This is a genomic window from Bradyrhizobium sp. USDA 4369 (assembly GCF_054056435.1).
The window spans coordinates 899077-1126011 of the sequence record NZ_JBSRYH010000001.1 but is presented as its reverse complement, the minus strand read 5'-3'; the positions used below and the strand labels follow the sequence as shown (position 1 = coordinate 1126011).

199 protein-coding genes, 1 tRNA gene and 9 pseudogenes (1 of these 209 only partly in view) are annotated in these 226935 nt (G+C 65.2%); 94 read left to right on the top strand and 115 right to left on the bottom strand.

Annotated features, from left to right (window positions below; translation table 11 throughout):
• On the top strand, positions 1-761 hold the 3' portion of the coding sequence (mobQ, locus tag ACVIJ6_RS05305; RefSeq protein ID WP_456771801.1) for a MobQ family relaxase. 400 nt of this gene lie to the left of the window's left edge; the window shows 761 of its 1161 coding nt (coding positions 401-1161); its start codon lies off the left edge, out of view; it ends in the stop codon at positions 759-761.
• A gap of 4 nt (positions 762-765) precedes the next feature.
• Here the strand turns inward: mobQ and ACVIJ6_RS05300 are convergent, their stop codons facing one another.
• Positions 766-2085 (bottom strand): type IV secretory system conjugative DNA transfer family protein, encoded by a 1320-nt coding sequence (locus ACVIJ6_RS05300; protein ID WP_456776906.1) that lies wholly within the window; start codon positions 2083-2085, stop codon positions 766-768.
• A 387-nt stretch (positions 2086-2472) separates the two neighbouring features.
• Between ACVIJ6_RS05300 and ACVIJ6_RS05295 the strand changes: the two genes are divergently transcribed.
• Positions 2473-3120 (top strand): DUF6119 family protein, encoded by a 648-nt coding sequence (locus tag ACVIJ6_RS05295; protein WP_456771800.1) that lies wholly within the window; start codon positions 2473-2475, stop codon positions 3118-3120.
• Between the two features lie 102 nt (positions 3121-3222).
• Here ACVIJ6_RS05295 and ACVIJ6_RS05290 read toward each other — a convergent pair.
• A protein-coding gene (locus ACVIJ6_RS05290; RefSeq protein WP_456771799.1) for an IS3 family transposase occupies positions 3223-4322 on the bottom strand; the annotation gives its coding sequence in 2 pieces (ribosomal slippage) (positions 3223-4070 and positions 4070-4322; 1101 coding nt in all).
• 32 nt (positions 4323-4354) lie between these two features.
• Between ACVIJ6_RS05290 and ACVIJ6_RS05285 the strand changes: the two genes are divergently transcribed.
• On the top strand, positions 4355-5329 hold the full coding sequence (locus tag ACVIJ6_RS05285; protein WP_456771798.1) for a TIGR04141 family sporadically distributed protein: 975 nt from the start codon (positions 4355-4357) through the stop codon (positions 5327-5329).
• Positions 5330-5842: 513 nt separating this feature from the next.
• Positions 5843-6634 (top strand): competence protein CoiA, encoded by a 792-nt coding sequence (locus ACVIJ6_RS05280; protein WP_456771797.1) that lies wholly within the window; start codon positions 5843-5845, stop codon positions 6632-6634.
• A 237-nt stretch (positions 6635-6871) separates the two neighbouring features.
• Here ACVIJ6_RS05280 and ACVIJ6_RS05275 read toward each other — a convergent pair whose 3' ends face one another.
• The 9 genes from ACVIJ6_RS05275 to ACVIJ6_RS05235 all read right to left on the bottom strand — a co-directional run bounded on the left by ACVIJ6_RS05275 (position 6872) and on the right by ACVIJ6_RS05235 (position 14851).
• A complete protein-coding gene (locus ACVIJ6_RS05275) occupies positions 6872-7216 on the bottom strand; it encodes an Imm1 family immunity protein (protein WP_456771796.1) in 345 nt (114 codons plus the stop codon).
• A 31-nt stretch (positions 7217-7247) separates the two neighbouring features.
• Positions 7248-8858 carry an IS66 family transposase gene (gene tnpC / locus ACVIJ6_RS05270; protein WP_456771795.1) on the bottom strand — a complete coding sequence of 537 codons (1611 nt, stop codon included), beginning with the start codon at positions 8856-8858 and terminating at the stop codon, positions 7248-7250.
• 59 nt (positions 8859-8917) lie between these two features.
• Positions 8918-9268, bottom strand: coding sequence for an IS66 family insertion sequence element accessory protein TnpB (tnpB, locus tag ACVIJ6_RS05265; protein ID WP_316167519.1), 351 nt, complete (start codon positions 9266-9268; stop codon positions 8918-8920).
• Positions 9265-9636 (bottom strand): IS66-like element accessory protein TnpA, encoded by a 372-nt coding sequence (gene tnpA / locus ACVIJ6_RS05260; protein ID WP_456771794.1) that lies wholly within the window; start codon positions 9634-9636, stop codon positions 9265-9267. The genes tnpB and tnpA overlap by 4 nt, the downstream gene beginning before the upstream one ends.
• A gap of 40 nt (positions 9637-9676) precedes the next feature.
• Entirely contained in the window at positions 9677-10468 is a 792-nt protein-coding gene (locus ACVIJ6_RS05255; protein ID WP_456771793.1) for a hypothetical protein, read from the bottom strand.
• Between the two features lie 349 nt (positions 10469-10817).
• A complete protein-coding gene (gene istB / locus ACVIJ6_RS05250) occupies positions 10818-11642 on the bottom strand; it encodes an IS21-like element helper ATPase IstB (protein ID WP_456771792.1) in 825 nt (274 codons plus the stop codon).
• Positions 11639-13171, bottom strand: a complete 1533-nt coding sequence (gene istA / locus ACVIJ6_RS05245) for an IS21 family transposase (protein WP_456771791.1) — start codon at positions 13169-13171, stop codon at positions 11639-11641. The genes istB and istA overlap by 4 nt, the downstream gene beginning before the upstream one ends.
• A gap of 148 nt (positions 13172-13319) precedes the next feature.
• A complete protein-coding gene (locus ACVIJ6_RS05240; protein WP_456771790.1) occupies positions 13320-13733 on the bottom strand; it encodes a hypothetical protein in 414 nt (137 codons plus the stop codon).
• Positions 13734-13747: 14 nt separating this feature from the next.
• On the bottom strand, positions 13748-14851 hold the full coding sequence (locus ACVIJ6_RS05235) for a Fic family protein (protein ID WP_456771789.1): 1104 nt from the start codon (positions 14849-14851) through the stop codon (positions 13748-13750).
• Between the two features lie 1066 nt (positions 14852-15917).
• Here ACVIJ6_RS05235 and ACVIJ6_RS05230 point away from each other — a divergent pair.
• The 6 genes from ACVIJ6_RS05230 to ACVIJ6_RS05205 all read left to right on the top strand — a co-directional run bounded on the left by ACVIJ6_RS05230 (position 15918) and on the right by ACVIJ6_RS05205 (position 20731).
• Entirely contained in the window at positions 15918-16154 is a 237-nt protein-coding gene (locus ACVIJ6_RS05230) for a hypothetical protein (RefSeq protein ID WP_456771788.1), read from the top strand.
• A gap of 123 nt (positions 16155-16277) precedes the next feature.
• The gene (locus ACVIJ6_RS05225) at positions 16278-17132 is read left to right on the top strand and encodes a transporter substrate-binding domain-containing protein (RefSeq protein ID WP_456771787.1); all 855 of its coding nucleotides are present in this window, start codon (positions 16278-16280) and stop codon (positions 17130-17132) included.
• A gap of 104 nt (positions 17133-17236) precedes the next feature.
• On the top strand, positions 17237-17950 hold the full coding sequence (locus ACVIJ6_RS05220) for an aspartate/glutamate racemase family protein (RefSeq protein WP_456771786.1): 714 nt from the start codon (positions 17237-17239) through the stop codon (positions 17948-17950).
• 5 nt (positions 17951-17955) lie between these two features.
• Positions 17956-18615 carry an amino acid ABC transporter permease gene (locus ACVIJ6_RS05215; RefSeq protein ID WP_456771785.1) on the top strand — a complete coding sequence of 220 codons (660 nt, stop codon included), beginning with the start codon at positions 17956-17958 and terminating at the stop codon, positions 18613-18615.
• Positions 18616-18640: 25 nt separating this feature from the next.
• Positions 18641-19429 carry an amino acid ABC transporter ATP-binding protein gene (locus ACVIJ6_RS05210; protein WP_456771784.1) on the top strand — a complete coding sequence of 263 codons (789 nt, stop codon included), beginning with the start codon at positions 18641-18643 and terminating at the stop codon, positions 19427-19429.
• Between the two features lie 27 nt (positions 19430-19456).
• Positions 19457-20731: an NAD(P)/FAD-dependent oxidoreductase gene (locus ACVIJ6_RS05205; RefSeq protein ID WP_456771783.1), complete on the top strand. Its 1275-nt coding sequence runs from the start codon at positions 19457-19459 to the stop codon at positions 20729-20731.
• Positions 20732-20846: 115 nt separating this feature from the next.
• On the opposite strand, the gene ACVIJ6_RS05200 is transcribed toward ACVIJ6_RS05205, so the two are convergent.
• The 5 genes from ACVIJ6_RS05200 to ACVIJ6_RS05180 are packed head-to-tail and all read right to left on the bottom strand — an operon-like array spanning position 20847 to position 25908.
• Positions 20847-21869, bottom strand: coding sequence for an aromatic ring-hydroxylating dioxygenase subunit alpha (locus ACVIJ6_RS05200; RefSeq protein WP_456771782.1), 1023 nt, complete (start codon positions 21867-21869; stop codon positions 20847-20849).
• Between the two features lie 15 nt (positions 21870-21884).
• Positions 21885-23246: an amidohydrolase family protein gene (locus ACVIJ6_RS05195; RefSeq protein ID WP_456771781.1), complete on the bottom strand. Its 1362-nt coding sequence runs from the start codon at positions 23244-23246 to the stop codon at positions 21885-21887.
• Entirely contained in the window at positions 23243-24043 is an 801-nt protein-coding gene (locus ACVIJ6_RS05190; RefSeq protein WP_456771780.1) for an ABC transporter permease, read from the bottom strand. Before ACVIJ6_RS05190 ends, ACVIJ6_RS05195 begins: the two co-directional genes overlap by 4 nt.
• Positions 24040-24894: an ABC transporter ATP-binding protein gene (locus ACVIJ6_RS05185; RefSeq protein WP_456771779.1), complete on the bottom strand. Its 855-nt coding sequence runs from the start codon at positions 24892-24894 to the stop codon at positions 24040-24042. Before ACVIJ6_RS05185 ends, ACVIJ6_RS05190 begins: the two co-directional genes overlap by 4 nt.
• A 9-nt stretch (positions 24895-24903) precedes the next feature.
• On the bottom strand, positions 24904-25908 hold the full coding sequence (locus ACVIJ6_RS05180; RefSeq protein ID WP_456771778.1) for an ABC transporter substrate-binding protein: 1005 nt from the start codon (positions 25906-25908) through the stop codon (positions 24904-24906).
• Positions 25909-26214: 306 nt separating this feature from the next.
• Between ACVIJ6_RS05180 and ACVIJ6_RS05175 the strand changes: the two genes are divergently transcribed.
• Positions 26215-26610 (top strand): RidA family protein, encoded by a 396-nt coding sequence (locus ACVIJ6_RS05175; RefSeq protein WP_456776905.1) that lies wholly within the window; start codon positions 26215-26217, stop codon positions 26608-26610.
• 2 nt (positions 26611-26612) lie between these two features.
• On the opposite strand, the gene ACVIJ6_RS05170 is transcribed toward ACVIJ6_RS05175, so the two are convergent.
• The 5 genes from ACVIJ6_RS05170 to ACVIJ6_RS05150 are packed head-to-tail and all read right to left on the bottom strand — an operon-like array spanning position 26613 to position 30631.
• On the bottom strand, positions 26613-27197 hold the full coding sequence (locus ACVIJ6_RS05170) for an NAD(P)H-dependent oxidoreductase (protein WP_456771777.1): 585 nt from the start codon (positions 27195-27197) through the stop codon (positions 26613-26615).
• A 3-nt stretch (positions 27198-27200) separates the two neighbouring features.
• Positions 27201-28547 carry an FAD-binding oxidoreductase gene (locus ACVIJ6_RS05165; RefSeq protein ID WP_456771776.1) on the bottom strand — a complete coding sequence of 449 codons (1347 nt, stop codon included), beginning with the start codon at positions 28545-28547 and terminating at the stop codon, positions 27201-27203.
• Between the two features lie 5 nt (positions 28548-28552).
• Positions 28553-29377, bottom strand: a complete 825-nt coding sequence (locus ACVIJ6_RS05160; protein ID WP_456771775.1) for a cysteine hydrolase family protein — start codon at positions 29375-29377, stop codon at positions 28553-28555.
• Positions 29377-29799 carry a cupin domain-containing protein gene (locus ACVIJ6_RS05155; RefSeq protein WP_456771774.1) on the bottom strand — a complete coding sequence of 141 codons (423 nt, stop codon included), beginning with the start codon at positions 29797-29799 and terminating at the stop codon, positions 29377-29379. The genes ACVIJ6_RS05160 and ACVIJ6_RS05155 overlap by 1 nt, the downstream gene beginning before the upstream one ends.
• A gap of 19 nt (positions 29800-29818) precedes the next feature.
• Positions 29819-30631, bottom strand: a complete 813-nt coding sequence (locus ACVIJ6_RS05150) for a creatininase family protein (protein ID WP_456771773.1) — start codon at positions 30629-30631, stop codon at positions 29819-29821.
• Positions 30632-30788: 157 nt separating this feature from the next.
• On the opposite strand from ACVIJ6_RS05150, the gene ACVIJ6_RS05145 reads away from it, so the two are divergent.
• Positions 30789-31691, top strand: a complete 903-nt coding sequence (locus ACVIJ6_RS05145; RefSeq protein ID WP_456771772.1) for a LysR family transcriptional regulator — start codon at positions 30789-30791, stop codon at positions 31689-31691.
• Between the two features lie 216 nt (positions 31692-31907).
• On the opposite strand, the gene ACVIJ6_RS05140 is transcribed toward ACVIJ6_RS05145, so the two are convergent.
• The 4 genes from ACVIJ6_RS05140 to gspD all read right to left on the bottom strand — a co-directional run bounded on the left by ACVIJ6_RS05140 (position 31908) and on the right by gspD (position 38250).
• Positions 31908-33062 (bottom strand): hypothetical protein, encoded by a 1155-nt coding sequence (locus ACVIJ6_RS05140; protein WP_456771771.1) that lies wholly within the window; start codon positions 33060-33062, stop codon positions 31908-31910.
• Positions 33063-33300: 238 nt separating this feature from the next.
• Positions 33301-35172, bottom strand: coding sequence for an alkaline phosphatase family protein (locus ACVIJ6_RS05135; protein ID WP_456771770.1), 1872 nt, complete (start codon positions 35170-35172; stop codon positions 33301-33303).
• 248 nt (positions 35173-35420) lie between these two features.
• Positions 35421-35972, bottom strand: a complete 552-nt coding sequence (locus ACVIJ6_RS05130; protein WP_456771769.1) for a tetratricopeptide repeat protein — start codon at positions 35970-35972, stop codon at positions 35421-35423.
• Positions 35944-38250, bottom strand: a complete 2307-nt coding sequence (gene gspD, locus ACVIJ6_RS05125; protein WP_456771768.1) for a type II secretion system secretin GspD — start codon at positions 38248-38250, stop codon at positions 35944-35946. The genes ACVIJ6_RS05130 and gspD overlap by 29 nt, the downstream gene beginning before the upstream one ends.
• Before the next feature lie 253 nt (positions 38251-38503).
• On the opposite strand from gspD, the gene ACVIJ6_RS05120 reads away from it, so the two are divergent.
• Genes ACVIJ6_RS05120 through ACVIJ6_RS05075 form a run of 10 tightly spaced genes read left to right on the top strand, consistent with a single transcriptional unit; the run spans position 38504 to position 46658 of the window.
• Positions 38504-40153: a GspE/PulE family protein gene (locus ACVIJ6_RS05120; RefSeq protein WP_456771767.1), complete on the top strand. Its 1650-nt coding sequence runs from the start codon at positions 38504-38506 to the stop codon at positions 40151-40153.
• Positions 40154-40161: 8 nt separating this feature from the next.
• On the top strand, positions 40162-41373 hold the full coding sequence (locus ACVIJ6_RS05115; protein ID WP_456771766.1) for a type II secretion system F family protein: 1212 nt from the start codon (positions 40162-40164) through the stop codon (positions 41371-41373).
• Between the two features lie 20 nt (positions 41374-41393).
• A complete protein-coding gene (gene gspG, locus ACVIJ6_RS05110) occupies positions 41394-41870 on the top strand; it encodes a type II secretion system major pseudopilin GspG (RefSeq protein WP_456771765.1) in 477 nt (158 codons plus the stop codon).
• Entirely contained in the window at positions 41863-42327 is a 465-nt protein-coding gene (locus tag ACVIJ6_RS05105) for a pilus assembly FimT family protein (protein WP_456771764.1), read from the top strand. Before gspG ends, ACVIJ6_RS05105 begins: the two co-directional genes overlap by 8 nt.
• Positions 42320-42709, top strand: coding sequence for a prepilin-type N-terminal cleavage/methylation domain-containing protein (locus ACVIJ6_RS05100; RefSeq protein ID WP_456771763.1), 390 nt, complete (start codon positions 42320-42322; stop codon positions 42707-42709). Before ACVIJ6_RS05105 ends, ACVIJ6_RS05100 begins: the two co-directional genes overlap by 8 nt.
• Positions 42709-43446: a PulJ/GspJ family protein gene (locus ACVIJ6_RS05095; RefSeq protein ID WP_456771762.1), complete on the top strand. Its 738-nt coding sequence runs from the start codon at positions 42709-42711 to the stop codon at positions 43444-43446. The genes ACVIJ6_RS05100 and ACVIJ6_RS05095 overlap by 1 nt, the downstream gene beginning before the upstream one ends.
• Complete coding sequence (locus ACVIJ6_RS05090) at positions 43446-44390, top strand: general secretion pathway protein GspK (RefSeq protein ID WP_456771761.1); 945 nt, start codon at positions 43446-43448, stop codon at positions 44388-44390. Before ACVIJ6_RS05095 ends, ACVIJ6_RS05090 begins: the two co-directional genes overlap by 1 nt.
• Positions 44387-45460, top strand: coding sequence for a PilN domain-containing protein (locus tag ACVIJ6_RS05085; RefSeq protein ID WP_456771760.1), 1074 nt, complete (start codon positions 44387-44389; stop codon positions 45458-45460). The genes ACVIJ6_RS05090 and ACVIJ6_RS05085 overlap by 4 nt, the downstream gene beginning before the upstream one ends.
• On the top strand, positions 45457-46020 hold the full coding sequence (gspM, locus tag ACVIJ6_RS05080) for a type II secretion system protein GspM (protein ID WP_456771759.1): 564 nt from the start codon (positions 45457-45459) through the stop codon (positions 46018-46020). Before ACVIJ6_RS05085 ends, gspM begins: the two co-directional genes overlap by 4 nt.
• Positions 46020-46658: a hypothetical protein gene (locus ACVIJ6_RS05075; RefSeq protein WP_456771758.1), complete on the top strand. Its 639-nt coding sequence runs from the start codon at positions 46020-46022 to the stop codon at positions 46656-46658. The genes gspM and ACVIJ6_RS05075 overlap by 1 nt, the downstream gene beginning before the upstream one ends.
• Before the next feature lie 14 nt (positions 46659-46672).
• On the opposite strand, the gene ACVIJ6_RS05070 is transcribed toward ACVIJ6_RS05075, so the two are convergent.
• The 6 genes from ACVIJ6_RS05070 to ACVIJ6_RS05045 form a co-directional block, all read right to left on the bottom strand.
• Positions 46673-47164, bottom strand: a complete 492-nt coding sequence (locus tag ACVIJ6_RS05070) for a prepilin peptidase (RefSeq protein WP_456771757.1) — start codon at positions 47162-47164, stop codon at positions 46673-46675.
• Positions 47165-47212: 48 nt separating this feature from the next.
• On the bottom strand, positions 47213-47833 hold the full coding sequence (locus ACVIJ6_RS05065) for a HupE/UreJ family protein (protein WP_456771756.1): 621 nt from the start codon (positions 47831-47833) through the stop codon (positions 47213-47215).
• Positions 47830-48441 carry a HupE/UreJ family protein gene (locus ACVIJ6_RS05060; RefSeq protein ID WP_456771755.1) on the bottom strand — a complete coding sequence of 204 codons (612 nt, stop codon included), beginning with the start codon at positions 48439-48441 and terminating at the stop codon, positions 47830-47832. Before ACVIJ6_RS05060 ends, ACVIJ6_RS05065 begins: the two co-directional genes overlap by 4 nt.
• Before the next feature lie 16 nt (positions 48442-48457).
• A complete protein-coding gene (locus ACVIJ6_RS05055) occupies positions 48458-49438 on the bottom strand; it encodes a HupE/UreJ family protein (RefSeq protein ID WP_456771754.1) in 981 nt (326 codons plus the stop codon).
• A complete protein-coding gene (locus ACVIJ6_RS05050; RefSeq protein WP_456771753.1) occupies positions 49435-50337 on the bottom strand; it encodes a peptidylprolyl isomerase in 903 nt (300 codons plus the stop codon). The genes ACVIJ6_RS05055 and ACVIJ6_RS05050 overlap by 4 nt, the downstream gene beginning before the upstream one ends.
• 66 nt (positions 50338-50403) lie before the next feature.
• A complete protein-coding gene (locus tag ACVIJ6_RS05045) occupies positions 50404-50547 on the bottom strand; it encodes a hypothetical protein (protein WP_456771752.1) in 144 nt (47 codons plus the stop codon).
• 58 nt (positions 50548-50605) lie between these two features.
• Between ACVIJ6_RS05045 and ACVIJ6_RS05040 the strand changes: the two genes are divergently transcribed.
• From ACVIJ6_RS05040 to ACVIJ6_RS05030, 3 genes and pseudogenes are all read left to right on the top strand, one after another.
• A complete protein-coding gene (locus tag ACVIJ6_RS05040) occupies positions 50606-52657 on the top strand; it encodes a hypothetical protein (protein ID WP_456771751.1) in 2052 nt (683 codons plus the stop codon).
• Between the two features lie 118 nt (positions 52658-52775).
• Positions 52776-53102 (top strand): hypothetical protein, encoded by a 327-nt coding sequence (locus tag ACVIJ6_RS05035; protein WP_456771750.1) that lies wholly within the window; start codon positions 52776-52778, stop codon positions 53100-53102.
• Between the two features lie 89 nt (positions 53103-53191).
• Positions 53192-53816: pseudogene (locus ACVIJ6_RS05030) on the top strand (2OG-Fe(II) oxygenase family protein).
• A 58-nt stretch (positions 53817-53874) separates the two neighbouring features.
• Here ACVIJ6_RS05030 and ACVIJ6_RS05025 read toward each other — a convergent pair.
• The 3 genes from ACVIJ6_RS05025 to ACVIJ6_RS05015 all read right to left on the bottom strand — a co-directional run bounded on the left by ACVIJ6_RS05025 (position 53875) and on the right by ACVIJ6_RS05015 (position 60757).
• Complete coding sequence (locus ACVIJ6_RS05025) at positions 53875-56385, bottom strand: spermidine synthase (protein ID WP_456776904.1); 2511 nt, start codon at positions 56383-56385, stop codon at positions 53875-53877.
• 276 nt (positions 56386-56661) lie between these two features.
• On the bottom strand, positions 56662-59820 hold the full coding sequence (locus tag ACVIJ6_RS05020; RefSeq protein ID WP_456771749.1) for an efflux RND transporter permease subunit: 3159 nt from the start codon (positions 59818-59820) through the stop codon (positions 56662-56664).
• Positions 59813-60757 carry an efflux RND transporter periplasmic adaptor subunit gene (locus tag ACVIJ6_RS05015; protein WP_456771748.1) on the bottom strand — a complete coding sequence of 315 codons (945 nt, stop codon included), beginning with the start codon at positions 60755-60757 and terminating at the stop codon, positions 59813-59815. The genes ACVIJ6_RS05020 and ACVIJ6_RS05015 overlap by 8 nt, the downstream gene beginning before the upstream one ends.
• Before the next feature lie 827 nt (positions 60758-61584).
• On the opposite strand from ACVIJ6_RS05015, the gene ACVIJ6_RS05010 reads away from it, so the two are divergent.
• The 7 genes from ACVIJ6_RS05010 to ACVIJ6_RS04980 all read left to right on the top strand — a co-directional run bounded on the left by ACVIJ6_RS05010 (position 61585) and on the right by ACVIJ6_RS04980 (position 73873).
• Positions 61585-66879 carry an AAA family ATPase gene (locus ACVIJ6_RS05010; RefSeq protein ID WP_456771747.1) on the top strand — a complete coding sequence of 1765 codons (5295 nt, stop codon included), beginning with the start codon at positions 61585-61587 and terminating at the stop codon, positions 66877-66879.
• A gap of 27 nt (positions 66880-66906) precedes the next feature.
• On the top strand, positions 66907-68382 hold the full coding sequence (locus ACVIJ6_RS05005) for an SUMF1/EgtB/PvdO family nonheme iron enzyme (protein WP_456771746.1): 1476 nt from the start codon (positions 66907-66909) through the stop codon (positions 68380-68382).
• Between the two features lie 9 nt (positions 68383-68391).
• Positions 68392-69000, top strand: a complete 609-nt coding sequence (locus ACVIJ6_RS05000; RefSeq protein WP_456771745.1) for a DUF4399 domain-containing protein — start codon at positions 68392-68394, stop codon at positions 68998-69000.
• Between the two features lie 857 nt (positions 69001-69857).
• Positions 69858-70136, top strand: a complete 279-nt coding sequence (locus ACVIJ6_RS04995) for a PepSY domain-containing protein (RefSeq protein ID WP_456771744.1) — start codon at positions 69858-69860, stop codon at positions 70134-70136.
• Positions 70137-70146: 10 nt separating this feature from the next.
• Entirely contained in the window at positions 70147-70911 is a 765-nt protein-coding gene (locus ACVIJ6_RS04990) for a cytochrome b/b6 domain-containing protein (RefSeq protein ID WP_456771743.1), read from the top strand.
• Between the two features lie 551 nt (positions 70912-71462).
• Entirely contained in the window at positions 71463-71804 is a 342-nt protein-coding gene (locus ACVIJ6_RS04985; protein ID WP_456771742.1) for a cupredoxin domain-containing protein, read from the top strand.
• A 215-nt stretch (positions 71805-72019) separates the two neighbouring features.
• On the top strand, positions 72020-73873 hold the full coding sequence (locus tag ACVIJ6_RS04980) for an outer membrane beta-barrel protein (protein WP_456771741.1): 1854 nt from the start codon (positions 72020-72022) through the stop codon (positions 73871-73873).
• Positions 73874-74335: 462 nt separating this feature from the next.
• Here ACVIJ6_RS04980 and ACVIJ6_RS04975 read toward each other — a convergent pair whose 3' ends face one another.
• From ACVIJ6_RS04975 to atzD, 6 genes are all read right to left on the bottom strand, one after another.
• A complete protein-coding gene (locus ACVIJ6_RS04975; protein WP_012041588.1) occupies positions 74336-75127 on the bottom strand; it encodes a TonB family protein in 792 nt (263 codons plus the stop codon).
• A gap of 28 nt (positions 75128-75155) precedes the next feature.
• Positions 75156-75611 carry a TonB system transport protein ExbD gene (gene exbD, locus ACVIJ6_RS04970; RefSeq protein ID WP_456771740.1) on the bottom strand — a complete coding sequence of 152 codons (456 nt, stop codon included), beginning with the start codon at positions 75609-75611 and terminating at the stop codon, positions 75156-75158.
• Between the two features lie 3 nt (positions 75612-75614).
• Positions 75615-76913, bottom strand: a complete 1299-nt coding sequence (exbB, locus tag ACVIJ6_RS04965) for a tonB-system energizer ExbB (RefSeq protein WP_456771739.1) — start codon at positions 76911-76913, stop codon at positions 75615-75617.
• 692 nt (positions 76914-77605) lie between these two features.
• The gene (locus ACVIJ6_RS04960; RefSeq protein WP_456771738.1) at positions 77606-78295 is read right to left on the bottom strand and encodes a Fe2+-dependent dioxygenase; all 690 of its coding nucleotides are present in this window, start codon (positions 78293-78295) and stop codon (positions 77606-77608) included.
• 42 nt (positions 78296-78337) lie between these two features.
• A complete protein-coding gene (locus ACVIJ6_RS04955) occupies positions 78338-80869 on the bottom strand; it encodes a TonB-dependent receptor (protein ID WP_456771737.1) in 2532 nt (843 codons plus the stop codon).
• Between the two features lie 490 nt (positions 80870-81359).
• Positions 81360-82478, bottom strand: a complete 1119-nt coding sequence (gene atzD, locus ACVIJ6_RS04950; RefSeq protein WP_456771736.1) for a cyanuric acid amidohydrolase — start codon at positions 82476-82478, stop codon at positions 81360-81362.
• A 120-nt stretch (positions 82479-82598) separates the two neighbouring features.
• Here atzD and ACVIJ6_RS04945 point away from each other — a divergent pair, with 120 nt between their 5' ends.
• From ACVIJ6_RS04945 to ACVIJ6_RS04930, 4 genes are all read left to right on the top strand, one after another.
• Positions 82599-83402 (top strand): MBL fold metallo-hydrolase, encoded by an 804-nt coding sequence (locus tag ACVIJ6_RS04945; protein ID WP_456771735.1) that lies wholly within the window; start codon positions 82599-82601, stop codon positions 83400-83402.
• Positions 83403-83540: 138 nt separating this feature from the next.
• Positions 83541-85250, top strand: coding sequence for a hypothetical protein (locus ACVIJ6_RS04940; RefSeq protein WP_456776903.1), 1710 nt, complete (start codon positions 83541-83543; stop codon positions 85248-85250).
• 123 nt (positions 85251-85373) lie between these two features.
• Positions 85374-85862, top strand: a complete 489-nt coding sequence (locus ACVIJ6_RS04935; RefSeq protein WP_456771734.1) for a DUF427 domain-containing protein — start codon at positions 85374-85376, stop codon at positions 85860-85862.
• A 136-nt stretch (positions 85863-85998) separates the two neighbouring features.
• Positions 85999-86481 carry a hypothetical protein gene (locus tag ACVIJ6_RS04930; RefSeq protein ID WP_456771733.1) on the top strand — a complete coding sequence of 161 codons (483 nt, stop codon included), beginning with the start codon at positions 85999-86001 and terminating at the stop codon, positions 86479-86481.
• A gap of 40 nt (positions 86482-86521) precedes the next feature.
• On the opposite strand, the gene ACVIJ6_RS04925 is transcribed toward ACVIJ6_RS04930, so the two are convergent.
• From ACVIJ6_RS04925 to ACVIJ6_RS04900, 6 genes are all read right to left on the bottom strand, one after another.
• Positions 86522-86995, bottom strand: coding sequence for a bleomycin resistance protein (locus ACVIJ6_RS04925; RefSeq protein ID WP_456771732.1), 474 nt, complete (start codon positions 86993-86995; stop codon positions 86522-86524).
• A gap of 87 nt (positions 86996-87082) precedes the next feature.
• Positions 87083-87493 carry a hypothetical protein gene (locus ACVIJ6_RS04920; RefSeq protein ID WP_456771731.1) on the bottom strand — a complete coding sequence of 137 codons (411 nt, stop codon included), beginning with the start codon at positions 87491-87493 and terminating at the stop codon, positions 87083-87085.
• Positions 87494-87615: 122 nt separating this feature from the next.
• Positions 87616-88272 carry an Mpo1-like protein gene (locus tag ACVIJ6_RS04915; RefSeq protein ID WP_456771730.1) on the bottom strand — a complete coding sequence of 219 codons (657 nt, stop codon included), beginning with the start codon at positions 88270-88272 and terminating at the stop codon, positions 87616-87618.
• Positions 88273-88543: 271 nt separating this feature from the next.
• Positions 88544-88738 carry a DUF2783 domain-containing protein gene (locus ACVIJ6_RS04910; protein ID WP_250173174.1) on the bottom strand — a complete coding sequence of 65 codons (195 nt, stop codon included), beginning with the start codon at positions 88736-88738 and terminating at the stop codon, positions 88544-88546.
• Entirely contained in the window at positions 88735-90372 is a 1638-nt protein-coding gene (locus ACVIJ6_RS04905; RefSeq protein ID WP_456771729.1) for an FAD-dependent oxidoreductase, read from the bottom strand. The genes ACVIJ6_RS04910 and ACVIJ6_RS04905 overlap by 4 nt, the downstream gene beginning before the upstream one ends.
• Before the next feature lie 51 nt (positions 90373-90423).
• Positions 90424-90966, bottom strand: coding sequence for a VOC family protein (locus ACVIJ6_RS04900; RefSeq protein ID WP_456771728.1), 543 nt, complete (start codon positions 90964-90966; stop codon positions 90424-90426).
• 131 nt (positions 90967-91097) lie between these two features.
• On the opposite strand from ACVIJ6_RS04900, the gene ACVIJ6_RS04895 reads away from it, so the two are divergent.
• On the top strand, positions 91098-91604 hold the full coding sequence (locus ACVIJ6_RS04895) for a MarR family winged helix-turn-helix transcriptional regulator (RefSeq protein WP_456771727.1): 507 nt from the start codon (positions 91098-91100) through the stop codon (positions 91602-91604).
• Positions 91605-91672: 68 nt separating this feature from the next.
• Positions 91673-93547: a molecular chaperone HtpG gene (htpG, locus tag ACVIJ6_RS04890; protein ID WP_456776902.1), complete on the top strand. Its 1875-nt coding sequence runs from the start codon at positions 91673-91675 to the stop codon at positions 93545-93547.
• Positions 93548-93577: 30 nt separating this feature from the next.
• Here htpG and ACVIJ6_RS04885 read toward each other — a convergent pair whose 3' ends face one another.
• Positions 93578-94558: a Bug family tripartite tricarboxylate transporter substrate binding protein gene (locus ACVIJ6_RS04885; protein WP_456771726.1), complete on the bottom strand. Its 981-nt coding sequence runs from the start codon at positions 94556-94558 to the stop codon at positions 93578-93580.
• A gap of 231 nt (positions 94559-94789) precedes the next feature.
• Between ACVIJ6_RS04885 and ACVIJ6_RS04880 the strand changes: the two genes are divergently transcribed.
• A complete protein-coding gene (locus ACVIJ6_RS04880) occupies positions 94790-97084 on the top strand; it encodes a heavy metal translocating P-type ATPase (RefSeq protein ID WP_456771725.1) in 2295 nt (764 codons plus the stop codon).
• 1 nt (position 97085) lies between these two features.
• On the opposite strand, the gene ACVIJ6_RS04875 is transcribed toward ACVIJ6_RS04880, so the two are convergent.
• Complete coding sequence (locus ACVIJ6_RS04875; protein ID WP_456771724.1) at positions 97086-97475, bottom strand: hypothetical protein; 390 nt, start codon at positions 97473-97475, stop codon at positions 97086-97088.
• A gap of 149 nt (positions 97476-97624) precedes the next feature.
• Between ACVIJ6_RS04875 and ACVIJ6_RS04870 the strand changes: the two genes are divergently transcribed.
• Positions 97625-98341 carry an MgtC/SapB family protein gene (locus ACVIJ6_RS04870; RefSeq protein WP_012041609.1) on the top strand — a complete coding sequence of 239 codons (717 nt, stop codon included), beginning with the start codon at positions 97625-97627 and terminating at the stop codon, positions 98339-98341.
• Between the two features lie 176 nt (positions 98342-98517).
• Here ACVIJ6_RS04870 and ACVIJ6_RS04865 read toward each other — a convergent pair whose 3' ends face one another.
• Positions 98518-99321, bottom strand: coding sequence for an RMD1 family protein (locus tag ACVIJ6_RS04865; protein WP_456771723.1), 804 nt, complete (start codon positions 99319-99321; stop codon positions 98518-98520).
• Between the two features lie 148 nt (positions 99322-99469).
• On the opposite strand from ACVIJ6_RS04865, the gene ACVIJ6_RS04860 reads away from it, so the two are divergent.
• Complete coding sequence (locus ACVIJ6_RS04860) at positions 99470-100621, top strand: DUF3095 domain-containing protein (RefSeq protein WP_456771722.1); 1152 nt, start codon at positions 99470-99472, stop codon at positions 100619-100621.
• A 106-nt stretch (positions 100622-100727) separates the two neighbouring features.
• Here the strand turns inward: ACVIJ6_RS04860 and ACVIJ6_RS04855 are convergent, their stop codons facing one another.
• On the bottom strand, positions 100728-101162 hold the full coding sequence (locus tag ACVIJ6_RS04855) for a DUF2147 domain-containing protein (RefSeq protein WP_456771721.1): 435 nt from the start codon (positions 101160-101162) through the stop codon (positions 100728-100730).
• Positions 101163-101318: 156 nt separating this feature from the next.
• Positions 101319-101852, bottom strand: a complete 534-nt coding sequence (locus ACVIJ6_RS04850) for a GNAT family N-acetyltransferase (protein WP_456771720.1) — start codon at positions 101850-101852, stop codon at positions 101319-101321.
• 105 nt (positions 101853-101957) lie between these two features.
• Here ACVIJ6_RS04850 and ACVIJ6_RS04845 point away from each other — a divergent pair, with 105 nt between their 5' ends.
• The 9 genes from ACVIJ6_RS04845 to ACVIJ6_RS04805 all read left to right on the top strand — a co-directional run bounded on the left by ACVIJ6_RS04845 (position 101958) and on the right by ACVIJ6_RS04805 (position 108523).
• Positions 101958-102557, top strand: a complete 600-nt coding sequence (locus tag ACVIJ6_RS04845; protein WP_456771719.1) for a superoxide dismutase — start codon at positions 101958-101960, stop codon at positions 102555-102557.
• 205 nt (positions 102558-102762) lie between these two features.
• Positions 102763-103149 (top strand): fluoride efflux transporter CrcB, encoded by a 387-nt coding sequence (gene crcB, locus ACVIJ6_RS04840; RefSeq protein WP_456771718.1) that lies wholly within the window; start codon positions 102763-102765, stop codon positions 103147-103149.
• 66 nt (positions 103150-103215) lie between these two features.
• Positions 103216-103455 carry a hypothetical protein gene (locus tag ACVIJ6_RS04835; RefSeq protein ID WP_456771717.1) on the top strand — a complete coding sequence of 80 codons (240 nt, stop codon included), beginning with the start codon at positions 103216-103218 and terminating at the stop codon, positions 103453-103455.
• A 2-nt stretch (positions 103456-103457) separates the two neighbouring features.
• Positions 103458-104210: a metal ABC transporter ATP-binding protein gene (locus ACVIJ6_RS04830; protein WP_456771716.1), complete on the top strand. Its 753-nt coding sequence runs from the start codon at positions 103458-103460 to the stop codon at positions 104208-104210.
• A complete protein-coding gene (locus ACVIJ6_RS04825; RefSeq protein ID WP_041750386.1) occupies positions 104210-105079 on the top strand; it encodes a metal ABC transporter permease in 870 nt (289 codons plus the stop codon). The genes ACVIJ6_RS04830 and ACVIJ6_RS04825 overlap by 1 nt, the downstream gene beginning before the upstream one ends.
• 11 nt (positions 105080-105090) lie before the next feature.
• Positions 105091-105966, top strand: coding sequence for a metal ABC transporter substrate-binding protein (locus ACVIJ6_RS04820; protein WP_456771715.1), 876 nt, complete (start codon positions 105091-105093; stop codon positions 105964-105966).
• Between the two features lie 87 nt (positions 105967-106053).
• Complete coding sequence (locus ACVIJ6_RS04815) at positions 106054-107091, top strand: CobW family GTP-binding protein (protein ID WP_456771714.1); 1038 nt, start codon at positions 106054-106056, stop codon at positions 107089-107091.
• A complete protein-coding gene (locus ACVIJ6_RS04810) occupies positions 107091-108110 on the top strand; it encodes a WD40 repeat domain-containing protein (protein WP_456771713.1) in 1020 nt (339 codons plus the stop codon). The genes ACVIJ6_RS04815 and ACVIJ6_RS04810 overlap by 1 nt, the downstream gene beginning before the upstream one ends.
• A 104-nt stretch (positions 108111-108214) precedes the next feature.
• Positions 108215-108523 (top strand): hypothetical protein, encoded by a 309-nt coding sequence (locus ACVIJ6_RS04805; protein WP_456771712.1) that lies wholly within the window; start codon positions 108215-108217, stop codon positions 108521-108523.
• Positions 108524-108912: 389 nt separating this feature from the next.
• On the opposite strand, the gene ACVIJ6_RS04800 is transcribed toward ACVIJ6_RS04805, so the two are convergent.
• The 6 genes and pseudogenes from ACVIJ6_RS04800 to ACVIJ6_RS04775 all read right to left on the bottom strand — a co-directional run bounded on the left by ACVIJ6_RS04800 (position 108913) and on the right by ACVIJ6_RS04775 (position 113905).
• Positions 108913-110337, bottom strand: a complete 1425-nt coding sequence (locus tag ACVIJ6_RS04800) for a homospermidine synthase (protein WP_456771711.1) — start codon at positions 110335-110337, stop codon at positions 108913-108915.
• A 61-nt stretch (positions 110338-110398) separates the two neighbouring features.
• Positions 110399-110789 (bottom strand): annotated as a pseudogene (locus ACVIJ6_RS04795) (RidA family protein).
• Between the two features lie 95 nt (positions 110790-110884).
• Positions 110885-111046 (bottom strand): hypothetical protein, encoded by a 162-nt coding sequence (locus ACVIJ6_RS04790; protein WP_456771710.1) that lies wholly within the window; start codon positions 111044-111046, stop codon positions 110885-110887.
• Positions 111034-111627, bottom strand: coding sequence for a GNAT family N-acetyltransferase (locus tag ACVIJ6_RS04785; protein WP_456771709.1), 594 nt, complete (start codon positions 111625-111627; stop codon positions 111034-111036). The genes ACVIJ6_RS04790 and ACVIJ6_RS04785 overlap by 13 nt, the downstream gene beginning before the upstream one ends.
• Before the next feature lie 198 nt (positions 111628-111825).
• Positions 111826-112968, bottom strand: coding sequence for a type III PLP-dependent enzyme (locus tag ACVIJ6_RS04780; RefSeq protein WP_456771708.1), 1143 nt, complete (start codon positions 112966-112968; stop codon positions 111826-111828).
• A gap of 676 nt (positions 112969-113644) precedes the next feature.
• Positions 113645-113905, bottom strand: coding sequence for a hypothetical protein (locus ACVIJ6_RS04775; RefSeq protein WP_456771707.1), 261 nt, complete (start codon positions 113903-113905; stop codon positions 113645-113647).
• 131 nt (positions 113906-114036) lie between these two features.
• Here ACVIJ6_RS04775 and ACVIJ6_RS04770 point away from each other — a divergent pair, with 131 nt between their 5' ends.
• The 3 genes from ACVIJ6_RS04770 to ACVIJ6_RS04760 are packed head-to-tail and all read left to right on the top strand — an operon-like array spanning position 114037 to position 117974.
• Positions 114037-116118, top strand: coding sequence for a M3 family metallopeptidase (locus ACVIJ6_RS04770; RefSeq protein WP_456771706.1), 2082 nt, complete (start codon positions 114037-114039; stop codon positions 116116-116118).
• 18 nt (positions 116119-116136) lie between these two features.
• Positions 116137-116772: a DUF1007 family protein gene (locus ACVIJ6_RS04765; RefSeq protein WP_456771705.1), complete on the top strand. Its 636-nt coding sequence runs from the start codon at positions 116137-116139 to the stop codon at positions 116770-116772.
• On the top strand, positions 116769-117974 hold the full coding sequence (locus ACVIJ6_RS04760) for a nickel/cobalt transporter (RefSeq protein WP_456771704.1): 1206 nt from the start codon (positions 116769-116771) through the stop codon (positions 117972-117974). The genes ACVIJ6_RS04765 and ACVIJ6_RS04760 overlap by 4 nt, the downstream gene beginning before the upstream one ends.
• A 615-nt stretch (positions 117975-118589) precedes the next feature.
• Here ACVIJ6_RS04760 and shc read toward each other — a convergent pair.
• The gene (gene shc, locus ACVIJ6_RS04755) at positions 118590-120644 is read right to left on the bottom strand and encodes a squalene--hopene cyclase (protein ID WP_456771703.1); all 2055 of its coding nucleotides are present in this window, start codon (positions 120642-120644) and stop codon (positions 118590-118592) included.
• A 212-nt stretch (positions 120645-120856) separates the two neighbouring features.
• Positions 120857-121264, bottom strand: coding sequence for an MAPEG family protein (locus tag ACVIJ6_RS04750; protein WP_456771702.1), 408 nt, complete (start codon positions 121262-121264; stop codon positions 120857-120859).
• 95 nt (positions 121265-121359) lie between these two features.
• Between ACVIJ6_RS04750 and hemH the strand changes: the two genes are divergently transcribed.
• From hemH to ACVIJ6_RS04735, 3 genes are all read left to right on the top strand, one after another.
• Positions 121360-122415, top strand: a complete 1056-nt coding sequence (gene hemH / locus ACVIJ6_RS04745; protein WP_456771701.1) for a ferrochelatase — start codon at positions 121360-121362, stop codon at positions 122413-122415.
• Positions 122416-122605: 190 nt separating this feature from the next.
• Positions 122606-123610, top strand: coding sequence for an SPFH domain-containing protein (locus ACVIJ6_RS04740; protein WP_456771700.1), 1005 nt, complete (start codon positions 122606-122608; stop codon positions 123608-123610).
• Between the two features lie 15 nt (positions 123611-123625).
• Positions 123626-124072 (top strand): NfeD family protein, encoded by a 447-nt coding sequence (locus ACVIJ6_RS04735; RefSeq protein WP_456771699.1) that lies wholly within the window; start codon positions 123626-123628, stop codon positions 124070-124072.
• A 78-nt stretch (positions 124073-124150) separates the two neighbouring features.
• Here the strand turns inward: ACVIJ6_RS04735 and ACVIJ6_RS04730 are convergent, their stop codons facing one another.
• Together ACVIJ6_RS04730 and ACVIJ6_RS04725 are read right to left on the bottom strand one after the other, a co-directional pair.
• Positions 124151-125308, bottom strand: a complete 1158-nt coding sequence (locus tag ACVIJ6_RS04730) for an IS481 family transposase (protein ID WP_456771698.1) — start codon at positions 125306-125308, stop codon at positions 124151-124153.
• 173 nt (positions 125309-125481) lie between these two features.
• A complete protein-coding gene (locus tag ACVIJ6_RS04725; protein WP_456771697.1) occupies positions 125482-127188 on the bottom strand; it encodes an outer membrane beta-barrel protein in 1707 nt (568 codons plus the stop codon).
• A gap of 214 nt (positions 127189-127402) precedes the next feature.
• On the opposite strand from ACVIJ6_RS04725, the gene ACVIJ6_RS04720 reads away from it, so the two are divergent.
• The 3 genes from ACVIJ6_RS04720 (at position 127403) to ACVIJ6_RS04710 (ending at position 130207) form a co-directional block, all read left to right on the top strand.
• A complete protein-coding gene (locus tag ACVIJ6_RS04720; RefSeq protein WP_456771696.1) occupies positions 127403-128404 on the top strand; it encodes a KpsF/GutQ family sugar-phosphate isomerase in 1002 nt (333 codons plus the stop codon).
• Positions 128405-128560: 156 nt separating this feature from the next.
• Positions 128561-129376: an arylamine N-acetyltransferase family protein gene (locus ACVIJ6_RS04715; RefSeq protein WP_456771695.1), complete on the top strand. Its 816-nt coding sequence runs from the start codon at positions 128561-128563 to the stop codon at positions 129374-129376.
• A 15-nt stretch (positions 129377-129391) separates the two neighbouring features.
• The gene (locus tag ACVIJ6_RS04710) at positions 129392-130207 is read left to right on the top strand and encodes an arylamine N-acetyltransferase family protein (protein WP_456771694.1); all 816 of its coding nucleotides are present in this window, start codon (positions 129392-129394) and stop codon (positions 130205-130207) included.
• A 902-nt stretch (positions 130208-131109) separates the two neighbouring features.
• Here the strand turns inward: ACVIJ6_RS04710 and ACVIJ6_RS04705 are convergent.
• Both ACVIJ6_RS04705 and gltB read right to left on the bottom strand, forming a co-directional pair.
• A pseudogene (locus ACVIJ6_RS04705) lies at positions 131110-132559 on the bottom strand (glutamate synthase subunit beta).
• A gap of 363 nt (positions 132560-132922) precedes the next feature.
• Positions 132923-137660: pseudogene (gltB, locus tag ACVIJ6_RS04700) on the bottom strand (glutamate synthase large subunit).
• 559 nt (positions 137661-138219) lie between these two features.
• Here gltB and ACVIJ6_RS04695 point away from each other — a divergent pair.
• The gene (locus tag ACVIJ6_RS04695) at positions 138220-139308 is read left to right on the top strand and encodes a hypothetical protein (RefSeq protein WP_456771693.1); all 1089 of its coding nucleotides are present in this window, start codon (positions 138220-138222) and stop codon (positions 139306-139308) included.
• A 311-nt stretch (positions 139309-139619) separates the two neighbouring features.
• Here the strand turns inward: ACVIJ6_RS04695 and ACVIJ6_RS04690 are convergent, their stop codons facing one another.
• Positions 139620-140096: an Hsp20 family protein gene (locus ACVIJ6_RS04690; RefSeq protein ID WP_284422908.1), complete on the bottom strand. Its 477-nt coding sequence runs from the start codon at positions 140094-140096 to the stop codon at positions 139620-139622.
• A 190-nt stretch (positions 140097-140286) separates the two neighbouring features.
• Here ACVIJ6_RS04690 and ACVIJ6_RS04685 point away from each other — a divergent pair, with 190 nt between their 5' ends.
• Complete coding sequence (locus ACVIJ6_RS04685; RefSeq protein WP_456771692.1) at positions 140287-141234, top strand: alpha/beta fold hydrolase; 948 nt, start codon at positions 140287-140289, stop codon at positions 141232-141234.
• A gap of 78 nt (positions 141235-141312) precedes the next feature.
• Complete coding sequence (locus ACVIJ6_RS04680) at positions 141313-142161, top strand: tetratricopeptide repeat protein (RefSeq protein ID WP_456771691.1); 849 nt, start codon at positions 141313-141315, stop codon at positions 142159-142161.
• On the opposite strand, the gene ACVIJ6_RS04675 is transcribed toward ACVIJ6_RS04680, so the two are convergent.
• Positions 142151-142861 (bottom strand): hypothetical protein, encoded by a 711-nt coding sequence (locus tag ACVIJ6_RS04675; RefSeq protein WP_456771690.1) that lies wholly within the window; start codon positions 142859-142861, stop codon positions 142151-142153. The genes ACVIJ6_RS04680 and ACVIJ6_RS04675 overlap by 11 nt on opposite strands.
• A gap of 270 nt (positions 142862-143131) precedes the next feature.
• Here ACVIJ6_RS04675 and ACVIJ6_RS04670 point away from each other — a divergent pair, with 270 nt between their 5' ends.
• Positions 143132-143977 (top strand): protein-L-isoaspartate O-methyltransferase family protein, encoded by an 846-nt coding sequence (locus ACVIJ6_RS04670; RefSeq protein WP_456771689.1) that lies wholly within the window; start codon positions 143132-143134, stop codon positions 143975-143977.
• A 620-nt stretch (positions 143978-144597) separates the two neighbouring features.
• Positions 144598-144747: a hypothetical protein gene (locus tag ACVIJ6_RS04665; RefSeq protein WP_012041653.1), complete on the top strand. Its 150-nt coding sequence runs from the start codon at positions 144598-144600 to the stop codon at positions 144745-144747.
• A gap of 474 nt (positions 144748-145221) precedes the next feature.
• On the opposite strand, the gene ACVIJ6_RS04660 is transcribed toward ACVIJ6_RS04665, so the two are convergent.
• Positions 145222-146178, bottom strand: coding sequence for an IS481 family transposase (locus ACVIJ6_RS04660; RefSeq protein ID WP_456771688.1), 957 nt, complete (start codon positions 146176-146178; stop codon positions 145222-145224).
• Between the two features lie 706 nt (positions 146179-146884).
• Complete coding sequence (locus ACVIJ6_RS04655; RefSeq protein WP_456771687.1) at positions 146885-147772, bottom strand: LysR family transcriptional regulator; 888 nt, start codon at positions 147770-147772, stop codon at positions 146885-146887.
• 116 nt (positions 147773-147888) lie between these two features.
• Between ACVIJ6_RS04655 and ACVIJ6_RS04650 the strand changes: the two genes are divergently transcribed.
• Positions 147889-149496 carry an NADH-quinone oxidoreductase subunit L gene (locus tag ACVIJ6_RS04650; protein ID WP_456771686.1) on the top strand — a complete coding sequence of 536 codons (1608 nt, stop codon included), beginning with the start codon at positions 147889-147891 and terminating at the stop codon, positions 149494-149496.
• Positions 149493-152027: a YbcC family protein gene (locus ACVIJ6_RS04645; RefSeq protein ID WP_456771685.1), complete on the top strand. Its 2535-nt coding sequence runs from the start codon at positions 149493-149495 to the stop codon at positions 152025-152027. The genes ACVIJ6_RS04650 and ACVIJ6_RS04645 overlap by 4 nt, the downstream gene beginning before the upstream one ends.
• Before the next feature lie 47 nt (positions 152028-152074).
• Here the strand turns inward: ACVIJ6_RS04645 and ACVIJ6_RS04640 are convergent, their stop codons facing one another.
• The 3 genes from ACVIJ6_RS04640 to ACVIJ6_RS04630 all read right to left on the bottom strand — a co-directional run bounded on the left by ACVIJ6_RS04640 (position 152075) and on the right by ACVIJ6_RS04630 (position 158720).
• A complete protein-coding gene (locus ACVIJ6_RS04640) occupies positions 152075-154885 on the bottom strand; it encodes a di-heme-cytochrome C peroxidase (protein WP_456771684.1) in 2811 nt (936 codons plus the stop codon).
• A 163-nt stretch (positions 154886-155048) separates the two neighbouring features.
• Positions 155049-156860 (bottom strand): adenylate/guanylate cyclase domain-containing protein, encoded by a 1812-nt coding sequence (locus ACVIJ6_RS04635; RefSeq protein WP_456776901.1) that lies wholly within the window; start codon positions 156858-156860, stop codon positions 155049-155051.
• 114 nt (positions 156861-156974) lie between these two features.
• Positions 156975-158720 (bottom strand): adenylate/guanylate cyclase domain-containing protein, encoded by a 1746-nt coding sequence (locus ACVIJ6_RS04630; RefSeq protein ID WP_456771683.1) that lies wholly within the window; start codon positions 158718-158720, stop codon positions 156975-156977.
• A 150-nt stretch (positions 158721-158870) separates the two neighbouring features.
• Between ACVIJ6_RS04630 and ACVIJ6_RS04625 the strand changes: the two are divergent.
• Positions 158871-159513, top strand: a pseudogene (locus tag ACVIJ6_RS04625) (LysE family translocator).
• On the opposite strand, the gene ACVIJ6_RS04620 reads toward ACVIJ6_RS04625, so the two are convergent.
• Positions 159514-160266, bottom strand: a complete 753-nt coding sequence (locus ACVIJ6_RS04620; RefSeq protein WP_456771682.1) for a sulfite exporter TauE/SafE family protein — start codon at positions 160264-160266, stop codon at positions 159514-159516.
• 82 nt (positions 160267-160348) lie between these two features.
• Between ACVIJ6_RS04620 and ACVIJ6_RS04615 the strand changes: the two genes are divergently transcribed.
• Positions 160349-161239 carry a LysR substrate-binding domain-containing protein gene (locus ACVIJ6_RS04615; protein WP_456771681.1) on the top strand — a complete coding sequence of 297 codons (891 nt, stop codon included), beginning with the start codon at positions 160349-160351 and terminating at the stop codon, positions 161237-161239.
• A 5-nt stretch (positions 161240-161244) separates the two neighbouring features.
• Here ACVIJ6_RS04615 and ACVIJ6_RS04610 read toward each other — a convergent pair whose 3' ends face one another.
• From ACVIJ6_RS04610 to ACVIJ6_RS04600, 3 genes are all read right to left on the bottom strand, one after another.
• Positions 161245-163215 carry a methyl-accepting chemotaxis protein gene (locus ACVIJ6_RS04610; protein WP_456771680.1) on the bottom strand — a complete coding sequence of 657 codons (1971 nt, stop codon included), beginning with the start codon at positions 163213-163215 and terminating at the stop codon, positions 161245-161247.
• 196 nt (positions 163216-163411) lie between these two features.
• The gene (gene hisN / locus ACVIJ6_RS04605; protein ID WP_456771679.1) at positions 163412-164197 is read right to left on the bottom strand and encodes a histidinol-phosphatase; all 786 of its coding nucleotides are present in this window, start codon (positions 164195-164197) and stop codon (positions 163412-163414) included.
• Between the two features lie 495 nt (positions 164198-164692).
• On the bottom strand, positions 164693-165577 hold the full coding sequence (locus ACVIJ6_RS04600) for an N-formylglutamate amidohydrolase (protein WP_456771678.1): 885 nt from the start codon (positions 165575-165577) through the stop codon (positions 164693-164695).
• Positions 165578-165906: 329 nt separating this feature from the next.
• Between ACVIJ6_RS04600 and cpdR the strand changes: the two genes are divergently transcribed.
• Complete coding sequence (gene cpdR, locus ACVIJ6_RS04595; protein ID WP_006610087.1) at positions 165907-166266, top strand: cell cycle two-component system response regulator CpdR; 360 nt, start codon at positions 165907-165909, stop codon at positions 166264-166266.
• Between the two features lie 118 nt (positions 166267-166384).
• Positions 166385-166459 (top strand) — tRNA-Val (locus tag ACVIJ6_RS04590).
• 809 nt (positions 166460-167268) lie between these two features.
• On the opposite strand, the gene ACVIJ6_RS04585 is transcribed toward ACVIJ6_RS04590, so the two are convergent.
• On the bottom strand, positions 167269-167454 hold the full coding sequence (locus ACVIJ6_RS04585) for a hypothetical protein (RefSeq protein ID WP_456771677.1): 186 nt from the start codon (positions 167452-167454) through the stop codon (positions 167269-167271).
• Positions 167455-167570: 116 nt separating this feature from the next.
• Positions 167571-167918 carry a DUF7677 family protein gene (locus ACVIJ6_RS04580; protein WP_456771676.1) on the bottom strand — a complete coding sequence of 116 codons (348 nt, stop codon included), beginning with the start codon at positions 167916-167918 and terminating at the stop codon, positions 167571-167573.
• Between the two features lie 382 nt (positions 167919-168300).
• On the opposite strand from ACVIJ6_RS04580, the gene argC reads away from it, so the two are divergent.
• Entirely contained in the window at positions 168301-169278 is a 978-nt protein-coding gene (argC, locus tag ACVIJ6_RS04575; RefSeq protein ID WP_456771675.1) for an N-acetyl-gamma-glutamyl-phosphate reductase, read from the top strand.
• 79 nt (positions 169279-169357) lie between these two features.
• On the opposite strand, the gene ACVIJ6_RS04570 is transcribed toward argC, so the two are convergent.
• Positions 169358-169897 carry an N-acetyltransferase family protein gene (locus ACVIJ6_RS04570; RefSeq protein ID WP_456771674.1) on the bottom strand — a complete coding sequence of 180 codons (540 nt, stop codon included), beginning with the start codon at positions 169895-169897 and terminating at the stop codon, positions 169358-169360.
• Between the two features lie 359 nt (positions 169898-170256).
• Between ACVIJ6_RS04570 and ACVIJ6_RS04565 the strand changes: the two genes are divergently transcribed.
• Positions 170257-170907: a glutathione S-transferase family protein gene (locus ACVIJ6_RS04565; protein ID WP_456771673.1), complete on the top strand. Its 651-nt coding sequence runs from the start codon at positions 170257-170259 to the stop codon at positions 170905-170907.
• Between the two features lie 68 nt (positions 170908-170975).
• Here ACVIJ6_RS04565 and ACVIJ6_RS04560 read toward each other — a convergent pair whose 3' ends face one another.
• Positions 170976-171137: a hypothetical protein gene (locus ACVIJ6_RS04560; RefSeq protein WP_456771672.1), complete on the bottom strand. Its 162-nt coding sequence runs from the start codon at positions 171135-171137 to the stop codon at positions 170976-170978.
• A 307-nt stretch (positions 171138-171444) separates the two neighbouring features.
• On the opposite strand from ACVIJ6_RS04560, the gene ACVIJ6_RS04555 reads away from it, so the two are divergent.
• Complete coding sequence (locus ACVIJ6_RS04555) at positions 171445-172344, top strand: NAD-dependent epimerase/dehydratase family protein (protein ID WP_456771671.1); 900 nt, start codon at positions 171445-171447, stop codon at positions 172342-172344.
• 112 nt (positions 172345-172456) lie between these two features.
• On the opposite strand, the pseudogene ACVIJ6_RS04550 reads toward ACVIJ6_RS04555, so the two are convergent.
• From ACVIJ6_RS04550 to ACVIJ6_RS04525, 6 genes and pseudogenes are all read right to left on the bottom strand, one after another.
• A pseudogene (locus ACVIJ6_RS04550) lies at positions 172457-173237 on the bottom strand (ABC transporter permease).
• Complete coding sequence (locus ACVIJ6_RS04545) at positions 173234-174346, bottom strand: ABC transporter permease (protein WP_456776900.1); 1113 nt, start codon at positions 174344-174346, stop codon at positions 173234-173236. The pseudogene ACVIJ6_RS04550 and the gene ACVIJ6_RS04545 overlap by 4 nt, the downstream one beginning before the upstream one ends.
• Before the next feature lie 35 nt (positions 174347-174381).
• Positions 174382-175479 (bottom strand): ABC transporter ATP-binding protein, encoded by a 1098-nt coding sequence (locus tag ACVIJ6_RS04540; RefSeq protein WP_456771670.1) that lies wholly within the window; start codon positions 175477-175479, stop codon positions 174382-174384.
• A gap of 98 nt (positions 175480-175577) precedes the next feature.
• Positions 175578-176618 (bottom strand): ABC transporter substrate-binding protein, encoded by a 1041-nt coding sequence (locus ACVIJ6_RS04535; protein WP_456771669.1) that lies wholly within the window; start codon positions 176616-176618, stop codon positions 175578-175580.
• 193 nt (positions 176619-176811) lie between these two features.
• Entirely contained in the window at positions 176812-177042 is a 231-nt protein-coding gene (locus tag ACVIJ6_RS04530) for a helix-turn-helix domain-containing protein (RefSeq protein ID WP_456771668.1), read from the bottom strand.
• A gap of 10 nt (positions 177043-177052) precedes the next feature.
• Positions 177053-177502 carry a DUF2975 domain-containing protein gene (locus ACVIJ6_RS04525; RefSeq protein WP_456771667.1) on the bottom strand — a complete coding sequence of 150 codons (450 nt, stop codon included), beginning with the start codon at positions 177500-177502 and terminating at the stop codon, positions 177053-177055.
• Positions 177503-177766: 264 nt separating this feature from the next.
• Here ACVIJ6_RS04525 and ACVIJ6_RS04520 point away from each other — a divergent pair, with 264 nt between their 5' ends.
• On the top strand, positions 177767-178147 hold the full coding sequence (locus ACVIJ6_RS04520) for a chlorophyllide reductase (protein ID WP_456777180.1): 381 nt from the start codon (positions 177767-177769) through the stop codon (positions 178145-178147).
• 159 nt (positions 178148-178306) lie between these two features.
• Here the strand turns inward: ACVIJ6_RS04520 and ACVIJ6_RS04515 are convergent, their stop codons facing one another.
• A complete protein-coding gene (locus ACVIJ6_RS04515; protein ID WP_456771666.1) occupies positions 178307-178741 on the bottom strand; it encodes a winged helix-turn-helix transcriptional regulator in 435 nt (144 codons plus the stop codon).
• A 143-nt stretch (positions 178742-178884) separates the two neighbouring features.
• On the opposite strand from ACVIJ6_RS04515, the gene ACVIJ6_RS04510 reads away from it, so the two are divergent.
• Positions 178885-179772 carry an SDR family oxidoreductase gene (locus ACVIJ6_RS04510; RefSeq protein WP_456771665.1) on the top strand — a complete coding sequence of 296 codons (888 nt, stop codon included), beginning with the start codon at positions 178885-178887 and terminating at the stop codon, positions 179770-179772.
• Positions 179773-179849: 77 nt separating this feature from the next.
• Here the strand turns inward: ACVIJ6_RS04510 and ACVIJ6_RS04505 are convergent, their stop codons facing one another.
• The 3 genes and pseudogenes from ACVIJ6_RS04505 to ACVIJ6_RS04495 form a co-directional block, all read right to left on the bottom strand.
• On the bottom strand, positions 179850-180071 hold the full coding sequence (locus ACVIJ6_RS04505; protein ID WP_456771664.1) for a hypothetical protein: 222 nt from the start codon (positions 180069-180071) through the stop codon (positions 179850-179852).
• A gap of 250 nt (positions 180072-180321) precedes the next feature.
• A pseudogene (locus ACVIJ6_RS04500) lies at positions 180322-183505 on the bottom strand (efflux RND transporter permease subunit).
• 323 nt (positions 183506-183828) lie between these two features.
• The gene (locus ACVIJ6_RS04495) at positions 183829-185061 is read right to left on the bottom strand and encodes an efflux RND transporter periplasmic adaptor subunit (RefSeq protein WP_456771663.1); all 1233 of its coding nucleotides are present in this window, start codon (positions 185059-185061) and stop codon (positions 183829-183831) included.
• Positions 185062-185251: 190 nt separating this feature from the next.
• Between ACVIJ6_RS04495 and ACVIJ6_RS04490 the strand changes: the two genes are divergently transcribed.
• The gene (locus tag ACVIJ6_RS04490) at positions 185252-185869 is read left to right on the top strand and encodes a TetR/AcrR family transcriptional regulator (protein ID WP_456771662.1); all 618 of its coding nucleotides are present in this window, start codon (positions 185252-185254) and stop codon (positions 185867-185869) included.
• Between the two features lie 118 nt (positions 185870-185987).
• Positions 185988-187463 carry a M81 family metallopeptidase gene (locus ACVIJ6_RS04485; protein WP_456771661.1) on the top strand — a complete coding sequence of 492 codons (1476 nt, stop codon included), beginning with the start codon at positions 185988-185990 and terminating at the stop codon, positions 187461-187463.
• A gap of 494 nt (positions 187464-187957) precedes the next feature.
• On the opposite strand, the pseudogene ACVIJ6_RS04480 reads toward ACVIJ6_RS04485, so the two are convergent.
• The 3 genes and pseudogenes from ACVIJ6_RS04480 to ACVIJ6_RS04470 form a co-directional block, all read right to left on the bottom strand.
• Positions 187958-188230: pseudogene (locus ACVIJ6_RS04480) on the bottom strand (hypothetical protein); the annotation flags it as partial.
• Between the two features lie 65 nt (positions 188231-188295).
• Positions 188296-189933 (bottom strand): MFS transporter, encoded by a 1638-nt coding sequence (locus ACVIJ6_RS04475; RefSeq protein WP_456771660.1) that lies wholly within the window; start codon positions 189931-189933, stop codon positions 188296-188298.
• Entirely contained in the window at positions 189920-191053 is a 1134-nt protein-coding gene (locus ACVIJ6_RS04470; RefSeq protein ID WP_456771659.1) for an HlyD family secretion protein, read from the bottom strand. The genes ACVIJ6_RS04475 and ACVIJ6_RS04470 overlap by 14 nt, the downstream gene beginning before the upstream one ends.
• Positions 191054-191345: 292 nt before the next feature.
• On the opposite strand from ACVIJ6_RS04470, the gene galE reads away from it, so the two are divergent.
• Complete coding sequence (gene galE / locus ACVIJ6_RS04465) at positions 191346-192341, top strand: UDP-glucose 4-epimerase GalE (RefSeq protein WP_456771658.1); 996 nt, start codon at positions 191346-191348, stop codon at positions 192339-192341.
• 33 nt (positions 192342-192374) lie between these two features.
• On the opposite strand, the gene ACVIJ6_RS04460 is transcribed toward galE, so the two are convergent.
• From ACVIJ6_RS04460 to ACVIJ6_RS04425, 8 genes are all read right to left on the bottom strand, one after another.
• Positions 192375-192647, bottom strand: coding sequence for a hypothetical protein (locus tag ACVIJ6_RS04460; RefSeq protein WP_456771657.1), 273 nt, complete (start codon positions 192645-192647; stop codon positions 192375-192377).
• A gap of 69 nt (positions 192648-192716) precedes the next feature.
• Positions 192717-194171 (bottom strand): dihydropyrimidinase, encoded by a 1455-nt coding sequence (gene hydA, locus ACVIJ6_RS04455; RefSeq protein WP_456771656.1) that lies wholly within the window; start codon positions 194169-194171, stop codon positions 192717-192719.
• Positions 194172-194331: 160 nt separating this feature from the next.
• Positions 194332-195573, bottom strand: coding sequence for an acyltransferase family protein (locus ACVIJ6_RS04450; protein WP_456771655.1), 1242 nt, complete (start codon positions 195571-195573; stop codon positions 194332-194334).
• Between the two features lie 93 nt (positions 195574-195666).
• On the bottom strand, positions 195667-195957 hold the full coding sequence (locus tag ACVIJ6_RS04445; RefSeq protein ID WP_456771654.1) for a helix-turn-helix domain-containing protein: 291 nt from the start codon (positions 195955-195957) through the stop codon (positions 195667-195669).
• Positions 195888-196850 (bottom strand): AraC family transcriptional regulator, encoded by a 963-nt coding sequence (locus tag ACVIJ6_RS04440; protein ID WP_456771653.1) that lies wholly within the window; start codon positions 196848-196850, stop codon positions 195888-195890. Before ACVIJ6_RS04440 ends, ACVIJ6_RS04445 begins: the two co-directional genes overlap by 70 nt.
• Before the next feature lie 31 nt (positions 196851-196881).
• On the bottom strand, positions 196882-197901 hold the full coding sequence (gene trpS, locus ACVIJ6_RS04435) for a tryptophan--tRNA ligase (RefSeq protein WP_456771652.1): 1020 nt from the start codon (positions 197899-197901) through the stop codon (positions 196882-196884).
• Positions 197902-198167: 266 nt separating this feature from the next.
• Positions 198168-199808 carry an ABC transporter substrate-binding protein gene (locus tag ACVIJ6_RS04430; protein ID WP_456771651.1) on the bottom strand — a complete coding sequence of 547 codons (1641 nt, stop codon included), beginning with the start codon at positions 199806-199808 and terminating at the stop codon, positions 198168-198170.
• 337 nt (positions 199809-200145) lie between these two features.
• Positions 200146-200772: a TetR/AcrR family transcriptional regulator gene (locus ACVIJ6_RS04425; protein ID WP_456771650.1), complete on the bottom strand. Its 627-nt coding sequence runs from the start codon at positions 200770-200772 to the stop codon at positions 200146-200148.
• A 101-nt stretch (positions 200773-200873) separates the two neighbouring features.
• On the opposite strand from ACVIJ6_RS04425, the gene ACVIJ6_RS04420 reads away from it, so the two are divergent.
• From ACVIJ6_RS04420 to ACVIJ6_RS04405, 4 genes are all read left to right on the top strand, one after another.
• Entirely contained in the window at positions 200874-201572 is a 699-nt protein-coding gene (locus ACVIJ6_RS04420) for a PspA/IM30 family protein (protein ID WP_456771649.1), read from the top strand.
• Between the two features lie 61 nt (positions 201573-201633).
• Positions 201634-201909 carry a YiaA/YiaB family inner membrane protein gene (locus ACVIJ6_RS04415; protein WP_250172602.1) on the top strand — a complete coding sequence of 92 codons (276 nt, stop codon included), beginning with the start codon at positions 201634-201636 and terminating at the stop codon, positions 201907-201909.
• Between the two features lie 302 nt (positions 201910-202211).
• On the top strand, positions 202212-203216 hold the full coding sequence (locus ACVIJ6_RS04410; protein WP_456771648.1) for a hypothetical protein: 1005 nt from the start codon (positions 202212-202214) through the stop codon (positions 203214-203216).
• On the top strand, positions 203216-204412 hold the full coding sequence (locus tag ACVIJ6_RS04405; protein ID WP_456776899.1) for a hypothetical protein: 1197 nt from the start codon (positions 203216-203218) through the stop codon (positions 204410-204412). The genes ACVIJ6_RS04410 and ACVIJ6_RS04405 overlap by 1 nt, the downstream gene beginning before the upstream one ends.
• Before the next feature lie 13 nt (positions 204413-204425).
• On the opposite strand, the gene ACVIJ6_RS04400 is transcribed toward ACVIJ6_RS04405, so the two are convergent.
• Both ACVIJ6_RS04400 and ACVIJ6_RS04395 read right to left on the bottom strand, forming a co-directional pair.
• Positions 204426-205277, bottom strand: coding sequence for an SDR family NAD(P)-dependent oxidoreductase (locus tag ACVIJ6_RS04400; protein ID WP_456771647.1), 852 nt, complete (start codon positions 205275-205277; stop codon positions 204426-204428).
• A gap of 151 nt (positions 205278-205428) precedes the next feature.
• Positions 205429-205815, bottom strand: a complete 387-nt coding sequence (locus ACVIJ6_RS04395; RefSeq protein WP_456771646.1) for a winged helix-turn-helix domain-containing protein — start codon at positions 205813-205815, stop codon at positions 205429-205431.
• A gap of 99 nt (positions 205816-205914) precedes the next feature.
• Between ACVIJ6_RS04395 and ACVIJ6_RS04390 the strand changes: the two genes are divergently transcribed.
• The 6 genes from ACVIJ6_RS04390 (at position 205915) to ACVIJ6_RS04365 (ending at position 212937) form a co-directional block, all read left to right on the top strand.
• Positions 205915-207039 (top strand): alkene reductase, encoded by a 1125-nt coding sequence (locus ACVIJ6_RS04390; protein ID WP_456776898.1) that lies wholly within the window; start codon positions 205915-205917, stop codon positions 207037-207039.
• A gap of 318 nt (positions 207040-207357) precedes the next feature.
• Positions 207358-209022, top strand: a complete 1665-nt coding sequence (locus tag ACVIJ6_RS04385; protein ID WP_456771645.1) for a thiamine pyrophosphate-binding protein — start codon at positions 207358-207360, stop codon at positions 209020-209022.
• Positions 209023-209386: 364 nt separating this feature from the next.
• A complete protein-coding gene (locus tag ACVIJ6_RS04380) occupies positions 209387-209542 on the top strand; it encodes a hypothetical protein (protein WP_456771644.1) in 156 nt (51 codons plus the stop codon).
• 331 nt (positions 209543-209873) lie between these two features.
• Positions 209874-211256, top strand: coding sequence for a M20 family metallopeptidase (locus tag ACVIJ6_RS04375; protein ID WP_456771643.1), 1383 nt, complete (start codon positions 209874-209876; stop codon positions 211254-211256).
• Between the two features lie 123 nt (positions 211257-211379).
• A complete protein-coding gene (locus tag ACVIJ6_RS04370) occupies positions 211380-212240 on the top strand; it encodes a D-amino-acid transaminase (RefSeq protein ID WP_456771642.1) in 861 nt (286 codons plus the stop codon).
• 97 nt (positions 212241-212337) lie between these two features.
• Positions 212338-212937 (top strand): 3-keto-disaccharide hydrolase, encoded by a 600-nt coding sequence (locus tag ACVIJ6_RS04365; protein WP_456771641.1) that lies wholly within the window; start codon positions 212338-212340, stop codon positions 212935-212937.
• Here the strand turns inward: ACVIJ6_RS04365 and ACVIJ6_RS04360 are convergent.
• The 3 genes from ACVIJ6_RS04360 to ACVIJ6_RS04350 all read right to left on the bottom strand — a co-directional run bounded on the left by ACVIJ6_RS04360 (position 212924) and on the right by ACVIJ6_RS04350 (position 214497).
• A complete protein-coding gene (locus ACVIJ6_RS04360) occupies positions 212924-213091 on the bottom strand; it encodes a hypothetical protein (RefSeq protein WP_456771640.1) in 168 nt (55 codons plus the stop codon). The two genes, ACVIJ6_RS04365 and ACVIJ6_RS04360, sit on opposite strands and share 14 nt — an antisense overlap.
• Positions 213092-213162: 71 nt before the next feature.
• Entirely contained in the window at positions 213163-213762 is a 600-nt protein-coding gene (gene wrbA / locus ACVIJ6_RS04355; RefSeq protein ID WP_456771639.1) for an NAD(P)H:quinone oxidoreductase, read from the bottom strand.
• A gap of 36 nt (positions 213763-213798) precedes the next feature.
• Positions 213799-214497: a pirin family protein gene (locus ACVIJ6_RS04350; RefSeq protein WP_456771638.1), complete on the bottom strand. Its 699-nt coding sequence runs from the start codon at positions 214495-214497 to the stop codon at positions 213799-213801.
• A 127-nt stretch (positions 214498-214624) separates the two neighbouring features.
• Here ACVIJ6_RS04350 and ACVIJ6_RS04345 point away from each other — a divergent pair, with 127 nt between their 5' ends.
• Positions 214625-215533: a LysR family transcriptional regulator gene (locus tag ACVIJ6_RS04345; RefSeq protein ID WP_456771637.1), complete on the top strand. Its 909-nt coding sequence runs from the start codon at positions 214625-214627 to the stop codon at positions 215531-215533.
• A gap of 23 nt (positions 215534-215556) precedes the next feature.
• Here the strand turns inward: ACVIJ6_RS04345 and ACVIJ6_RS04340 are convergent, their stop codons facing one another.
• From ACVIJ6_RS04340 to ACVIJ6_RS04330, 3 genes are all read right to left on the bottom strand, one after another.
• Positions 215557-216024 carry a YbaK/EbsC family protein gene (locus ACVIJ6_RS04340; RefSeq protein WP_456771636.1) on the bottom strand — a complete coding sequence of 156 codons (468 nt, stop codon included), beginning with the start codon at positions 216022-216024 and terminating at the stop codon, positions 215557-215559.
• Complete coding sequence (locus ACVIJ6_RS04335; protein ID WP_456771635.1) at positions 216014-216760, bottom strand: haloacid dehalogenase type II; 747 nt, start codon at positions 216758-216760, stop codon at positions 216014-216016. Before ACVIJ6_RS04335 ends, ACVIJ6_RS04340 begins: the two co-directional genes overlap by 11 nt.
• A 90-nt stretch (positions 216761-216850) precedes the next feature.
• Positions 216851-217735: an amidohydrolase family protein gene (locus ACVIJ6_RS04330; protein WP_257170772.1), complete on the bottom strand. Its 885-nt coding sequence runs from the start codon at positions 217733-217735 to the stop codon at positions 216851-216853.
• A gap of 270 nt (positions 217736-218005) precedes the next feature.
• On the opposite strand from ACVIJ6_RS04330, the gene ykgO reads away from it, so the two are divergent.
• The 3 genes from ykgO (at position 218006) to ACVIJ6_RS04315 (ending at position 219216) form a co-directional block, all read left to right on the top strand.
• Positions 218006-218131 (top strand): type B 50S ribosomal protein L36, encoded by a 126-nt coding sequence (gene ykgO, locus ACVIJ6_RS04325; RefSeq protein ID WP_006611362.1) that lies wholly within the window; start codon positions 218006-218008, stop codon positions 218129-218131.
• Positions 218132-218216: 85 nt separating this feature from the next.
• On the top strand, positions 218217-218846 hold the full coding sequence (locus ACVIJ6_RS04320) for a tetratricopeptide repeat protein (RefSeq protein WP_456771634.1): 630 nt from the start codon (positions 218217-218219) through the stop codon (positions 218844-218846).
• 121 nt (positions 218847-218967) lie between these two features.
• Entirely contained in the window at positions 218968-219216 is a 249-nt protein-coding gene (locus ACVIJ6_RS04315) for a hypothetical protein (protein WP_456771633.1), read from the top strand.
• 34 nt (positions 219217-219250) lie between these two features.
• Here the strand turns inward: ACVIJ6_RS04315 and ACVIJ6_RS04310 are convergent, their stop codons facing one another.
• The gene (locus ACVIJ6_RS04310) at positions 219251-219433 is read right to left on the bottom strand and encodes a hypothetical protein (protein WP_012041902.1); all 183 of its coding nucleotides are present in this window, start codon (positions 219431-219433) and stop codon (positions 219251-219253) included.
• A gap of 254 nt (positions 219434-219687) precedes the next feature.
• On the opposite strand from ACVIJ6_RS04310, the gene ACVIJ6_RS04305 reads away from it, so the two are divergent.
• Complete coding sequence (locus ACVIJ6_RS04305; protein ID WP_456771632.1) at positions 219688-220647, top strand: alpha/beta fold hydrolase; 960 nt, start codon at positions 219688-219690, stop codon at positions 220645-220647.
• Positions 220648-220760: 113 nt separating this feature from the next.
• On the opposite strand, the gene cycA is transcribed toward ACVIJ6_RS04305, so the two are convergent.
• A complete protein-coding gene (gene cycA, locus ACVIJ6_RS04300; RefSeq protein WP_456771631.1) occupies positions 220761-221156 on the bottom strand; it encodes a cytochrome c-550 CycA in 396 nt (131 codons plus the stop codon).
• A 212-nt stretch (positions 221157-221368) separates the two neighbouring features.
• On the opposite strand from cycA, the gene ACVIJ6_RS04295 reads away from it, so the two are divergent.
• The gene (locus ACVIJ6_RS04295) at positions 221369-222862 is read left to right on the top strand and encodes an FAD-linked oxidase C-terminal domain-containing protein (RefSeq protein WP_456771630.1); all 1494 of its coding nucleotides are present in this window, start codon (positions 221369-221371) and stop codon (positions 222860-222862) included.
• Between the two features lie 767 nt (positions 222863-223629).
• Here ACVIJ6_RS04295 and ACVIJ6_RS04290 read toward each other — a convergent pair.
• The 6 genes and pseudogenes from ACVIJ6_RS04290 to ACVIJ6_RS04265 all read right to left on the bottom strand — a co-directional run bounded on the left by ACVIJ6_RS04290 (position 223630) and on the right by ACVIJ6_RS04265 (position 226765).
• Complete coding sequence (locus tag ACVIJ6_RS04290) at positions 223630-224499, bottom strand: IS3 family transposase (RefSeq protein ID WP_456771629.1); 870 nt, start codon at positions 224497-224499, stop codon at positions 223630-223632.
• Positions 224496-224897 (bottom strand): transposase, encoded by a 402-nt coding sequence (locus ACVIJ6_RS04285; RefSeq protein ID WP_456771628.1) that lies wholly within the window; start codon positions 224895-224897, stop codon positions 224496-224498. Before ACVIJ6_RS04285 ends, ACVIJ6_RS04290 begins: the two co-directional genes overlap by 4 nt.
• Positions 224849-225139 (bottom strand): hypothetical protein, encoded by a 291-nt coding sequence (locus tag ACVIJ6_RS04280; RefSeq protein ID WP_456771627.1) that lies wholly within the window; start codon positions 225137-225139, stop codon positions 224849-224851. The genes ACVIJ6_RS04285 and ACVIJ6_RS04280 overlap by 49 nt, the downstream gene beginning before the upstream one ends.
• Before the next feature lie 173 nt (positions 225140-225312).
• Positions 225313-225558: pseudogene (locus tag ACVIJ6_RS04275) on the bottom strand (MFS transporter); the annotation flags it as partial.
• A gap of 32 nt (positions 225559-225590) precedes the next feature.
• Positions 225591-226064 (bottom strand): GFA family protein, encoded by a 474-nt coding sequence (locus ACVIJ6_RS04270; protein WP_456771626.1) that lies wholly within the window; start codon positions 226062-226064, stop codon positions 225591-225593.
• Positions 226065-226105: 41 nt separating this feature from the next.
• Complete coding sequence (locus ACVIJ6_RS04265; RefSeq protein ID WP_456771625.1) at positions 226106-226765, bottom strand: flavin reductase family protein; 660 nt, start codon at positions 226763-226765, stop codon at positions 226106-226108.
• Between the last annotated feature and the right edge of the window lie 170 nt (positions 226766-226935).

The following is a 226935-nucleotide window of genomic DNA, read 5'->3' as shown; positions in this document are numbered from 1 at the left end:
ACCCGCGGAATTTCCATGCCCACCTGATGCTGACGTTACGGCAGGCGACGGCGCTCGGGCTACGGCGGGTGAAGACGCGGGAGTGGAACAGCGATTCCATGTTGTTGAAATGGCGTGAAGCATGGGCGCGGATGCAGAACGACGCCCTGCGGGGAAGGGGCCACAAGGCGCGGGTTGATCATCGCAGCCTTGCGGCGCAGAAGGCCTCCGCCCTAGCCCGTGGTGACCGGCGTGGAGCCCGTGCTTTTGATCGATTGCCGGAGGTGCATGTTGGACCGAAGGTCCGCAATGCGCGGGGGCGCGTGCCTCCGAGCCAGGACAAATTGGTGGGGCCAGTCCGCCAGCGGCAATATGGCCCTCAAGTCCGCCGTAACGTGCTTTATACGCGTTTTGACCAGGGCAGTCGGGCGCAGTTCAACGCGGGGCGGCTGCGCTTGAATGCGGCCCGGCTGGAGCGGACGGCCAAGGCCGTCCAGTTGCGGATTGCGCGGCTGAAGGTCCGACAGGTTTATTATGCGAAGCGCATCCGCGAGTCCGAGCGGGTGGAATATCGGGGCGAGGACCGAGCATCAGCATGGGAGCGGACCTTGCACGCCCGCAAGCGGGCGGCGCTGGTCCAGTGGATAGTCGCAGAGCTCGACCGGCTGTTCTATCAGTTGATGGGGCTACGGGAGAGCCAGTTGGTCCGCTGTACGCTATGGGCCAACCGTCTGTACTTCTGGCGCCAGCGGCGCGAGTTGTCGCTCGGCAGGGTGATGTGAGTGGTCACGCCATCGCGGGCCAGGTGTCATAGGCATTCCACCAGCGGACATGGCGCCAGGCGCGGTAGTTGACCTTGCAGGCCAGCACCGGGAATCTCAAGATATCGCTACGAAACAGCACCAGCGAGCAGCGGCCAGGGAGCCGCAGGACCTCGGCTGGGTCGAGCAGCCAGCGGCTGGTCTCCGACATCCCCATGGAATAGCGCTCCTGCGGGTCGGCGCTGGAGCGCGAGGTGCCCTGGTTGCGGGCGAACAGGGTTGCCTGGCCGATGAGCTCTGAGACGAACCGTGCGGCCTCCAGGTCGGCGACGTTGAAGAACACCTTGCAGGTGGCGTTGGCCAGGAACGAGCCCCAGCGGCGGTAGAGTTCGCGCAACTGGCTCATGTCCTGAAAGACGAGAAGGGGGGTGCAGTAGGCGCGCAGGTACCCTACCCCGCGTTCCAGCGGCTCGAGGCTGCCGAGCGCGGCGGCTTCATCAAGAAGGAGCAGGACCTTGCGTTTGGGTCGGGGCAGGTTCTTGGCGCGGGTGAGCGCGTTGATGACGCAGCCCACCATGACTCTGAGGAAGCTGGCGTAGACCGAGAGCTTCTCCTCGTCGACCACGAGATAGAGCGTGGTCACCTGGGTGATCAGCTCGGAAAGCTGGAACGTTGACCTGCGGCTGATCTCACCGGCAGGGCTGGCGGCAGACCAGACCCGGGTGGCCTTCTCGACGTTCGACAGGACGCTTCGGTACTCTTCGCTGCCTTCCATCGCCAGAAAGCTGCCTGCCAGCTCGCAGGCGGCGGAGGTGCCCTCCACCGCGATGGTGTGCAGCAGCGCCTTGAGCGACTCGGGCTGGAGGGTGGAGAGTGTGCGGAGTTGCGCCATGGTCTGCAGTTCCGGCTCCAGGCGCACCACGTACATGATCAGGCAGGCGAGCAGGCCTTCGGCCTTGCTGTCCCAGTGCGACTCCTTGCCGTCCGGTACCACCATCAGCCGCGCCAGAGCTTCGGCATCGTCCTTTTCGTCAAATCCGCCGACGCGGATCATGTCGAGCGGGTTGAAATGGTCGGAGGCGTACGGGTCGCTTGTGTTGAGGATCCGGACTGCGCCGAATGACAGGCGACGTCGTCGCGTAATGGCGCTGTTCTCGCCCTTGATGTCGGTGCAGACCACCGAGCCCTGGTAGTCCAGCAGGTTCGGGATTACGACACCGACCCCTTTGCCCGCGCCCATCGGCGCGAACACGGTGATCATCCCGTCCCTGTTGAATCGCAAAAAAGAACGGCCGATACGGCCGACGATTGGTCCCTGTCCTCGCCGTACGCCCGACCAGAACATCTCCCATCGGCTCGCGAATCTCGCCGTTCCGAGTGCGCCGCCGGGGTTGAGCCCGCCCCAGCGTCTCAGGGATCTGATTGCGCGATATAGCAGGACAATGATGAACACGAGAACACGCACCGCAAGACGCGTTGCGAACCACAACAGTTTGACGAGCCCCCACAGCATCCTCATGCGTGCGAGGGTGAACCTCCAGTGCAGTATTACCAAGCTTGGCAGTAGCCGATTGCAGGATACCCCTGTGTCGATCTTGCCACGATTAGCTTTGGCACCAAGGGCGACTGTCAACTGATGTGTGCTTATGGTACAATTACGAATTGAATCATTTGCCGGCATCAATTTACCGACAAAGGCGCGGCATATTTCAAACGAGAAGATCGAGCGTGCATGGGAGAGAAGACGAACCGGCTCAGCATATTTCTTATTAAGGGAGAGGTGGACTCGTTCGACGACGTCATCGATGACGGCTGCTCCCATATCGAAATTACAGGCTTGGGACGCTTTTACTTCGAAGATTCACACGACAACGAGCCCGACTGGGTAAAAGGTTTCTTCCTGAACGAAATAGAGGGAAGGTGCCGGATTTTCACAGCAGGCGCACGAGGTGTATTTTTGGTGCCGGTTCAGTCCGGCGATCACGAGCGGATGTTTGCAATTTCCTTCGGATACGGGCGTCATCTTTTGAAAGACGGAGTAATTGAAGAGCGATTTGGTCTGAAGGTTGTTCTGAACAGCGTTGAGCACACCAGCTTGAGAAGCATATCGAAAACATCGCTCGGTTCCATCCCGAAGCAGAGTCGAGAGCAAATGAGCCGCGAAGGAGAAGCGGCAAGCTTCGGCATCGACATCGAACAGGACCTGATTAGCGAGGTTACAGGTCGCTCCAAGCACACAGAGCTAGGTAAAAACGTTACTGGAAAAGACAGCCTCTCGGTGTCCGTCAAAGTCGATATTTCGGACATAAAAGAGTTCCTCCCGAAGTGCATGCGACATTATGAGAGTGATGCCTACAAGGAGCACTTCGACTGGATTTGAAGTGCTCCCCGAAACTAGGCCAACTGAGGCTGGAATTTTCCGGGGTTATGAAGTGCTCCCCGAAACTAGGCCAACTGAGGCTGGAATTTTCCGGGGTTAGGCTCATGCCGGCGGGGGCGCCGATGAGCCATTCAACAGCGAAATCGGCGCCTTGTTGCCGATCGCGCTATGTGGCCGGACCTCATTGTAGTCTCTACGCCAATCCTCCATTTTCTGCCGGGCATCGTCAAGGCTCAGGAACCAGTGCGTGTTCAGGCACTCGTTTCGGAACTTGCCATTGAAGGATTCGATGAAGCTGTTGTCGGTCGGCTTGCCTGGCCTGGAGAAGTCGAGAATGACATTCTTCTGGTAAGCCCAGATGTCGAGATCGCGGGAGATGAACTCCGACCCCTGATCGACGCGAATAGTCTTGGGGTAGCCGACGGCCTTGCAGACGCGTTCCAAAGTCAGCACGACATCCTCGCCTCGATAGCTGAAGCGCGGATCGACGGCTGGTGAGAAGCGACTGAAGGTATCGACGATCGTAAGAACCCGGATCTTGCGGCCGGTAGCGAGCTGATCGTGAACGAAATCCATCGCCCAAGTCTCATTGATCTGAGATGCGTCGGTACGATCCTCGCGCAGCTTGGCCTTGACGCGACGTCTCGGCGTTTTATTGCGCAATTGCAGGCCTAATTCCCTGTAGAGACGATAGACGCGCTTAACGTTGACGGCCCAACCGTCACGTTGCAGCAGGACATGGACCCGGCGATATCCGTATCTCACCCGCGTCTGGCAGACGTCCTTGATCCGATTTTTAAGGGCGGCCTGGTCGCCGCGCTTCGACTTGTAGACGTACAGTGCGCGATCGATCCGAAGCGTCGAACAGGCCCGCCTGATCGAGACCTTCCAGTCGCTCCGCACCTTGTCGACAAGCTCCCGCTTGCGGCCAGGCTTCAGAGCTTTTTTGAGAGCACATCCTGCAGCATGGCCTTGTCGAGCGACAAGTCCGCAACGATCCGCTTGAGCTTGGCGTTCTCCTCCTCGAGTTGGCGCAGCCGCTTCATCTCCGATGGCATCAGACCGGCATACTTCTTCTTCCAATTGAAATACGTCGCCTGGCTGATCCCGGCCTTGCGGCAAACCTCCGCAACCGCCGTACCGTCCTCAGCCTGCTTCAGAACAAATGCGATCTGAGCCTCCGAAAACTTCGATGCCTTCATGGAACTCTCCTCTGTCCCGGGTGGGATCATAAGTGGAAAATTCCAGTTCAAACTGGCCTAATTTGGCGGGGGCACGTCAGATTGATCAGATCCAGGACGTAAGAAATCCGGTGCGCTGCGCGGAGTTGAACGCGTGGCTTGTGAACAAGCTAAAGGATGGTGATCTTGAGCGCATTTGGATGGCGCCGCCCACCATCATAGATTGGGTGGACGTTGAGGGATTCAGATATCTAAGCAAGAAAAGGGCAGACATCCATCCGGATTTGGATGTTCGGGAATTCTTAGTCAGTCTGGATGGAGCTGAACTAAATCTCGACCTTCTCAAGAGCAAGCATATCTATGCAATCTCAAGCCGCACGTCGGATGTAATTGAGAATTGGAGCGCGTTCAAATGCCTATATGCAGAGGCTCGCCTCAATAACCTCGTCTACATTTTGAACAACGGAAAGTGGTACGAGATTGCGGCGAACTTTACCCAGCGTGTTCTCGACGATTTTGTCAGCATTCCCGACTCAGGGCTTCAACTTCCCCACTATACGGCAGATCACGCCGACGAGGGTGAATATAACTTGGCGGCAACCGGCGCCATTCAGAGGGCCTGCTGCTTGGATAGAAAGATGATCCCGCACGGTGGAGCAAAGAGTACAATCGAATTCTGTGACATACTTACCGCCGACAGAAAGCTTGTTCATGTGAAGAGATACAGTGGTTCAGCTCAGCTCAGCCATCTCTTCAATCAAGGTGCCGTATCCGGGGAGCTCTTTCTTTCGGACGAAGATTTCCGACAGAAGCTAAATGAGCAACTGCCTGATGGATATAAGATTGACCATAGGCGTCGCCCGACGCCGGGCGATTACGAGATTGTCTTTGCAATTATCAGCAAGTCAAATAACGCGCTGGATATTCCATTCTTCAGCAAGGTGACCATGCGGAGCGCGCGCAGACGTTTGGAGACGTTCGGCTATCGGGTAACAAAGAAAAAGATCAGTATCCTCCCGGCGGCATGAGGCAGTTGCTAGTTTCTAATTATCGTGTTTCCAGGTTCAAACAGCGCGTACTATTGGACCGGGCTCTAGTCGCCCTGCGTCTTGGCCCTACGGCAACGATCCTTCGCGTAAGGCATATAGAGTCCTTCGGCCGGGGGCGCTCGGTCCCGTCTCCCGCCTGACGGCGGCGCTATGCTGAGACTCCTGCGGGCGCCCTTTCAGATCGGCCTCAGGGCTGCACTCGGTCCCGCGCCCGGCTGTGCCGCCGCTATGCTGGCGCTCCTGCGGGTGCGCTTTCTCTTAAGGGGAAGGGGTGCACCGCGCCCGCCCCGCGTCAAGGGTCGAGACGAGCGGCAGAGCCGCCCTTGACGCGGGTCGGACCCGGCGCAAGGGGCTGGGCATTGCCAATGCCGAGGTCTCGGCATTGGCGCCGGAGACACAGGAGGCAGGCAAAAAGGGCAGCTAATGGAGAAAGTCGCTTGCTAAGCCCTTTGTCGAGAATAGCTTCGGAGAGCATTAGGAAAGCTGTTCAGAATGAAGCTTGCACTCGTTGCGGGTGAACGTACCGAAGCGGTCGCTGGAGCACGCGGGATATGCCCGTCATGTGGCGGTGAGGTTATAGCTAAATGCGGCTCTTATAGAGTTTGGCACTGGGCGCACAATGGCGCGCGGGATTGCGATTCCTGGGCAGAGCCCGAAACTGAGTGGCATCGTGCCTGGAAAAATCGGTTCCCAGTCGAATTTCAAGAGTTCATACAGTACGACGAGAACTCTGGAGAACGGCATATTGCCGACGTCCGCACCAGTCATGGACTCGTGCTGGAATTTCAGCACTCGCATCTTAATCCCGACGAGCGAGCCGCGCGTGAACGCTTTTACGGCAATATGCTCTGGATTGTTGATGGCGCCCGCTTGAAGCGGGACTACCCACGATTTGTCAAAGGCAGAGAGGGACTCAGAGCCGTTATTGACGGATACTTTCTTCTAGCGTTTCCCGAAGAGTGCTTCCCCGAGATGTGGATTTATAGCACCGTACCTGTGATTTTTGATTTCCGGAGCGCCGATGCGATTACTCCGTCCGACCCATACAAGAATGTTCTTTGGTGTCTGCTGCCAGGGCGCGCGGAAGGCAACGCGGTAGTTGTGGGCATGTCCCCCGATCAAATCGTAAATGAGATATCCAGCCGCTCACAACTGCTTCCGGTCGAGGCGATTCTTGCCACCCTTTCTCAAGGCGTGCGTGAGCGGCGTGCCCCACAGTACCAATCAATCGCCGGACCAGGTATTCGGTCGTCTCCAAGAGGCCGCCGTTCTTGGCGCTTATAGTTCGCTCTTAGCTCCGCAGCTTACTTTCAGAGCTATTCGTTTTTATTTTTGAGCGAGTAGTAGCGTTGGAACAGATTCATCCAAACCAAGTCTACAAGATCGCGAACGTTTCGAGCTTCCGGTGTCAGGATCTCCTGCTTCTCAAACGCGGTGTGGAGAGCTGTACGCATCCGGTGAAGACCACGGGCGGAGTAGCCCGCGCGGAGTATCCATCCGGCCGAGACCGCGGCAGATCTGTTACGCGATTTGCCACGCGACGTGATCGTATCGTGCTCCGTCATTGACGAAGAAGTACGCAATCGCTTTGTAGCATTCTTCTAGATCTATGCACCAGGATAGGGGATGCTCGTCGACCTGCCCGTTGGAGAGTGTGTAAGCGCAGGTTCCCTGATGGTCTGGGTTACCCTTTGTCACGACGCCGCTATCGCCATTGAACCGCAGATACATAAGCCAAGCGTGGCTACCATTGCGCAGCATGGCTAAGGACTGACCGTTCGGTACCGATATCCAGAGTTCGAACTGCGGTTGCTTGTCGATGCGATCCAGAGCAAGGCTCAGATGCTCGACAGTGGCAATCGACAAGTCAGTTCCGTTAAACGTGATCTTCATCTGATCAGGCAGCGGCGACAAGGGTTCTGGGTTTTGACCAATTCCACGGCAGCAGCTCGTCGAGCCTCGACGCCGGATGATCATTGATCCGCAGCAGCACGTCCGTCAACCAGGCCAGCGGACCGATGCCGTTGAGTTTGGCGGTCTGGATCAGGGTGTAGATGGCGGCGGCACGGCGGCCGCCATCGTCGGAGCCGGCGAAGGTCCAGTTCTTGCGGCCGACGGCCACGGCGCGCAGCTCGCGTTCGGCCGCGTTGTTGGTCATGCACAGCCGGCCATCGTCGATGAAGCGCGTGAACACCTCCCAGCGCTTGAGGCTGTAGTCGATCGCCTTGGCGGTCTCGCTCTTGCCGGAGAGCTTGGCGCGGCGCTCGTACAGGAAGGCATGAAGCTCATCGACCAGCGGGCGGCTGCGCGCATGGCGCGCGGCTTTGCGCTCGTGGGCCGGCAGACCGTTGATCTCGCGCTCGATCGCAAACAGGGCGTCGATCTTCGCGATCGCTTCGATCGCGATCGGCGCCTTCTTCAGCCGCGCGATCTCGAAGAACTTGCGCCGTGCATGCGCCCAGCAGCCGACCTCGATGACCGGGCCCGGCTTCCGCGATGGATCGTAGAGCCTGTTGAAGCCGGCATAGGCGTCCGCCTGCATCGGTCCGGCATAGATCGCAAGATGCGCCTCTGGATGGGTGCCGGAGCGGTCGGGCGAGTAGAAGAACGCGGCGGCCGGCGGCGCGTGCCCGGCGAAGGGCCGATCGTCGCGCACATAGGTCCAGACGCGCCCCGTGCGCGTCTTGCCCTTGGCCAGAACCGGCACCGTGGTGTCGTCGGCATGGATGCGCTCGGCAGCGAGTACATGCGCCTTGATCGCCTCGACCAGCGGCATCAATGTCGCCGCCGCCGCGCCGACCCAGTCGGCCAGCGTGGAGACGTCCAGCATCACACCTTCATGCGCATACGTCGTGCTCTGCCGGTTGAGGGGCAGGTGCAATCCGTATTTGGCGAACAGGATGTGCGCGAGCAGACGCGGTCCAGCGCGCCCGCGCGAGATCGGATGGAACGGCGCCGGCGGCTGGCTGATCGCCTCGCAGGCGCGGCAGGAGAACTTCTCACGCACGTGCTGGATCACCTTCCACTGCCGCGGCACGAGCTCCAGCGTCTCGGTCACGTCCTCGCCGATCTTGCGCAGCCTGTCGCCGCCGCAACACGGGCAATGGGCCGGCGCGGGATGAACGATGCGCTCCCGCGGCAGGTCTTCGGGCAGCGGCCGCCGCGCCGGACGCCGCCGCTCGAATGGCTGCACGTCTATCTTCGCGGCCTTGGCGCGTTCGGCTGCCAGCTGCGCATCGGCTTCGGCCTCCGATGCATCCTCCTCGAGGTCGGCGAGTTCTAGCTCGAGCTGATCGAGCACCGAGGCGCGCTCGGAGGATTGGCCGTGCTGTTCGTGCTTGAGCTTGGCGATCGTGAACTTCATCTGCTCGATCAGCAGCGTGCGGGCGCGGACCTCGGCTTCGAGATTGCGTGCCTTGGCTTCCGCCGCAAGCTGGGCCGCCTGGCCGGCGAGCACCAGCGCCTTCAGCGTCGCGACATCATCAGGGAGCGAATCGGCTGTGATCATCACAGAAGATGGAATCACAGCTCCGCCCGGTACGCATCAGTGCCGTGACGTTCGAGCGCTCAACCAACAGCTTCCGGGCGCCACGTCCGCTGCGGATGCCGCCAGTCGATGCCTTCGAGCAGATAGCCGAGCTGGGCCGGCGTGATCGTCACAGCTCCGTCCACAGCCTGTGGCCAGATGAAGCGGCCGCGCTCCAGCCGCTTGGCGAACAGGCACATGCCCTGGCCATCGTGCCACAGCACCTTGATCAGTCCGCCGCTGCGGCCGCGGAACACGAACAGATGGCCGCCATGCGGATCTCGCTTCAAGGTCTCCTGGACCAGCAGCGCCAGGCCGTCGAAGCCCTTGCGCATGTCGGTATGGCCGGTCGCCAGCCAGACCTGTGTGCCCGAGGGGATCGGGATCGTCATCGCGAACCCGCCCGGAGCGCCGTGATCACCGCCGTCACCGTCGCGGCATCCGCCGCGCCGCTGATCCGGATCTTGGTCTCAGTCCCGATCTCGACTTCGATCAGCCCCTGAGGCGGAGCTGCCGCTGCGTGAAGATCGCGATCGGCTGCAATCGTCACAGCGGCGAAGCCGGGCACGGCAGTCTCCTTGCCGCACAGCTGCCGGCGCCAGCGGAACACCTGGCTGGAATGCACACCAAACGCGCGCGCCACGCCCAGGATCGTCGCACCCGGCTGCAACGCTGCAGCGACGATGCGCTCCTTGTCAGCCCGCGACCAATGCCGCCGTCGCCGCTCCGACGTGATCACTTCAACTTCCGCTTTGGCCATAGGACTAGCTCCAGGACTAGTCCTATGGCTTCGCGAAGCCTCACTGCCGACGCAAGGTGGCCGTCACCGGGGGCTTACGGAGAGCTTCAATTCTGGAGAGTTGCTGGATTTCCTTGTCGCCACGCTTGCTCGCTGCACAATCGGCCAGCGCAGTTGCAAGGTCTTCGAGTAAGCTATCGCTGCATTTCGCAAGGGTGAGAGAGGCAAGGCGTACAGTAGTCAGCTGCGGACCAGGATCGATAACACTACCAACGAACCGATAATGTTCCAGCGCCCGTATAGTAGGTGCCAAGCCCAGCAGGCGGTCGCTGGCGGTTCCTGACTTGCTTTGCAATGAGTCACAGAGTTTCTGAAAGCGTTCATTGTTGGAAACGAATCTCTCGCGAAGTTTAGCGCGCTCGGCGAGGTCGATTCCCACGAGCACAGTGCTCACGCACAGCTGGAAGATATGTCGACCATAAAGCATTAGAGAGCCGAAAATGCCAGAAGTCTGACGTTTGCCACCCGCATAGAAATATTGATCGCGCACATCTCCTTCATGTGCCACGCGCGAACGTGCGTTGTAGAATTGCTGCGCCCACTCGTCGAGCCTCTCCGTACGACCGAGCAGAAGAGAGATCGCGTCAACCAGTCGATCGGTCTTTGAAGACTCGGGTAGGCGCAGCAGAGTTTCGAATGCTACGGCCAGATTCAGAAGGGCTTGGCTCTGGCTTAGTCCGCTTTCGTTGGCGGCGTTGAACCAGCGCAGAGCTGAAAAGATGCGCAAGGATGTCGGTGTTTCCGGCTTTTCCAGAAGGTCAAGCAGCAGGTGGTGGTGGGGAAGTCCGACCATCCGATGCTCGAAGTCAGCGTAGAGGTCTTGCGAGATGTTCAGCGTTATGTGCGGTTTGGAGCCGTAGACCCGAGAGCCTGGCTCGACCCAGAAGGAGTGGCGAAGGTTGTAGAGACCATTGTATCCGGGAACATTGTGACCGGGGTCCGGCTCTGGACCAGGGCCAGGTGCGACGCTTCGAGTATGATGTTGTGGGCGGGTAAGAAATACTGTAGCGCGACGATCAGGATGAGAACTGGGCGTCAATCTGGATGAGAAGATTGGGGCCGGGATCCTGGGATCATTGTCGCGGACGTCCGGCTTGGCAAGTGCTGATTGACGCTGGGCGACAATCAGCGGTGCGGCAGCGTCAATCAGCGGAGCTTTGAACCTCCTTCGGCGTAGCATGGACTGGTGGCCGGCTGGCGCCGCGCTTGCGGCCGAGGGCGGCCTTGCGGCGGTAGCTCTCGACGTTCATCTCGATGATCGTGGCGTGGTGGACGAGGCGGTCGACGGCGGCGAGCGTCATGGCCTGATCGGGGAAGATGCGGCCCCACTCGCCGAACGGCTGGTTGGCGGTGATCAGGAGCGAGCGCCGCTCGTAGCGGGTGGCTATCAGCTCGAACAGCACGCTGGTCTCGGCCTGATCCTTGGAGACGTAGGTGATGTCGTCGAGGATCAGCAGGTCATAGCGATCAAGCTTGGCGATCGCGGATTCCAGAGCCAGTTCACGCCGCGCCACCTGCAGCTGCTGCACGAGGTCCGTCGTGCGCGTGAACAGGACGCGCCAGCCGTTCTCGACGAGGGCAAGCCCGATCGCCGCGCTGAGATGGCTCTTGCCGCCGCCGGGCGGACCGAACAGCAACAGATTGGCCCCGGTCTCGAGCCAGACGTCACCTGCGGCGAGTGCCATCACCTGCGCCTTGGACAGCGTCGGCACGCTCTCGAAGTCGAATGTCGCGAGCGTCTTGCCCGCAGGCAGGCGTGCCTCCGTCATGTGCCGCTCGATGCGGCGACGGCCACGATCGGCCACCTCGTGTTCGGCGAGCGTGGCGAGGAAGCGCGCCGCGGGCCAGCCTTCCTTGTCAGATTGCGCGGCGAGCTTTGGCCAGATCGCCTTGACGCTCGGCAAGCGCAACTCTGTGAGAAGGAGTTCGACACGCGCGGCATCGATGGATGTGGTCGTGCTGGTCATGCTGCATCTCCCGTATTCGAGGTTGCCGGCACGAAGCCGATGGACGCCAGTTCGTCGTAGGCGGCGAGCGGTGCGAGCTCGACGGCGACGTGCGGGATCGCGGCCTGCTCCGGGCGAAAGCGGATGCGCAACGCGGCAAGGTCAGGCAGCCGTCCCGCATCGAGATCTCTGGCGACGATCTCGGCAAGCTCTGCCTCGCAGGCCCGCTCGTGAGCGAGGGCGAGAAGCTCGACCGTCACCTTGCAGGCATGACGATCGTCATATCGTTCCTGCAGAGTCTCGAACGCGCGTCGATAGGCGGCCCGTGGGAACAGCTGATCGCGATAGACGAGATTGGCGAGCGCCATCGGCTTGCGCCGCAGGGCGTGGATGACGTGCCGATAGTCGACGACATGTCCGCCCTTTTTGTCCGACACCGGACGACCACGACGCAGCGTCGCGACCTGCGTGGTGCCTATGAAGCATTCGAGGCGATCATCGTAGATGCGCACGCGCAGACGATGACCGATCAGCTTCGACGGCACCGTGTAGAACACGCGGCGCAGGATGAAGCCGCCCGACGAGGTCACGTGGATCACCTTCTCCTCGAAGTCACTGCTGCGACCTCTCGGCAGTGGCGCCAGCGTCTCCTTCTCGATTGCGATCCGCTTGACGAGATGGGCGTTGCGCCGGCCGACGACCATGTCGACGAAGGCGCGATAGGCATCGAGGTCGGCGAAGTCGCGCGTCCCCCGCAAAAGCAGCGCGTCCTCCAGCGTCTTCTTGAGATGGCCATGTGGGCTCTCGATCGAACCGTTCTCATGCGCGATGCCGGCATTGTTGCGGGTCGCCACCATGCCGTAATGCCGCATCAGTTCGTCGTAGCGTTGCGTGATGTCCTCGCGCGCATCGATCGTGAGGTTGCGGAACGCTGCCGACAGGCTGTCGCTGCGATGCTCTCTGGGGACGCCGCCGAGCGCCCACAGCGCATTCTGCAGGCCTTCGGCCAATGCGACGAAGCTCTCGCCACCGAGCACGACATGGGCGTGCGCGAAGCCGGAGAACGCCAACCGGAAGTGATAGAGCCGGTGGTCGAGCGCCACGCCCGCGATGGTGATACCCAGCACGCCGGCATCGGTGAAGTCCGACAGGCCGAGCCGCCCGGGCTCATGCTCCTGGCGGAAGATGACGTCCTGCTCGGGCCCATTGAAGGCGCGCCAGGCCGTGATGCGCCGCTCCAGCGTGCGGCGGATGTTGGGATTGAGATCGGGATGGCGCCGGCGCAGCTCCTCCAGCACACCGACCGCCCGGATACCCGGTGCGGCCTTCAGGATCGGCTCGATCTCGGCGTCCCAATAGGGCGCCAGCGGATCAGGCCGCCGCCGGCCACGCGGCTCCTGCTTCTGCGACGGCAGCCGCGGATCGGCCTCGATCCGGTAGGCACTCGCCGTCGAAAACCCGGCTTTGGCCGCCGCGGCCTCGGCCGATAACGTCAATCGGTAACTCATGTATAGCCTCATCTGGTGGTCGGTGATGTGGAGGCCAGGCAAGCCGTCGATCCTCTCTTGTCGAGACGAATCAACAGCTTGCGCTAACCACACCCGGCCGCCAGACGGCCTGAAAGGGACGCGCCGCCGGCGGGAGCGGTCCTCCGGTCGGGCTACGCCCTCCCTTCGTCCCGCTCCCGCCGGCACTCTCTCATCCTGATTGTCGCTGGGTTCTCACCTTGATTGTCGTCGCGCAAAATACGCTCACGCGCCCAGGCGTAAATAGTACAAGGCTGGTCTCTTCCGGCGAAAGGAATACGTTTTCGAAGACATCGTGTGGAGAGGCGTAAAGATAGGCTACCACGTCGCGGAGATGTGCGAGCTGGCTCAGGCGTTGATCGCCGGAATGGACCTGAATAGCTGGGAGTATGGCGTAGGAGGCTGACTTTACACGCAGATCGTCTTGCACAAAGAGCATTTGGGCGAGTTCGCCAATCGCCTTTTCCTGGTGCGGTGGTAGTCCTGCGATGTCTTCGGTGGAACGGAAGCTATAGCCGCCAATCCGCACGGGTGACGATGTCTTGAGGAACGGGAAGATCGCAACCGCAAAATCTGACTCAGTCATGAGTGCGTGCTTCTTCAATCTAGTTTCAAAAAATAGCGCGTATGCCGTAGTTCGCCCATTCGGGTAAGCGCGCCCTTGGCGACGAGGTCTTGCAGGTCGCGGGTAGCGGTGGCGCGCGAGGCGCGGGTGATCGTGATATAGTTCTCGGCGCTGAGTCCGCCCTTAAACCCGTCGATACCCTCCTTGAACATGCGGGCAAGAGCCTTCTGCTGGCGCTCGTTCAACTGGTCGCGCAGGCGCTCGTAGAACTTGGTCTTGGCCAGCGAGAATTCGACGCGCTTGTTGGTGTTCTGTTGGGCCTCAAGGATAGTCTCGGCGAAGTAGACCAGCCAGTCGGTGATCTCGACCGATTTGTTGTTATGCTCAAGCGCGTCGTAGTAAGCCTTGCGCTTGCGCTCGATGGTATAGGCCAATGCGATCAGCGTGGGCTGGTTGAGGTTCTGGGCAAGTGACTTTTCGGCTAAGGCGCGGGCGATGCGGCCGTTGCCGTCCTCAAACGGGTGGATGCTGACGAAATACAGGTGGGCAAGCCCGGCGCGGGTCAGTGCAGGAAGCGCGTGGGAGCCGCCCGGCGATGTCTCGTTGAACCAGGTGACGAACGCCTCCATCTCCTCTGCCATGCGATCGGAGGGAGGTGCCTCGAAGTGTACCTTGCGGTGGGCGATCGGCCCGGAGACCACCTGCATGGGGTCGGGATGCTTCCTGTAATTGCCGATCACCTGGATGGAGCGGCTGTCGGTCATCAGCAGCTTGTGCCAGCCGTACATGGTCTCGTGGGTGAGGGGGGCGGCGAAGTTGCGGAAGAGGTCGGCCATCATCTGCGCGATGCCGCGTTCAGCCGCCGGGATACCGGGCTGATCCTTGGAGAGGCCGAACTGGTAGCGCAGGGACGACTGGACGCTGTCGCGGTTGAGGATCTCTCCCTCGATCTCGGAGGTCTTGAGAGCCTCCTCGCTGATCAGCTCGATCCGCAGGTTGGTCTGTTCGTCCTGAGTGGCGTGCTTGAAGGCGCCGATGAACTCGCCCGAGCGCAGCAAGAAATCGGTCTCAAGCTTGTCTAAAGTCTTGGTGTCATAGGAAAAATGTGGCCAGTTGGGGTCTTCCCAGTTCCAGGGCATGAGCTATAGACTTTCCTTCTATAGCTCAATTATTGGCCTAAAAATGAGCTATAGCAAGCGTTTCTATAGCTCATCCTGCAAATAATACCGTCAATTCAACAATTTCAAAGGCTTGTCTCTAACGGCAGGCGAGGTCCATTTTTCGAAAGAGCCGAATGATCTCGCTCCGTCGTTTACCCGCTTCTTCATTGCTCCGGGCGTGGTTGCGACAACGCAGTGGCTTCCTTTGTAATCCCCACGGAGGGGCCGGTTCTGATCGGCGGCTGTTCCAGCCTTGCGTGCTTAACGAGGCGGCAAAAATCGTGAATTTTAGCACATTTGCTAGCACACATTTATTTTTGCATGAAAATAATTTAGAGAAATCAATTGTTTGTACGTGAGGCAATCTGTCTCATAACCTGAAGGTCATAGGTTCAAATCCTATCCCCGCAACCAACGACACTCCCGTAGCCACCTCGGCTGCGGGAGTTTTCGTTTGTGTCCGCCATTTTTTCCTTGCGCCCTTTGTTGATGAGAGCCGGCGCTCGGCGTTGCCGTTGTCTCGACGATGACGGGGCAGGGCGTCATTCGCGACGACCACGGACTCGCGACCGGCATCAATGGCGATGACGGTCGATCCGCATGCCGTCTGTTTGTGCCGACCTCGTCATTGATGTCGGCTGCGCGGATGAGTTGGCAGTAGCCAGTTCCAACTGGCGAGACACGCATCGTGCAGATCGATGAGGCCGAGGTCATCAATCCGCAGGCATGCAACGGCAGACTGCCCTGCGCGAGGCGTTCACGCCAAGCGAGCCGGTGTTAGTCGACGTTAGGTCCATCGCCGCAGGAGATTGCAGGTCTGGGCGCCCCGCAGCTTGGTGCCGACATCGCCGGCCTGCTGGCAGAGCGGTGGCATCAAGTTACCTTGGTCGACGCGTCTGAAGGAACTCGGCTTGAGCGCGGGCCAAAGCTTCGCTACCAAGGTCGGACGCGGGAAATCTCCATGCTGGCGGCGGCTTTCTGAAGGCTCGGACCATCGTCGTCAGTGCTTGTCCAAAGGTCCTCATCAGGGTTCGCACGAGTCGCCGTGGAGACCGCAACGCATCATCTCGACCTGATTGAGCACGCGACGACGGGCGACATCAAGCAGATCTCGGCAGCCGCAGACGTGACCCTTGCGCCGCAATGCGCGCTCGCGCTTGGCTTCATCGGTACGCTTCTGACCCAGGCTTTGCGCGACAACGTCATCTGGTCCGCTAATTGCCTCATCAACGAAGATTGCACGTTGGCGCATCGAGGAGGGCAGCATCGTGCTGTGCTCTGACGGCCAGTCTGAACTCGGCGCGATCCAGCTCGTCACCGCTGCCGGACGAGGTACAGCGTGATGGATCGGATCTGGCGTGCTAATCCGGCCTAAAGGAATTCAACCAAAGAGGGGAAGCTTGATATGGTCAATCGTCGTGACATCGGATCACTCGTCGGGCTCGGCGCTGCCGCAGCCGCCATGGCGGCCGGCTCCGCCGTGTCGCAGGCTGTGGCCCAGACCCAGCCGGCCGAGAGCACGTTTGCGCAGATCCGCCGCACGAAGAAGCTTCGCATCGCCGGCATCGTCGGGACGGAGCCCTATTATCACAAGGACCTCGCCACCGGGCAGTGGTCGGGCTTCTGCGTCAGCATGGCGACGGATCTCGCCAAGTCGCTGGAGGCCGAGGTCGAGATCATCGAGTCGACCTGGGGCAATTCGGTGCTCGATCTGCAGAGCAACAAGATCGACATCATGTTCGGCCTCAGTCCGACGCCGTCGCGCGCGCTGGTCGTGGAGTTCACCCGCCCGATCATGAACAACACCTTCACGATCATCGCCAAGTCCGGCTTCGAGCCCAAGACCTGGGACGATCTCAACAAGCCGGAGGTACGGGTCGCCGTGGATATCGGCTCGACGCACGACCTCTACGCGCGCCGGATCCTGCCGAAGGCGACGCTGGTCGCGCTGAAGACGCCGGACGAGGCGGTGCTGGCGGTGCAGTCCGGACGGGCGGATTGCCTGATCCAGGTGGCAATGCTGTCGCTGGTCACGGTCAAGAAGAACCCCAAGGTCGGCAGGGTCCTCATCCCGACGCCGGTGGCCGCGCAGCCGACCTGCTGCGGCGTGCGCGTGGATAGCGATACGCGCTTCCGCACCTATGTCGACAACTGGCTCGAATATAGCCGCGCGCTCGGCGCGTTGCGGGAGTGGATTCTCTCCAGCCTGCAGCTCGTCAATATCGGCGAGCAGGACATTCCGCCCGGTCTGCAGTTCTGAACCTGACACTGCCCGCGTCGCATGCAGACGCGGGCAGTGTCATGTCTGCGCTCTCGCTTGAATCCGGAAGAGGCCGCCGCGGAGCGGCAGGGGACATCCGATCGATGCAACATGGACGACAGCCGCCGTTGGGCATCATCATGCTCGACATCGCCATCGCGCGGCCGCCGGGCGATGTCGGGCATTCCGCGAGCTGGCCCTTCGATGTCGTCTACAAGACCGTGCCCGGCGCGAGCGCGCGCAAGATCGTGGGCGGCGACGATGCCGACCTGATGGATGCGTTCGTTGCCGCCGGTGAGGAGCTGCAGGCGGAAGGTGCGATCGGATTGATCACCTCGTGCGGCTTTTTGGCGAGCCGCCAGCGCGAGCTGTCGGCGCGCATGAGCCTGCCGCTCGCGACATCGAGCCTGCTCCAATTGCCGCTGATCGAACGCTGTCTTCCGTCCGGCCGTCGCGCCGGCGTGGTCACCTATGATGCGGACGCGTTGACCGACCGGCATTTTGCCGAAGTCGGCGCTGACCCGGCGACGCCGCGCGTCGGCCTCGCCCCGGACAGCAGCCTGCGCGCGCATATCGAGCACGGCCGCGCCTACGATCGTAACGCGCTGCAGAGCGAGGTGCTTGCGGCGGTGCGCGCGCTGCTCTCGGACCGTCCCGAGATCGGCGCCGTCCTGTTCGAATGCACCAACCTGCCGCCGTTTGCCGATGAGGTGTCGCGCGCGTTTGGAGTGCCGGTCTACGATATCATCACACTCGGGCGCTGGTTCTATTCCGGGCTGATCCAAACCGCCTATCCGCAATTGCAAGGCAGGGGATAGCTGCGATGCATTATGACTGGAGTTTCGGGTTTCTCCTGCAATACAGCAGGCTGATCGGCGTCGGCGCTGCCTATACGATCGGCTTCACGCTGCTGACGGCCGTGAGCGGGTTCATCATCGGGTGCGTGGTCGCGATCGCGAACCTGTCCAAGCTGCGGTTCGTGTCTGCGCCGCTGACGATGCTGGTCGAAGTGTTTCGCTGCACACCGGTGCTGGTCCAGCTGGTCTGGATCTACTATGCGCTTCCGGTGTTGATCGGCGTCGAACTGTCGCCCGCGGTGGCAGCCTTCATGTCGCTGAGCCTCTATGGCGGCGCCTTCTATTCGGAGATCATCCGCGGCGGCATCGTCTCGATCGATATGGGGCAATGGGATGCCGGCCGGGCGCTCGGCATGCGCCGCGTCGACCTGATGCGACGGATCATCATGCCGCAGGCGTTGAAGCGGATGATTCCGCCGCTGGTGAACCAGGTGGTGCTGCAGCTGAAGAATACGTCCTTGCTGTCCGTGCTGGCGGTGCCGGACCTGCTCTATCAGGGGCAGCTGATCACCTCGGCGACCTACCGGCCGCTCGAGACCTACACCATGATCGCGGTCATCTACTTCATCATCCTGTTCCCGATGACGCGCGCTGCAAGCATGCTCGAAGCGCGGCTGGCGCGGTGAGGCGATGTCCATGCAGGAGGCAAGCATGTCCGATGCTCCGATGATCGAAATGGCGCATGTGAAGAAGGCATTCGGCACCGTCAGCGTGCTCAAGGACATTTCGCTCCGCGTGCCGCGTGGCGGCGTGGTCGCGCTGATCGGCCCCAGCGGGTCCGGCAAGTCGACCTTGCTGAGATGTCTCAATCTGCTGACGATCCCGGACAGCGGCGTCATCCGGGTGGATCAGCGCATGATGGATTTTACCAACGGCCACAGGTTGCCGGCCGACAAGGAACTCGCAGCCTTCCGCGCCCGCACCGGCATGGTGTTCCAGAACTTCAACCTGTTCCCGCATATGTCCGCGGTTCAGAACGTGATGGAGGGGCCGGTCACGGTGCAGAAGGTCGAGCGCGGCGCGGCGCGCGAGGCCGCGCTCAAGCTGCTGGAGAAGGTCGGGTTGAAGGACAAAGCCGATGTCGCGCCCGACAAGCTGTCCGGCGGCCAGAAGCAGCGCGTGGCGATCGCGCGCGCTTTGGCGATGAAGCCGGAGGTGATGCTGTTCGACGAGGCGACCTCCGCGCTCGATCCGGAGCTGGTCGGCGAGGTTCTGGCGGTGGTCCGCCAACTCGCCGCTGAAGGCATGACCATGGTGCTCGTGACCCACGAGATGGCGTTCGCGCGCGAGGTCGCCGATACTGTCGTGTTCATGCGCGACGGCGTGGTCGTGGAGGAGGGGCCGGCCGCGCAGGTTATCGATGCGCCGCGTCAGCCGGCGACGCGATCCTTCCTCAGTCACTTCCACAGCAGCGGCCTGGCGGCAGCCGTGAGCGCATGAAATGACGATCGGCGACAGGATCGAGTGATGACACGGACTGGCGCAGCGTTGCGGGTTGCGGTGATCGGCGCCGGCATCGTCGGTGCGGCCGTGGCGTGGGAGCTGGTCAAGGATGGCCACGCGGTCACGCTGATCGAGCCGGACGAACCCGGTGGGCCGCAGGCGGCCAGCTATGGTAACGGGGCCTGGATCAGCCCGGCCTCGATCATTCCGATGTCCATGCCCGGCCTGTGGCGCAAGGTACCCGGCTATCTGCTCGATCCGAACGGACCGCTGGTGCTGCGCTGGTCGGCGATCCCCGCGCTGGCGCCGTGGCTGCTGCGTTTCCTTGTAGCCGGCTGGACGGTTGAGAAGGTGGAGCGGACCGCGCGCGCGCTCGCCTCGCTGCTGCGCGACGGTCCACAGCGCCATACGACCCTTGCGGAGGAGATCGGCCGGCCCGACTTCATCCGCAGGACCGGTCTGCTTTATGCCTATCCCCATCGTCAGGCATTCGCCGACGAGGCGTTGGCGTGGCGGCTGCGCAAGGACAACGGGCTGGCATGGTCGGAGCTCGAGGCCGAGGCGCTGCGCCGGCGCGAGCCGCTCTTGAGTCCCGACTATCGGTTCGGCGTGTTGGTGCCCGAGGGCGCTCATTGTACTGATCCCGGTGCCTACGTCGCGGCGATCGTCGATGCCGCGGTGGCGCGGGGCGCACGTCTCGCCCGGGGGCGCGCGACGGGATTCGTCATCGCCGATCGACGCCTCAGCGCTGTGATGACCGATCAGGGGCGGATCGATTGCGACCGCGCGGTGATCTGCGCCGGCGTCCGGTCAACGGCGCTCGCGAGGGCCGCCGGCGATCGCGTGCCGCTGGCGAGCGAGCGCGGTTATCATGCCGTCATCGCAGCGCCGGCAGCCGGCCCGCAATGTCCGGTCATGCCGAGCGACGGGCGCATGGCCAACACGCCGACCACCGCCGGCCTGCGGCTCGCCGGGCAAGTCGAGCTCGCCGGCATCGACGCCGCACCGGATTGGCAGCGCGTCGAAATCCTGATCGGACACGCCCTGCGGACATATCCCGGGCTCGGTTCGCGCGCGGGTCTGTCGGTGGAGCGCTGGATGGGGCATCGGCCGTCGACGCCGGATGGTCGTCCGGTCATCGGCCTGGCCGCGGCATCGGCAGACATCGTCCACGCCTTCGGTCACGGACATGTGGGTCTCGCGGCCGGCCCGATCACGGGACGTCTGGTCTCCGATCTCATTGCCGGCAAGGATGCCGCTCTCGATCTGCGGCCTTTTGCAGCCTCTCGTTTCGCCTGAGCCGGAAGCAATCAAGCGCGCGGTCGCTCCGTCGCGCGTGATCGAAGTCATCGACGATGCAAGCAAAAGGCGCCGGCTCGTTGCTGCGCCACGCCGAGCGCAGGCTGTCTGATCATTATGCCGCGCCGGCGGGAATCTCGTCTTCATCGTGCGCGCGCAGCAGGTCCAGCAGCCGCTTGCGCATGATCATGCCGGGACGGTCCGAGGGCATGTGCATCTCGATCTTCCGGCTCATGTCGACGATCGCGTCGGGATCGGTCGATTCCAGCATCTCGCGATCCTCGGCGATGATCGCCGCATCCCAGTCGATCAGCTCCTGCGTCGAGCAGTCGGCCTCGGTGTCGTTGCGGAACAGCAGCTGCACCACCTGGATGCGGCCGTCCGCGATCGGCGTCGCGCAATTGAAGATGATGTGGCGAATGCCGGACGGATACTCCATGTCGAGCCGCCGGCAGAACGGCATGAACCATTTGTTGCGCTGATGGCGCTTCGTGACCGGCTCGGTCGTTCCGGTGATCCGCGCCGCATTGGGCGGGTTGCGGACGGTGATGATGGTCTCGGCGTCGAACCCCTCCTCCGTCTCGACGATCTCGTATTTCTCCGGCTTCGGCTGGCTGATGTCGCCGAACGTGCTCTTGTGCACGAAGGCAAAGTGGGCGTTGTCGAACGAATTCTCCATCAGCCGCAGCGCGGCGGTGTTCCACCTGTCGTAGAACTGGTGGATGCGGCGGTAGCCGGGCTTGCCGTCCTCCGGGATGTCGGGGATGTCGCTGAGGGGCTCGTCAAGCGCGACCCAGACATAGCCGTAGCGCTGGCGCGCCCGGAACGCCCGCGCCCGTGCCTCGGGGATCGGCTGCTCGAACGGAAATTGCGGCACCATCACCAGCTTGCCGTCGCGGTCATATTCCCAGCCGTGATAGCCGCAGACCACGTGGCCATTGTTGCACCAGCCCTTCGACAGCCTGGCGGTGCGATGGCAGCAGCGGTCCTCGAGCGCGGCGGGCTCGCTTTTGTCGTCGAGGAACAGCACGATCGGCTGTCCCAGCAGGGTGAAGGGCTTGGGACCGTCCTTGAGATGATCCATCGGCATGATCGCATACCAGAACCGGCGAAGCACGGGCTGCTTGGTGCTGAGCATGATGATCTCTCCGTGTTAGGCCGCCAGCCGCGTCACCACGCGCGCTGCATCGGCTTTGAGCTTCTGCATGTCGAGGCCTGGAATCGCTCCGTTCTCGACGACGATGCGGCCGCCGATCAGCAGATAGCGGATGTCGGCCGATCCGGCGCAGGTCACCGGCGCAATCATCGGATCGTGCATGCCGAAGTGCCGCGGCTGGTCGAGCTTGAAGATCGCGATATCGGCCTGCTGGCCGGGCGCGAGCGTCCCGATCGAGGGCATGCCGAGCACGCGCGCGCCGCCGGCGGTCGCCCAATGCACGACGTCCTCGGCGGTCACCGCATGCGCTCCCTTGAGCGCGCGATGGGTGTGCCAGCAGCTGTGCATCTCGCTCAGCATGTCCGCTGATTCGTTCGAGGCCGCGCCGTCGACGCCGAGCGACACGGCGCCGCCGAGCCGCGCCATGGCATCGGCCGGGGCGATCCCGGAGCCAAGCCGACAGTTGGACTGCGGACAATGCGCCATGCCGGTCCCGGTGCTGGCGAGAATGCCGACCTCTTCCGCGTCGAGATGCACGAGATGCGCGAACCACACGTCCTCGCCGAGCCAGTCATGCTCGGCGAGCCAGTGCACCGGACGCTTGCCATGCACCGACAGGCAGAACTCGACATAATCCGCGGTCTCGGACAAATGGCTGTGCAGCCGCAGCTTCATCCGCCGTGCGGCGGCGATCACCTCGCGCAGCTCACCCGGATCGAGCGACCATGTCGGCGTCGTCGGCGCCATCGCCACCCGCGTCAGGCTCCCGGGCGAGGCGTCGTGGAAGTGCTGGGCGCAGGCTTCCACCGATTGCAGCATCCGGTCCAGCGTCTGCACCGGCATCGGTGGAAACTCGTCGGTATCGAAGCTGCGGCCGATGGTGGCGCCGCCGCGGCAGAACACCAGGCGGATCCCGAGGCTGCGGGCGACATCGAAGATCACCTGCGCTGGGTCGAACCGGTAGCTGTCGCTGAACAGATAATGGTGATCGGCGACCGTCGTCGTGCCCGACAGCAGCAGCTCGGCCAGCGCGATGCGCGCTGCGACCGCCAACGCCTCTTCGTCGATGCCCGACCAGTGCCGATACGGCACCGAGCGCAACCAGCCGGCCAGCGGCAGGTTGATGCCGGCGGGCACGCTCTTCAGCACGCTCTGGAACATGTGGTGATGGGTCGACACCAGACCGGGATAGATGACGCAGCCGCTGGCGTCGAGCCGCGGCTCGCCGGGCTCGGCGTGCAACGCCCCCATCTCGGCAATGACGCCGTCGCGGATGCGGATCGCGCCCGTCGTCCGCATGGCATCGCCAGGGCGTCCGGTAAAGATGCCGGCCGCGTTCTCGATCAACATCGTGGTCATGTCTCGGCGCCGATCTCGCTCTCGTGCCAGCTCGACAGCGCCAGCCGCGACAACGCCACCATGATCGCGAACAGCGCGACGCCGGTCAGCGTGATCAGGAAGAGCGCCGCGAACATGCGGGGAATGTCCAGTGTGAAGCCGGCGTCGAGGATCTCATAGGCCAGTCCCGACGAGCGCCCGCCGGTGCCGGCGACGAACTCGGCCACGACCGCGCCGATCAGCGCGAGGCCGCTGGAGATGCGCAGGCCGCCGAAGAAGTAGGGCAGCGCGCCCGGGATGCGCAGCTTGATGAGCGTCTTCAGCCGGCTCGCGCGGTTCATGCGGAAGTAGTTGGCGAGGCCCGGATCGACGCTGCGCAGGCCGAGCGTGGTGTTGGAGATGATCGGAAACAGCGCGACCAGCGTCGCGCAGATCGTGAGCGAGAGCTGGGTGTTCTTGACCAGGATGATGATCAGCGGCGCAATCGCCACCACCGGCGTCACCTGCAGCAGCACGGCATACGGAAACAGGCTGATCTCGATCGCACGGCTCTGCACGAACATGAAGGCGATCAGGGTGCCGAGCAGGACGGCGGCGGCAAAGGCCTGCAGCGTGATGCGCAGGGTCACCAACAGCGCGCGCAGCAGGGCCGGGCCATGCTGCAGGAAGCTCGTGACGATGTCGCTCGGCTTCGGAAACAGGTACACCGGCACGGCTGCAAGGCGAAAGCCGATCTCCCAGAGCCCGACCATGACGATGCCGACGCCGAGCGGTGCGGCGATGCGGATGAAAGTCTCGGATTGCAGCAGCGGCCTCACGCGGCGCCTCCCGTTCGCGGCGGCAGCGAGGCCTCGGCGAGCCAGGCCGACAGCTCGCGGCAATAGGCGGCAAATTGCGGGCTGTCGCGAAAGCCCAGATCGCGCGGCTGGGCCGCGTCGATCGTCATGGTGCGGAAGATCCTGCCTGGATTGGCGGCCATGACGATGATCCGGGTCGAGAGAAACACCGCTTCATAGATCGAATGCGTCACGAACACCGTGGTCAGCCGGCGCTCCCACCACAGCCGGACCAGATCATCGTCGAGCCGGTTGCGGGTGAACTCGTCGAGCGCACCGAACGGCTCGTCCATCAGCAGCAGGTTCGGCTGCGTCACCAGCGCCCGTGCGATCGACACCCGCATCTTCATGCCGCCGGAGAGCTGCCGCGGATAGTGCCGGCTGAACGCTGACAAGCCGACTCGCGCCAGCGCATCGGCGATGCGCGGCGCGGCGTCGCGCTTGCCGACACCGGCGAGCTCGAGCGGGAGGCGCACATTGGCGTCGGCCCGGGCCCAGGGCATCAGGGTCGGCTCCTGGAACACGAAGGCGAGCCGCCGGCCGTCCTGCCCGACCCGGTCCGGTCCACCGCGCCACCACAGCAGCCGGCCGTCGGACGGCTCGATCAGGTTGGCGATCAGCTTGAGAAGCGTGCTCTTGCCGCAACCGGACGGGCCGATCAGCGTGAGGAACTCGCCGTCGGCGATGGTCAGGTCGATCGGCGCCAGCCCGCGCGCGCCGTTCTGGAACACCTTCTCCGCTGACAGCACCTCGACGACGGGAGCCCGGCCCGCGGGCTCGCGCGCGCGATCGGCCTTGTCCTCGAAACGATCGCCTGGGGGCAGCGCGTTCATGGGCTCCGTTCACTTCACGCCGATCTTGAGATCCTTGACGAAGCGATCGTCGAACGCCTTCTGCCACTCGGTCTTGGCATCGAGCAGCTCGCCAGCGACCAGGAAGTCGTAGATCTGCTTGTAGCGGTCGGCGGTGATGATGCCGATGCCGAGCTTGGCCGCATCGCCGCCGTCGACGGCCTTGGTCTCCTTCAGCTTCTCCAGCGCGAAGGCGATCTGGCCGTCGGTCATCTTGGGATTGTCGGCCTTGATGAGACCGTTTGCGGGTGCAGGGTTCTGCATGTAGTCGCGCCAGCCCTCGAGCGAGGCCTTGACGAAGCGGGCCACCACATCCGGCTTCTCGGCGATCATCTTTTCCGTCGTGACGATGGTCGATCCGTAGGGCGGATAGCCGCCGTCCGCGAACAGGAAGAACTTCACTTTCTCATTCTGCTGCAGCGCCTGGTAGGGCTCCGAGGAGAGATAGCCCTGCTGGGCGATCGTCTTGTCGGCGAAGAACGGCTGCAGGTTGAACGTGTAGGGGCGGATCTGATCGTCGGTATAACCATATTTGGCACGCAGCCAGGGCCAGAACGTCACGCGCGACGAACCTGCGATCAGGACCGGTCGTCCCTTGAGGGCGGCGAGATCGGCGACGTCGTCATGCGCCATGACGCCCTGAAGATCGAACTGGAACGACGATGCCACGGTGACCAGCGGCAGCTTCTGCTCCCGCCCCTTGAGCACCTGGATGTCGTATCCCATGATGAAGTCGGCATCGCCCGCGAGCAGCAATTGCGTGCCGTTCACCTGCGGTCCGCCCATCTTGATGGTGACGTCCAGCCCGGCCTTCTCATAGAGGCCGGTGGCCTTGGCCTGATAGAAGCCGCCATGCTCGGCCTGGGCAAACCACGAGGTGAGAAAGGTGACCTTGTCGGCGGCCGATGCCGGCGCGAGCACGGAGCTCCCGATCAACGCAGCCCCAAGCAGGCGAGACAGAGCTTTCTTGACCATCGCTTTCATGACCTTCGCCATCGACCTCATCCCGCCCGGCTTGAGCCGGCCGAGCCCGCCACGCGGGATGATTCCATTCGGGCCGCGTGTCGGCGGCAGACCAAGCCCGTGGCCGTCGCGCCCTGCAATCCAGAATGCACAGGCCTACTGTCACCTCAAAGCATTTTGATTCGAGCAATCCGTTGCCTTCGCGGCAACGCCGACTTCTTGAGCAAAGAGTGCAAGCGCAAGCAGCAGACGCGCTTGAATGAGGCCAATAATGCAGCGTGACGGCCGTCCCGCGCGTGAACTAACATCATGCATCGTCCGTTGCCCAAGCCTGTCATCATGTCCCGTCGCGCGCTGTCTCCGCCAAGCATCCATCCGCCATTCGCGCGCTACAGCCACGGGATCGCGGTTCCGGCTGGCCATCGCCTGGTGGTCACCTCGGGGCAGCTCGGCATCACGGCCGATGGGGTGATCCCGCCTGACGCGGAGGCGCAGGCGGACCTCTGCTTTGCCGCCATCGCGGCGATCCTCGCCGAAGACGGCCTCTCGCTTTCCGATATTGTTCGTCTCAATGCCTATGTCACCGGACGCGAGCACATGCAGGGCTACATGCGTGCGCGCGACCGCCATGTCGGCGATACGCCCCCGGCTTCGACCTTGATGATCGTGTCGGGATTCACGCGGCCGGAATTCGTGGTGGAGATCGAGGCGATCGCGGCGGCGCCCGCGCCATAAGTTCAGAACGCGCGCATCGCTTGTCTGACCTTCGCCAGAAAGCGCGCACGCTGATCGGCGGTGGCGACGTTCATGTGATAGAGCGCGTGGTAGCGCACGCGGGTTCTCCTGGCCGTGAACCAGGGCAGATAGCGCGTGATGATCTTGCGCGGCGGATCGGCCATCGCGATGGCCTGCCAGCGCGGACGGCCATAGGTGGCGATACCCGAGACATAGCGGATGTTGTGCAGTATCGGTCTCGCATGGGCCGGATCCGACAGATCGAGCGCGATGCCGGGGCCGAACATGCGGTCGAACCAGCCTTTCAACATGGCCGGCGGCCCGAATGACCAGGTCGGAAACTGAACGATCAGTCCTTTCGCGGCGGTCAGGCGATCCGCATAGGCCGCGTTGTTGCGGCGGTTGCGCGCCGGATCGTGGTAGTCGCGCCGCCGCTCCGCGGTCAGGACCGGATCGAAACCTTCGGCATAGAGGTCGAGCAGATCGACATCGTGCCCGGCCTCGGCCAGTGCCGCCAGCGCGTCCTGGCGGATCGCGGCATGGAAGCTGTCGGCGAGGGGATGGCAATAGACATAGAGCACGCGCATCGATCAGGCCCCGTCGGGGACGAAGCTGCGCATCTTGCCGGGATTGAGCAGCCCAAGCGGATCGACCTCGCGCTTGAAGCCGAACTGATCAGCATCGGCGCGCTTGTAGCGGCTGCCGTCCTCGATCGTGAACACATGAGGATTGGCAATCGAGACGCCGCGCGCTTCGTGCATCCGGATGATCTCGTTCAACCGCTCCGGATCGCGATAGCGCACCACCGGCAGGCCGCTGCAGGTCACGCGGCCGCCGAAGCGGATGAACTCGAGATGCGGCAGGACCTCGTCGGGAAACAGCTGACGGATTTCCGCGACCTTCTCCAGCAGACGATTATGCGGATAAAGCGACTGTAGATAGGTCACGCTGCGGTCGGCCTTCAGGACCTGCAAGGTCGTGTGGTTCCAGCTATATTCGTAGAGCGGCACCTGGCCCGGGCCGTCATCGGTCGGCGTCTCCAGCGTGATGGTACCACGGCCATTCAGCAGCGCCTTGAAGCTTTCCAGGCTGGGTTCGGCCACCATCGCCATCACGATGCTCTTGCCGTCGGGGCAATGCGGCCGCAGCGCACCGAAATAGGTCGGCAGCGGCGCGGCCACGGCGGAGATCAGCTTCTTGACGACGCCGTCGGCCAGCGCCGCCTCCTGGCCGAACGCTGCAGCCTCCGCGAAGTCGTCAAAGGCCACGACGATGTCGATCCAGGTCCATGCCGGTGCGAGCGGCATCTCCAGCGCGGTGATGATGCCGGTCGTGCCATACGCACGATTGATCTTCTGCGCCGCGTCGCCGCGCAATTCGATCACCCGCGGCTCTTCCTCGATCGTGACGACACGCGCGGCCAGGATGTTGCCTGGCTCGCGCAGGCCGCCATAGGTGATCGAGCCGATGCCGCCGGAGCCGCCGGCGACGAAGCCGCCGATCGTCGCCGTGCGCTTGGTGGAAGGGTGCATGCGAAGCTCGAAGCCCTGCGGCGCGAGCTCGGCGTCGATGACGTTCAGCTTGGCACCCGCCGCCACCCGGATCGCGCCCGGCCGGACCCATTCGATGCGATCCAGCGCGGTGACGTCGAGCAGCACGCCACCGCGAAGCGGCACGGCCTGGCCATAATTTCCTGTCCCGCCGGCGCGTACCGTCAACGGCACGCGATGGCGTGCACAGGCAGCCGCAATGCGGATGATCTCCGCTTCGTTGCGCGGCGATACCAGAATGTCCGCCGATTTGTCGCTCAACAGCTCATTGAGAATCGGGCTGTACCAGAAGAAGTCGCGCGAGCGGCGCCGCACGATCCTGGCATCCGTGATCGTCGGGATGTCGTCGAGATCGGCCAGCAGGCGGCCCACGGTGTCCGGTGACATCCCGCTCACCTGGCTTCACCCCGATCCGGCGCAAGACCTGCGAGCGCGATGCCGATCGCTGCGGACTCGACAACGAAGCCGAAGCACTGCTGTACGTTGTAGAGCGTGGCGGCCATGCAATAGGATGGCGATGTGGTGGCCGTGCAGTCCGCAATCAGGAGACAGTCGTAGCCGCGGAAATTGGCGTCCTGCAGCGTGCACAGCACGCATTGGTCGGCATTGACGCCGGCGAACAGCAGCGTCGTGACGCCGAGATTGCGCAGAATGCTGTCGAGCTCCGTATCCTGGAAGCCCGACATCCGGCACTTGGCCACATGGATATCGGAGGGGGCCGGCGCCAGTTCATCGACGATTCCGGCCGACCAGCTGCCGCGCTCCAGGACATGCGCGCCTGACCCGGGGAGCGGATCGCCGAGGCCGGTGCCGACGCCGCTCGGCTTGTAGACATGCAGCAGCGCCGGACTGAGGTTGAGGCGATCCGGCCGGTTGCCCCAGTTGAGCCAGATCACCGGCACGCGCTGGCTGCGCAGGGCCGGCAGCAGCCGTTGCAGCGGCGCGATGGGGGCCCGCGCGGATGTCACATCGACGCCGATCGATGCCAGCCAGCCCTGGGGATGGCAGAAGTCGTTCTGCATGTCGATCACGATGATCGCGCTCCGCGCGAGATCGAAGCGCACGCTCTTGCTTTGCGTTTCGACCGCGATGGGCTGCGCCGGCAGCCGCGGACGCACCAGATCGGCATGCGCCTGCGACACCATCCAGCGATTGGATGCGCTCGTTCCGAGCGGCCGCAGGCCGGCTTCCTCGCTTGCGTCTGTCTGGGCCGCCATCAGCCGGCGCCCTGCAGCACGCGGAGATCGTCGGTCTCGATCTCGACCGGTTCGCCATTCCGGATGAGCTCGGCGAACCCCTCGTTCGGCGTCATGACCGTGAGCGTATACAGCTTGCCTGCCCCGGTGTTTTCGATCACGTGCTCGGATCCGGGATGCAGCAGCAGCGAATCGCCCTTCTTGATCGGCAGCGTATTGTCATCGCAGCGGGCAATGCCCTCGCCGTGCAACACGTGGAAGAACTCATGCGCCGCGGCATGGACGTTCGGCGGCGTGGCGCCTCCCGGCCGGAAGATCTCGATCACGAAGATATTGGCAATGCGGTCGCTCGCGCCGTCGAACAGCATGACGAAGTAGTTGGTGTCCTTCGGCGAAATGCGAAACGCCTTGGCTTGTGACAGCTGAACTGCGCTGAACGCCATGCATCACCCCTTGCACTGATCATTGTGAGCGGCGGCCGGCCACGATCCGCGACAGCGGATAGCGGCTGATATCGTCGACCAGCGCGACCAGCCGTGGGGCCGCGCGCTCGACCACGGCTCGGCCAAGCTCGGCGCTGGCCGCACGCGCATCGCCGCAGACCCCGGCCGGATGCAGGTCCTGGGCCTGCCAGCCGAAGCGCGCGGCGGCCTCCGGACCGAGCAGCGCGAACTCCCGCTCGATGGCCGCCGCAGCCGAGACGAAGGTCTCGGCGCGGTCCATTCGCACGTCATCGGGCGCCAAATGGAGCATGGCGCTGGTCTCGATCTGCCCGCCATGGATGCCGAGCCTGATCTCGTCTGCCGCGAACAGGTCGCTGATGTCGATCAGCTGCCACCATGTCGTGTTGACCGCGAGCATGCCGAGCTTCACCCGCAGATCGCGGCAGATGATGTCGAGCAGCTGCGGCTGGCCGCCATGGGAGTTGAAGAACAGGATCTTGCGGACCCCGGCCCGGTAAACGGATTCGGCGATCTCGTACCAGACGCGCCCCAGGGTCTCGTGGGACAGGGTCAGTGTCCCGGGAAAGGCGAGATGCTCGTCGGACTTGCCGTAAGGCAGCGGCGGCAGCACCAGCGCGGCGCTGTGCGGCGGCATCAGCTCCAGCGCGTGCGACAGAATGCCCGCATTGATGGCGGCGTCGACCTTCACCGGAAGATGCGGCCCATGCTGCTCGATCGCGCCGACCGGCAGGATGGCAACGGTCCGCTCGGCATCGAGCGCGCCGAACTCCGTGGTCGAAAGGTCCCACCAAAAGCGTGACGTCGCAGCCATCGTTCCGTTCGCGTCTGCCGTCCGGGCCCCAATGCCCGCAGATGCCCTGATCTTGCATGCGCAACCGGCGCTTCAAAGCACCAAGATTCGGCAACCCTGTTGCCTTTTGGGCAACGTGACGCCAACCTCCGTCCCAGCGTCTCGCGGACCCCCGGCCATGCTTCACAGCCGTTTGCTGAACTATATCGACGAAGTCGCCCGCACCGGGTCCATCCGCAAGGCGGCAAACCGTCTGAACGTCGCTGCTTCCGCGATCAGTCGACAGATCCTCGCGCTGGAGATGCAACTCGGGACGCCGATCTTTCAGCGGCTGCCGAAGAAGCTGATCCTCACTGCAGCCGGCGAGATCCTCATCGGGCATATCCGCCAGACCTTGAAGGAATTGACACGGGCGCAAGCCAAGATCGAGGAGCTCAAGGGCCTGCGTCGCGGTGAGATCACCGTCGCCATGATGAGCGGTCTCGCGTCGAATCTGGTGCCGGGCACGGTCAGAGAATTCCGCATGGCCAATCCGCGCGTGAAGCTGAGCCTCACGCTCTACAACACCGGTGCAGAGATCCAGTCGGCGGTCGCCAATGGCGAAGCCGATCTCGGTATCGGCTTTGATTTCGCCAAGGATGCCAATCTCAAGCTGCTCGGACGTGCGCTCGCAAAACTCGGCGGCGTCATGGCTCCCGATCATCCGCTGGCCAAGCGCGCCAGCATCCGGCTGAGCGATTGCATCGATTACCCGATTGTCATCGCCGATCAGAGCAGCGCGATCCGTCCCTATCTCGACGCGGCGTTCTCCCGCGCCGCGCTCGACCTGCATCCCATCATCGAAACCAACTCGATCGAGATCATGCGCCAGGCGGCGATCCTGAACAATGGCATCACGTTCCTGACGCCGTTCGACATCGACTTCGAGCGGCGCGCCGGCCGGCTGGTCTATGTCGCCATTCGCGAACTGGCCGACGATGCCCAAGCCCTGATGCTGATCGGACACCAGCGCGGCAGCAGCGCGATCGCAAGCGTGCTCGCCGAGATGCTCAAGGCCATGATGCAGGAGGCTGTGAGCTAGCCAGGCGCGCCTGCGAGGGCGCTTCGGAGCTGGAACTCACTTCTAGCTACGGCTGGCCGGAACGCATCACGCGTGCCGGTATGGTTCCCGGATCAGGATCGGGCCGTTGACCACCGCCGCCGCGCAGTGAAACGCCTCGGCCGGCGGGACTCACTGCCCTCTTTCTGAGCCGCACCAAGTCGCCCAGCCCGGCTGGGCGACTTGATTTGTCGTGGGTCAATAGCGGGTCGGCGCCGGCACCGCGGTCCGGTTGGCCGGAACGGTGACGGGCTGGTAGGAGAACACATCGTGGCTGCGCGGATCGACGGTGACCTTGAGCCAACGGACGTCGTTGTTGCCGTTGCCCTGATTGTCGCCGAAGGTCTCGACGCGAACGAAGTTCTCGAGCCTCTGCCCCGCGCTGTTGAGGAACGGCTGATCGATGCGGAAGTAATGCGAGTCGCCGTGGACATAGGCCACCGGCTTGCGGAACGCCTCGACCTCGGTGCGCAGCGCAGTCAAGAAGCTCGCGAAGCCGTCGGGCTGGCCGTCGGTCTCGGCGAGGGTCTTCGGATCGCGCAACGGCGCGCGCGTGGAGTCGGACAGATCCCAGCCGGGATCGGCCTGGGAAATGAACATCACCGCGGCCGAATTGCGCTTCTTGGCTTCCGCGAAGGTCTGCTGCATCCAGAGAATCACGGCCGCATTGCGTGCGTTGTACTCGTCCGGATCGGGATTCGTGTCGCAGAGATTGTTGCAGGAGCCCTGCACGTTGAGCGTCGCGTAGGTCACGCGTCCGACCGTCCAGCGACGATTCTCGACACAGCCGACCTTGGTGCCGTTGGCACCGAGGCACAGCGCATCGGTCTGCACCTCCTGGCGCAGCCTGCGCTGGCCGAGCGAGAACGGCGTCGAGAAGAACACCTTGCGCTCATAGTCGAGCCGCTCGCGCGAGTTGAAGCCGCCATTGGACGGCCGATCGCAATCGACCCAGTCGTTGTCGCCCGGTGTGAACATGGCCGGCGCTTCCAGGCTGTTCAAGAAAGCGAGCGCTTGGGCATAGAGGCCGGCGTCACAGGCTGAATTCGAGCCCTGCTTGAGATCGCCGTCGTGAACGGTGAATTTCAGCCGGTGCGCGTTCATGTCGGCGACCAGGTTCGGTACGCCCACCGTGGCCTGCAGCGTGGAATAGGGCAGGTCGCCCCAAAGCCCGATCGTGTAGCTGTCGTCGTCGTCGCGCTCGTGGTAATCATGGCCGTAGTAGTCATGGTCGCGCTCGTAGTAGTCATGCGCGAGGCTAGGCGTCGCTGCGGCGAACGACAACAGTGAGGCCGCCACAGACAGCGTGAGCAGCTCGTGAAATGCGGATTTGAATAATGATCGACATGACATTTGGCAAGATCCCCCAAGACCTCGGTTATATCGCGCCGCTTGTGGGCAAGCGGCCCCGCAACGATGCGGAGCGTCGTTAACGAGGACGTGACAATCGGCTGACAATCAACTGACGGATCGATGATGGCGGCGGGCGCGTGGCGCCGCGGCGTCTCGACCGCGGACACGACGCAGAACCCGCCGCATCATCTGCGGCGGGTCTCGCGTGTCAGGATAGGTGCCGGAGCGGTCCGAACAATCAGCGGTCGTCGTCGCGATCGTCACCGTCGTGGTGGTGCCAATGGCCGTGGTGATGATGATCACCATCTTCGTCGGCGAAGACGAACAGATTCATCAGGTCGCCGATGGCCGGACGGTTCATCGGAACATATTGATAATCGTCGCGGTCATGGATCGGGTTCGGCAGCCGGTCACGGCTGACGGACGAGATCGTGGGCAGCCGCCAGTTCCGCTCGATGAACTTCAGCAGCGACACGTGATCGTAATAGGTATGGTCGACGTGCCCTTTCTTGGCCAGCGGCGAGACCAGGATGAAGGGAATGCGGGTGCCGTCGCCGAGGAAGTCCACCGGCTGAATATAGCCCGAATCGTAATATCCGCCGCCTTCGTCGGTGGTGATGAAGATCGCGGTCTTGGCCCAGAGCTGCGGGTTGGCCTTGACGCGGTTGATCAGGGCTTCCAGGAATTTCTCATAGAGGTCCGTGGTCGAATCCGCGGGATGACCTGCCAGCGCCTCGAACGGACGCAAGAACGACACCGCCGGCAGGGTGTTGTTCTGGATGTCCTTCACGAAGGCACCGTAGTTCTGCAGCTTGGCTTCCTCGGACGGCGTCTTCATGATCTTGTTGAAGCCGGTGAGGGGATCGCAAATGCCGCAATAAGAGTGGAACAGCAGCGGAACGCCATCGACGCTCTTGGCGAAGGTGGTGGCGTCGTCACCACGGTCGGCGCTGTAGTACTTCCAGGACACGCCCTTCGCCGTCATCACGTCGGCGATGGTCGGCGCGCTCTGCGGCGGCAGCACGAACTTGTCCGAGCCGAGCGCGTTCGGCTTGGCGCTCGTCTGATTCCAGTACATGCTGTAATTGTTGACCAGGTAATAATGGTTCGGCGCGCAATTGTTGTGATAGACGCCGTTCTTGAACAGCTGCTCGTTGATGGCGGCGACGCCCGGCGCGCTCGGGTCGGAGCAGTTGACGTAGGAGCCGCCGCTGTAGCCGTCCTGCTTGTAGTAGTTGTTGGTCCCGTGAACCGGATCCGGATTCTCGATCTGGTTGGCGTAGGGCACCGCAGGGGCGCCGTTCAGCGTCTCCGGATTGGTGAAGAAGGCTGCATGTCCGGTCACCAGGGCCTGGAAGTTGGCGCCGGTGCCGCCCATGATGGCCTGGTGATAATTGTCGCTGATCGCGTATTCGTCGGCGAGCTGCTTGAAGAACGGCGCATCACCGGGCTGGGCCTTGCCCGCGGCGTCGGTGAACGGGTTCATGTTGTAGAAGCCCATGGAAATCGCGCCTTCCATCGGGTTGAAGCCGCCCGCCGGATAGGGCTTGCCGTTCGAGCCGGTGCCGATGGTCTGCTCGACCCACACGAACTTGTCGTGCTTGCCGCCGTCGACGTCCTGCCACATCTGGAAGAAGCGGTGCACCGGATCTCCGGTGTAGGCGGCGTAGGGCACGTATTTCGAGATCTGATACGGTCCGTTGGGGAGATTGGCCGGAAAGCGCGTGTCGAGCACGTTCTGCGGCAGGCCGATTCCGTAGGTGGTGTAGGGCTGGGGCAATGTTGCGTAAGCGCCGGTGGAGGCCGTCTCCGCCGTGTAACGCACTTCGTCGCGGCCGATGCGCTGCGCGGCCTTCTTGAAGTGCCGGCCCGGGGAGCCGTCCTCCTTCACGATGCCCTTGCTGAGCAGATTGTCGATGCTCTGTCCAGATTTCGGCTTGTAGGTGCCGAACAGATTGTCAAAGGTATGGTTCTCGCCGACGATGATGATGACGTGCTCGATCGGCGTAGTGGTCGCCGTGCCGGCGAAGGCCGAGGCGATGCTGGTCGTCGTGAAGACGGCAGTGGTCGCAAGCGCAAGCGCTCTGGACCGCGTGACTGTTCTGGTCATGAAAATCTCCGGACGGAGTGGGATGCTGGCACGCACACTGGCGGGTGCGGCCTGCGACGATTTATCGCGGCAACAAATTGCAACGAGGTGTCGGTCTTGATGCGGTTTTGTGAAATGCCCAGAAATGCTGGGGCTTGCCGACACACGGCGACGCGAGTTTGTTTGTTCGCGCGGCGACCTACGCGCAGGCCAGATCCAGCGTCGGCGTCAACCGCGCTGTGTCTACGTAATGATTCGGGAGCGGCAGCTCAGAATTGGCCGGGCACCCAGCCCAACGCGAGCGCCTGACCTTGCGCGATCTGGCTGGTCGACATCTTCGAGGCGACGGCGTTGCGCAGGCGGAGGTAATAACTCCGCTGCGTCCGCCCGGCATTGCCGGCCGCGAGGTTGAGCCATTTGTAGGCGATCACCACGTCCTGCGGAACGCCGTGACCCTTGTCATACATCAGGCCGAGCATGGCCTGGCCGAACGGATTGCCGGCGGCCGCGGCCTGGCAATAGAGATCGCTGGCGACCTCATAGGCCTGCGGCGTGCCGAAGCCGTTCTCGTACATGAAGCCGAGCATCGCCTGCGCGCGCGGATCGCCGTGCAGAGCCAGGGGACTCAGCACGCGGACCGCGCGCACGAAATCGCCGCGCGCATAGGCGCTACGTGCGGCGCTGATCGTATCAGCGTGAGCGGAGGTGGACATCGTTGCGAGCAGCAGGGCCACGGCGGTCGCGGCCTTGATGCGACGTCGGACCGACGGCCGGGCCGGGTGGTCGAGGTGGTCAGCGGGTGGTGCGGACACGCAAATCATCCGTGATGCTGGCCCCGACCGATCCGCGGAGCTTGGAACGGAGTTCTTCGGCCACCTGATGAGCATCGCTGCCGTCGCGGATGATCTGCGGCCGGATGAAGATGATCAGCTCGGTCCGGGTGCCCTTCTTGTCCTGATGCGAGAACGTGTCGCCCAGGATCGGGATCTCGTCGAAGCCGGGAATGCCGTTGCGGTTTCCGTTCTGCTGCTCGCTGATCAGGCCCGCCAGCAGCACGGTCTGGCCGTTGGCGACCGAGATCGCGCTCTTGACTTTGCGTTGTGACACTGTCGGCGTGAGGCTCGCGGCGGTCTGTGCGGCGACGTTGCTGATCTCCTGCTCGACCTCGAGCCGGACATTGCCATTGGCGGCGATCCGCGGCACGACACGCAGGATGATACCGGTGTTGCGATAGTCGATGGTGTTCACGACAGTGTTGCTGGACGACAGCACCGTGGCGCTGCCGGTCGAGACCGGCACGACATCGCCGACCTGCAGGGTGGCCGCCTGATTGTTGATCACGACCAGCGACGGGTTGGAGAGCACCTTCACGCTGGTCACCGTATGCAGCGCATCGAGGATCATGTTGGGTGATGCCTCGTGCCCGATCAGGAAGTTGAAGCCGGGCAGCGCGCGGTTGATCAGGGCCGAGGTGGCCGCCGCGGTCGTCGCCGTCGCCACCGAGGTCGCCTGGGTGTTGGTGATCGAGCCCTTGTCGGTGCCGAGACCGAGCACCTTGCTCGACAGATACGCCTGCACGCCGTAGGATAATTCGTTGGTCAGCGTCACCTCGGCGATGGTCGCGTCGATGCCGACCTGCAGCACCGGCTGATCGAGCTGCTGCAGTGTGCTGGAGATGGTGCGATAGCTCTCGCGATCGGCATAGATCAGCAGCGAGTTGTTGACGGTATCTGGCGTGATGCGGACGTTCGGCATCAGCGCCTGGCCGCCGCTGCCGCCGGAGCGGGGTTCTAGCCCGCTCGCCGACGGCGTGCTGCTGGACGCGGACGACGCGCCAGAGGACTGCATCCCGGACAGGCCGCCGGCGCCCTGCAGCCGGCTCGATGTCGTCGCACCGCCGTTGGCTGATCCCGCTGCGTTGGTGTTGAAGGACAGCCGATCGGCAACCGATGTCGTCGTCCCATCCGAGCCCGGCGCCGCCTGATTGTCGGTGCTGTCGGTGGACGAGGAGCTGGCGCCTCCGAACATGTCGGTGAGAACCTTGGCCAGCTGGCGCGCATCGCCGTAGCGGATGCGGTAGACGTGGACGCTGGTGCGCCCGGAATCGGCCTGGTCGAGCCGACGGATCCAGGTCGCTGCGGTCTGCAGCAGCGCCGGCTTGCGCGTCACCACCATGATGGCGTTGAGCCGGCTGACGACCTGCAGCTTCACCAGATTCTGGCTCAGCCCGTTCTCGCCCGTATCCATAATCTTTTCCAGCTCGGCGACGAGCGGCTCGGGCGCCGAATTGCTGACTGGAAAGACGCCGACCGACTGGCCGCGCATCCAATCGACGTCGAAGCTCAGTGCGGTCTCGATCGCCGAGCGCCGCTCGGCGCCGGTGCCCTGGATCAGCAGCAGGTTCCGCGTGGAGTCGGCGCGCACGCTGCCGGCGCGGGTCGCGAAGCTGTCCATCAGCTTGAGGATCGTCTGTGCGCCGACATATTGAAGCGGCACCACCGACACGCCGTAGCCGGGCTCGGCGCGACCAGCTTCGCCGTCGACGCGGCCGGCCCCGATGGCATCGCCGAGCGGCGTCAGCTTGTAGCCGCCGCCCTCGCGGACCAGCACGACGCCCGACAGGCGCAGCGCACTTTCCAGCACGAACAGAATGTCGGATTTCGGCACCGGCCGGGCGGAGACCAGGCTCACGCTGCCCTGGACGCGCGGATCGATCGAATAGCCGGCGCCGAGAATGTCGCCGATCACGACCTTCGCGACCAGCGCGATCGGCGTGTTCTCGAAATTGAGATCGTAGCCCTTGCCATCAGCCGCCGGCTGCGGTCTGACCTCGGCGACCTCCTGAACCACGGTCCCCTGATAGGTCCGCGCGCTCGCGCGTTCGACCTCGGGGCGGCTCTGGAGCGACCCGACCGGTCGCTCATCGCGCGGCAAGATATCGAGCGAGCGGACCTTGTCGATCACGTCGACATCAGCCGGCGCGCTGGCCTGAGAATTCAGCGTCGCCATGTTGCAGGAGGCGAGCAGGACGGTGCCTGCGAGCAGCAAACCATGCCGGACAACCGCAGCGGACTGGCTTCGATTGCCGATGCAAAACATGGACTTGCCGACCTACTCATGTGGACTGGCCGCAACATGATGCTGCTGCGGGAGACTGTGCGGCCTGCATAGCGGTCCAATGTGACACTTATGTATATTTGGCGGGAGCTGTGGAGTTTTGCGCAACTTGTGTGTCGGAAATGTCGGCGCGCTTCGCATTCGTACAACCGTCATGTTCGCGATCAATAACAGCGGCAGCCATTTGTAGTGTGCCGAGACAACATGCCGGCACGGGCGCTCCCCGGATCTCGCCATGAGCGGTACGCTGTCGACCCAGTTTCAGGCCTATCTTCGTCAGCGGCATCCGCAGCGTTCGGGCGAGCCTGCCGGCGACACGCAGCTTGCGCTGTGGGATCGGTTCGGCCTGTCGGCCGAGGCCTTTGCCGAGGAGGCTGTGCAGTTTACCGGGCTCGATCGCGCATCCTTGCGCGAGCTGATGGCGGCGACGCCCGCGGTAAGCGAATTCTCGGACCGCTTCCTGCGCGAAGTGCTCAGCTATCCCTACCGGAGCTCCGAGGGCACGGCCAGTTTTGCCATGGCCGATCCGACCGATCAGGCGGTGCGGCGGGCCGCCGAACTGGTGCTGGGCCCTGACATTATATTCAAAGTCGCGTCGCACGAGGACATCGCGGTCGTGCTCGACCAGCGGCTGGCCGCTGGAGAGGAAGCCGACATCTCGCCGGTCCAGGACCTGCGCGACGACGACATCGAAAGCCTGCGGGATTTGGCGAGCGGCGCGCCGGTGGTGCGGGCGGTCAACGATCTCATCGAGAAGGCCGTGGAAATGCGCGCGAGCGACATCCACATTGAGCCGTTCTCGACCGGGCTCGTTGTCAGGCTCCGCGTCGACGGGCTGTTGCGTCCGATCACAGCGCCGGCGGGCGTGCTGCCGCAGGCCGTGATCTCCCGCATCAAGATCGTCGCCGGCCTGAACATTGCAGAGCGGCGATTGCCACAGGACGGCGCCGCGCGCATTCGCGCCGGCCGTGCGGAGATCGACGTCCGCGTCGCGATCATGCCGACGCAGCATGGTGAGACCGCGGTGCTCCGCATCTTGCCCAAGGATCGCTCGCAGCTCGTCGCGAGCCGTCTCGGCCTGTCCCAGCGCGATGACGCCGCGCTCCGCCGCCTGATCGCGCTGCCGCACGGCATGATCGTGATCACCGGACCGACCGGCAGCGGCAAGACAACGACGCTGGCTACCATCCTGTCGATGCTCAACACGCCGGAGCGCAAGATCCTCACCGTCGAGGATCCGGTGGAATATGAGATCCCCGGCATCAACCAGTCGCAGATCAAGCCGGCGATCGGGCTGACCTTCGCCACCGCGCTGCGCTCCTTCGTCCGGCAAGACCCCGACGTCATCATGGTCGGCGAGATCCGAGACAACGAGACCGCGCATGTCGCGGTTCACGCCGCGCTGACCGGCCATCTCGTGCTGACGACGTTGCATACCGAGACCGCGGCGGCGGCGGTGCCGCGGCTGCTCGATCTCGGCGTCGAGGGCTATCTGCTGCGATCGACATTGCGCGCCGTCATCGCGCAGCGGCTGGTGCGCCAGCTTTGCGATCATTGCAAGATCGCCAAGCCGCTCGACGAGGAGACGTGTCGGAACGATCCGCGCTTCGGCCATTTGGGTCTCGCGGCCGGGGATGTGACATGGCATCCGGTCGGCTGCGATCGATGCGGCCAGAGCGGTTACCGCGGACGCGTCGGTGTGTTCGAGCTGCTCGAACTGACGAGCAGCCTGCGCGAGCTGATCGCCGACAGTGCCGATGGCTTGGCGATTGATCGGCTGGCGATGCGGGAGGGCATGACGACGATGCTCGACGACGGCGTCGCCAAGTGCCGCGCCGGCGTTACTTCGACCTCCGAGCTGTTTCGTGTCCTCGTCGCGCGCTGAGGTGGACCGTGCCAAGCTACCGCTATCGCGCATTGACTCAGTCCGGCGAGATCGTCGTGGGATCCCTCGTGGCGCCGTCGCGCAGCGAGGTCGAACGGCGCATCTCATATCTTCAGCTGCTGCCGATCGAGACGATCGAGGAGAAGACGTCGGGCGCGGGAGCCGCGTCCGGATTCGCCTTCGGCGGGCCGTCAGCCGCCGAAGTCACCACCTTCACGCGGGACCTGGCGCTGCTTCTCAAGGCGGGCGCGCGGCTCGACGATGCGCTGGAGCTTCTGTCGAGCGATTCAGAGGTCGGTCGCCTGCGCCCGGTGGTGGCTCGCCTGCGAACGGCCATCATGGCCGGTGAGAGCTTCGCCGACGCTGCGGCCGCGCAGCCGCGCCTGTTTTCGCCGATGTATGTCGCGCTGATGCGCGTGGGCGAAGCGTCGGGCACGCTCGATCACGTGCTGACGGCGCTCGCCGGCGAACGCGAGCGCTCCGAGGCGACTCGGCGCAAGCTGACCGACGCGATGCAATACCCCGCTTTCGTTTTTCTGGCGGCGATCGGCGTGATGCTGTTCTTCCTCGTGGCCGTGCTGCCGAATTTCTCTGCGGTGCTGCGCGATTTCGGCGGTCGCGCCGATACGGCGCTCGGCTTCTTCATGTGGCTGTCCGACATCGTGCGGGCCAATGCGGCGGTGATCACGCTCGGCTGCGCGGTGCTGATCGCTGCCGTCTGGTGGCTTCTGCGCCAGCCTGCGGTTCGCGCCGGACTGACCAGCGCGCTGGCGGTGATGCCCGGCATCGGCGACATCCTGATGTTCTATCGGACCAGCCTGTTCTGCCGCAATCTCGGCCTGCTGCTCGGCTGCGGCGTCACGCTCAGCGCGGCATTGCGTATTCTGGTCGACGTGATGGCGGTGACGTCGTCACGAGCGCCGTGGTCGGCCGCGGCGGACCGCGTGCGCCATGGCGGCAAGCTGTCCCAGGCGCTGTCCGCCGACAACATGCTGCCGCCGATGGCGCTGCGCATGCTGCGCCTCGGCGAGGAGACTGGCCAGTTGCCGACGCTCTCGACCCGCATCGCCGAGTTCTATGAATCCAAGCTGCAGCGTGGGCTCGACCGCGTCGTCGGGATCGTCGGTCCTGCCGCCATCCTGCTGATCAGCGTCGTCGTCGGCGGCTTGATCGTCTCGATCATGACGGCGCTGCTCTCCGTCACGCAACTCGTCGGCTGACTTGTATCAAGGAGAATGACATGAGCTCGAACGTGCAGGCCCAGCAGGCCACAAGGTCCGGACGCGAGACCGAGCGCGGTTTCACGCTGGTCGAGATGCTGGTGGTGATCACCATCATCGGGCTGATCATGGGGCTGATCGGTCCGCGTGTTCTGAACTATCTCAGCGAATCCAAGACCAAGGCGGCGCGGATCCAGCTGCAGAGCTTCTCGGCGGCGCTCGATCTGTTCTATCTTGATGTGGGCCGCTATCCCTCGACCTCGGAAGGTCTTGCGGCATTGGCGCAGCGGCCGCCGGGGATCGGCACCTGGAACGGTCCCTATCTCAAGGGCGGGGCGGTGCCGAAGGATCCGTGGAATACGGCCTATGTCTACCGCGCGCCGGGCGACCATGGGCCGTTCGACATTCTTTCGTATGGCGCGGACGGCCAGGAAGGCGGCAGCGGCACCGCCGCCGACATCGTGCTGGGAACGCAGACGAGCGCGCGAAGTGAGTGACGGCAGTCAACGTGGATTTACGCTGCTCGAGATGGTCTGCGTGCTCGCGATCGTCGCGCTGCTGGCGTCCGTCGCATGGCCCTATGTGCCGCGGCAGACGTCGCGGCCGCGGCTGCAGGCCTATGCTCTGCAGGCGGTGACGCTGCTGAAATCCGATCGCGCCGCCTCGATGCGCAACGGCCTGCGGGTCGATACGCGGCTGGACACGTCGCGCCGGCTGATCAGTTCCGGCAGCGGCGGTGCGGCGTTGAAGCTGCCGGACGACGTCGGCTTCCGGGCGACCTTGCCGCGCACTTGCCAGCAGCGGCCGGTGGTGGCGACGATCAGCTTCTTTCCCGACGGCCTGTCCTGCGGCGGCGCGATCACCTTGTCGCGCGCCGATCTGAGCCTCGAGATCCGGGTGAACTGGCTGACGGGGAGGGTCGACATTGTGTCGCGCGCGCTCGCAAATGGCTGATCACGACCAGGCCGGCTTTACGCTGATCGAGGTGCTCGTCGCGCTCGCCGTCGTCAGCGTGTCGATCGTCGCCATCGGGGCGGTCGTTGCGCGCAACGCCTACGCGGTCCGCAAATTCGAGCAGCATGTCACGCTGGTCAGCGATACGCGGCTGGCGCTGACGACGGCATTGGCGGATCGCGGCCGGCTGCAACCCGGCGTCGTTGATCAGCGTTCCGGGACAGGCTCGGTGGTGCTGAAGATCAATCCGCTCGGCGGCGATTGGGAGCAGCCCGCCGGACAGCAGGGCTGGGTTCCCGAAGCCGTGACGATGCGTGTGAAGACCGGCTCCGGCGCACTTGCCGAGGTGCAGACGGTCCGGCTCGTACGGATGGCCCGCTGATGAGTGCCAGATCCGACCGTGGAGATGAGACGGGGTTCGCGTTGATCGAGGCACTCGGCGCGCTGGCGATTGCCGGCATCGTGCTGTCGGCGGTGCTCGCTGTCACGTCGCAATGGCTGCCGTCCTGGAAGCGCGGGCTGGACCGCGTGCAACGCGCCGAGATGGTCGCTGCCGCGCTGCACCGGGTTGGTGATGATTTCGCCGCGGCCCAATTCGTGGCGCCCAATCGCGAACAGAAGGGGCCGCTGTTCATCGGGGAGGAATTCTCGGCGACGTTTGTTCGGTCCGAGGTTGGTCCCAATGCCGGGCACGGTCTTGACGTCGTACGCATCGGCGAGGAAGGGGACAGGAATGGCCGCGCTTTGCTGCGATCGCGCGCCGCGTTCGAGCCTACCCCGCTCGGGCAGGCCGTTGCCGCGTATTTTCGCTTCCGCGATCCGGTGACGCTGTTGTCGGCTCCGTTCCGGATGTCGTTCGCCTATGCCGACCGGACAATGGCCTGGACGCCGGAGTGGCATGATGCGAGCAAATTGCCGTTCGCGGTGCGTATGACGGTTTATGATGAGAGCCGCGGCGGTGGGCCCATCCTGGTCAGCGCTGTCCATATTCAGGTCGACACGCCAGGCGGCGGTTTCGCGAATGCAGAAGCAGGCGGCAGTTCCGGCCCGCCTCCGGCTGTGGCCCAGCCGCCGCAGCAGCCCGACAACAACTACAATAATGATGGGCTGATCGACTGATGCGCAGGCGGATTTACAGCGCTCGGCTTGTCGGCGGGCGCGGCGCACAGGATGGCTTCATCCTCGTCGCCGTACTGTGGATGCTTGCTGCCCTCGCGGCGCTCGTCGTGATCGTCTCGCAGCAATTGGGAAGCTCCGCGCGCTTGTTGCGGCTTGAGGACGGCGCCGTCCAGGCTGATGCGTTGACGTCGGCGGCGATCGAATTGTCAGCCTATCGCCTGATGCTCTCCAAGGAAGAGGAGCGGCCGAGGCAGGGCAGCTTCCGGCTCGCGCTCGCGGGCAACGACATCGCGGTGTCGTTCGTGAGCGAAGCCGCGCGCATCGACCTGAACACGGCGCCGGTCGAGATGCTCGAAACCCTGTTTGTGACGGTCGGCACCGAACGGGACGCCGCCAAGGACTATGCCGAGCGCGTGGTCGCGTGGCGCTCGAAGCCGTCGGACGCGGCGAAGGCGCAGGCCGAGGACGCGCGCTATGCCGCGGCCGGGCTTACCCGCACGCCGCGGCTGGCGCCCTTTGCCCATGTCGGCGAGCTCGCTTTGGTTCTCGGCATTCCCGCCGCGTTGGTCGAGCGCACGCTGCCATTCATCACCGTCTTCAACGGCTCTCCAGGAATCGATCCGACGATCGCCCCGCCGGAGGTGGTGGCCGCGCTGCCCGGAATGACACCGCTGATCCTGAAGGACTTCCTCAATGCGCGGGCATCGCTGATGCAGGACGCCGACGCCCTCGCCAAGACGCTCGGGCCGGCGGCCAAGGACGCCGCCAAGGGCAAGAGCAAGGCCTATCGGCTCAGCATCCTGGTCGAACCGGCAGGCGGGCTGCGGCATGCCGCGACCGCTGTCATCATTCCGGGCGAAGGTGAGGAGCCATATCGACTGCTCGCACGGCAGGACGCAGGACCGCAACCGAGAGGCGCGCGACAGGCGCGGCTGACGCCATGAAGCTGACAGAGACGATCGAGCAAGGATTGACGGCGTGGACGGCGAGCGTGGCCCTCGCGGTCGAGGCGGTCGCCGATCGCCAGCTCAGCAGGGGACGGGTTGTCGTCCATTATCATCGGCCGGACGATGTGGTCTTGACGCAGCAGGCGCCGTCGCGGGGAAAGCCGGCCTTGCCGCCGGCCACGATCAATCCCGCAGCCGTGGCGACGCGCTTTGCGCTCTCGCCAGAATGGTTGCGGGCGCTGCGCGGCTGCGCGCTCGAGGTCCATGTCGCCGCGGACAACCTCCTGGTTCGCCCACTCGACTTTCCCAAGCAGGCGGAGCCATTTCTGGACGGGATGATCCGGACGCAGATCGCAAGGTTGACGCCGTGGACCATCGATCAGGTCGTGTACGGCTTCGGCACGGCGCCGGCGGCCGCAAATGATCGGATCGCGGTGACGCTGATTGCCGCGCCGCGCGTATTGATCCACCCGCTGCTAGCTTTCGCGGAGGAGGTCGGCGCGGCCAAGATCGCAGTGGTCGCGGAGGATGGTGCAGGCGATGGTGCGCCGATCCAGGTCTACAAGGCGTCTCTGCGCTCTGCGCTCGGAGGCGGCCGAGATCTTGGACGCGTGCTCAAGATCGGCTGGCTGTCGGTCGCCGCGACGACCGCCGTACTGCTGATCGCCACCACATTCGTGGGTGGATATCTCGATGGTGAGCTCGACGATGCCCAGGCCCAAATGGCACGGCTGCGCACCGCCCTGCGGCCCGCGATCGGAAGCGCTGCCGCCGACGGCCTGCTCGCCAAGCGCAAGCAGACCAGCCCAGCCAGCGTGATCGTGCTCGAGACGCTGTCCAAGATCCTGCCGGACGACACCTACGTGCTCGAAATGCACGTCGAGAATGATCGCCTGCAGATTTCAGGCATGACCCAGGATGCGCCCGCCCTGATCCGCCTGATCGAGCAGTCACCGCAATTCAGCCGAGCGACCTTCTACGCGCCGACCACCCGGACGGCGGGGGAGGCCGGCGAGCGCTTCCACATCGAGGCACGCATCAACCCCTATTTCGGAGATCGGGCATGAACTGGTCTGCCCCGCTGCGCCGGATCTTCCTGGACTCGCCGGCCACGGCCGCCATCCTCTACGCCGTCAGCCTGGTCGCGCTGCTCTGGCTCGGCGCTGCAGCCGTCGTCGATCTGCTCGCCAAGCGTGAGCAGCTCACTGATAATTACGCGCAGTTGGCGCAGTTTGCGGGACGCAAGAAAACGGGCAGTGCCGCGGATGCCGGCGCCGCCGTGTCGCCCGGCGGATCCGTGTTCGTCGAGGGGCGGACGGTCACCATTGCTGGCGCGGCGCTGGTCCAGCGCCTCACCGAGGCGGTCACCAAGGTCGGCGGCAGCGTGCTGTCGACGCAGGTCGACCTGCCGGCGGCGCGCGCAAGCACGAGCGCCATCAGCGTCGTCGCCAGTTGCGAGCTCGAACAGCCGGCGCTGCAACAACTGCTCTATGATATCGAAGCCGGACTGCCGTTCCTGTTCGTTGATCAGCTGCATGTGCAGCAGCCGCTCGCGGCTGCGGCCAGCGAGAGCGGACGGCTGCGGGTGCTCGTGACCGTGTCCGGGCAATGGCAAGGAAAATCGTGATGCGCGCGCCGGTCAGCTCTCTCGCCGTCGCCTTGGCCGTTGCGTGCATGGCCATCGGCTGTCTTGGCCCTGCGTGGGGCGATGAAGCGGAAGGTCTCGAACCGACTGCAGCGTTGAACGCTGCGCGCATCGACGGCAAGGTCGGACAGGCGGCCGCCGATCCGGAGCGCGCCGTCGTGGCACCACAAGCGATCTCGCTGGCGACAAGCGCCAATCCGCTGTGGGAGGTCCCGATTGGTGCGCTGTCGGCGACGCGCGAGCGGCCGATCTTCTCGGCTTCGCGCCGGGCGCCTCCGCCGATTGCCGCGCCGGTGATGGTCATGCGTGCGGCGCCGCCGCCTCCGCCGCCGGAGCCGGAACGGCCGAACCTGCAGCTCGTCGGCACGGTGATCGGTGACGAGGAAAGTTTTGGCATTTTCGTCGATCCATCCTCGCAAGTACCGCTGCGCCTGCGGATCGGGGCTGCGCATGAAGGGTGGCGGCTCGAGGCGCTGAAGCCGCGCGAGGCCGTGCTGCGGAAGGATGGTGAAACGGTGATCCTGCCGATGCCGCAACTGGGACAGAGCGCAGACGACGAGAGCGATCCGGTCCCTGCGCCGCCATCGGCGCGCGCGCGCATGGCGCGGCGGTCGCGCTGAGCTGTCTTCGGCCTCTACGCCGGAAGCACCAGGTCGCTGCCAATGGCCTGCAGCGCGAGCACGGCGAGAAGCCCGATGACGAGAAAGGGGCCGAACGGCAGCGCGGTGTGGCCGGTCAAGCGCCGCCCCATGACGAAGAGAATGAGTACGCCCGCAAGCGCCGTCATCGTCGCGACCAGGAGCAGGATCGGGAGGCCGGAGAGGCCGGTCCAGAGCGTTGCGGCCATCAGAAACTTGACGTCACCGAGACCCAATCCCTGCCGATCGCGGACCATCGCATACAGCCGCCGTAGCAGCAGCAGGACAATGCCCACGGCGAGGGCCGCGGCGCCCTCCCACAGCGCCGATGATGGATCATCGCCCGCCGCCATTCGAACCAGCCCGCTGATGGCGATGATCGCATTCATCCAGTCGGGCAGCAGGCCGCTGCGCAGATCGGTCCAGATCAGGCCGGCGCAGGTCACAAGCAGTGCGGCGATGCAGAGATTGTCGATGGCGCTGGTCAAGCGGTCCCGGCGGAATTCAAGGCTGTGAAGGCGGCAGCATAGACGTGCTCAGGTGGCGAGCGATAGTCCCGCCATCATCAGACCGATCGCGGCCAGCCAGCCGCCGATCGCGCGGACCGCGATCCCCCGCCAGCTGGACACCGGCTCGGTCTCAGGCCGCCGGAACGCGAGCACGAGGGCCATGATGAGCGTGATGGCGACATAGCCGGCGCTGGCGAGCCCGGCTGCGTAGAGCACACGATCCGTCTGCGGCACGAGCTCGCCGGCATTGGCGGCGCCGCGCATCACGCCAAGGACAAAGGCGAGCATGCACAGCAGCGCCACCGGAATGCGCAGGGCGGCGGCGAGCAAAAGTCCGATGACCAGGATTGTCGCGGCATCGACGATCGGCGGGGTGGGAGCCAGGCCCGCTGCCACTGCGAGTGCAAGCCCGAGACACAGGCCGAGCGGAAACACCGCGACCAGCCATCGTCCGCTCGCGGCCCCGAGCGATCCGGCCAGCAGTCCGAGCGCCGCCCAGGCCACGACGTCCTGCAAGGTGAGCAGGGGATGCAATGCTCCGGCATAGAAGTCGCCGAGCCGTGCCGAGACAATGTGCGCGTCGGCGATCTGCACCTGCGTCAATAGCAGCAGCGCAGCCATAAGCGACGTTCTTAGGCGCGCGCTCATGCCGCGACTCCCAGGCTCGTGACCAGGAAATAGCCACCGAGCGCGGCAATGGCGGCTCCGACGCCCTGGATGACGCGTTCGCCACCCGGCCAGCGGGCGAGAGCGCCGATCGTGATGCCGAAGGCATGAAGCAGGCCGGTGGCGACGACGAAGCCACAACCATAGGCCAGGGGATTTGCCGCGGAGGGGAGCTCGGCGCCATGCGCATGACCGTGGAAGATGGCGAACACTGCAACGACCGCCGCGGCCAGCACGAACGGGGCCCGGACGCGCAGAGCGACCGCCAGTCCGAGCACCAGTGCCGAGAGCGCGATCACCAGCTCGGGAACGGGCAGTCCGATCTTGAGGATGCCAGCCACGGCGCCGAGCGCCATCACCAGCGGAAAGACGATCGGCAGCACCCAGATCGCGGCGCCGCCGAGTTGCGCGCCCCAGATGCCGACGGCGACCATCGCAACGAGATGGTCCAGCCCGGTCAGGGGATGCAGCAGTCCGGCGGCCAGCCCGCCACCGACGCCGGTCTGCTCGTGAGCAAAACCTGGGCTCGCCGTCAGCACCGACAGCAACAGCACGCCGCAAGCGGAGTGCAGGAGTTTACGCCGCATCATCTTTGCTCCATCCGCGTCATGCCAGCGCCAGCACCCGCACCAGACGGCCCAGGAACCAGAACATCGATACGGAGCCGATCGCATAGGCGGGAAGCTCGACGCCCCAGCTCGGCAGCACCGCGCCAAGCCGCCGATGCGCCCAGATCAGCGCCAGCACCAGCAGGACGAACAGGATCTGGCCGATTTCCACACCGACATTGAAGAAGAGCAGGGCTGCTGGGAGGATGCGTCGCTCCAGCCCGAGGCCGGCGAGGGCGCTCGCGAAGCCGATGCCGTGCACGAGGCCGAAGCTGAAGGCCACGGCCCAGGGATAGCGTGCGGTGAGGCCGATCTCGCCGCGCTGTTGTTTGACGATCTCGACGCCGACGAACACGATGCTGAGCGCAATGCAGGCGTTGAGTGGTCCCTCGGGCACGCCGATCCAGCCGAATGCCGTCGCAGCGAGCGACGCGCTGTGCCCGATCGTGAAGGCGGTGATCGTCTTGAGCAGCCGCCAGCCGCCTTGCACGATCCAGATCAGGCCGAGCACGAACAGCAGGTGGTCGGCGCCGAGCAGAATGTGATCGATGCCGAGATTGACATAGGTCTTGCCGAGCTCCAGCCAAGTGTCCAGCGTGGGCGCGTCAGTGCCGAGCACCGTCACCACCGGATTGGCCGCCGAGATCGTGTAGCTGCGCGTCTCGCCGTTCAGGGACGTCACGCGGATGATCGCGGCCGACATGTCCTCGCCAAGATTGGCGATGGTCATCTGCCCCACCAGCCCCTTGTCGCCGCAATTGAGCTCCGGCAGGCGCAGCAAGCAATGCGCCGGCATCTTGAGCTCGATGCGGTTGGCGCCGTCTTTCGGTAGGGTGGTCCAGCGTCCGATGAACGCGCCGGGGCGCATCTCGCGGAATTCGAGCACGCCGAGCGTTGCCTGATGCGCCGTCGCGGGGCGCGAATGCAGCAGCGCGGCGAGTGCGAGCAGAACGACCTGCAGGACGCGCCAGCCGGTCACGGCTCGTACCTGATCGTGTAGTTGGCCTTGAGCCGGCTCACCGCCTCCCACGCCTGCTTGCGCGTTTCCTCGGTGTGCCAGATCTTGGCGGCGTCGTCGCGGAGGTCCTCGAATTTCGCCGGCGCGCCAGGGGTGCGCGCGTCGAGGCGCACGACATGCCAGCCGTCCTTGGACTGCAACACGGTCCATTGCTGCGTCGGCAGCTTGAGCAGGCCATCGCCGAACTGGTCGCCGAAGGCGGCGGAGAGGCTGGGCACGGGGCGGTCGAGGATCGCCCGCGTCTGGTCGCGCAGCTCTTCCGACTCGCGCTGCTCGCGGATGTCGTCGAGGTGTCGCTTGGCCGTCGCTTCGTCGCTCGGCGGGGTGATCAGAAAGCTGACGCGCTCGGGCTCATCGAAGCGGGCGTGGTTCTCGGCGAACCAGGCGCGCAACTGCTCCTCGCTCGGCTTCGGCACGCGGACCTGGTCGAAGATCAGATATTGCAGCTTGAATGCGACACGGTCGCGGATCATCTCGTCGCCGCGGTCGACACCGAGCGCCTTGCCTTCGCGGTAGAGGATCTCGCTGGCCACCCAGGCCTCGACCATCTTCTGCAACTCGGCGTCGCTCGGGGTACGCTGCTTGTCCTCGTCGAACGTGTCAATGAAGGACTGGCGCAGCGCCTTGGTGACGGTGATGACCTTCTCGTCCTTGGCCGGCGGATGCAGAATGGCATCGGCTGCGAAGATCAGACCGCCGAGCACGAGGAAATGCAGCAGCGGCTCCGTGGCCAAAGCGCGCAAGGCTGCGCCCCAGCTTCGTGCCGGCGCGGGTAACGCGCTATGGCCGTCTCGCGGATTGGCGTGGACAGAGGCGCCTTCGAAGGTCTGCGCCGCATTCGACATGGCAGGAGCTGACATACGCTTTTTGAAATGACGACAGCGCTCGACGCGCGGCGCGTATATGCAACGCCCCACGCGCGATTGTCACGGTGCAATCAGTCGTGTCACAAAAAATTCGCAAGAGCCGTGACGGGCTTCGTTGGTGGGGGCAAGGCGCACGATAAATAAAACCTTCAACAAACTGTCTCCGAGTTTTGGTTTGGTCGCGCCACGAATGACGATGCGCATCGTGCATGCGTTGGGGGATTCGTGTTTGAAATCTCATTGAACGTCCAGGGGCGACGAAATGGTTCCATCTGCCAAAAAGATCTTGTTGACAGCGGCCTCGGTGTCGCTGGCGCTCTCGCAGAGCGCCGATGCCGGCGAACGCTGGGGCGAATATTGGGGTGAGCCGAAAGCGAAAATGAATCCGTATGTCGCCGGCGACATGCACAATCACAACACCTGCACCGACGGTTCGGTGGCCGCCGGCTATTCGATCGATCGTTCGGTCGGCAAGGGCACCGCGGCGGCTGGTGGCAAGAACTTCGACCTCGACTGGTTCACGCTCGGCAACCACGGCGGCTCGGGCAACCGCGACTGCCGCTTCAGCGACGCCAGCGCCAATATCCCGGGTGACAACACCACCACCTATTGGAGCCAGACGCTCGGCAAGACGATCGACGGCATCACCATCACCAAGCTGAAGGGCACGCCGAACGGCACCGACACCAACGCCAAGATGTGGCGCTGGCAGTCGATCCAGGAAATCGAGTACCCGACCATCGTCAGCCGCACCGCGACGTATAATAAGGTGCTGGTCGAAGGTCTGGAGTGGATCCTGCCCGGTCACGAGCATGGCGACGTCGCCGTGATCGCCGGCCAGAACCCGCGTGGCTACGGCAATGCCGACAAGATGGCCGAGTTCGAATATCGCTTCGACCGCGCCGACACCGACGCGATCGGTCCGGTCGACGCCAGCAACAATCCGCTCTGGTCGGGCAAGGACAACGTCAACAATTCCGGCACGGCCGGCCACCAGAAGGCCGTTGCCGGTATCACCTGGCTGCAGGCCAACCACCCGCTGCAGTCCTACGCCATCCCCACCCACACCGAGCGTCAGGGTCCGTTCAACCCGAGCGGCACCGCGGGCTACAACATCGAGCACTTCCGCGACTTCAACAATGCCGGCCCGACGGTGGCGTTCGGCATCGAGGCGCCGGGCCACATGGCCGAGGGCGGCATCAATGGCGGTTCGGGCTCCTATACGGCGAATGCCGTCGGCGGCGGCACCTACGGCATGCATGGTGTCTATACCGCCAAGGTCGGCGGTCTGTGGGATGGTCTGCTCGGCGAAGGCCGCAACGTGTTCGTGTTCCAGAGCTCGGACTGGCACAGCCGCGGCGTCTACGGTGCACGCGACGCCAGCACCACGGCGGACTTCATCCCCGGCGAATACACCCGTCTCTACGTGCCGAACGAGAAGCACTTCACGCAGCAGTCGATCATCGACGGCATGCGCTCGGGCAACTCGTACTCGGTCAATGCCCAGATCATCGGCTCCGACATGGTGTTCCGCGCCAGGGGTGAGTGGGATGACGAGTGGAAGACAATGGGCGAGACGCTGCGGGTCTGGCCCGGCGAGAAGGTCGTCCTCGAGATGGAAATGACCGTCCCGGTCGCCAATAACAGCCCCTACAGCTTCAACAACCCGCTGCTGCTGCCCGTCGGCATCAAGCAGCCGTTGAACAAGCCCTATCTCGACCACGTCGATCTGATCACCGGTGACGTCACCGGTCCGATCGCGCCGGGGGCTGCGGGCTATGCGGTGGCCAATGCGGCCGGTGTTGCCGGCGCGGCCATCGTCTACAATGCGTCGGCCAAGATCGCCAAGCAGGTCCAGGCCACCAAGATGAAGAGCCACAAGCTGAAGGACGGTTCGGTTCGCCTCAGCTTCACGACCTCCTTCGTCGCCAGCGAGAAGCCGTTCTACATCCGCGCCCGCGGTACCAACATTCCGCCGGCCACGCCGAACGTCTCCGACAGCGCCGGCAACCCGCTGCTCGACCTCAACAACGTCAATGTCAGCTGCACCGACGCGGCGTGCCCGTCGCATCTCGGAACGGTCAATGGCGTGAAGAGGGTGACCAACGACGTGCAGGCCTGGTCGAATGTCTGGTTCTATGCGAACCCGATCTTCGTCCGTCCGCATGGTACGCCGAAGTTGCTGGTTGAAAAGAACCATGAGCTGGCGCGCAAGCTGACGCATGAGCATCACCACTGGCACGATTGGGATCAGTGGGGCCAGTGGGGGCAGTGGGATTACTGGGCGTTCAACCGCGATTTCGACCGCGACTAAGCGCTCCTGATCGACCGGGCGGCCGAGAACGGTCGGGCCCGGTCGTCGCCGCTATCAGCGCCGGTTCACGAACCGGCGCTTCTTGTCTTTGATAGGGTCTGCCTGGGTTCGTCCGCCGATGTCTCGTCTGTTGTTCTCGATTGCCGCCGTCCTCGCGCTCACGAATGCTGTATCCGCGAGTGAGGAAGAGCCGACGCAGGAGACCTGTGACGCTGCGGTGGCCGAGGCGCGCGCGGAGGCAGCCGCGCTCCCGGCCGATGACGTGTCGCGCTATTTCGCCGAGCGGGACATCCAGCAGGCGCTGGTCGAAGCCGGCAATGGCGAGTTCGATGATTGTGTCGAGAAAGCCGAGCGGGCTGTATGGGAGGCACGCGAGCGGCCTCACAGCCTGAAGCCGGGTGAGCGGCTCGACATTCTTGGCGCGCATGAGGTGCCGCCACGCTGATCGAAAGATCCGCGGAGCGCGCCGTCATCGCTCTGTCATGCAAGTCAGCACATTGTCGGATTGTGACGACGCGTGCAGGGCATTGAGGCATGGACCAGATCGAGGCGCTTTTTCCGATTCCGTTGTTGCGTTCGCCGGGACTGCTCAGTCCCGAGCTGAAAGACGCCGCCGTGGCGGCGATCCGGAATTCGAAGATCGAGAGCAATCTGCGCTCTGGCCAATTGTTTCATACCGAGGTGGCCGATCCCCGCGCCAACAATCTGTTCCAGACCATCGCCGAGCTGGCGGTGCCGAAGTTGGTCGATTTCGGTGAGCTGCTGTTCGGCGAGAAGCTGCGCTGGACCGTCAAGGAGATGTGGACGAACATGCTGGAGACCGGCGGCAATCAGACCTTGCACGCGCCATGCCAACAGCTTCATCTCCGGGATCTTCTATCTGACGCCCTCGCATCCCGGCAGCCGCACCGTGTTTGTGCGGCCGCCTGGCGGCAGCGACTTCTCCTTCCGCCATCATACGCGCAGCGCGGCGGTCGGACCGTTCAATGCCGGCAAATATGTGCTGCCCGAGGCGGAGCCGGGCGATCTCGTGCTGTTTCCGAGCTACCTCTATCATGAGGTACCGCGCAATCAGGGCGACCAGCGCATCACGATCGCCTTCAATGCGATCCCGGATCATCTGGATTGTTGGGGCTACCGCGTCAGCTTCGACTCTTGACGCGAGAGCGTGATCCTTGCGGAAGAGCGGGTTTCCACTCATACGAATTGTGCTGTTTTCATCCGCCGAATTCCTGCGACAGCAGATCGCGCGCCTCGCCGCGTGACGGCGCCGCCGCGTCGATGGCGCGGAGCAGGCGTTCCGCGCCATGCCGGTCCGATGCGAGCAGCGCTTTGGCCATGCTCATCAGAGGCGCATAGGCCGGCTCGAACTCGGCGCTGAGGCGGATCGCATCGAGGAGGCCTGGCGCCGCCGCTGCGATTAATGCCGCGCCGCGCGGGTCGCCGGTGAGCGCCGCGCCAGCCTGCAGGAAGCGATTGCGCGCCTGCCAATAGGCGTTCAGGCGCTGGTCCCAGGCGGGGCGATCCGCCTGCGGCATCAGTCCGGCCGCATCGGTCGTCGTCTGGCCGATGACCGTCAACAGCAACTGCCAGGGCGGGGCCGAGAGCGCTCGGACATTGCTCCGGGCGTCGAAGGTGACGAACGGGAAATCGTCGGTGTTGCGCGGCCCCGGACCGGCAAAGCGCGCCAGGGCGCTAGCGCCGGCGACATATTGCCCGAGCAGGTCGATGGGCCGGTCGAAGCCGAGCGGCTGAAGGACAGGGCGGAGTTCCGGCTGCGAAAACCGGGCGGCAAGCCGGCCGGGATCGAGCGTCTGCGGGACGCTTGATCCGATCAGCGCGAGCATCGGCGTGCGGACGCTGTAATGGTTCAGCCAGGCTGAGCCGTCCGGGAAGATGGCAAGGAAGCTCCTGATGATGGCCCGCAGCGAGGGCGCATCGAGCTGGTAGAGCGGCAGCCATTGGCAGAACACGCCATCGGCGGCTAGCCGCTGCTTGACCGCGTCGAAATGCTCCGTCGTATACAGCGCCCCGCTGCCGTCCAGCGCCGGATGAAACAGGTCGGCGACGATCACGTCGTAGCGTCCGCCATCCGCGACGATGAAGCGGCGCGCATCGGCCACGGTGATCGGCGGCATCGGCTGCTTGGTCGCGCCGTCGTCGAACCATGGCAGCAACGCGACGACCTCGGAGGACAATTCGACCGCGCGCACGTCGAGGCCCGGCAGCTGTGCGCCGCCGAGCACGGTCGCTCCGGTGCCGACCCCCAGGAACAGCGCGGTGCGCGGCGCCCGATGCAGCAGCAGCGGCAGCATGGCCTGGCGATAATCGGACCGGACGGAGCTGGTGCCGCCCATCCGGAAGTGTCCGTTCACCTCCAGATAGCGCGCGCCGGAGGCGTCATCGACGACGCTCGCGGTGGCCATTGGACCCTCGCGCAGCGCCAACAGCTTGCCGCCGTGGGGCACCTTCACCGGGCTGGGCGCGGGCCACGCCAGCAACAGCGCACCAAGCAGGGCTGGCCCGGCAGCCCAGCGCAAGGTGGCGCGGTTCGGCTGCAGCAGCAGCAGATATCCCGTCGCCGCGAGCACAAGCGCCCTCCAGGTGCCGAGCGTTGGAATCAGCAGCTGGGCTGCGAGCAGCGGGGCGATCGCGGCGCCGAGGCTGTTGATGCCGACCGCCCAGCCGACCGAGCCGCTGATGTCGCGGACCTCCTGCATGAGCTGGCCGAACAGCGCGCCCATTGCCATCGCCGGCAGCAGAAACAGCAGCAGGGCGAGGCTGAGTTCGCCGGCGATGCCATGGTCCGCCACGCGATCCGCAAGGTCGGAGAGAGAGAGAGCCAGCAGCGCCGTGCCCAGCCCGACGACGGCGGTGCCGGCGAGCAGCGCGGTCTTGCCGGATCTCATCCTCGGCCCGGCACGCTGCCAGATCAGGCCGCCGGCGGCGGTCCCCAACAGATAGGCCGACAACAGGCAGGCGAAGCTGTAGACGGTGTCCTGCATCGTCTGCGCCGCGAGGCGCACGACCAGCACCTCGATGCCGATGCCGAGCAGACCGGTGGCGAACAAGGTGACCGTGAGCCTGAGGCCGATCCCGGCATGTGCGCGAGGGGTATCTGCGCGTGGCTCGATCGCCAGCCGCCGGCCCAGATACAGCGCGGCCAGCGCGCAGGCCGCGTTCACTGCGGCGAGGCACAGCAACGTCGTGGCGAAGCCGAGCGTCGGGATCAGCACGAAGGTGGACAGCAGCGTGCCGGCGACAGCCCCGGCGGTGTTGGCGCCGTAGACGCCGGCGCTGACAGGACCGCCGTCCTGTGCCGCGGACATCATGCGCTCCAGCGCCGTCAGCGTGCCGCCCATCGCCACCGTGGCCGGCAGCAGCACCAGGGTCGGCAGCAGGAAGCTGGCGCTCCATAGCAGGACCGGTGAGGGAGCGGTGCCCAGCAGCGGCGCCAAGGCCTGCGCGCTGGCCGGGAGCAGCCAGATCGCGCAGACGCCCCATAGGCCGATGATGGTTTCGAGAACGGCATAGACCTGGTGCGGCTTCGCGGCGCGCCGAATATGGCCGTCCAGCACGAACGCCCCGAGTGCCAGGCCGGCGAAGAAGCCGGCGATCGCGCCCAGCACCGCCATCATCTCGGTTCCCAAAGCGAGACTGAGCTGGCGCGTCCAGACGATCTCGTAGCCGAGCCCGGCAAGTCCGGAGGCCGCGATCAGGACCGGCATCGCCCGGCGCGACGCCGGCTGGCTTGCCGTGGCCGATGTCAGCGCGGCAATGCGGGTGTCGTCGGGAGTCCCGACGACATCGGTCCCGGTGGCGGCGGCAGGGTGTGTGTCGGGCAAGGGCAGGTCCGGGGATGGCGGGAGGCATGTTCGACGGCGGCTCGCCGTTGCGAGCTCGCCACCTCTTTGTTGGGCTTTCATGACAGTGGATTGACAGTCGCGCGGACGCGCCGCCGTTCGCTCAGTGCCCGCTGGCCGCCGCGATGTGCGGCGAAGCTGTCACACCGGCGTGGCCAGGCTGGGCACTGGGCTCGCAGGATCGGCCACGAACCGGCCGAAGCGGACGGCGAGCGTCGGCAGCACCAGCAGGTTCAGCGCCATCGAGGTCAGCAGCCCGCCGAGGATGACGATCGCCATTGGCCCCTCGATCTCACGGCCCGGCTCACCGGCACCGAGCGCCAGCGGCAGCAGGCCGAGGCCCGTCACCAGCGAGGTCATCAGGATCGGAACGAGCCGGTCGGCCGCCCCCTGGATGGCCAGATCCAGGTTCCAGCTGCGGCGTTCGACCGCGACCAGGTGCTCGTAGTGCGAAATCATCAGGATCGAGTTGCGCAGCGCGATGCCAAACAGCGTCACGAAGCCGACCATCGATCCGAGCGATAGCACGCCGCCGGTCAGCGCGACCGCGACCACGCCGCCGACGAAAGCGAACGGAAGATTGATCAGCACCAAGGCGAGATTGCGCCAATGCTTGGTGACCAGCGCGAGCAGCAGCACGATGCCGAGCGTCGCCAGCGAAGCGTTGACGACGAGATCGCGGCGCGATTTCGCCTGGGCCTCGGCGGCTCCGGTGAATTCGACATGGGCGCCAGGCGGCAGCTTGACCTCCTTGGCGATCTTCCTCTTGGCGGCGGCCACGAAGGATTCGAGATCCCGCTCGGCCACGTTCGCGGTCACCGTCTGGACGCGCTGGCCGTTGCGATGGAGCACGACATAGCGCCCGGACGTGCCGTAGACGTCGGCGATTTGCTTCAGGAGCACATATGCGCCGCTCGACGTGCGGATCGGCATGTCCCCGATCTGTGTCGGGCGTGCGCTCGCATCCGGATCGAGCTTGACGATCACGTTGAAGACGACGTTGCCTTCATAGGCTTGGCCGACCACGTCGCCTTGATAGGCAGTGCGGATCAGCTCCAGGACTTCGACGGCGTCGAGGCCCCAGGATTGCAGGTCGGTCGGGCGCAGCGTGACGTTGACCTGAGGCATGCCCGGAGGCGATTGCTGCTGGATGTCGATGGCGCCCCAGACCTCGCCGAGCTCGCGCGCAATGTCGCGCGCCGCAGTCTCCAGGTCGTCGAGATCTGGGCCGAACACGTTGATGACCACGGCAGCGTTGAAGCCGGACAGCGTCTCCTCGATGCGTTCCGTGAGATAGGTCTTGATCGACAGGTTGATGCCGGCAAAGTTGGCGAGGGCGGCGCGGATGCGCCGTTCGGCGAGTTCCTGCGCGTCGCCGGACAGGCCCGGCTGAAAGTCGACCTCGATCTCGCTGGAATGGGTGCCGGCCGTATCGATGCCGGCCTCGGCGCGGCCGGCATGCTGGGCCACGCTGCGTACCTCGGGCACCGCGCGCAAGGCTTCTGCGATCATCGTCCCGAGCCGCAATGATTCATCGAGCGACGTGCCGGGCAGCATCGACACGTGCAGGATCAGATGGCCTTCCTTCAGATCGGGCAGGAAGGTGCCGCCGAACCAGGGCACCAGGCCGGCGCCTCCCAGCGTGATCAGGAGGGCGGTCGCCATCACCAGCTTGGGAAAGCGGCCGAGCCGCCGCAACAGGCGCTCATAGTAATGGCGCGACCAGCGCGCCAGCGGCGGCTCGCGTGGCGCGCCGCGTGGCTTGTGGCCGGCCAGCAGCACCATGGCCAGAGCCGGCGTCACCGTCAGGGCAACGATGAGGGAGGCCAGCACGGCGAGGATATAGGCGATGCCGAGCGGCCCGAACAACCGGCCGGCAAGCCCGGGCAGCGCGAGGATGGGGACGAAGACCAGCAGCACGGCGAAGGTCGCATACGCAACGGCGCTGCGAACCTCGAGCATGGCGTCGTAGACGACGCGCGCCGCAGCGCGCGGCGACGGCAGCGCGCGGTTCTCGCGCAGCCGTCGCACCACGTTCTCGACGCCGATCACCGCATCGTCGACCACCTCGCCGATCGCGATCGCCAGGCCGCCCAGGGTCATCGTATCGAGGCTCTGCCCCATCCATTGCAGCGCCAGGACCGCCGAGAACAGCGACAGCGGAATGGCGGTGCAACTGATCACCGAGGTGCGCCAGTCGGAGAGAAACAGGAACAGGACGATGATCACCAGCGCGCCGCCGATCAGCAGCGCGAACAAAACGTTCTGAATGGCCGAATCGATGAAGGTCGCCGGACGAAACAGGTCGGCGTGCAGCTGGACCTTCTCGCCTTCGAGCGTCGGGCGCAGCTCCTGCAGCGCAGCCTCGACCCGCGCGGCGACGTTGCGGGTGTTGGCGCCATATTGCTGGCTGATCATCATCATGATGCCAGGCTTGCCGTTGATGAGCGCCCCGCCGATCGGCGGCTCAGGAGCGCTCACCACCGTTGCGACGTCGCCGAGCACGACGCTGGCGCCGCTTTGGTGCAGCAGCACCGTTCGCGCGAGTTGCTCCGGTGTCAGCGATTGTCCCTGGGTCTGCAGGATCACACGCTGGTTGGCCGTGTCGACGAAGCCGGCGCCGCGGACGCCGGTTGCCTTGCGCGCGGCGGCCACCACATCGTTCATGCCGATGCCGAAGCGGACCAGGTCGTCCGCGCGCACCTGCACCTGCAGCGATCGGACGTCCCGGCCATAGGTCGTCACCTGGGCCACGCCGGCGACGGCGAGCAGGCGACGGCTGACGGTCCAGTCGGCGATCGTGCGCAGATCCATCAGCGATCGCTGCTCCGACGTCAGTCCGATGACGAGGACGGTGCCGGCGGCCGGAACGAGCGGGGTCATCGAGGGCGCTCGCACGCCCTGCGGCAGGCCGTTGACGATGGCGGCCAGGCGCTCCGCCACCAACTGGCGGGCCCTGAACACGTCGGTGCCGGGCTGGAAGATGACCGAGAGAACCGAGAGCCCCTGGATCGACGAGGAGCGCATGGTCTCGACGCCGGCCAAGCCGTTGATCGAGGTTTCGATCGGCTGGGTGACGAGCACCTCGACCTGTTCCGGGCTGAGGCCTGGGGCTTCCGTCTGGATCGAGACCTGCGGTGGGGCGAATTCCGGGAAGACGCCATATTTGGCATCGCCGAGTGAGAACAGTCCGTAGCCCAGGATCGTGCAGGCAAGCGCCAGCACGATGCCACGAAAGCGGATCGCGAACGCGATCAACGCGGCCTGCGGGCCCGCGGCCGCACGCACACCATCAATCATCGTCGCCGCCGCCGCGAAGCTCGCTCTTGGCCTCTTCCGACAACAGCACCTGCGCGCCGCGCAGAACGATCTCGGAGCCCGGCGGAATGTCCTGCACGACATAATCGTCGTCGGAGACGGGCTGGTCGGTTCGGATCGGATGCCGCTTGAACGTCTCGGGACCGGCCCGGAGATAGACCCAGGCGCGGCCCTGCCATTGCACGATCGCGGTATCCTCGACAAAGACGCCGTCGAATGACTTGCCGGACGGCACGTAGGCCGTGGTGTTCATCCCCGGCAGCAATCCGCTGTCGCCTGCGGCCACGAAGAAATAGCTCACACCCTGGATGCGGGCGTCCGTTCGCGGCGCAGGCGACAGGTAAAGAAGATCGGTATTGGCGGTCCGCCCCGGCGTCTGGGCGAGCGCGGTGCGCGGCGGCACGGCCAGCGACACGCCAGGTGGCAGCGTGACCTGGATCAGCAACTGCTCGCGTTCGATCAGCTGCACGACCTGCGGCGAGCGCTCAACGATGCCCTTTCCGATCACCGGGCCCCATTCCTGCCGTGCGGTCGCCATCAACGTCTTCACTTGCGATTCCGCGGCGGCGAGCGCGGCCCGATCGGTACGAAACGTCCCTTCAGCCGCTTCCGCGTCCTTCTTCGGCATCGCTGCCGACTGCACCAGGTCGCGGGCGCGCTCGAAGGCGAGCCTTGCGACCTCGAGCTTCGCCTGCGCGGTCTGCAGTTGCGCCTGGGCATTCGCGTAGCTGTTGGTGAGGTCGGTCAGGCGAGCGACGTCCAGCACCGCGCCATAGGCACGAAATTGCTCGGGATGGGATTCCGCCGCGAGCACGGCGGTCTGCAGGCCGACCTGCTTCTGTTGCGCTGCGGAAAGCTTGACAGTCGCCGGCTCGCGCCCTTCCGGCTGGGCCAGCACCGGCTCAGTCGAACAGGCCATTATCAGTGTCAGAAGCGTTGCACCACACGCGGCGGCCGTCTTCACCCGTTGCCAAGACATGTAGTTGCAGTCCCACCGATCGGGGAACGTCGCGTGACGTTGCTGTGACGGCCTCAACAGCTACTTCAGCTGAGCATGGGTTTCAAGCTGGGCCATTGCAACCGGTCTTCCGCGACGCGTTTGCTGGGCGAATGCTGCACCGCGCGCGGAGGCGCCGCTATCTCGGTCAAAAGACAAAGCTTCGTCGCGCGCAGGGCGCGTGCGCGCGACGAAAAAACCTTGCCGCAGTCGTCCTGACATTCACATCCTGTCAAACTCAACGCCGCGCGTGCCGCAGAACAGCTGTCGGCATGGCTGAAACCCGGCGCCCAGCGCGCGCTTTTACGGCAATGATGCGCTTGCCCCTGCGTCAGAACGCTTCTGCTGTGCCGTTAGAAGTATTCTTAGATGTCTTCTAGCAAATACGTGTGCGAGTGACTCGCATCACCGCGGCGTCGCTGTCCATTTGAGAAAAACCAAGTGTAGGGCGGCCGTTACGGGAGATTTCCATCATGGAAAGACCCGGGATTTTTGCCCGACTCCCGGCCGGGGGCAAGAATCGTCACATTCCTCTACCTGTCGCGTCATTGATGTGACCTCACTTCGCCATACGCCTCCGCAACGAGTCGGGAGTTCCATCGACGTTGCTGCGAGGAAAGCTTGCCCAGACTGTATCCGCTGTTTGATCGCTCAGAGCGCCGTCATCACGGCCCGGGCCGTCCGTGCTGGTCAGCCTCTTGCCGACCTCAGGCCAGTCATATGGCCCAGTCCAGGGAGGGGTTAGCGCGATGAGCCATCCGGTCCATGTGCGGCCTAACGAAAATCATCCGAACGATCGGGCCGCGCCGGTCGGCAGCGCCGAACTCGGCCGGCGGTTGCTCGGCGCGATCACCGCGAGTGGCATGTCGATCGCGGAGTCCGAGTCCTCATCGGTGGGATCCGATGGGCCGGACGCGTCCAGCGCCGTGCCGGCCGGTGAGCCGTTGAGGGACGTGCTTGGGTGTCTGACCGACATCATCCGGTCTGCCGGCGCGCCGATCGAGCGCCAGGACCAGCAATGGACAGGGGAGCCCGGTATCACCCTGGACCAGCGGGAGCTGGAAAGCCTGCCGGGCGTCGTGCTCAACACCTTCGACGTCGATGGCCCGGTGTGGCTGGCTATCGAAGCTCTTGTTGCGACCGATCCGCCGCCGATCGACTCCGATCTGGAGGCCTGGCTCGAACCGTCGTCCGATCCGGATCGGCGGCCACAGCTGCGTGAGAGCATTGTCGTCACCGTGGGCGAGATCGAGAAGAACCGTCTCACCTTCGCCCGCCACGCGCGGCCTGAGGACTTTTCGCCATCACCGTCTCAGGACGCGTCTGCCGCGGCCTGGACTGGACGACTGCGCCTGGACCAGCGGCCGGATCTCTTGCAGCGGATCGAGCGCTATGTCGCGGGGCCATGGACGTCCTGGGCCGATACGGAGCGCGCACGGCGCCGCACCATGGCCATCCACCAGCGGCTGCGCGAGCTTGCTGCCGCGACAGAGGCCGATCCGACCAAGGAAGTCGTGTGGGGGATGGCTCAGGCGTCGTGGCGCCACGCCGGGCGGGACTTCGAGATGCCGCTGTTCGAGCGTCCGGTCGAGATCGAGATCATCGCACGGCCAGATCCTGAGGTGAGGATCCGGCCGCGTTTCGTCGGCACGTCCGTGACCCTCAAAGCCCTCGACGCCTTGGCGCCGGACGCCGCGCTCGTCTTGCGCGACAGGCCTGAGAGCCTGGTCGAGATGCTCGAGCAGCATGACGAGCTGTCGCCATTCACTCCGATCGGCGTCGAGCAGGTACTGAGTGCAGCGGGCGCGCAGCGCGGTCAGTTGTCGGCCCGAAGCCTCACCGGCTTGGATGACGCGGATTCGAGTGAGGGCGTCGACGCCGCGATCGCGCCGGGGCGCTGGGCGATGTCGGTGCGGAGGCGGCCGGAAAGCCGCGCATTGCGCGACATCGAATGTCTGAAGAACGCGATCGAGCACGCGCCGCAAAGCGAGTGCTGCCTGACCGCAGCGGTGAGCGCGCTGCTGCCGCAGGCGACCAATCTGGGCCGGGCCAGCGCGCGCCGCCATCTGTCCAGCATCGTCGGCGCCCCGATCAATATCGGGCCGACGACCAAGCCGGTCCTGATCGACCTTGGTGATCTGTTCTTCCCGCGACCCGCCTCGTGCGAGGAGGTCGAGGTGGTTCGCGAGCTGTCGCGTTCGGACGGCGTGGTCATCCAGGCGAGCGGGCGCGAGGAGCGCATTCAGGCGCTCGTCAACATCGTCAGCCATCATCTCGCGCTCGGCTCGCGCGTTCTTGTCGTGTCTCGCGACGAGACCGCGCTGACGCTCCTGCATCAGAAGCTGCCGCCTGGCATTCGTGAGCTTTCCGTCAGCTCTACCGGCTCCGACAAGGACGTGCTTAGAAATGCGGAAGTCCTGGCCGACCGGCTGCAGTCGATCGTCGATACGACGAATCTGACCGAACTCGCCGGCCAGATCAGCCGGCTGGAACGCGACATCATCTCCAAGCGCACGCAGACCGCGTCGCTTGATGGCGAGATCGCGGACGTCATCGGCCGCCATCTTCGTCTCGCCCGCGGCCCGTCCGAGCTGCCGCTGGATCTGATCAGAGGTCTGACGACGGACCAGGCCATCCCGTCCTGGTTGACCGACCGCCCGTCTTGTCTGCTCTCCGTCACGGACCCGCTGGTCGTCGCCGTCGAACAGGCGCGCGCGGCGCGGCTGCGGCTTGCCGAGCGGCTCAAGCATATCGATGACGAGCTGCCCGAGATCGCCGCGCTGCCCGACGTCGCGTCGATCCTGCGGCTGCACGATGATTTGCGGCAGCAGGCGACGCTGTCGTCCAATGAGGGGCGCGACGAGGATCTTGCGCTCGACGCGATCGCGGCGTTCGGGCTGGACGCGACCAACCGGCTGGCGGTCGACCTCGATGCGCTGGTCGCGGCTCATCGCGTGATTGCCGACGAGCCCTGGCTTGCCCGGCTGTCGCCGCTCGGTCCCAAGGCCAGTGATATGGCCGGCAGCGTCGATGAGGTCGTTGGCTGGGCGCGGGATGCCTCCTTTCAGCTGTCGCGGGGCGCCGAATTCTCCAGGCGGCAGGTGCAGGTTCCGGTCGAGGCGTTCGCGCGGAAGGACGCCCTTCGTGTGGTCGAGCGCCTGGCCGCCGGCGACAAAGCCCTCACTCCGCTTGTGCGCGTGCGCCGGGCGTTGAGGGCTGCGATCGATGCCATCACCGTGGACGGGCGGCCGCCATCGACACCAGCAGACTGGCAATATGTCGGGCGCTTCCTGCTCTGGCGGCGCGATCTGCAGACGCTGCGGGCGCGATGGACGGCGATTGCGGTCAAGCTCGGCGCTCCCGCCATCGAGCTGGAAGCCGCGCGGGCGTTCGACGATCTCGAGCGGATCGTCAGGAATATCGATGCCGCGATCGTGACGGCGACGTTGGCCATCCGCAATGTTGTCGATGCCTGCCGCAAAATGTCGGTGCCGGACAGCGAGGCCACCGCGATGCTGGCGGATGTCGGGCGGCCGACAGCGCTTGGCGCCGCGATCCGGAGCGTCATGGCGCGGGTCTCCGGTCCCCTCGTCGAACTGGCGCGCGTGGGCGAGCTGTTTGCCGGGGCAGGAGAGCTGGCAACGACCGTTCAGGCCGACGTTCTCTCGCTGATCGGCGATGCCGAGGTGGAGGCGCACGACATCGAGACACGCTGGCGTGGCTTGATCGCGACGATCGAGGCCATCGCGCAGGCCGGCGACGATTATCGCATCGTCAGGACCGCCAGCCGGCTGGTGCTCGAAGCCGGTGCGCCGCACTTTGCCGACCGGATCAGGAAAGAGCCGGCAGCCACCGCCGCGGACCCCGTGCTGCTGCCGGATTGGGTGGCTGCCTGGAACATGGCCGCGCTGGCGCGGATCGACCGAGCCGACGAGCGTCGGCTGTTGCAAGACCTCGTCGCTCAGCGCCTGCGGCTCGAAAGCCGATCGCTGGCCTTGTTCGAGGCGGTGATCAGCGCCCGAGCCACCCTCGGCATCGCGCAGAACGCCAGCGCTGCCGTCAGGCAGTCGCTCAAGCGTTTCAGGGAGACGATGCGCACCATGGTCTCGGCCTGCTCTGGCCCTGCCGCGCGCCGCCTGCGCCTCACCGCGCGCAGATCGTTGGAAGGCTGGTTCGAGGAAATCCCGTGCCATGTCATGCCCGCCTGGCGCGTCGCCGAGCTGCTTCCGGCGCGGATCGGGACGTTCGATCTCGTGATCATCGATCATGCCTCGCGCTCGGACCTGCGCGAGCTGACGGCAATGCTGCGCGCCCGCAAGGTGGTGGTGAGCGACGAGCGGCGCGACAGCCGGCTCGATGGCGACCTGGAGTCAAGGATGGGCGCCGAGGATCCGAGGGCTGCGCGAGGCGGCATGCCCGTCGCACTTCGTCGCCTGCTGCTGCCCGACGCCTCGTTGCGCGATCTGGCCGAGATCCTGTTCCCGGAGCGCGTGATCAACCTGCGCGCTCCGTCGCGCGCGATCGAGGCCAGCCCGGTGGCTCCGCAGCCTCCGGCCAAAATGGTGGCGCCGATCGCGCGGCCGAGTGCCCCAGCCAAGCCCGTCGCGACACTCGACATCTCGGCGAAACGACGCGCGGCCCAGCCGGTCGCTGCCCCGCATACGCTCGAGGAGGAGATCGCCACGGTCGCCAAATATCTCTCGCTGGCCCGCCGGTCCGGTGCAGAGCTTCCGGCCGGAGCCAGGACGCGCATCGGGGCTCCGGTCCCGCACATCCGCGCCGAGCGGGGCGCCGATGACAGATCGTTCGACGCGACATTCGCCAAGGAGCCTGTTGCCAAGGAGTCTGCCGACGCTGCTCGCAAGCCGTCCCCGGATGTCCGCATCTTCCGTCGCCGTTCGGCCGCAGCGGTGCCAGTGGAGCCGGCGAGCCCTGCCGCATCCGAACCGTCCGTTGTCGTTGCGACTGATCCGCCGGTGCCGCCCGCGCCCGAACAGCTGCCGGTGACATCGCCGCCGCGTGACGAACCCGCGCTGGTTGCCGCCGCTGCGGACCCTGAGCCGTCCGGGGGCGACACGCAGCCGAATGCGGCACCGCCGGCTCCAGTCGCGCAGGAAGCGGTGGGATCGACCGTCGACACGCCCGTCAGCACGGAAGCCGCGGAGCAGCCGCAGCAGCATGCAGCATCCTCCGAGTCCAGGATTCACCGCTCTCTGGTCGAGATGGCGTTCCAGGCAACCGAGAGCGCGACAGCGCCGCGCCGGCGCCTGCCGCGGCGACGCATGATGGCCATTGCCGCGGTCGGCCTGCTGGCCCTCCTTGGCGCAGCGCTGTCCTGGGAGCGGGCCGCCGACTATCTCAAGGCGCCCTCGACCGTGGCGGCGATCGACCCGGCGCCGCCTGTGGAGGCGCCGCCCCGCACCGCCGAGGCCGAGCAGGCTGCGCCGGATGCAAAGCCTGCAGCGGCCAATGAAGAGCGCGTGACGGTCGGACAGAGCGCCGCGGTCGCGGCTCCGGTCACCGCCCAGGCGTATCTCTATCACGAGGATCCGCAGGATCCGAAAGGCAAGCGCTTCGCCGGCAAGGTGACCTGGTCGCTCGAGCAGGGCAAGGGACCCCGCGTGAACGCCGCGCCCGTGCTCAGAGGCGAGATCGAGATCGAGAACGGCATGAAGGCGACGCTGTCGCTGCGGCGGAATGACGATCAGGAACTGCCGGCGAGCCATGTCCTGGACCTGAGCTTCGCCTGGCCGGACCAGACCATCGGACTGAGCAGCCTGAGGGGTATCGGTTTGAAGGGCGCGGAGGCGGAGCGCGGAACGGCGCTGGTCACCCAGACCGCGAGAGTCACGCCACGGGTGTTCATGGTCGCATTGTCGGCCAATGAGGTTGATGCCAAGCGCAACGTGCTGCTTCTGAAGGGCAAGCAATGGTTCGACATCCCGATCGTGTACGAGGGCGGCAACCGGGCGCTGTTGTCGATCGAGAAGGGACCCGACGGCGACCGCGTGTTCAACGACGCATTCGCCAATTGGGGCCAGTAGACGGACCAGCAGCGTGGCGAGGACAGCATGAGCGAGAGTTCGACGTTGCGATGGCTGCGGGCGCCCAGGCTCGCCGAGGACACGCTGCCGGCGGAGTCGCTGAAGGTGGAGTGCCGGCGCTGCGGCCGTTCGGTGCAGGTGTCGCTGAGTGCGATGCGCCCACCGAGCTTCCTGCACGTCGACGATCAAGTGGCATGTCCCGAGATCCAGGAACGCTGGACCGGCAACGGCAGCGGCGGATTGCTGCTGATGATGTGCGGAGCGTTGGAGCAATCGCTCGATCCCGTCTCGGACATCGAACATCACGAGGCGGCGGCACAATACGAACCGGCGCCGCTCGTCGCGCAGCGGATCGCTCCGCAGCCGATGAAGCTGTCCCCGCCGAGCTGGGACGACAGCGCCGATGATCAGGAAGACGTGGAGCGGACTGGCCGGCTGCACGCCCTGCTGGCGCGGTTTGTCGAACACCGGAAGGCGTTCATCCGGGTCACCGTCGGGGTCGTTGCGCTGGTCGTGGTGGCGGTGGGCGGCGTGCTCCTGCCACTGCGCAATCTGCAGATTCTGATCCAGGCTCCGCCTGGACTCTCCGCCGTCTCGCTGCAGAGGGAGCCGTTGCCAACCTCGGTTGCGGTGCGCCGAACCACGATGGATGCGGCCGCGCCTTTAACCCAGGCGCTGTCGAGCCAGCGAACGCCGTCAGCACCGCCGGCTGCCATCCGCCAGCCGCAGGCCGCGGACCCGTTGCCGCCGCCCGAGGGGCAGTCGGCCGGAAGCGCGAAGCCGGTCGTGATGGCGGATGCCGCCAGCGCGCAGCCGAAGCCGCGCGTGCCCGAGACGGTCGCGATCCCCGGCGGAACGTTTGCGATGGGCGGCGAGGACGATTCCGAGCAGCCGGTTCATCAGGTCAGCATCCGGCCATTCGCGATGGGCAAATATCCGGTGACGGTCGGAGAGTGGAAGGCGTGTGTCGCGGCCGGAAGCTGTGCCGAGATCGCCGCTGGAAGCGACGATCAACCGGTCACCAATGCGAGCTACGACGATGCGCTGGCCTATCTCGGTTGGCTCGCCAAGGTCACCGGCAAGGCATTCCGGCTGCCGACCGAAGCCGAATGGGAATACGCCGCTCGCGCCGGGCGCCGCAGCAGATATTGGTGGGGGGATCGCATGCGCCCAGGCATGGCGAACTGCAAGGGGTGCAACACTGCCAGCGAGGCGGCCGACGCCGCGCAACCCCTGAAAGTCGGAAGCTTCGCCGCCAACCCGTTCGGCCTGTTCGACATGGGTGGCGAAGTGGCCCAGTGGGTCGCGGACAATTGGCACAAATCCTACAAGGGAGCCCCGGCGGACGGGTCCGCATGGCTCGATGACGGCAGCTACGCCCGTGTGATCCGCTCCGGCTCCTGGAGCAATGGCGCATCCGATGCGCGCGCAGGCAGCCGCGACCGCTACGATGGCCGCATCCGTCATCCCACGCTCGGTTTCCGGGTCGCGCTTACACCATAAGGGACCAGTATGCGGCCGACAGTGTCTGTGCGACTTTGTTTCATCCTGATGATCTCTCTCGTGCCTGCCATCGCCTCGGCCAAGGGCACGAAGTCTCCGAAGGATGCCAAGGTCTATTTCATTTCGCCGTCCGACGGCGAGATCGTGAGCGGGGCGTTCTGGTGCCGCTTCGGCCTGCGCAACATGGGCGTGACGCATGCCGGCGATGATTTCGCCGGCAGTGGCCATCATCACCTGCTGATCGACGTCGATGACACGATGGAAGCCGGACAGCCGATTCCGCGAGACAAGAAGCACATTCACTACGCGGCCGGCGAGACTGAGGCGAGGATCGAACTGTCGCCCGGCAAGCATACGCTGCAGCTGGTGGTCGGAGATGCAAAGCATCTGAATTTCGATCCGCCCGTGGTCTCCGAAAAGATCATGATCACCGTCGGCAAGCCGAACGCGTCGGACGACCAGGCGCGCGCGAGCAGGACGACCAGCGAGCGGCGGAAGATCCAGGAGCGCGCTTTGCCGGCTGAGCCGCAGCAGCCGCAACAGATGGTGACGCCAGAGATGACGAAGTCTCCTGAAAGTTCCGACTTCATCAGCCGCGTCCTCTCGGGAACGAAGTAGACCGCGCAGCACGTCTCGGATGGCCCCAGGCGTATGTGCCTCGCTGACGATGCGGGTTGACCGACGTCGAAACGCGCGCGTCAGGGCGGGCCTGCCTCGCCCACGCAGCGTTGCGCGGTGACCTCGCGCGCGCAGGCAGATCGCCGGGCATGGCCACGCATCTGCCCGCGGCAATGGCCAATCCTGACGTCTCCTGGTGGGACGTCGTAGCGGAGGGGGGAGACAAATCCTCATCCATGCAGCGATCCGACCGCCTGGTCGGCGGAACGCATCGGCGAGGGCCGCGATCGCAAGTGAGATCAGCGTCAACGGTCGTTGTGCGCCCGGATGGGCGTAACGCGGCAGCCATCGGACATCAGTGTGGCTCGCAGCGCTGTCCCGACAGCTGAAGCCGTGGGTTCAAGAAAAATATTTTCGAGACCGATTGTCGCATCCCGCGATTGTGCGCTCGCATCCCGCCTCAACATCGTCACAGCTGTAATCCGGCAGCAGTGTGGTGGTCCGCGCATGCAAGTCGGTGCCGGTCGCGCGTGCCGCACGCGCGCGCGCCGCTTCAGCGACAATAGTTGCTTGCGAATCAATGTCAGTTGCATTCGCGTTTGAATCGATCCGATCGCAGACATGAGAAGACGACAAGGGCGGATCGACATCGTTTGATCTCAGCTGCAACGTAGTTGGGTCCGGAGCCGAGCGGCAATGCGGCGACTTGCGGGACGATTCGGGCCGAGCGTGCGCGATTGCGCACGGATGTGGCGGCGGGCGCTGTCCAAGTTTCGTTGAAATCCCACCCCTCTTTGTCGTCTTGCGCTCAGCGCGGTGCATGCGCGCAATGGCGCATGGTTGGAGGAGATTTGAGAATGAAGATCATCAAGATCATGGTCGTTGCGCTCGCCGCAGGCGCGGCATCGGGCTCCGTTGCCCTGGCCGACGGCTACAAGGATTGCACCAAGCTCGACAAGGCGTCGTGGAAGACCGTGGCGGACGCGGAAGCCAAGGCGAAGTCGGAGGGCTACGAGGTTCGCCAGACCAAGATCGAGGGCACCTGCTATGAGGTCTATGGCGTCAAGGGCGGCAAGCTCTATGAGCTGTTCTACAGCCCGGAGGACCTCGCGCTGAAGCATACGAAGGCGAAGTGATCTGACGATCATGCGTGACGCAGGACAGGCACGAGAGCGCGTCTCTTCCAGAGCGCCGGCGCTCCCGGTATCGAAAACCGTTGCGGTCTGGGATGTCCCGCTGCGCGTCTGGCACTGGGCTCTCGCCGCCTTCGTGCTCATCGCCTGCGTCACGCCCAATACTCACGATGCTCTGCACCGGACGGCGGGCTATGCCGTCATCGGCCTGCTCGCATTCAGGCTGATCTGGGGTGTCATCGGCACCCGCCATTCGCTGCTCGCGCGGATCAGTCTCAAGCTGCGCGCAGCCCCCCGCTACATGATCAACATCTTTCGCGGCGAGACCGGGCGCTATATCGGTCTGAATCCCGCAGGCGCGGCGATGCTGGTGGCGATGGTCGGGCTTCTGTTGATTTCGACCATCAGCGGCGTCATGCAGATTTCGCTGCGCTTCTTTGGTGTGGGGTGGATCCAGGAGGTGCATTCGCTCTCCTCCAACGCGGTCATGGCACTGATCGGCATCCACCTGCTCGGAACGTTGTGGATGAGTGTCCTGCAGAAGGAGAACCTCGCGCGGGCGATGTTGACCGGACGTAAGCGGATGCCGGGATCCACACCTGCGGCGAGACCGGCAGGCTCCGCGAAAGAGAGTGCGGACGTTGGATCGGCGGAGCAGGTTTCAATGGTGCCCGAGCTGCCGCCTCATCGGGGCAATCCACAGGTCGCGGGCGTCAAGCCCTCGCCCCGTATGCCGCGGGCTCTCAGCACCTATGACAGGAAGCTCGGCCTCGGCTGAGATCACGAGCGATATTGTCCCAATACGTGCAACATCGCGGCACGCTGAGCCTGTCCGCCGTCATGCAAATCGTTCGACGCATCCGACACGCTGATTACTCATGTGCAGTGATCGGCGATGCGGGCGATCAGGCGGATGGCGTCGTGACCTGATGCAGACATGATGCAGACATGCGATGTCTGATGGCGTTTCGGGTCGGCGTGGCTGACGTAGTGGATGCGAAGGCCAGCGCAACTCAGGTCGTTCACCATCCGCACGCGATGAGGTGAGTTGTGATCGCTTTCATCGATGCGCCGCGATGAAGGCAGCTCTTTCGCTGTGCTGAAATGGCACGAGATGATGCGTGCGAGGCTCTTGCGGAGGGCAGGCTGGCGAAGCCGCGACTAATAAACTTCGCGAATTGTCGCACACAATGATTTCGTCAAGTTTCGACACGGCAAATCGCCGCATTCTGTAACTTATATTAGTTCTACGAACGCCGCGCGATCTCCAGGGCGGGTGCGCAAATGGCGAATTCGAGACAGACTGGTTCGGGGACAGGGATATAAGCCATGATGCGATTTGAAAAAGCAGGACTCCTTGGGGGCGTCGCGCTGCTGATCGCGGCGATTGCGCTGCCGGCGAGCGCGGCGGAGACCACCATCGAGATTTCAGTCAAGGACAACAAGTTTCAGCCCGCGGAGCTGAAGGCGCCGGCGGACACACCAATCGTGTTCAAGGTCAAGAATCTCGACGGCGCACCGGTGGAGTTCGAGAGCGAGCCTCTCCAGTTCGAGACCGTGATCAAGCCGAACATGGAAGGCGTGGTGAAGGTCAAGGCGCAAAAGCCTGGACGCTACGAATTCTTCGATGACTTCCATCAGGGCAACAAGGGCACCTTGGTGGTGGAATAGCCGCGTCCGGCTGGGCCTTCGGTGTGCCCGGGCAGGCGACGATCAAGCGCCACATGGGGCCGTCTCGCGGATGGCATGCGCCGTCTCGATCCGCCGGTGGATTCGGGGCCTCACAGTCCTTCGAAGGCGGCCAGCCTGTGCCGGCCGCCAGCCTATCGACGTCTGCGAGTCGCGGCCCGTCGGGTGGTGCCGCGCTTCACGGGAGACACGTCTTTTTGCAACGGGCAGGACGAGAGAGCATCAGTCCCAGTTGTCGCGATCGTCGCGGTGTGCTGCCGCGTCCGGACGAGGCGGTGGCGATCACTGTGTTGTTCGTGCTGCTGGTCGAGTCTGCTCCGTCCTATGCCCAGACTCAGGCGCGCGCCTATGCCGACCCCGGCACGATCGACGGCGGCCCCGTGGTCGTTGTGCCCAATCGCAAGCGGCCGCTGGCGCGGCCCGCCAATGGCAACGGTCCTGTCGTCATCCCGCAGATGATCATCGCTCCTGGTGGCAACGAGCCGGAGCAGGAGCCGAAGTCCGCAGCCGCCCAGCCGGACGAGCGCGCGCCGCCGCGACCGAAATCGCCGATCGATCCTGCGGCCGGTGCGCTTCCGCAGGCCGCGCGCCGCGAGCCGGCGCCGCGCCTGGCACCGGTCCGCAACGGTTTCTTCGGCGCGCCATCCGCCGGCCTTCTGGTTGGAGGCTGCCTGGCGACACCAGGTCGTCTGGTGCCGACCAACGTGCCCAATCGCTGCCTGGACGCATTGGCCTTCGCTGTGAGCCCGCCCCCGGCGACCCGCGGCGTGCTGCCACGAAACCTGCCGCCGATTCCGCGGCAGGACGCGCAACCGATTCCGCCGGTTTTGGCGGACAAGCCACGCATGAAGCTGCCGCCGGTCAACAAGGGCAAGCCGCAGGATCCGCAGCCTCAGCCGCCACCGATGATGGATGAGGATCCCTACGAGCCCAAGGGCATCACGGTGGGAAACTTCATCCTGAAGCCTGCGTTCGAAATGTCGTCGGGCTTCGACAGCAATCCGGGCCGCGTGCCCAAAGGAGCGGGCTCCGGCTTCGTCAGCGTTGCGCCGGTTCTGCTCGTGCGTTCGCAGTTCGAGCGCCATCTGCTCAATGCCGATGTGCGCGTCGGCTATATCGACTATGCAAAGCTCCGGCAGCTCAGCAGGCCTACCGTCGACGCCAAGGTGAATGGGCGCTACGACATCACCGATACGTTTGCGCTCAACGGCGAGGGCCACGTTGCCGTCGATGCCGATGATCCCGGCACGCCGCGCTTCGCGGGCCGCTTCGCAAGGATCCCGTTGGCCTCGACCGTCGGCGGCTCGGCCGGCGTGACCAAGAGGTTCGAGGAGATCGAAGTCTCGACCAAGGCGGCGATCGATCGCGTCGCGTTCCAGAACGCGCCGCTCATCGACGGCCAGATCGTCAGCAATGCCGATCGCAACTTCGTTCAGTACGGCTCGCAAAGCCGCGTGACTTACAATCTGACGCCGGAGATCCGGCCGTTCGTCGATGTCGCGGTCGACCGGCGCGTTCATGACATCGCGGTCGATGCGGAAGGATTCCGCAGGGATTCGACCGGGACGGCCGTCGAAGCGGGCGTGACGTTCGCCTATGCCGACAAGCTGACCGGCGACGTCGCTGTCGGCTATCTCACGCGGCGCTACCAGGATCCGATGCTGAAGCCGGTCGGTGGCTTCATTGCCGATGCGAACCTGACCTGGCAATACGCCAAGGAGACGGCGATCATGCTCGGCGCCAAGTCCCAGGTGGTGGAGATCACCGAGCCAGGGATCTCCGGCGTGCTCAAGCGCGACGTCACCGTCGGCATCGAGCACCAGTTCGAGCCGTGGCTCGTGGGCACGTTCCTTGCCGGCTATGGCCAGGACGCGTTCACCGGGACCACGCGGGTGGACAATCGCTATCTGGTCGAGCTCGGCATGCTCTACAAATTCTCCCGCCTGCTGCAACTGAGGGCCAGCGTCCGGCGCGAGGAGACCCGGTCCAACTTCCGGGAGAACGATCTCTCTGCGACTGTCGTGCAGGTCGGCGCCAGGGTGCAGTATTAGCGCATGGCGCTGGCGGCGAGACGGAGCCCGCCTCTCGCGACCCGTCGGCGCGCTCACTTTCCCAACGATGCCAATGATCCGGTGCATCTCGCGGTCTGCTGATCCAGATGAATTCATCGGGGGAGCGCCTGTCTCGTGCACGTCGGTCATCCGTCGACTGTCAAACTCATTCCACGCGACATTCATTACAACAGCCTTGCTCCGCGGCGATTCTTGTGGCTGAGGCGCCGCCGTGACGGTGAAGCCGTGATGATGGCGAGAGTGGTGGCTCGCAATGGGGAGGGCGGTCGCTGAGCGATCGGTGATATCCCGCCTCCACGCCGGCATCCACGATTGTCCGAGCTCAAATGATCGGTTGCGATCGGCTCGCGTGGCCGACATCGAGCCGGGCGAAACGAAAAGGCAGCGCCCGCGCGGTCGCGAACGCTGCCAAGTCTGCAGATGCACGTGCTGGAGCGCGTGCTATTTATTCTTCTGATTGAAGTTCACATCGATGCTGAAGCTGAACTGGTCGTCGGTCAGTCCCGAGGGCGGCGCCGGCACCGGATCGGAGCGGTGGATCATCGACAGCGCCGCCTGATCGAACACCGAATCCCCGGAGGACTGCATGACCGAGGCCGACATCACCTTGCCAGCCCGGCTCAGCACCAGCGCAACCTTGACCGTGCCGTTGCGCTTCTTGCCCTCCGGATAGCGCTTGTGAAGTTCGAAATAGGCGCTGATCTTGCGTCCCCAATCATTGGTCAGCTTCTGCTTGTCCTTGCCCATTCCCGGATTGGGCGCCTTGGCAGTCTCGGCCGGTGGCGCCGCCTCGTCGAGCGCCTTGCGTGCCGATTCCTCCTGAGCGGCCGACGCGACTGACGCCTCGGCCTGCTGGACCGCCTGCTGCTGCTCCTCTTTTTCCGGCTTCTTCGGGTCGTTCATCGTGACGACGCGATCGGCCTCCTCCTCGGTCTCGGTTGGCTTGTCCTTGACCGCGTCGGACTCCTTGACTTCAGCGGTCTGCTGCATCTGCTCCGGCGCGGCTTCCGCCGCGTCGCTGTCCGGTCCGGCCGGAAGATCATTGTCCTCGACCTGGGGCGAGGCCATCTCAAGCGCGAACTCTGCGCCATTGGCGCCGAGCCCACCATCCGTCTCCTGGCCGTTGAGATGGACGACGGCAAGCGCGGCGCCGCCGCCGTGCAACATCAGCGCTCCGATTGCCGCCGAGATCCACAAGCGGCGCGACGCTCCCTGATACTTGTGTTCGACCATTCTACATTTCCATTGGTGATGAGGGATTCTAATGCGCAGGTGGAGCGGTCGCGGCCGCCTGCGCAACGCCTTCGACGGTGACGAGCTTGATCTTCGAATAGCCGCCGGTGCGCAGCAGCTCCATCACGTCCATCAACTCGCCATAGGGTACCCCGCGGTCCGCGCGCAGGAAGACGAACTTGTCCTTGGTGGCTTCCGGGATGTGCTCGAGCGAGCCCACCAGGCTTGCTCGTTTCACCTGCTCCTCGCCGACGAACAATGTCAGGTCCGGCTTGATGCTGACATAGATCGGCTTGTCCGGCTTCTTCTGCGGCGTGGCCGTCGAGGTTGGAAGGTCGACCGGCACGTCGACCGTCGAGAGCGGGGCCGCCACCATGAAGATAATGAGCAGCACCAGGATGACGTCGATGAACGGGGTGACGTTGATGTCGCTGGATTCGCCGAGGTCATCGTCACCATCGGCTTCCGAGAGAGAAACAGCCATGGCTTACTCCGCAGCGAGCGCCATCGGAGGCGCGGCGTGGACGTGGATCGGCTCGAAGCGTTCACCGTGAGTGCTGTGATGGCTCTGGCCGCGATCGAGATCGCGCGACAGCATGCGTGCGGTCGCGCCGGAGGAACGGCTGACCAGCTCCATGTAGCCTTTGGTCACGCGGGTGAAGTGGTTGTAGATGATGACGGCGGGAATGGCGGCCACGAGTCCGATCGCTGTTGCGAGCAGCGCTTCGGCGATGCCGGGGGCGACGACGGCAAGGTTCGTCGTCTGCGATTTGGAGATGCCGATGAAGCTGTTCATGATGCCCCAGACGGTGCCGAACAGCCCGACGAACGGCGAGATCGAGCCGATCGTGGCGAGCAGGCCCATGCCGGTGCGGCAGCGCCGGCCTTCCGCGCGCACGATTTCGGCGAAGCTCGATGCGGCACGTTCGTTGACGCCGTGAGACGGCAGCTCCGAGGACATTCGGATCTCATGCATCGCGGTGTCGATCATGGTGGTGAGTACGCTTTCGCGTGAGCCGAGCGCGAGCTTCGCTTCCGACAGCCAGCGCACATCGGCGACCTTGTGCAAAGCGCGCTTCAGCTTGCGGCGGAGCATGGCGAATTCGATGGTCTTCGCGATGAACACGGTCCAGGTCGCGAGTGAGGCCAGCGCAAGGCCCATCATCACGGCTTTGACCAGGATGTCGGCGGCGAGGAACATCGACCAGGGCGACAGATCATGCGGCACGTGAGACGCCGCCTGCGCACCGCCTTGACCGGGCTTCTCGGCCTGATCCTTGGCCTTGTCCGCGGTCGCTGCCGGCTCGGTCACGGCTTCTGCGGACGTGGCGGTCGAGGATTGCGTGTCGCTTGCCGTGGCGGTCGCGGCGGGTCCCTGCGATACGGCTGCGGTTTGAGCCGGTGTTGATGCGACCGAAGCGGGACTGTTGGCCTGCGTTCCGGCACCAGGCTGGGCCGCAGCAGCCTGTGCAGTCGGCTGTGTCGGCGCCGGCGTCGTGATCGGCTGCGCGGTGTTCATGGGCTTGGCTGCGGTCGCCTGAGCTGCCGGCGTAGCCGGTGCATTTGACGATCCAGGCGCGGCGTTCGCTGCAGGTGACGGCACTGCTGCCATCGGCGAGCTCTGCGCGAGTCTTGCTGTCGCCGGCGCTGGATTGGTTGCGGAAGTCTGTGGCGCAACGGCAGCCTGGCCAGGTCTCGGCGAGGTGGCTGCCTGCTCGGCCTGCGCTGCCGCGCCGGCCGAAACGATTGCGATCACCGCTCCTGCGCGAAGAACGATCCTGAACATGTTGCTGCACATCCCTTGTAGTTAATTTCCCTGTAATGTTTCGAGACTTAACGGGGCTGTTTTGAGACGGCGCGTTGTCTCAAAGCAGGAACATCGACGTTCGCGCGTAACGCCGTGGACGGGATGCCGAGCGAGGGATTGCGCTGCATGATGGACTGACCGCAGTTCTTGCGCGGCGATCACATGCTAACTCCCTGAAAGTTCTGGTGTGCTACGATGCCATGGCGCCAAGGCGAGCCGTGTCTGGTCGTTCTCGTCACGCAAATGCCGCCGTTCGGTCTTCCATCGATTCTAATTAGTCGTGTGACGGACCGGTTTGGCGAGGCCGTGCAGGGCAAGATTGACGGCAGATGTCGACTCTGCCTCTTTTGCCGTTGCAGAGAGATGTGGGAGTCGATGAGGCTTGCAGTCGCTGCAGAGTCGCGAAATGCACGATGGCGGGAGCGATGGTCCAGTCGCCCAGGCGACGGCGATGGCAACGCGGAGCCGGGGACGGCTCCGCCGCAATCACATCCGACGAGCGGTGTCCGCTGGACGGCGGTCGAATCGAGCTCAATGAAACTGAAAGGACTAAATGAGACGAGCCGGGCTGCATCACTCTGCAACCCGGCTGTGCCACTTTATCTGAATTGATCAAGAACCGGAGACCAACCCGGAACACGATCTCAGGCCGGACTGCCTGCGCCGCTCGCTCAGGTCTCGGCCCAATAGCGGATCAGGTTGTGATAGAGGCCGGTCAGCCTCACCATCTCCGGATCATCGCGGCCCATGCGGCGCGACAGATCCTGGATCGTCGTGTCGAGATCGAAGATCATGCTGCGGGCCAGGGGATCGCGGATCATGCTCTGCAGCCAGAAGAACGAGGCGATCCGGACGCCACGCGTGACCGGCGTGACCATGTGCAGGCTGGAGGCCGGATACAGCACGAGGTCGCCGGCGGGCAGTTTCACCTCATGCGAGCCGTAGAGATCCTCGATGACCAGCTCGCCGCCATCATACTCTTCCGGCTCGGAGAGAAACAGTGTCACCGACAGGTCGGTGCGAATGCGCAGTCCCGTGAGCTTGTCGCCGCGGACGGCGTTGTCGACATGGATGCCGAAATGATGGCCTGAGTCGGCCGCGTAGCGGTTGAACAGTGGCGGGAATATATGCTGCGGAATCGCCGCGGCGAGAAAGCGCGGATTGGCGGTCATCGCCGAAATGATGCGGTGGCCGAGCTTGCGCGCCACCTCGCTGTCGGGCGGCAATTGCTCGTTGCGCTTGACCATGGCCGACTGGGCGCCGGCCGTCGAACGGCCGTCCTCCCAGTCGCTGGACGCCATGATGTGGCGGAAATCCGCCACATCATCCTTGCTCAGAATCCCGGGGACACAGATCAGCATGAACTCATCAACTCGATAGCGGCCCCGGGCGCGGGCCCGCGCTCAGAACCGTCCGGACAGGACGATCGATGCGCTTCGTCCCGGACCGACCAGGGTGAACGGCGTGGCACTCTGATAGAAGGCGTCGTAGTAGAGCTTGTTGAAGATGTTGGCAACGAACACCTTCGCGGTCCAGTTCTTGTCGAGCTTGGCTTCCGCGAAAGCATCGAAGCGCCAATAGCTCGGCAGCTCGGTGCCCTGGTTCGCGGCGAGCCAGGTGCCGCCGAAGATCTTCGACCGGTACACCGCCTGGCCGCCGATCTCCCAGGTGTCGTTGATCTGGTACTTCGTCAGCAGGCTGAACGATTGGTGCGCTGTGTTGGCGAGCTGCAGGCCGACATTGCTGGTGAACAGCGCCGTGTTCGCCGGCGGGATGTTCGACTTCGTCACCTCGGACTGCATCAGCACGATGCCGCCGAAAATGCTCCATTTGTCGGTGAGCTTGCCGCCCGCCTGCAGGTCGATGCCGCGGATGCGGTAGGCTGCGCCGGCCGAAAGGCACGGCACGTTGCCGGTGGTACCGACGGGATAGGGACAGTCAGCGGTGGCCTGCGTGGCGTTCGCGATGTTGCGCGACTCGCGGGCATTCTCCTTCTCGGTCTGGAACAGGGCTCCGGTAACCAGCAGGCGTCCGTCAAGCAGCTCCCATTTGGTGCCGATCTCGATCGAGGTGTTCTTCTCGGGGCCGAACACCTGGTTGGCGCCGCCATTGGTCACTGCCGACAGGCCGCCATACTGCGAGCTCAGACCATCGAACTCCGCGCCGACGGGGTTCGACGACGTCGCATAGGCCGCGTAGAAGCTGGCATAGGGCACCGGCTTCAAGGTCATTCCGACGTTGAAGTTCGGCATGCCGCTCGAGGCCGCCGTCGAGCCCGGCGTGTTGGCGACACCGTTGACCGTGCCGAAGCCGTCGACCCGGACGTCGTATTTGTCGTAGCGGATGCCGCCGTTGAGGATCACCAGATCGCGGTAGTTAACGCTGTCGAGCGCATAGACGCTCGCCGTGTCGATCTTCACATTGGTCGGGAACTGGCCGAGCGAGGGAATGCCGAACGGTGCGAAGGTTGCGCTCGGACTGAACACGCTCACGCCGGACAGCGAGCCGTTGCCGGCGAAGGCCAGTCCCTGCTGCTCGGAGGTCAGGCCGGTGTAGCTGTTGATGAGGGCCTTTTCCTGCGAGACTTCGAGGCCGGCGAGCAGGGTGTGCCGGAACGCGCCAGTATCGAACTTGTAGGTCGCCTCAAGCTGATTGGCGAGCACATCGGTCTGCTGGAAGCGGCTCTGCGGGTTGGCCCGGATCGTCGAGTTCGACAGCGGATTGGTGAGGGTCGGGCCTTCTGGCAGCGTGCCGATGTAGTTGAGGGTCGAGCGCGACACCCGGAACTTGTCGGAGATCGTCAGGTCGGGTGTGACCTTCACCTCGGCATTCAACGTGCCGATGTCCTGTCCGATGCGCGAGAAGTCGCGGTTGACGAAGCCGTACCAGGCGTTGCGTGGCGAGCCCACCTCCGGGAACGGCGCGCCGGCCACGAGATTGTTCGGCCGCCAATAGGGCACGCCGAAGTCCGGACGTCCGGTGACCTCGCTGTGGATGTAGTTGGCCGCGAGGGTCACGGTGTCGAGCGGCGTCCATTTGGTCGCGATGAAGCCGCCATTGCGGTTGTCGGTCACGAAGTCGCGCCCGGCGACGCCCGCGTCCTGGAACAGGCCGCCGACGCGTGCGGCGAAGGTCGGGGTGATCTTCTGGTTGACGTCGATCACCACGCGCTTGGTCTTGTCGGTGCCGAGCGTGGTGTCCATGTTGTAGAAGCTGCTCTCGGTCGTGGCCTGCTTGGTCACGATGTTGATGGCGCCGCCAGTGGTGCCGCGGCCGGCAAAGGACGAGGCCGGGCCGCGCAGGATCTCGACCTGCTCGGTGAAGAAGTTCTCGCGCACGGACACGCCGCCGTCACGCACGCCGTCGATGAAGACGTCGTTGCGGGCGTCGAAGCCGCGAATGAAGAAGCGGTCGCCGAACGCGTTGCCGCCTTCGCCGGTGCCGAGCGTCACGCCGGCGGTGGAGAGCACGGCGGATTTGAGGCTGGTCGAGTTCTTGTCGGCGAGGATTTCCTTGCTCAGCACGGTCACGGTCTTCGGCGTGTTGAGCAGCTTCTCCGGAAACTTGCCGGAGGCCTGCAGCCGCTCGCCCTTGTAGTCCGATGCGGGGCTCGAATAGGGGTTGCGGTCGGGCGGCAGGTTGCTCTTGGGCGCTGCGACCTGCTGCTGCTGTTGCTGGCGGGCGGCGCGGCGCATCGCGTCGCGGGCGCGCACCTGCTCAGCGGTCGGACGGGAGGCTGCGGGCTTCGGACGGGCGACCGGGGCTTCGACCGTCACGGAGGGCAGCGGCGCCTGCTGGGCTTCGGCACTCGAGAACGAGGCAACCGCGATCAGGCTGGCCACGGCCGAGACCTTCACTCCGGAAATATCGGAGGACGGATCCCATTCGTGTGCGCTTGCCCCGCGCAAGCTTCTTGGAAAGACTGCCTTACCCATATTCGACCACCCCACTCGCTACGCAATATTTTGTTGTTCGGTTCGTATCGTCGCGCGCAATCCGGTGTTCCGATTGCGAACGAGTGGCAAACTCAAAGGCAATCGGACCAGAAGTGGGTTCCACTGATGGCTCAATTGCGAAAAGTTTCCATCTGTGTCTGATAATGCGAATTGCTCGCAAACTGTCGCGCAGACGCAACACCCGCAACCCTTGGGTTGAATCGCCCGATCGGGCGCAATTCCGGATAAGAGAATCCCGGTACGAGATACCGTTCCGCTTTCGCGGTTGTGCGGGCGGTCTGTGCCGGGCCGGTGCGGCTGCACCTCAGATGCGGCCGGAGTCGGGCGACATTATCGCGTCAAGGCGGCGCCGCCCGGTCGTCCGACAATTCGGTGTGCGCAATTCAGGCTGGTATCGGGGCTCCGATCAAGTCGCTCGTCCCGCCGCGATGCTCACGCTTGTTCCCAGGCCGCATCGCCCGACCGCGCTTCACACCCGTTCGACGATGATCGCGATCGGTCCGCCGCCATCGGGGCCCTGATGCTCGGCGCCGCCGGAGACGAACAGGTCGGTGAAGCCGAACAGCCCGGCCAGCGCACCGCCGACGAAGGCCCGCGCATGGCGGGTCGAGGCGATGTCGCTGTCGTCCAGCATCGTGTGCCTTTGGCCGCGCAGCCTGCCGCTCTGCGCTGCCTCGGCCTTGGCCAGCACGGCGGCGATACGGCCGCGCGCGGCGGCCGGCACCTGGCCCGCGGTGTCGATGCCGAGCCGGGCCAAAGCGGCGCGCGCCGGCTCGATGTCGATGGCATCTGCCATGACGGCGTGGTCGATCGCGAGCGGCCCGGTCCAATCCGCCGACATGCCGGCCACCATGATCTCGTGATCGAGCAGTTCGACGCCGCCCGATGTCGCCGCCCGCTCGCTGTAGCGCGCGTAGTCGGCGCAGATCATCGCTTCGGACAGATCCGAAAGGGTCAACTCGCCGAGCGCGACAGCTGCTCCCAGGGCCGAGGCACCGCGGGAGAAGCTCATCGATTTCAGCGTGTCCCGCACCGCGGTGGCGGTCCCGCGGGCCTCGGCCGCCTCGATCCGCTCCATCGTGAGCAGCGGGCATTTCACTTGGACATAGTGGACGTCAGCGGCATCGGCGATGCCGGCATCGGCCATCGCAGCCTGCACACCTGCCGCCACCTGCGCGACCTGCTGCATCCGGCCGAGATGCTCGCTCGGGAGCAGCGGCGTCCGCGCCCGGCCCAGCGCGAGCGACTTGTCGAATGCGCGCGGCTGCCGGTCGCCGCTCGCGTCGCGGGCCTCGAACACGATCATATGCGGCGACAGCGCGCCTTCGGTGCCACCAGACATCACCATTGCGATCTGGTTGATCGCATCACCGTCGACGTGCCGGCCGAGCAGCGCCTGCAGCGAGCGTACCGCGAACGCGCGGGTGAAATCGTTGACGCAGCCATTGCCCTCGGTCTTGCCGAGAATGCCAATGATACCGGCCGGATCGATGGCGCCCTGTGCGATCGCGGCGTCCAGCGCACCGACATCATCCGGGCTCCGCATCGGCAGGCGGTGAACGGTGGCGCGGCGCAAGGCGGTCGGCATCTCGGAAACTCCTGTGTGCTGTCCGCCAGACTAGGCAATCACGAGGCCGCGCGCGACGGTGTTGCGCGATGACAGGCATGCTAATGTCGCGGCGCCTGATGTCAGTTCGCCGGGTGATTCATGCCTCTCTGGACCTGCTTTCAATGTGGCGCGCAGTTTCCTGACACTCCCACGCCGCCGTCCGCGTGCAGGATTTGCGACGAGGAGCGCCAGTTCGTGAATTGGAGCGGACAGCGCTTCATCGATCGCGACGAGCTCGCCGCATCGCGCCAGGTCATCTGGCGTGACGATGACGGCGTGACCGGACTTGGCCTCGATCCGAGCTTTGCGATTGGCCAGCGCGCGCTGCTGATTCCCGAGCCCGACGGCTGCGTGATGTGGGACTGCGTTCCACTGGCAACGGAGACGGCTGTCGCGCATGTGCGTTCGCGCGGCGGGCTGAAGGCCATCGCGGTCTCGCATCCGCATTTTTATGGCGCAGTCGCCGATTGGAGCGAGGCGTTCGGCGGCATCCCGATCTATCTCCACGGCGACGACAGCGCCTTCATCACCCGGCCGCATCCCGCGATCGTGCCGTGGACGGGCGACAGCTTGCGGATATCCGACGCCGTCCGGCTCTATCGCACCGGCGGTCATTTCCCCGGCGCCACCGTGCTGCATTGGCGGGAGGTGGCCGAGGGCAAGGGCGCGCTGTTCACCGGCGACATTGCGATGGTCGCGATGGACCGCCGCCACGTCAGCTTCATGTATTCCTACCCGAACTATATCCCGCTCGGCGCCGCAGCCGTGCGCAGGATCGCCGCAACGATCGGGCCGCTCCCATTCGATCGCATCTACGGCGGGTGGTGGCAGAAGAACATCGCAACGGAAGCGAAGCCCGCCTTCGAGCGGTCTGTCGCGCGCTATCTCGCGGCGATCGCCTGACGTGGTTCCGTATGTGGTGCTGCACGCGCCGGGAGTAACGGGGCGTTAGGTACAACCACAACACAATGCGCGTTCAGCTTGCAGTCTGAGATCGTATGGTATCGAAGTATCCTGGTGGACCGGGGTACCTCAGTGCGAATGCAATTGCTGTTGTCGAAGACCGGCGGGGCTGCGGCCGGCGGCCTGCTGCTGGGACCGGATGCCGTGGCCGCCGCGCGCGAGGCGAGGACCGAAGCCGGCCCTCGCAGTATGCGGCGGCTGTGGAGCCTTGTGGCGCTGAGCCTGGTCGTCCTTCTCTCCGTGCCGTTCCTGCTGGTCGATGTGCCGCCGGTGCTCGACTATCCCAACCATCTGGCGCGCCTGTTCGTGCTCGCGCATCCCGAAGACCCCGTGCTGTCGCAGATGTACGGGCCGAACTGGCGCATCCTGCCCAATCTCGGCATGGACGTGATCGGCGCAGCGCTGCTGCGCGTCACCGACGTCCATGTCGGCGGCCGCCTGCTGCTGGCGCTTGCGCTGTTCGCGCCGCTGATCGGGGTCGTCGCGTACCATCGCGCCGTCTTCGGCCGGTTCTCGCTCTGGCCGCTGGCGGCGGCCGTCATTGCCTATAATGGCATCTTCCTGCTGGGCTTCATGAACTTCCAGCTCTCGCTCGGGCTGGCGCTGCTGGGCGCGGCCGGCTGGGTCGTCCTGCGCCGTCGTGCCAACGTCCTCGTGCTCGCCGGGTTCGGCGCGCTTGCCGCGACCGCGACCTTCCTGTGTCACATTCTCGGCCTCGTCTTCTTTGCGGTGCTGGTCGGCGCCGCCGAGACGGACCGGCTGTGGCGGTTGCGACGGTCTCCCGGCTTCATGCGCGAACTCGTCGGCGCGGCCGGTGCGCTCGCCTTCGCCATGATCCCATCCCTCGTGTTTTATGCGCTGGGCCCGCTCAGCGAGCCGGGGGCGCGGCCGGGCCCATGGCTGTGGCAGCAGAAGCTCTGGTGGATCTTTACGCCGTTCATGACCACGAGCACCGGGCTGACGCTGGTCACGGCCTGCACCGTGCTGGCGCTGCTTGTGCTCATCCGCCGCCAACTCGAGGTCGCACCAGGACTGCCGCTGGCGCTGGCGGCCCTGATGCTGGGCTTCGTCGCGGCCCCTGCCAAGGCGATCAACGGCGTCTACATCGATCTGCGCCTCGCTCTGATGATGGGCTTGTTGCTGTTTGCCGCGCTGCAGCCGCGGCTGAGCGCGCGCCAAAGTGTCTATGCCGGCCTGCTTCTGGGGGCGCTCACTTTGCTCCGCTGCCTCGATATTGGCGCCGGCTGGATTGATCACCGGCGCGATCTCGCCGAGCTGCGTGCGGCACTGACGCAGGTCGAACCGGGCAAGCGAGTGCTGGTCGCGAATGGCGAGCTCGACGGGATCGGGGACGCGGACAAGAGGGAGCGAACCTTGCCAGGGGTGCATCGCGTCGACACCCATTTGGCCGCCTTGCTCGTCATCGAACGCCGCGCGTTCTGGCCGCTGCTGTTCGCGAATCCCGCGATGCAGCCGGTGATTGTTCGCCCACCGTTCGATCGCCTCGCAGAAGCTCTGGGCGAGCCGGTCGAATGGCGATGGCTGGAGCACCCTGATAGCTCTCCGGGCGCGGAGATCCCGACTTATCTGCAGCGCTGGCGCTCCGACTTCGACGCGGTGCTGGTGATCGGTCCGCCGCTCAAGCAGCAGCCGGTCGCCGGGCTGTTGCCGCTGTCTCGCGGCAGCTATGTCCAGCTCTACCGGATCGAGCGAAGCTCAGATTCGGAGATGACCTCGGACGGCGGCAATGTCCGTCCCGGCGCGCGGCGGACCGGCTCGAACTCGTGATCCGACTGTTGCGGCCGCGCATCGCTGCGGGCCGCCGATCTCCACTGATCCCCACTGCCCGGCCGTTCGTTGTCTGCTGATGAGGGCTGCCGCATCGCTGCGGCGCGTCACCAGGAGGGCACGATGCAGATTGCAACGCCGGGGCCCGGGCAGGAATCGGTCTGGGATTATCCGCGGCCGCCGCGGCTGGAGCGGTGTCCGGCGCGGCTGCGCGTCTTGTTCGCCGGTGCCACGATTGCCGATACGACCGAGGGCTATCGCGTGCTCGAGACCAGCCATCCGCCGGTCTACTACATCCCGCCGCGGCATGTGGCGATGTCGCTGCTGCGTCCCGCCGCAGGGCTATCGTTCTGCGAGTTCAAGGGCATCGCGAGCTACTGGACGATCGAGGTCGATGGTCGCGTGTCGGAGCAGGCGGTCTGGAGCTATGCGCAGCCGACTCCGAGTTTCGCCGCGATCACCGCGCATCTTGCCTTCTACGCCTCGCGGGTGGACGCCTGCTTCGTCGGCGACGAGCGCGTTGCGGCGCAAGAGGGCGATTTCTACGGCGGCTGGATCACTTCGCGTGTGGTCGGCCCGTTCAAGGGGGCGCCGGGCACGCGGGATTGGTAGATGATCCGCAGTCCGGTTCTGACCGTATTTGAGAGTATGATCGGGAAAACGGACAGCGGTCTTTCGCGAAGATCATGCTCGGGCAAAGAGACAAGATCTAGACAGTTCTGCTCTTCACGACGTCGGGGGACATGCCATGCGACGGCTGATGAAGTTCCTGCATACGATGGGCGCGATCGGCATGATGGGCGCGATGGCCTGCCTGATCGTGCTGCTGGGCATGATTCCGCAGCCCGCGGTCTCGCTGTCGCATTATGCCGAGATGCGCGCGGCGATGGGCGCCATCGTGCGCTACGTGTTCTTCCCCTCGCTCGGCCTCACCTTGATCGCGGGGCTGCTCGCGATCGCCGTCAACCGCGCGCTGCACAGCGCCGGCTGGGCATTGGCCAAGCTCGCGTCGGGCATTCTCGTTTTCGAATGGGGTTTTGCCGCAGTGCAGGGCCCGATGCAGGAGGCGGCGGAGGAGGCGGCCCGCGCGGTCGCCGGCCAGATCGACCCGGCGACGCTGCAGCCCAATTTCGGCACCGAGCAGGGCGCGATCTGGGTCATGCTCGCTGTGGCCACGGTGAACGTGATTCTGGGCGTCTGGCGACCGCGCTTCACCAACCTGCCGGATTGAACGAGGTGGCAGCGGGCCGGGCGATGCGGACCGCAGATCGCTACCTGAAACTCAGCTCCTGCGCGAAGCGGAGCAGGTAGCCGTCGGGATCCTGGACCAGAAACTGGCGCTGGGAGCGGATCTGTTGACCGACACGATAGCAGGCCTCGCGGCATGCGTCGAACAGGGGCCAGGACGCTTGCGCGAGCGCGCTCAACAATGGGCCGACGTCGTCGACCATGATCTGAAAGTTGATGCCGCGCCCGAACGGCGGGTCGAGAGAGCCGGTTTCCCAAGTGCCGTTGTACTGCATCAGCATGATCTGCGTCCCCTGACGCTCGATGTACACGAAGAGGTCCTCGGGACGTTGATAGGCGATGCGAAAGCCGAGGATGCCGCACCAGAAGTCCGTGCTTCTCTCGAGGTCGGATACGCAGAGCTCAGGGACGAGAGGGGCGAAGCCGCCGGTCGGCAGGCGATCGGATGAGATGATCATGACCACTCGACCATAGCCGGCATCGCGCGCGAGAGCCACGGCGGACGCTCGGCCGTCCGCGCCCTCTCACGCGATCCAAGGACAGCGCCGGCCTCGTCATGGCCGGCGCTGTGCCTGGTGTGCCGCTCAGAGCTGCGTCGCGCGCAGCTCGATTGTGACCGGGGTCGACGTGGGTCTCGTTGTCGGATCGGCCGGCATCTGCAGCACGCGGGCGCGTTGGCCGGTGGCGAGGTCCGCGACCTTGACGATGTGGCCATTGGAGAATTCCAGCGCGTCGTGATGCTCGGTCGGCTTGTTGAGGTCGACCTGCCGGAAGCGGGCGAGATGAGCACCGACCTTGCGGCGGAAGAAGAAGCCCTTGATGCGGACGTCGCCCTCGAAGGCAAGCTCGGTGCCTGGGCGCAGGCACATCGCGGTCAGCGGGTCGTCCTTGGTGCAGAAGCCGCGCGTCTCCGTGCCGGGAAAGCGACAGGAGACCAGCACGTCGTCGATTTTGGCATCACGGGAAGCAACGGTATGGAGGCTGTAGTCACACATGGAAAGCTCCTGAAGGCCGCCAGCACTGAGGCCGAAACGGCGCAGCGGAGAAGTTGTTCCATCTTACGACAGCCGGGGTACCCACCGCGCGCGGACCGCGCGGTGGGTGCCGATGCGCGGGGTCAGGTGAGATGCGCGGCTTCCTCGGACTCGCTCTCGTCGACCGCTGCGCCCCAATGTGAGGCGTCCTTGATGGTCGGATCGATCAGTTCGCCACGCAGCAGCGCCATCGGCGACTTCCAGTACAGCGCGATGTTGTGCAGCGGGTCGGTCAGCACCTTGAAGCCCCAGATCAGCCCTGTGGCGACATCCTGCGTCGCAAACAGCTGGATGATGCGGAACAGACCGCCGCCAATGCCAACGGCGAGCCAGAGCAGGCCGACATGGCGGACGAAATCCATGCGGCTCGCCGGCTCGGCGAACAGGCCGAACAGCGTCGGAAACAGGAACAGCGCCACCGGTACCAGGCCCCAGACCGTGAGCAGCACGATCTTGCGGGTCTGATTGTAGCCGACCTTGACGGATTCCTTGTAGTCGTTGGTGACGTCGTTGACGTGGTCGTAGCCGTTCGGCTCGAAGAAGAAATGGCCGGTCTGGCGCGTCAGCATCGCGAGCCATCCGACCAGTCCGGCCATTGCGGGGTCTGTGAACAGCAGCGCGTAGCAGACGAGGAAGATGACCGCGCTGATCAGATGCAGCGTCTGATTGATCCGGCTCTGATGATAGTAGCGGTAGTCGTCGAAGCGCTGCGTCTGCAGCGTCTTGTAGTAGCCCGACATGCGAATCCCCGTGCCGTTGTGGAACGAGACCGAGGCGTAGAGGGCTTCAGTGAAGGTGTCGTGACATTATGATGTTGTCACAATGAACCTGACCGGTCTTCGATCCAATCTTGGATCTTGTCTCGGATCCGCCAGCGTCGTTGGTTTGGACCGACGCGCCATGAGCCGGCGCATCTGCCGCCGGCTGGTCTTGATGTCTGCCGCAGGATGCGCCCGCTGCGCTTTGATCGGGATCAAATCAGCGGGGCGATGGGGCCGATGGCAAACTGCCTCAGCCGCCCGGCGCGCGCGCCAGGCGGATCGCCTCGCTCAGAATTGTGCGGTCGCCGATATGGTTGGCGAGCAGCAGCACCAGCCGTGCATTCATGCGCAAGGCGTCCTCCTCGCTGAGGTCGCGCTGGCCACCGATCAGCTCGGCATAGAAGCCGTCGGGATCGTTGATATTCGGAGTGAGTGTCAGGCTCATGCCGCAAGCTCCTGCTGGACCGCGCCGTACTTGCCGCAGGCGCGCCGGATCGACTCGGCGATCGCGGTCTCGTCGAATTGCGGAAAACGGGCGGTGACATATTGATCGGGACGGAACACATAGGTCGGGGGTGACGAGGCGCCGTAGCGCTCGGCGAGCAGGCCCTTGGCATCGGCGATATCCCGGCCGACGACGATCACGCGCGCGGCGATGCCGTCCACCCGGACTTCGTCGGCGGACACGGAGCTGTCGAACGTCACCACGGTGAAGCCTGAGCCGAGGCAGTTCAGCAGCCAGCCGGGCCGGCCGGCGATGATGACCGGCGCATCCGCGGCATTGGTGCCCGGCGTCATGGCACCGGCAAGGCTCGTGCGATCGCGGGTGTTCAGCGATGAAGCGACATAGGGCGTCGGCGTCGACAGCCGGCCGCTATTGACCAGCGGCCGCGCGAAGGCGTGATGCTGCGCGAGGTCGAGCACGGCGTCGCGGAAGTGCCGGCTCAGTCGTGTCTTGGGCGTGATGAAGTCGGTGGCCCGGGTCGAGTTTAGGATGTTGTCGTCGGCAGCGTACGCACGCTCCTCGTGATAGCTGTCGATGAGGCTCTCGGGCGCCTCACCGCGCAGCACAAGCGCGAGCTTCCATGCGAGATTGTCGATATCCTGCACACCGGTATTGGCGCCACGAGCGCCGAACGGCGACACCTGATGCGCGGCGTCGCCGGCGAACAGCACGCGTCCCCTGCGGAACTGATCGATCCGCCGGCAGGCGAACTGGTAGATCGACACCCATTCCAGTTCGAAATCGGTGTTTTCGCCGAGCATGGCTCGGATGCGCGGGATCACGCGTTCGGGCCTCTTCTCCTCGTCCGGATCGGCATCCCAGCCGAGCTGAAAGTCGATCCGCCAAATGTTGTCGGACTGCCGATGCAGCAGCACCGACTGTCCCGGATGGAAAGGCGGGTCGAACCAGAACCAGCGCTCGGTCGGGAAATCCGCCTTCATCCGGACGTCCGCGATCAGGAAGCGATCCTGGAAGAACTGCCCTTTGAACTCGGCGCCTACCATGCGGCGCGTGTCGGAATTGGCGCCGTCACAGGCGATCACCCATTGCGCCTCCATCGTGAAGATGCCGTCGGGCGTCTCCACGGCAAGGTCAGCGTGATCGTCGGTCTGCTTCAGGCTCACCAGCCGGTGCTTCCAGCGCAGATCCACCAGCGGGCTTTTCGTGCAGGCGTCGACCAGAATCTCTTCGAGATGATATTGCTGCAGGTTGATCATCGCCGGCCAGCGATGGCCGGGTTCGGGCAGCAGGTCGAACTGATAGGACAGCTGGTTGCGGAAGAACACCTTGCCGATGTTCCAGCTCACGCCCTTCTCGACCATCGCGGCGGCGCAGCCGAGCCGGTCCCAGATCTCCAGCGGGCGCTTGGCGTAGCACACGGCGCGGGAGCCGATGCTGACAGTGTCGTTGTCGTCGAGCACGACCACCGGCTGGCCGCGCGCGGCGAGGTCGAGCGCTGCGGTCAGGCCGATCGGGCCGGCGCCGATCACGACGACCGGGTGCCGCCGGATCGTGCCGCTGCGCTGCTCGGCCGAGCACGCATAGGGAAATCGCGGATAGACATAGTTGCTCATGGCTGCCTCGCCTTGCGCGTTGCGGTCGGGACTGTTGAGACGCGTGGTCGCTCAATCGACGCCGGCGAATTCCTTCTCGTGCATCCAGGCGGTGTGCCGCGGCGGCTTCTTGGTCGTGGCCCATTCGTCGACCATGGCATGGGCGACGGACTTCATCCGCGCGATCTGCTCGGGCGTGGCGGTCCAGGCCGCGATCTCCAGACGGTGGCCGCTGGGATCATGGAAATAGATCGACTTGAAGATGGTGTGATCGGTGATCCCGACGACGTCGAGGCCGGCCGCCTCGGCGCGTGCCTTGGCCTCCTCCAGTTCCTCCAGGTCCTTCACCTGGAAGGCGATGTGCTGGGTCCATTCGGGGGTGTTCGGATCGCGTCCCATCGGGGGCGAATTCGGCAGCTCGAAAAAGGCCAGGATGTTGCCGTTTCCGGCATCGAGGAAGATGTGCATGTAGGGATCCGGCGCCTTGGTCGAGGGCACGCGGTCCTCGGCGATGGCGCCGAGCAGGTCCATGTTGAGGACCTTCTTGTAGAATTCGACGGTGGCCTTGGCGTCGACGCAGCGATAGGCGACGTGATGGATCTTCTCGATCTGCATGATCTGCTCCTCCCTTTATCGTGGTTGGCAAATTAGTAACAGATGATACGATTGTCCGGCTTTGATTTGGATCAATCCAGTGAAGATGAGCGTCGAGCGTGGGCGGGTCAGGAACGCGGGCAGAGGCTGTGATGGCGGACGAGGTGCGACAGACCGACATCGACCGATTCAATGAATGCAATCTAAAGTTGCAGGATTATTTTCCTTACCGGCTGGCCCGCTTGGCCGAGCAGGTGTCGCTGGCGGTCGCCGAGGTCTATGCCGACAGGTTTGCGCTGTCGCGGCAGGAATGGCGCATCGTGGCGGCGCTGGGCGAGCAGCCGCGATTGCCAACCAAACAGATCGGCCGGCTGACGACGCTCGACAAGATGAATGTCAGCCGTGCCATGCAGAGCCTGGAGGCGCGCGGCATCGTCAGCCGCAGCCGCGATCCCGAGGACGGGCGGGAGCGCATCGTGACGCTGACCGCCGCCGGACGCGGGCTGTACAGGAGGATCGTGCCCTATGCGCTGGCCCGGGAGAGCGATCTGCTGGGTGTGCTCTCGGCCGCGGAGCTCGCCACCCTCGACGCGGTGATCGACAAGCTGCTCGCGGCTGCGGAGCGGGCCGTTGACGATCCTGTTGGCCGGAAGCCTTGATCGGTGCCGCGGCCGCGCTATATCGACGGTCTCTCCCCACCATTGATCGCATGGGCCAACGCACGACGATGACCGACACCGCCACCGTTAGCCATTCCTTCCAGGCTGAAGTCTCCGAGCTGCTCCATCTCATGGTGCACTCGGTCTACTCCGAGACCGACATTTTCCTCCGCGAGCTGATCTCGAACGCCTCCGACGCGTGTGACAAGCTGCGCTACGAGGCGATCGCCAAGCCGGAATTGATCGGCGAGGGCGAGGCACCGCAGATCCGGGTGATCCCCAGCAAGGCCGCGAGCACGCTGACCATTGCCGACAGCGGCATCGGGATGGACCGCCAGGAGCTGATCGATCATCTCGGCACCATCGCCCGCTCCGGCACCAAGGCATTCGTGCAGAAACTGTCGGAGGCCAAGGACGGCAGCGGCCTGATCGGCCAGTTCGGCGTCGGCTTCTACTCCGCTTTCATGGTCGCTGACCGCATCGTCGTGATCAGCCGCCGCGCCGGCGGCGACGAGGTCTGGACCTGGACCTCCGCCGGCGGCGCCGGCTTCGAGGTCGCACCGGCCTCCGAGGAGGACGCCAAGCGGGTGACGCGCGGCACCGAGATCGTGCTCCACCTCAAGGACGACGCCAAGAAATATCTCGAAACCTACGAGATCGAGCGCATCGTCACCGCCTATTCCGACAATATCCAGTTCCCGATCATGCTGGTGCCGGAGGAGGGCGAGCCGCGCCAGATCAATTCGGCCAGCGCGCTGTGGCAGCGCTCCAAATCCGAGCTGACGCCGGAAGACTATACCAAGGCCTACAAGTCGATCGCCCATGCGTTCGACGAGCCGGCGATGACGCTGCACTATCGCGCGGAGGGCCGTTACTCCTACGCCGTGCTGCTGTTCGCGCCGTCAACCAAGCCGTTCGATCTGTTCGAGCCGGCGCGCAAGGGCAAGGTCAAGCTCTATGTCCGCCGCGTCTTCATCACCGACGACGCTGATCTGCTGCCGGCCTATCTGCGCTTCGTGCGCGGCGTGATCGACAGCGAGGACCTGCCGCTCAACATCTCGCGCGAGATGCTGCAGAACAATCCGCAACTGGCGCAGATCCGCAAGGCGGTGACCACGCGCGTGATCAGCGAGCTGGAACAGCTCGCCGAAAAGGACGCGGCCAATTTCGACAAGATCTGGGACTCGTTCGGCGCCGTCATCAAGGAGGGCCTGTACGAGGATTTCGAGCGGCGTGACAAGCTGCTGGCGCTGGCGCGCTTCACCACGACGTCGGGCGAGAAGCGCTCGCTGAAGCAATATGTCGAGGGGCTGAAGGAGAACCAGACCGAGATCTACTTCCTGGTCGGCGACAGCATCGAGCGCTTGAAGTCCAATCCGCGGCTCGAGGCGGCCAAGGCGCGCGGCGTCGAGGTGCTGCTCCTGACCGATCCGGTCGATGCGTTCTGGACCTCGGCGCGGCTCGAATTCGACGGCAAGCCGCTGAAGTCGCTGAGCCAGGGCGACATCAATTTCGATCCGATCCCGCTGAGCGAGGAGCAGAAGGCCGAGGACGAGGCGAAGCCGGCGGCCGACGAGGCCGACACGATCGCGCTGATCAAAGCGAGCCTCGGTGATCATGTCACCGACGTGAAGGTCTCGACCCGGCTCACCACCAGTGCCTCATGTCTCGTCGCCGGCAGCCACGGTCCGGACCGTGAGCTGGAGCGGATCCTGTCGCAGCAGGCGCGCGGCGCGCGCAGCAAGCCGATCCTGGAGATCAATCTGCGCCACCCGCTGGTCGTGGCCATCGCCAAGGCGGCAGCCGACAAGGCCAAGGTCGACGACATGTCGTTCCTGCTGCTGGAGCAGGCCCAGATTCTCGACGGTGAATTGCCGGAGGATCCGGCCGCGTTCGCGGCGCGGCTCAACCGGCTGGTACTGCAGGGCATCGCCGCGGCGTAGCGCCCGGCAAGGCGGATGCGGGCGTGGAGGTCAGTTCTTCGCGCTCGCCTGCACCACCTTGCGCCAGTGCATGATCTCGGCGCGGTAGGTCGCGGCATAGATGCCGGGATCGCCGCTGATCGGGGTGGCGCCGATCTCGGCGAATTGCCGGGTGATGGCGGGATCGGTCAGCGCGGCGTTGATTTCGCGGTTGAGCAGGTCGACGATGGGCTTCGGCGTGCCGTGCGGCGCCGCCACGCCGTAGAAGCCGGAGGTCTCGAACGCCGGCAGCACCTCGGCAACGGCCGGCAGCTCCGGGAAGGCTTGGGAGCGCTCACGGGTCGAGACGGCGAGCGCCCGGACCTTGCCGCTGCGCAGCAGGTCGAGGGCGGAGGCAATGTTGTCGAACATCGCGTGGATATGGCCGGAGGCAAGGTCGGTGAGGGCCGGGCCCGAGCCGCGATAATCGACGATCGACCAGGTGATGCCGCCGAGAGTTCGAAACAGGTCCGCCGACGCGAACTGCACCGTGCCCGGGCCGGCCGAGCCGACGCTGAGCTTGCCCGGATTGGCGCGGGCATGGGCCAGGAAGTCGGCCAGCGTCTTCACCTGCAGCTCCTTGTTGACCAGCAGCAGCAGCGGCATCCGCGCCATCCCGGCGACCGGGATGATGTCGCCGTCGGGACCCGGCGGGACCGCGCGGGCGGCGTTGATGATGTTGGCGGTCGAGGTCGCCAGCAGCGTATAGCCATCTGGCACGGCGCTCGCGACGCTGCGCGTCGCCAGATTGCCGCCGCCGCCGGGACGGTGGTCGAGCACGAAGGGCTGGCCCAGCCGCAGCGACAGCTGCTCGCAGACCAGGAGCGACAGCCGCCCGGTCGCGCCGCCCGGGGCGAACGGGATCACCCAGGTCACCGGCTTGGTCGGGTAGGGGACGTCGGCTGCCCCGAACGCCGGTGAGATGGCCGCAACGCCGCTCCAGGCGGCGCAGCCGAGCAGGGCACGTCGTGTGATCGTCGTGTCGTTGGGCATGCCGGCCTTCATCTGGGCATGTTCTGGGAGGGTGAGCCTAACCGCTATTTGCGTTCACTTCGTAAAGGAACGCATTCGTATCAATCACGATCGGCTTTCGGCAGGTTAACCGTGCCGGCCTGTCATCGGCCCGGGCCTGGCCAGACCGTTGGAGGACGCCAGTTGATTTCGCTCAAGCGCGACAACGGCCGCAGCAGCAATAGTGTCGGCGCAATCCGGAACCGGCATCCCATGTTCGAGCGCATCCTGCGGTGGACCCTTGTCGCAATCGCCGTCGGCGGCCTCGCTGCGGGCGGGCTCGCGCATCTGGCCGGCCGGGCCGATCTCGCCGGCATCGCGTTCACGGCCTCCACCGTCCCCGTCATCGCCGGGCTCGTCGTCTCTATCGTCCGCGATGTCATGGCCGGACGGATCGGGGTCGATGCGATCGCGCTGGTGTCGATGAGCGCGGCCATTGTGCTCGGCGAGCCGCTGGCCGGGGCCGTGGTGGCGCTGATGTATTCCGGCGGCAACGTGCTCGAGGACATCGCGGTCGCGCGCGCCGAGCACGACCTGCGGGCGCTGGTCGACCGCGCTCCGCGCGAGGCCCATTGCCGTCGCGGCGAGGAGATCGAGAATATTCCGGTCGGCAGCGTCGTCGTCGGTGACCGGCTGATGGTTCGTGCGGGCGAGATCGTCCCGGTCGATGGCGTGGTGGAAACGAGCAGCGCGGTGGTCGATGAATCGGCGCTGACGGGCGAGCCGATCCCGGTGACCAAGACGCGCGGCATGGCCATCCTGTCGGGATCGCTGAATGCCGGCGAGACATTCGAGCTGTCCGCCACGGCGACCGCGGGCGAGAGCACCTATGCGGGCATCGTCAAGCTGGTGACGGCGGCGCAGACCGCGAAGACGCCGTTCGTGCGGCTGGCCGACCGCTATGCGCTGATCTTCCTGCCGGTGAGCCTCGCGATCGCGGCCGCCGCTTACTTCACCTCGGGCGACATGATCCGAAGCCTCGCCGTCCTGGTGGCCGCGACCCCATGTCCGCTGATCCTGGCCGCGCCCGTGGCCTTCATCGCCGGTGTCGCCCAGGCGGCGCGCAGCGGCATCCTGGTGAAGGGTGGCGGCAAGCTGGAGGCGCTGGCGCGCGCCCACACGGTGCTGTTCGACAAGACCGGCACGCTGACGGTCGGCGGCGCGCGGCTGCTGTCGGTGGAAGCCGCGCCGGGGGAGGACGCCGATGACGTCCTCTTGCTCGGCGCCTCGCTGGAGCAGGCGTCGCACCACGTCGTCGCCCATGCGATCGTGCAGGCCGGCCGCGACCGCGGGCTGAAGCTGAAGGTGCCGGACGCGGTCCGCGAGACCATGGGCGCTGGACTCGAAGGGGTGATCAATGGCCGCCGCGTCAGCGCCGGCTCGCGTGATCTCGTGCTGGGCACTCAGACGCCGCCGCCCTGGGCGGCCCGCGCCATGCGTCGCGCCTCCTGGCGCTCGGCGCTGATCGTATTCGTTGCGGTCGAGGGCCGGCCGATCGGGGCATTGCTGCTCGCCGACGAGTTGCGCGCGGATACGCCACGCGCCATCCGCTGGCTGCGCGAGGCCGGCATCGCGCGCATGGTGATGGTCACCGGCGATCGCGCCGCTGCCGCCCAGGCGATCGGCGCGGCGCTCGACATCGATGCGGTGCTGGCGGATCGCGTTCCGTCGGACAAGGTCGATGCGGTCAAGAGCGAGCAGCGGCTGCATCCGACCATCATGGTCGGCGATGGCATCAACGACGCCCCGGCACTGGCCTCCGCCGATGTCGGCATCGCGCTTGGCGCCCGCGGGGCCAGCGCGTCGTCGGAGGCGGCCGATGTCGTCATCCTCGCGGACCGGCTCGACCGTGTCGGCGAAGCGATCGTGATCGCCCAGCGCGCCCGGCGGATTGCGCTGGAGAGCATCGTCGTGGGCATGGCGCTGTCGTTCATCGCCATGGGCGCCGCCGCCTTTGGGCTGCTGCAGCCGGTGCCTGCGGCGCTGGTGCAGGAGGCGATCGACATTGCCGTCATCCTCAACGCCTTGCGCGCGTTGCTCCCGGCCGGCCGGGGCCGGGCCGGCCGCATCAGCGCCGAAGACGGTCGCGGATTGCGGCATGATCACAAGGCGCTGCTGCGCGGGCTCGATCGCCTGCGTGCGATCGTGGACGCACTCGACGAGGCGACGCCGGAACAGGCCGTCAGCCTGATCGGACAGGCCAACGCCGTGGTCCAGGATCAGGTCGTCGCGCACGAGCGGGATGATGAAGGATCGGTCTATCCCCGGCTCGCGCGGCTGCTGCAGGACAGCCACGGCCTGTCGGCGATGAGCCGCGCACATCGCGAGATCCTGCACCTCGCGCGGCTGCTCGGCCGCCTCGCCGAGGATCTGCCCTCCGAGCATGTCGACCGCTATCTGATCCGCGACGCCCAGCGCGTGATCGAGGCGATCGAGACCTTGGTACGGATGCACACGGCGCAGGAGGATGACATCTACGAAGCCGTCGCGGCACGCTCGGCTGCGTGACTCATCCGGGATGTTTCGGCAGGTCGATCCGCTCGCCGGCAAACTCTGCCGGCCCCTCGATCAGCCGGCGTATCCGCCGCTCGCGCTCGTCGGCCGGCAGGCCGGGATCGAGCATCTGGTCGATCAGCCGGATCGCATTCTGCTCGATCGCCAGCGGATCTTGCACCTTGGTCTCCGACATTGCTGTCGGTCGGGATGCATGCAGCCCGATCGTCACCAGCTGGCTGATGGCATCGGAGCGTGTGGTCTGGTGCGTCTCGGCCCAGGCATCGATGTCTGCGGTAAGCTCTTGAGAGAGCCTGACCGCGCTCACCGCATCATGTCCCAGCCGGACGGCGGGACTGTGATCCCTTCGCGTATCGGACAATGGCGTCATCTGCCTGTTGATCATATCAGCCTAAATTACACTGGAGGGAATGGGATTTGATTTCGATCAAGGACGGCCTAAGAAAACGGCCTCGCCGCGGCGGTCCGGCCGCGATCCCGCGTTGCCGTCCTTCGGCAGCCTCTCGAGCGTGACACAAACACAACCGGTTGCCCATGCGATTCCTGAACACCTTCCAGCTCTATGATTTCTTCGACACGCTCGTGAGCCTCTTCACCGCCTTCGTGCTGGGCACGCTGATCGGTGCCGAGCGGCAATTTCGGCAGCGGAGCGCGGGCCTGCGCACCAACGTGCTGGTCGCGGTCGGAGCGGCCGCCTTCGTCGATCTCGGCAACCGGCTGACCGGCGCGGACGGTGCGGTCCGGATCATTGCCTATGTGGTGTCGGGCATCGGCTTTCTCGGCGCCGGCACCATCATGAAGGAGGGCATGAATGTCCGCGGCCTGAACACCGCGGCGACCTTGTGGGCATCTGCTGCGGTGGGCGCCTGTGCGGGCGCGGATCTGGTCGCGCAGTCGGTGGCGCTTACGCTGTTCGTGCTGGCAGGCAACACCCTGCTCAGGCCGCTGGTGAATGCCATCGACCGCATTCCGCTGAACGCGGCCACGTCCGAGGCCCAGTACGAGCTTGTCGTCACCACCGACATCCTGCATGTGGCGGAGCTGCGTGAGGCGCTCGACGAGCGGTTGGAAGCCGCCAAATATCCAGTGCGGGAGACCGAGGTCGCATACCGGTCCGATGACATCGTGGAGATCACGGCCACGCTGGTCCCGCTTGCGGCCGAGACGGCCGAACTCGACCGCGTGACGGCTGAGTTGTCGAGGCTGCCCGGCGTACGTCATGCGACCTGGAACGTCAGTGCGCTGGAGTGATGAAGCGGCTGGTAGCGGGCCTGCTGCCTGGCCCGGTGCTCGGCCCTGTGCCAATGGCGACTGCGCGCCCTCGTCATCTTCTCCGCTCCCGATGCTCTTCACTGAGCCTGACGGAGTGTTCCATCCGCTGGGTGAACCCGAGCTGAATGCGCGGAGCCGCGACGGCGCGAGGCTGATCAATGCCCGGAGCGAGCAAAGATCTCGTAGAAGCCGAGCACGATCTCGCAGGCGATCAGGATGACGACGATGATCTCGAGCCGCAGCGAGCGCTTGGTATCGATGATGTCGGCCAGCGCAGTCGCGGTCTCGGCGATCACGACGAGCTTGCGGTTCAGCGTCTCTTCGCGCTCTTTCAACTCATACTCGTCCTCGAGCCGCGCATAGAGCCGTTCGAGGTCGGGGCGGTCCCACAGCACGTCCGGCTTCTCGCCGACGGCCACGCGGCCGGACACGCGATGCTGCACCAGCAGCGCCGCGCCGAGCAGCTTGAGCATGGCCACCCGGCTCTTCGACGTGTGCCCCAGCGTCGCAAGCTCGCGCGCAAACGGTTCGATCGTATCGAAGACGTTGGCGATCTCGCGCTCGCTGCGGCCGAGCACCACGCTTTTGGCAAGCGCGTCGGCGACGATCAGGAGCCGCTCGAGCGACAATTCCTTGACCAGGATCGGGCCGCCGACCGGGATCGGCTCCTCGGATTCGCCCGCGACCTGGACCTTGGCGGTCTCTTCCTCAGGGGGAGCGATCGGTCCGAACAGGCGGCCGCTCAGCCGGTCGAGGAAGTTGAGCTCGTCGGCGATCGACAGGCCGATGAAGACGACAACGCCATAGCGGAAGACCACCGCGATCCCGGTCTCGCCGATGCGCACCGCCAGTGGCGTCGCCGACAGGACCTGGCCCTCGAAACCAGCGGTGTTGATACGGTCCGCGATCTGCAGCGCGCGGGCGGCGAGTTGTGGGATGGCATGGGGATCGGTGGTCATGGCGAGAGGCTAGCACGCCAATACCGACGGATCGATAACGCGGCCCAGCTTCGACGCTCCGATCGCCCGCGCATTCGTCGTTGAACCCGCTTGACAGCGCCGGTCGTAGCTCCGCATTGAAGGCGCGATCCGGATGGATGACCCCTCGATGTCGCAAACCAGCACGGCGGACTACTACGCCTCGATCCCGGTTTTTCGCGGTTTTTCGCGGCTGATGGAGCCGCAACTCTACAAGCCGCTGCCCGACGACTGGATGATTGGCACAGCCGATATTGTCGACTCCACCAAGGCGATCGCCGAGGGGCGCTACAAGGCCGTCAACATGGCGGGAGCGGCGGTCATCGCAGCCGTGACCAATGCGCTCGAAGGGCGTGAATTCCCGTTCGTGTTCGGAGGAGACGGTGCGAGCTTCGCGGTCGGGCCGGCCGACGTCACGGCGGCGCGCGAAGCGCTGGCCGCCACCGCCACCTGGGTCCAGGAAGATCTCGGCCTGTCGATGCGCATTGCCCTGGTTCCCGTGCGGGAGATCCGCGCGCAGGGGAGCGACGTGTCCGTGGCGCGTTATGGACCGTCGGCCAATCTGTCCTACGCGATGTTCGCAGGGGGCGGGCTGGGCTGGGCGGAGGCGGCCATGAAGCGCGGCGCGTTCGCCGTGACGCCGGCGCCCCCCGGCACCCAGCCCGATCTGTCGGGATTGTCCTGCCGCTTCGAGCTGATGCCGTCGTCGCGGGGGCTGATTCTCTCGGTGCTGGTGCTGCCGGCCGCGGGGGCGAACACGCAAGCCTATCGTAAGCTTATCGAGGATATCATTGCGCTGACGGAACGCAGTCCGGATGCCGGGCGGCCCGTGCCCGCCGGTGGGCCGGTCCTGCAATGGCCGCCGCAGGGACTGGGTTACGAGGTGCGGGCGGCGCGCGGCGGCCCGCTGTTCGCGCGCTGGGTGCGCGTGATCGGGCGCACGCTGTTCGTCTATGCCGTCATCCGATTCGGAATCAGCATCGGTGGCTTTGTGCCGCGCCTCTACACCCAACAGGTGGTGGAGAATTCCGATTTTCGAAAATACGACGACGCGCTGCGGATGATCCTCGACTGCACGGAGGAGCTTGCGCAGGAGCTGGAGCGGCGCCTGAGCGACGCGGCGGCGCAAGGCATCGTCCGCTACGGTCTTCATCGGCAGGACGCGGCGATGATGACCTGCTTCACGCCGTCGGCGATCCGCCCCGATCACGTCCATTTCATCGACGGCGCACAGGGCGGTTACGCGTCGGCTGCGACGGCGCTCAAATCCGCATTGGCCTGAAGGCGCTGAGAGCATGATGCGATTTCACGGAAGCGCATCATGCTCTTAGCCCGCTGTTTAAGCATCATCTCTCCGGAACCGGTTTCCACCATTCCGGATCATACCTCTAGCGCGCGCGGGTCCAGGTCTCGGCGCCGCACAGCGCACCGACACAGCCTTCGACCTTCAACGTCTCCGGCCCGGAGACCGAAATGTGGCTGTTGTAGCTCTGGCCGTCATCGGCGTTGTAGATCCTGCCTGACCATTTGTTGGGCCCGTCCGGACGAATGCCCTCGAACAGCTGCAGGCCGATGATCGGCCGGTTGGCAAGCGCGCGATTCGGATTCTTGTTGTCGACAGCCGGCTTGCCGGTGTCGGTGTCCATCGGCTGCTTGAGCCAGGTCACGGTCCCGCACAGCTCGGCGCCGCATTTCGTCACCTTGATCTTGGCGTCGCCTGCCTGAGTCAGCCAGGTGCCGGTCGGATCATCCGCTGCCATGGCCGGCTGCGCGAGGCCCAGCGCAACAACGACAAGAGCGGCTAAACGCAGTCTGTAAGTCATCTGAACCCCCGATGAGACGGAATTCCTTAGCAGCAAACTTAGGCGATGCAATCGCCGGGCGCTTGTTGTCCAACGGCGCCTCATCACGATCGGGTGGGCGGCAGCGTGCCGTCTCAATTTCTTGTTCAAACGTCTCGGCGGCCGGTACCGTGGCTGTCACCACGGCAATCCCCGCAGGTCGAGCGTGCCGCGGGTCGGTGCGCTGCGCTTGATGTCGTGCACGAGCGCTGACAGCGCATCGAAGCGGACGCGGCCCAGCTGCGGCTGCTCGACATACACGTCGCCCGTGAACGGCGTGAAGCCTCGCGAGGCGTAGAACGGGATCCGATCTGTCGAGCAGAACAGGATGGCGAAATTGATGGAGTCCTCATGGCGGAAGGTCTGGATGGCGGCGTTCAGCGCCACGGTGGCCAACCCCTGATTGCGCCGGTCCGCGCGCGTCAACACGCCGCCGATGCCGCCGACATTGATCTTCTGTCCATTCCACGTCACGACGCGGCGATAGAGGCCGACATGGCCGACGACCTCACCGGTCTCATCCTGCACCAGAACGCGCAGGTCGGCATGCGCAAATGTGATACCGGCCCAGGGTAATCCGGCGACCACCTCGGGCGGCCAGATCGCATCATAAAGCGGTTTGACTTGCGGCCAGGCGGCGTCGCCATTCAATATGTCGATTTCGATGCTCATGAAAGCGGCTCGCTTTTTCCAAATTCACGGTGTTTTACGGCTTCGGAACCTTCTATAAGGAGGTCCCGTTAAATCCCGTCTTCCCACAAGTTGCGGAACCGACCCATGACATTTACGCTTCCCCCCCTGCCTTACGCCTATGAAGCCCTCGGCCCCTACATGTCCAAGGAGACGCTGGAGTACCACCACGACAAGCATCATCAGGCCTATGTGACCAACGGCAATAATGCGATCAAGGGGACTGAATTCGAAGGCAAGTCCCTCGAGGAGATCGTCAAGGGCTCGTTCGGCAAGAACCCCGCGGTGTTCAACAATGCCGGCCAGCACTACAACCACATTCACTTCTGGTCGTGGCTGAAGCCGAATGGTGGCGGAACCAAGCTGCCGGGCGCGCTGGAAAAGAAGATCGACGAGGATCTCGGCGGCTACGAGAAGTTCAAGGCGGACTTCATCGCGGCCGGTGTCGGCCAGTTCGGCTCGGGCTGGGCTTGGCTCTCGGTCAAGAACGGCAAGCTGGAAATCTCCAAGACCGCCAACGGCGAAAATCCGCTGGTCTATGGTGCGACCCCGATCCTCGGCGTCGACGTCTGGGAGCATTCCTACTACATCGATTACCGCAATCGCCGCCCCGACTACCTGAAGGCCTTCGTCGAGAATCTCATCAACTGGGAATATGTCGAAGAGCTCTACAGCAAGGCCGTTTGATCGATCGTGATCTGCGTGCGAGGGCGGCTGCTTCGGTGGCCGCCCTTTTTTGTGACTGGCCGGCTTGTTTGTGACTGGCGCGTATGTTTGTGACTGGTGTGTTTGCGTGGGCAATGCCATGGAGAAGCCCATGCGGCGAAAATTTTGCTCCAATGGCGACGAGGGCAGGGCATCTCTTCTCTCGATGCGATGCAGGTAAGGTCTCGTGAATCAGCTGTTCGGATATGTCCTCGTCTTCTTCGGCGGTGGTTGTGGCGCCTCGCTGCGGCACGCGATCAATTTGGCGAGTGCCAGGGCGCTCGGCACCGATTTCCCCTATGGCACGTTCATCATCAACGTCAGCGGCTCGATCGTGATGGGCCTGATCGCCGGCTATCTGACCTTCAAGGGCGGCGCGACCCAGCACTGGCGGCTGTTCCTGATGACCGGCATCCTCGGCGGCTACACGACCTTCTCGGCCTTCTCGCTCGACACCGCGCTGCTCTACGAGCGGGGCGCGCTCGGGCTGGCCGCGCTGTATGTCCTGGGATCGGTCGGGATCTCGATCGCCGGCCTGTTCGCGGGGTTGGCCCTGGTGCGCTATCTGACCTGATCCAGGGCAATGGCCAGCGCGGGCGCGATGGACAGTCATGATGTTATATTGTAACATTATGACGACATGACCCAGCCCGCCATCCATAGCCACGGCCATCCCGACCTGCACGGCGCCCATCTGCACGGCGTCTCGGGACACGGCGCCTCTGGACACAGCCATGTGCACAGCCATGGCCCGGCCGCGCCGCACCCGGCGCAGCCTGCGGTCTGGTCGATCCTGCGCATGCCCGTGACCACCCGGTTCGGTGCCGCGCTGGCAGCCAGCGCCGTGCTGTGGGTGATCGTCTGGCTGGCGATGCGGTGACGATGATGGCTCAGCTGCAATTTCGCGATCTCACTTTGGGCTATGACCGCCACCCGGCGGTGCACCATCTGTCCGGCGACGTCGCGCCGGGCGCGCTGCTCGCGGTCGTCGGACCCAACGGCGCCGGCAAATCAACCCTGTTTCGCGGTATCGTCGGCCTGTTGAAGCCGCTGGCCGGCACCATCGCCGGACTGAAGCCGCGCGAGATCGCCTATCTGCCGCAAATCGCCGACATCGACCGCAGCTTTCCGATTTCGGTGTTCGATTTCGTCAGCACCGGGCTGTGGCGCACCACCGGTATCTTCGGCGGGATCGGCGCTAGAGCGCGCCAGAAGATCGCGCAGGCGATCGCCGCGGTCGGCCTCACCGGATTCGAGAGCCGCGGCATCGGTACGCTCTCGGGTGGACAGATGCAGCGGGTGCTGTTCGCGCGCGTGCTGCTGCAGGACGCCCGGGTGATTGTCCTCGATGAGCCGTTCAACGCGATGGATTCCAAGACGTCGGCGGATCTGCTGCGGTTGATCGAGCATTGGCATGGCGAGCAGCGCACGGTGCTGGCGGCGCTGCATGACATGGACATGGTGCGCGCGCATTTTCCGCAGACCCTGCTGCTGGCGCGCGAGGCGGTGGCCTGGGGGCCGACGGCCGAGGTGCTGACCGCCGACAATCTCCTGCAGGCGCGCCGGATGTGCGAGGCCTTCGACGATACTGCGGCGACCTGTCAGCCGCAGCAGCGCTCCGCGCGGGCGGCCTGATGATCCGGCAGGCCCTGATCGATCCGTTCTCGGACTTCGAGTTCATGCGCCGCGCGCTGGCCGCCGTCATTGCGCTGTCGCTCGGCTCCGGCCCGATCGGCGTGTTCCTGATGCTCCGGCGCATGAGCCTGGTCGGTGATGCCATGGCGCACGCCATCCTGCCGGGTGCGGCAATCGGTTTTCTGCTGTCCGGGCTCAATCTGTTCGCGATGACCACCGGCGGCCTGATCGCCGGCTTTGCCGTGGCGCTGTTGTCGGGCCTGGTGTCGCGCTCGACCGGGCTCAAGGAGGATGCCTCGCTCGCGACCTTCTATCTCGCCTCGCTGGCGATCGGCGTCACCATCGTGTCCGTCAAGGGCACCAATATCGACCTGCTGCATGTGTTGTTCGGTAATATCCTGGCGATGGACGATCCGACGCTGTTGATGGTGGCGGGCAACGCCACGATCACGCTGCTCGTGCTGGCCGTGATCTATCGCCCGCTGGTGATCGAGAGCGTTGATCCCTTGTTTCTGCGCACGGTGAGCCGGGCCGGTGCGCCGGCGCATCTGATCTTTCTCGGCCTGATCGTGGTCAATCTCGTCAACGGCTTTCAGGCCCTCGGCACCCTGCTCGCGGTCGGCCTGATGATCCTGCCGGCCGGCATTGCGCGGTTCTGGTCGCGCGACGTCACGCCGATGATCTGCATCGCGGTCGCCTCGGCGATCGTGTCCGGCTATATCGGGCTGGTGCTGTCGTTCCAGACCCGCATTCCCTCGGGGCCCGCGATCATCCTGGTCGCGTCGCTCCTCTATCTCGGCTCGGTGCTGTTTGGACGCGTTGGCGGCGTGCTTCCGCAGCTGTTTCCGGGACGTCACCTCGAAGCCTGAAGTTCATCGCCATGAAGCGCCTGTTGCCAGCCCTCAGCCTGTTCCTCGCTCTGTTGCCCAGCCTCCCCGCATCAGCACAGACGCGGCCGAACGTCGTCACCAGCTTTTCGATCCTGGCCGACTTCGCCCGCCGGGTCGGCGGCGACAGGATCAGCGTGACGTCTCTGGTCGGCCCGGACAGCGACGCTCATGTCTACACGCCGACGCCCCATGATGCGAAGGAGGTCGGCGCCGCGCGGCTTCTGATCGTCAACGGGCTCGGCCTCGAAGGCTGGTTGCCGCGCCTGCAGCAGGCCTCCGGCAGCAAGGCGCCGATCATCGTGGCCACGCAGGGCATCACCCCGCGCAAGCGCGGCGCGGACGCCGATCCGCATGCCTGGCAGTCGGTCGGCAATGCCAGGGTCTATGTTCGCAATATTCGCGACGCCCTGGTCGCCGCCGATCCGGCCGATGCCGCCGTGTTCCAGGCCAATGCCGAGCGTTATTTGGCCGAGCTCGACGCCCTCGACCAGGAGGTGCGCGCCGAAATCGGCAAGATCCCGCCGGAGCGGCGCAAGGTGATCTCCACGCACGACGCCTTCGGCTATTTCGCCGACGCCTATGGCATCCAGTTCATCGCCCCGCTGGGCGTCTCCACCGAGACCGAGCCATCCGCCCGCGACGTGGCGGAGATCATCGTCCAGGTCAGGAAGGACAAGATTCCGGCGGTCTTCCTGGAGAATTTCAACGATGACCGGCTGGTCGGCCGCATTGCCGCCGAGACTGGGGCGAAGATCGGCGGTACGCTGTATTCGGATGCTCTGAGCGAGGAAAACGGCCCTGCACCCACTTACATTGCCATGGTCAGGCACAATATAAGGGCCCTGACGAGCGCGCTGGGCCGCTAGGCCCGTTAGGGCCCTCCGGGCAGCGCGCCATAAGCCAATTTTCGGCGGCGATCCATTCGACGGCGATCTTAGTTTTTCGGAGTGAGCATGTCCGACGCGAGCAAGATTCCAGTGACGGTCCTGACCGGCTATCTCGGGGCCGGCAAGACCACGCTTCTGAACCGCATCCTCTCGGAAGACCACGGCAAGAAATACGCCGTCATCGTCAACGAATTCGGCGAGATCGGCATCGACAATGACCTCATCGTCGGCGCCGACGAGGAAGTGTTCGAGATGAACAATGGCTGCATCTGTTGCACCGTGCGCGGCGATCTCGTGCGCATCATCTCGGGCCTGATGCGGCGCAAGGGCAAGTTCGACGCCATCATCGTCGAGACCACGGGCCTTGCGGATCCGGCGCCGGTCGCGCAGACGTTCTTCGTCGACGAGGACGTGCAGAAGAACGCGCGGCTCGATGCGGTCGTGACGGTTGCCGATGCGAAATGGCTGTCGGACCGGCTCAAGGACGCGCCCGAGGCCAAGAACCAGATCGCCTTCGCCGACGTCATCGTGCTCAACAAGACCGACCTCGTCACCAAGCCGGAGCTGGCCGAGGTCGAGGCGCGCATCCGCGCCATCAACCCCTATGCGCGACTGCATCGCACCGAGCGCTGCCAGATCGCGATCGCGGACGTGCTGGAGCGCGGTGCCTTCGATCTCGACCGTATCCTGGAGATCGAGCCGGAATTCCTTAATGCCGGGGACGACCACGATCATCACCATGATCACGACCACGGTCATGATCATCACCACCATCATGATCACGGCCTGAAGCACTATCATGACGAGGAGATGCAGTCGCTGTCGCTGCGCTCCGACAAGCCGCTCGATCCATCGAAATTCATGCCCTGGCTGCAGAACCTGGTGCAGATCGAGGGCGGCAAGATCCTGCGCTCCAAGGGCATCCTGGCGTTCCAGGACGATGACGACCGCTACGTCTTCCAGGGCGTGCACATGATGCTGGAAGGCGATCATCAGCGGAAGTGGAAGCCGGACGAGGCCCGCCAGAGCCGTGTCGTCTTCATCGGCCGTGAGCTGCCGGAAGACGCCATCCGCGAAGGCTTCGAGCGCTGCATCGTATCCTGATGAGTTCGTTCGATCAGGGCGGCGAGGCCGCATCCATCGTCTCCGTCACCGACAAGGTGAAGCCGGTCTCGCTCGGCATGGCCGTGACGGCCGTGCACTATCTCGGCGATCGCGCGGCCTTCGTCGGCACCGAGGAGACTATCGCTGTCGTCGATGGCGAGGGCGAGATCAGCAAGGTCGACGTCACGGGCGGCGGCATCCTGTCGGCGGTGTCGGATGGATCGCGTATCCTGATCGGTGGTGATGACGGCAAGGTCACCGCGCTCGACAAGGCCGGCACCGTGAGCGTGCTCGCCACCGATCCGAAGCGGCGCTGGATCGACAATGTCGCGGTTCATCCCGATGGCGCGATCGCCTGGTCGGTCGGCAAGACCGCGTTCGTGCGTGCGCCCAAGGGCGAGGAGAAGTCGATCGAGGTGCCCTCGACCGCCGGCGGACTCGCGTTCGCCCCGAAGGGCTTGCGGCTCGCGATCGCGCATTACAACGGCGCGACCTTGTGGTTTCCCAACATGGCGGGCGAGCCGGAATTTCTTGGCTGGGCCGGCTCCCATCACGCCGTCACCTTCAGCCCGGACAACAAGTTCCTGGTCACCGCGATGCACGAGCCGGCGCTGCATGGCTGGCGCCTCGCGGACTCCAGGCACATGCGCATGACCGGCTATCCGTCGCGGGTGAAGTCGATGTCCTGGGGCAGCGGCGGCCGCTTCCTGGCGACATCGGGCGCCGACATGGTCATCCTCTGGCCGTTCGTCGGCAAGGATGGCCCGATGGGCAAGGAGCCGGCGATGCTAGCGCCGATGAAGGCCAAGGTCACGGCGGTCGCGTGTCATCCCAAGCAGGACATTCTCGCCTGCGGCTACGAGGACGGCACCGTGCTGATGGTGCGGATGCAGGACGGTGCCGAGATCCTGGTGCGCCGGAACGAGACCCCGCCGATCGCGGCGCTGGGCTGGAATGCCGCGGGAACCTGGCTGGCCTTCTCCGACGAGAGCGGCGAAGCCGGATTGCTGCGGCTCTGATGCGCTGTTCCGGCCTGTGATGGGGCATAGCGGCGCAGACCCGGATGGGAACCTCGCTGCCATCAGGCCGTTGTTCCGCACATCACATGATGCGGATGACAGCCATGGCCTCGATCAACAGCAAGAAGACGTTGCGCAGGGATCTGCTCCTCGCGGTCGGCCTGTTCGGCTTCGGCGCGCTGGTGGCGGTCATCTCCATTGTCGAGATCAAGGCCGGTCACCTCGACCAGATGGCCCAGGCGACGCCCGAGCCGTCAGCGACCCCCGCCGAGTCCAAGCCCGGCGGCACCCGCCCGACCACGCCCGCGCCCGAGCCGGCGCGCCCGGACGTCGAAGCCCAGAAGGAGGGCGCCAAGGCCGCCCTGCCGCCCGCGCCGGCGGAGAAGGTCGCGCCGCCGATGGACAAGAAGTAGTTGGGATTTGCCCCGAACGCTTCCATCATCTCCCACGTCGTCCCGGGGAGCCGGGACCCAGCCACCCGCCGTAGTAAGGCAGGCCGCTGACAGCCAAGTCCCTCAATAGCTTCCGCGGTATGGGTCCCTGCGTTCGCAGGGACGACACCGGTGGTTGGGCCGCCTCACCGGCTTTGGGGCGGCGCGGTCGGGCGGCGCAGTTGTTGGGCACGCTCTCGCAAAACACTCCGCTGTCGTCCCTGCGAACGCAGGGACCCATAACCACAGGGAGGAGTGCGAGGCAGGCTGGTCGCTCCAGCTCGCGCCTCACATGGGCTGCGGAGTTGGCCTCCCGGGTCAGCGCCGCGCCGGCGTTGCCGTCTCAGCTTGCACGGGATAACAGCTGGGGGTCATCGCACCAGAATATTGCGGAACTGCCACGGATCCGAGGTGTCGATGTCTTCCGGGAACAGGCCGGGGCGGTCGTTCAGCGGGGTCCAGTCCGTGTAGTAGCCCTTGACCGGGCCCAGATACGGCGTCTGGATCTCGAGGCAGCGGCGGAAGTCCATTTCGTCGGCTTCGACGATGCCGGCGGTCGGGTTCTCCAGCGCCCACACCATGCCGGCGAGCACGGCCGAGGACACCTGCATGCCGGTCGCGTTCTGGTACGGCGCGATGCGGCGGGTTTCCTCGATCGAGAGCTGCGAGCCGTACCAATAGGCGTTCTTGCCATGGCCATAGAGCAGCACGCCGAGCTCGTCGATGCCGTCGACGATCTCGTTCTCGTCGAGGATGTGCCACTTCTCCTGCATCTTGCCGGTGGCGCCGAAGATCTCATGCAGCGACAGCACCGCGTCATTGGCCGGGTGATAGGCGTAATGGCAGGTCGGCCGGTACACCACCTTGTCGCCGTCGCGCACGGTGTAATAGTCGGCGATCGAGATCGACTCGTTGTGGGTCACCAGGAAGCCGTATTGCGCGCCCGGCGTCGGGCACCAGGAGCGGACGCGGGTGTTGGCGCCCGGCTGCAGCAGATAGATGGCTGCGCCACAGCCTTCGGTGTGGCAGCGGCCGTTGTCCGGCATCCACTTCTCATGCGTGCCCCAGCCGAGCTCGGCCGGCTGCATGCCCTCGGAGACGAAGCCCTCGACCGACCAGGTGTTGACGAACACGTCCATCGGCTTCGGGTTCTTGGAGCGCTGGGTGTCGCGTTCGGCGATGTGGATGCCCTTGACGCCGAGCTTGTGCATCAGCTGCGCCCAGCCCTCGCGGCTCTTCGGCTCGACGATCTCGGTCTTGGTGTCCTTGGCGATGTCGAGCAGCGCCTGCTTGACGAACCAGGACACCATGCCGGGATTGGCGCCACAGGTCGACACGGCGGTGGTGCCGCCCGGGCTCTTGCGGCGCGCGGCGAGCAGCGTCTCGCGCAGCGCGTAGTTGGAGCGCTGCTCGACGCCCATCTGCTTGTCGAAATAGAAGCCGGCCCACGGCTCGACGACGGTGTCGATATAGAGCGCGCCGATCTCGCGGCACAGGGTCATGATGTCGACCGAGGAGGTGTCGACCGAAAGGTTGACGCAGAAGCCCTGGCCGCCGCCTGCGGTGAGCAGCGGCACCAGCAGCTCGCGGTAATTGTCGCGGGTTACGCCCTGCTGGATGAAGCGCACGCCGTGCTGCTTCGCCAGCGCGCCGTCGTCATGCGGATCGATGATGACGAACCGGCTCTTGTCGTACTCGAAATGGCGTTCGATCAGGGGCAGGGTGCCCTTGCCGATCGAGCCGAAGCCGATCATCACGATGGGGCCGGTGATCTTCGCGTGGATCTGCGAGCTCATGAATGGTTTCTCCGCGGAAGGTGCGTAGGATGGATGGATGGATTCAGGCGGCGCGCCGCCGTCAGTTGCTGCGCCGTTTGGCGGTGATTTCGATCTCGACCTTCATCTCCGGCTTCAGCAGCGCTGCGACGACCACCATCGTGGCTGCCGGCCGGATGTCGCCGAGGGACCTCGCCGCAGACCGCGAAATGGGCATCGGCATCGTTGACGTCGGTCAGGTAGTAGGTCGCGCGGACGATGTCGGCCATCTCGAATCCGGCCTCCTGCAAGGCGGCCGCGATGGTCTTGAAGCAGTTGCGTGACTGGCTCGTGACATCGGCCGGCATCGTCATCGTGCTGTAGTCATAACCGGTGGTGCCAGCGACGAAGACGAAGTCGCCATCGACTACCGCGCGGCTGTAGCCGGCGGTCTTCTCGAACGGTGATCCGGTAGAGATCAGACGACGGGACATGGCGGACCTCGTGGGGAATTTGTCGGGGTTTAAGAGCTTTTGCTGCACCTGCGCAACCCCTGGCGGGGCGGGCCGGGCGGCCGTTGCCGGAATGCCTAACGCAGCCGCGCGACGTCCGGTCCGGCGGGTGGGCTGCCGGACCAGCGCCGCACCACGATGTCGCGGACGATCATGATCCCGAGCAGGATCAGGACGATCGTCGGCAACATCGTCCGCCGCCGCGGCGCGCGCCCGTCGCGGGCGGTCACGCCGCGCATGAGACCAGCCGCTCCTTGCGGCTGCGGCGGGCTTTCCGCTCAGGAGACCCGGTGGCGACGATCATGCCGGCGGCGCCGTCCAGCGCGCCCTCGACCAGCTCGAGGCCGAGCAGGCGGGCGCGCTCGAACGCGCCTGGCAATTCGAGCTCAGCCGCCTTGGCAGCATTGAAGCCGAAGCGGGCGTAGTAGGGCGCATCGCCGAGCAGGACCACGGCGCCATGGCCGCGTGAGGCTGCGATCATCAGCGCGGCGTTCATCAGCGCCGCGCCGACGCCAAGGCTGCGCGCTTCGGCCGCCACCGCCAGCGGCCCGAGCATCAGCGCATCGCGTCCGCCGGCGCTGACGTGCCACAACCGCAGCGTTCCCACGAGCGCGCCGCCGCGAACCGCCGACAAAGCGAGGCCGGTCGCAGGCGCGCGTCCGTCGCGCAGGCGCTGGCAGGTGCGCTCATGGCGATTGTCGCCAAAGCACGCATCGAGCAGCGTCTCGCGCGCCGCGACGTCGGAGGCACGCTCGCTGCGGATCACGAACGTAGCGGCAGCCCGATTTGGCGCAGTCGTCTGAGAGCGAAAAGCGGTCATGGCACGTCATTCCCCGGCCCGCGCCGCCGGGCGTGAGCCCGCGCGCAAGCACGTGATGTCAGGTTGAAGGTGATGATCTATCGCTCCCTCCCCCGCTTGCGGGGGAGGGTCGGGGTGGGGGAAGCCCCACCCACCCGAAGCTCACTTCGTCTCACCCGCGCGCGGGTGGCGAAGGCAGCCGGATCAGATGTGACCAGATCAGATGTGATAGGTCTTCAGCGGGGGGATGCCGTTGAAGGCCACCGACGAGTAGGTCGACGTATAGGCCCCGGTTCCCTCAATCAGCACCTTGTCGCCGATCGAAAGCGTCACCGGCAGCGGATACGGCAGCTTCTCGTACATCACGTCGGCCGAATCGCAGGTCGGGCCGGCGAGCACGCACGGGGTCATGTCCGCGCCGTCATGCGGGGTGCGGATGGCGTAGCGGATCGACTCGTCCATCGTCTCGGCGAGACCGCCGAACTTGCCGATGTCGAGATAGACCCAGCGCAGATCGTCCTCGTCGCTCTTCTTCGAGATCAGCACCACTTCCGACTCGATGATCCCGGCATTGCCGACCATGCCGCGGCCCGGCTCGATGATCGTCTCCGGGATCTGGTTGCCGAAATGCTTGCGCAGCGCACGGAAGATCGAGCGGCCGTACTGCACGACCGGCGGCACGTCCTTCAGGTACTTGGTCGGGAAGCCTCCGCCCATGTTGACCATCGAGAGGTTGATGCCGCGTTCGGCGCAGTCGCGGAACACCGTCGAGGCCATCGCCAGCGCGCGGTCCCAAGCCTTCACCTTGCGCTGCTGCGAGCCGACATGGAACGAGATGCCGCACGGCTCCAGGCCCAGGCGCTTCGCCAGGTCCAGCACCTCGACCGCCATCTCCGGATCACAGCCGAACTTGCGCGACAGCGGCCACTCGGCGCCGGCGCAATCGTACAGGATGCGGCAGAACACCTTCGCGCCCGGCGCGGCGCGCGAGATCTTCTCCACCTCGGCGGCGCAGTCGACCGCGAACAGGCGGATGCCGAGCGCATAGGCGCGCGCGATATCCCGCTCCTTCTTGATGGTGTTGCCATAGGAGATGCGGTCCGGCGACGCGCCCGCGGCCAGCGCCATCTCGATCTCGGCAACGGTCGCCGTGTCGAAGGAGGAGCCGAGCGAGGCGAGCAGCGACAGCACTTCCGGCGCCGGGTTGGCCTTGACCGCGTAGAACACGCGGCTGTCCGGCAGCGCCTTGGCGAAGTTCATGTAGTTGTCGCGCACGACATCGAGATCGACAACGAGACAGGGCTCGTGGTCCAGACCTTCCTCGCGGCGGTTGCGCAGGAATTCCCGGATACGTTCGGTCATAGCACCCTCCAAACGGCCCGTTTGCGACGTGGCCCGTTCAAAATGATCCCGACACGGGTGCCTTGGCCCTGCCGCCCGATGGAAAGGCGACAAAACCTCGAACCCGTAGCCGAATTGTGCTGCCGTGGATTGGTTGGGAATTTCCCGCCCGCACACCTGGCAATGAAGGACAAGCCTTTTCAGTAGCCCGCGCCGGCGTTGGACTGCCGGTAGAGACCAAAAAAGCCCGATCCGTCGTTGCTTTAAGTCGCGTCCCCCGTTGAGAGCGGGGTGCGCCGGTTCGCCTCCGGCTGCCAGTCACGGTTGCAAAAGAGGAGGTGACCTTCAGCGGCATCTCTTGAGAGAGATGCTGGGCTCTTGGAGCATGACGATCTCGATCGAACTGATCTTGATCGCAACGATCCGAGGGCCCCTCGGTTCCTCATCCCTTGGCGGCTGTCCGGCCTCTTGTCCGGATACCTACCGACTGACACACGACCACAGGCACGTGCGAAATTGGGCAGAAGCGGAAATAAGCGTTTTGAATTTCGTTCGCAAGGAATTTTTCAGCGTCGGGATCAATTTCCCTAATGTGTGCTTACGCGACACGGACGCAGGGCCGATTGCTGAACGCGCGTTAAGCGAGCTTAAACTTTCGTAACGCGTTCACGCTTGCAGGACAGGGTTTTCGTGCAACTCACGCGCGCTTCGTGAAGGGCTCGACGCGCTGTGCACCGCGGATGAAGCCGATCATCACGAACACGCCGATGGCGAACAGAACCGCCTGCAGAATGTGCGCGCCGGTGTCGCCGAGCCCGAACAGAATCGCGAGCGCCCAGCCGCCAGCGAAAGCCGCACCGAACACTTCGGCGCCGATCAGGATCGCCGCCGAGATGACGGTGATCACGCTCTGCCAGGCGATCTGGCGGCCGGCTTTGGAAGTGGTCTCTGCGCTCATGGTCCAGGGTCCTCTCGGGGGCCGCAATCTCTCCGAAATGGCCCGGCCCTTCAAGGGGAAATGACCCAAAAAGGACCGGCTCCATGATATGAGGGTGCATCGCACTTCCGGGAGAGGATGGACCCCAGCCGATGTCAGACACCGCCGCTGTGATCGACGCTCAGACCAACCCGCTGCTGATGGCCTGGGAGACCCCGCACCAGACTCCACCCTTCGACGCGATCAGGCCCGAGCACTTCCTGCCGGCCTTCGAGCGCGCCTTTGCCGATCACACCGCCGAAATCACCGCGATTTCCCACGATCCCGCGGAGCCGGACTTCGCCAATACCATCACGGCGCTGGAGCGCTCGGGCAAGCTGCTGTCGAAGGTCGCGGCCGTGTTCTACGACCTCGTTTCGGCGCATTCCAACCCGGCGATCCTGGAGATCGACAAGGAGGTGTCGCTGCGGATGGCGCGGCACTGGAACCCGATCATGATGAACGCTGTGCTGTTTGGCCGCATCGCGCTGCTCTACGACAACCGCAAGACGCTGACGCTGACGAGCGAGGAGCAGCGGCTGCTCGAGCGCACCTACACCCGCTTCCGCCGCTCCGGCGCCGGCCTGAACGATGAGGCCAAGGCGCGCATGGCCCAAATCAACGAGCAGCTCGCCCAGCTCGGCACCTCCTTCAGCCATCACGTCCTCGGCGACGAGCAGGACTGGGTCCTGGAGCTCGGTGAGGACGACCGCGCCGGCCTCTCCGAGAGCTTCATCGCGGCCGCCAAGGCTGCGGCGGAGGAGCGCGGCATGCCAGGCAAGGCGATCGTGACCCTGTCGCGCTCCTCGGTCGAGCCCTTCCTGCAGAGCTCGGCGCGCCGCGACCTGCGCGAGAAGGTGTTCAAAGCGTTCACGGCCCGCGGCGACAACGGCAATTCGAACGACAACAACGCCGTCATCGGCGAGATCCTGGCGCTGCGCGAGGAAGCCGCCAAGATCATGGGCTTTCCGAACTTCGCCGCCTATCGCCTGGAGGACTCCATGGCGAAGACGCCGGAGGCCGTGCGCGGCCTGCTGGAGCGGGTCTGGAAGCCGGCCCGCGCCAAGGCGCTGGCCGATCGCGACCAGCTGCAGGAGATGATTACGGCCGAGGGCGGCAACTTCAAGCTCGAGGCCTGGGACTGGCGCTATTATGCCGAGAAGCTGCGCCAGGCGAAGGCGAACTTCGACGACGCGGCGATCAAGCCCTATTTGTCGCTCGACAACATGATCGCGGCCGCCTTCGACTGCGCCACGCGGCTGTTCGGCATCACCTTTGCCGAGCGCAGCGACATCCCGGTCTGGCACCCGGACGTGCGGGTCTGGGAGATCAAGGCGGCCGATGGCAGCCACAAGGCGCTGTTCTATGGCGACTACTTCGCCCGGCCGTCGAAGCGCTCCGGCGCCTGGATGACCTCGCTGCGCGACCAGCAGAAGCTCGACGGCGACATTGCGCCCTTGATTATCAACGTCTGCAACTTCGCCAAGGGTGCCGACGGCCAGCCGTCGCTGCTGTCGCCGGACGAAGCTCGCACCCTGTTCCATGAGTTCGGCCACGGCCTGCACGGCATCCTCTCCAACGTCACCTATCCTTCGCTGTCGGGCACCGCGGTCTTCACGGATTTCGTCGAGCTGCCGTCGCAGCTCTACGAGCACTGGCAGGAGCGCCCCGAGGTGCTGCAGACCTTCGCGCGCCATTACCAGACCGGCGAGCCGCTGCCGCAGGACCTGCTCGACCGCTTCCTGGCGGCGCGTCGCTTCAACCAGGGCTTTGCCACCGTCGAGTTCGTCTCCTCGGCCCTGATCGATCTCGAGTTCCACACCCAGCCGGCGGCGGCCTCGAAGGATGTGCGCGCCTTCGAGCAGGCCGAGCTGGAGAAGATCGGCATGCCCAGGGAGATCGCGTTGCGCCACCGGCCGACCCAATTCGGCCACATCTTCTCGGGAGACCATTATGCGGCGGGCTATTACAGCTACATGTGGTCGGAGGTGATGGATGCGGATGCCTTCGGTGCCTTCGAGGACGCCGGCAACATCTTCGACCCCGCGGTCGCCAAGCGGCTCCACGACAATGTCTATTCGTCGGGCGGCTCAGTCGATCCGGAAGCGGCCTATGTCGCCTTCCGCGGCCGCGAGCCCGAGCCGGATGCGCTGCTGCGCCGGCGCGGCCTGCTCGACGTTCCCAAGGCGGCTTGAGAGAGGCGGCAAGAGGTGATGGTGGTTGTTCGGGGACTGCTCGCCGTGGTTGCGCTCGTGCTGGGCGCAAGTGCGGCCCAAGCGCATCCGCATGTCTGGGTCACCGCGACCAGCGAGCTGCTCTATGCCGCCGACGGTGCCGTGACCGGCGTGCGGCACGCCTGGACGTTCGACGACATGTTTGCGACCTATGCGCTGCAGGGCCTCGAGACCAAGCAGAAGGGTGTCTACACCCGCGAGGAGCTGGCGCCGCTGGCGCAGACCAACGCCGAGTCGCTGAAGGAATATGCCTACTTCACCTTCATCAAGGCCGACGGCCGCAAGCAGAAGCTCGAAGACCCCGTCGACTATTACCTCGAATACAAGGACACCAAGCTGACCCTGCACTTCACCTTGCCGCTGAAGGCGCCGGTGAAGCCGAAGCAGCTCCAGGTCGAGGTGTACGATCCCAGCTATTTCATCGACTTCCAGATGGCGGAGAAGGATCCCGTCAAACTGGTGAGCGCGCCGAGCGGCTGCAAGCTCGGCTTGGTCCGGCCGAGCGACGGCGGTTCCGTCGCGCAGACGATGAACGAACAGACATTCCTGAGCGGCGGGGCGAACGCCAATTTCGGAATGAACTTCGCCAACAAGATCTCAGTGGAATGTCAATGACACCTCGCCCCAGCTCCGCTCGACCGCTCCTGACCTGCGCCGCGCTCCTGTCAGTGCTCTTGGTCGCCGACGCCGCCTCGCATGCGCTGCTCGCCAAGTCCCCATTCGGCGCGCCGGCGGGCGAGCCGCAGGTCGGCGGCATCGTCGGCTGGCTGCTGGCCAAGCAGTCCGAGTTCTATCGGCAGATGTCGGGAGCGATCCGCTCCGCCAAGCAAGACGGCTCGGCGGTGTGGTGGCTGCTCGCGATCTCGTTTGCCTACGGCATCTTTCACGCGGCCGGGCCCGGCCACGGCAAGGCTGTCATCGCGTCCTATCTCGTCGCCAATCAGGAGACGGCCAGGCGCGGCATCGTGCTGTCATTCGCCTCAGGCCTGATGCAGGCGCTGGTCGCCGTCGCGATCGTCGGGATCGGTGCTGTCCTGCTCAACGCCACCGCGGCCACGATGTGCAGCGCCGAGAAGGTGGTGGAGATCGCCAGCTACGGCCTGATCGCGCTGCTCGGCGCCCGTCTGGTCTGGGTCAAGGGCGCCGCGTTCCTGCGCACCTGGCAGCCGCCGGCCCCCGCGCTCGCGCTGGCCGGCGCACCCGCCGCTGCCGTGGCGCATGCGCATGACCATGGTCACGCGCATGATCATCAGCATCGCGCGCATCATCATGATCATCACGGGCATGATCATCACGGGCATGATCATCATGGCCACGATCACCACGGGCATCATCACGATCATGCGCACGCGGCGGCGCAGACGCACGTTCATCACGATCGCGCCCACGAGGATCACGTCCATCACGATCACGTCCATGGCGACGATTGCGGCTGCGGTCATTCCCACGGGCCCGCGCCGAGCGAGCTCGCCGGCCCCGGCGGCTGGCAGCGCGGCTTCCAGGCGATCTTCGCCGCCGGGATTCGCCCCTGTTCGGGCGCCATCCTGGTGCTGGTGTTCGCGCTGGCGCAGGGCATGTTCTGGGCCGGCGTCGCCGCCACGATCCTGATGGGCATGGGTACGGCGGTGACCGTCGCGACCATCGCCGTGATCGCCGTCGCCGCCAAGGACGTCGCCCGCCGTCTCAGCGCCGGCCGCGAGGGCGGCGGCGCCCTGATCATGCGCGGCCTCGAATTCGGCGCCGCCGGTTTGGTGCTGCTGTTCGGCGCCGGCCTGCTGCTCGGCTACATGGCGGCGGAACGTACCACCTGCTTCTGATGGGATCGGGTCGACTGAGCTGCCTCATCGGCCTCCACCTCCGCCGCGTCGTACTGGATGCCCCGCCCGCGCGGGGCGTGACAGCGGTCGAAGGAGCCCCTTATCGCGCAACACCAACGGTGTCGCCCCGGGCAAGCCACGAGCGCGCGCGAGCGCGGTCGTGGCGCCGACCCGGGACTCATACTCTGCGGCGGTCGTGATGCGCGAACTGGTAGTTGCCCGCCTGCCTCAAACCGCTTCCTGTGGTTATGGGGCCCTGCGTTCGCAGGGACGACAGTGTGCTGCTTGGCTAAAGTGAGCCTCGCAACCGGTGTCGTCCCTGCGAACGCAGGGACCCATACCGGGGATGCTATCAGGTGGACGCGGCTGCCAGCGGCGTGCCTCGGCAGCGTGTATGGGTCCTGGCTCAAAGCCGCGGAGACAATGGTGCTTGTCGCCTCTCTATCCACAACCTGGCATCACGTGGCTGCAAGAACTATCGCCACAGCGTCATTGCGAGCGCAGCGAAGCAATCCAGGGCTGTGGACCAGACTCTGGATTGCTTCGCTCATCTCATCGCGCGTCGCGCGACGAGATGGCTCGCAATGACGATGGGGTGATATTTGCGTCTGGGATTTACCCATGCCCCTGCGGGCGTAGCGCGCGGCCGAGCGCCATCAGCGGGAAGTAGTGGCGGTACATGCCGTAGCGGAGCATGAAGGCGCGGGACAGTTCCGGGCCCTGCATCAGGCGCTCCGACAGCGCGGGATCGTTCAGCTTGATGGTCTGGCCGACGCCGTAGCCGGGGAAGCCGGTGCCGGTGAATTCCGGCTCGTCCCAGGTGCCGGCGGACTGGCGCTCGACCAGCCACATGCAGCCGCGCTCGATCGCGTCCTTGTCCTGGGGACGATTGGCGGCGAGCAAGGCCATCAGCGCCCAAGCGGTCTGCGAGGCCGTTGTCGTGCCGCGGCCGACCGCGCTGACATCCATGTAGGAGGCGCAGCTCTCGCCCCAGCCGCCATCGGCCTGCTGATGGGCAACCAGCCAGTCGCAGGCGCGGCCGATATAGGGCTGGGTCATGTCCTCGCCGATCGCGGCCAGCGCCGGCAGCACCGCGCCGGTGCCGTAGACGTAATTGACGCCCCAGCGGCCGAACCACGGACCGCTCGGCTCCTGCTCACGGCGAATATAGTCCAGCGCCTGCACCATCGACGGATGGTTGCGCGAGATGCCGAGCTTGCCGAACGCCTCGATGATGTGGGCGGTGACGTCGACCGAGGGCGGATCGAGCGCCTCGCCATAATCGCAGAACGGGATCTTGGTCAGGATCTTCTGGTTGTTGTCCTTGTCGAACGCGCCCCAGCCGCCGCCCTGACTCTGCATGCCGATCAGCCAGTCGACGCCGAGCTGAATAGCCTCGTCGATCCCCTTGGCCTTCCATTTGGGATCGTGGCGCAGTGGCGCCAGCGCGATCAGCGCGACCGCGGTGTCGTCCGTGTCGGGATAGTAGTTGTTGGCGTATTCGAACGCCCAGCCGCCGGGCTTGACATGCGGCAGCTTCATCGACCAGTCGCCGGGCACGCGCACCTGGCGCTGCAGCACCCAATCGACCGCCTTGTCGACGGCCTCGGGATAATCGCCGAGCACGCCGGCATCGTCGAAGGCGAGCAAGGTCAGGATCGTGTCCCAGACCGGGCTGTTGGTGGCCTGGATGTAGGTGGCGTCACCGACATCGACGCGCCAGCCGGGATCGTTCAGCGCGTCGAGGCCCTTTGCGACCACGGGATGATTGAGCGGATAGCCTTCGGCATAGAGCGCCATCAGGCCATAGATCCAGGGCGGCTGGATGCCGCCCCAGGCGCCGTCGAAATCCTGGTGGCGGATCATCCATTCCAGCACGCGGCTGGTGGCCGCCGGGCGGAACAGGCCGAGATTGAGACGGTGGCCGAGGTTCTGCAGCTTGTGCAGAACCTTGTCGGCGCCGCGGAAGAACCTGTCCCAGCCGCCGGCGCCGGCCTTGATCGGCAGCTCGTAGTCGAATGCCTTCCGTCCATGCGGAAACAGCGCATCGAGCCGGTTCTTCGGCGGCAGCGGCCGGCTCGGCCGCCGCGCCGAGAGCACGGCGATCGGCATCAAGGTGGCGCGAGCCCATTGCGCGAAATTGTAGATCGAGAACGGAAACCAGAGCGGAAACCAGATCACCTCGGGCGGGATGTTCGGCGTCTTCTCCCACGGCCATTCGCCGATCAGCGCCAGCCAGTAGCGGGTGAAGACGCGGATGTTACGCAGGCCGCCCTTGGCCTCGATCCAGTCCCGTGCCCGGCGCACCGCCGGCTCGTCGTCGCGGAAGCCCAGCGAGCGGAGCGCGGCGTAGGCCTCGACAGTTGCGTTGATGTCGCCATTGGGGGCGCCGAAATAGACCTGCCAGGCGCCGTCGGGGCGCTGGCTGTCGAGCAGCGACTGGCCCAGGCGCTTGCGCAGCGGATGGTCCTCGAGCCCCATGAACCACAGCGCGAGGCACCATTGCGCCTCCATGCAGGCATTGGACTCGGCGCGGCCGACCCAATGGCCGTCCGGCTTCTGGTTGGCGATCAGCCAATCCGCCGCCGCCCGCACCGTCGATTGCAGGGCAGTCTGATAATTTCCCGGGTCGCGCGTCGCACGCGCGGAGGCCGAGCTGGTCACAGTCATCACAATCCCTCTGGCGGCCTCATAGCGCCGCGACAGCCGTCGAATTCACCCCGCCCTATAGGGAATTTCGCCGCCAAATCCAATCAACTGGCCGTAGCGGACTGGATCAAAAAGGAAACAGACGGCGTACAGACGGAGGTCTTTGACTTTCTTGATTAGCATCCGGCCGGGCACGCGGATGTGACGCGTCGCACGCCCGGCGGCAGCTTCGCTCAAAGCGGCAGGATATGGCGGAGCAGGGGCAGGAAGAAGATCGCGACCGTGATCAAAAAGCCGATCGCCCACAGGATCGAGCGCAGCGAGGGACGGTTGCCAACATAAGTCAGAACATAGGCGGTGCGCACGATCAGGAACAGCACCGAGAGCTCGTTGATGAAGTTCTGCGGCGCGCCGCGGAACTCGGCCAGCAGCACGGCGGCGGCAAAGAACGGGAACGCCTCAATGCCGTTCTGATGGGCGCCCAGCGCCCGCTCGCGGATGCCGCCGTCATAAAACGCGGGATCACGGGGCCGCGCATGATCGTAGCGCCCGGCGCCGTCGACGCTGATCCACTTCACGGGCGCGATCGTTAACAGGTACAGCATTACGCTGGCGAAAATGCACAATTCTGCAATCGTCATGGCTCCTCCAGCCCGATGACATCGGTGAAATGGCCCTTATCTTGACAATGTCGAAACAAGCCGCCAAGCCACGCCCTTCACCAGTCACGGGCATCATGACCGCCGCCATTTCCTTCGACAATGCCAGGTCTCCTGACAATGCCCTGCCGTTGCCGGCAGCGAACACCGCGCGCGTCGGCGTGCTGCTGGTCAATCTCGGGACGCCCGACACGGCCGATGCCGCCGGCGTGCGCGTCTATCTCAAGGAATTCCTGTCCGATCGGCGCGTGATCGAGGACCAGGGCCTGCTGTGGAAGATCATTCTCAACGGCATCATCCTCAACGTCCGGCCGCGCAAGAAGGCCAAGGACTACCAGTCGATCTGGAACACCGAAAAGAACGAATCGCCGCTGAAGACCATCACCCGCGCGCAGAGCGAGAAGCTGTCCGCCGCGCTCGCTGATCGCAGCCACGTGATCGTCGACTGGGCGATGCGCTACGGCAATCCCTCGATCAAGGCCGGAGTCGATGGCCTAATGGCCAAGGGCTGCGACCGCATCCTGGTGGTGCCGCTGTATCCGCAATATTCGGCCGCGACCTCGGCGACCGTCTGTGACGAGGCGTTCCGCGTGCTGACCGAGCTGCGCGCCCAGCCGACGCTGCGGGTGACGCCGCCTTATTACAACGACGATTTCTACATCGAGGCGCTCGCAGTCTCGATCGAGGAGCACCTCAAGACCTTGTCCTACAAGCCCGAGCTGATCGTGGCCTCGTTCCACGGCATGCCGAAGGAATATGTCGACAAGGGCGATCCCTATCGCGAGCAGTGCGTGGCCACCACCGAACTGCTGCGCAAGCGGCTCGGCATGGACGACACCAAGCTGCTCCTGACCTTCCAGTCGCGCTTCGGCTTCTCGGAGTGGTTGCAGCCCTATACCGACAAGACAATCGAGAAGCTCGCCAAGGACGGCGTCAAGCGCATCGCCGTGGTGATGCCGGGCTTCGCCGCCGACTGTCTCGAAACCCTGGAGGAAATCTCCGGCGAGAATTGCGAGATCTTTAAGCATAATGGCGGCGAGGAATTCTCAGCCGTGCCCTGCCTGAACGACAGCGCTCCCGGCATGGAGGTGCTGCGGCAGCTCGTCTTGCGCGAGCTGCAGGGCTGGCTCTGAGCCCGCGACGGTATTGCGGGCCTGCTAGGTTGGCTCGCAGGCTGACGCAAGATGAATGCGCGCAGCCGCGACGAAAATAAGTTCCTGAACCGCGCCCATCGGACCCCCGACAAAATCATGCAGCAATCCCCAGATTGTGACTGCTGCAGAGGCTGGTGAGGAGACGACCGTCTCCTCCCTTGGAGGATCCATGAGCGGTTTCGACATTTTCGCCATAGCGCTGGTGCTGCTGGCCATCTTCACCCTCTATTCCGGCGTGAAGACCGTGCCGCAGGGGTTCGACTGGACTGTCGAGCGGTTCGGCAAATACACCCGCACCCTGTCGCCGGGCCTCAACATCATCGTGCCCTATTTTGATCGCATCGGGCGCAAGATCAACATGATGGAGCAGGTGATCGACATCCCCGAGCAGGAGGTCATCACCAAGGACAATGCCACGGTGACGGTCGACGGCGTCGCCTTCTACCAGGTGTTCGACGCGGCGAAAGCGAGCTACGAGGTCGCCAACCTCAACCAGGCCATCATCACGCTGACCATGACCAACATCCGCTCGGTGATGGGCTCGATGGATCTCGACCAGGTGCTGTCGCATCGCGACGAGATCAATGAGCGGCTGCTGCGCGTCGTCGACGCCGCGGTGTCGCCATGGGGGCTGAAGGTCAACCGCATCGAGATCAAGGACATCGTGCCGCCGGCGGATCTGGTCGAGGCGATGGGCCGGCAGATGAAGGCCGAGCGCGTCAAGCGCGCCGACATCCTGCAGGCCGAGGGCCAGCGCCAGTCGGAGATTCTTCGCGCGGAAGGTGCGAAACAGAGCCAGATCCTGCAGGCGGAAGGCCGCCGCCAGTCGGCGTTCCTCGACGCCGAGGCGCGCGAGCGCGCGGCACAGGCCGAGGCCAAGGCGACGCAGATGGTGTCGGAGGCGATCTCGCAGGGCGACGTCGCCGCGCTGAACTACTTCATCGCCGACAAATACATCAAGGCGTTCGGCCAGCTCGCCGACTCGCCGAACCAGAAGGTGATCATGCTGCCGATCGAGGCGACGGGCATGCTGGCGTCGCTGGGCGGCATCGGCGAGATCGCCAAGGCGACGTTCGGCGAGAGCGCGGCCTCGGCCGTGGCCGCGCGCCGCAGCGGCGGCTCGGTGCCGTCGGCCGGCACGCCGCCGAAACCGCCGGCCCCGCCGCAGGCCTGACGCAGGGAGGTCACCATGAGCGACATGTTCGTCACGCTCGGCACCTGGAACTGGCTGATCTTCGGCATCATCCTGATGGCGCTGGAGCTGCTGGCGCCGGGCGTCTTCATGTTCTGGCTCGGGCTCGCCGCGCTCCTGGTCGGCCTGCTGTCGTTCGCCTTTGCGCCGGGATGGCAGCTGCAGATCCTCATGTTTGCGCTGTTCGCCATCGCGGCCGTGCCGCTGTGGCGGCGGCTGGCGCGAAACGGTGCCGCGGCGGCCAGCGACAATCCCTATCTGAACCGCCGCTCCGCTGCGCTGGTCGGCCGCGAGTTCACCTTGGAGAAGCCGATCATCGACGGCAACGGCACCGTCCGCATCGACGACACGGTGTGGCGCGTCGCCGGCCCCGACACGCCGGCCGGCAGCCGCGTCCGCATCGTGCAGGCCGACGGCGCGCATCTGACGGTGACGGCGGCGTAGTGTTGCGGGCGGGTGGGCGCTTGATGCGATGCCCTCACCGCGTCATTGCGGGCGCAGTGTTCAGAGCGGGGACATAGCTTACACCTGTTCGGAGACATAGTTGACACTTTTCGGGCAGCGCAAATCGATCGCTGCGATCTGATGCGCGGCAAAGAAAATTCCGAATTTTCCGTCGGAACTGAGCGGACGAATAGCGAGCCGCTCACCGCGAAAGGCTTGCGGGACTTTCCAGAGCCGTCCCTTGAAACTGACATAGGCCTTGGTGGTGGATACCGAACGGACGATCTCGCCATCGTCGTATTCCACCGTCGGAAGGCGATCCGGCATCGTGCGCTGGCTGGGTCGATAGCGGCTTGCGGGCACATCGAAGTCCAACGCCTCGTGCGGCCGGTCGAGATTGTAGACGGCCCGCCAGTCGTCGAACGCCCGCTGGACGTCGATCAGGTCGCGATAGCGCTTGAGGGCAAAGACCTCGGCCTTCAAGGTGCGGTGGAAGCGTTCGTTCTTGCCCCGGCTCTGAGGATGGTAGGGCCGGCTGTGGATCGTTCGGACGCCGAGCTTCAGAAGCCACACCGTCAGCGTGGTCCAGGGGTCTTCAAGGGTGAAGCCCCAGGGGCCGCCATTGTCGACGAACATCGCATCCGGCAGTCCGTAGCGGCGGAACGTCGTCTCCAAATGGCCTTGTACCGTAGAGCCTCGTTCGTTGTCACAGGCGGCCAGGCACAAGGAGAAGCGCGAGTGGTCGTCCAACGCCGTCAGCGGATGACAGGACACGCCGTTCTCCAGCGCGCTGTGCCCCTTGAAGTCCATCTGCCAAAGCTGATTGGGCGCATCCTTCTCGAAGCGCGTGTAGGGCTGCCCGGGCGTGCCTGCAGGCTCGCTCACGCGATCGTAACGGCGCAGGATGGAGTGCACGGTGGATATCGCCGGGACAGCTTGCCCATCGCGCTCGAGACGACGTGCGAGCTTGCGCGCGCCCCAGGCCGGGTGAGCATCGCGCAGCGCGACAATCTGCTGCTCAGTCGCAGCCGCCGTGCGCTCCGGACTCCGATGCGGCCGCCGCGATCGGTCCGCCAGCGTCGTATCGCCAGCATCATCCCGCTGGATCCACTTGTAGCCGGTCTGGGGGCTGATGCCGAACTGCCGACACAGCTGCCGCCGGTTTACTCCCTCCTGCTTGGCAAGCATCACAAACTCTCGTCGCTGATCCATGACAGACACCTCTCGCCACGGCATCGCTCGCCCCCTTGTTTGACGAATCGAGCCGATTTTGACGTGTCAACCATGTCCCCGAACACCCGTCAGCCATGTCCCCGGGCTAAACAGCAGCGAAGCAATCCAGAGTCGCGCGGGTAGCCCTGGATTGCTTCGTCGCTTCGCTCCTCGCAATGACGAGGAGAGGCCGGAGACTAGTTCTGCAAGCGCACCCCCAGCATCACCACGGTGCCCGATGAGCCGGCGCCGGTGATATTGGAGTCCAGCTTTTCGTAGCGCAGCGAGCCCTTGACCCAGAGGCTGCGCGTCATCTTGTAGACGAGGTTGCCTTCAGCCGAATAGGTGCGGTCGCTGCGGCCATAGCCTTGATAGTCGAGCGTGCCGAAGCTGAATTTGCCGATGCCGGTCAGCCAGCGCCGGAAGTCATGGTCGACTTGCACGGTGTAGGTGCGCACCAGCACGCCGGAGGCGCCGGCCACGGTGGTCTCGGCGAGCTGCGTATCCGAGAGGAAGCGCGCGGTGGTCAGCGGCGTCGCCGACCACACCAAGGAGGCCGACGTCAGAAAACCCTGCAGCCGGTTGAGCCGCGGGTCGACATAGCTGCGTGTCGCATAGCCGATCGAGAGTTCGCCGGTGAGCAACCGCGTGAATTCGAACGAGCTGCCGGCCTTGGCGTAGCCGCCCGCGGAATCGCGCTGATAGCCGGCGCGATCGAATCGCTGGTCATGCACGCGGCTGTCGCCCTGGATTTCGGCGAACGGCTTCAGGCCGGGCATGATCTCGTAGGACATCCGGCCGACGCCGCCATGCTGGTTGAAGTTGCGGTCGTCGTTCGACGTCGCCGAGCCATCGGTCAGCTTGCTCTGCTGATAGCTGGTGCGGTCGGCGGTTGCGCCGGCGGAGATCTGGAGGCGGTTGAAGCGCTGGTCGATGCCGATCGTGGTGCCCAGCGTGGTGGCGACCGGATAGCGCGCCAGCCCCGCTTGCACGTTCGGGCTGCCGGGATTGTCGGTGGCCGCGCGCAGCCGCAGCTGGGCGCCGATCGAGGTATCGCGGCTGACGTCGAGGCGGCCATCGATATGGCCGGTGAAATCGGGACGGTCGAGCGTGGTCGGCGCCGGATTGACCCCGCCATCGAGCCGCGCCGGCAGCGTGCTGCCATAGCCGGTGAAGGAGCCGCGCAGGTCGGCGACCAGGGCGTGGCGCTCCCAGTTGGACACCGCCAGGAATTCCGGCGCGATCATCCAGGCGGCCATGCCGCGCGGATTGCCAAGCCGAGCGGGATTGCTGTCATAGCCCGCCGAGAGCTCGACTGCGCCCTTGACCAGGAACGGGCCGGCATAGTCGCCGACGGCGCCGAACGGGTCGTCATCGATCTTCAGTCGCTTGCGCGGCGGTTGTCCGGGCACCGTGCCTGCCATGGCGGCGGGGATTGGCGGCCTGTTGGCCGAAGCGGACGGCGGCAGGGTGGGGCGCAATTGTCCCGTCAGCTCGCCGGATGGGCGCGTGCCGGGTCCCGGCGGCGGCTTGGGCCGCGGCTGCGCCGGGTAGTAGCGCGGCTTCTTGCGGGTCCGGTTGAGCGAATCATAGCCAGTGTCGGCCGCTCCGCTGGCGGCGGGTCTGCCGGGCAGTGGCGCGCCGGTCTGCCGCGGCGGGGAGCTGGCCGAGGTGGGGGTGTCGACGCCGGGCGCCGGAGCTGCATCGGACAGCCCGCTCACGACGGTCCGCCGCAGCGGCGAATCCTGCGGGGCCAGAAAGCCGTCGCGAACAGGTCGAAGCGCGTCGATGGTCTGCGCCTGAGCCGCGCCGCCGCTGAGGGCAGCGAGCAGCAGGCATGCGGCCGGGGCGTCGCGCCATCGCCGCGCGCGCGCCGCGCGGCTGCTGTCAGGGCTCCACCCCACGATTCCTAAAACCCCAACAAATCAAATATTTAGCCGAGCGGCCGGGCGCCGTCGGCAAATTCCGCCGTTAAGAGAGTAAAAACAAATATGGTTAATGGGCTGTTGATGAGGCCTCACGGCCTTACCCATGCTAAAGAGCGGCGCTTGATTGTCTGAGCCTTGACTGTCTGAGCCTTGACTGCTGAGCCTTGGAATCTGAGCCTTGGAAGCGCGAATGCCGAGATCGAAGCCGTTGACCGAAGCCACTCCCGCCAATGCGGACATTCAATCGGCGCTGCGGACGCTCGACGCCGGCAGCAACGGCATTGCCGCGATCTCAGCGGCGTTGCGCGGCTCGCTGGGCGCGGCCTTCGCCGCCGCCGTCGCGCTGATCCGGCAGGCCAAGGGCCGTGCGATCCTGACCGGGCTGGGCAAGTCGGGCCATGTTGCCCGCAAGATGGCCGCGACCCTGGCCTCGACCGGCACGCCGGCCTTCTTCGTGCATTCCGCCGAGGCCGGTCATGGCGATCTCGGCATGATCACCTCTGACGACGTCGTCATCGCGCTGTCCTGGTCCGGCGAGCAGCCGGAGATGAAGACCTTGGTCAACTACACCAAGCGCTTCGCCATCCCGATGATCGCCATCACCTCGAACGCGCAGTCGTCGCTGGGCCAGGCGGCGCGCATCGTGCTCGAGCTGCCGAAGGCGCGCGAGGCCTGCCCGCACAACCTTGCGCCGACCACCTCGACCCTGATGCAGGCCGCGATCGGCGACGCGCTGGCGATCGCGCTGCTCGAAGGCCGCGGCTTCACCGCGCTGGAATTCGCCAATTTCCATCCGGGCGGCAAGCTCGGCGCCATGCTGAAGCACATCTCCGACCTGATGCGCTCGGGTGACGCGGTGCCGCTGAAGCCGCTGGGCACCGGCATGGCTGACGCGCTGGCCGAGATGTCGGCCAAGGGCCTCGGCTGCGTCGTCATCGTCGACGGCCGCGGCCATGTTGCCGGCATCATCACCGACGGCGATCTCCGCCGGAAGATGCGTGCGGATCTGTTGTCGGTCGCGGTCGACGAGATCATGACCGCGAATCCGCGCACCGTCGGCCGCGAGGCGCTCGCCTCCGAGGCGCTGGAGATCCTGAACTCCGCCAAGATCACCACACTGATCGTCACCGATGGCGCAAAGCCGGTCGGCATCCTGCATATGCACGATCTGCTGCGGGCCGGGGTGGCGTGATCTCAATCGCCGTCATTGCGAGGAGCGCAGCTCCGAAGCAATCCAGATGTCTTGCCGAGCGCTGGATTGCTTCCACCTCCGCTCTTCGCGCGACGGCGGACAGGTCGCCCGCGCTCGCCATGACAACCCACCGCGCCTGCCGCTGAGAGCTGTCGCATGCCCCCTGAATTCGACCTCGACAAATATCTCGCCCGCATCGGCTATCGCGGGCCGCTGGCGCCGACCTTCGAGACGCTCGCCGCATTGCAGGCGGCGCATGTCGATGCGATCGCGTTCGAGGGCATCGATCCGCTGCTCGGCCGGCCCGTCAACATCGATCTCGCGGCGGTCCAGGCCAAGATCGTCGACGGCCGCCGCGGCGGCTATTGCTTCGAGCAGAACGCGCTGCTGAAGGCCGCGCTGGAGGCGATCGGCTTTGCCGTCACGCCGCTGTCGGCGCGGGTGCGCTGGCGGCTCGATGCGGATGCGCCGCTGACGCCCCGCACGCACATGATGCTCAAGGTCGACCTGCCGGACGGGCCTCACATCGCCGATGTCGGCTTCGGCTCCTGCCTGCTCGATACGCCGTTGCGGATGGTGCCCGACATCGAACAGCCGACCCTGATGGGCACGTTCCGTCTGACCCGGGAGGACGACCTGTACTGGCTCGCGGCCAGGCAGCCGGCTGGCTGGCGCACGATGTATGTGTTCGACCTCGCGCCGCAGCTCCACGCCGACTACGTGCTCAGCAACTGGTACACCTCGACCAGCCCGTTCACGCCGTTCACCTCGATGCTGGTGCTGGAGCGGCTGACGCGCGATGCGCGCTACCGGCTGGTCAACCGCCGCCTCGTCATCGAGGCGCGTGACGGCGAGGTGAGGAGCGAGCGCATCGTCGAATCGCCGCAGGCGCTGCATCGTGTGATCGACGAGCTGTTTGGTTTGACGCTTCCGGTGCCGGCGGACATGATCTGGGCCCGGATCGAAAGCTGACGGGGCGACGGTGCGATGGCGACTGAGCTTCAACTGGATTCCTATCTCGCCCGCATCGCCTATCGCGCGCCGCTCGCGCCCGATCTGGCAACCCTCGCAGCGCTCCAGGCCGCGCATGTCGATGCGCTGCCGTTCGAGGCGCTCGATCCGCTGATGGGACGTCCGGTCCATGTCGATCTGCCGTCGGTGCAGCAGAAGCTCGTGCTGAGCCGCCGCGGCGGCTATTGCTTCGAGCAGAATGTGCTGTTCCAGGCGGTGCTGGAGGCGATCGGCTTCAAGGTTGTCGGTTTGACAGGGCGCGTGCGCTGGCGCTCGGCGCCATCAGATCCGCTCGGGCCGCGTCAGCACATGATGTTGCTGGTCGAGGTCGAGGGCCGTCCGCATCTGGTCGATGTCGGCTTCGGCATCTGCATGATGGATGCGCCGATCCGGCTTGAGGTCGGGCCGGAGCAGCGGACGCCGATGGGCACGTTTCGCATCGGCATGTGGAACGGGCTCTACACAATCAGCGCAAAACAGCCGAGCGGCTGGCGGATGATGTATGCGTTCGACCTCGCGCCGCAGATCCATGCCGACTACGTGCTCGGTAGCTGGTACACCTCGACCAGCCCGAACGTGCCAGCCACGCACACGCTGATGATGGAGCGCGTCGCGCGCGGCGCGCGGCACAAGCTGGTCAGCCGCCGCTACACGCGGCAGGACCGCGATGGCGAGGTGATCGAGGAGCGCGCCCTCGCAAGCGCCGCGGAACTCGGCCACGTGATCGACGACATCTTTCGGGTGACGCCGCCTGTCCCGATCGAGGACCTGTGGACGCGGACCACGAGTTGACGGCGGTATTCTGATGCGGTAACGAGACGTTCGGTCATCGAACTGATGTTGCTCTCATGACGATGAGCGGGCGCAAATCGTCGAGACCCGCGCCGCATTTGATTGGAATGCTGGCGATGCCGTTTGGTCTATCTTAGGAGATGCACGTTTAGGTTGCGTGAACCGGAGGGGATCGCGGCGTCTGCCGGCGAAGAGTGGGGATTGTCCGACATGACGGCCATCGCGATGCGCGCGGCACGCGAAATCCTGCGGAGTTCATAAAGCACTGGGCAATGCGGCCGCCTGACACGGCCGCACCCGTTCTGAGATCAGAGCCGCGCGCGGCGCGGCTCATCCGAGCTGGCCCATGGCCAGGACGGGTGGGGGCTTCACGGTGAAACGTCGATCCTGACGCTTCGACGCTCATCCGATCGATGATGAAACGCCGGCCTGACCTGCCACTTCAGGCCGAACGGAGACTCATGTCGAGGAAGTCCCCACCCTTTTTTCTTGGATTGTTTCTTGGAAAACTGGACTCCAGATCTGACAGCATTGGCGGTGCCCCTTGCGGAGAGAGGGCGGGGATGGGGGCCACGAGTCCGGCTCCGAATGATGGGCGCTGACACTCGGTCCGCGAGCAGGGGCTCGTTGGAGGCTACGACCTCACAACGTCATTGCGAGCGAAGCAATCCGGAGTCGATTGCGCGGCCCTGGATTGCTTTGTCGCTGCACTCCTCGCAATGACGGAGCGTATCGCTGAACCAGATGAAGAACGTTGGTGAGAGCGGCGACTGGCTTTGTTGAAACGCCGGCGAATTCGACGGCGTTCAGCGCCCGAGACCCCCACCCCGCAAGGGGAAGGGGAGGGCACCGTTATCGCGGAGGTGGGGTCCAGCTGAAGCTTGGCGCTGCGGGGGCCGCGCTCAGCGCGGCAGGTCGGTCTTGCCCATCAGGAACTTGTCGACCGCCTGGGCGCACAGGCGGCCCTCGCGGATCGCCCACACCACCAGCGACTGGCCGCGGCGCATGTCGCCGGCGGAGAACACCTTCGGCAGCGAGGTCTGGTAGTCGGTCAGGTTGGCCCTGACGTTGCCGCGCGGGTCGAGGTCTACGCCGAGGCTCTTGAGCAGGCCCTCATGCACCGGATGGACGAAGCCCATCGCCAGCAGGACGAGATCGGCTGCCAGCACGAACTCGGTGCCCGGGATCGGCTTGAACTGCGCGTCGACGCGCACGCAGTGCAGCTTCTTGACCGCGCCGTTCTCGCCTTCGAACTTCTGCGTCAGCACCGCGAATTCGCGCACCGCGCCTTCGGCCTGGCTCGACGAGGTCCGCATCTTGAGCGGCCAGTTCGGCCAGGTCAGCGCCTTGTTCTCGCGCTCCGGCGGCGCCGGCATGATCTCGAGCTGGGTCACCGACAGCGCGCCCTGGCGCAGCGAGGTGCCGATGCAGTCGCTGCCGGTGTCACCGCCGCCGATCACGACGACATGCTTGCCGCCGGCGAGAATCTCGGTGGTGTTGACCGGCTCGTTGCCGACGCGGCGGTTCTGCTGCGGCAGGAAGTCCATCGCATAGTGGATGCCGGAGAGATCGCGGCCGGGGATCGGCAGATCGCGCGGCGCTTCTGCGCCACCGGTGAGCGCCACGGCGTCGTAATCCTTCAAGAGCGACTTCGCATCGAGGTCATCCTTGCCGCCGACATTGACGCCGTAATGGAAGGTCACGCCTTCACCTTCCATCTGCGTGATGCGGCGGTCGATGATGCCCTTCTCCATCTTGAAGTCGGGAATGCCGTAGCGAAGAAGACCGCCGGCCTTCGCGTTCTTCTCGTAGACGTGGACCTCGTGGCCGGCGCGCGCGAGCTGCTGCGCGGCCGCGAGCCCGGCGGGGCCGGCGCCGACGATCGCGACCTTCTTTCCGGTCTTGACCACCGCGGGCTCCGGCTTGAGCCAGCCATTCTCCCAGGCCTTGTCGACGATCGCGCATTCGATCGTCTTGATGGTGACCGGGTTGTCGTCGATGTTCAGCGTGCACGATGCCTCGCAGGGGGCAGGGCAGATGCGGCCGGTGAACTCCGGGAAGTTGTTGGTCGAGTGCAGGTTGCGCGCGGCCTCTTCCCAGTTGCCGTTGTAGACGAGGTCGTTCCAGTCCGGGATCTGGTTGTTGACCGGGCAGCCGGTGGTGCCCGGCGCGGCCGAGCCGGTGCCGTGGCAATACGGGATGCCGCAGTTCATGCAACGCGCCGCCTGGTCGCGCAGCTCCTTCTCGGAGAGCGGCACCACGAACTCGTTGAAGTTCTTCAGACGCTCGGCAACCGGCCGCATATTTGCGATCGTGCCGCTCGATTTCGAGAAAACCTGTGACCTTGCCCATGACCTGTGACGTCCCTGACTGCTCGGGCCTCATGGGTTGAGACGGCGCTTTCACGCCTTCTCGCCACGAGGGATCAACATTCTGCTCTTCATCCTCATCCTGAGGAGCGGCGTCTTCGCCGCTTCCGAAGGATGAGGCCCGTTCGTTTCTCACTTCGTCATTGCGAGGAGCCGAAGGCGACGGAGCAATCCAGACTTTCTTCTGGGCCCTGGATTGCTTCGCTGCGCTCGCAATGACGTCTCACCTTTCGACCCCCACCCTGAGGAGCGGCGTCTTCGCCGCGTCTCGAAGGGCGAGGCCCCGCTGCTGTTGGCCTCTTGATCGAGACGGCGCCGACGCGCCTCCTCACCATGAGGGGCGATATCAAGCCCCAATCGCGATCTTCGGCTCGGCATCCGTCTTGGCCGCGAGCTCGCGAAGCGCGCGGCGGTACTCGACCGGCATGACCTTGCGGAACTTCGGCGCATAGTCCTTCCAGTTCGCCAGGATGTCGGCGGCGCGCTTGGAGCCCGTCGCCTTGGCGTGGCGCGAGATCAGGACGTGCAGGCGCTCGACATCGGACGCCAGCAGGTTCTTGAACACGTCGACACGGCCATGCGCCTCGAGGTCGCCCATCTGGTGGTAGGTGTCCTCGGCAATCATCTCCTCCGACAGTACCGGCTCGAGCTCGACCATCGCCATGTTGCAATGCTTGTCGAAGTCGCCGGCCTCGTCGAGCACATAGGCGACGCCGCCCGACATGCCGGCCGCGAAGTTGCGCCCGGTCTTGCCGAGCACGACCACGATGCCGCCGGTCATGTATTCGCAGCAATGATCGCCCGCGCCCTCGACGACGGCGACCGCGCCCGAATTACGCACCGCGAAGCGCTCGCCGGCGATGCCGCGGAAGAAGCACTCGCCGGAGATGGCGCCGTACATCACGGTGTTTCCGACGATGATCGACTCCTCCGGCACGATGCCGGAGTTGCGCGGCGGCTTGACGATGATGCGGCCGCCCGACAGGCCCTTGCCGACATAGTCGTTGCCTTCGCCTTCGAGCTCGAAGGTGACGCCGTTGGCGAGCCAGGCGCCGAAGGCCTGGCCGGCGGTGCCCTTCAGGCTGACATGGATGGTGTCCTGCGGCAGGCCGGCATGGCCGTAGATCTTCGCCACCGCGCCCGAGAGCATCGCGCCCGCCGAACGGTCGGTGTTGTTGATCTCGGCCTCGATCTTGACCGGTGCGCCGCGGTCGAGCGCGGGCCGCGCCTGCTCGATCAGCTTGCGGTCGAGCACGGCCTCCAAGTGATGATCCTGCTTCTCGGCGTGGTGGATCTTCTGCCCCGGCTCCGCCTTCTGCTTCACAAACAGCTTGGAGAAGTCGAGGCCCTTGGCCTTCCAATGCGCGACCAGCCTGGACTGGTCGAGCATCTGGGTCTGGCCGACCATCTCGTTGAACGAGCGGTAGCCGAGCGCCGCCATGATCTCGCGGACTTCCTCCGCAACGAAGAAGAAGTAGTTGATCACATGCTCGGGCTGGCCGGTGAAGCGCTTGCGCAGCACCGGGTCCTGGGTGGCGACGCCGACCGGGCAGGTGTTGAGATGGCACTTGCGCATCATGATGCAGCCGGCGGCGATCAAGGGCGCGGTGGCGAAGCCGAACTCGTCGGCGCCCAGCAGCGCGCCGATGACGACGTCACGGCCGGTGCGGAAGCCGCCGTCGACCTGGACAACGATGCGGCTGCGCAGCCGCTCGCGCACCAGGGTCTGATGCGTCTCGGCAAGGCCGATCTCCCATGGCGAGCCCGCATGCTTGATCGAGGTGAGGGGAGAGGCGCCGGTGCCGCCCTCGAAGCCCGCGATCGTCACATGGTCGGCGCGCGCCTTGGCGACGCCGGCCGCAACGGTGCCGACGCCGACTTCGGACACGAGCTTCACCGAGACCTGACCGTCGGGATTGACGTTCTTCAGGTCGTAGATCAGCTGCGCGAGATCCTCGATCGAGTAGATGTCGTGATGCGGCGGCGGCGAGATCAGGCCGACGCCCGGGGTCGAGTGGCGCACCTTGGCGATGGTGGCGTCGACCTTGTGGCCGGGCAGCTGACCGCCTTCGCCGGGCTTCGCGCCCTGCGCCATCTTGATCTGCATCATGTCGGAGTTGACGAGGTATTCCGTCGTCACGCCGAACCGGCCCGAGGCGACCTGCTTGATCGCCGAGCGCATGGAATCGCCGTTGGGCAGCGGCTTGAAGCGGTCGGCTTCCTCGCCGCCTTCGCCGGTGTTCGACTTGCCGCCGATCCGGTTCATAGCGATCGCGAGCGTGGTGTGCGCCTCGCGCGAGATCGAGCCGAACGACATCGCACCCGTGGCGAAACGCTTGACGATGTCCTTCGCCGGCTCGACCTCGTCGAGCGGGACGGGCTTGCGCTTGTCGTCCTCGGCCGACTTGATCCGGAACAGGCCGCGCAGGGGTCAGCAGGCGCTCGGACTGCTCGTTGAGCAGCCTGGCGAACGCCTGATAGCGCTCCTTCGAGTTGCCGCGCACGGCATGCTGCAGCGTTGCGACCGATTCCGCGGTCCACGCGTGGTCCTCGCCGCGGGTGCGGTAGGCATATTCGCCGCCGACATCGAGCGCGGTCTTGTAGACCAGTGCGTCGCCGAACGCGTCGCGGTGACGGCGCGTGGTCTCTTCGGCGATCTCGGCGAGGCCGACGCCTTCGATGCGGGTGTGGGTGCCGTAGAAGAACTTCTGCACGAACTCGGCCTTGAGACCGACCGCGTCGAAGATCTGCGCGCCGCAATAGGACTGGTAGGTCGAGATGCCCATCTTCGACATGACCTTGAGCAGGCCCTTGCCGATCGACTTGATGTAGCGCTTGACGACCTCGTAGTCGCTCAGCGCGCCCGGCAGCTTGTCCTTGAGCGCGATGATGGTCTCGAAGGCCAGATACGGATTGATCGCCTCGGCACCGTAGCCGGCCAGACAGGCGAAGTGATGCACCTCGCGCGGCTCGCCGGATTCGACGACCAGGCCGACCGAGGTGCGCAGCCCGGTGCGGATCAGATGATGGTGCACGGCGGCGCAGGCCAGCAGCGACGGAATCGGGATCCGGTCGCCTGAGACCATGCGGTCGGACAGGATGATGATGTTGACGCCTTCGCGCACCGCTGCTTCGGCGCGGCCGCAGAGATCGTCGAGCACCTGCTCGAAGCCGGCAGCGCCCAGGCTCGCGTCGAAGGTGGTGTCGAGCGTGCGCGAGACGAAGTGGCTGTCGGACACCTCCGAGATCGAGCGGATCTTCTCAAGGTCCGCATCCGTCAGGATCGGCTGATGCACTTCGAGCCGCTTGGTCGAGGCGACGCCTTCGAGGTCGAACAGGTTCGGCCTGGGACCGATGATCGAGACCAGGCTCATCACCAGCTCCTCCCGGATCGGGTCGATCGGCGGATTGGTGACCTGGGCGAAGTTCTGCTTGAAGTAGGTGAACAGCAGCTTCGGCTTGTCCGACAGCGCCGAGATCGGCGCGTCGTTGCCCATCGAGCCCGTCGCCTCCTCGCCGGTGGCGGCCATCGGCGTCATCAGGATGTTGATGTCCTCGGCCGTGTAGCCGAACGCCTGCTGCCGATCCAGGAGCGGCAGGTTGGTGCGCGCGCCCGTGGTCGGCGCGTCCGGCAGCTTCTCGACCTGGATCTGGGTGCGCGTGAGCCATTCCTGGTACGGATGGCTGGCGGCGAGCTGCGCCTTGATCTCGTCGTCGGGAATGAGGCGCCCTTCGACGAGGTCGACCAACAGCATCTTGCCCGGCTGCAGCCGCCACTTGGTGACGATCTGGTCCTCCGGGATCTTCAGCACGCCCATCTCGGACGCCATCACGATGCGATCGTCCTTGGTCACGAGATAGCGCGCCGGCCTGAGACCGTTGCGGTCGAGCGTGGCGCCAATCTGGCGGCCGTCGGTGAAGGCGATCGCGGCGGGGCCGTCCCACGGCTCCATCAGCGCGGCGTGATATTCGTAGAACGACCGGCGCTCCTCGCTCATCAGCGGATTGCCGGCCCACGCCTCCGGGATCATCATCATGACCGCGTGCGGCAGCGAGTAGCCGCCCTGCACCAGGAATTCGAGCGCGTTGTCGAAGCAGGCGGTGTCGGACTGGCCTTCATAGGAGATCGGCCAGAGCCGGCTGATGTCCTTGCCGAACAGCTCCGACGACACCGACGCCTGCCGCGCCGCCATCCAGTTGACGTTGCCGCGCAGCGTGTTGATCTCGCCGTTGTGCGCAATCATCCGGTAGGGATGCGCCAGCGACCAGGTCGGGAAGGTGTTGGTCGAGAAGCGCTGATGCACCAGCGCCAGCGCGCTCTCGAAGTCCGGCTCGTGCAGGTCGGCGTAGTACTTGCCGAGCTGGTCGGCCAGGAACATGCCCTTGTAGATCACGGTCCGGCACGACATCGAGCACGGATAATAGCCCGACATGCCGCGGTCGCGACGCTGATAGATCGCCTGCGAGATCGACTTGCGCAGGATGTAGAGCTTGCGCTCGAATTCGTCCTCGGTCTTGGCGGCGCCGTTGCGGCCGATGAACACCTGCATGCTGCGCGGCTCGGTCGGCTTGACCGTCACGCCGAGCGAGGAATTGTCGGTCGGCACGTCGCGCCAGCCGAGCAGCACCAGGCCTTCTTCCTCGATCTGGTCGGCGATGATGCTCTTGATGACGTTCCGCCAGGCCTCGTCGCGCGGCATGAACAGCGCGCCGATGGCGTATTCGCCGGGGGCGGGCAGCGTGAAGCCGAGCTCGTTCGCCTTGCGCGCGAAGAAGGCGTGCGGGATCTGCACCAGGATGCCGGCGCCGTCGCCGAAGCGCGGATCGGCGCCGACGGCGCCGCGATGCTCCAGATTGCACAGGATGCTCAGCGCATCCGCGACGATCTGGTGCGACTTCTGGCCCTTGATGTTGGCGATAAAGCCGACGCCGCAGGAATCCTTCTCCTGCGAGGGGTCATAGAGACCCTCAGCGTCCGGGCGCCATGTATGCAATTCGTGGGTGATCTCGGCCGGTTTTTCATGCGAATCCGCCGCCAGCACCGCGCCGCCCAACTTTCCGTGCTCGACCTTCGATCCGCTCATATCCGTCCCCATAAATTAATGGTCAGGGCCTTCACCACAGTACCGGTATCGTCCGGCGCACCCGGGGCGCTGCGCGGGCCCCTCTCCGGGGCCAACGCTCGTCCTTCTCAGCGAGCCGCATTTGCAGAGTTCAAGCCAGGGTCCGGGTGACAAAGTCCCCGCCAGACAGCCACGGCCTGTTCATGTCGCAGCGCCCAGGTGTCCCAAGCAGGTGTCCCCAGAGCGCAGTAACATCATTGCAAAGTCTCACTCACCTTTGCAACGAAATTTTAGACAGCAATTCTGTCCTAACCCGCTCAATGCCAAAGTTCATGCTAGCACACAAGGGCGGCCGAGTCCCCCGGCCGCGCTTTGCGGCGGCGCAGAAATCCCAGACAATCTGCTGTGCAAGGAACGCCCCGCGGGCTGCGGCCGATCACGCGCCGCGCGCGATTTCGACACCCAGCGCCGCGATCCCGCCTTGTCTCCGACCCAGGGCCGCCGGAATCACGGCCGAACGTCGCACCACTTGAGAGAAGCGAACAGCTTCACGTGCGGGGGCATGCAGGAGCTTTGAGCCATGAAGTTGCTAGTTGGAGCCGTGTCAGCCTCGTTGCTTGCGGCCTTTGCCGCGCAGGCCGAGCCGTTTGGCCCGGCCGGAGCGCGGGCGCCCTATACGGCGGTCTCCGATATCGATGAGCCCTATCAGGATCTGCCGGCCGCGGTCCCCGCGCCACCGCGCTACGGCTATGGCCCCGGCGCCGATTACGGCTATCGCGATCAGCGCTACACGCCGCCAGCGCCGGCTTACCGCCAGGACGGCTACCAGCCGGATTACGGCTATGCGCCGGCATTCCTGCCGGTGCATGAGGTCTATGCAATCCTGCGCGACAATGGTTTCTCGCCCTTGGGCGCGCCGCGGCAGCGCGGCAATGTCTATGTCGTGGCGGTGCTCGATCGCGACGGTGAGGATGGCAAGCTGGTGGTCGACGCCCGCTCGGGGCGCATCATCCGCTTCGTTCCCGCATTCCAGTGGGGCGAACAGTATGAGCGGATGCGCTACGAGCCAGCGCCGCGCGGCGGCCTCGACCGGCTGCCGCCCCCGACCGTGATCCGCGCCGATCCGCGGCTGGCGCCGCCGATGCCGGCCGCACCGCGCATCGCGACCGCCGCGTCGCCGCGGGTCGCCGCACCGGCTGTCCGTCCGGCGGCGCCCTCGCCGCAGACCGCCGCGCTCGCGCCGAAGCCGGCCGAGGCTCCCAAGCCGGCTGCGCCCCGGCCGGCCGACATCAAGCCGGCGGATGCCAGGCCCGCGGACGTGAGGCCGGCCGACACGAGGCCGGTCGAGGCGAAACTAGAGCAGCCCAAGGCGGAGCAGCCCAAGGCAAGCGAGAGCAAGCCGGTTGAGGCCAAGGCACCGGATATCAAGGCACCGGGGACGAAGGCACCAGAGATCAAGGCATCAGAGACCAAGCCCTTGGAAGCGAAGGTACCCGAGGCGAAGCCTTTGGACGCCAAGCTTTCCGAAGCCAAGCCTTCCGAAGCCAAGCCCGTCCAGTCGGCAGCGGCCGCCCCGCAGACGACCGGTTCCATCGCCGCGGCCCCCGCCAGGCCGGCCCCGCAGATCCTGCCGACGTCAAAGATGCCGCCGGCCCAGGGGCTGGATTAGACGTCGGCTGGAGGAGACGTCGCCGGCAGGCTGTCGGCCCCCGCTCTTGCCCCAGCCCCAACTGTCATCGCCCGGCTTGACCGGGCGATCCGGTAAACACCGGGGCCTCACCTTGCTCATGACGGCCTCGGCGTACTGGATGCCCGCCTTCGCGGGCAGGACCGCTGGATGCGGAGCGGCCGCCGAAAACGTCACGATCGTTTCAGGGCGCCGGCCGCGGAGCGGAGGCGAGGGGCCAAGGACGATCCCCCCACAAAAAAAACGCCCCGGTTGCCCGGGGCGTTGGTATTCCTGATGAGCTGTCGTGCCGGTTACGCGGCGGCCTTCTCGGCCGAGCCTTCGATCGCCGGCTGCTCGGCCTTCGCGTTGGTCGAGATCGGAATCGACCGCGGCTTCTTGGCCTCGGGGATCTCGCGCACGAGGTCGACATGGAGGAGGCCGTTTTCGAGGCTTGCGTTCTTCACCACCACGTGGTCGGCAAGCTGGAACGAACGCTCGAAGGCCCGGGCGGCGATGCCGCGATACAGCACCTCAGCCTTCTTGCCGTTCTCATTGGCGGCCTTCTCGCCCTTGATCGTCAGCGTGTTTTCCTTCGCGACGAGGGAGAGCTCATCCTTGCCAAAGCCGGAAACGGCGACGGTGATGCGGTAGGCGTTCTCACCGGTGCGCTCGATATTGTAGGGCGGATAGCCGGGGCTCGGCTCGGCGGTCGCCTGATCGAGCAGCGAGAACAGACGGTCGAAGCCGACGGTGGAACGATAGAACGGGGTGAGATCATAGGTACGCATGGTCAAGTCCTCCATTGAGCGACTGTTTGGCTAACCCGCCCGCCATCGGGCCGGGCTGTCGTGCAGCCTGACGGCCTGCACAAATTCGATATGGGGCGATCGTTTGAGCTTTCAAGCCGCCCAAAACCGGCTCTTTTTGCCGTTCCGCCCCTTGATTCCCAGCGCCTTTCACCTATTCGATGGACGCCTCATGACGCTCGTCTCGATTCCCGCCAATCCCGTCCCCGAAAACGCCACGGCCGGCACCATCAAGACTCCCGATGGCGCCGAGCTGCGCTTTGCGCGTTGGGCGCCGCCGGCCGGGCGCAAGGGCACCGTCTGCGTGTTCACCGGCCGCAGCGAGATGATCGAAAAGTACTTCGAGACGGTGCGCGATCTACGCGACCGCGGCTTTGCCGTCGCCATCATCGACTGGCGCGGCCAGGGCCATTCGTCGCGGCGGCTGCGTGATTCCCGCAAGGGCTATGTGCGCTCCTTCTCCGACTACGAGCTCGACGTCGAGACCTTCGTCACGCAGGTCGTGCTGCCGGATTGCCCGCCGCCTTACTTCGCGCTGGCGCATTCGATGGGCGGCACCGTGTTGCTCAGGCTCGCGCATGCCGGCAAGCGCTGGTTCGACCGCGTGGTGCTGTCGGCGCCGATGATCGACCTGCCGGGCAACCGCACCGCGCTGCCGGCGCGGCTGCTGCTGCGCGCGATGCGCATCGCCGGGCAGGGCGGCCGTACCGTGCCGGGCGGCTCGGACGAGATCAGCGGGCTCGCGCCCTTCGTCAACAATCCGCTGACGTCGGATCCGGTCCGCTATGCGCGCAATGCGGCGATCATCGAGGAGGATCCGACGCTCGGGATTGCCTCGCCGACGGTGGCCTGGGCCGACGCCGCCTTCTCGGCGATGATGACCTTTCGCGGCATGACCTATCCCTCGCAGATCCGCCAGCCGATCCTGATGCTGGCGGCCTCCAGCGACACCGTGGTGTCGACCGCGGCAATCGAGGAGTTCGCGTATCATCTGCGGGCCGGCTCGCATCTCGTCATCGCCGGCGCCAAGCATGAGATCCTGCAGGAGCAGGACCGCTACCGCGCCCAGTTCTGGGCCGCCTTCGACGCCTTCGTTCCGGGCACACCGCTGTTCGGCTGAGCTGTGACGCCGTTGCTGGACACCCTTCAGCCTGCGGGCTAGAGCTATCGGCCGTCCCCCGCGTTGTAACGGCAGGTCGTGAGCAAGGCGCAGAACAGGTTGCAGGCCCAGGCGCTGCAGGAGGCGATCCACGCGCTGCGTGGGCGGCAGTTCGCCCGTGCGGAGCAGATCGCGGCGTCGATCCTGCGCACGGCCAAGACGGATCGCGCCGCGCTGCTCGTTTATGCCCATGCGCTGCTCGGCCAGCACCGCGCCGGCGAGGCGGTTGTACCGCTCGAGAAGGCGATCCTGCGCGGCAGTGATCCGGAAATCGAGACGCTGCTCGGCGCGGCCTTGTGCGAATCCCGGCGCGGGGCCGACGGCATCGCCCAACTGCGCAAGACGGCGGCGCGGCGCCCGCCATTTCTGCCGGCGTTCCAGGAACTGGCCGGACGGCTCGCCAAATCTGCCGAGCTCACCGAGGCGGTCGCAGTCATCGAGGACGCGCTGGCGCTCGCGCCCGACAGCGTCGACCTCAAGCTCGATCTCGGCCGCCTCTGCCTCCAGGCCAATGATCGTGCCCGCGCCCGCGCCAACCTTGTCGCGGCGCGCGAGGCCGCGCCGGGTCGTCCGGACATCCTGATCGAGCTCGCCTGGGTGCAATTTCTGGATGGCGACTATGCGGAGGCCGCGGGCACCTACAAACATGCGCTGGGCCTGCGGCCCGAGGACACGCAGACCCGCGCCAACCTCGCAATGTGCCTGATGGAGATGGGCGACCGCGCCGGGGGCGAGGCGGCGCTGCGCACGGTGGTGCGCGGCCGGCCGCATCTGTTGAGTCGCGCGGCCTATACGATGGTCGTCAGCTCGCATGGCCGCTTCTTCTTCCGGCCGAGCGATGCGGCGAAGTTCCTGCAGGCCGACGGCCCCGCCGCCCTCAAGCCCTGAACCGCTTGCGATAGACGCCGGTCTCGCGCTTCAGGGCGTCGCGCACCTCGTGGATCTCGGCGATCTCCTCCGCGGTGAAGGCCGAGGTCTGCATCGCCCAGGTCTGACGTTTCACCGGAATGCACTGCGCCACCGGCGTGCCCTTCGGCAGCACGCCGCGGAACGCCGTGTCGTGCCAATGCGCCGGGAAATGCACGAAGCTGTCGTGAAAGCGATCGCTGTCAACCAGTCCGGTGACGGTGGTGAACGGCAGGTCGAAGCGGTTGAGGGGATGGGTGAACAGCAGCGCCCAGCCCTCCGGCGCCTCGATGGTCCACAGATTGTGAAATTTCAGCAGGAAACGATCGGCCTCGAACAGCGGCGATCCCGTGACCTGCGCGACGTCATGGAAGCTGACCGGCGAACGCGGAAAGTCGATCGCGCCGCCCGGCGGCAGTTCGTTGTCCCAGCTGATGCCGTCGTCCTCGACCCGGAGATCGCAGATCAGGGGAATGAGAAAGCCCGTGGTCATCGCGTCGATGAAGGGTGGGCAGCGCTTGACCGTCTGCTCCTCGGCCTGGTTGAGCGCGCTGAATGCCGTCGCCGGCATCGTCTTCACCCAGTCCGGCACACCCATCGGCGCCGGCACCGGTTGCGGGATCAGGCCTTCGAGTTCCCTGGGGCAGCGGAATTTGAGCGTGAGGGGATCGGTCTCGGACATCGGCGCCGCGGCTCCTCGGTGATCGGTGAACATCCGCACGGAAGCGCGCCGATCGGCGATTTGCAAGCCGTATGAGTCGACATGGCGGGCTCAGCAAAGTGGCGACACTGCCCTCAGCCAGGACGCTCTGTGACGACGTTCGGCGTTCAGGTCTTGCTACTCTCCCGGGCGAAATGCGTTCCTTACAGGTTGGGGCGCCGCGCATTGTGAACTTCCCCGCGCCCAGCCGGCGTGTAGGATCGGCCAGCTCGCCGCAGGCTCGGAGGCTGCATGGACCGATCAGAGAAATATCGTTCCTTCTACGCCAAATTGATCTGCACCTCCGCCAAGCTCCAGAATCCCATGATCGAGGAGGCCTTCCGCTCCGTGCCGAGGGAGCCCTTCGCCGGACCGGGCCCGTGGTGGATGATCATCGGCGCCCATCCCTATGTGCAGACGCCCGACGATGATCCGGCATTTCTCTATCAGAACCTGCTGGTCGCGCTGGATCATGAGCGTGGGATCAATATCGGCCAACCCGCGGCGCATGCGCTTTGGATCGGCGCCTGCGAGATCAAACCGGGGGACACCGTGGTGCAGGTCGGGGTGGGCAGCGGCTACTACACAGCGATCCTTGCTTATCTCGTGGGTCAACAGGGCCGAGTCTACGGGTATGAGATCGACGAGGCGATGGCGGCGCGGGCGCGCCCGAACCTGACGCACCTGCCGCATGTCGAGTTGAGATGGCAGACCGGCGCCGCCTCTGATCTGCCCCCGGCGGACCTGATCTACGTTTGCGCCGGAGCGGCGCAGCCGAGCCGATCCTGGCTGGACGCACTCCGACCGGGAGGACGGTTGTTGTTCCCGCTCGCGCCACAGGGCGTCTTTGGCGGCATGCTTCTGATCACGCGTCCGGATCGAGGCTCGGTGTGGCCAGCAAGGTTCGTGAGCCGTGCCGGATTCATCGGCTGCGTGGGTCTCCAAGACGAGGATGCCGGGCGCCGCCTGGAAGCCGCCTTCGCCAAGAATTGGCAGGCGGTGCGTTCGTTGCGACTCGATGAGGCCTCCGACGACAGCTGCTGGTTTGCCGGTGACGGGTGGTGGCTGTCGACATCGGAGGCGTCTGACGCTGATTGAATTCCGCTTGCTCTGCTCCATGCTCCCTGGCCGAACTCAAACGCCGCGGGGCGAATGTTCGTCGCCGCTCGTCCGAGTCTCATCCCGTTAGTCGGACTTCGTCATGTTCGTCCTCGACACTGAACTGCATCGTGCAGCGCAGGCCGGCCGGATCGAAGTCGAGATTGACGGACCATCCGGTCTCGGCGCCGAATATGCCAATGATCGGGGCTGGCCGCGCAGGGGGGGAGTGAGTTCGATGATCGCGGTCCGATATGGTCCGATGCGCCGACGGGGGGACGCACCGTCCCTTGGTTGCACGGCCCGTGCGAGGCGCCGCTGATCAGTTGAGTGACCATACACAATCGTTCCTGTCTCTGGCGAGAGAGACGGTTGCATCCGCCGCTCATGACACGTCGTCAGACGATGGGTGACGTGGCGCTCAACTTATTTCTGTGCCTCCGGCGTCCGGCAAGTTGAAAAATGACCGGACTCCGCATCGGATTAAGTCCCCGTTCATACCGGACACGATGCGCATTCAAGGATGCATTCACCACGCGCCGAGGTGGTCCGCTCAGGAAACGCCCTAGTAACGCGCCCTCGCTCTAGTGATGCCTATTAGTAATATTCAGGAGGAATTCATGTTAGTGAAGGTCGCAAAATACCTGGTTGCCCCCCATGCGCTCAACTCCGGATTTGGTCTGGTGGCGATGTTCGCGTTGACGGGCGTCGTCGCTTCTCTCGTGCTGGTCCAACAGGGCGTCAATATCAGCCCGGCTGAGATGCTCTGATGCATTCCTTGGACACAGCGCCCTGCGCCGTCCAAGCAACTGAGATCTGCTCCCGATACCATCTCCCGCGTGCGCGACTTGCCTCGCTCGCGCGGCTTGGCCGCATCCGACTCTCAGGCGTGACGCAGTTCTGACGTTTCCGTTCAAGGTGGCGCGGGGCAGCAGGTTGCGCGAGGTTGATTTGCCCGACGCCAGCGCGGCGCGAGGCGCTGTCCAGCCCTGCGATGAAAAATATTCCGATTTACGAATTTCGGAATTCGTGTAGTGTCTGCGTCGTCCGGCTTCCGCGAGGAGGGGCGTATCGCGGTCGTCACGAGCGTGGGGAGCTGGATGCGGTGGGTGCGGCGGGTCGCAGCGTGATCAATCATGCCGACGAACGACACGCTGCGCACGGTGAAATCGCGTGGTCCTGGCGCCCCGATGCTGGCGTCAAGCCCGCTGCGCTGTCTTGACGAAGCGCGCAGGCGACGGTGGCTATCTGTGGAGCCTCAGGAGGTTGTCCTCGGTTAAACCGAGTCTGCTGATAGGCGGCTGGGAGTTTATGCCGCCGTGAGGCCGGTGCCAATTATACTGGTGCAGCCAGATGGGCAGTTGCGCGGCGCGCTGATCGGAAGTGGGATAGGTGTGTGCATAAGCCCACTCCCGGAGCGCTGTCTGGATAAAGCGTTCAGCCTTGCCATTGGTTCTGGGCGTGTAGGGCTTGGTGCGGATATGCTTGAGACCAATATCGCGGCAGGCCTTATCGAAATCGAAGCCGATATAGCAGCCTCCGTTGTCAGTCATGACGCGGGTGACGGTAACGCCCAAGCTCTTGTAGTGAGCGACAGCGGCCTTGAGAAACGCAACAGCACTCTCGGCGGTCTGATCCGGCTTGAGCTGTGAAAAAGCGACACGGGAGTGGTCATCGATGCAGACATGCATGTACTCCCAGCCAAGACCGCGACAATGACTATAACCGTTCCGATTACCGGTGACGCGATGGCCGCTTTGCGCGAAACGGCCGAGCTTTTTGATATCGATATGGATCATCTCGCCGGGCGCAGCGTGCTCATAGCGACGCACCGGTTCGATCGGCTCCAGATCACGGATTCGGTTCAGCCCCAGCCGTCGCAGAACGCGGCTGACCGTGGCCGGCGACACCTTAACCTCAGCCGCAATCTGCTTGCCGGTGTGGCGCTGACGGCGCAGAGCCTCGATAGCGGTACATGTGGCAGCAGTGGTTTGGCCTGGCGATGAGTGCGGTCTGGAGGAGCGATCGAGCAATCCCTCGACACCTTCCTCGCGGAACCGCCTCACCCATTTGGCTACGGTCTTCGGCGTCGTATTGTACTGGTAAGCAGCTTCAGCATAGCTCAGCCCACCGTCTACGACACTGCGCACCATCGCCTCTCGACCTTTCGGTGTCATAGGCGCATTCTTGTGGACGTCCATCTGGTCTCTCCTTGGAACACTGAAGCTTCGCAACCTCAGCTTCCTCGGTTCAGACCGGATGGACAACCTCCTGGAAGACCACAGCTATCAAGCCGGACACCGGGGAGATCGCGTATAAATCGTAACGCCATCGCGCAGGGAAGGCCGGGTCGTCCGGCTGAACCTGTGGTTCCTGCCCCGTGCATTCTTTGTCGCACGGGGGCCACGGGCCTCAGTCGAGGTCCGGCCTTCCCTGCGCCCTCCCGTCATTCACGAGGGCGATGCTGCGCAAAGCTCGGGCGGATCACGCCGCGAGGCGCGATCCCATGTCCTCGTTGCTGTTTGACATCCGTGTAGGAAAGACCGTGTCGCCTAGTAGCGGCGCGCCGCATATGGCATATAAGCGTGCGATCGGCGTCGTTTCCACGACGTCATGGCCGGGCTTGTCCCGGCCATCCACGTCGATCTACGCCCGCGGCAGGACGTGGATGCCCGGGACAAACCGGGGTATGACGACAACTAATAGTCCGTAGTTCGTAGGGTGGGCAAAGGCGCCTGGGAGCTGTTGCAGCTTGCGCCGTTGCTGGGCGCCTTACCCACCATCTTCTACCCGGTTGGCGACGGTGGGCACGGCGCGCCGGACATCGAGAACGAGGTCAGCAGCGTCGTGCGCGCCTTTGCCCACCCTACGCGCCGAGCCCCATGGCGAGGTCTCGTTCGCGAGAGCTCAACCTGCCTTCTTACCGCGCGCTCCGATCAGCTCCGCAACCAGCGGGTTCGGATAGCGGCGCTGCTGGCTCACGGCGAAGAACTGCTCCTTCAGCGCGCTCAACCGCGCGCGTTCGACCAGCACGCCGGTCCGCAGCTCGTCGATCACGACGATCGAGGGCACCAATGTGACGGTGCCGCTCTCGCGGGCCATCAGGCGCAGCATCGCCATGTCATCGACCTCGGCGGCGATGACCGGACGGATGCCGCTTCCGCCGACCAGCGCATCGAAGGCCGAGCGCAGCGCGCTGCCGCGGCCGGGCAGGATCACCGGCATCGTGGCGAGATCCTGCGGAAAGCGGAAGCGGGCGGCCTTGGCCGGCTTGCGGCTGACCAGGCTGACGCGCTGCTCGTCGATCAGCGTGTTCTCGAAACTGCTGCGCGTGTCCGGCGCTGCCGGATGGTTGGCGAGCACGAGGTCGAGCTTGTGGCCGTCGAGCTGCTCCAACAGGTCGCTGAACTGGCCGGTGCGGATGATCAGCTCGACATCGCTTCGTCCGATCAGCGGCTTCAGAAATGCGATCTGGAAGTTGCGCGACAGGTTCGCCGCTGCGCCGACCCGCAGCAGTTGCCGTCCGGGACGCAGGCCCGACAGGGTCTCGATCAGCTCATGGCCTGACTTGAACACGCTGCCGGCATAATCGAGCGCGATCCGCCCCGCCTCGGTCAGTTGCAGGGTGCGGCCGGTACGCTCGAACAGCTTCTGCCCGAGCTGCTCCTCCAGCGCCTTGACCTGAACCGACAGCGAGGAGGGCGAGACGTTGAGGCGCTGCGCAGCGCGGCTCATGCTGCCTTCGCTGGCGATGATCCAGAAATAGCGCAGATGGTGGTAGTTCAGGTGCGGCATGCGATCGTTCTATATTTTATAACGATTAGGTTCAATGATTGAAATTTTAAGAATGAACCGCAGCCGGTAAAGGAGAGGTGAAATCGTCCCCTGTGTGATCAACCGACCGGGCCGCCATGAACCAGTTCCTTCCCTGTCTTGCGGCGCTTGCGCCGCTCACGCTCGCGGTCGCCGCGCTCGCCGGGACCGGCGGCAGCACCAGAACAGTCGCCCGCAACGCGATCGCGGCCGCCGCGCTCGCCTTCGTCCTCGCCACGGTGGCGAGCCTTGGCGCAGCCCTTGTCGGGGCAGGGCGGACGCCACTGCTGGGCGGCCATGGGCTCGGCCTGTCGCTGCAGCTCGATGCGCTCGGCGCGATCCTCATCATATTGGTCAGCTTCATCGGCCTGGTCGTCGTCCGCTACAGCCGCAACTATCTCGACGGCGATCCGGGTCAGGTGAAGTTCATGCGCTGGCTGCTGCTCACCCTGGCCGCGGTGCTGACCTTGCCGATCTCGGGCAATGTGGTGCTGCTGCTCGCCGCCTGGATCGCCACCAGCCTGTCGCTCGGCAAGCTGCTGCTGTTCTACGGCACGCGCCCTGCCGCGATCCGGGCCTCGCGCAAGAAGTTCGTCGCGAGCCGGCTCGGCGACGCCTTCCTCGCGGTCGCTGCGCTGCTGCTTTACATCCAGTTCGGCACGCTCGAGATCGGCAGCCTCGCCGCGCAAGCCCGCAGCGGAACGGGCGCGGGATCGGCGCTCGTGACCGTCGCAGCGCTGCTGATCGTCGCGACGGCGATGCTCAAATCCGCCCAGCTGCCGCTGCATGGCTGGCTCATCGAGGTGATGGAGACGCCGACGCCGGTGTCGGCGCTGCTGCATGCCGGCATCATCAATGCCGGCGGCTTCCTGGTGCTGCGCCTCAGCGACGTGCTGCTGCTGGCGACGCCGGCGCTCGACGTGCTCGCGGTGATCGGCGGCGCCACCGCGCTGTTCGGCTCGCTGGTGATGCTGACGCAGACCTCGGTGAAGGTGCAGCTGGCCTATTCGACGGTGGCGCAGATGGGCTTCATGCTGCTGCAATGCGGGCTCGGGGCCTTCTCGGCGGCGCTGCTGCACATCGTGGCGCACTCGCTTTACAAGGCGCATGCCTTCCTGTCGTCGGGCAGCATCATCGACCTCGCCCGCGCCTCCTGGACGCCGAGCCCCGGCGGCCAGCCGCATGCGGCGCGGCTGATCCTGGCGCTCGCCGGCGTCATCGCGCTGGCGCTGCTGACCGGGCTCGCCTTCGGCATGACCCTGCGCAGCAATCCGGCGCAGGTCGCGCTGGGCTCGGTGCTGCTGATGGGGCTGGTGCATCTGATGGCCAATGCCATCGATGAGCGGCCCAACGCCTTCGTCATCGTCCGCGCCGCCGTGACGGCGGCCGGTGTCGCCATCGCCTATTTCGCGCTGCAGACCGCGATGGCGTGGCTGGTCGGCGGCAGCATCCCGGCGTCGCGCCCGGTCGAGGGCGTCGTGCCGATGCTGATCGCAGCCGCCGTCGTGGTCTCGTTCGCGGCCGTGACCGTGTTCCAAAACCAGATGATGCGCCGCGCCGACGCGCCATTCTGGATCGCGGCCTACGTTCACCTCCGCAACGGGCTCTACCTCAATACGCTCGCCAACCGTCTGGTGCTGACGCTGTGGCCGCGCAGCGCGACCTCGCGGACAGTCACCCCCCCCAATCCTTTGAGAGTCCGATGACCCAGACCGCCCTCGCAATGTCTATCACCGCGACCGATCCGGTCGACACCGCCACGGATGCACGGCTCAAGGCGTGCATCGATAGCGCTTGCCAGCGGGTCGCGCCGCTATGGCCCCTGAAGCACTTCGTTGCGGTCAATCCCTTCCTCGGCTTCACCGGCCAGAGCTTCGCCGCGACGGCCGCCACCTTCGAGCGGGTGGTGCGCACGCGGATCTTGATGCCGCGCGCGTTCTATCGCCAGGCGTTGGACGACGGCCGGATCGACGACGCCGCGCTGGCGCGCGCGCTCGACGTTCACCCCTCGACCGGGCTCGACGTCGAGCAGCTCAAGCAGAAGGCGCTGGCCATGGCAGCTCCGTCGTCGCCCGCAGCGGTGGTCGCGACGGTTGCCGAGGTGCTTGACCGGCTCGCCGAAGGCGATCGCTATGTCTCGCTGGTCGCGTTCATGATCGACGAGATCTCAGCGTTCTGCGCCGGTTATTTCGACGAGGGCCAGGCGAGCTGGCCAAGCCCGGTGCGCAGGCTGAAGCCCTACGCTGCCTGGCGCAAGCTGGCCGCCTACGATCGCAATCCCGAGGTCATGGGCCTCACGGGATTCCGGAACGCCATCGCCGGGCTGCCCGCCGATCCGGTGCAGGCGATCGGCCTCATCACCGCCCGGCTCGGAATTCCCGAGCGGGCGGTCGAGGACTATCTGGTGCGGGCGCTGTTCGACATCGGCGGCTGGTCGGCCTATGCGCGCTACATCGGTTGGAGCGCCGAACTCGATGGCCAGCGCGACGACACGCTCGTCGAGCTGCTCGCGATCCGGCTCGCCTGGGGCTACGCGCTGTTCCAGGCCCGCACCGACGCCGCGTTCAAGATCGCCTGGGCGCAGGCGATGGAGGAGGCTGCGAAGCTGCCGGACGATCAATGGCTCGACGAGACACCGGAGCTTGCCGTCGATCTCGTGCTGCACGAGGCCTATGAGATCGCCATTCGCGACCAGCTGATCGCCAGGCTCGCCGGCCACGGCACGGGTGCGGCGGTGGCGCGGCTGCCCGCGCGTCCTCCGGTGCAGGCCGCGTTCTGCATCGACGTGCGGTCGGAGATCTTCCGGCGGGCGTTGGAGACGGCCTATCCGGAGGCCGAGACGATCGGCTTCGCCGGATTCTTCGGCTTTCCGATCGAATATGTCCCGATCGGCCACAGCAGAGGCGGCGCGCAATGCCCGGTGCTGCTCAAGCCTGCCTTCATCGTCTGCGAGGCCGTCAAGGACGCCGATGATGTCGAGCAGGCCGAGGTGCTCGGCCTGCGGCTGCTGCGGCGGCGGGCGGCCAAGGCGTGGAAGTCGTTCAAGGTCTCGGCGGTGTCCTCGTTCTCCTTCGTCGAGACCGCCGGCCTCGGCTTCGCCGCCAAGATCGCGACCGACAGCGCCGGCGTGACCCGCCCGGTGCCGTCGCCCGTCGTCGACGGTCTCGACCCGGAGATCGCCGCGCGGGTGATGCCGCGGCTGGCCCCGGGCGAACTCGGCGGGCGCGTCACCGGCTTCAATGACGTACAGCGCGTGGCGATGGCGGAGGCGGTGCTGAAGGCGATGTCGCTGACCGGGCCGTTCGCGCGGCTGGTGCTGCTGGCCGGCCATGGCAGCACCACGGTCAACAACCCGCACGCCTCGGGGCTCGACTGTGGCGCCTGCGGCGGCCACACCGGCGAGGCCAATGCGCGCGTCGCGGCCGCCGTCCTCAACGATCCGCGCGTCCGTGACGGCTTGCGCGCCAAGGGAATCGACATCCCGGCGGATTGCTGGTTCCTCGGCGCGCTGCATGACACGACCACCGATGCCGTGACCGTGTTCGACGAGGACGACGTTCCGGCCGCTCTCGCGCAGGACCTGGCGCGGCTGAAGGCCCGGCTCGCTGAGGCGGCGCGGCTGGCGCGGCTCGAGCGCAGCGCATTGCTCGGCATTCCCGAGAAATCCGCGGTCGACGCCGCCGTGATCGCGCGCAGCCGCGACTGGTCGCAGGTGCGGCCGGAATGGGGGCTTGCCGGCAATTGCGCCTTCATCGCCGCGCCGCGCAGCTTCACCCGCGGGCTCGACCTCGGCGGTCGATCGTTCCTGCACTCCTACGAGGCCGAGCGCGACGACGGCCATCGCGCGCTCGAACTGATCATGACGGCGCCGATGGTGGTCGCGAGCTGGATCAATCTGCAATATTTCGGGTCGACGGTGAACAACGCGGCCTTCGGCAGCGGCAACAAGGTGCTGCACAACATCGTCGGTCAGCTCGGCGTGCTCGAAGGCAATGCCGGCGACCTCAGGGTCGGTTTGCCCTGGCAATCGGTGCATGACGGCACGCGCCTCGTCCACGAGCCGGTTCGGTTGAACGTCTTCATCGCGGCGCCGGAGAGCGCGATGGACGAGATCATGCAGCGCCAGCCCGGCGTGCGGGACCTCGTCGCCAATGGCTGGGTGATGCTGCATTCCCTCAGCGATCACGGCGCGACCATCCGCCGCTGCGTCCGGCCGGGCGAGTGGAGGGCGACATGAGCTCGCTGGCGCGCCCCGGGATGAGCAAGGCGCGCCGCGTCGTCGTCTCACAGCGTTTTCAGATACTCGATCAGGTCCCAGCGCTCGTCCTCGGAGAAGGCGCCGCCGATGATTCCGTTCGGATAGTCCTTGTTGGGCTTCGCGGGCCCCTCGAAGGAATGGCCGAGCGTGCTGTTGCCCTTGATCGGCTTGCCGCTGGAGTCCTTGGCAGCGAACAGCGACTGGCCGACCTTGCACGACGTCTCTCCGCTCTTCGGCACGTCGAAGCCGACATGGACAGGATCATAGTCGCGGCCGCCACCCTGGCAGAACGAGGTTGGTCGCTCGGCGGCCGGCGTCAACAGCCAGTACAGCGAGGGGACCGAGCCGTTGTGCAGATAGGGCGCGGTCGCCCAGACGCCGTTGAGCGGCCGGGCGCGATAGGTGTTGCCAGCCGGATTGGGGCAGTTCTTGCGATCGCCCCACAGCGCCGCCTGCTCGGCCGCGGAGAGCTTGCGGTCCTCCATCCATTTGTCGCTCGCCTTCTGCACGACAGCCATCAGCGCCAGCGCATAGGACATCTCGGTGGTCGAGCCCTGGGGCAGGCCGCACCCCTTCAAGTCCTTGGCCGGGTCGACGTCGAGGAAGCCGGGCACCTTGACCTTGCGGTTGGCGAGGATGCTGGCCTGGCCGGGATCGGTCTGCATCACCTCGACCGGCTTCTGCACCAGGTCGAGGATCGGCCCCTTCGCGTTCCAGCCCTTGCTTTCCCAATCGTCCCGCGGCTTGATCTTCCAGAAGCTCTTGTCCGGATAGGTCTTGTCGAAGACGGTGTCGGCCACCGGGCCGAGATGGCACTCGACGCAGATCGTCGCATAGAGCTTGCGGCCGTTCTCGACGCGCGCTGTCTTGATCTTCCAGGCCTCGTCGTCGGGGAACAGCTTGTCCGGCCATTTTGGCGACGTCAGACCGCCGAATGCAGGCGTCGTGGTTGCGAACGGATCGGGGCCGCGCAGCATGTCCTCGATGTGCAGCAGGTTTTCGACCGCCATCGACGAGCGCCAGAGTCGGTTGCTCGCCGGCTCGGGCGAAAAGTTGATTTCCGCAGACACGCCCAGCGCCTCGCCGGCATTGCGGATCAAAGGCTGCGCGATCGAGCCGTCATACTGCGCCCAGGAAAACCACGGCACGGTCCAGATCGGCGGATAGGAGACCGGCGCGTCGATGGCCTCTTGATTGCCGAGCATGTTCGGCAGTCCGCTGATCGCCATGTCGAGGTAGAAGACCTGGTTGCCGATGCGGTTCAGCGCATCGAGCCGGCCGAAGCCCTCCATCGTCTCGGTCTGCCCCTTGGCCGCGATTGCAGTCTGGTAGTTCTTGGCCTGCATCGTGAGGGCGAAGTCAGTGGCAGTCTTCAGTCCCTTCTTCAAGGTCTCGCGTTCGGCGTCGGTCGCGTTGGGCCCGAGCACGCGTTCGGCGAAGCGCGAGAAGCGACCGGGCACATATTGCGTGAAGATCATCGCAAAGCCCATCGCCTCTTCGAGCTTGCGCAGGTCGACCATGCCTGGGCCGCCGTCGAAGCGGACGCTCACGCCCTTGTAGTGGATGCTGCCGGTGTGACAGGCCGCGCAGGTCAGGCCGATCTTGTCGGGCTCAGGCGCGCCGTTCGCGGGATTGGTTACGCCGCTGAGTCGCGCAAAGCCGACCGGCAAACCGCCTTGATTGCCGGCGGGGGTCGGCTTCAGCCCGGCCGGAAGCGCGGGGGCGAGGTCGGTCTTGGCGGTCGCGTTGGGGCCGTAGCCGAACGGCTGCAGCGCGCTGGGCTCGCCGTCGACGCTTTTGGGGCTCGGGATGAAGCCGAAGCGTTCGAGATAGGCGGTATCGGAGATGAGGCCAGGCGCGCCGAACAGCGACAGATAAGGCTGCTCCATCGCCATGAACCAATCGTAGGGGATCGGGAAGGTCGCGGTGCCCTGGGTCACGTGATGAAACCAATGCCGGTCCTTGGTGGTCCAGCCCTGGTCGAGCCAGTAGGCCGCCTGGGTCGGCTGGGTCTGGGGCAGGGCTGGCGGGATCAGGGCGGCAGCCTTCGCCGGCAGCACCGCGCTCAGCCGGTCGCTGACCGCATCGGGGGCGGCGACCCACGCCAGGAACAGCACGACGGCTGCGGCGATGGCTCCGCCGAGCAGTGCCTTGCCGATCCGCATGATGATGTTGGCGGGCTGCGGCTTGGCGGTCAGGCGCCCCACGATGCGCTGGGGAAGGCGACGCTCGACGAACAGGGTGCGGACCTCGGCAACCGACAGATAGCGGTTGTCGCCGTCGCCATTGCCGATCACGCGCAGCAGCACCGGCCATTCGCCCTGCATCAACAGGGGATAGTACCAGCGCGCTTTGTCGCCGTCGCGCTTCAGATTGGCCTTCATGAAGGTCTGGATCTGCGCCGCGTTCAGGCCGCGCTCGGTGCCGCCATTGGGATCGGGATAGTCGCTGCCGAAGCTCGCGAGCCGGTCGATCTCCTCCGGATGAACAACCGCCTTTGCATCGAGGATGCGCGAGCCGCCGCCATGCTTGTCGAGCGGCCCGTTGCGCAACTCGTCGAGATCGGCGCCGGAGAACAGGCTTTTCAGCAGGCGCAGCGGTGACAGACCGTTGGCGATCAGCGCGACTCCGAAGGTCTCGATCCCGACGATACGCTTCCTGAAGCCCGTCTCGCCGCTCGCCGCCTCGATCCGGGCGGAGATCGTCTTGAGCGGCACGGTGTGGCCATTCACAAAGCCGCCAGCCACGAGGGCCCGGAGAAAAGGGCAGGGATTGTCGGGCGACACCGGAATCTGTTCCGGCAGGGCGTCACGGACGCGGACGCGATCTTCTTGCATCGAATGACATCCTTGGAATGCAGCGAGTCATGAAAACGAAACGACGGAAACGGAAATGTCGCTTGAAGACCGGCGCGGAAGCGCGGACCGAGCGACGCATTCTCAACGCTACAATGCAATCATGAATGATGGCGTAACTTGCAGTCGTGTCAACTACAGGTCGTCAGCCGTGCGTCGACTGCGCGCTGCCCGTGCCGAATTTCGCCTTGGTCTCTATCAAAGTCAGCTTCGTCAGGGGGATGCCAGCCTTCACGAGCCCGTCGCGGTAATGCGCGATGTCGGCCGGATTGCGCCAGCGCAGATTGCTGATCAGCCGTTCGACGGTCATCCAGGGATAAACGCGCAGGAAGCCTGTGACCGCGTCAGCGGCCTCCGCCGTCCGGTCGAGTTGAGCCAGGGCGGCGGCCTGGATCGAAAGGCACTGCAGGTGGTTGGGATTCTGGTAGTGCGACTCGCGTGCCCAGGACAGCGCCGCGTCGTATTGTCCAAGCAGATAATGGCTGAAGGCGCTCAGCACCGACCATTGATAGCGCGGATCGCTGTTACCGCGCTGGGCGGCGACTGAGAACAGGTCGATGGCCTCGCGATGATTGCCTTTCACGAAGTGACAGACGCCGAGCACGCCACGGGCACCCATGTCATAGGAGTTCAGCCGCAACGCCTTTTCGGCAGCCTCGGTGCCGGCCTCCACATGGCCCTGCATGGCATGGACGTAAGCCAGCAATGAGTAGGAGAAGGACGCCCGCGGATCGAGACGAACGCTGGCTTCGGCCAGCGCCATGGCCTCGTCCCACAATTCGCGCGTGTTCCTGATCCAGCCGAAGTGAATGCCCTGCAGCAGGATCGTCCCCAGATAAGCGTGGGCGATCGCGAGCCCCGGATCGAGCGCAATGGCTTCGCGAAACAGGGCGATCGAGCGCTCGTAATCCGATTTGGTGGGCCGATAATAATGCGAAAGCCCACGCAGGAACCGGTCCCAGGCGGTGAGATCGGTGTTGAGGAGGCGAACCGGTACCGAGGCCTCGGCGCGGTAGATCTCCGGAATCAACGCGGTGCACAGGTTGGCGGTGATGTCGTCCTGCACCGCGAACAGATCGCCGATATTGCGGTCATAACGCCCGACCCACAGCTGCTCCCCGCTTTCCGGCGTGATTAACTCCGCGTTGACCCTGACCTTGCTGCCGGCACGCCGGACGGACCCCTGGATCAGGTAGGTCGCGTCGATCTCCCGGGCGATCAGGCGGGCGCTCAGGCCCGCCTTCTTGAACACGAAGGTGGAGTTCCGACTGAGCACCCGGAAGAAGGATTGCAGCGACAGCGCGTGGATCAGGTCTTCGGCCAGGCCGTCGGAGAAATAATCGTCGCTCTCGTCGCTCAGATTGACGAAGGGGAGCACGCCGACAATGGCCGTTCGATATTGCGGCGGCAGCCCGGAGGTCGATCGAGGTTCCCGGCCCTTGTCGGCCCCCGGGGCCCAGGTCCAGACGTGGATCGTTTCCTCGATATTCTTAAAACGGAACGGGCCGCCGTCGACGAACACGACCTTGAGGTGCTTGCTGGCCTCCAGATAGGCTTTCTCGGAAACCGCAATTCCGCCCGGCTGGGCCGCCGCCTCCAGGCGCACGGCGGTGTTGACCCCGTCGCCGAACACTTCGCCTTCGTCGACGATGATGTCGCCCATGTTCACGCCGATCCGGAATTGCATGACCCGGTCGGCCGGCAGGTGAGAGTTTCGCTCGGCCATCAGCTGCTGCATTTCGACCGCAGCTTCAATAGCGCCGACGATGCTCGGAAATTCCACCAGAAATCCGTCGCCCGTGCTCTTCACCACACGGCCGCCGTGATTAAGGATGATCGGGTGAATGGCGCTGCGATGGGCTTTGAAGGCGGCGTGGGTTCCGGCCTCGTCGGCGCCCATCATCCGCGCATAACCGGCCACATCGGCACAGACAATGGCGGCCAGTCGTCTCTCCATTGCTTCCTCGCTCTCACGTTGGGCGATACCACGACATTCCCACTGAAATCCATGATTTTGGGTCAAAAATCCGCAGGACATATGGCCGCGCAGCAGCGCGGCTCACAATTAGACCTATTTCAAGCCTGCCTTCATCAGCCCGTCGCGATAATGGGCGATATCGTGCTGGTTTTTCCAGCGAATATTCTTCATGTGGCGGTCCAGCGTCAGCCAGGGGTAGCGCTCGCTCACGGCGCCAACCGCATGGCGGGCCTCGTCGTTCTCGCCCAGCTGTGCCAAGGTCGCAGCCCGAATTGTCAGGGCCTGGAGATGATTCGGGTAGAGGAACAGCTCCTCCCGGGCCCAGGACAGCGCCGCGTCGTAGCGGCCGAGCAGGTAATGGCTGTAAGCATTCAGCGCCGGCCATTGATAGCGGGGATCGCTGTTGCCGCGTTGGGCGGCGACGGAGAACAGCTCGATCGCCTTTTGATGCTCGCCGATGACCATGTGGCAGAGGCCGAGAACCCCTCGAGCGCCGCTGTCATAGGCGTTCAGCTCGGTGGCCTTGCGGGCGGCCTTCAGGCCCTCGTCATGGGCGCCCTCCATCGCATGAATGAAAGCCAGAATGGCGTAGGAAAAGGACGAGCGCGGGTCGAGCCGCACGCCGGACAGCGCCAGAGCCAGGGCCTCGTTCCAGAGCTCGCGCGATCCCTTGATCCAGCCAAAGCTGATTCCCTGCATCAGGATGGTCGCAAGATAGGCATGCGCGATGCCCAGCGTCGGATCGAGCGCAATGGCTTCGCGAAACAGCGCGATCGATCTCTCATAGTCGGCCTTGGTAGGACGATAATAGTGCGACAGGCCTCTCAGGAAGCGATCCCACGCCGTCGCATCCGTCGTCTGCGAGCGGGTCGGCACGGACGCCTCCGCGCGATAAATCTCAGGCATCAGCGCGGCGCACAGGCTGGTGGTGATCTCGTCTTGCACTGTGAACAGGTCGCCCATGTCGCGGTCGTAACGGCCGGTCCACAGCTGCTCGCCCGTCTCGGGCGCGATCAGTTTCGCCGTCACGCGGATCTTGGCATCGGAGCGACGGACCGTGCCTTGGATCAGATAGGTAGCGTCGATCTCGCGGGCGATCAGGCGAGGGCTGAGCGCGCGGTCGCGGAACGCGAAGGTCGAGGTGCGGCTGAGGACGCGAAAGAAGGATTGCAGCGACAGCGCGTGAATGAGGTCGTCGGCGAGCCCATCGGCGAGATATTCATCGGCGGCGTCGGCGAGGTTCACGAAGGGCAGAACGCCGACAATGGCCGTCCGATAGTTCAGTGAGCCGGAACTGCCTCGGGAGCCATCCTGCTTGCCCGTCTCGCCCCCCGCCGTCCAGGTCCACACCTGCATCGGCTCTTCAATGGTTTTGAGGCGGACGACGCCGGAATCGGTGAGGCTTACAGAGAGATGTTTGCTGGCCTCATCATGGGCCCTGGCAGAAACCGCGACGCCGCCGGGCGGCGCGACGGCCTCCAGGCGGACAGCGATGTTGACGCCTTCTCCGAACACCTCCTCCTCGTCGATGATCACCTCGCCAATGTGGATGCCGACGCGGAAACGCATGTTGCGCTCTGCCGGCAGGTCGGCGTTGCGATCTGCCATCAGTGACTGCATGTCCAGGCCAAATTGAATGGCGCCGACAATGCTTGAAAATTCGAGGAGGAAGCCGTCGCCGGTGTGTTTGACGATGCGTCCGGCGTGGTTGAGGATCAGGGGGTGGATGGCGGCGCGGTGAGCCTTGAAGGCGGCATGGGTGCCGGCCTCGTCAATTCCCATCATCCGCGAGTAGCCGGCGACGTCAGCGCAAACGATGGCGGCCAGGCGTCTATCCATCACGTCGTGCTCCCGCCTCGCGCATACCACGCCAGGGGCGGCCAAATCCATTTCTTTTCCGGGGGCAACGACGCCGGCTTGAACGATCACCTCGAAAACAGCAATGATCATTCAGTCTCGGTGAGACACACTGGTAGGAAATGTTCAACCATGCTGGGAATTCACGATCCGCTGCTGTTCCTGCTATCCGGTCTGGTGCTGAACATGACCCCAGGTCCGGACACGGCCTATATCGTCGGCCGTAGCGTTCAGATGGGATGGCGCGGAGGCGCTGCGGCCGCCCTCTGGCATCAGCACGGGCTGCCTGGTCCACGTCTTTGCAAGCGCGATCGGCCTGTCGGCGCTGCTGATGGCGTCGGCCACCGCCTTTGCGGCCGTGAAGTGGGCAGGAGCGGCCTATCTCGTCTATCTCGGCTTCACACAATTGTTCGCGCGCCCGCCGGAAGCTGCTGCCGAGGCGGACGCCCCGGCCGCTGCTGCTGACGCATCGTTACGCCAGGTGTTCTGGCAGGGCGCGCTCACCAACGTTCTCAATCCGAAGGTTGCGATGTTCTTCCTGGCCTTCATCCCGCAGTTCGTCGCCGCCGATGCGGCCCTCAAGCCCGTCGCCTTTCTGCTGCTCGGCACGATCTTCATCGTCAACTCGACGCTGTGGTGCCTCGGCGTTGCCGCCGTGGCGGCGCGAACCGCGCGCCGGGTCCGGCGTTCGTCGGCGCTGGTCTGGGTCAATCGGGCGATCGGCGGCCTGTTCGTTTATCTCGGTGTCCGTATCGCCCTGCTGGAGGCGCGTTGATCACCATGTGAGCGCGATAAGGGCGCTCCCGGCAAGATAGAGACCAAGCAAGATCATCGCGATCAGGAAAACACGGCGAAAGGCCTCGGCAGGCAATCGCGCGCGCGCTGCCTGGCCCACGGCCATGCCGAGGAACGCGCTGATCATCGCGACCGTACCGGGCAAGGCGATCGCCGTGCTGAGCAGGCCGGAATTCGTCAGGTTGAACGCGAGTGTCAGGGTGGCGACCGTGAAGAAGACCCCGAGCGCCTGGACCAACTCGTCCTTTTCGAGCCCGATCGCCTGCATGTAGGGCACCGAGGGCACCACCTGCACGCCGGTGGCGGCCGAGATCAGCCCGGTCAGGAGGCCAACGATCCCGCCCACCCACTTCTCGTGAGGGCGCGTGACCTTGAAGGCGAGCCGGGTGAGACCGAGCGTGGCATAGACCGTCAGCAGCACGCCGAGCGCGACGTTGCCATAACGGGTGGAGCCGTGGCTGAGAGCTCCGGCATTGAGGCAGATCCCGATCGCGGTGCCTGCCATCAGCGGCCAAAGCCGCTTGGCGATATCGCGAAGATAGGGGCCGGCGAAGGTCTGCCAGATGTTGGTGACGACCGCAGGAACGATGACGATCGCCAGCGCCCGGCCGGGCGGCATGGCGATGGCGAGCAAGCCGACCGAAATGGTCGGCAGGCCGAGGCCGAGCGCGCCCTTGACGAAGCCGGCGAGCGTCAGCGCGAACGCGATGAAGATGAGAAGCGGATCGGCCATGGCGCGACATTGACCAACCTGTGCTTGCGGCACAATGTGGAGCTTACGGAGCCTGCCTTCGGAAATGACTGAGGCTGCGGACATGCGTTTTGATTTGGTTGACCTGAAGTTGTTCATCGCGGTCGCCGAGGCCCGCAGCATCACCGGCGGGGCCGACCGTGCCCATCTGGCGCTCGCGTCGGCCAGCGCCCGCATCAAGGGGCTGGAAGAGGCGTTCGGCATCGCGCTGTTCAAGCGCGGGCGCCGCGGTGTCGCTCTGACGGCGGCCGGTGAAAGCCTGCTCGATCATGCCCGCCTCATCATCGCCAATGTCGAGGCCATGCAGGGCGATCTGATGGGCTTTGCGTCGGGGCTGCGGGCCAATGTGCAACTGCTCGCCAACACGGTTGGTCTCGCCGAGCATCTGCCGCGCGCATTGGCGGCGTTCCTGCGCGAGCATCCGGACATCAATGTCGATGTCGAGGAGCGCGAGAGCACGGACATTGCGGAAGCGATCGTATCCGGCAGAGCCGACCTCGGTGTCGCGGCGGAGCATGCGCTGCCCGACACGGTCGAGCGCTTCGCCTTCGGCGAGGACCGGCTGATCCTGGTGGCGGGCCGCCGGAGCCCGTTCGCCGGCCGTCGGCAGATCGATTTCAGCGAGACCGCCGGGCAGGACTTCATCGGCCTGACCCAGGGGACAGCGCTCAACGCCCATATCGGCAGGCATGCGGCGCGGCTCGGCATCCGTCAGCATGTCCGAGCGCGCCTGCGCGATTTCGATGCCATCTGCCAGATGGTGGCGGCCGGTGTCGGCATCGCCGTCGTGCCCGAGGCGGCCGCACGCCGCTGCGCGGGATCGATGCCGATCAGCCTCATCATGCTACGCGATGCCTGGTCCAATCGCAGGCTGGTGATCTGTGCCCGCAGCTTCAAGGCGCTGCCGCGCCCGGCCAAGCTGCTCGTCGATCATCTGCGCAAGACGGCCATCTGATCGGCCTATGCCGCGCGGACCGTCTCGAGGAAACGACCGACCTCGAGCTTGAGGCGGTTGCTCTCCTCCGAGAGCGATTGCGCAGCCGACAGCACCTGGGCCGAGGCGGAGCCGGTCTCGGTGGCGCCGTGCTCGACCTCGACGATGTTGTCGGAGACGCGCTGCGTCCCCTGCGCCGTGTGCTGCACGTTGCGCGAAATCTCCTGGGTCGCCGCGCCCTGCTGCTCGATGGCAGCCGCAATGGTCGCTGAAATCTGCGACAGCCGCTCGATCGTGCTGGAGACTTCGCGGATGACATCGACGGACTCCGCAGTAGCTGACTGAATGCTCGCGATCTGCTGGCCGATTTCTCCGGTGGCCTTTGCGGTCTGTTCGGCCAGCGCCTTGACCTCGGCGGCGACCACGGCGAAGCCGCGGCCGGCTTCGCCCGCACGTGCCGCCTCGATCGTGGCATTGAGCGCGAGCAGGTTGGTCTGGCCGGCGATGGTGTTGATGAGCTCGACGACGTCGCCGATGCGTGTTGCCGCTCTCGACAACTCGCCGACCCGCGCATTGGTGCGGCGGGCCTGGCCGACCGCCTCGCCGGCGATGCGAGCTGATTCCTGCACCTGACGGCTGATCTCGGTGACGGAGGCCGACAGCTCCTCGGTGGCTGACGCGACCGACTGCACGCCGGCCGCGGCTTCCTCGGAGGCCGACGCGACGGCCGTTGCCAGCGACTGGCCGTGCTGGGCGTTCCGGGTCAGGGTCGTCGCCGAAGCTTCGAGTTCGGTCGAGGCGGAGGACACCGTCTCGATGATCTCGCCGACCGCCGTCTCGAAGCTCTGGGCAAGCGCCGCCATGTCCGCCTTGCGCTGCTGCGCGAGGCGCTGTTCGACCTCGGCCTGCTCGGTGCGCAACCGCTCGGTCTCGATCATGTTGGTCTTGAACACCTCGACGGCGCCGGCCATCTCGCCGATTTCGTCACGGCGGCCGACGCCGGGAATCCGGATCGAAGCGTCGCCCCCGGCAAGCCGCGTCATGGCCTGCACCATGTTGCGGATCGCCGTGGAGATGCCGCGGCCGATCAGGAAGGATACGCAACCGACCAGGAGCAGCGACAGGCCGAGCGTGATCAGCATGCCACGCTTGACCTTATCGCCGGTCTCGGCCTCGGCGGCCTGCGCCGACGCATAATGTTGCGCGACGGTGTTGCCGATCTCGGCGATGACGGGCTCGATCTCGGCGAAAGCCTTGGACATCGCGGCACTGTGACGCGCCGCCTCCTGCGACCCGTCCGCCCAGGACAGGAAATCCTTCTGATATTTGTCCAGCTTCTGGTTGATGTCTGCCTTGGTCGCGGCTGCGATATCGGCGCTGGCGATGGCCTTGGCGAATTCGGCTGCCGTCGTCTTGAGCTCCGCGACATATTTCGGGTCGCGGCGCAGCATGAAATCCTTCTCATGCCGGCGCAGCATCAGCATGCCGCTCGTGAGCCTGGGGTCGTTGACCTCCTTCAGCTTGGCTTCGATGTCATGCACGGCCGAGCGCAGCGAGCCCGACAGGCCGAGGGTCTCGTTGAGGCCGAGACGAATCTCGGCCTGCTCAGTGGCACCGAATTCAGTGCTGTATGTCGAAAATCCCTGGCTGACCGTGTCGATCCTGGCGCCGAGAGCCGCGTCGCCGAGCGCGCGGCTGGTGGTCCGAAGCGCATCGAGCTCGCGTGTGATGCCGGCACTCAGCTCGGTATGCCGCGCGGTGTATTTCTGGTCACGGCGGAGCAGGAAGTCCTTTTCGGCGCGCCGCGCTTCGAGCAGATCGTTGAGGAGCTTCTGGTTGAGATCGGCAGCGGCGCGGGCCTTGTCGGCCAGCTGCCGCGAGGCCTCCTGCGACGTCGCGCCGACCAGGTAGATCGCGCCAAAAACGGCGAGAGCAGCCACTCCGATGAGCGCGATGGCCATGATCTTATGCGTGAGCCGGAAGTTGATGCGGGCCATCGAAAATGCCTTCCTGGAATCAATGTGCAGCCGCGCAATCCCGCGGGTACTCGTCAAATTGGAAGAAAATCTAGGCACACGCGGTCAATGCGCAGTTAACAATGTATCGTAACGTGCGTTCTCCGTAATTCTACGCGACGAGCCGAAGCTCAATCTCCCGACTCGGTCTGCCATCGCTCCATTGCAGTCGATCTCGTCATCCCGCAGCCAGACGCTTCAATGCCGCCTCGTGCACGCGCTTGTCGCCGGCGGCGATGATGCGCCCGCCATTCTGCGCCGGGCCGCCGTCCCAGTCGGTGACGATTCCGCCGGCGCCATTGATGATCGGGATCAGGGCGGCGATGTCGTAGGGCTTGAGCTCGGTCTCGATGACGAGATCGAGATGGCCGGCGGCCAGCATGCAATAGGAGTAGCAGTCGCCGCCATAGCGCGACAGCCGGACCTCGGATTCGGCGCGCGCGAAGGCGGCCCGATCGGCTTCGTTCATCAGCAATGGGCTGGTCGTGTAGCAGACGGCGTCCTGCAGCCGCTCGCAGCGGCGCACCGACAGCCGGCGCTCTCCGGCAGCATTCCTGTAATTGGCCGAACCATTGTCGCCGGCAAAGCGTTCGCCGATGAAGGGCTGATGCATCATGCCGAACACCGGGATGCCCTTGTGCAGCAGCGCGATCAGCGTACCCCAGATCGGAAAGCCGGCAATGAAGGATTTGGTGCCGTCGATCGGATCGAGCACCCAGACATAGTCGGCATCCTCGCGCTCATTGCCGAATTCCTCACCGACGATGCCGTGCTGCGGAAAGTTCGCCTTGATCAGGCGGCGCATCACCGCCTCGGCGGCGCGGTCGGCCTCGGTGACGGGATCGAAATCGTGCCGGCTGCTCTTGTTGTCGACCGAGAGCGAGGTCCGGAAGAACGGCAGGATGGTTTCGCCCGAGGCGGTCGCCAGGCGACCGATAAAGGCTGAGAAGTCGATGACCGTCACAACGCGTCCTTCAGGTGCAGGGAATCGGAAGACGATGAGCCGGTTATGCCTATCTCAAAGCTGCCGGCCGCGCATCCGGAGATGGAACGACGACCTGGCATCTTGGATATCGTTTGGTGAGCAGCGGTTTCGCAAGCCAGCGGGTTGGCTGTCGAGGGAGGCCAATCGAAACCGAAATCGAAACACGCTGGGGATTTTTCGATTGATCAGACTTTTTGATGAACCTATTGACATTTAAAATGAAAATCCGGCTTGGGTCGCGTTGAGCGCAACCCGGCCTATGTTTTTTTGCATGGGAATCGAGAGAAAAAACCCTTGCGTTTTGTGCAGCGCGGCCGCATATTGTTGCGGTGCGGTAGCGCTTCGCGTTATCGCTGCCCTCCTTGGGCGTTTCCTCCCTAGACTTGGGCCGCTTGTCATTCAAGCGGCCCTTTTTTTGCCCGCAGCCCGGAGGCTGCACGCAGGCGAGGCGCGATCCGACGCTGTCTCCGCCGCTTATTCTGCCGCGGCCTGGAACGGGCCGAGGTCGTCGAGCGGCACGGTCGCGAGCACCTCGGCGAGAACGGTGAGATCCGACGCGACCTGCGCGAAGCGCGATCCGCGCTCACGCCGCCGCTCGTCCATGTAGATCGCGCGGTTGAGCTCGATCTGGATCGCGTGCAGGCCGCTTGCCGGATTTCCGTAATGCTCGGTGATGAAGCCGCCCGCGTAGGGCTTGTTGCGGCCCACCGAATAGCCGAGGCGGCCGAGCACATCCTCGAACAGGTTCGGCAGCAGCGCGGCGCAGCTCGTGCCGTAGCGATCGCCGATCACCATGTCCGGCCGGCGCGGCTCGTCGCGCGACACGCCGACCGAGGGCATGGAATGACAATCGACCAGGATGACGGTGCCGAATCGCTGGTGCACCCGGTTGATCAGCCGGCGCAGAGCGCGGTGATACGGTTTATAAAGCGTCTCGATGCGGTGCAGCGCCTCGTCGACGTTGAGGCGATCGCGATAGATCTCCTGGCCGTCGCCGACCACGCGGGGGATGGTGCCGAGGCCGCCGGCCACGCGCATGGAGCGGGTGTTGGCGAAGCTCGGCAGCCGGCCGGTGAACATGCGCGGATCGAGCTCATAGGGCTCGCGGTTGACGTCGACATAGCAGCGCGGAAAATGCACCCGGACGGTCGGAAAGCCGCGCGCCAAGAGGTCTGCGATCAGCTCGTCCATGAACGAATCTTCGGACCGCCGCAGGGTCGGAAGATCGATTCGGGACGCCCTGAGGAACTCGTCGGGATAGACCGAACCGGAGTGGGGCGAATTGAAGATGATGGGCGCGCGCCAAGTGGCAGGCTCCATGATCTCGAACGGCGGCAATTCGCCATCAAACTCCGTCATCGCTGGGCGCCGTCCCCTTGGTCACGTCCGTTGATGCGCCGGTATGCTCCGGCCGAAAAGCGCTGGACAACGCGAGCCACTGCTCTCTGCCAAACGGCATCTTCGATAATCCGGGCCGATCTGCCAAGTGGCAAACAAGGAAAAAGTTCATCGTGGGTTTGGAACAACTCTGAGCTGGCGACGATCTCTGGCAGAAGAAACCCGGTCGGCCCTCAAATTGCCTTGTCGATGTCCGATCAGAAAGCACAATCTTTCACCCGAAATTTACCGCCCGTCAGGCTTAGTGGCGGCAACGCTCCGCTCTCACCCGGACCAGACGACTCCCCGCCATGCACAAAATCCTGCTCGCCGAAGACGACAACGACATGCGCCGCTTCCTGGTCAAGGCATTGGAAAATGCCGGGTTCCAGGTCTCGCCTCACGACAACGGCATGTCTGCCTATCAGAGGCTGCGCGAGGAGCCGTTCGAGATGCTGCTGACCGACATCGTGATGCCGGAGATGGACGGCATCGAGCTGGCGCGCCGCGCCTCCGAACTCGACCCGGATATCAAGATCATGTTCATCACCGGCTTCGCTGCGGTGGCCCTGAACTCCGATTCGGAGGCGCCCAAGAACGCCAAGGTGCTGTCCAAGCCGGTGCACCTGCGCGAGCTCGTCAGCGAAGTCAACAAGATGCTGGCGGCCTGAGCCGCCGGGGGCCGACGCCGCGGTTGCGCGGAATATTCCCAATTTCGGCATTCTGCGTCCTTGCCTGCCTGCGTGGGAGCCGATATAGGGACGCCCACCCGAACGGACTTCTGGATTAGGGCACGTAGCTCAGCGGGAGAGCACTACCTTGACATGGTAGGGGTCACAGGTTCGATCCCTGTCGTGCCCACCATCGGCCAGACGGCCGATGACCGAACCTCGGTCCATGCCACGATCTTCGAGAAACCAAGCACCGAGATCCAGGCGCTGACATAGTCGGCGGACGGCGGTTTGCCGGGCCGCGGAGGCGCCCCTGCGCCGACCGCGAGGCCTGCGGAGCCGCATGCCGGTGGACGGTCCCATGCTGGGCCGATTTGGCGAACTTGTCGTTGTCGGCATGATCAAAGGACATGGCTTCGCTGTCTCGCGGCGCGCTGTCGCGTCCGAGCTTTGCTGATCGACCGCCCTCTTTCGGTGAAGAGGGCACGGGGAATGCCGGGCGCTGGCCGCACCCATGGCCCGCCTGCAGAAAAAAAGCAGGCGGCAGTCACCACAGGTTCAGCCGAGAACACCCGGCATTCCCCGCGCGATGGTTTTGACGGCTGCTTCGCGATCTCCCCGGTGCGCCGGGCTTTCTGGCCACCGTTGCCTACGCGACGCGCGAGCGTCGACGCAAGCGTAACACCAGCATCGGGGTGTCAGGACCACGCGACTTGACCGTGCGCATCGCCGCCGTTCGTCGGCATGGAGAACCACGCTGCGACAGCAACACGCCCACCGCATCCCGCCTCGACGTTCGTGACGATCGCGAAGCGCCCCTCGTGTGAGACGGGACGAGGCGAAGAAAAGCATGATTTCCGAAAAAAAGAAAGAAGCAAATTTTTGCCCGGAGATCTGGACAGGTGTGATGTGCTTGAAGTGGTTCACGAAACAATCTTCTCAGCGCACGCGCTTTGATGGCCGGTCACCTTCGGCGCCAAGCAGATCCTCCGAACCGAATGACTAAGCTCCCCAGGACCGCTCGGTCTTCCCGGGGCGCACCCACCTCGGCGATGGCCCCATGTCGACCCAGGCGCGCGACCAGTCGAAATCTGCCCACTGCTCCTCGGTCATAGCGTAGCCGTCGCGCAGCCAATCCTTGCGCGTGGTGCCGGCGAGCCATTCGGGAAGCTTTGGAGCATCAGTCATTGCGGGTCATTCGAATGGGCTGATCCTGGCGACGTCCGCTGCTGATCTCCACCGCGAGCAGCTCGTTGAGGCAGGCGAACGAAGCTTCACCCCGAGCGATGAGAGCAACAGCGCGATCAGTGGCCTGAGGCCGCGTCAGGGTCCTTGTCGGCAAGGCTCGGAGGTGCGTGCAACGCAACCTCCCAGCTTTGAAATGGAGGATCGACCACGTAGGTCGGGTCGACATACACGCGTATCCACTGGGCAGCCCGTCTCTCTGCGGCTCTGGCATTCAGCACCTGGCCGGATTGGTCGATCCGAAGGACGTTCGCGTAAATCGCCAGGGCTTGCTCGAGTGCTGATGGTTCTCGGAATATGCAGGAATAATCGATGCCCTCGAGAAGCGGATAACCAACAGTTCCGTTTGCCAGCCAGAAGCCGAGCGTGCGGAGTGCGCCGCTGACCGAATCTCCAAGTCTGTCCATTGATGCCTCCCGCATGAGGAACGTTTCAGTTGGCTGCTTCCATCATATCGCGTGCCATCAATTGCAGAAGTCGAATGAACCCTTGCTCGTCAACCACTGCATCGGCGGCTGATATCAAATCGTTGATCACTCGCTCCTCCAAATTGCCGAGATGTCTGGGCGCCTACCATACAGGCGCCGAGAATGTCGTTTTTGCCCCACATCTGGCATCCGATCGCGCAACGAAGGCTGCCCCAAGACTTGCCACCGGGTCGCTTGACATGCCCGGCGACCTGCGCAATTGGCCATGTCTCATGGCCCGCCCGCTTGCGGCCTGAGCCGCTGCGCCGGTAGCGCGCGCTCGCTCAACTTTGTTCGCTCGCTTCAGCAGGAAGACACCCCCATGAGCATTCGCGTCGGCATTGTCGGGATCAGCGGGTTTGGCGGCGGCGAGGCGATGCGGCTGGTCGCGAGCCACCCGTCGTTCGAGCTGGTCTACGCCGCGGGCGAGGGCAGCGCCGGCAGCCGGTTGGTGGACCGCTTCCCCGGCGTGCCGGCCAAGCTGGCCGAACTGGTGATCGAGAAGTGGGACCCTGCGACCCTGCCGAAGCTCGACGTGCTGTTCGCATCGCTGCCCACGGGCGCCTCGGCCGAGGCGCTGGCGCGCGTCCCCAGCGACGTGAAGATCGTCGATATCGGCGGCGACCACCGCTACGTCGCGGGCTGGGCGTACGGCCTCGCCGACGTCTGGCCGGCCCAGATCGAGGGGCAGAGCCGCGTCGCCAATCCCGGCTGCTTCCCCGCGGCGACCTTGACCGCGCTGGCGCCGCTGCTGGCCAACAGGCTGATCGAGCCCGGCAACATCGTGATCGACGTCAAGACCGGCATCTCCGGCGCCGGCCGGGGCGGCGGCGACAGCAAGTTCGGCTACGCCGAGAGCAACGAGAACCTAGTGCCCTACGGTCTGCTCAGGCATGTCCACATGCCCGAGATTGCCAAGACGATCGAGCGGCTGAGTGGCGGCAGCGCCGACGGGCTGGTGTTCACGCCACATCTGGTGCCGATGACCCGCGGCATTCTCGCCACCATCTACTGCCGCGGCCGCGCCACCACGGGCGAGTGCCTGGAGGCGTCTAGGCGCTTCTACGCCGGGCGGGCGTTCGTCCGCGTGACCGACAAGCCGCCGCAGACCAAATGGGCGACGGGCTCGAACCTCGCCTTCGTCAGCTATGCGGCGGATCCGGAGCGCAACCTGGTGATCGCGATGGGCGTGGTCGACAATCTCGGCAAGGGCGCGGCCGGTCAGGCGGTGCAGAATGCGAACCTGATCTGCGGCCTGCCGGAAACCGCAGGGCTGGAGGGCGGACCTATCTGGCCGTGAGGTTTCTTGCGAGTCTTGGCTTGAGCTGTTCTTGAACCTGATGCTGCGCGGCTCGCCATCGCCGGCATCGACGCCAGTCTCAGGAAGCTTTAGCGGCACGGCCGAAGTCGAGCATCATATGCGCTTCGTCGTGATATCGGTTGCCGTGTTTGGAGGCCTTCGGCTCCATGCCGAATTCGATGAAGCCCAGGTTGTCATAGAGCCGCCGCGCAGGCTGGTTGTCTCTGATGACGGTCAGTTGCAAGATCTCGACCCGCTCACGGGCGACATCGAGCAGGGCGCGCGCCAGCAGGCGTGCGATCCCGAGCCGCCTCGCGCGCGATTGAACATACATGCCCCACAATCGGCCCTTGTGGGCGTTCTTCGGCCCTTGCTGGACGGAGAAGCCGGCCGTCCCGACCAGCACGCCCGCGCGAAATGCGCCGAGCACATGGGCCTCCTCCAGCCGGTCCGCGAACCACGCCACATCCAGCTCGTTCTCAAGCTCAAACGTGCTGCCGAACAATTCGGGGCTGGCCTGCAGGGCTTCCAGGCGGATCGCCTTGAAGCTCGCCGCATCATCGGCGCTCAGGCGCCGCAGCGTTACATCAGCGCTCATGGCAAGCGTTTCGTCAGACATTCGCCACCTGTCCCCGTCGCCTTGTTGGACCACGCAACGATCTCGATCGCAAGCTGCTGCGTCCGGTCTGAAGGAGTCGTCTCCGCATGGGGTGAGCCGGCCAGCGCTTTCACCGCCTGGAGGCCTGCGGGGTTTTCGGCTCGTCGCGGGATGCCGGTCGTCGCACCGGGCGGCGCGCGATGCGTGTGCGGCTCGTGCAAGCAGCTCGAAAGCGGTGAGGCATCCGGTCAGCCGATCACGCCTGATGCCTTATTCGCTTGCGGAACTCAGCGTGGCCAGGGATGCTTCGAACGCATGTCGCTGGCGCTTTCGCGGCAATTGCGGTTTGTGAGCTGAGCGTCGCGCAATGGGGCACGTCAATGATCACGGTTTTTGGCCGAACATCATCGTTCAATGTGCAGAAGGTGATGTGGCTGGTTGGCGAACTGGGCCTTGACCACCGTCATGTCCAGCTTGGAGGGGCATTTGGCGGTCTCGACAGGCCGGACTTCTTGGCGATGAATCCGCACGGTCGCGTTCCGGTGCTCGATGATGCCGGCGTCGTCGTCTGGGAGTCGCAGGCGATCTTGAGATATCTTGCGGCAAAACATGCGGATGACAGCGCGTTCTGGCGCATCGACCCGGCAGAGCGCGCGGTGGCGGATCAGTGGATGGACTGGTCGCAATCGGCGCTGCAGCCCGCCTTTTTGGGCGGGGTGTTCTGGGGCTGGTACAGGACGCCGGAATCGAAGCGCAACATGGCTGCGGTGAATGCCGCCCTTGACCAGACCTTCAGCTACCTCCTGCGCGTCGAACGCCAACTGGAAGGCAAACTGTTTTTGTTAGGCGACAACCTGTCGCTCGCCGATATTCCGATCGGGACGCATCTCTATCGCTATTTCAATCTGGACTTGCCGCGCCCGGCCTTGCCGAATGTTGAACGCTGGTATGAGCGACTATTGGCGAGGCCAGCGTACCGGATGCATGTGTGCATCCCGTTCGACGACCTCTACGGCCGGCTTGAGTTTTGAAGCCAGTCGGATGCCGGTCTCACCGTTGCCCGAACGAGACGAGGCCCAGGCCTTCTGATGCGCGACGATCAGAACAGGCCGGGGCTCAGATCGATCCCGTAGGTCAGTGCCATCGCGACGACGAGCAAAGTTGCGGCAAAGATCAGCACCAGATGTCTGAGCGCCTCGTCTTTGACACCAACCGGTGACCCGGACAGCGCCCGGGAAAGTACTCTGGCCATAGCCGTCATTGGCGACCTCTGCTTTGCCCCGCCTGAGGTGGGTGAGGACGGCAAGTACAAAGGTTCATTTGAGAGCCAGCTCCGATTTGATAGGCGGCTGACCGCGTTCGATCGTCTCGACGACGACCAGCCGGACCAGCACGCAACCTGCTGTATCCGTCTCTGGCCAGTTGATCGGAGGTTCCATGCCGTTCTGGTCCAACCACCCATGTGAGCATTCGCTGATCTGCGCCTCAGGTGAAAGTTCCTCTGGAGCGGCGCGGGCGGGAGCTGATAGAAAGGTTGTCTTCACGCATCAGTAGGGACAAGAGAATAAATGACAGCCAAGCGTGTGGTGTTCACCGGGGGGACCGGCAAGGCGGGCCGGCACGTGCTGCCGCATCTGAAGAGCAAGGGCTACGAGTTGCTCAATGTCGATCTCAGGCCGCTCGATCAGCCCGGCATCAACACGCTGATCGCCGATCTGACGGACAGCGGCCAGGCCTTCAACGCCCTGACCACGCATTACGGCTTCGCGGGCTTCAATGCCGGCCGGGCTGCGCAGGCGCCGGATGCCGTGGTGCATTTCGCAGCCATCCCGCGGGTGCTGATCGCGCCCGACAACGAGACCTTCCGCGTCAACACCATCAGCACTTACAACGTCATCGAGGCTGCAGCGAAACTCGGCGTGCGCAAGATCATCATCGCCTCCAGCGAGACCACCTATGGTGTCTGCTTCGCGGAGGGCGACAAGGACTTCAAGAGCTTCCCGCTCGAGGAGGACTACGACACCGACCCGATGGATTCCTACGGGCTGTCGAAGGTGGTCAATGAAAAGACCGCGCGTGCCTTCGCGATGCGCTATGGCATCGACATCTACTGCTTGCGGATCGGCAATGTTATCGAGCCGCACGAATACGACATGTTCCCGCGCTTCCTGGCCGATCCGCCGTCGCGCAAGCGCAATGCGTGGTCCTACATCGACGCCCGCGACCTCGGCGAGATCGTGCATCTGGCGATCCAGAAAGATGGACTCGGCTTCGAGGTGTTCAATGCCGTGAACGACACCGTCACCGCCAATATCCCGACGCGCGAATTGCTGCGGCGTTATTGTCCCAACGTGCCCGTCACGCGCGAGCTCGGCGAGCGCGAGGCGCCGCTATCGAACCGGAAGACGCGCGAGGTGCTCGGCTTCAAGGAGGCGCATGATTGGCGGCAATATGTGAGGGCGGGATAGGACCACCGGATCTGACGATCAGGGGTGGAGGCCGGCTCTCTCCACGACGTCATGCCCGGGTCAAGCCCGGGCATGACGAGTCACCCAAATGGCAGGTGCGCGCGTCTCGCGCTCACGCCATCCGTCGCCGGATCGCGAGCATCAACAACGACAGCACGATCGTGCCGACGATGAACACCGCCGCGGCCGAGACGATCGCCGGGCTGATGTTCTCGCGGATGGTGGCGAACATCTGCCGCGCGAGCGTACGCTGATTGGGCCCGGCGACGAACAGCGTCAGCACCACCTCGTCGAGCGAGGTGGCGAAGGCGAACAGCCCGCCGGAGATGATGCCGGGCAGGGCGATCGGCAGGGTCACCGCGAACAGCACGGTTGCCGGCGCGGCGCCGAGGCTCGCCGCCGCCTGCTCCAGCCTGACATCGACGCCCTGCAGGGCTGAGGAGACGTTGACCAGCACGAACGGCACGGCCACGACCGTGTGGGCGATGATGACGCCGAGATAGGTGTTGGTGAGGCCGTAGCGCGAAAACATCAGCTGCATGCCGACGCCGAGCACCACGGCCGGGACGACCATCGGCAGCAGGAAGACGGTGCGCAAGGTGGAGAACAGGAGCGACGCCCGCCTGCCGCGCAGGCCGAGGGCGGCGAGCGTGCCGAGCAGGGGTGGCCAGCGCCGTCGTGCCGGAGCCGATCAGCAGGCTGTTGACGATCGATAGCCGCCAGGAGTCGGCGGTGACCAGCTCGCGGAACCAGCGCGTCGAATAGCCAGGAATCGGATAGTTGAGGAATACGCTGTCGGTCAGCGACAGCGGCAGCACCGCGACCAGCGGGCCGAGCAGGAACAGGATCACGAGCGCCGCGAACACCAGCTTGAGAATGGGCAGTGGCGTCATGCGCTGCGCTCCTCGGCTGCGGTCAGCCGGATGTAGACGGCATAGAGCAGGATGGTCATGGCCAGCAGCACCAGGCCGAGCGCGCCGGCCATGCCCCAGTTTGCCGCCGCCGTCGCGTAATAGGCGATGACGGAGCTGATCATCTGGTCGTTGGCGCCGCCGATCAGCGCCGGCGTGATATAGTAGCCGAGCGCGGCCATGAACACGAGCAGCGCGCCGGAGACGACGCCGCGCATCGACAGCGGCAGCAGCACGTGGAGGAAGGCGCGCAGGGGATGCGCGCCGAGCGAGGCCGCGGCCGGCATCAGATTGCGCGGAATCGCGATCAGCACGCTGAAGATCGGCAGCACCATGAACGGCAGCAGCACATGCGTCATCGCGATGATCACGCCGAGCCGGTTGAACATCAGCGGGATTGGCGCGGATGCCAGGCCGAGCCCCTTCAGCGCCGCGTTGATCAGGCCGTTGTCCTGCAGCACGATGTACCAGGCGGCGGTCCGCACCAGTAGCGACGTCCAGAGCGGCAGCAGCACCGCGCCGAGCAGAATCTGCCGGCGCCAGCCTTCGACGGAGGCGGCAACCATCGCGTAGGGCAGGCCGATCAGGATGCAGGCCAAGGTCACCAGCGCCGCGGTCACGAAGGTCCGGATCATGATCAGGCGGTTGGCCGAGGCGCCCTCCGGCATCGCTGCAATGTTGCCCGCGGCATTGCGCTCGAGGTCGATGGCGGCGAGCAGATTCTTGTCGGTCCAGGGCGAGGCGACGGCGTCGGCGATGGTCGCCCACCAGGAGGTTTCGCTCCAGCGCTGGTCGATGCTGGCGAGATCGACAACGCCGGTGCCGTCGAGCGCGCGGCGGGTCTTGCCGAGCAGGCTGCGGAAGCCGGATTGCGCGCTGTTCAGGCGGCGCACGAGATCGCCGAACTGCTCGTCGTTGCGCAGGGCACGGATGTCCTCGGCGAAGGCGGACTGCGCCGGGGCGGGCGGCACGTTTGCGCGGTCCCATCCTGCGAGCGCTGCGGCGGTGCGCGGCAGCGCTTCGGTTGCGACCGGATCCGACACGGCCGACTTCATCATCGTCACCAAGGGCGCGACGAAGAACGACAGCATGAACGCCAGCAGCGGCGCCAGCAGCAGGACCGCCGTCAGGCGCTGGCGGAGGGCTGGTCGTTGCATGATCCCACCACCCAGACATCCGACGCCGCAAAGGACAAGGCAACCTCGCTGCCGACCTCCGCCGCACCGCTCATGCGGTCGCCCTTGATGATCAGGCGCTGCGCGCCGACGGTCGCGACGAGGCGCATGTGATCACCGAAATACACGGCATCCATGATGCGTGCGGTCAGGCGGTTCGCCGTCGCAGCCGCGTGATCGTTGATCCGGATCGCCTCGGGGCGGATCGAGACCTGCACCTTGCCGCCGTCGATGCGGCCCGCGCCGGCATGCGCCGACAGGGCGAGGCCCGAGTCCGTGATCAGATGCACCGCCTCGCCGGCCTGGGCGTCGACCTTGCACGCCAGCAGATTGGTCTCGCCGATGAACTCGGCCACGAACGGCGTGCGCGGCAATTCGTAGATCTCGCGCGGCGGACCGATCTGCTCGATCCTGCCGTGGTTGAACACGGCGATGCGGTCGGACATCGTCAGCGCCTCGTCCTGGTCGTGGGTGACGAACACGATGGTGAGGCCGAGCCGGCGATGCAGGTCGCGGATGTCGAGCTGCATCTGCTCGCGCAGCTTCTTGTCGAGCGCGCCAAGCGGCTCGTCCATCAGCACGACCTGCGGCTCGAACACCAGCGCGCGGGCCAAGGCGACGCGCTGCTGCTGGCCGCCGGACAATTGCGCCGGCTTGCGCTCGGCCATGGCCGAGAGCTTGACCATGTCGAGCACGCGCGCGACGCGCGTCGCGATCTCGGATTTGGGCGTGTTCCGCATCTTCAGCGGAAAGGCGATGTTGTCGCGGACGCTCATATGCGGGAACAGTGCGTAGTTCTGGAACACCACGCCCATATCGCGCTTGTGCGGCGGCAGCCCATCGATGCGGCGGCCATCGACTGCGATGGTGCCGCTGGTCGGCTGCTCGAAGCCGGCCAGCATCATCAGCAGCGTCGTCTTGCCCGAGCCGGAGGGGCCGAGCAGAGCGATGAACTCGCCGCGCGCGATGTCGAGATCGAGATGATCGACCACGGTCAGCGCCGCGAAGCGCTTGACCACCTGTCGGAACGAGATGAAGGGGGTGTCCATGACGACGGCTTTAGGCGCTGCTTACGCCGGGGACTCATGCACGAGGAGGGCGGACGCGCGAGCCGAAGATCGCGCATCCGATCGATGAGGCCGCCGGCTCAGCGCGCCAGCCAGGCGTTGAAGCGCTTCGACAGCTCTTCCGAATTGTCGGTCCAGAAGCCGACATCGAGCGCGATCGCCTGCTTCAGATTGTCCGGCGAGGTCGGCAGCTCCGCGGCGAATTTCTCCGGCACCAGTTTGGCGGCGGCAATGTTCGGCTGGCCGTAGGCGATGTATTCCGGCAGCTTGGCCTGGTTCTCCGCCTGGCTCGCAAAGGCGATGAAGTTCATCGCGGCATCCTTGTTGGGCGAGCCCTTGAGCACCACCCAGCTGTCGACCGCGTAGATGCTGTTCGGAAACAGGAAGCCGAAATGCTTGCCCTCGGTGCGGTTGATGTTGCTGATGCGGCCGTTATAGACCGAGGTCATCGCGACCTGCCCCGACGACAACAGTTGCAGCGGCTGCGAGCCGGCCTCCCACCAGATGATGTCGGCCTTCAGCGCATCGAGCTTCTTGAAGGCGCGGTCGACGCCCTCCTTGGTCTTCAGCACCTTGTAGACGTCGGTCGCGGGCACGCCATCGGCCATCAGCGCGAATTCGAGCGTATACTTGGCGCCCTTGCGCAGGCCGCGCTTGCCCGGATATTTCGCCGTATCCCAGAAGTCCGCCCAGCTCTTCGGCGCATCCTTGATCTTGTCTCCGTCATAGGCCAGTCCCGTCGACCAGACGATCGCGCCGACGCCGCAATCGCTGACACCGGCCGGGATGAAGCCGTCCTTGCCGCCGATCTTCTGCCAGTCGATCTTCTCATAGATGCCGTCGCTGCAGCCAAGTTCGAGCTCCTCGGCCTCGACCTGCACCGCATCCCAGTTCGGCACGCCGGCCTTCACCTTGGCCTGCAGCACGCCATAGCCGCCGTCCCAGCTCTCGTCGAGCACGGTGGCACCGAGCTTGGCGGCAAACGGCTGGAAGTAGATCTTGCGCTGCGTATCCTGATAGTTGCCGCCCCACGACACGATGGTGAGATCGCGCCCCTGCGCCGGCAGCGCCAGGCTGATCACGGTGGCGGTGGCGACAAGCGTCGCCTTCACAACATTCATCGGCGCTCCGCTCATTGTCGAGCCATAACAGCCCTGTTGGTCCGTGGTCGGCAGCCTCAACGTCGATAACGATCACATCGTCAGATCAGCTGCCTTGGTAGCAAAAAGCTATCGGCAAGCCGAACTCATGGCAAGCACAGTTTGGGAGCAGGCGACGGCGCGCAGAATCAACAGCTCTATCGCGGTTGTGGTTTCACTCGATGCCCGCCTCCGTCGGCGGCGCTTCCTCATATCTCAGAAGGTCTCCGGGTTGGCAGTCGAGAAACTGGCAAATCCGGTCCAGGGTCTCGAAGCGTACACCTTTCACCTTGCCTTGTTTGAGAAGGGACAGGTTGGCTTCGGTAATCCCGACATATTCGGCCAGGTCTTTGGACTTCACATTGCGTTCGGCGAGCATCACGCCCAACCGCACTCGGATCGGCATGTTCTGTCCTTCAGACGAACTGTTTGTTTTCGTCGGCGATCTCCAGCGCCTCCGTCATCACCCAGGCGATGACCGCAACCGTCCCTGCGAAAATCAGGGCGATCAGCGTATCCGATCCGATGCTCAGTGCGAGCGTCTTCGCTCCTGCCGGATTGTGGAAACTCAGGACGACGGAAAGCGCCGCGCCGGCCAGCGGTTTCAAAAGCGCTGATCCTGCGACGGCGATCGCAAACGCCTGGAGCTGTCTGATCGAATCTCGCGAGAAGATGCGGCCGGCGGCGAAGGCGTCGAAGCAACGACGTCCGCTGAGGAGGCCGTAGATCAGCGTCCCCAGTGGGACCATGGCGATGCCGAACGCGAATGCCCGGGTGGAAAAGTCGATCTCGGTCACGGGAGCATTGGGAATTCCGGCCTGGCTGAACAACGTCGGCGTGGGCGTCAAGGCCCAATAGAGCACCATTGCCGCAGCGAGCAGCCCGGATGTGACGAGACAGCCCGTCGCCATCAGCTGGCTGAGCCGGCGAATGCGATTCATGCGTCTGTCGCGGTCGCGCGCGGCAGTCGTGTCGAAGGTCGCTGCTGACTGCGTCATGATTGAACGGCCCCACTGTTTGATTGGTCTCTCGGCGGTCTGTCGACAGGATCACGCTATGATCCGAAAATTATCGTTTGACAATAATTTATTTTTGTTTGACAGATCGGACGTTAGCTCAGGAGCCACCTCATGTCTCGCTGCCAGACCAAATTGGCCATCACTCTCGTCACCTTCGCGTCTGCTATTCCCACGGTCTCCCCATCGTTCGCTGCGCCATCCACCTCGCGCGGCCTGATATCGGTCACCCAGGTGATACAGATGCTGGAGAAGGCGCCGACCGACCGGACGGCGCAGCAGGTTCTCACCGCCTACCTTGCCGGCGTCGGCGAGGCTGCTGGCGCCGTTGCCAGCATGGGGCGCGCCACCTGCCGGACCTCCTTGAACTTGAGCGCCGCGCATGTTGGCCAGGCGCTGAGCTCCGCTGCCGCGGGGCAGGACGCGGCGGAAACGCCGGCAACGCCTTTGATCGTCAGGGACATGCTCGATCGCGCCGGATGCAAGCGCCCATGAGCCGTCTCGGCGCAGCAGCCATCATGCGCCGAAGCCGATCGTCGCAATCAATGCCTTCACTTCGTGTTTTTCTGCGGCTGCGTTCAAAACTTCCGAAGCTGCTGATGATCTGCATTATGAGTTCGACGAAGGCGCGACCGGCGGGCGATGTGTCGTCGCTCAGTCTTTTGCAAGGCTGAGGTCGAAGCGCTGCCGCGACACCTTGATCTCGGCCTGGTGCTGCTCGGCCCAGCCGATCAGGCGCGACATCGGCTCGAGCAGGCTCTGCCCGAGCGCGGTGACGCTGTATTCGACGCTCGGCGGCAGGGTCGGAATGACGCGGCGGGCGATCAGGCCGTCGCGCTGCAGGTCGCGCAGGGTCTGCGTCAGCATGCGCTGCGAGATGTCGTCGATCTCGCGCCTAAGCTCACCGAAGCGGTGCGGCCGCGTGCCGAGCACGGCGAGGATCAACACGCTCCATTTGTCGCCGATCTGGTTGATGACGGTGCGGATCGGGCAGTCGTCGATCGAGACGAACTTCTCCTTCCAGGCGCGCACGCCCTCGGCCGGTGCGGGCACGTCCGAAGGCGCTGTGGCCGAGGTAGTTCCCTTCATGTGCCTATCTCCCAGAAAACTGCCTTCTTTCGGCAGGCTTTCATGGTTCCTAATGTAGAGCAGGTCTCAGAAAGAGACTTTAGCCCGCTGCGCGGCAGCTCGCCAGCGTTTTCCACCCCATAGCCCCTCGACGAAGGTTAACAATGTCCGACACTCTCCTCGTGACCGGTGCCGCTGGCCAGCTCGGCCGCGCCGTGATCCGCCACCTGCTGACCACCTTGAAGCTGCCGGCGGGCAGCATCATCGCCGCGACGCGCAAACCAGAGCAGTTGAAGGATCTGGCCGTCCAGGGCGTCCAGGTCCGCGCGGCCGATTTCGACGATCCGCAATCGCTGCCGGCCGCCTTCGCCGGCGCTGGCCGCATGCTGCTGATCAGCACGGACAGGCTCGATCGCCCCGGTTATCGCGCCGAACAGCATGGCCGCGCCATTGCGGCGGCCGAGCAGGCCGGTGTCGGCCATGTCGTCTATACGTCGATGCCGAAGCCCGACAACTCACCGTTGTTGCTCGCGCCCGACCACGCTCGCACCGAGGCCGCGCTGCGCGACAGCAGGCTCGCCGGCTGGACCGTGCTGCGCAATCACTGGTACTTCGAGAACCTGTTGATGTCGCTGCCGCAGATCCTCGGCTCCGGCCGCTGGTTCACGGCGGATGAGGGCGGGGCCTCGGCTGATATCGCGCGTGACGACCTCGCGCGGGCCGCGGCGGTGGTGCTCGCCAGCAATTTCAGCGGCAAGAGGGCGCTCACGCTGAGCGGTGGACAGGCGCTGACCAAGGTCGAGATCGCGCGCATCCTGTCTGCGGCCACCGGCAAGCCGATCGAGGTTGTCCAGGTGCCGCTGCCGGGATTGATCCAGGGCATGGTCGGCGCGGGGCTGCCGCAGCCGTTGGCCGAGATCCTTGCGTCGTTCGACACCAACACCGCGCAAGGCCGTGTGGCCGAGGTGACCGGCGATTATCAGGTGATCACCGGTGTGGCGCCGCAGAGCTTTGCTGATTGGGTCGAAAAGGCCAAGGCCGCCTTCGCCTGAGGCCGTCGGGCGAACCGTGGCAAGCTCTGTGAAACGCCACGGGCCGCCTGTTGGCATCGCATGAGATCAGCGCCGGTCTAGAGGCCGGCGCTGCAGCCATCGCGCTCCGGGCAGATCTGCGACAGCGCGGGATCGCGTGCCGCGGAATTGTCGACGACCAGGCCGACCGCCGGACGGGGGCTCGCAGCAGCGCCATGCGGGCCCGGCAGTCGACGAAAGGCAGCATGTGCGCCGATGCGCTGAAATCCCTCGGCGGTCTTCATCAACCTGGCTGCGACCATTTGATTCAAAAAATCCATGTTGCAACTCCTTCGGTCAGATGACCCGGCGGCCTGGTGCGGGACAGGCCGCCGGGTCGGCGCAACGTGCTGGAGTTGGCGTCCTCCATTTCGCTGCGCTGGTCTGTGATCCGGTTCACAGTCGATCAGATGTGATCGTGGGCCGGATCATCCGTGGTGCGTGATGAGGACGCCAACCGTCACTTGCCCATACGCATCAAGAGACGATCGCGTTGTGCGGATCCGACATCACGCGCGTTCACATCGCCGTTTACTCCGCGGGCTGGGCGGCGACGGTGCCATGGCCGCCATGCTGGATGAGGGGCTTCATGCCAGTCAGCGTCCGCAGCAGCACGTAGAACACGGGCGTCAGGAACAGGCCGAAGACGGTGACGCCGATCATGCCGGAGAACACCGCGACCCCCATCGCGCGGCGCATCTCGGAGCCGGCGCCGGTCGAGAGCACCAGTGGCAGCACGCCCATGATGAAGGCCATCGAGGTCATCAGGATCGGCCGCAGCCTGAGACGGCTGGCCTCGATCGCCGCGCGCAATGGCGTGCGTCCGGCGAATTCGAGCTCGCGCGCGAACTCGACGATCAGGATCGCGTTCTTGGCGGAGAGGCCGACGAGCACGATCAGGCCGATCTGGGTGAAGATGTTGTTGTCGCCCTTCGAGATGTAGACCCCGGCCATGGCCGCCAGCAGCGCCATTGGCACGATCATCAAAATGGCGAGCGGCAGGGTCAGGCTCTCATACAGCGCGGCCAGCACCAGGAACACCAGGAGGATCGCCAGCGGAAACACCAACAGTCCCGAATTGCCGGCGATGAACTCCTGATAGGTCAGGTCGGTCCATTCGAAGGCAAAGCCCGGCGGCAGCACCTCGGCCGCGACCCGCTCGGCCGCGGCCTGCGCCTGGCCCGAGGAGAAGCCGGGCGCTGCGGCGGCGTTGATGTCCGACGACAGGAAGCCGTTGTAGCGGATGGCGCGTTCGGGGCCCGCGCTCTGCCGCACCGTCAGCAGCGCAGACAAGGGCACCATGTCGCCGGAGGCCGCGCGTACCTTGAGCTGGCGGATGTTGTCGGCGCGGGCGCGGAACGGCGCATCGGCCTGCACGCGCACCGAATAGGTGCGGCCGAACTTGTTGAAGTCGTTCACGTAGTAGGAGCCGAGGTAGATCTGCAGGGTGTTGAACACCTCCGTCACGGGTACGCCGAGCTGCAGCGCCTTGGTGCGGTCGATGTCGGCGAACAGCTGCGGGACGTTGACCTGGAAGCTTGAGAACGCGCCGGCGATCTCCGGTGACTTTTGCAAGGCGCCCATGAACGCGGTGGTAACGTCGTTCAAGGCTTCGTAGCCACGCCCGGCGCGGTCCTCGATCTGCAGCTTGAAGCCGCCGATCGTGCCCAGGCCGTTGACCGGCGGCGGTGGGAACATCGCGATGAAGGCATCCTGGATCCCGGCGTATTTCTTGTTGAGCTCCATCGCCAGCGCCGGCCCCGACAGCGCTGGATCCTTGCGCTCGTCGAACGGCTTCAGCCCGGAGAAGACGATGCCGGCATTGGAGGAGTTGGTGAAGCCCGAGATCGACAGGCCCGGAAAGGCGATCGAGCTCTCGATGCCGGGCTGCGTCAGCGCGATGTCGCTCATCTTGCGGATCACCTCCTCGGAGCGGTCGAGCGTGGCGCCGTCGGGCAGCCGCGCGAAGCCGACCAGATATTGCTTGTCCTGTCCGGGCACGAAGCCGCCCGGCACCTGCTTGAACAGCAGGCCGGTGGCGCCGATCAGCAGCACATAGATGATCATCACCGCGGCCTTGCCGGTGATCACCTTGGAGACGCTGCCGCTGTAATTGTCGGAAGCGCGGACGAAGGCGCGGTTGAAGCCGCGGAAGAACCAGCCGAGCGCGCGGTCGAGGAAGCGGGTGAAGCGGTCCTTCGGATCGTGATGGCCCTTGAGCAGCAGCGCCGACAGAGCAGGCGACAGGGTCAGCGAGTTGACGGCCGAGATCACGGTCGAGATCGCGATCGTCAGTGCGAACTGCTTGTAGAACTGCCCGGTCAGGCCGGAGATGAAAGCGAGCGGCACGAACACGGCGACCAGCACCAATGCGATCGCGATGATCGGGCCGGATACTTCGCGCATCGCCTGATAGGTCGCGTCACGGGGCGACAGGCCGCTTTCGATGTTGCGCTCGACATTCTCGACCACGACGATGGCGTCGTCGACGACGATGCCGATCGCGAGCACCAGGCCGAACAGGCTGAGCGCGTTGATCGAGAAGCCGAACAGGTGCATCACCGCGAAAGTGCCGACGATCGAGACGGGCACCGCCAGCAGCGGGATGATCGAGGCGCGCCAGGTCTGCAGGAACAGGATCACCACGATCACGACCAGCACGATGGCCTCGAACAGAGTGTGCACGACGGCCTCGATCGAGGAGCGCACGAACTGCGTCGGGTCGTAGACGATGTGATATTCGACGCCTTCCGGCATCGTCTTCTTGATCTCGGCCATCGTGGCGCGGACATTGGTGGAGATATCAAGCGCGTTGGAGCCGGGCGCCTGGAAGATCGGGATCGCCACCGCCTGCTTGTTGTCGAGCAGCGAGCGCAGGCCATATTCCGAGGCGCCGAGCTCGATGCGGGCGACGTCGCGCAGCCGTGTGATCTCGCCATGCGCGCCGGTCTTGACGACGATGTCGGCGAACTGGTCCTCGTTCGACAGCCGGCCCTCGGCATTGACCGAGAGCTGCAGGTCGAGGCCCTTGACGCTCGGCGAGGCGCCGACCACGCCGGCCGCGGCCTCGACATTCTGCGCCTGGATCGCCTTGACGATATCGGAGGCGGACAGGCCGTGCTCGGCCGCCTTCTGCGGATCGACCCACACCCGCATCGAATAGTCGCCGGCGCCGAACAGCTGCACGTCGCCGACACCGTCGATGCGCGCCAGCCGGTTCCTTGACGTTGAGCACCGCATAGTTGCGCAGATACGTCGTATCGTAGCGGCCGTTCGGCGAGATCAGATGCACGACCATGGTCAGGTCGGGCGAGCTCTTCTTGGTGATGACGCCGAGCTGGCGCACGACATTGGGCAGCCGCGGCTCGGCCTGCTGCACCCGGTTCTGCACCAGCTGCGTCGCCTTGTCCGGATCGGTGCCGAGCTTGAAGGTGACTGTGAGCGTCATGGCGCCGTCGGTTGTCGCCTGGCTGCTCATATAGAGCATGTTCTCGACGCCGTTGATCTGCTCCTCGATCGGCGTCGCCACCGTCTCCGCGATCACCTTCGGATTGGCGCCGGGATAGGTCGCGCGCACCACCACCGAGGGCGGCACCACGTCGGGATATTCCGAGATCGGCATCGCAAACAGCGCGATGAGACCGCCGAGAAAGATGAGCGTCGACAGCACGCCTGCGAAGATCGGCCGGTCGATGAAGAATTTCGAGAGGTTCATGGGAGGCCCCGTGGTCGGGAGATGTCAGCGTGTGTGGCCTGACTGATTGGTTCGGCGTGCGCGGTGCTCACCCTCCCCTGGAGGGGGAGGGTCGGCTCGCATGAGCGCAGCGACATGCGAGACGGGGTGGGGTGGCAGACCCTCCGCGCATGCGGTGGTCAATTTTGTCCGGGCCGCGTTACGGAAGAGCTGTGATGACGCGAGCAGGTTTCGCCAAACTGCCGCCGCCACCCCACCCCGCCGCGTGCTTGGCGCGCGTCGACCCTCCCCCTCCAGGGGAGGGTGGGAATCGCGTGCGTGGTGACCGTGTCGGTCGATCATGATCAGCGCTGCGCCAGTTGCTTTGCGTCGGCGCCATCGCGCGCGCCCATTGCGGCGACCTGCGTCTTCAGCAGCGCCCCCGGCCGCACGCGCTGCAGGCCGTTGACGACCACGCGCTCGCCGGGCTTGAGGCCGGCCGAGATGATGCGCAGGCCGTCGACGCTGCCGCCGAGCGTCACCGGGCGGTACACCGCGCGCTCGTCGTCGCCGACCACCATGACGAATTTCTTGTCCTGGTCGGTGCCGATGGCGCGCTCGTCGAGCAGCACGAGGGATTGCTGCTGCGGCTGGCCCATGCGGACGCGAGCGAACTGGCCGGGGATCAGCCGGCCGTCCTCGTTCTTGAACACGGCGCGGACGCGGATGGTGCCGGTCTGGCCCTGGACCTGGTTGTCGATCAGCTGGATGTGACCGGAGGCCGTGATGCCGCCCGACGTCGTCATTTCGACGGGGATGCGATCGAGATTGCCGCGTTTGCCGGAAACGTCGGAGATCGCGCTCAATGCGCGCAGGACCAGTTCTTCGGTGGCGTCGAAGCTCGCATAGATCGGGTTGACGGAGACCAGCGAGGTCAGCACCGGCGACGCCGAGCCCGCGGCGACGAGATTGCCGACGGTGACCTCGATCCGCCCGACCCGGCCGTCAACCGGCGCGCGGACCTGCGTGTAGTCGAGATTGAGCCTGGCGGTCTGCAGGCTCGCCTCGGCCGCCTTGACGTTGGCGATCGCCTCGCGATTGCCGTTGTCGCGCTGGTCATAGTCGCGCTTGGTGACGATCGAATTGCCGACCAGTTGCGCGCCGCGTTCCAGCTCATTGGCGGCGAAGGCGGCGCGGGCGCGCGCCGCCTCGAGCTGCGCCTGCGCACGGTCGACCTCGGCGGCGTAGGGCGCCGGATCGATCTTGAACAGGACGTCGCCGGCCTTCACCAGCGAGCCCTCGGTGAAGTTGGTGGCGAGGATGGCGCCGGCGACGCGCGGCCGGACCTCGACGCGCTCGACCGCTTCGAGCCGGCCGGAGAACTCGTCCCACAGGCTGGCTTTGCGCGGCTCGATCACGGCGACCGTCACGGCGACAGCCTGCTCCAGCGCGGCGGCGCGGGCAGCATTCGGGACGGGGTTGATCTGGAAATAGTGCGATCCGGCATAAGAGCCGGCGGCGATCACCAGGCCGGCTGCGGCGACGGTGCTCAGCCACCGCTTCAGGCGGCCGGGGGAACGAATTTCAGGCGAAGGCATTGGCGCGCTCCAGATTTGTAGTGCTCGCTACAAATGTGGCGCTGGCAACTCGTTCGCAAGAGACTTATGTAACGGATGCTACGAAAATCCTAGAAGGAACTTTGGCGGCTGCGGCAGATCAAAGAAATGGCTAGGAATCGCAAATAGATAAGAATCTGATGGGGCGGCGACGGGAACAGGAGTTTTGCAAATGGCCATCGGACGTCCCAGGACATTCGATCGTGACACCGCGCTGGACCAGGCGATGGAGGTGTTCTGGCGGCATGGCTATGAGGGCGCGACCATCGCCCAGCTCACCGACGCCATGGGCATCAACCCGCCGAGCCTCTATGCCGCGTTCGGCAGCAAGGAGGCTCTGCTCAAGGCCGCGCTCGATCGCTACACCGCGCGCCGCGAGGCCTGGATGGAGGAGGTGCTGAGTGCGCCGACCGCCCGCGAGGTCACCGCGCGGATGCTGATGGGCGTAGCCGAGAAGCAGACCGATCCGTCCAATCCGCCCGGCTGCCTGCTTGTGCAGGGCGGCCTCGCCTGCGGCTCCGGCTCGGCGAACGTGCCGTTCGAGCTCGCTGCGCGCCGCGCCCAGACCGAGGAGCAGCTCCGGCACCGCTTCGAACGGGCGAAGGACGAAGGCGATCTGGCCGAAGCCGCCAACCCCGCCGCGCTCGCCCGCTACGTCTCCGCGGTCATCACCGGCATGAGCGTGATGGCTTCCTCCGGCGCCGACCGCGAGGCGTTGGCGCAGGTGGCCACCGTGGCGATCAGATCGGTGGAAGATCAGTCGGTCCGGGCCCCCATCGCCGCGAACTGATTGATCTCATGCGCTGGGCGACGGGCGCTCTGCCGTCGCGCTGTCTTGTGCTCCTGGACGCGATGCGATCCCCTGCGGCCGCATTCATCGTCATTGCGCGAACCAAGAGCCATTCTTCATGCGTGTCTTCTCCGCCGCCCTTGCCACCGAGACCAACACTTTTGCGCCGATGCCGACGGGGCTCGCGACCTTCGACGAGCGCGCGTATTTCCCGGCGGGGCAGCATCCGGACAAGATGCAGATGCATGGCGGGCCGCTCTGGGCGGCGCGGCAGGTCGGGCCATCGAAAGGCTGGACGCTGATCGAGGGCCTCGTGGCGGCCGCCGTGCCGAACGGGCTCGTCACCCGCGCGGCGTTCGAGACCTTGCGCGACCAGATCCTCGCCGATCTCAAGGCGGCGCTGCCCATCGACATGGCGCTAATCGGCCTGCACGGGGCGATGATCGCGGACGGCACTGATGATTGCGAGGGCGAGCTGCTGGCGCGCATACGCGAGATCACAGGGCCCGACGTCGTGATCGGCGCCACGCTCGATCCGCACGTCCATATGAGCGAGCTGATGGTCACGAGCGCGGATCTCCTGATCTGCTGGAAGGAATATCCGCACACCGACATCCTCGAGCGCGCGCAGGACCTGGTGAAGCATTGCACCGAGCTGGCCGAGAAGCGGCTCAAGCTGCGATCCGCGCTGGTCGACACCGACATGATCGTGACCCTGCACACGACCCGCGAGCCGGTGCGCAGCTTCGTCGACCGCATCACCGCGCTGGAAGGCCAGGACGGCATCGTCTCGGTGTCGATCGTGCACGGCTTCGGCTGGGGCGACACGCCCGCGATGGGCACCAAGGTGCTGGTCTATAGCGATGCCGCCGTCGATCCCGATGGCGCGAGGGCGCAGGCGCTGGCACGGAAGCTCGCCGACGAGCTGATCGGCATGCGCGAGGCCGTCACCGAACGCATGCCTGGCGTCGACGCCGCGCTCGACCAGGCCTTGGCCAAAGACGGCACCATCGTGCTCGGCGATGCCAGCGACAATCCCGGCGGCGGCGCGCCGGGCGATTCCACCTTCATCCTGCGCCGCGTGCTCGAACGGAAGATCGAGAACGTCTGCATCGGCCCGATGTGGGACCCGATCGCGGTGCGCATCGCCTTCGATGCCGGCGTCGGCGCAAGACTGCCGCTGCGCATCGGCGGCAAGATCGGCCCGCTGTCGGGCGATCCCGTCGATGCGACCTGGGAGATCAAGGCGCTGAAGGAGAACATGGTGATGACGGGGCTGGCCGGCACGCCCGCCAAGCTCGGCGATTGCGCGCTGATCGCGACCGCTGACGTCGAGGTCGTGATCACGACGTTCCGCTGCCAGGCCTTCGGCCGAGACTTCTTTACGCAGCTCGGCTGCGATCCGGCGACGCGCAAGCTCGTCGTGGTGAAGTCCGCGCAGCATTTCCGCGCCGCCTTTGCGCCGATCGCGGCCGACATCATCATGGTCGATGCGCCCGGCGTGGTCGCGCGCGACGTGACGACGTTGCCGTACCGGAAGATCAAGCGTCCGAAATGGCCGCTCGATGAGCTGCCGCAACCATCGCGCGCATGATGTCCCAGAGTGCGACGCGGCCTATCGTTATGTTAACGTCCGGAACGCGGCTGGAACGAACCGCGTCCGAATCGGCTGCGCATCACGGTATGGCGTTTGTTCACGGCTAGATGTCGCGGCATGCAGTTGCGACCTACGATATCCAGACGTTGCGATGGAAAGCTGCGTCTGGCCCGGTCGCCGAAGGGTTAAGACGGCCTGCCGCAGCTCGCATGGCTCCATGTCCCATACTGCGACGCTGCGGATTGTGACGTTAACGTTCGGAACGCGGCCGGAACGAACCGCGTCCGAATCGGCCGCGACTCACGCTACCGGTTTCGTTCACGGCCAGATGTCGTACGTCGAGGCGGGCGCCCACCACATCCAGTGGACGCATGCGCTGCCATGATGGCTGCGGCCCGCCATTCGTAAACGCCAAGGCCCGGCGCGTGCCGGGCCTTTCGTCGTCGAGGGCTTGTCGTGCCACGAGCAGAAGGCGGCTTCAGAACGCCACCTCAGAACGCAACCTGGGTGCGTAAGCCAACCGCGTCGAACTTCGAGCCGGTGTTGGCCGTGCTCGTCGCGCGCGCCTGCCGTGCGACCATGAAACGGATCTCGGCGCTGACATGCCAATTGAGGCCGGCGGTGTAGATAGTCTGTCGGCCAGCGGCGATGCGCGCGGCGATCACCTGCGAGGAGGTGCGCTCCATGAAGAGGATGTCGTTCGAACTGGTCGCCTCGTCGAGCATCCATGGTGCGTCCATGATGCCGCCCACGATTGCCATCCGGCAGCGAGCCGGCTACGGCACAGCGACTGATGAGTTCGTCCTGACGTCCGGCGTCGGAACCTATCCTATGTAAATTTCGCCCGGAAGCGCCGCAGCCAATTCGTGCTGAGGCCCAACGGCGTCGGCGAGAACGGACCGGGCGGCGCGCGCGTGATCAGGGCGGTCAGCACCAGCGCGACGATCGCCAGCCAGAAGCAAAGCCAGAACGCATCGAGATAAGCGAGCACATTGGCCTCGCGCTGAACCTGCGCGGCAAGGGTGCCGACCGCGCGGGCCTTGGCCTGTCCTGTCCCGTGGCTGGCGAAATAGCCGGTCAGCCGCTGCAGCGCGCGGGCGACGTCGACATCACCGCTCTGGATGTTGAGGCCGAGATAGGCGGAATGCACCTGCTCGCGCACCCTTAGCCAGGTTCCCATCAGCGCAACGCCGATCTCGGCGCCGCCGAGCCGCATGATCTGGATGTAGGCCGCAAACGACGTGGCGCGCGCCGGGTCGGAGTTCGACAACGCGAGGATGATGATCGGCAGCAGGGTGAAGGCCTGGCCGAACGACTGCAACAGCACGATCACGATGAAGTCCTCGCGTGCCCAGGCATGGGTGAGCTGCGTGCCGAGCAGATTGGCGGCGGCAAAGGCGCCGAGGCCGAGCACGACCACGATGCGCGGATCGAGATGGCGCAACATCCAGATCGACAGCGGCACCAGTACAATCATCGGCAGCGCGCCGTAGATCAGCAGCAGCGAGCCGCTCTGCTCGGGACGGAGCTGCGTGATCGTGGCGAGAAAATTGGGGACCAGCGAGGCGTTCGACAGGCTGGTGAGCGTGTACAAGAGAATCACGGTCAGCGACAGGCCGATATTGCGCGAGAACAGCACGTTGAAATGCGCCCATGGCTGCGGGGAGAGCGCCTCGTTGACGAGAAACAGCACAAACAGCACGGCGCCGCCGCCGAGCAGCGCCACCACGGTGCCGGACTGCAGCCAGTCGAGCCGGTTGCCCTGGTCGAGCCCGGCATAGATCATCGACACGGCGCTGCCGAGCAGCAGCATGCCGCCCCAATCGGCGTTGCGGAGCAGCGCGCGGTTGACCGGCTCGGCAGGTGTGCCGAGATACACCATCAGCGCCATCAGCGGCGCCAGTACGACACCCTGCCAATACAGCCACTGCCAGCCGAGATGCTCGACATAGAAGCCGACCAGCGAGGTCGATGTGTCCAGCGCGAAACCGACGCGGATCGCGTAGATCGAGATCGCCGGCAGCCACCAGCGGATCGGCAGGTTGCGGAAGATGATCATCAGGGTCGCCGGCACGAAGGTGCCGAGCAGCATGCCGTGCAGGATCGCGAGCACGATCAGGGTCGGATAGTCGCGCACGAACGGGATGATCAGGGAGAGCGCGGCATAGATCAGGCTGGGGACGCCGAGCACGCGGCGCAGGCCGAACACGGTCGCGAGCCAGGCCACCGCCGGCGCGATCAGGATCTGCGAGCCGATCGCGGCCGTCGACAGCCAGGCGCCTTCGTCGACGCCGAGCGAGAACGCGCCGCGCAGATCGGGCAGACCGACCGAGGTCAGCCGGCTGTCGAAATTGGCGAGGAACGAGCCGAGCAGGACGGCCCCGACCGCGAAGAACGGGTGCGCCGCGAGGCCGCCGCGCGACAGCGGCCCGCGGTCCGTCTCGCCTGCGTTCTCACTTGGCGCCATCGGTCCGGCCGGCGGTGTGGATATGGGTCACGACCGACATGCCCGGCAGCAGCCGCGTCAGCAGCGGCTGGTTCGGATCGAGGGCGATGCGCACCGGAATGCGCTGCACGACCTTGGTAAAATTGCCGGTCGCGTTGTCGGGCGGCAGCAGCGCGAATTGCGAGCCGGAGGCCGGTGCGATGCGCTCGACGCGGCCGTGCATCTGCTCGCCCGGGAACGTGTCGACAGTGATGTCGACCGGCTGGCCCGGCGCCACATGCGTGAGCTGCGTCTCCTTGTAGTTCGCGACGATGAAGACCTGCGGCAGCGGAACCACCGCGATCAGGCTGCTGCCGACATTGACGTAGTCGCCGGCCTGCACCTGGCGCTGTCCGACGACGCCGTCGAACGGCGCGGTGATCCTGGTATAGCCGAGCTTGAGGCGGGCGGCGGCGAGCGCGGCCTTGGCGCCGGCGAGGTCGGCGCCGCGCTGCTTCTTGGTGCCCGTCAGCACCTCGAGCTGATGGCGCTGCGCGGCAATCACCGCGCGGCTCGCGCGGACGTCGGCCTGCGCCTTGGCATAGGCGGCGGTTGCCTGCTCCAGCCGCTGCCGGGTGCCGGCCTCGCTCTGCGACAGCGATTGCTGGCGCTCCTCCTCCTGCCGCGCCTGCACCTCGGCGGCGCCGGCCGACACCTGCTGCGCCTCGGCTTGCGCAATCGTCGCATATTGCAGCTCGATCTGATTGCTCAGATTGTCGAGCGCCGCCTGCGCCGCTTCCACGGTGGCTTCGGCCTGGGACACCTGGGCCTCGTAATCGGCCGGATCGATCTGAATCAGCAGGTCGCCGGCCTTGACCCGCTGGAAGTCGCTGACCGCGACCTTGAGCACTTCGCCGGCGACGCGGCTCGACAACTGGGTGAGGTCGGCCCTGACATAGGCGTCGTTGGTGGTCTGGGTCGTGGCGTTGCCGGTCCAGGCGTTCCAGCGCAAGGTCGCCAGCGCCACGAAGGCCAGCGCGACGATCACGGCGAGCAGCGGAATGGCCAGACGCGCCCATAGGCCTGCCGTCGGCGCGGCAGAGGACGGTGGCGTCGATGCCGTGCGCGATGCCGCGTCAACATTGCTCGATGTTTCGCTCACGACATGCCTCCTGCGCCGTCCAATGCTCGTCCGGCTAGTGGTAGTCCATTCTGCGCCGCGTGCCACCTTTACGCGCGGCTGGGAGGCATGCGCGGAAAGTTCAAACATCCTAGCCTGCGCGATTGGAACCCGTGCGCGCGGCGGGCGATTGGACGTTTGATCAAGCCGATCCGGGCTTGCAGATTAACGACACGCGCAACCTGTGCTTGGTGCTGGCGAGCGGCTGTTCTACTGTCCGGCATTTCGCGGGGCCGGCAGGTTTTCCGCGCCTCGATTAAGGATACAAAGAGTTATGGGTACGAAGGGCGCGATCCTGATCGCCGGCGGGGCCGGCTATATCGGGGCTCATTGCAGCAAGGCGGTCGCAGACGCAGGCTTCACGCCGATCTGTTACGACAATCTGACGTTGGGGCACCGTAGCTTCGTGCAATGGGGGCCGCTGGTGGTGGGCGACATCGCCGACAGCATCAAGGTCGCCAGCACGATTCGCCAATATGACGTCCAGGCGGTGATGCATTTCGCGGCGTCCAGCGCAGTCGGGGAATCGGTCGCCGACCCGCAGAAATATTACCTCAACAACGTCGCCGGCACGCTCGGCCTGCTGCAGGGCATGCGCGAGGCGGGCTGCACCCGCCTGGTGTTTTCCTCGACCGGCGCGGTCTACGGCAATGCCGGGCGCGAGCCGATTCCGGAAAGCGCGGCGGGGCCGACCGTGAATCCCTATGGCCGCTCCAAATACATGATCGAGCACATCCTGTCGGACTATCGCGCCGCCTATGGCTTCTCGGCGATTGCCCTGCGCTATTTCAATGCCTGCGGCGCCGATGCTTCAGGCGCGATCGGCGAGCTGCGCGACCCCGAGACGCATCTCATTCCGCGCGCGCTGATGGCGATCCTCGGCCATGTTCCCGATTTCGCGATCTTCGGCACCGATTATGAGACGCCGGACGGCACCGCGGTGCGCGACTACATCCATGTCGATGATCTGGCCGCGGCCCATATCGCGGCCATCGGGCGCCTGATGGAGGGGCATCGCGGCGGCGCCTACAATCTCGGGACCGGCAGCGGCTATTCGGTGCGCGAGATCGTCGATGCGATCCGCAACGAGACCGGCGAGCAGGTGCCGCTGGTGTATCGCGAGCGCCGTCCCGGCGATCCGCCGGTCCTGGTGGCGGATCCGCGTCGCGCCGAGCAGGAGCTCGGCTTCAAACCCCGCCGATCCGATCTCGGCCATATCATCCGCTCGGCCTGGGCCTGGCACCAGAAGGCGCATCCGCGCATCGTGTGAGCGGCTGCGAGCTGAGCGCCGGCTGGCGCGGCCTTACGCCGCCGCTGGCGGCGTGTGTGCGCGCTGGTCCATGAAGCCCATCTCCGCATGCTCGTCGTCGACCGACCAGCGGCCGATCTCGGCGCCATCGCGGAAGAAATGGATGCTGTGGACCGGCGAGCGGACATCGTCGCCGCGAATCATCCGGAGCAGGTTCTGCGCCACGCGGCAATGATCGCCGGGGAGCCTGAGGTCGAAGAATGCGTCGCCATAGCCCGGCAGGTTGGTGCCGGCCGAATCGCGAACTTCCATGCGCAACTGTGCCATGCTCGCATTCAACGTCAGCAACTCTTTCCGCCCGGTAAATGCCGCGGCGCCGGCGCGCGATCGCGGGCGCTACGGCGTGACCATGTCGCGCGCAACGGCGCGCGGCGCGGTGATCTCCTTCCAGGTGGAATTGGCGACATGGACCGGCGGAAATGCCGGCCGCTCGACGTAGCGGCCGTCGCCGGCTTCGGCGCGCAACTCGCCATCGCGCCAGGCGATGCGGCCGCCTGAAACCGTCACTGCGGGCCCGCCGGTGCAGGTGAAGCCTTCGAACACGTTGTAATCGATGCGGCTGACCTGCCGGCTCGCGCTGATCGTCTTGTGCGCGGCCGGATCCCACACCACGAGATCCGCGTCGGCGCCGGCCATGACCGCGCCCTTGCGCGGATAGATGTTGAGGATGCGTGCGATGTTCGCCGAGGTCACGGCGACGAATTCCTCCTTGGTCAGCCGGCCGGTGCCGACGCCCGCGGTCCACAGCAGCGGCATGCGATCTTCCAGTCCGCCGGTGCCGTTCGGAATCCTGCGGAAGTCGCCGCGGCCGAGCCGCTTCTGCGCCAGGGTGAACGCGCAATGATCGGTCGCAACCACCTGCAGCGAGCCCGATTGCAGCCCCGCCCAAAGACTGTCCTGATGCGCGCGGTCGCGGAATGGCGGCGACATCACGCAGGCCGCGGCGTGGTCCCAATCGGCCACGCGATATTTGCCGCTGTCGAGCAGCAGATGCTGGATCAGCGGCTCACCATAGACGCGCTGGCCGGCGGCGCGGGCGCGCGCGATCGCCTCGTGCGACTGCCGGCAGCTGGTGTGGACGACATAAAGCGGCGCGCCGGTCATGTCGGCGATCATGATGGCTCGGCTGGTGGCCTCGCCCTCGACCTCCGGCGGCCGCGAGAAGGCGTGGCCTTCCGGGCCGTCGATGCCGCGTGCCAGCATCGCCTCCTGCATGCGGGCGACCACGTCGCCATTCTCGGCATGAACCAGCGGCATGGCGCCGAGCTCGGCGCAGCGGGCGAACGAGTTATAGAGCTCGTCATCGTCGACCATCAGCGCGCCCTTATAGGCCATGAAATGCTTGAAGGTGTTGATGCCGTAGGTCCTGACGACCGTCTCCATCTCGTCGAACACCTGTTTCGACCACGAGGTCACGGCCATGTGGAAGCCGTAGTCGGCCGCCGCCTTCTCCGACTTTCGCCGCCAGTCCTGATAGGCCGCGAGCATCGACTGGCCGGGATCGGGGATGCAGAAATCCACCACCATCGTGGTGCCGCCGGATAGCCCGGCCTTGGTGCCCCATTCGAAATCATCCGCCGACACCGTGCCCATGAACGGCAGCTCGAGATGGGTGTGCGGATCGATCCCGCCCGGCAGCACGTAGCAGCCGTCGGCCTCGATCACCTCCGCCGACAGCGGCGGCTCGATCGTGGTGCCCACCGCGAGAATGCTCCCGCCCTGGATCAGGACATCGGCGCGCCGGGAATGATCGTGGTTCACCACCGTGCCGCCGCGGATGAACAGTGACATGCTTCGCCCCCGCGCTCGCCATCGCTCGGCGCCGCATCGCTGCGTCGCCGCCGGGAAACTAGCGCGGGTGCATCACTCTGCCCTGATCAAATTTTGATCAGGGCAGGACGGGCGGAAGGCAGGATTTCTTCCCCCGACCAGACGAAGGCAAGCGTGGCCTTCAGGTCGTGACGGGCCCGCCGACGGTCGGCATGTCCGGCGCGACCTCCGTCCGCCGCGTACCGTTGAGCACCCGGCCGACCGGCGTGTCGCGCACCAGCAGGTGATAGCTCGCCAGCATCGGTGGCATCACAACCAGCAGGATCAGCGCGTATTTGGCCAGCCACGGCCAGTCGAACTGCGAGACCGCCAACTGCAGCGCCATCACGATCGGCATATGGATGAGATAGAGCCAATAGGATGCGTCGGCGAGGTAGCGCCGGGTGCGGCTGAAGCCGGCCATGAAGCGCAGCGCCAGGCCGATCGCGGCGAAGCTCGTCGTCCAGATCGCCAGCGCATAGGCGATGGCGCCGGCGAGTCTGATCATGGGGAGACTGACCGGCGCTGCGACGACATGCGTCGCGACCATCGAGACGGCCAACGCCAGCCCGTAGCTGAGCGCGATCAGGCCAACCGCCATGGCGGTGTCGAGCAGGCAGCGCCGTTCCAACTGGCGCAGCAGCCCGATCTGCCGGTGCAGCAGCCAGCCGGCGGCGAAGGCGCTGCCATACGCGATCCAGGCCTGCGCATTGGTGATCAGCGATTGGTCCGGCGTACGGATCCCGATCCAGCCGACCCATTTCGGATCCAGGCTGAGCGCCAGCCCGATCGGCAGAGCAAGGATGGCGGGCGCAAGCCGGCTTGCCATGATCGCCGCGAACAGCCGATCGATGGCCGTGCGAAGCCGGCCGGCGCGGTCAATGGCGACCACGCCGGCGCGCAGCAACAGCGCGGCGGCATAGAGTTCGATCAGCACGTAGAGAAACCACAGATGGGTCAGCGGAAAGCGCGGCAGGACCGGCGGCCAGCCGACCGCGCCGGGCAGCGGTCCGCCATGCGGAAACTGGCCCGCCCAGATCACCGACGCGGCCATCGGCGCAAACACGATCGGCCATGCCACCACCAGCGGCAGCGCGATCCTGAGCAGGCGGTCCTTGATGAACCCCGCCGTTCCGCGCCGGTGAAAGCTCATGCGGGCGAACAAGCCGGCCATCAGAAAGAAAGTGGTCATCCTGAACACGTGGATGGCGAAGGTGACGGCGCTCAGGACCAGGCTCTGATGGGTGTCCTCGATGAACCAGAATCGCGTGGGGGATGGCAGGAACGACATCGCGGCATGCAGGATGATGCCGAGCAGGAGGGCAAAAGCTCTGACGGCATCGAGGGCGTGCAGGCGTTCGGAGGGAGCGTTCGCGGCGGGCATGGGGTTCTCAACGCAGGAGAGGCGATGCCTTGCTCTGTGCCTGCGCGGGCTGCGTCCGGCGTGCCGGATCAAGAATTCGGCCAGCCGATTTCTTCAGTCGGCTTGCCGAATTCTGCGATTCTCGGTCTCCGTGGCCGTCGCCACGAGGGCCTGCCGGCGAAATTCGCTCGGCGTCATCGCCGTGGCGGCCTTGAAGGCGCGGTTGAATGGACCGATCGACTGGAAGCCGGCGTCGATCGCGATCGTCAGGATCGGCACGTCGCGCTGGCCTGGATCAGATAATGCCGCCTTGGCGTCTTCGAGCCGGTAGCGATTCAGAAACGCGTTGAAGTTGCGGTGGCTGAGCCCCTCATTGATCGCCTGCCGCAGCCGATATTCAGGCACGTTGAGCTGGGCGGCCAGCCCGCCAATCGACAGTCCCTCCTGCCGATAGATGCGCGCTCCACCCGCATGAGATGATCGAGCCGTCGCAGCAGCAGCGGCGCAACCGCCGGCCGCTCGCTCGATACAGGCTCTGTGTCCAGCGGCGGATCGGCGACGCTGGCGGCGACCACTGCCGGCGTCGGCAACGCCGCCGCCGCGGTGGCCCCGAACAGGTTCCAACTCGCAAGCATCGCCAGGATGCACAGCGTGAATGCGACGATGAAGCTGCCGAGGCCGCCGCTATTGGCCGCCGCGCCGAGCACGGCGCCGGGCACCGGCAGCAGGGCGGGTCCCGCGACGAAGGTAATGAAGCCGAGATTCAGGATCACGACCGCCATGCGCAGCAGCCGCCGTCGCGCGACCAGATCGTCCCGCCAGGTCGTCACCGTCTGGAGGATGGCGAGCAGTGCGAACACGAGCGCGAGGACCGACAGACCCTTGGCGCAGGCCTTGGTCACAGCCGGCCACATCGGCCAGCTCAGCGAGGCCGTGAAGCCCAGCGCGACCACCGCGAGCCAGACCAGGCCGTGCCAGGGCCGGAGCGCGAAATCGTCGTCGAAGGCGGCGCGCGCCCATAGCCAGAACACGACCGGCTGCGCCGACAGCAGCGGCAGGGTCCACCAGAATGTGGAGGTCGGAATGAACGGCGCGGTCGCGATCGCAAAGCCGGCGCCGCCGGCCGACATCACCAGGCCGAGCAGGGCATGGGGATTGGCCGGGCGGAGCCTGATCAACACCAGCACCATCATCGTGAACAGGCCGCTGGCCGCACCACGCAGCCCGAGATCCAGCGCCGTGAGACCGATGTCGTGCACGTGATGCGAGCCCCGCCATTGAGCCTCGTCATATTGCATCCTCAGCGTGCCGGCGACAATGCCAGCACGGCTAATGCAGCGAGAACAGGCCCAGGGCAGCACGCACGTCGCGCAAGGTTGCCGCCGTGACAGATTGCGCCCGCTCGGTGCCGCGCCGGACGGCCGCAAGGACATGGTCGGGCTCGCGCGCGAGCGCCGTCCGGCGCGCGCGGATCGGTGCGATGACGTCCTGCAGCACGTCCTCCAGGCGCTTCTTGACCGCGCTGTCGCCAAGCCCGCCGCGGACGTAGCGGGCCTTGAGATCAGCGACCGCGTCACGATCGGCATCGAATGCGTCGAGATAGGTGAACACGACATTGCCTTCAATGCGGCCAGGGTCTGCAGCCCGGACATGCTGCGGATCGGTGAACATGCGCCGGACGGCTTCGCGGAGCTGGTCGGCCGTGGCGGAGAGCGGAATCGTGTTGCCCTGCGACTTGCTCATCTTGGCTTTGCCGTCGACGCCCGGCAGCCGTCCGACGCTCGAGATCAGCGCGCGGGCCTCCTTCAGCACATCCGTGCCGGTCTGTCGGTTGATGCGGCGGACGATCTCGTTGGTCTGCTCGATCAGCGGCACCTGATCGTCTCCGACCGGGACGATGGTCGCCTTGAAGGCGGTGATGTCGGCTGCTTGGGCGACGGGATAGCACAGAAAACCGGCTGGAATGTCGCGGCCGAAGCCGCGCGCCCGGATTTCGTCCTTGATCGTCGGGTTGCGTTCGAGCCGCGCGACCGAGACGAAGTTCATATAGAGCAGCGTCAGATCGGCCAGGGCCGGCAGATGCGACTGCAGACAGATCGTGGTGAGATCGGAATCGATGCCGACGGCGAGATAGTCGGTCGCGATCTCCAGGATGCTCCGGCTCACCTTGGCCGGATCATGTGCGTTGTCCGTGAGCGCCTGCGCATCCGCCAGCAGCAGGAATTGCTGGTGGGTGGATTGGAGCGCGAGCCGGTTCCGCAGCGAGCCGACGTAATGGCCGAGGTGCAGCGGGCCGGTGGTTCTGTCGCCGGTCAGGATGACTGGGCGTTCCGAAGATGAGGAATGCATCGTGGTTCTCCAGGGAAATGAGAACCGCCGTTCAAACGGACCTTTCGAGAGCTGTTGATGAGGCAGACCAACGTCGCAGGCCGATGAACGGCGGCGACGGTTGCCAAATGACGAGGCCGTGCCGCTCCTAGATGGAGCGCCACCAAGTGTTCGCGTGCATGCTCTCGGCCTTGATCATGCATGCCATATGACCGAACCTGACGCTGAACGCAACAGGTTCACACCACGCACCGCGCTCGCTCCCAGTTGACGATGCCGGCTGCCGCTCAATCCAGATCGATGGTGTGATACTGGCCGGACTTGTCGAGCTGGGTGCCCCAGACCTTGTGCAAAGCCTGATGGTCGGACGGGCCGAAGCTCACTTTCGGACCGAGCCCGAGTTCGTAGTTCTGCATGCTCTCCAGCACGTTCACCAGCGATTCGGTATCGAGGGCGGGGCCGGCGCGCCGCAGCCCTTCGATCAGGATGCTCGCGGTGAGATAGGCCTCGAGCGAGGAATAGTCCGCCGGCTCTCCCGGAAAATACTTGGCGAGTGCGTTCTTGTATTTCATCGTCAGCGTGGAGTAGCCGTCCACCGCCGGCGTGACCTGTGTGCAGATGATCCCGTCCGCGTAATGCGGGCCGAGCACCATCAGCTCGCTGGCGAGGCCCGTGCTGCCCACGCCCGAGATCGTCGCAAAGATCATGTCGGGATACAGGTCGCGGGTCTTCTCGATGAACTTTGCCGCCGCGCGGAAGGTGGCGATCAGCACGACGGCCTTGATGGCCGGGCGCTGCCGGCGCAATTGCGCAATGGCCTCGTCGACATTCACGGTGTTGCGGTTGTAGCTCATCCGAAACACTTCGCCAGGGACGCCGCTGCGCAGCGTGCGCATCGCCTTGGTGACGCCTTCCCAGCCGGCATCGCCATAGGCGTCCTGCTGGGTGAGAACGCCGATGTCCTGCGGACGCAGGCGTCGGTTCCTGACCAGATAATGCACGATGGCGTCGGCTTCCTCGGCATAGCCCGCCCGATAGTTGAAGACGTAGCGGTCCGGCGGGTCGCGCCGCAGCGAGGGCGCACCGCTGAAGGCGCCGAAATAGAGCGCATGACGTTCGAGCGCGTAGGGGACGGAGATCAGCGCGGTCGGACTGCCATAATTCTCCACGAAGCCGAACACCTTGTGCTGCTCGTAAAGCTCCTTCATCGCGTTCAGCGTGCGGTTCGGCTCATAGGCGTCGTCGGCGGTGACGAGCTTGAGCTGCCGGCCATGTACGCCGCCCTCGTCATTGGTCTGGGCGAAGGCGAGGTCGACACCCAGCTTGAGCTGACGGCCCATCTCCCTGGCCGGACCGGAGAACGGCGCCGCCATGCCGAAGCGGATCTCGGTGTCGGTGACGCCCTGCACCGATGATTGAGCAGCCGCCTCCCGCGGAGCCGGGACGGCGTTGGCCACCCGTGGATCGAATTTGGGCCGACGGTCCTCGTCGCGCAGCCGCGTGTTCGGGTCGGCGGCCGGCGCAGGGGCGACGCTTGCGGTCGTTGCCGTTGCAGGAACATCCGGCGATGGTGCGGCGGCTGGCGGCGGTGGGGCGGGCGCCGACGGGACCGCAGCGGTCACGGAGGAATCCGCGCGAGTGTCGGCGGTGATCACCCCGAGCCAATGGGCCGGCAGCTTGGTCGCGGCATAGCCGGCGGCTGCGGCGAAGGCCAGAATGGCCAGCAGGCTGATCCAGCCGATGGATCGCCGCTCGCGCGGCGGCGATGGAACGTCCTGCATGCCCAGGCGCGAAATGAACTCCGACGGCCGCGGTCGCTCGTGCTCGTTGCGCCAGGCTTGATCGCGCAAGGGTGGCCGGGCATCGCCGAAGCCGGACGGAAACGGCGGATCTTCCTGGTCATTGTTCTGCGCGTGCAAATGTTTCACGAAATCCCCCTTGGGTCGTGCGTCCTGTCGTCACTGGAGTTTGTTGTTGGATCGCGGACTGCGCATCGCCGATGCTGCAGGTCCATGAAGCGGCGGCCCTGCGCTGAGTTGCGCATGTTCTACGCGCTCACATCGCCGATCGCTGCTCGTTGTTGATCGTCGTCAGGATCCCGCACGATCGCTCGTGCAAACCACAAGCATGATCCTCACGAGCCAATGCGGCAGTAGTTTGTCGGCTTCGTCGAGTTTGGCCGAACTCGGATGAAGACTGTGCCCTGTTGGGACATCAATATGACGGGGAGGAAGGATTGACCTCGGATTGTGTCAGACCGTCATCCTAACTTGAAGATTGCTGCTCGGCAGAATTCGCCACCAGGCCGGAGACCATCGCCTTCACCATGGTCGCGATCTGCTCGCGCAGCAAAGCGAGTGGCACGGCAATCAGCTTCTGCTCCAGACCGAGCGCGACCATGCCATGGACGGCCGAGAACAGACTACGCGCCGTGACGCTGATTTCGTCGAACGTCTGCTGCGGAAACAGCGTCGCGAGCGGCTGGTGAATGTGGCGAAACAGATGCATCTGATCAGCGATGGCCCAATCGGGCAGGGTCTTGTCCGCGGCCATGCGATGCTCGAACAGCGCGCGCCATAGTTCGAGATTGTGAGCGGCGAAATCACAATAGGCGACCGCGATGCGTACCAGGGTGTTCTCCGGGGCAGGCGGGCCGGCGCTCACGGCCGCTGACAACTCGGCATCGAGACGGGCCAAGGTGCGCGATCCAACCATCAGCACCAGCTCATCGACATCGGCGACGAGATTGTAGACGGCGCCATTGGCGACGCCGATCTCCTGGGCCAGATCACGCGTCTTCAGGCCGGACAGGCCCTTGGCGGCGATGCCCCGCTCGGCTGCCACGATCAGGGCTTCACGCTGCTTGGCGCGGCGTTCCAAGGTTTTAGACATCGTTTACCATTTCTATGAGCGGCGCTCAAAAATATCTTGAGCGCCGCTCATGGTTGCGCTAGAAGAACCTCATGAGCGATGCTCATAACAGGGAGTTCACAATGTTCAAGACCGTTCTGACGCTGTTTCGGGGGACCGTCGCCGTGGCGGAAGAGGAGCTGCAGGATCGGACCGCGCTGGTGATCCTGGATCAGCAGATGCGTGACGCCGCCGCCGCCGTCGATCGCAGCAAGCGGGCCCTGGCGCTGGCGATTGCCCAGGACCAGCAGGAGGGCAAGCGCCTCGAAGCGACCTTGTCGCGGATTGCCGATCTCGAGGTGCGCGCCACCGCCGCGCTCGATGGCGGTCGCGAGGATCTGGCCCGCGAGGCGGCGCAGGCGATCGCGGGTCTGGAAGCCGAGCGCGATGCGGCCAAGACGGCGCGGGCGCTGTTCGCCACCGAGATCACCCGGCTGAAGAAGCATGTGGCGGGTGCAGAGGCGCGCATCGCCGAGCTCGATCGGGGCCGGCGCATCGCGCGTGCCTCAGAGGCTGTGCGCAATCTGCGCCGCGGCGGCATCGAGGCGGCGCGTCCCTATGAATGTACGCTGCCGGAAGCCGAAGCGACCTTGAAGCGGCTGCGCGAGCGGCAGATCGAGGCACAGGCCGCCGACGAGGCGCTGATGGAGCTGGACGCCGCGACGGGGCTGATCACCACGGCCGAGAAGCTTGCCGAACAGGGCTTCGGCCCGCGCATCAAGACCACCGCCGACGACGTGCTGGCGCGGCTGAAGGCCGGCCGCACCGCTCCGGCCAACTGACTGACGTCCCCACCAATCCTAACCCATCCGAACCATCATCTCTCATCAGCAGGAGCCGATCATGAACCAGAACGCCCAGCCCCATAGCGGTGCTTTCGTCACTTTCTCTTACGTTTCATTCGCTGCCTCCGCCTTCCTCGTCGCGCTCGGCGTGTTCTTCATGCCGATCGATCTCTGGATGAAGGGCTATTTGACGATGGGCATCGTCATGCTGGTGCAGACCTGCGTCACGCTCACCAAGACGCTGCGCGACCGTCACGAGAGCAGCAAGCTCGTCAACCGCATCGAGGACGCCCGCGCCGAGCGCCTGCTGATGGAGGTGTCGAAGGCGGCGTGAGGCGCCGGCGCTCTTCTCCTGCCCGCGGCAGGACGATCGCATCACGCGACAAATGGCCTGCTGCAGCGAGACGGCCTTCAATGAGTTGGTCCTGATGCCGGGCTCCGTCCCGCCGGCGCGGCCGAGGCCGCTTCGGCGGGAAGGCCCGGGCATCCACGTCTTTCGACCGCTCGCGCGCGTTTAAGCTGCGTTTACCTTGCTGACGCTCCGTCCTGCGTCATGATCATGAATTAACGGCGTCAGGTTAGTCGTGCAGGGCGTGATGCCGACGCGCGCATCGTGTCGGGCTGGTGGATGAAGGAATGAGCATCGTCGCAGCAGCCGGCCGTATCAGACGCAATATCGGCTTCTGGGTGACAGCGCTGGGACAGGAGGCGATGGACCTGTCGCTGCGGACGCATGCGGATCTGCGCACGCGGATCGTCGAGAGCCCGGGCACGATCCTGGACGACGCGGCGCTGGCCGCGCTCGTCGCCGACCTCCGCATTGTGGCCGGCAAGACGCTGCCTGCCGGCGATCTGACCTATGGAATATTCTCCGGACGGCGCGAGGCGCTCGCCCGATCGATCGTGACGCTGGTGTCCGATGCGGCCAGCGGCCAGCCGATCGCCTTCAATGCGCTGGCGGTAATGCAGGTCGCGCGCGACGGTGACACCCAGGAGGTGATCCATCTCGGGCTCGTCATGGTCGATCCGCAGGCGCGGGGCAAAGGGCTGTCCGGCGTGCTCTACGGCCTCACCACCTTGCTGCTGTTCATCCGTGATGGCCTGCGCCCGAAATGGATCTCGAACGTCACGCAGGTGCCGGCGGTGGCCGGCATGGTCTGCGAGACGTTCTCCGACGTCTATCCCTCGCCGCTGCCGCAGGCGCGGCAGAGCTTCGCGCATCTGCAGCTCGCGCGCGGCATCATGCGCGCGCACCGGGCGGTGTTCGGCGTCGGCGAAGACGCTGGGTTCGACGAGACGCGCTTCGTCATCACCAATGCCTATACTGGCGGTTCGGATGCGTTGAAGAAGACCTTCGACGATGCGCCCAAGTACCGCGACGATCTCTACAACGTCTATTGTGCGCGCGAACTGGACTACAGCAGGGGCGACGATCTGCTGCAGCTCGGGCGCATCGATCTCGCCGCCGCCCGCCGCTATCTCCTGCGCGAGATTCCCTCCGGTTCGCTGCCGGCCCTGCTGGCGGCGTCGGCCGTGCTGGCGCTGCAGCGGATGATCCTGCCGCTGCTGCATTGGCTCGACGACAAGCGTCCGTTCGGCACGCTGCGTCCGCGCCTGCCGTCAGGCGGGACAGCATCATGATGTCGAGCGTCGTCGCCGATTCCGCCGTCAATCTGTGCGGCGCCATCGGGCTTGCGGTGGCCGCCGTGATGCTGCACCGGCGCGACCCCAGGGGACCGCTGACGGCCCGTCTCGTCGGGCTGCTGGCGCTGGTGGCGTCCCTGTTCCTGTTGCGCGGCATCGCCTGGTGGACGGACAACAGCACGCTCGACCGCATCTCGCTGATCCCGGCGGCGCTGATTCCGCTCGGCGCGCTCATCGTCACGGAAGGTCTGCTGCGGCGGCATGCGCATCGCCGGCTGAAGGCGGCCGCCTTGGTCGGCGGCGGCGTGCTCGCGCTGGCCGGGGCGCTTGGCCCGGTCGAGCTCGAAAATATCCACACCGCCATGCTTTCGGCATTTCAGCTCGCGGGCTTTGCCGTCTGCGCGGTGTTGCTGATCGGCCGCGGTCGCGCCGACCTGCTCGCCTGGGAGAACCGCGCCATCGACCGCGTCGCCTTCGGCGCGGTCCTCGTCATTCCCTTCATCATCACCGATTTTCGCGTGCTGGCGCCGGACATGCCGGTGCGGCTCGGCGCGCTCGGCGCGCTGCTCGCGGTCACCGCGATCCTGATCGCCGGTGCGAATGACGAGACGCAGCGCCAAGGCGTGCTGCTCACCGTGCTGCGGATCGTCGGGGCGGCCTTGCTCGGCGCCGCCGCGGCCGCCTTGTCGGCGGATGTCGATGCGGCCCAGCTCCTGCGCCATTGCGCGGTGGCGGTGGCAGGCGTGCTTGCGATCGGCCTGATGGGCGACGCGTTGCGCGCGGTGCTGGAGGCCCGGCAGCCGGGCGTGCTCGATTCCATCGGCGCATCGGCCGCCGCCACGCGCGACGCGCTGATCGTCGAGCTCGCGCGCCAGCCGATCTTCGAGAGCGCGCGACGCTATCGGGAGGCGGAACTCGCCGCCTATGATCCGTCGCTGCTGCGCGGCTTGCTCGCCGCGCGGCGCGTGCTGCGCCGGGCTGACGCGCCCTGGGGGCTGGCTGCGACCGATCCCGCCGTCGAGCGCATGGTGGCGCTGATGACCGCGCGCCATGCGACGCATGTGATCGTGCTGTCGCATGATCCGGTCGACATCATCGTACTCGCGGTGTCCGTGATTTCCGCCGATCCGGCCACGGAGACCGCGCTGGCGCTGGTGCGGCGTCTACTGGTGCAGGCGCCGGAGGCGTCCTGATCAGCACGCCGTCTCAGGATGATCGCTTGACGAAGGCCGCGAATGCATCCGCGTAATCGGCATGCCATCGCGACAAGGGCGGCCGGTTCTCGACGATGTCGCCGGCAGCCCACAGGATGCGCCGCTCGTCGAGCGCGCGCGGCACGTCATTGTCCGGGCACAGCACATAGAAGTCCCCGGCGGAGACGCGCTCGAGCATGAAGTCGACCGTCTGCTCCGGCGTCCACGCGCCGGCGGGCTTCTCGACCCGGCCATTGGCGGTGAGCGGGGTGAACACGAAGCCGGGGATGAACAGATGCGCGGTGACCTCGCAGTTCGGTGTGTTGCGCAATTCGTGCTGCAGCGCCTCGGTGAACGCCTTCACGCCGGCCTTGGAGACATTGTAGGCGGGATCACCCGGCGGCGTGGTGATGCCCTGCTTGGAGCCGGTGTTGATGATCAGCGCGGGCGTGCCTTGCGCGATCATATCCGGCGCGAACACCTGCGAACCGTGGATGATGCCCCACAGATTGACGCCGAGGATGCGCTGCCAATAGTCGTCGGGGCCGAACAGCTTGCTGCCTGGCTGGATGCCGGCATTGTTCATCAGCACGTCGACCGCGCCGAACCGCTGCCGCACCTTGGCTTCGAGATCGACCACGCTGTCGCGCCGGCTGACATCCACCTTGGCGGTCATGATGGCCTCGCCGCGCCCGGCAAGGGGGACGAGCTGCGCAGCCGCCGCCTGCAGCCGGGCGTCGTCGACATCTGCGATGCAGACATTCATGCCGAGGGCGGCGAAGCGCGAGGCGGCGGCAAGGCCGATGCCGGAGGCGCCTCCGGTGACGACGGCGGTGTGGTCGGCAGACAATGCAGGGTGGGGCACAAGCGGTTCTCCGGCAGGACACTGGGATGGTGGTCTAAGACGTTCGGACGCGGCCGCAAGATCATGCGGCCGAGGGCATGACAGGTGTTCGCGGCTGAAACGCGGAGCGCATCGGTCCGGTTGCGTCTGCGCGCGATCGGGATGGAACTGGTTACGGCGCGGCCTTGCCGCGGGCCTTTCTCGGTCTGGCGATGTCGCTACGCAGCGCCGCGAGATCCTTCCTGACCGCGGAGGCGGCATCGCGCTCGATGCGGCGGTACCGTTCGACCAGCTGCGCGCCGAACGCGGTCAGCGCCGCGCCGCCGCCATTCTTGCCGCCGGTTTGCCGCGCCACCGCCGGCTGCCGGCACACCCGGTTGATCTCGTCGACGAGGTCCCAGGCGCGCTTGTAGGACATATCCATGGCGCGGCCGGCCGCCGAAATCGAGCCGTGCTTCTCGATATGCTCCAACAGCGCGATCTTGCCCGGCCCGATGCGGCTGCCGTCATCGAGGTCGATGCGCAGGCTGAGGGAGGGAAGGGCGTTCGGTTTCGGCATGGAGGGTCTGCTCGCACAGAAGTCGGGCGGACATTGCCACCATCGTGTTTTGCGAACAAGATGACCGCAATCGACAATCACAACGACTCCGGGGGAGAAATGCTGCCTGCGCTGTTTTCACCGCTGACGATCGGTCCGTATCACCTCAAGCATCGCGTCGTGATGGCGCCGCTGACCCGCATGCGCGCCGCGAAAGACACGCTCGCGCCGCGGCAGCTCAACGTCGACTATTATGCGCAACGCGCCACGCCGGGCGGGCTGATCATCGCCGAGGCGTCGCCAGTGCTGCCGACCGGCACGGGCAGCCCGAATGTGCCGGGCATCTACAGCGCTGCGCAGATCGACGGCTGGAAACAGGTCGTGGACGCCGTCCACGCCAAGGGCGGACTCATCTTCCTGCAGCTCTGGCATGTCGGCCGCGTCTCGCATTCCTCGTTCCAGCCGGGCGGCGCGCTGCCGGTGGCGCCCTCGGCGATCGCGATCGGCGACGATCTCAAGGCGATGACGGCGGACGGCAGGGCCGCCGCCTACGAGACGCCGCGCGCGCTCGAGACCGAAGAGATTCCCGGCTTGGTCGCCGCCTATGGCCAGGCGGCACGCAACGCGATGGCGGCGGGCTTCGACGGCGTCGAGGTGCACGGCGCGAACGGCTATCTGATCGAGCAGTTCCTGCAGACCCGCAGCAACCAGCGCACCGATCGCTATGGCGGCTCGAGCGAAAACCGTTGCCGCTTCCTGCTCGAAGTGACCGAAGCCGTGATCGATGCCTGCGGTGCCGGCAAGGTCGGCGTGCGGCTGTCGCCCTATGGCATTGCCAACGGCTCCGGCGAGGCCGAGCCGATGCCGCTCTACACCTATGCGATCGAGGCCCTCAGCAAGCTCGGCATCGCCTATCTGCACCTGATCGAGCCGCGCTCCTCCGGCGCCGGCCGCGCCGACGTCAACTGGCAGAACGTGCCGTCGGCGATTCAGCTGTTCCGGCCAATCTGGAAGGGCGTGCTGATCGGCGCCGGCGGCTTCGCCGGCGAGCCGGCGGAAGTGGCGATCAAGGCGGGCCATGCCGATGCGATCGCCTTCGGCCGCTATTTCATCTCCAATCCGGATCTGCCGGCACGTCTGCAGCACGGCTGGCCGCTGACGCCGTATCATCGCCCGACCTTCTATGGCGGCGAGGAGAAGGGCTACACGGATTATCCGGTGTATCAGGAGATGGCGAAGGCCTAGCTCACGCTCTCTCCGCCGTCATATGGCGGTCCGAGTTTTCGCCCGTCTGTCTCCACATCGTCATGCCCGGGCTTGTCCCGGGCATCCACGTCCTTCCACGCGTGCCGACCGACGTGGATGGCCGGGACAAGCCCGGCCATGACGGCGGTGAGCAGTGGAACTTACATCGTTCAGCGTTCTGGCCGTCATTGCGAGGAGCGTAAGCGACGAAGCAATCCAGAGTCTTGTTCGCCGCCCCTGGATTGCTTCGCTTCGCTCGCAAAGACGGAGAGAGAGCTCACGTTAACAACGAAGACCGCGCCCGGAGGAAACCCCATCATGAAAAACCGCACCACCGGACGCTCGGCCTTCCTGGCGCTGCTCAAGGACGAGGGCATCACGCATCTGTTCGGCAATCCCGGCACCACCGAATTGCCGATCATGCACGCGCTCAAGGACCATCCGGATCTGACCTACGTCATGGCGATGCAGGAGAGCCTGGTGGTGGCGATGGCCGACGGCTTCAGCCGCGCCTCGGGACGGCTGGTCGCCTGCAACGTCCATGTCGCGCCCGGCCTCGGCAATGCGATGGGATCGCTCTACAACGCGCAGTTCACCGGCACGCCGATGATCCTCACCGCCGGCCAGCAGGAGCAGGGCCATGGCCTGATGGAGCCGCTGCTCTATGGACCGCTGGTGCGCATGGCCGAGCCGCTGGTGAAATGGGCGGTCGAGGTCAACAGGCTGGAGGATCTGCCGCGCATCGTCAGGCGCGCCGCCAAGGTTGCGACCACGCCGCCGACCGGGCCGGTGTTCATTTCGCTGCCCGGCGATATCCTCAACGCGGAAGCCGGCATCGATCTCGGCCGCAGCACCCGGGTCGACGCACGCGTGCAGCCGTCCAGCGATGCATTGCAGGCGCTGGCGCAGCGCATCCTGCGGGCGCAGCGGCCGGTGATCATCACCGGCGACGAGATCGTCAAGAGCAACGCGCTGCAGGCCGCCGCGGATTTCGCGTCCGCGCTGGGTGCGCCGGTGCATCAGCAATCCGCGCCCTATGGCGCGCATTTTCTCTCCGAGCACCCCTGCTACATCGGCTCGCTGTCGCGCATCCAGAAGCAGGTACGGGATCTCCTGGCACCGCATGACCTCCTGATCGTGCTCGGTGCTGATCCGTTGCGGATGTCCGTGCATAGCGAGGTCGAGCCGTTGCCCGACGGCCTGCCGATCGTGCAGATCGGCCTGGTCGATTGGGAGCTGGGCAAGAATTTTGGCGCGGAGATCGCGCTCAAGGCTGATATCCGCGAGACTCTGCTGCAACTCACGCCACTGCTGCGCGAGCGCGGCGGTGCGGCCCTGCAGGCCACGGCGCAGGCGCGTACCGCGGAGCTGTCATCGAAGAACTGGAGCGCGCGCCGCCGCGCGCTCGCGACGCAGATCGAGACGGCGCGCGAGCGGATGCCGATCGATCCCGACTATTTGGCCTTGCAGGTCGCGCAGGCCATGCCGGAGCACGGCATCCTGGTCGACGAGGGCCTGACCTCGGCGCGCTATATGACGGCGCTGTTTCCCTATCGCGACCGCTACAATTATCACGGCCTCGCCTCGGGCGGCATCGGCTGGGGCCTGCCGGCCGCGGTCGGCGTCAGCCTCGCCAACCCCGACCGTCCGGTGGTGTGCTACTCCGGCGACGGCAGTGCGATGTATTCGATCCAGGCGCTGTGGACCGCGGCCCATCACAGGCTGCCGCTCTCGGTCGTCATCGTCAACAATGGCGGCTACCGCATCATCAAGCAGCGGCTGTTGTCATTCCACGGCGACGACAACTACATCGGCATGGATTTCGCCGACCCGCCGTTGGATTTTGCCGGGCTGGCTCGCTCGCTCGGCTGCGAGGCACTGCGCATCGGTGATCCCAGTGAGCTGAAGCCCGTGCTGTCGGATGCGTTCCGGCGGCCCGGAGCGAAGCTGATCGAGGTGATGGTGAGCAAGGCGGTGAATTGAGGGGACAGTGAATCAAAGGGCAGGTCCGTCCACGACCACCGTCGTCATTCCGGGGCACGCGGGTCTACGACCTGCGTGAGCCCGGAATCCATAGCCACAGGCGGTTTTTATCGTAGGAGCTGTTCATAATCACCGTCTCTCCTCACGACGGTCCGTGGTTATGGATCCCGGGCTCATCCAAGTGCAGGAACGGCTTCGCCGTCCCGCCCTTGGATGCCCCGGAATGACGACCTCACGAGGCACGGCCCAAGAAAGTATTTTACGAATATCAGAAGATGTGCTCTATTTCCGAAATCCCGCCTCGATACGGAGAGGCGCATCGCGATCGTCACGACACGCGGGGCAGGGAGCGATGGCCGCTGACATGCCGCAGCGTGGGGAGACCCGCGCCGACGAACGGCAGGTGGCGGACGTGAAGACGTGTGGGCGCGCCCCGATGCTGGCGCCAAGCCGGCGGGTGATGATGATCCCGCTGGCAACGGTGGCTATCAAGCCGGACACCGAGGAGAGCGCGCTATAAACGTGAAAATCGTCGCGCGGGGAATGCCGGAGTATCTGCTGAACCTGTGGTGACTGCCGCCTGCTTTTCTTGTCGCAGGCGGGCCATGGGTGAGGCCTTCACCCGGCATTCCCCGCGCCCTCCGTGCTTGCGAGGGCACCGCACCGGCAGACCTCGGACGCCCAGCGCGCCGCGAGAATCGTCGCGCGCACGTCGACATATGCGCATGATCGATCCCTGCGAAGTTCCGGAATCCGAGACGTGGCTGATATCAATGAATTCCAAGCGAGCCCCTTCCGCTCGCGACATGATCCCGATATGACCCCGGCGTTGTTGTGACTGGAAAAACGCCATGACCAGGATTGATGCAATTGCCCGCGCCCGTCAGGCCCTGACGAGCGGTGACTTTCTGGCCGAGCTCGGCCGCCGGGTCGCGTATCGGACCGAAAGCCTCAATCCCGATCGCAAGGCCGAACTCGCGGCCTATCTGACCGACGAGCTGACGCCGTCCTTCGCCGCACTCGGTTTCACCTCCGAACTCGTGCCCTCACCGAGCGGCCGCGCGCCGTTCCTGATTGCGACCTATCACGAGAGCGACAGTGCGCCCACCGTGCTGAGCTATGGCCATGGCGACACCGTCGATGGCATGGCCGGCGAATGGCGCGACGGGCGCGATCCCTGGGCGGTGACGCCCGCGGGCAACCGCCTCTATGGCCGCGGCACCGCCGACAACAAGGGCCAGCACAGCATCAACATGGCGGCGCTGCGCGCGGTGCGCGAGGCCCGCGGCGGCAAGCTCGGCTTCAATGCGAAGTTCATCATCGAGATGGGTGAGGAGATCGGCTCGCCCGACCTCGCCAAGGTGGCCGATCTGCATCGCGACGCCTTGAAGGCCGACGTCTTCATCGGCTCGGACGGCCCGCGGCTGTCGACGGTGCGCCCCACCATCTTTCTCGGCTGCCGCGGCGGCATCCGGCTGCATCTCGACGTCAATCTGCGCGAGGGCGGCAATCACTCCGGCAATTGGGGCGGCGTACTCGCCAATCCCGCCACGATCCTCGCCAATGCGATTGCGACGCTGGTCGACGGCCATGGTCGCATCAAGCTTGACTCGCTGAAGCCGCCGCGCCTCACCAATGCGATCCGCGCCATCCTCGCCGATGTGAAGGTCGAGCCGACCGCCGACGAGCCGGCGCTGTCCGACAATTGGGGCGAGGAGGGACTGACGCCGGCGGAGCGGCTGTACGCCTGGAACACGCTCGAGGTGCTGGCGATCTCCTCGGGCAATATCGACAAGCCGGCGAATGCGATTCCCGGCCGCGCCAACGCCGTGCTGCAGCTGCGCTTCGTGGTCGGCACCAAGGTCGACAGCATCGTCGACGACGTGAAGACCCATCTCGCCGCGCACGGCTTCCCGATGATCGAGGTCAGCAAGGCGCAGGGCTTCATGGCCTCGCGCGCCGACATCGACAGCCCCTGGATCACATGGGCCGCCGATTCGATTCGCATGAGCACCGGCAAGGCGCCCGCGGTGCTGCCGAACTTCGGCGGATCGCTGCCCAACGACGTGTTTGCCGACGTGTTGAAGATGCCGACCATGTGGGTGCCGCACTCTTATCCCGGCTGCTCGCAGCATGCGCCGGACGAGCATATCCTGCTGGATGTGACGGAAGAGGCGCTCGGGCTGATGGCCGGGCTGTTCTGGGATCTCGGCGAGCTGGGGAAGCCGTTGTGAGCTGGGATGGACGCACGAGCGTTCGCTGCAGATGAGATATTCTTCGCCAACCGCGAGGTGAACCAGAGACGATCCTGCAGCATTTCGTTCTGCAGACGTCGTACCCAATAGGAGAATGCTTCCTTGGAGCCCATCGCTTACGTCAACGGCGCCTTCATGCCCCTGTCCGAGGCCAAGGTCTCGGTGCTGGATCGCGGCTTCCTGTTTGCCGACGGCATCTATGAGGTGGCGGCGGTGCTCGACGGCAAGCTCGTCGACAGCGCATCGCATCTCGCCCGTCTGGAGCGCTCGGTCGGCGAGATCGGGCTGGCATTGCCCGAGAGCCTCGCGCGCATCGAGGAACTGCAAAAGGAGCTGGTTGCGCGCAACCAGCTCGACCAGGGCATGGTCTATCTGCAGGTCACGCGCGGCGCCGACAAGGGCCGTGACTTTCCGTTTCCGAAGGGCGACGTCAGGCCGACCCTGGTGATGTTCGTGACGGCCAAGACCATCGTCGATGCGCCCTCGGCGAAAGCGGGCATCGCCGTCATCACCGTGCCTGACATCCGCTGGGAGCGGCGCGACATCAAGAGCGTGGCGCTGCTGGCGCAGGTCTTGGCCAAGCAGGCGGCTGCAGCCGCAGGCGCGAGCGAGGCCTGGATGGTCGAGGACGGTCACGTCACCGAGGGCGGCTCGTCCACGGCCTTCATCCTGACCCGGGATGACGTGATCGTGACGCGGCCGAACTCGAACGCCATCCTGCCGGGCTGTACCCGCAAGGCGGTGATGAAGCTCGCCGAGGAGCGCCAGCTCAAGGTCGAGGAGCGGCTGTTCACGGTCGCGGAAGCGCTCGCGGCCAAGGAGGCCTTCATCACCAGCGCGAGCTCGTTCGTGCAGCCGGTGGTCACGATCGACCGCAAGCCGGTCGGCGACGGCAAGGTCGGGCCCGTGGCGACGCGGCTGCGCGAGATCTATGTCGATTTTGCCCGGGCGACGGCGGTGTAGTTCGACGACAGAGCAGGTGCAGCATCGAAACTCGTTTGCATTGTCCGGCGCTTTGCTATCGTGGCCAAGCAACAGAAAATGTCAGGGAGGAGTTTCGATGCGTTATCGCTGGGGCGTGCTTGCGGCCGGACTGGTCATGACGGGCGCCGCGTTGAATGGGATCGGGACGGCGTCGGCCGATGACGGCTGGGTCACACTGGTCGACGGCGACAGGAAGGTCGAGTTCACCGAGGTCGGCAAGGCGAATTGGGCAGCCAAGGACGGCGCGCTCTCGGCTGACAAGCTCGACGGCAAGGATCCGTCCTATCTCGTCACCAAGACCAGCTACAAGGATTTCCAGATCAAGGCCGAATTCTGGGTCGACGACGCCGCCAACAGCGGCATCTTCATCCGCTGCGACCAGTCGGACAAGATCGACTCCAACATCTGCTACGAGGTCAACATCTTCGACAAGCGGCCCGATCCGAAATACGGCACCGGCGCGATCGTCGACGTGGCGAAGGTCGATCCGATGCCGAAAGCGGGCGGCAAGTGGAATACCTACGAGATCACGGCCAAGGGCACCCGGCTGACCGTGATCCTCAACGGCGAGAAGACCGCGGACGTCGACGACAGCAAGCACGCGGCGGGGCCGATCGCCCTGCAATACGGCTCGGGCGTCGTGAAGTTCAAGAAGGTGCAGATCAAGCCGCTGTAGCGGCCGTGGCCGCTGTCGCGGCCGAGCATTCCGGGCAGCGGCGCTGGCCGCGGCTCACCCGGTAGAGGCTCTTGCAGTACCAGCGGCGCGCCATCATCTGCAGCGGATGGTGGGCCAGGCGGGCCAGCGTCACCAGTTCGAGCATGGCGGGCATTGCAGGCTCCTTTCTCATCTTTCACCGATGTGGGGCGGCACTTCGTTTCCGGAAGTGCCGCCCCAGTCGCATCAGCCATGCAGCTTCTTGGCGGTTTCTGCGACGACGCGGCCCTGATAGCGCGCCCCCGCCAGCTCGTTCTCGCTCGGCAGGCGGCTGCCGTCACCGCCGGTGATCGTGGTCGCGCCATAGGGCGAGCCGCCGGTGACCTCATCGAGCTTCATCTGGCCGGCGAAGCCGTAATTGAGGCCGACGATGGTCATGCCGAAATGCAGGAGGTTGGTGATGATCGTGAACAGCGTGGTCTCCTGGCCGCCATGCTGGGTCGCGGTCGAGGTGAACGCGCCGCCGACCTTGCCGTTCAGTGCGCCCTTGGCCCAGAGGCCGCCGGCTTGGTCGAGGAAGTTCGCCATCTGCGAGGCCATGCGGCCGAAGCGGGTGCCGGTGCCGACGATGATCGCGTCGTAGTTGGCGAGCTCCTCGATCTTGGCGACCGGGGCGGCCTGGTCGAGCTTGTAGTGCGACGCCTTGGCGACATCATCGGGCACCAGCTCCGGCACGCGCTTGATGTCGACGGTGGCGCCGGCCTCGCGGGCGCCTTCGGCGACCGCATTGGCCATCGCTTCGATGTGGCCGTAGGCGGAGTAGTAGAGAACGAGAACCTTGGTCATGGCAGTCTCCGTGGGGATGAGGGTGAGCAGAAATGGTTAGGCGGCGTCGACCAGCACCAGCTCGGAATCCTCGAGCGCGGTGATCTTGAGCGTGGCTTCGTCGCGGATGGCGGCGCCGTCACGGGCGTTGACGCGGATGCCATTGACCTCGACGCTGCCGGCGGCCGGCACGAGATAGAGGTGCCGCGCCTCGTCGGCCGCGTATTCAGCGGTCTCGCCGGCCTTCAGCGTGGTGCCGAGCACGCGCGCCTGGGCGCGGATCGGCAGGGCGTCGGTGTCGTCCGCGAAGCCCGAGGCGAGCGTCACGAGCTTTCCGGAGCGGTCGGCCTTCGGAAACGGCTTGGCGCCCCAGGTCGGCTGGCCGCCATCGGTGGCGGGCTCGATCCAGATCTGGAAAATCCGCGTCGTGGTCGGCTCGAGATTGTACTCGGAGTGGCGGATGCCGCTGCCCGCGCTCATCACCTGCACGTCGCCGGCTTCCGTGCGGCCCTTGTTGCCGAGGCTGTCCTGATGGGTGATCGCGCCTTCGCGGACATAGGTGATGATCTCCATGTTGCGATGGGGATGCGCCGGGAAGCCGGTGTTCGGCGCGATCTCGTCGTCGTTCCAGACCCGCAGGGCGCCGTGGCCCATATTGCTGGGGTCGTAATAGTTCGCGAACGAGAAATGGTGCTTGGCCTTCAGCCAGCCGTGGTCGGCGCCGCCCAGCGCCGCAAAGGGCTTCAATTCGATCATGGGTTTGCTCCGTTGTCGCACGCCGGCCGCGCGCCGTCGTGCTGTTGGACCTTGGAATAGGCTGGGAGGCTGGGTATAGAAATAGAAACTATTGAAACCCATTGTTTCAGAAAAAGAGCTAAAGCCGATGGCGCGACTTCCCGATTTCGAGGCGATGGCGATCTTCGCCAAGGTCGTCGAGCTGCGCTCCTTCGCAGGCGCGGCCCAGGAGCTGAGCCTGTCCAAGGCGTCCGTGTCGAAGGCCGTGAGCCGGCTGGAGGAGCGGCTGGGCACGCGGCTGTTCAACCGCACCTCGCGCCGGCTGGCGCTGACCGATGCCGGGCAACGGCTGTCAGAGCGTGCCGCGCAGCTGCTCGCCGATGGCGAGGCGGCAGAGACAGAGGCGCTGGCGCAGTCGCTCACGCCGCGCGGGCTGGTGCGCTTCGCGGTGCCGATGACCTTCGGTGTGAAGAAGATCGCACCGCTGCTGCCGGCCTTTCTCGAGCAATATCCCGAGGTGTCGATCGACCTGCATATGAGCGACGCGACCGTCGATCTGATCGGAGAGGGGTTCGATCTCGCGCTGCGCATCGCGCGGCTGCCGGACTCCTCACTGGTGGCGCGCCGGCTCTGTCCGATGCCGCGCTATACGGTGGCGGCGCCGTCTTATCTGAAGCGGCACGGACGGCCGACGCATCCGATGCATCTCGCCGAGCACAAATGCTTCGGCTATGCCTATCTCTCCACCGCCGGCGTCTGGCACTACACCAACGCCGCGGGCGAGCAGGCGAGCGTGCGGCCGGCGGGACAGCTGCGCGTCAACAATGGCGAGGCGCTGTTGCCGGCGGTGCTGGCCGGCCTCGGCATCGCCGACCTGCCGGACTTCATCGTCAGCGACGCGATCGCCTCGGGCGAGGTCGAGGTGGTGCTCAAGGGCTGGAGCCAGCCCGAAGGCGCGATGCATCTGGTGATGCCGCCCGGCGGCCCGCGCCCGGCGCGCATCGAAGTTCTGACGGAGTTTCTGGTCAAGGAGCTGGCGAAGGGGAAGAAGCGATGATCGCGCCGGCCGACGTCAGCCGATCAGGACTGCACCTCGCAGACGTCGACCCATTCGGCTCCCGTCAGCTCCGCCATGCGGTCCGGCGTAATCTTAACCGCGCTGTGCGTCGAGCCCGCGGCCGGCACGACGATATCGAACGCCTTCAGCGAGATGTCGCAATACACCGCCAGCGGGGACTTCAGGCCGAACGGGCAGACGCCGCCGACCTCGTGTCCGGTGATGTCGGCGACCTCGTCGAGGCCGAGCATCTTCGGCTTGCCGCCGAACAGCGCCTTGACCTTCTTGTTGTCCATCCGCGCATGACCAGCGGCGACGATCAGGATGACGCGGTCGCCGACGCGAAGGGAGAGTGTCTTGGCGATGCGGGCAGGCTCGACGCCATAGGCTTCCGCAGCGAGCGCCACGGTGGCGGAGCTTTGGCTGGAGACGAGGACGTCGATGTCGGGGGCTTTTTCGGCGAAGAAGGCGCGGACTGATTCAAGGCTCATGCTGGCTTGCGATCTCAGGCAGTTCGGACAGCGCAGCAATACGATAATCGGGCGCAAAACCCAACTCGTCCATCTGGGTGCGAAGCGCCTTGAACATGGTCAGCGGCGCCACCAGGTCGGCTTTGATGCAGGCTGCAGCCATGGCCTCCGGCGTGACACGCTCGATCCAAGCGACGTTCAATCCAAATGCTTTGGCGCCGCACACGTCCCACGGATTGGACGACACGAACAGCACATCGGCCGGTGCCAGGCCGAGCGTCTGTTCGATCAGCGCGTACACCTGGGGGCTCGGCTTGAAGATCTGGCGCGCATCGACGCTGATGACGGCATCGAGCAGCGTGTCGAAACCGCTGGCCCTGACCAGCGCGCCGAGCATCGCGGGGCTGCCGTTGGAGAGGATCGCAAGCCGGTGATGCTTCATCGCGGCAAGCGCAGCCCTCGCGTCGGGATAGGGATCCAGATCGAGATACTTGGCGATGATGCGCTCCAGCGTGGCTGCATCAGCGTGAAGCCCGAGAATGCGCAGCGTATAGGTCAGCGAGTCGCGGGTGACGACGGCAAAATCCTCGTAGCGCTGCATCAGCGAGCGCAGCCAGGTGTATTCGAGCTGCTTGATGCGCCAGATCTGGGTAATGATGTCGCCATGGCCGGGAAATGCCTGCGCGGTGACGGCCGCCACCGACTGGATGTCGTACAGCGTGCCATAGGCGTCGAAGACCACAGCTTTGAACGGCACGGTGCTCACCTGATCAAAAAACAACAGGCGCGATGGCTGATGGCCACCGCGCCTGTGGATGATAGCACGATCCTCGCTGAGCGAGCGCTGTCAGATGCCGAGCAGCTTGCGCGCGTTGGCCTTCAGGACCTTCGGCCGGATCTCCTCGCGGATGTCGAGCTTGGCGAAGTCGGCCAGCCAGCGGTCCGGCGTGATCACCGGCCAGTCCGAGCCGAACAGCATCTTGTCCTGCAGAATCGAGTTGATGTAGCGCACCAGGATCGGCGGGAAATATTTCGGCGACCAGCCCGAGAGGTCGATATAGACGTTCGGCTTGTGGGTCGCGACCGACAGCGCCTCCTCCTGCCAGGGGAAGGACGGGTGCGCGAGGATGATCTTGAGGTCGGGGAAGTCGGCCGCGACGTCGTCCATGTACATCGGGTTGGAATATTTCAGCCGCATCCCCATGCCGCCCGGCATGCCCGAGCCGACGCCAGTCTGGCCTGTGTGGAACAGCGCGATCGCGCCGCCGTCATTGATTGCTTCATACAGCGGGTAGGCAAGGCGGTCGTTGGCGTAGAAGCCCTGCATGGTCGGGTGGAATTTGAAGCCGCGGACGCCGTAATCCTCGATCAGCCTGCGCGCCTCGCGCACGCCGAGCTTGCCCTTGTGCGGGTCGATGCTGACGAAGGGGATCAGCACATCGAGATGCTCGGACGCGATCTCCAGCATCTCCTCATTCTTGTAGCGGCGGAAGCCGGTCTCGCGCTCGGCATCGACCGGGAAGATCACCGCGGCGATGTTCTTCGACCGGTAGTAGGCCGCGGTCTCCGGCACGGTCGGCGGATGCTTGTGAGGCGATTTGAAGTAATCGGCCATCTGGGCCTGGAAATCGTCGTAGCCGTCATCCGCATGCATGCCGCACGGCTCCTCGGCATGGGTGTGGATGTCGATGGCGACGACGTCGTCGATCTTGGGCAGAGCAAGCTTGGGCATGGGCGTTCCCGGCGTTGGTTCTTGGCTTTGGAAAATTGATTATACGATATAACAAATTTGGCAATCGCCAAATCGGCATCCGGACTGTCCGCCTCGGTCTGGGCTATGGTTGGCCGTCGCTGTTGAAGCCGGACTTGCCATCATTGACATCCGGCCGGCTGGTGGTTAGAAACCGGCTAGTCCGGGCGACTTGGTCGCTTGCGGAAATCCATTCCTATTTGCCACTTTCGGCCTGTCCAACACGGCCTTTCAAACGCATCAGGATGTCCCATGAAGGTCCGTAACTCGCTGAAGTCGCTGCGTGGCCGCCATCGCGCCAACCGTCTGGTTCGCCGCAAGGGCCGCGTCTATGTGATCAACAAGGTCCAGCGCCGCTTCAAGGCCCGCCAGGGCTGATTCCGGTTGCCAGCGCCGCCTGCTCACAGGCCTTTGACGCGCGTGCTGCTTTGCAGGACGCGCTGTCTGCGTTTAGACTTCGCGCATGGCAAAACGATCTTCCTGGGCGGCTCTGCTGGCCGCTGTCGTCATCTTGGTCCCGCACCTAGCGCAGGCGCAGGCTGAACCCCGCGCCGGGGTCAAGCCGAAGCCGCCCGAGGCTCCTGCCAAGCTGCCGAAGATCGGGGCCGACAAGACCAAGGGGCTCGATTTCCTGTTCGGCGCGCTCAAGGCGGCCCCGGATGACGTCAGCGCCAAGCACGTCGAAGCGCGGATCTGGGCGATCTGGCTGCAGACCCCGAGCGACACCGTTGCCTTGCTGATGTCACGCTCGAAGGCCGCGATGGATGCGCGGCAGAACGAGGTGGCGCTGAAGCTGCTCGACTCCGTGATCAAGCTCCGGCCCGATTATGTCGAGGCTTGGAATCGGCGCGCCACAGTCTATTACCTGCAGAATGATTACGGCCGCTCGCTCGCCGACATCCAGCAGGTGCTGCTGCGGGAGCCGCGGCATTTCGGCGCGCTGGCCGGCCTCGGGATGATCATGCAGGATCTCGGCGAGGAGAAGCGGGCGCTGGATGCCTTCCGCAAGGCGCTCGACGTCAATCCGCATCTGGAAAAGGTGCCGGAACTGGTCAAGACCCTGACCGAAAAGGTCGAAGGTCGCGATATCTAGCCGTTCAACAGACCTGCCTGTTCAATGTACGGTTAACCATGCCGGACTCGCCCGCCTTGCTGGTGGCACCGCGCGAGCCTAACTGCCGCTTGACCGAGACCGGTCGGCAGGAGAAGGCACAATGATCCGTGCGGTGCTGACGGCAGCGCTGGTGATGGCCACGGCAACGGCCGTCTGGGCCGAGGATATGTTCTGGGTGGTCGGCAATCGCGCCACCAACAAGTGCGAAATCGTGACCAGCAATCCAGTCGTCACGATCATGGGTGACATCTGGTTCGCATCCGGGCCGTTCAAGTCGCTGGATGACGCCAAGCTCGCGCGATCGACCATCAACGCGTGCCCGAACAAGGACATCACGTCCGAGGATTGATCGGCCCAAGATCCGGCGAAGCCGGGTCGGTCCGTCAGTGGAAGGCGGTGCTGCGGCGCTCTGGCAGGCCGTATTGGACGGCCGCGGCATAAAGCTGCGCGATTTCGGCCTCGAGATGCTCGTTGACCAGCAGCAGGGCCTTCAGCGCACCACGGAGATCGCCATTGCAGCTGGCGACGATCTCGTCGATGGCTGCCTCGCTCGAACGGAAACTCATTGTTACCCCCTCCCAAAACTACAAACTAACGCGCAGGGTTGGTCATCGTTGCTGTGCGCAGCGGGACCTGACTTGACCGCAAGTAATTCATGGCCATCGGCCGATTGCGAGGAAAAGTCCCGACCATGGTTATAAAAAGGCCGACGACGCCATGATGACGGAATCGGCTTGACCGCACGTGCGATTGTGCCGGCCTTCGCGCAACTCTCTCCAAGCGGCGCCGTATCTAGCGGGTGACACGAAGAAAAATCCTAATGATTTCAATAGCAATCGTGGGTGCGATGGGGGCGCTGGCGCTCGCCACGCGGGCCGGTGTGGCGATCGTCGAAAGGCGTTATCCGCCGCAAGGGCAGGCGATCCCTGTTAACGGTGCAACTATCAATCTTGTGGATATCGGCCCTCGCGACGGCCAAAGGCCGCCGCTTTTGCTGATCCACGGCGCCAGTTCAAACCTGGAGGCAATGCGCAGGCCGCTGGGCGATCTGCTGGCGCAGCGGCATCGGGTGCTGCTGGTCGATCGCCCCGGGCACGGCTGGAGCCCGCGCGAGCGGAGCGAGGATTCCACCCCGGCCGCCCAGGCCCGCATGCTGGACGAGGCGTTGGCCCGGACGGGGATCGGTCCGGTGATCCTGGTCGTTCATTCCTGGAGCGGGGCGCTTGGCTTGCGCATGGCGCTCGACTTTCCCGGGCGGGTGGCCGGGCTCGTGATGCTGGCCCCGGTTGCCTATCCCTGGCGCGGCGGGGTGGGCCAGTACAATGCGGCGGTGACGACCCCGGTGGTCGGGCCGCTGCTGGCCCACACGATCACCCTGCCGCTCGGCCTTGCGCTGATGGCTCCAGGGGCGCGCGGCGTGTTCGCGCCGCAGCAGATGCCGGACGATTTCGTGGACCGGACGGCAACGCCGCTGCTGTTGCGGCCGCACGAATTCATCGCCAATGCGCGCGATCTCGTCACCTTGAAGCAGTCGGTGACCGAGCAGGCGGCGCGCTACAGCGAGATCCGGGTGCCGGTGACGATCGTGGCGGGGGACGCCGACGCCACCGTCTCCACCGACATCCATTCCCGTCCGCTCGCCCAGGCGATCTCCCAGACGCGGCTGATCGTGCTGCCCGGGCTTGGGCACATGGTCCAGAATGCGGTGCCTGATCTGGTGGCCAGCGAGGTCGAGCGCCTGGTCGCGGCGGTGGCGCCGGCCGAAGCGGTCGCGCCGTGACCGGGAGCCTGGTCAAGCACCTGGCCCACGAAATGCCTGAGGAACTGGCTCAAGAAGAAGCCCCGACGGGACGCCGGGGCTCGAATCCTCTTTAACCGGTCGGGGGCAGCCAGTTACTGCTTCTGCTTGCCGTCCTTGTCGAAGGACGACACATACGCCCACAGGTTGTTGATCTCGTTCTCGCTCTTGATGCCGGCGAAGGTCATCTTGGTGCCCGGGATCTTGGCCTTCGGGTCCTTGATGTATTCCTTGAACACCGCTTCGTTCCAGGTGATGCCCGAGTTCTTGTTCGCATCGGAATAGTTGTAGTCCGGCACGCTGCCCGATTTGCGGCCGTCGAGGCCGTTGAGTTCCGGGCCCACCTTGTTCTTCGCGCCTTCGCCGATCGCATGGCAGGGCAGGCACTTGTTGAAGGCGGTCTTGCCTGCGGCGGCATCCTGCGCCAGCGCGGCAGACGCCACCGACGACGAGGCAATAACAACGAGCGCAGTCAAAGTCAGTTTCTTCATGGATCAGGCTCTGTGGTTACGAGACAAGGTTTGTACGGAGGTTTGTTGCATGGCCTCCGCCCTCACACAAGTCGCTCGTCCGCTTCCGGTTCAGCATTATCGTCGGCCTGTTTGCGCGGCAGCAAACAGCGAAACCCGGCTTGGCCGCCTACCCAAACCGCCTTGGTTGTGATTGATATGGCGGCACAAATCGTTTTCAGGAGATGCGTGCGATGGCGATCATGATGCCGGAAGCTGATCAGGCGGTGCTGGCACGGCGTGACCAGATCGTTGCTGCACTGCGCGCGATCGTCCCGGGAGAGGGCGTCATCGACAGCGCCGCCGAAATGCTGCCTTACGAGTCTGACGGATTGATGGCCTACCGGCAGCCGCCGATGGTCGTGGTGCTGCCGGAGACCACGGCAGAGGTGGCCAAGGTCCTGAAATATTGCCATGCGCAAGGCATCAAGGTGGTTCCCCGCGGCTCGGGCACGTCGCTGTCGGGCGGCGCGCTGCCGCTCGCCGACGGCGTGCTGCTCGGGCTTGGCAAGTTCAAGCGGATCCGCGAGATCGACTTCGACAACCGCGTCGTCGTCACCGAGCCCGGGGTCACCAACCTCGCCATCAGCCAGGCGGTCGCGCATGCCGGCTTCTACTATGCGCCCGATCCGTCCTCGCAGATCGCCTGCTCGATCGGCGGCAATGTCGCGGAGAATTCCGGCGGCGTGCATTGCCTCAAATACGGCATGACCACCAACAACGTGCTCGGTTGCGAGATCGTGCTGATGAATGGCGAGGTGTTGCGGATCGGCGGCAAATGCGCCGAGAACGCCGGCTACGATCTGATGGGGCTGATCACCGGCTCGGAAGGCCTGCTCGGCGTGGTCACCGAGGTGACCGTCCGCATTCTGCAGAAGCCGGAGACGGCGCGGGCGCTGATGGTCGGGTTTTCCGAGGTCGAGGCCGCCGGCGAATGCGTGGCGCGCATCATCGGCGCCGGCATCATCCCCGGCGGCATGGAGATGATGGACAAGCCTGCGATCCACGCCGCCGAGGCCTTCGTCCATGCCGGCTATCCGCTCGACGTCGAGGCGCTGTTGATCATCGAGCTCGATGGCCCGGGCGTCGAGGTCGACGAACTGATCGGCCGCGTCGAGGCGATCGCCAATGGCTGCGGCTCGACGACCTGTCGCATCTCGACCTCCGAGGCCGAACGCAATCTGTTCTGGGCCGGACGCAAGGCGGCCTTTCCGGCCGTCGGCCGGATCTCGCCGGACTATCTCTGCATGGACGGCACCATCCCGCGCGGCGCATTGCCGAAGGCGCTGGCGCGGATCCGCGAGCTGTCGGAGAAGTACCAGCTCGGCTGCGCCAATGTGTTCCATGCCGGCGACGGCAATCTTCACCCGCTCATTTTGTACGATGCCAACAAGCCTGGCGAAATGGAGCGGGCCGAGGCCTTCGGCGCCGACATCCTGCGCTGCTGCGTCGAGCTCGGCGGCGTGCTGACCGGCGAGCATGGCGTCGGCATCGAGAAGCGCGACCTGATGCCGGACATGTTCACCGAGATCGACCTGAACCAGCAGCAGCGGGTGAAGTGCGCCTTCGATCATTTGGGTCTGCTGAATCCGGGCAAGGTGTTTCCGACGCTGCACCGCTGCGCGGAGCTTGGGCGGATGCATGTGCACGGCGGCAAGCTGGCGTTTCCGGATTTGCCGCGGTTCTGAAAGGGCCACAGACCTCTCCACGTCATTGCGCGGCGCCCTTGCGCCGAAATCTCCGCCGAAGCCCATAGGGCGAAGGCGGAAGCCATCCAGAGTCGCGGGCGGGGCCCTGGATTGCGTCGCTTCGCTCGCAATGACGGAGGAGAGTGTCGTCCTCATCGCATCCACCTCCACGCCGCAGGCACATGTCCGCGATCCCGCGGCGTTTCCGCCCGAGCGATGCCATCGACACCGCCCTTCGAAACCAATCGAGAGGGCGCAGGGAATGCCGGGTGAAGGCCTCACCCATGGCCCGCCTGCAAACAAAAAGCAGGCGGCAGTCACCACAGGTGCAGCCGGTCAACCGGCATTCCCTGCGCGGCAGTCTTAACGCTTATACGTGCTCGCCCCGGGGATCGGCTGTCTTGTCCCCGTCGCCGACGCGACGCGTTGAGGCGTCATCGCCGGCTTGGCCTCAGCACCGGGAGGCCAGGCCCACACGATTTCACGTCCGCGTCGCGATCGTTCGTCGGCATGACGTTAAGCCACGCTGCGACCCCACACGGCCACCGCATCCCCACCTCGCATATCGTGACGACCGCGCGTACGCCCCTCTCGGTGAGGCGGGATGGGGGGAGGATGGCATGATTTCTGTAAAAGCGAAAGAAGAAATTTGGCGCCCAGGAGATGCGCGCTGTTCTGCGTTGAAAATGCGCGCGAAATCAGCTCTTCAGCGCGGCGCGACTCTGCTTGCAGCAGTCGCTGTTGTGCGGTGAGATCATGCAAAACCGCTAAGGTGATTTGCCCGACGCCTCAGTGGGGCCCTTCCGAGGCGTCTTCGTCACGCAGGCCGTGTGAGTCCGGCCGCACGCCGGGCCGCGTCCGTGTTTTATGCACTGGCACCGTAATTCTTCCGCGATGAAGCTATCGATCCGGCGACGCGCGTCTCTGATGTCGGAGAATGTCTTGCCGTTGACCTCTTCGGCCTTGAGCGTCTTCATGAAGCTTTCAGCTTTGGCGTTGTCGAACGGGTTGCCTGGCCTGCTCATGCTGATCGTGATGTCCGCCAAGATCTGGCGATAGGCAATCGAGGCGTATTGCACGCCGCGATCGGAGTGGTGGATCAGGCTGCCGCGCTGCGGCTTGCGGGCCTCGATTGCCCTGTCCAAAGCCGCAATCGCGAGTGAGGCATCGAGCGTGTTGTCGAAGGCCCAGCCGACTGCCTTGCGCGAGAAAGCGTCGAGGATGACGGCGAGGTAGGCGAAGGTCGTGGCGAGATGGACATAGGTGATGTCCGCCACCCAGATCTGGTCAGGAGCGGACGGCACCAGGCCGCGTACGAGATTGGGGACGACGACAATGTCCCTTGGCCGCTCTGCCGGCGGCTTCAGGAATGGCACCTTGCGCTGTGCGAGAAGGTTGTCCTCGCGCATCAGCCTGAGCACCTTCTTTGCATTGACGACCATGCCTTTGCGTCGGATCGTGACCGTCACGCGCCGATAGCCGTAGAGGCAAATGCGCTGGATCTGGTCGCGCAGCTCGCAATCGGCCGTCTCGCGACTGAGTTTGTTGAGATGCCGGTAATAGGTCGCGCGTGGCAGGCCTGCCAGACTGCAGAGCCGTTGCACGTCGGCGTGGGACTCCGTTGCTTCTGATGTCATGGCCTGGATGACTTCGATGATGTGGGTTCGGGTTTGCCTTGCGCTGCCGGCCGCTCCAATGCGCGCAAGGCTTGCCGAAAAAAATCGAGATCCATCTGCTGACGGCCGACAAGCCGTTCGAACTCGGCGATACGAGCATTTGCGCGCGTCAGCGCAGACCTCTTATTGTCATAGGTTGCTGTAGCTTTGAGCTTCCGGGGGCCGGGCTTCGGCCCCGGTCTGCGGTTCAATCCGTCGGGCCCTTGGGCCTTCCAGGCCTTGATCCAGTCGTGCAGGATCTTGCGCGATATCCCAAGCTCGCGGGCCACAGGCAGAACGCCTTCGCCTCGCTCGACACGCTTGATTGCCTTCAGCTTGTAAGCCGTCGGAAACCGACGGTTCTTCCCTCTTGCTGCCACAGGTCATCCTCGGAATGCCTGTCACCGAGATTATCGTGTCTCACTTGAGGGGTGCAGTCCAGCACTGTCACCGTAATCCCCGGATCGAACGACTCAGCATTCGGCGAGAACTGGATCTCGCGCGGCATCTGTCCGGCGTTCACGCCTTGCAGCAAGATATCGCCGAGAGGCTCGCTTGGTGCCGTGACGGGAACGACCCCTATACTGATCAAAACATGTGGAAGGTGATCGACCAGGGCCACGCGGAGGCGCTCCGTTATCTGGGAACGCCAGAATGGGTGATCGCTCTCGTGTACCGGGCAAGAGATCTATCCCATGGAATTCGTCGCTTCATACGGCGCATCGCCGCCGCTTCCGCGCGATGATCGCGATCGTCCGCGTCTCGCCCGTAGCAGCTGGGCCCATCCATGTGCCGTCATTTCGCCGGTCCCGCGCTTGTCGTCCCGCCGGCGCGGGACCAGAGCAGCGCGAGCGGGTCCAGCGCGATTCCGGCGGCGAGGACGATGAAGGCCAGTGTTCATCCGGCAGCGCTCTGCGGGCCACCAGCGGCGTCGAGCGCGACGCCCGTTCCTCAGGCGCCGGCGGCCGACAGGCCGAAGCCGACCGTGGAGTGCAGCGCGAGCGTGGCCCCGCGGTGCTCGCGGGTAGCGGCGGCCGACATAGCATACCCCGAACTCAGACCGCGGACGTCTCCTAAAGTTTGCGCATCAGCATCTGTCCTATCGCCAGTTGGCTAGGCCAATAGTGTGCGTGCTTAGGCAGTTCGTCTTCCGCATCCTGTCGGCGCCGATCGTAGAAGATATGCATCTGCGCACGCGGCAGCCGTTCGGGCTGGGCAAAATTCAGCGATGGGATGAACACCAGCTTCAGCGGCCCAAAGCCAGTAGTCTCCACTATGGGCCTTCCGCATTGCCCGCAGCGGCCACGATTGAGGTTGGGCGGCGGCAAGCGATACTTCTTGTACTTCGCAAATGTGATGTGTCGGGCTCCTTCTAGCACGACATCGCGCGCGCGAAGGACCACCACGTCGGAGAAGGGCTTTCCCGTGAAGGCTTGGCAGATCGTGCAGTGGCAGACGAACCGCGCCTTCGGAGTATCCACTGTATTGAAGTTGCAGGTCCCGCACCCGCAGGATCCGTACATCGCGTGCCGCGAATTAGCAGACATGGTTTTGATCTTCCGCTTGTTTGCGACGACCCGTTGCAGCTTCACAGCTGGGCGCCGTGGTGTTCCTTGCTAGCGGCGCCGGACAACCGCGTAATTTGGAATACGTTTTCCGGCAGCACCTGCACATAGTCGTTCAGACCTCCTGCGCGCATGATCGGATAGGCCTGGGCTGTCTGATAGACGCCGTCTTCGAGCAGCAGCTTGTCGATGTATACGGCGACTACTTCTCCCAGGACCAGCCAGCCATCGACCTTCTCGCCGGCCCGGTTACGAAACTGCACGATGTCGATGACCTTGCACTCCATCGCGGCCCGGCTTTCACCCACGCGTGGAACATTGATAACGCGCCCCGGAACGGCCGTAAGCCCGGCCAGCAGAAACTCGTCCACGTCATGAGCCACCGGCGCAGACGTCTCGTTCATCCTGTCCCCGAGTTCCCGCGTTACGAGATTCCAGACGAACTCGCCGGTCTCGGACGCATTTCGTACGCTGTCCTTCCAGGCGATGGACGAGAATCCGATAATAGGCGGATCGTAATTGAAGGCGTTGAAGAAGCTGTACGGAGCCAAGTTGACCCGGCCTTGCGCGTCGCGCGACGAAATCCAACCGATCGGGCGCGGCGCGACCAAGGCGTTGAGCGGGTTATGTTTCAAGCCATGGCCCTTGGACGGCTCGTAGTAGTGGAAATCCATTGCGGTCATTTGAACTAAGCTTTCTGTTAGGTTGTGCTGGCTGTTGCGCCAGAGAAAGGCGACGGCACTTGGGTTTGCTGGCCTAGCCCGGATTTCTCACAGGAATGAAGCGCATCGGGGCGCGAATCAACGAAAGTGCTTTTGCGAGAAGAACTTTGCGATGGTTCGAGGAATGCCCC

Coding starts and splice junctions, on each gene's coding strand:
- ACVIJ6_RS04790 (WP_456771710.1), bottom strand. CDS start 111,046: ATGCGCGGCGTGACCGCCCGCGACGGGCGCGCGCCGCGGCGGCGGACG.
- gspM (WP_456771759.1), top strand. CDS start 45,457: ATGAACTGGTCTGCCCCGCTGCGCCGGATCTTCCTGGACTCGCCGGCC.
- ACVIJ6_RS04475 (WP_456771660.1), bottom strand. CDS start 189,933: ATGGCGCCAAGTGAGAACGCAGGCGAGACGGACCGCGGGCCGCTGTCG.
- ACVIJ6_RS05225 (WP_456771787.1), top strand. CDS start 16,278: ATGGTCAATCGTCGTGACATCGGATCACTCGTCGGGCTCGGCGCTGCC.
- ACVIJ6_RS04960 (WP_456771738.1), bottom strand. CDS start 78,295: ATGCTGATCTGTGTCCCCGGGATTCTGAGCAAGGATGATGTGGCGGAT.
- ACVIJ6_RS05130 (WP_456771769.1), bottom strand. CDS start 35,972: ATGATTTGCGTGTCCGCACCACCCGCTGACCACCTCGACCACCCGGCC.
- ACVIJ6_RS04835 (WP_456771717.1), top strand. CDS start 103,216: ATGACCCAGCCCGCCATCCATAGCCACGGCCATCCCGACCTGCACGGC.
- ACVIJ6_RS04990 (WP_456771743.1), top strand. CDS start 70,147: ATGCGTGACGCAGGACAGGCACGAGAGCGCGTCTCTTCCAGAGCGCCG.
- atzD (WP_456771736.1), bottom strand. CDS start 82,478: ATGCCGACCGCCTTGCGCCGCGCCACCGTTCACCGCCTGCCGATGCGG.
- ACVIJ6_RS04330 (WP_257170772.1), bottom strand. CDS start 217,735: ATGCCCAAGCTTGCTCTGCCCAAGATCGACGACGTCGTCGCCATCGAC.
- ACVIJ6_RS04690 (WP_284422908.1), bottom strand. CDS start 140,096: ATGCGTACCTATGATCTCACCCCGTTCTATCGTTCCACCGTCGGCTTC.
- ACVIJ6_RS04720 (WP_456771696.1), top strand. CDS start 127,403: ATGCCGAGATCGAAGCCGTTGACCGAAGCCACTCCCGCCAATGCGGAC.
- ACVIJ6_RS04385 (WP_456771645.1), top strand. CDS start 207,358: ATGAAAAACCGCACCACCGGACGCTCGGCCTTCCTGGCGCTGCTCAAG.
- ACVIJ6_RS05140 (WP_456771771.1), bottom strand. CDS start 33,062: ATGTCATGTCGATCATTATTCAAATCCGCATTTCACGAGCTGCTCACG.
- ACVIJ6_RS04490 (WP_456771662.1), top strand. CDS start 185,252: ATGGCCATCGGACGTCCCAGGACATTCGATCGTGACACCGCGCTGGAC.
- ACVIJ6_RS05180 (WP_456771778.1), bottom strand. CDS start 25,908: ATGGCGAAGGTCATGAAAGCGATGGTCAAGAAAGCTCTGTCTCGCCTG.
- ACVIJ6_RS05155 (WP_456771774.1), bottom strand. CDS start 29,799: ATGGCGTTCAGCGCAGTTCAGCTGTCACAAGCCAAGGCGTTTCGCATT.
- ACVIJ6_RS04515 (WP_456771666.1), bottom strand. CDS start 178,741: ATGAAGGGAACTACCTCGGCCACAGCGCCTTCGGACGTGCCCGCACCG.
- ACVIJ6_RS04735 (WP_456771699.1), top strand. CDS start 123,626: ATGAGCGACATGTTCGTCACGCTCGGCACCTGGAACTGGCTGATCTTC.
- ACVIJ6_RS04415 (WP_250172602.1), top strand. CDS start 201,634: ATGAACCAGAACGCCCAGCCCCATAGCGGTGCTTTCGTCACTTTCTCT.
- tnpB (WP_316167519.1), bottom strand. CDS start 9,268: ATGACGATCCCGATCCCCTCGGGCACACAGGTCTGGCTGGCGACCGGC.
- ACVIJ6_RS04375 (WP_456771643.1), top strand. CDS start 209,874: ATGACCAGGATTGATGCAATTGCCCGCGCCCGTCAGGCCCTGACGAGC.
- ACVIJ6_RS04740 (WP_456771700.1), top strand. CDS start 122,606: ATGAGCGGTTTCGACATTTTCGCCATAGCGCTGGTGCTGCTGGCCATC.
- ACVIJ6_RS05100 (WP_456771763.1), top strand. CDS start 42,320: ATGGCTGATCACGACCAGGCCGGCTTTACGCTGATCGAGGTGCTCGTC.
- ACVIJ6_RS04750 (WP_456771702.1), bottom strand. CDS start 121,264: ATGACGATTGCAGAATTGTGCATTTTCGCCAGCGTAATGCTGTACCTG.
- ACVIJ6_RS04940 (WP_456776903.1), top strand. CDS start 83,541: ATGCAATTGCTGTTGTCGAAGACCGGCGGGGCTGCGGCCGGCGGCCTG.
- ACVIJ6_RS05015 (WP_456771748.1), bottom strand. CDS start 60,757: ATGGCCTGTTCGACTGAGCCGGTGCTGGCCCAGCCGGAAGGGCGCGAG.
- ACVIJ6_RS04565 (WP_456771673.1), top strand. CDS start 170,257: ATGATCACGGTTTTTGGCCGAACATCATCGTTCAATGTGCAGAAGGTG.
- ACVIJ6_RS05160 (WP_456771775.1), bottom strand. CDS start 29,377: ATGGCGGCCCAGACAGACGCAAGCGAGGAAGCCGGCCTGCGGCCGCTC.
- ACVIJ6_RS04270 (WP_456771626.1), bottom strand. CDS start 226,064: ATGTCTGCTAATTCGCGGCACGCGATGTACGGATCCTGCGGGTGCGGG.
- ACVIJ6_RS04800 (WP_456771711.1), bottom strand. CDS start 110,337: ATGAGCTCGCAGATCCACGCGAAGATCACCGGCCCCATCGTGATGATC.
- ACVIJ6_RS04900 (WP_456771728.1), bottom strand. CDS start 90,966: ATGCAGATCGAGAAGATCCATCACGTCGCCTATCGCTGCGTCGACGCC.
- ACVIJ6_RS05050 (WP_456771753.1), bottom strand. CDS start 50,337: ATGTCAGCTCCTGCCATGTCGAATGCGGCGCAGACCTTCGAAGGCGCC.
- ACVIJ6_RS04975 (WP_012041588.1), bottom strand. CDS start 75,127: ATGGTCGAACACAAGTATCAGGGAGCGTCGCGCCGCTTGTGGATCTCG.
- ACVIJ6_RS04450 (WP_456771655.1), bottom strand. CDS start 195,573: ATGCCCGCCGCGAACGCTCCCTCCGAACGCCTGCACGCCCTCGATGCC.
- ACVIJ6_RS04685 (WP_456771692.1), top strand. CDS start 140,287: ATGACGCTCGTCTCGATTCCCGCCAATCCCGTCCCCGAAAACGCCACG.
- ACVIJ6_RS05075 (WP_456771758.1), top strand. CDS start 46,020: ATGCGCGCGCCGGTCAGCTCTCTCGCCGTCGCCTTGGCCGTTGCGTGC.
- ACVIJ6_RS04845 (WP_456771719.1), top strand. CDS start 101,958: ATGACATTTACGCTTCCCCCCCTGCCTTACGCCTATGAAGCCCTCGGC.
- ACVIJ6_RS05065 (WP_456771756.1), bottom strand. CDS start 47,833: ATGAGCGCGCGCCTAAGAACGTCGCTTATGGCTGCGCTGCTGCTATTG.
- ACVIJ6_RS04310 (WP_012041902.1), bottom strand. CDS start 219,433: ATGAGTTTCCGTTCGAGCGAGGCAGCCATCGACGAGATCGTCGCCAGC.
- ACVIJ6_RS04815 (WP_456771714.1), top strand. CDS start 106,054: ATGTCCGACGCGAGCAAGATTCCAGTGACGGTCCTGACCGGCTATCTC.
- ACVIJ6_RS04860 (WP_456771722.1), top strand. CDS start 99,470: ATGTCGCAAACCAGCACGGCGGACTACTACGCCTCGATCCCGGTTTTT.
- ACVIJ6_RS04340 (WP_456771636.1), bottom strand. CDS start 216,024: ATGAGCCTTGAATCAGTCCGCGCCTTCTTCGCCGAAAAAGCCCCCGAC.
- gspG (WP_456771765.1), top strand. CDS start 41,394: ATGAGCTCGAACGTGCAGGCCCAGCAGGCCACAAGGTCCGGACGCGAG.
- ACVIJ6_RS04585 (WP_456771677.1), bottom strand. CDS start 167,454: ATGACTGATGCTCCAAAGCTTCCCGAATGGCTCGCCGGCACCACGCGC.
- ACVIJ6_RS04410 (WP_456771648.1), top strand. CDS start 202,212: ATGAGCATCGTCGCAGCAGCCGGCCGTATCAGACGCAATATCGGCTTC.
- ACVIJ6_RS04830 (WP_456771716.1), top strand. CDS start 103,458: ATGATGGCTCAGCTGCAATTTCGCGATCTCACTTTGGGCTATGACCGC.
- ACVIJ6_RS04895 (WP_456771727.1), top strand. CDS start 91,098: ATGGCGGACGAGGTGCGACAGACCGACATCGACCGATTCAATGAATGC.
- ykgO (WP_006611362.1), top strand. CDS start 218,006: ATGAAGGTCCGTAACTCGCTGAAGTCGCTGCGTGGCCGCCATCGCGCC.
- ACVIJ6_RS05150 (WP_456771773.1), bottom strand. CDS start 30,631: ATGGCTGCGACGTCACGCTTTTGGTGGGACCTTTCGACCACGGAGTTC.
- ACVIJ6_RS04610 (WP_456771680.1), bottom strand. CDS start 163,215: ATGGCCCGCATCAACTTCCGGCTCACGCATAAGATCATGGCCATCGCG.
- ACVIJ6_RS04640 (WP_456771684.1), bottom strand. CDS start 154,885: ATGCAAGAAGATCGCGTCCGCGTCCGTGACGCCCTGCCGGAACAGATT.
- ACVIJ6_RS04520 (WP_456777180.1), top strand. CDS start 177,767: ATGTCTCGCTGCCAGACCAAATTGGCCATCACTCTCGTCACCTTCGCG.
- ACVIJ6_RS04460 (WP_456771657.1), bottom strand. CDS start 192,647: ATGGCACAGTTGCGCATGGAAGTTCGCGATTCGGCCGGCACCAACCTG.
- ACVIJ6_RS04780 (WP_456771708.1), bottom strand. CDS start 112,968: ATGACCGAACGTATCCGGGAATTCCTGCGCAACCGCCGCGAGGAAGGT.
- trpS (WP_456771652.1), bottom strand. CDS start 197,901: ATGCATTCCTCATCTTCGGAACGCCCAGTCATCCTGACCGGCGACAGA.
- ACVIJ6_RS04495 (WP_456771663.1), bottom strand. CDS start 185,061: ATGCCTTCGCCTGAAATTCGTTCCCCCGGCCGCCTGAAGCGGTGGCTG.
- ACVIJ6_RS04525 (WP_456771667.1), bottom strand. CDS start 177,502: ATGGTGCTCTATTGGGCCTTGACGCCCACGCCGACGTTGTTCAGCCAG.
- argC (WP_456771675.1), top strand. CDS start 168,301: ATGAGCATTCGCGTCGGCATTGTCGGGATCAGCGGGTTTGGCGGCGGC.
- ACVIJ6_RS04380 (WP_456771644.1), top strand. CDS start 209,387: ATGCCGCAGCGTGGGGAGACCCGCGCCGACGAACGGCAGGTGGCGGAC.
- ACVIJ6_RS04545 (WP_456776900.1), bottom strand. CDS start 174,346: ATGCTGTCGTTCTTCGTCGCGCCCTTGGTGACGATGATGAAGTCGGCC.
- ACVIJ6_RS04345 (WP_456771637.1), top strand. CDS start 214,625: ATGGCGCGACTTCCCGATTTCGAGGCGATGGCGATCTTCGCCAAGGTC.
- ACVIJ6_RS05165 (WP_456771776.1), bottom strand. CDS start 28,547: ATGTCACCGGACACCGTGGGCCGCCTGCTGGCCGATCTCGACGACATC.
- ACVIJ6_RS04930 (WP_456771733.1), top strand. CDS start 85,999: ATGCGACGGCTGATGAAGTTCCTGCATACGATGGGCGCGATCGGCATG.
- ACVIJ6_RS04580 (WP_456771676.1), bottom strand. CDS start 167,918: ATGGACAGACTTGGAGATTCGGTCAGCGGCGCACTCCGCACGCTCGGC.
- cpdR (WP_006610087.1), top strand. CDS start 165,907: ATGCACAAAATCCTGCTCGCCGAAGACGACAACGACATGCGCCGCTTC.
- ACVIJ6_RS04630 (WP_456771683.1), bottom strand. CDS start 158,720: ATGGATAGACGCCTGGCCGCCATCGTTTGCGCTGACGTCGCCGGCTAC.
- shc (WP_456771703.1), bottom strand. CDS start 120,644: ATGACTGTGACCAGCTCGGCCTCCGCGCGTGCGACGCGCGACCCGGGA.
- ACVIJ6_RS04510 (WP_456771665.1), top strand. CDS start 178,885: ATGTCCGACACTCTCCTCGTGACCGGTGCCGCTGGCCAGCTCGGCCGC.
- ACVIJ6_RS04785 (WP_456771709.1), bottom strand. CDS start 111,627: ATGACCGCTTTTCGCTCTCAGACGACTGCGCCAAATCGGGCTGCCGCT.
- ACVIJ6_RS04675 (WP_456771690.1), bottom strand. CDS start 142,861: ATGTCCGAGACCGATCCCCTCACGCTCAAATTCCGCTGCCCCAGGGAA.
- ACVIJ6_RS05020 (WP_456771749.1), bottom strand. CDS start 59,820: ATGATTGATGGTGTGCGTGCGGCCGCGGGCCCGCAGGCCGCGTTGATC.
- ACVIJ6_RS05295 (WP_456771800.1), top strand. CDS start 2,473: ATGGGAGAGAAGACGAACCGGCTCAGCATATTTCTTATTAAGGGAGAG.
- ACVIJ6_RS04880 (WP_456771725.1), top strand. CDS start 94,790: ATGTTCGAGCGCATCCTGCGGTGGACCCTTGTCGCAATCGCCGTCGGC.
- ACVIJ6_RS04570 (WP_456771674.1), bottom strand. CDS start 169,897: ATGTCTGACGAAACGCTTGCCATGAGCGCTGATGTAACGCTGCGGCGC.
- ACVIJ6_RS04665 (WP_012041653.1), top strand. CDS start 144,598: ATGTTAGTGAAGGTCGCAAAATACCTGGTTGCCCCCCATGCGCTCAAC.
- ACVIJ6_RS04420 (WP_456771649.1), top strand. CDS start 200,874: ATGTTCAAGACCGTTCTGACGCTGTTTCGGGGGACCGTCGCCGTGGCG.
- ACVIJ6_RS05210 (WP_456771784.1), top strand. CDS start 18,641: ATGTCCGATGCTCCGATGATCGAAATGGCGCATGTGAAGAAGGCATTC.
- ACVIJ6_RS04635 (WP_456776901.1), bottom strand. CDS start 156,860: ATGGAGAGACGACTGGCCGCCATTGTCTGTGCCGATGTGGCCGGTTAT.
- ACVIJ6_RS04350 (WP_456771638.1), bottom strand. CDS start 214,497: ATGATCGAATTGAAGCCCTTTGCGGCGCTGGGCGGCGCCGACCACGGC.
- ACVIJ6_RS04660 (WP_456771688.1), bottom strand. CDS start 146,178: ATGGACGTCCACAAGAATGCGCCTATGACACCGAAAGGTCGAGAGGCG.
- ACVIJ6_RS04620 (WP_456771682.1), bottom strand. CDS start 160,266: ATGGCCGATCCGCTTCTCATCTTCATCGCGTTCGCGCTGACGCTCGCC.
- ACVIJ6_RS04695 (WP_456771693.1), top strand. CDS start 138,220: ATGAAGTTGCTAGTTGGAGCCGTGTCAGCCTCGTTGCTTGCGGCCTTT.
- ACVIJ6_RS04985 (WP_456771742.1), top strand. CDS start 71,463: ATGATGCGATTTGAAAAAGCAGGACTCCTTGGGGGCGTCGCGCTGCTG.
- ACVIJ6_RS05010 (WP_456771747.1), top strand. CDS start 61,585: ATGAGCCATCCGGTCCATGTGCGGCCTAACGAAAATCATCCGAACGAT.
- ACVIJ6_RS05000 (WP_456771745.1), top strand. CDS start 68,392: ATGCGGCCGACAGTGTCTGTGCGACTTTGTTTCATCCTGATGATCTCT.
- ACVIJ6_RS04530 (WP_456771668.1), bottom strand. CDS start 177,042: ATGCCGATCCGAGTGCGGTTGGGCGTGATGCTCGCCGAACGCAATGTG.
- ACVIJ6_RS04945 (WP_456771735.1), top strand. CDS start 82,599: ATGCCTCTCTGGACCTGCTTTCAATGTGGCGCGCAGTTTCCTGACACT.
- ACVIJ6_RS04655 (WP_456771687.1), bottom strand. CDS start 147,772: ATGCCGCACCTGAACTACCACCATCTGCGCTATTTCTGGATCATCGCC.
- ACVIJ6_RS04320 (WP_456771634.1), top strand. CDS start 218,217: ATGGCAAAACGATCTTCCTGGGCGGCTCTGCTGGCCGCTGTCGTCATC.
- ACVIJ6_RS05090 (WP_456771761.1), top strand. CDS start 43,446: ATGCGCAGGCGGATTTACAGCGCTCGGCTTGTCGGCGGGCGCGGCGCA.
- ACVIJ6_RS05035 (WP_456771750.1), top strand. CDS start 52,776: ATGTCTCGTCTGTTGTTCTCGATTGCCGCCGTCCTCGCGCTCACGAAT.
- ACVIJ6_RS05235 (WP_456771789.1), bottom strand. CDS start 14,851: ATGCCCTGGAACTGGGAAGACCCCAACTGGCCACATTTTTCCTATGAC.
- ACVIJ6_RS05145 (WP_456771772.1), top strand. CDS start 30,789: ATGCTTCACAGCCGTTTGCTGAACTATATCGACGAAGTCGCCCGCACC.
- ACVIJ6_RS04825 (WP_041750386.1), top strand. CDS start 104,210: ATGATCCGGCAGGCCCTGATCGATCCGTTCTCGGACTTCGAGTTCATG.
- ACVIJ6_RS04915 (WP_456771730.1), bottom strand. CDS start 88,272: ATGTCGGGCTACTACAAGACGCTGCAGACGCAGCGCTTCGACGACTAC.
- ACVIJ6_RS04770 (WP_456771706.1), top strand. CDS start 114,037: ATGTCAGACACCGCCGCTGTGATCGACGCTCAGACCAACCCGCTGCTG.
- exbB (WP_456771739.1), bottom strand. CDS start 76,913: ATGTTCAGGATCGTTCTTCGCGCAGGAGCGGTGATCGCAATCGTTTCG.
- ACVIJ6_RS04855 (WP_456771721.1), bottom strand. CDS start 101,162: ATGACTTACAGACTGCGTTTAGCCGCTCTTGTCGTTGTTGCGCTGGGC.
- ACVIJ6_RS05085 (WP_456771760.1), top strand. CDS start 44,387: ATGAAGCTGACAGAGACGATCGAGCAAGGATTGACGGCGTGGACGGCG.
- ACVIJ6_RS05215 (WP_456771785.1), top strand. CDS start 17,956: ATGCATTATGACTGGAGTTTCGGGTTTCTCCTGCAATACAGCAGGCTG.
- ACVIJ6_RS04810 (WP_456771713.1), top strand. CDS start 107,091: ATGAGTTCGTTCGATCAGGGCGGCGAGGCCGCATCCATCGTCTCCGTC.
- ACVIJ6_RS05120 (WP_456771767.1), top strand. CDS start 38,504: ATGAGCGGTACGCTGTCGACCCAGTTTCAGGCCTATCTTCGTCAGCGG.
- ACVIJ6_RS04955 (WP_456771737.1), bottom strand. CDS start 80,869: ATGGGTAAGGCAGTCTTTCCAAGAAGCTTGCGCGGGGCAAGCGCACAC.
- ACVIJ6_RS05200 (WP_456771782.1), bottom strand. CDS start 21,869: ATGCTCAGCACCAAGCAGCCCGTGCTTCGCCGGTTCTGGTATGCGATC.
- ACVIJ6_RS05220 (WP_456771786.1), top strand. CDS start 17,237: ATGCAACATGGACGACAGCCGCCGTTGGGCATCATCATGCTCGACATC.
- ACVIJ6_RS04395 (WP_456771646.1), bottom strand. CDS start 205,815: ATGCCGAAACCGAACGCCCTTCCCTCCCTCAGCCTGCGCATCGACCTC.
- ACVIJ6_RS04865 (WP_456771723.1), bottom strand. CDS start 99,321: ATGACCACCGATCCCCATGCCATCCCACAACTCGCCGCCCGCGCGCTG.
- ACVIJ6_RS04820 (WP_456771715.1), top strand. CDS start 105,091: ATGAAGCGCCTGTTGCCAGCCCTCAGCCTGTTCCTCGCTCTGTTGCCC.
- tnpA (WP_456771794.1), bottom strand. CDS start 9,636: ATGGCCAAAGCGGAAGTTGAAGTGATCACGTCGGAGCGGCGACGGCGG.
- gspD (WP_456771768.1), bottom strand. CDS start 38,250: ATGTTTTGCATCGGCAATCGAAGCCAGTCCGCTGCGGTTGTCCGGCAT.
- ACVIJ6_RS05255 (WP_456771793.1), bottom strand. CDS start 10,468: ATGGTCGGACTTCCCCACCACCACCTGCTGCTTGACCTTCTGGAAAAG.
- ACVIJ6_RS05175 (WP_456776905.1), top strand. CDS start 26,215: ATGTCCCGTCGCGCGCTGTCTCCGCCAAGCATCCATCCGCCATTCGCG.
- ACVIJ6_RS04315 (WP_456771633.1), top strand. CDS start 218,968: ATGATCCGTGCGGTGCTGACGGCAGCGCTGGTGATGGCCACGGCAACG.
- ACVIJ6_RS04540 (WP_456771670.1), bottom strand. CDS start 175,479: ATGGACACCCCCTTCATCTCGTTCCGACAGGTGGTCAAGCGCTTCGCG.
- ACVIJ6_RS05300 (WP_456776906.1), bottom strand. CDS start 2,085: ATGTTCTGGTCGGGCGTACGGCGAGGACAGGGACCAATCGTCGGCCGT.
- ACVIJ6_RS04920 (WP_456771731.1), bottom strand. CDS start 87,493: ATGTGTGACTACAGCCTCCATACCGTTGCTTCCCGTGATGCCAAAATC.
- ACVIJ6_RS05045 (WP_456771752.1), bottom strand. CDS start 50,547: ATGCGCATCGTCATTCGTGGCGCGACCAAACCAAAACTCGGAGACAGT.
- ACVIJ6_RS04760 (WP_456771704.1), top strand. CDS start 116,769: ATGACACCTCGCCCCAGCTCCGCTCGACCGCTCCTGACCTGCGCCGCG.
- ACVIJ6_RS04650 (WP_456771686.1), top strand. CDS start 147,889: ATGAACCAGTTCCTTCCCTGTCTTGCGGCGCTTGCGCCGCTCACGCTC.
- istB (WP_456771792.1), bottom strand. CDS start 11,642: ATGACCAGCACGACCACATCCATCGATGCCGCGCGTGTCGAACTCCTT.
- ACVIJ6_RS05240 (WP_456771790.1), bottom strand. CDS start 13,733: ATGACTGAGTCAGATTTTGCGGTTGCGATCTTCCCGTTCCTCAAGACA.
- tnpC (WP_456771795.1), bottom strand. CDS start 8,858: ATGATCACAGCCGATTCGCTCCCTGATGATGTCGCGACGCTGAAGGCG.
- ACVIJ6_RS05195 (WP_456771781.1), bottom strand. CDS start 23,246: ATGACCACGATGTTGATCGAGAACGCGGCCGGCATCTTTACCGGACGC.
- ACVIJ6_RS04290 (WP_456771629.1), bottom strand. CDS start 224,499: ATGACATCAGAAGCAACGGAGTCCCACGCCGACGTGCAACGGCTCTGC.
- ACVIJ6_RS05280 (WP_456771797.1), top strand. CDS start 5,843: ATGAAGCTTGCACTCGTTGCGGGTGAACGTACCGAAGCGGTCGCTGGA.
- ACVIJ6_RS05005 (WP_456771746.1), top strand. CDS start 66,907: ATGAGCGAGAGTTCGACGTTGCGATGGCTGCGGGCGCCCAGGCTCGCC.
- ACVIJ6_RS04555 (WP_456771671.1), top strand. CDS start 171,445: ATGACAGCCAAGCGTGTGGTGTTCACCGGGGGGACCGGCAAGGCGGGC.
- ACVIJ6_RS04265 (WP_456771625.1), bottom strand. CDS start 226,765: ATGACCGCAATGGATTTCCACTACTACGAGCCGTCCAAGGGCCATGGC.
- ACVIJ6_RS05025 (WP_456776904.1), bottom strand. CDS start 56,385: ATGCCGGTCCTGATCGCGGCCTCCGGACTTGCCGGGCTCGGCTACGAG.
- htpG (WP_456776902.1), top strand. CDS start 91,673: ATGACCGACACCGCCACCGTTAGCCATTCCTTCCAGGCTGAAGTCTCC.
- ACVIJ6_RS05185 (WP_456771779.1), bottom strand. CDS start 24,894: ATGAACGCGCTGCCCCCAGGCGATCGTTTCGAGGACAAGGCCGATCGC.
- cycA (WP_456771631.1), bottom strand. CDS start 221,156: ATGAAGAAACTGACTTTGACTGCGCTCGTTGTTATTGCCTCGTCGTCG.
- ACVIJ6_RS04535 (WP_456771669.1), bottom strand. CDS start 176,618: ATGAATGTTGTGAAGGCGACGCTTGTCGCCACCGCCACCGTGATCAGC.
- ACVIJ6_RS05040 (WP_456771751.1), top strand. CDS start 50,606: ATGGTTCCATCTGCCAAAAAGATCTTGTTGACAGCGGCCTCGGTGTCG.
- ACVIJ6_RS04885 (WP_456771726.1), bottom strand. CDS start 94,558: ATGCCCAACGACACGACGATCACACGACGTGCCCTGCTCGGCTGCGCC.
- ACVIJ6_RS04765 (WP_456771705.1), top strand. CDS start 116,137: ATGGTGGTTGTTCGGGGACTGCTCGCCGTGGTTGCGCTCGTGCTGGGC.
- ACVIJ6_RS04935 (WP_456771734.1), top strand. CDS start 85,374: ATGCAGATTGCAACGCCGGGGCCCGGGCAGGAATCGGTCTGGGATTAT.
- ACVIJ6_RS04875 (WP_456771724.1), bottom strand. CDS start 97,475: ATGATCAACAGGCAGATGACGCCATTGTCCGATACGCGAAGGGATCAC.
- hemH (WP_456771701.1), top strand. CDS start 121,360: ATGACCGCCGCCATTTCCTTCGACAATGCCAGGTCTCCTGACAATGCC.
- ACVIJ6_RS04615 (WP_456771681.1), top strand. CDS start 160,349: ATGCGTTTTGATTTGGTTGACCTGAAGTTGTTCATCGCGGTCGCCGAG.
- ACVIJ6_RS05095 (WP_456771762.1), top strand. CDS start 42,709: ATGAGTGCCAGATCCGACCGTGGAGATGAGACGGGGTTCGCGTTGATC.
- ACVIJ6_RS04710 (WP_456771694.1), top strand. CDS start 129,392: ATGGCGACTGAGCTTCAACTGGATTCCTATCTCGCCCGCATCGCCTAT.
- ACVIJ6_RS04360 (WP_456771640.1), bottom strand. CDS start 213,091: ATGCCCGCCATGCTCGAACTGGTGACGCTGGCCCGCCTGGCCCACCAT.
- ACVIJ6_RS05135 (WP_456771770.1), bottom strand. CDS start 35,172: ATGACCAGAACAGTCACGCGGTCCAGAGCGCTTGCGCTTGCGACCACT.
- ACVIJ6_RS04390 (WP_456776898.1), top strand. CDS start 205,915: ATGCTGCCTGCGCTGTTTTCACCGCTGACGATCGGTCCGTATCACCTC.
- ACVIJ6_RS04670 (WP_456771689.1), top strand. CDS start 143,132: ATGGACCGATCAGAGAAATATCGTTCCTTCTACGCCAAATTGATCTGC.
- wrbA (WP_456771639.1), bottom strand. CDS start 213,762: ATGACCAAGGTTCTCGTTCTCTACTACTCCGCCTACGGCCACATCGAA.
- ACVIJ6_RS04870 (WP_012041609.1), top strand. CDS start 97,625: ATGCGATTCCTGAACACCTTCCAGCTCTATGATTTCTTCGACACGCTC.
- ACVIJ6_RS04305 (WP_456771632.1), top strand. CDS start 219,688: ATGATTTCAATAGCAATCGTGGGTGCGATGGGGGCGCTGGCGCTCGCC.
- ACVIJ6_RS05205 (WP_456771783.1), top strand. CDS start 19,457: ATGACACGGACTGGCGCAGCGTTGCGGGTTGCGGTGATCGGCGCCGGC.
- ACVIJ6_RS04910 (WP_250173174.1), bottom strand. CDS start 88,738: ATGAGCCTGACACTCACTCCGAATATCAACGATCCCGACGGCTTCTAT.
- ACVIJ6_RS04295 (WP_456771630.1), top strand. CDS start 221,369: ATGGCGATCATGATGCCGGAAGCTGATCAGGCGGTGCTGGCACGGCGT.
- ACVIJ6_RS04485 (WP_456771661.1), top strand. CDS start 185,988: ATGCGTGTCTTCTCCGCCGCCCTTGCCACCGAGACCAACACTTTTGCG.
- exbD (WP_456771740.1), bottom strand. CDS start 75,611: ATGGCTGTTTCTCTCTCGGAAGCCGATGGTGACGATGACCTCGGCGAA.
- ACVIJ6_RS05170 (WP_456771777.1), bottom strand. CDS start 27,197: ATGCGCGTGCTCTATGTCTATTGCCATCCCCTCGCCGACAGCTTCCAT.
- ACVIJ6_RS04425 (WP_456771650.1), bottom strand. CDS start 200,772: ATGTCTAAAACCTTGGAACGCCGCGCCAAGCAGCGTGAAGCCCTGATC.
- ACVIJ6_RS05060 (WP_456771755.1), bottom strand. CDS start 48,441: ATGATGCGGCGTAAACTCCTGCACTCCGCTTGCGGCGTGCTGTTGCTG.
- galE (WP_456771658.1), top strand. CDS start 191,346: ATGGGTACGAAGGGCGCGATCCTGATCGCCGGCGGGGCCGGCTATATC.
- ACVIJ6_RS04805 (WP_456771712.1), top strand. CDS start 108,215: ATGGCCTCGATCAACAGCAAGAAGACGTTGCGCAGGGATCTGCTCCTC.
- ACVIJ6_RS04775 (WP_456771707.1), bottom strand. CDS start 113,905: ATGAGCGCAGAGACCACTTCCAAAGCCGGCCGCCAGATCGCCTGGCAG.
- ACVIJ6_RS04905 (WP_456771729.1), bottom strand. CDS start 90,372: ATGAGCAACTATGTCTATCCGCGATTTCCCTATGCGTGCTCGGCCGAG.
- ACVIJ6_RS04995 (WP_456771744.1), top strand. CDS start 69,858: ATGAAGATCATCAAGATCATGGTCGTTGCGCTCGCCGCAGGCGCGGCA.
- ACVIJ6_RS04850 (WP_456771720.1), bottom strand. CDS start 101,852: ATGAGCATCGAAATCGACATATTGAATGGCGACGCCGCCTGGCCGCAA.
- ACVIJ6_RS04505 (WP_456771664.1), bottom strand. CDS start 180,071: ATGGATTTTTTGAATCAAATGGTCGCAGCCAGGTTGATGAAGACCGCC.
- ACVIJ6_RS04560 (WP_456771672.1), bottom strand. CDS start 171,137: ATGACGGCTATGGCCAGAGTACTTTCCCGGGCGCTGTCCGGGTCACCG.
- ACVIJ6_RS04365 (WP_456771641.1), top strand. CDS start 212,338: ATGCGTTATCGCTGGGGCGTGCTTGCGGCCGGACTGGTCATGACGGGC.
- ACVIJ6_RS04405 (WP_456776899.1), top strand. CDS start 203,216: ATGTCGAGCGTCGTCGCCGATTCCGCCGTCAATCTGTGCGGCGCCATC.
- hydA (WP_456771656.1), bottom strand. CDS start 194,171: ATGTCACTGTTCATCCGCGGCGGCACGGTGGTGAACCACGATCATTCC.
- ACVIJ6_RS04600 (WP_456771678.1), bottom strand. CDS start 165,577: ATGACGGAGTTTGATGGCGAATTGCCGCCGTTCGAGATCATGGAGCCT.
- ACVIJ6_RS04715 (WP_456771695.1), top strand. CDS start 128,561: ATGCCCCCTGAATTCGACCTCGACAAATATCTCGCCCGCATCGGCTAT.
- ACVIJ6_RS04645 (WP_456771685.1), top strand. CDS start 149,493: ATGACCCAGACCGCCCTCGCAATGTCTATCACCGCGACCGATCCGGTC.
- ACVIJ6_RS04440 (WP_456771653.1), bottom strand. CDS start 196,850: ATGCAATATGACGAGGCTCAATGGCGGGGCTCGCATCACGTGCACGAC.
- ACVIJ6_RS04730 (WP_456771698.1), bottom strand. CDS start 125,308: ATGCCGTGGCGAGAGGTGTCTGTCATGGATCAGCGACGAGAGTTTGTG.